Origin of the sequence: Janthinobacterium sp. Mn2066 (assembly GCF_049319705.1) — a bacterium.
GTDB lineage: Bacteria > Pseudomonadota > Gammaproteobacteria > Burkholderiales > Burkholderiaceae_D > Janthinobacterium.
The window spans coordinates 228,296-457,783 of record NZ_JBMOUF010000002.1 but is presented as its reverse complement, the minus strand read 5'-3'; the positions used below and the strand labels follow the sequence as shown (position 1 = coordinate 457,783).

The window sequence follows — 229,488 nt, the reverse complement described above, 5'->3', positions numbered from 1 at the left end:
TTTTGCGCCACCACCGACAATTCCAGGGTCATGCCCAGCGATTGCAGGAAGCGCCGCAAGGTCGAGACGTAAGTATCGGACCGTTTTTCAAGTTGCGAAACGGCATGCTGTTGAATCCCGAGCTCCCTGGCCACCTCTGCCTGGGTCTTGCCCACGGCCTTGCGAAAATCCGTCAGGGAACTGGCGTGCGCAATCATCTCTGCCACTTTTTCCTGGGAAAGCGCGGCAATTCTTGCCTGCCGTTCAGCAGGCAAACCATGAATGACTTCCTCCAGCTTTCTGCCCATTTCCAACTCCTTTTTACCGTTATTTCGCCATGGCGTTCAGCTTGTTCAAATGCCGGTCATAACGTTGATTCGCCTTGGCCAGCAAATCCCTGTAAAACTTTTCCTCATTGATACCTTGCTTGGCGGCCGCCACTAAGATGACCGCCTCACGCGTGGTATCGAAAGCAAAGGCGGCCCGCCATATTTCAGCGCCGTGATGGGCCTGGAAGCGCAGTTCTTTCATGTTCGGATGCCTGGCGTTTTTCAAGCTGCCCACCAAGGGACGCCCGGCAGCAGGCCCCAGCTTCGACAGCGCATCGGCGCTTGCCAGCAACTCATCCTGCACATCGGGCGGAAAAGCATCGAACTCTGCATCGAAGTCATCGTGAAACGTGACCGGCCAACTCTTGGGCCCATCCACTTATCACCTCCGAATGATATCACTCTAGGATGATTATGCGCTAATTACAAGCTCAAGGTATGGAAAATGCGCAAGGCGCGATAAAAAACGCTCGCTAACTGACCAATAGTTTGAGCTTTTGATATCCCGCCTTGCTCACGGGAATTCTCGTCTCGTCGTGCAGGATCGCCACATGGCTATCCTTGGTGGCTGCCTCGATGCGGCGGATGCCTTCGATATTGAGCAGATAGGAGCGGTGCACGCGCAGGAATTTGGCCGGGTCGAGCTGGCTTTCCAGTTCCGACAGGCGCTGGCTTTTCAGGTAGGACTTGCCTTCCGAGCGGATGCTGACGTAATCGTCCTGGGCTTCGATGTAATCGATCCTCGCGCTGGCGATCACATGGACTTTCGCGCCATCGCGTATCAGCACGCGGTCCAGCGGCGTTTCACGCGTGGCCGCCTGGCGCACCACCGCGTCCACGCTGGCGACCGGTACCCGATGGCTGCGCGCATGCGCCAGCGCCTGTTCGAAGCGCTGTTCGCTGTACGGTTTCAGCAGGTAGTCGAGCGCATGGCACTCGAACGCTTTTAATGCATACTGGTCGTAGGCGGTGACGAAGATGAAACGCGTCTTCGTCCCCACCAGCTCGGCCACCTCAAAACCGTCCAGGCGCGGCATCTGGATATCGAGAAACACCAGTTCCGGCGCCAGTTCCGTAATCGCCTTGACGGCCTCAAAACCGTTGGCGCATTCGGCCACGATCTCGATATCATCGTGGCGGGCCAGGTATTCGCGCAGCAGGCCGCGCGCCAGCATTTCATCATCGACGATGGCTACCCGCATCTTTGCTTGCATCGTATGGTTCTCCCTTATTCCTCGCTGGGGCCGGTCTGCGCCGGCATCGATATCGTCACGACAAAGCAGTCATCCTGCCGTACCCAGTGCACGCTGGCTTCGTGCCCATACACGCCGGCCAGGCGCTGGCGCACATTCTGCAAGCCCATGCCATTGCCGCGCGTCAATCCTTGCTCCGCATCCACAGGGTTACGCACCGTGATCTGCAGCAAGCTACCGGCACGGCGCGCAGTGACCGTGACCACGCCCCCCTCCGTCAAGCCACAGATGCCGTGCTTGACGGCATTTTCCACCAGCGGCTGTATCAGCATGGGCGGCAACAAACAAGGCAGCGCTTGCGGGTCGATCTCTTCACTGACTTGCAGCCGCTCACCGAAACGCACCTGCTCGATGGCAAGAAAATGACGGATCAGCGCCAGTTCCTGCTCCAGCGCAATGTGCTGATGCGCCTCCATGCTCAGGCTCTGGCGAAAGAAACTGGCCAGCTGCACCGTCATCGTACGCGCGCCCGCCGCATCGATGGAGGTCAGCGCACTGATGGAATTGAGGCTGTTGAACAGGAAGTGCGGATCGATCTGCGTGCGCAGCATGCGCAATTGCGCTTCCTGCGCCACCAGCTGCGCTTCCAGCCCCCGCTGCTCGGCGCCCTTGGCGCGCACAAATTCCAGCAACAGATAATGCACGGCGGCGGCCAGGCAATACAGCAATACGCCCAGGCCAAAGAACAAGGCCAGCAAGGATGGGCTGAGCGGCACGCCCAGCCAGTGCACGTCCGGCAACAGCATCAGGCTGTTCACAAATTGCAGCAGGGTCGCCCATAGCAGCCCCGCGAACAGGGCCGCCACGGCCATCACGCCGATAATGGCGGCCGGGCGGCGCTGCGCCAGCGGATAGGCGCGGCACAGGTAAAACGCGGAAAATCCCGTGCCGATCGCATACACCAGGGTGGCGGGCACCAGCAGCAAGGCGGCATTCAGCCATACGATGTCTGCCACCCTGGCCAGCATGCTTGCCAGGACCAGGCCCAGCGCGATGCAGACCAGGACCAGCACGACGGCGCTGCGCCGCTTCGACAATACTGCTGTCACGCGGCGCCCTAGTTGCGCACTTCCAGGCCGCCCATGATGGCGTAGCCCACCACGTACAGGCGCTTGTCCTGGTTGGCCGGCACGATGGTCTTTTCTTCGAAGCCACCAAGTATCGGCGTCCCCTGCAAGATCACGCTCCAGTCGGGCGGCACCTTGATCGTGATGCCGCCGCAGATGGCAAACACGTTCAGCACGGCTTCGCCTTCGATCGAGGCCTGGCGCAAGTCGATTTCACAACCGGCCATGATGACGTTGATATCGCCGCCGCGGAAACGCTGCGACGACACGCGCCGCACGAAGCCGCCCAGGATGGCGGTCACTTCGATGATGCTGTCTTCGTCGGACGCGCCTGTGCCTGCATGGCTGGCTGGCGTCTTGTCCAGCGAGACGGCGCCGTTTCTCGGCTGCGCAAACCGATCAGTCTGTGCCTGGTCGGCAGGATCGGCAGGGTCTGCACTAAAGCGGCGACGGCGACGGCGCTGGCTGCCACCGGGCAGCGAGCGCGACACCACGGAGACACCGACAGCGATGATCACCAGCGGCCACAGCATGCTCCAGTTCACATAGAAAAAGCCCATGGCTTTCAAGGTCCACATCACGCCCAGCAGCACCATCAGGCCACCCACCAGATAGCCGGAACGCGTGCGGCCCTGCGAAATTTTCAGCAAGCCAAAAATGATCAGGATGGTGGGCCAGAAACGGAAGGTGTAGCGCACATTGATAAAGCCCAGGTTATCGAGCAGGAATAGCAAGCCCAGCCCGATCACCAGCACGCCCAGCACGATTTGCGTAGGAGAATCGAGCGGCGGTTTATTTTTCATGTTCGGACTCCCGGTAAGCCATAAAATGTTTGTTCAAGACCGGTTCCAGCACCAGCCCCACGCCCCAGGCGATCAGCAAGGCGGCCCAGCTATTATAGAAAGACAAGCCCCATAACTCTTCATACGAGACATACCACCAGGCGGCGAAAAAGATCAGCCACAGGCCGCTCAATATCTGGCTGGCCGAGACGGGCGCCAATAATTTGTTGATGCCGAACAGCACCATGATCGCTGGCCAATAATGCCAAAGCGAATAATAGTCGCGCGCGGCGATCATGCCCAGCCGGTCCAGCAGGATAACGGCGCCAATGACGATCAACAGCAATCCCCACAGCAACTGGGTACGGCGGTAATGCGCTTGCTCAGGTTTCACGATAGCCCCTTTATGCCTCAGTACATCTGTTAATTGACTGAACGTAAAGATACGCGGATTTTAAACAAGGCGAAACCACCGTTCGGTGAATGGCGGCCAGGCGGCGGTGAATGGCGATGGCGCGGCGAGTGGCGAAAAAAAAGGCTATGTCACCGTCAGATGTGGGAACTCTCCCAAGGTTGCCTTCAATAATGTTTCAGCGGACAGGATGCGCCTGGCATCGAGTATCCAGCGCCAGCCCAGGTAATTGGGCAGATAACGCGTGGCCACGCCGTGAAAGATGCTGAGCCATCCGCGCAAGCGGCTGTGATACGCGTTGACGTTCTGTACGTGAACCGCGCCGCGTACGCGGATGCCTGCCCGCAAGTTGACGGCTTGATGGCTGATGCCCGTTTCCCGGGCAAAGGCGGCATACGCCGCATGACCATCGGTCACCAGCAAAATATCCTTGTCGATCACGGGCGGCAAGCAATGCAGGAGTTGCTGCTTCGTCAGTTGGCCCTTGCCGGTGACGAAGTCGACGGTTTGTCCGGTGCGGTCGCGCGCTACCAGGATGCAGACCTGTTCGCTGGAAATGCCGCGTTGGCGGGCATGGCCACCACGCCGGCGTGCCGGACGCCGCAAATGCCGCGCCCCTTTCTCCGATTCCAGCAGATACAGCTCATCGGCCTCGGTGATGCCATGCAGGCAGCGCGGGCGGTCGGTTTTTGCCAATGCTAAAAAACGGTGGCGCCAGCGAAAGCTGGTATTGCGGTGAATGCCCAGTTGCTGCGCAGCCTTGCGCACAGAATCCGAGTTCAACAGGCAATCGGCATACTGCAGCCACAAGGCTTTGTGACGCAGATGCGCCAGGGGCGTGCCCGTCAGCGCATTGAATGTCTTGCCGCAAGGCACACAGCGATAACGCTGCAGATCGTTGGCGCGGCCGTGCCGGTGCAGATGCCGCGAGTGGCACGCCGGGCAACATAGGCGTGCCTGGGCCGTGCGTTCGATCAGCGCGACAGCCGCTTGCTCGGGCGGCGTGCCGCTCAACATTTCTACGCTGCCCAGGCGTTGGCGCCGGGACAATGCCACGAACTGCGCGATGAATGCCTGCCACTGCGCTTGCAACATGATGGCCTCCCTGTTTGGCTGGTCTGATCAGTCAGACCTCAGCTTTGCAGGCAGGTTCCCCTATTTAATGAGGACAGAGCCAGCTTAATCGGGTTTCATCAACGCCGCAAAATCCTGCGCACGGAACTGCTCGACGATAAAATCGACAAACACGCGCGTCTTGGCGGGTAGCAGTTTTTTGCTGGGGTAGTACAGTGACAGCGGGCCGGAATCGGCGCGCCAGCCTGGCAATAAGCGGACCAGCGCGCCGCTGCGCAGATGGGGCAGCGCGTGCGGCATCGGCAGCAGCGCCAGGCCGATGCCGTCGATGGCAGCCTGCGCCATCGCTTCCGGGTCGTCAAAAATGGCGCGCGGCTGGCATTCGGCCAGGCCTTCGCCGCCGTGCCCATCGCGCATGATCCAGCTGCGCAAGCGCCCGCTGCCGGCCGAGCGGCGCACCACGCCGTCGAACGGCGCCAGTTCAGCCGGATGACGCGGCATGGTTTTATCCTGCATGAAGGCGGGGGACGCAGTGGCGACGATGTACACATGGCCCAGTTCGCGCGCCACCACCCCCGGCGTCAGCTCGATGCCGCCACCGATGGCGGCGTCAAAACCCTCGCCCACCAGGTCCACGGGACGGTTATCGAGGTGGCAGTCGGGCACGATGCCCGGATAGCACCGGACGAATTCCCCCAGCAGCGGCAATACATAACGGCGACCAAACGAGGGCGCCATGCTGATTTTCAGGATGCCGGACGGCGGCCCGCCCTCGCCCGCCGCTGCGCTGATCGCATCGTGCAAGGCGCCCAGCGGGCCGCCTACCTGGCGCAGGAAACGCTCGCCGCCTTCCGTCAGGGTCAGGCGCCGCGTACTGCGCTGGAACAAACGCAATCCCAGGCTCGTTTCCAGCCGCGCCACGTTCTTGCTGACGGCCGCCGGCGTCAAGCCCAGGCGGCGCGCAGCCGCCGAAAAACTGCCTGTCTCGGCAGAGAGCACGAATGACTGCAAGTGATTGAGTGCGTCCATCCACGCATTGTACCGCCCTATTTGATATTTATAGTTGAAAGTGATTGTAGCGATTCCTGGCTAGTCAGCATGCAATGACAGGCAGATACTGACTACTCCACCACCTACTACAGGAAAGCCATCATGAACACCACCAACCACTTCCCGCTGCGCCACGCCGAAAAAATCGCCTTTGTCACGGGCGGCTCGCGCGGCATCGGCGCGGCCATCGTGCGCCGCCTGGCCAGCGAAGGCGCCACCGTCGCCTTTACTTACCAGCGTTCGGCCGATGAAGCGCAATCGCTGGTGCAGGAAATCGCAGCGGCGGGCGGCAAGGCGCTGGCCCTGCAAGCCGATGCGGCCGACGCGAACGCCCTCACCGGCGCTATCGGCAAGGTAGCGGCGCAATTCGGCCGGCTCGATATCCTGGTCAATAATGCAGGCGTGCTGCTGATGGGCGCCATCGACGATTTTTCGCTGGCCGATTTCGACCAGACGGTGGCCGTCAACGTGCGCGCCGTGTTTGTCGCCATCAAGGCAGCCGTGCCGCATATGTCCGAGGGTGGGCGCATCATCAATATCGGCAGCACCAATGCGCACCGCATGCCGTTTGCCGGCGCGGCCGCCTATGCCATGAGCAAGTCGGCGTTGTCGGGATTGACGCAAGGCCTGTCGCGCGACCTGGGTCCGCGCGGCATCACCATCAACAATGTGGAACCGGGCCCCGTCGCCACCGACATGAATCCGCCGACGGGCGACTTTGCCGCCGTCATGCACGGCCTGATGGCCTTGCCGCGCCACGGCAGCGGCGAGGAAGTGGCCGGCATGGTGGCTTACCTGGCCAGCAGCGAAGCGGCTTTCGTGACGGGGGCGGGACTGAAGATCGACGGCGGCTTTGCGGCGTAAAACAGGGTCAGCGCAAAATCGCCGGCGCTACCGGCAAGGTGTCGAGTGCAATAAAGGCTTCCAGCGCCAGTTGCATGTCCTCGAATACCTGCTTGCCATAAGCCTGTTCCAGGCTGGCATATTGCAAGTCGATCAGCTTGCCCATCTCGATCACCAGGCTCGCGCCGGCGTCCGACAACTGCACTTGCAGGCGGCGCTGGTCGCCCGCCACCTTGCTGCGCACTATCAGGCCCGTGTCTTCCATGCGCGCCAGGATGCCGCTCATGCTGGGGCTGGAAATCTGGCACAGATCGCATAGTTCGCGCGGTTCCAGGGCCGGGCCGGCATTGAGCGCGCGCAGGATGCGCCATTGCTGCTCGGTCACGCCGAAGTGGTTGAGGATGGGCCGGAAATGCTGCAACAGGCTGTCGCGCGCCTTGAGCAGGAGCTGCGGCATATTGGGATAGCGTATCAAAGGCTGCAAGCGGTACTCCATGGCAGAGGTTATGGGCTTGCCTGTAATTATACGACTGACAAGAATTTATCCCTGTCCGCATGCCATGCATGCGGACAGGGGCGCGATCAGCCCCTGGCTTTTTGCGCCGGGATGAATTGCTCGCGCACCGCTTTCGCCAGCAAGTCCGGCGGCAGCAGGCCCTGGCCCAGCAGGAAGTTGTTGAACGCCAGGCGGTCGAACTTCGCGCCCAGCGCCAGCTCGGTCTCGGCGCGCAGCTGCAGGATGCGCGTGTAGCCGTAGAAATAGCTGCCCGCCTGGCCCGGCATGTTGAAGGTGTAGCGGTCCAGCTCCTGGCGCGCCATCGGTTTCGACAGCATCACTTCGTCCGTCAGGATGCGGCCCGCTTCTTCACGTGTGACCTGGCCCAGGTTCAGCATCGGGTCCAGCATGGCGCGTGCCGCCCGCAGCATGCGGAACTGCAGCGCGATGAACTGGCCTTCGACCGGCTCGTACGGCAGCATTTCCGCTTCCGCATACAGCGCCCAGCCTTCCACGTTGACGCTGTTGAACGCATACAGGCTGCGCGCCTGCGACACGCCGCGCTCCACCATGGCGCTGAACTGCAGCTCATGGCCAGGACGGCCTTCATGCGCGCTGAGGGTCCAGGCGGCGCCCAAGAAATTGAAGTCATCATAGACTTCGCCCTTGCCGCTGGTGGCCGGATTGCTCACGGTCAGCACGAACTGCCCATGTTCGCCCGTATTGCCGATCAGAGGAGGCGGACGCATATGCGGCGCCGGCTGGGCTGCCGATTCGGCGGCCGAGGCCAGGCGCATGGTCATCGCGCGCTGCGGCAGATCAACCACGCGCTGCTGGCGGATGCGCGCTTCGAGCTGCGTATTGACTTGCTTGTAGTGAGCTTCCAGCTGATCATTCGGAATCGAGTCGCTTTTCAGGGCGCGCAGCACCTGGCGATAATCGCTGCCATCGATGCCCTTCAAGGCCAGTTTGGCCGCCACCACGGGCGCCAGCGCCTGCATGGCCGCGCGCGTTTCCAGGTAAGCCACTTCGGCCCGCTCGATCAGCGCCTGCGGTGCAATGTCGATGCCCACCTGCTTCAGGCGGAATGCGTACAGTTCGGGCGCCATGCGGAAATCCGTGCGCGACAAAGGCAGCACGGTCTGGCGCTCCCACGCGGCATACTCGTTCAACTGCTGCTCCATGGCCGCCAGCGCCGGTTCGGCGCCGGCGATCTTCATGTCGGCAAACAGCTTGCGGATGCCGGCGATATACACCGGCACGTTCTCCAGCGACTGCTCCACCTGCAGGCGCACGGGGCCTGCCAGGCCCTGCTGGCCGATTTTCTCCGTGAAACGGGCCTTGGCCTGCGCCGTGATGGCCGTGCTGCCGGGGAACTGGCCCACGTAGCGCTGCAGCAGTTCCAGCGCCTTGGCGCGGCGTGCGGCCGGGCGCTGCTCCTGCAGCAGGCTTTGCATGCTGCCGAATACCAGCTGCGGCACGTCGACCCATGGCAAAGTGTATTTGGCGTCCAGCTGCGCGCCCGCGATCTCGTTATCGACGGCGTGCGTCAAAATCTCCAGATCCTGGCGGATGCGCTCATCCTTCTCGGCGGCCAGCCGCTGCTGCAGCCTGGCACGCGCCTGCTGCATGGCGGCCACATAGCGCTCGGTGATCTTTGGCCCCAGGTCGGTCGCCAGGCCATCGTATTGCGACAAGCCCGTGTCGGAGGCATTTTCGGGCGAGAACCGGGCCTGGGCTTCGAGCACGATGGCGGCGTTGCGGTTGCTGGCCTCGACCCAGGCAGCCGATGCTGCCGGCGCGGCCGCTGCTGCAGCCATGGCAGGGACGGCAAAGGCCGTGGACAACGCGGCAGCCAGCGCGGCTGCCAGGACGGTCTTGTACAATTTCGGACGGACGGACATCGGGGCGTTCCTTTCACAGGTAAACGATGAGCGAAACGGCGAGTATCGGCCAGCACCCTGCGACTGTCAATCAGGCATGCTTACGTGGGCCGCAGCGCCAGCACCGGCAAATTACAGGGCGTGACAATCTGGATGGCCGACAGCGACGGCGCCTGCCGCAATGCGGGCAAGGCGCCTTGCGCCCGCAGGATATCCTGGCAGGCGCGGCGCATGTCCTGGCCCAGGTCATGGTGCAGCACGGCGTGAATGGCGCCCGCCTTCAGCAGCGCCACATTATCCGCATCGAGATCGTGGCCGATAAACACCTTGCAGCGCCGGCCCATGTCGCGGAAAGCCTGCACGATGGCGGCATTGCCGCCGCCGATGGAATACACGCCGGCCACGCCGGGGTAATCAAGCAGGGCCTGGCGCACCAGCGCCCCCGTGGCGCCATCGATGCCATGGCCTTCGCTCACTTCGACGATCGCCAGGTGGCGGTGATGCTGGCGCAGCGCGCGCCGAAAACCGATCTCGCGCTCTTCCTCGCCATGAAAACGGTTGCTGCTCAGGGTAACGAGCACTTCCTGCTTCCTGGCGGCCCCCATCCACTGCCCGACCAGGTACGCCGCCGTTTCACCGGCCGCGCGGTTATCCATGCCCACATAGCTGTGGCGCGCCGACCCCGGCACATCGGTCACCAGGGTCACCACCGGAATGCCGGCAGCCGCCAGCCGTCCGATGGCCTCAGCCACCGGCGGCACGTCCGGCGCCTTTAACAGCACGCCGTGCGAGCCGTTCTTGCGGATGCGTTCGAGCTGTTCCACGACCTGCGCGACTGCCAGCGTTTCATGCAAATGAAAACGCGAACGCAGCACGGCCGGGTGCAGCGACGGCAATTCCATTTCCAGCGCACGGCGCACCGCGTCCGTGAACCGAAGCGGCGCCACCATCAGCACATCGATCATGAATTTTCTGCCGGCCAGGCCCACCTGCCCGCTTTGCCGTTCCAGTTCCGCCAGCGCCTGCCGCACGCGGCGCACTGTATTGGCGTGCACGCCCCCGCGCTCCTTGATCACGCGGTCGACGGTGGCAGTGCTGACGCCGGCCTGCAACGCCACGACCTTGACTGGAAAGGGATGCGTCATCGCTCAGTTTTTTGAGGGTTTTTTGATGGATTTCCTGATGCATTCTGCGGGAATGCATCCCTATACTACCTGAACAGGATCGCATCACCATACTAAAACGGAGACATGGCATGGCAAACAACGAGACATTCTGGCTGTCGGCACAGGACTGCCGGCTCGATGATTTCATCCGCACCGTCAGCCGGTTCACCGACCTGGCCGATTATCCGCTGGCGGCAACGGTCGCATCGAACATCCCGCTGTACGACTGCCACCGGCTGCGCCAGATCGCACCCGGCTCGCAAGCGCTGCGCGCCCTGCAGGCGGAATGGGGCAAGGCGCTGCTGCATGGCCCCGGCATCGTCGTGCTGCAGCGCGCGGTCGATGACCTGGGCACGCTGGAACAGGTCACGGACGTTTTTCGGGAGCTGATCGCCGAACAGCATGCCAGCGGCCAGGCGGCCGGCGACCATTTCGCCACGGCGGGCGCCAACGACCGCATCTGGAACGCCCAGCAAAAACTGTGTCTGCGCGCCCCGGAAGCCTTCGCGCGCTATTACGGCAATCCCGTCCTCGCCTGGATTTGCCAGGCCTGGCTGGGACCCGCCTACCAGATCACGGCACAAGTGAATGTCGTCAATCCGGGTGGCGCCGCGCAAGCGCCGCACCGCGACTATCACCTGGGCTTCCAGGGCGCGGCCGCCTGCGCCGCTTATCCTGCGCATGTGCACCAGATGTCGGCCTGCCTCACCCTGCAGGGCGCGGTCGCGCATTGCGACATGCCGCTGGAATCGGGTCCCACCTTGTACCTGCCGTATTCGCAACTTTACCAGCCCGGCTATCTCGCCTGGCAGCAGCCTGCGTTCCGCGCATATTTCCAGCAGCACCATGTGCAGCTGCCCTTGTCTAAGGGCGACGCCGTCTTCTTCAATCCCGCGCTGTTGCACGCCGCCGGCCACAACCGGTCGCCGGATATCCGCCGCATGGCCAACCTGCTGCAGGTGTCCTCGCCGTTCGGGCGGGCGATGGAAACGCTGGACCGCAAGCAGATGAGCGCAGCGCTGTATCCCGCACTGCAGGCGCTGCGCGCGCAGGGAACGCTGGTCCACGACGAAATACGCAACGCGGTCGCCGCCTGCGCCGAAGGTTATGCCTTTCCCAGCAACCTGGACCGCGACCAGCCGATCGGCGGCATGGCGCCGCCAACCCAGCAGGACATCATGCTGCAGGCGCTGGCGGAAGACTGGCCGCTGGCGCGCCTGGTCGAGGCGCTGGAGGGCAAGGAATGGCGGCAGCATGTATGATCACGCTAGCCTAATAGCTCTACGGCAGTGCATCGGACTGTGCATCAAACACCAGCCGCGCCGCATCGACTGCGTCGCGTTGCGCATAGGCCTAGGCGCCAAGGTTCAAGCGCCGACCGTAGCCTTTGAACAGATCGCAGATCGCCACGCTGCAAGCGGCCTGATCGTCAGCTGATTTTCTGGCTGCGCCGGAAAGTTTTCGGCGCAGCCCCTGCGTGATTATGTTAGTTTCCTATCCTTTAGTGGACGTCTTTTCACAGCTAGCTCACCAGGAGAGCGAGCAAGGCCAAATTGGACAGCTAGCCATGCGATGACAACCTACACAACCCATTTTTTGAGGAGCAGCAGCAAATCGCGTATTCATCTATTGGGGTAAGTTCTAAAGTAAGGTCTAATAAATTATCATTTCTGACTACCATATGTAATGCACTGCAAAGCGTGCCAGTAAGGTTTACCTATTACACACAACGCATCCACTTTTTCTCGCAGAAATTAATAATAATTTTACAAAAACCACTTAGATCTCACTCAACTCAACGCAGTCAATAAATGTATTTCTTGCAAAGTTACCTATCAAATTAGTTGCGACTGCATCAACAGTACCACCAACGACCCCGCCAAGTAAGGGAACAACTTTCACCAGATTTACAACACCTTTTTCACCAAATTTGGTTAATAATCGAAAACCAACTTTCTGATTAATTGATGTTATAGTTTTCCCTGAAATATTTTTAATGGCGCTCATGGCCACCTTGGTACCCAGCAAAATTCCAGCGTCTTTCAAAATATCTTTTGCAGCTTCACCCGCTAGACAAGCATAGACTAACGTTTTCACTTTATCGCTATGCAAATCCTGTCCGCACATTTTAGCAATCGCAGCAATCATTCTAATTTGCACGTACATTACGGATGCAATGTTTGCGGGGATAGTAATCGGCATTGTAATAATGCCACCTAAACCAGTTAAAAAACCCGAAGTGCCAGCCTTTGTATTCTGCCAGCGGATCAAGGAATTAATTCTTTCTTCAAGTGTTCCTGTTCCCGCCAAATACTCGTTCGCCATCTCACTAGCAGAATCAAGCCCAGGTACTCCATTGACTGCCTTATCATAAGCCCAGTCCAACGCTTGCATTATTTTTCCATGTGTCAAATCATTTGCCACGATTTCATCTCTCATTCAACAATAAATTTCAAATTTAACATATAAATTTCCAAAATGCAACACATACTATACTATCTGCATTTTTTCTTTAAATGAAATTTATTGCCAAAATTGAAATTAAAGTTATCTCACTTTGCAATCTGAATATTTATTTTCGCGATATAAGAAATTTACTTATTGACATATCCGCGTACTGCAAGTTGCTTGAATCTGATGATGATTTTCCGGCTGCGCCGGAAACTGTTTCGGCGCAGCCAGCCTATGAGCGAGAAGCGAGAAAGGGCAAAATAAGCTAAGCTGCTTCAGCCCTAATACTTCACAAGGAACACCATGACCCTGATCGTCGTCGCCACCATTGATGCCCAACCCGACCATATCGACGCCGTGCGCGCCGCCCTGGAAGCCGTCGTGCCGCCGAGCCGCGCGGAAAGCAACTGCCTGCGCTACGAGCTGCATGTCGATAACAAGCTTCCCACGCGCTTCATCATGCTGGAAGAGTGGACCGACAAGGCCGCCTTGAGCACCCATGCGGAGACAGCCCACTACAAGGCCCTGGGCGCTGCCGTCGGCGACAAGGTGGTCAAGATCGATATCGCGGAGTTGAGCAAGCTGAAGTAAAGATCGCCGCAAGACCCAAGCGTGCGGTCTCCCGAGAAAGTTGCCCTCTATAATATGGCAACTTTTTTGACAGCAATTTTGATAGCGATCATGACTTCATTTTTTTCGCTGAAAGGCGCCGCAGCGGCCGTCGCTTTCAGTCTCTGCTTCCATGCCTCGGCACAAACCTCGCTGCCGGACCTGGCGGGCGATTACAACCTGGCCTCGTCGACCACCGTGCCAGCGAGCACCTGGGGTTATTCCAAAGGACGGATCTCGATCAAGCAGCTCGATGACAAGCACTTGCTGATCCTGTTCGCCTGCGAGTGGAAACGCGAGCCAAAGGCTGTGTGCGGCGACCATTACTTTGCCCAGCAGCGCGACGACGGCCTGTATTTGCAAGACATGAATACGGACGCCCTGCGCCTGTATTTTGATCCCGCCAGCCGCAAGCTCACCCTCATTTCGCGCGGCTACGACGCCAAGCAAAGCGTGCGGCACGATATCTTCAGCGCCACCAGCGCGCCGCTCACCGATGCCGCCCTGCTGCGGCGCATGAAGCGTGAACAAAGCAATGCCAGCGACAAGGAAAACCTGCGCGTCTTCGGGCCGTACCAGAAACGCGATTACCAGAACAACCGCATCGAATTCCAGCATCAAGGCGTGACGACGCCTTGACAGGCCAGGTGTGATGCAACCCTTTGCTTATCGGCGAAGATTGATACGCTCAGGCAGCTGTCGTCTTTTGACGTATCAACACTTCCGCCGGAATACCCAGTTCCGCATGCAGGCGCCGGATCATGGGCAGTGTCAGCTGGCGCGTACCATTGAGTATTTCATAGACACGGTTCAGGCGGCCTATCATCGGTTCCATATACTTGGGCGCCAGCGATTTCTGCTCCATGCTGAACTTGATCGCATCGATAGGGTCAGGAAATTCCATCACAAAATGGCGCGTCTCATAGGCTTCGGCCAGAGTCGCCAGCACGTCGAGGCGATCGCCTTCGGGCGTGCCGAAATCCGCTTTCGCCGCTGCCGGATCAGGCCACCATACCCTGAGCGCATGACCATGCACGCCAGCAGAGGCGCTTTCGCATCCGCATAAATTGCCTGACTATCAAAAGCAGGCAATGTGGGCTTGGCCAGGATACGCATGGATTGATGCTAGTCCCAAAATGGGATCAAATCAATCTCAGCCACCAAGGTGACTACATACAGCTCAATCCGGCAAACACCAGGATGGATTTACCCTGAGCACTCATCAAGGCCGCTCCTGTTCAAAAAGCTGAACATGCCATTGGCCTTTTTGATCAGCCGCGACACTTCTGTCCAGCTTGTGACATGGTCGCCAGATATTTTTCTTCTATTAAATTTATCTTCGACTTTGTCTGACCCGGTTTTTGCTACTTGGCAAAGAATCAGCTCGGGCTTGCCCGGATCTGCCTTCAGTGACAGCCATACACCGCCAAACTGCCTGGCCGCCTCAAGGTCAAACGGCATCAGCGTCAAGTAGGAAGGCATGTAGTATCCGCTCGGGAATTTGCAACGCACGCTGGCATCCTCGCCATTTTGCAAACTGTCGCTTAAAGTATTCTGAATACTCGTCACTTCGGGCTCACTGCGATATTTCAGGAAGGCCAGATAATTCACTTCAATATCGGCTGTTGTCACATTCGATGGAACAAAAAACGTCACATCCCGTAGCGCAGTTCCCTTCAGGGTATCCAGCACTTTGGCCACATAGATGAAGCCACAGGTATCTTGCCTGCCTTGCCCATCAATGATGACCGGGCGTGTGGATGCGATCTTCAATCTCACAATCATCGAAGACTGCCTGACTGCTTCGCCCAAGGTAACAATGCCATTTCTCGATCCCGCGGGAATCAGCTCCTGCGCTGTGGCATGCATTGCACATAGCAATAAACACAAGGAAATACTCAATCTCGGTAAGCCCAAAAACATTGTTTTTCCTCTATGTCTATATTTAAATAAACAATCAAGCTTGCGGTGCTACTATCGGCGCTGGCTGCGGGACAGGGACCGGGGGCGGTACTGGAGCAGGCGCCGGCGCAGCCGGCGGCACCGGATTCCCATGTATCTCCTGCCCATCGGCCCCTTCCGGCGGCATCGCTTGCGGTACGGCTGGCGCGGCGGGCACGCCCTCCTGCTGCAGGTCGCCCGGCTCTTCCACGGGCTCGTCCTGCGGCGCCTCGACCGGCTCTACATGGCGCAGCGGCGGCGGTGGCTTGCCACCGGGGAAGATGGCGTCGCGCGACAGCTTGCCCGATTCCAGCGCCGTCTTGAAGAAGTCGCCCACCAGCAGCACGGCGTTGTGGCCGCCCTGGCCCCAGTAGTTGCTGCGCATGGTGACGCGCGCATCGTTGAAGCCCACCCAGGCGCCACCCACCAGTTCCGGGTGCATCATGATGAACCAGCCGTCCGCATTGTTTTGCGTGGTGCCGCTCTTGCCGGCCACGTCGGAGCGGATGCCGAAACGGTTGCGTATCGCCGTGCCCGTGCCACGGTCAATCACGCCCCGCATCATGTCGGTCAGCATGTTCGCCGACTTTTCCGTCATGGCGCGCCTGGGCTTGTCGTCGCCGAAACGGGCGATGGTTTTACCCGTGCGGTCGGTGATGTGGGTGACGACAAACGGCAGGCGCGCCTCGCCCTGGGCCGCGATACTGGCATAGGCGTTGACCATTTCCAGCAAGGTCACGGGACTGGTGCCCAGCGCCAGGGATGGCACGGGGGCCAGCTTGCTGTCGCGCACACCGAGCGCGCGCGCCAGTTTGATAATGTCGGGCAAGCCGACGTCCTGCATCACTTGCGCCGTAATCGTGTTTTTCGAATACACCAGGCCATCGCGCATGGTCATGTCGCGCCCAGTGGTGCCGCTCATGTCGGTCGGCCGCCATTTGCTGCCATCGGCCGCCTTGATATCCATCACGGCATCGCGGTACACATGGTCGGGGCTGAGTCCCTTTTCCAGCGCCGCGCCATACACGATGGGTTTGAAGGTGGAGCCGGGCTGGCGCGCCGCCTGGGCCACATGGTCGAATTGTTCATGCGCAAAGTCGCGGCTGCCCACCCAGGCGCGCACGGCTCCCGTGGCCGGGTCCATCGCCACAAAACCCGCTTGCAGCCGCGTCTTGGATTGATGCAGGGCTGCCATGAAACTGCGGTCTTTTTTCAGGCTGGCCAGCGCATCGCCAGCGGCGGCGCCTTCGGCGACGGCCTTGCGGTATTCGGTCGATTCGCGCACCACCGCATCTTCCAGCGCCGGATGCGATTTCCAGAAATACTCGAACGCGGGGCTGCCCGACTGCATGGCGGTGTACATGCCGGTCGAGGTGGACGACGGCATGCCGGCGCGGCTCCATTCCACGTCGGCGATCGCCTGCAAGGCATTCGCCTGGCGTTCGACAGCGTGCTCGGCCGCCTGCTGCAAGCTGTAATCGAGCGTGGTGTGCACCACCAGGCCATCGAGTTCCAGGCTGTAGTCGTTTTCATCGGCCCAGTCGATCAGCCACTTGCGCACATAGGCCGTGAAATGGCTGTCCGACTGCGCCCGTTCGCTCTGGCGCTCGAAGTGCAGGCGTAGCGGCCGCTTGATCAGCTGCTGGTAGCGTGCCTCGTCGATCACATCGTATTTGCGCATCTGCCCCAGCACCACATTGCGGCGCTGCAAGGAGCGTTCGGGATTGCCGACGGGATTGTAGTAATTCGTGCCCTTGAGCATGCCGACCAGGGTGGCGCTTTCCAGGATGTCGAGGCGGGCGGCCGGCTTGTCGAAATAAGTGCGGGCCGCCATTTCGATGCCGTAGGTGTTGTACAGGAACGGCACCGTATTCAGATACGCTTCCAGAATATCCGTCTTGCTGTAGGTCGCCTCGATCTTCAGCGCCGTGATCAATTCCTTGAGCTTGCGGTTCAGGTTGCGCGAGCGCCCTATTTCCTCAGGAAACATATTGCGCGCCAGTTGCTGCGTAATGGTCGAGCCGCCCTGCGCATCGCCTTTCATACTGTGCAGCATGGCGCCGGCCGTACGCTTGAAATCGATGCCGTGGTGCTCATAAAAGCGGCGGTCTTCGGTGGCGATCAGGGCGCTGACCACGTTCGGCGAAATCTGGCTCAGGGTCACTCTTTCCTGCAAGCCCTGGTCGAAGCGGGCCAGCTCCTTGCCATCGGCGCTAACCATGGTGCTGGGCGCGGCCGCACGCGCCTGGCGCAGATCGTGGATGCTGGGCGTGAGCGGTATCAGCAGCAACATGTAGACGGCCAGCAGCGCCAGCAAGGCCAGGCCGGACCACAGTCCAAGCTGCAAGACTCTACGTGCGGGCGACAAGGCCATCAACTGGGCGCGCTTGCGCGCATACAGCGCCAGCGTCCACTCGCGCAAGCGTGCGCCCCACTCCACGGCGATGACGCGTGCGCCTTGTGCCCAGCGGCGTGCCGCTGCCTGAAACTGTTCCATGCCTGTTGCCATGCTTGCTACCTTGTCTGATGCGGATTATCCGTTTCGGCAAGTATACAGGGCAGGCAAGCGGGCAGGATGAAAATCGACGCTTACTGCTGCTGGGCTTTTTCCAGCATGGCCGGCAATTCCTTCAGCATCGCGGCGCGCGTGCGCAGGCCGGCCGATTGCAGGCCTTTTTGCTCGTCCTGCACCAGCCGCGCAAACACGATGGTACGCTCGCCCCTGGTCGCCCAGCCAACGAACCAGCCATAACCGTGCGCTTCATCAAAGCTGCCGTCGGCCTTGCGCGGGAAGGCGGCGCCCGTCTTGCCATGCAATTGCCAACCGCCAGGCAAGTCGTCCAGGCGCGTAAGCTTGCTGGTCATGTCGATTGCCTGCTTCGATACCGGCAAATGGCCGGTAACCAGTTTGCGCAGGAAGCCCAGTTGCTCCAGCGGCGAGATTTTCAACGATGAACTGATCCAGGAACGCTCCAGGCCATTGTTCTTGCCCGGATCGCCAGAGACATCGGCATTGCCATAACTAAAAGCCTTGGCGTATTTATGGAACTTGTCCTGGCCCAGCTTTTGTACCACCTGCTGCGAATACCAGACCACGGAATACTGCATCCAGCGCGACGGGTCCGTATCCTGGCGCCAGGGCGCACCGCCCCAGTCCGCATAACCTTCGCGAAATGGCAGGCTGGGGGTGTGCTCATCCTTGAGAAAACCGGCGTCATAGCCCATCAGGCTGATGGCGATCTTGAAAGTGGACGCAGGCGTGACCCGGTCCACGCAATTGCCTTCTTCCAGCAGCACCGATCCCGACTTGGCATCGAGCATGGCCGTGCACAGGGTGGCGGCCTGGGTAGTGGTGGCAAACAGTATCGCTGCGGCAAGGCCCAGTGCCGTGCGCATTGCGGTGGGAAATAAACGTGTATATGTCATGGGCAGTCCGGAAGCTGGAGCAGCTTTAAATGGCAGGATTAAAAATTGTAATGGCCTGCGGCATACAACACCAGCAATGTTGCACTTTTATGGTGCGGGCAATGGCAAGTCTTCAACGCTGCGGCTTGCCCGCCGGCACGCGCTCGCGTTTCAAATGTTCTTCTTCCAGTTCGTCCATGCCCAGTTTTTCCTCGTCGATCAGCACGTGTTCACGCCGTTCGCGCTCGAGTTCCTCTTCCAGCGCCTCACCGATGTCCGTCCGCCCGGTTTTCTCTGCCATGATCCACCTCCTCTATTTCTATACATAAGTCCAATACACAAGTGGATAAAGTGTAGCCCCTTTATATGACGAACGGGTGACGCTCAGGCGAGTGCCGCACCAGCTTGCGCCACGGCATCGTGCGGATGCAGGCTTTCCATATGCCGCACTTGCACCTGCGCCCCGGCATAACGGGGAAGCAGCGCTGCCTGCACGCGCCGTGCCGCATCTTCCACATACATCAGGTTTTCGCCATTCAAACGGGCAAAGCCCTGCTCGTCGGCCCGCTTGACGGCCGTTTGCAGCGGCGTGGCCAGCGCCGCCTCGACCGCATCGATCAAGCCGAACAAGCCCAGCGGGCCATCGCCTTGCAAGGCCACCGTGACGGTCGCCAGGCTGCGCTGGCTGTGTGGCGTGGCCAGGCTGCCATGCTCGCGCAGCCAGGCCTGGGCCGCCGCACCATCAATATTGCCCGTGCCGAACTGCGCCGCAAAACCGTCGGCCAGCAATTGCCGCGCCAATGCCGCCGAGCATGGGCAGGTCGATGAGTAGCCCACTTCCACGCTCACGTCCAGGTTGAAGCCGCGCGGCGACAATTGTGCCTGCAACCGCACGGGATACGATTTCCACCCTGCCAGCCCGGCCGTCAGCAAGGCCGGCTGGCGCCGCAGCAAGGGAAAGGCCAGGTACAGGCGGGCTTGCGTGGCGCTGCAATCGGCGTGGCTGTCGACCATGCGCAGCAGCAAGTCATGCAGCACGGCAGCGCCCAGGCTTTCTTTTGCCGCAAAAGCATCGAGCAGCAGATACAGGCGCGACATGTGTATGCCCTTCACTTTCGGGTCGGGCAAATCGACCTGCACGTCGGCCCACGCGTGCACCTGCTGCACCACGCTTCCGGCCGCGCCCTGCTCGAGCAGTTGCAGCGGCAAGGCGATGCCCTGCATGCCGACCCAGTCCAGCGGTAATTGATTGCCGCCGTTGGCGCCGGCGGCGACGTCGGGCAGCGGCGTGTTGAGATGATCGCGTTTCATACCTAATATCCTCGATGGCAAGATGGCCCGATATCATGCAGAAATGCCGCCATTTTTGCAAGTCAATTGCATTTAAGGGTCTGATGGCCGATATTGGGCGTTCCTAAGTCATTGATAAGATGTCTTATATATGATTACGTTTCAGAATTTAGGCACAGAGTGGTAGGACAGTCTAAAATAGACAGTGGCTGAAGCAGGCGCCAGCGCCCGCACACCAGGCATTCAATGCAAACAAGATAATAGTTATATCTGGAATAGCAACACCTGGCACTGCCAGGTGGCCCTGGGAATGAAGCAAAACGGAAGTAAGAAGGGTAGCAAGTTAACCGCCGGGAACTACCGGGCACCACCGCATACGAGGAAATGAACATGACAACACAAAAATCAAAAATCATCTATACGCTGACGGACGAAGCGCCATTGCTGGCGACCTACTCCCTGCTGCCTATCATCAAGAAGTTCACCGCGCAAGCAGGCGTGGACGTGGTTGCCAGCGATATTTCGGTGGCGTCGCGCGTATTGGCCGAGTTTCCTGAATACCTGACTGACGAGCAAAAAGTACCGAACACCCTGGCTGAACTGGGCAAACTGACCCAGAACGCCGACACCAACATCATCAAGCTGCCGAACATCAGCGCGTCCGTCTCGCAACTGATCGCTTGCGTGCGCGAACTGCAAAGCCGTGGCTACAAACTGCCAGACTACCCGGAAGACGCAAAAACCGACGAAGACAAAGCCCTCAAGGCACGTTTCGGCAAATGCATCGGCAGCGCCGTCAACCCGGTCCTGCGTGAAGGCAACTCCGACCGCCGCGCACCAAAAGCAGTGAAAGAGTTTGCACGCAAACATCCACATTCGATGGGCGAATGGAGCCAGGCTTCGCGCACCCACGTTTCGCATATGCACCACGGCGACTTCTACCACGGCGAAAAATCGCTGACCCTGGAAAGCGCGCGCGATGTCAAGATGGAACTGATCACGACGTCGGGCAAGACCATCGTGCTCAAACCGAAGGTCTCGCTGCAAGCGGGCGAAATCATCGACAGCATGTTCATGAGCAAAAAAGCCTTGCTCGAGTTCTACGAAAAAGAACTGGAAGACGCGCACAAGACGGGCGTGATGTTCTCGCTGCACGTCAAGGCGACCATGATGAAGGTATCGCACCCTATCGTGTTCGGCCATTGCGTACGCATTTTCTACAAGGACGCGTTCGCCAAGCACGCCGCCCTGTTCGAAGAACTGGGCGTGAACGTCAACAACGGCATGGTCAATCTGTACGACAAGATCGAAACCCTGCCAGCGTCGCAAAAAGATGAAATCCTGAAAGACCTGCACGCTTGCCACGCCAACCGTCCGGAACTGGCGATGGTGGACTCGGCCAAGGGCATCACCAACTTCCATTCGCCGAACGACATCATCGTCGACGCATCGATGCCAGCCATGATCCGTATCGGCGGCAAGATGTGGGGCGCCGATGGCCGTCCGAAAGATGTCAAGGCCGTGATGCCAGAGAGCACCTTTGCCCGCATCTATCAGGAAATGATCAACTTCTGCAAATGGCATGGCAACTTCGACCCGCGCACCATGGGCACCGTGCCGAACGTGGGCCTGATGGCCCAGCAAGCGGAAGAATACGGTTCGCACGACAAGACGTTTGAAGTGTCGGAAGCGGGCGTGGCCAACATCACCGACCTGGTCACGGGCGAAGTGCTGCTGTCGCAAAACGTGGAAGAAGGCGATATCTGGCGCATGTGCCAGGTCAAGGATGCGCCGATCCGCGACTGGGTCAAGCTGGCCGTTACCCGCGCCCGCAACTCCGGCATGCCTGCCGTGTTCTGGCTGGACCCATACCGTCCACACGAAAACGAAGTGATCAAAAAGGTACAAACCTACCTGAAAGACCACGACACCAACGGCCTGGACATCCAGATCATGTCGCAAGTACGCGCCATGCGCTACACCCTGGAACGCGCATGGCGCGGCCTGGACACCATCTCGGTGACCGGCAACATCCTGCGCGACTACCTGACCGACCTGTTCCCGATCATGGAACTGGGCACCAGCGCCAAGATGCTGTCGATCGTGCCGCTGATGGCCGGTGGCGGCATGTACGAAACGGGCGCTGGCGGTTCGGCGCCTAAACACGTCAAGCAACTGGTGGAAGAAAACCATCTGCGCTGGGATTCCCTGGGCGAGTTCCTGGCCCTGGCCGTGTCGCTGGAAGACATGGGCATAAAGACCGGCAACGCCAAAGCCAAGCTGCTGGCCAAGACCCTGGACGAAGCCACCGGCAAGCTGCTGGACAACAACAAATCGCCATCGCCACGTACCGGCGAACTCGACAACCGCGGCAGCCACTTCTACCTGGCCCTGTACTGGGCACAGGCCCTGGCCGCGCAAACGGAAGATGCAGAACTGCAAGCGCACTTCGCACCATTGGCGAAAGCCCTGTCGGAAAACGAAGCGAAAATCGTTGAAGAGCTGAAAGCGGTACAAGGCCAGGCAACGGATATCGGTGGCTACTACTACCCGGATCCAGCCAAGACCGACGCCGTGATGCGTCCTAGCGCCAGCCTGAACGCAGCGCTGTCGACCATCTAAAGCATCGGCCTCAAACCCGGATGCTGGCAGCAACGCCGGCATCTGCTGTAACTTCGGCAACAAAAACGCCATGGCGCGCTGTTCCCAGCATGCCATGGCGCCCTTCCCTGCCGGCTTGATCGTGCGGCAACCCCCTTCTTCCTTCCGTCAAAACAGCGCTTGTGTTAGCTGACACACAGAGTACGCGTCTTTTTTTACATTCTTCGCCCGCATCAGAAGTGCTTTCGCCGCTAGCAAAAGCAGCAATTTTTCAGATCGCTAATAATCCAGGCATAGATTGACTCAAAGCAATTTGAGTTATCCGAATGACATTTAAATCTGGAAGGACGCAGGGCAGCGCCAGCAATGCTACGGCATCCCGTCGCGGCCTTGCACCTGGAAACGTCGATTCATGATCCCCCATCATCAGGAGGCCATAATGTTACCGTTGCGCATAAAACTCTCCCACTTGTCCGCCGTGTCCGCACTGGCGCTGTTTGGCGCCACCGCAGCAATTCCCGTCGGCGCCGCCGTGTACAGCACCGGCACCAGTACCGGGCCATTCGACGTCACCCTGAAAATCGTCGCCAACTGCACCATCTCAGCCGCGCCGCTGGACTTTGGTCAAACCCAGGGCTTGCTGTCCACACCCCTCAACGTCAATACCACGGTCAGTGTCACCTGCACCAACACCACCCCCTACAACGTGGGCTTGAACGCCGGCACCGGCACCGGCTCCACCATCACCACCCGCAACCTGAGCAGCAGCACCAGCGGCAATACGGGCGTCGTGCAATTCAACCTGTACCAGACCGCAGGCGCCACCAACTGGGGCAATACCCAGGGCACCGACACCGTCAGCGGCGTCGGCAGCGGCTCCGCGCAAGCGATCACCGTCTACGGCAACATCCCGGCACAAAATACGCCAGCGCCGGACACCTATAAATCGACGATTACGGCAACCGTGTATTTCTAGACCGCCCGAACCGAAAGCCCATCGGCAGCTGGCGTTACTGAAGCTGGCATTACTGAAGCTGGAGTTACTCAGCCAGCCTGCCAGGCGGTGGGCCGCAATTCCTTGATACGCTGCTCCGTATGGTGCACCATGCAGTCGAGATAAATCGCAGCCGCCGCCGATCCGCCCTGATAAAGCCGCTCTTCTGCAGTGCAGTCCGCATTCCGGAACTCCACCCATTTGCGCTGCGCCAAAATCAGTAACTTTTTGGTGGCCGGCCCATTATCCTGGTAGGTGTCGAGCTGCTTGAGCACCGTCTGATAAACACGGTTCAACTCCTTGTCTTTCGCCTCAAACGTCTGTTGAGCGCAGGCATTGACTTCGATCGTACCGTTTAGCGTATCGCAGGGATTACTGCTTTGTGCAAACGCAACGGCAGGGAAGAAAGCAAGGGTAAAGGCGAACAAACGGGGAAATAAATGGCGGGGCATGCGTGAGCTTTCGTTGTGATTGCTGTGGATACCAGCGTAACGTCAAGTTAATGAGAGCTAGTTTGTAGCGCTGAATCGACGACGGTATTCTGTCGGGGTAAGACCTACAACCCGCCGGAAACGTGACCGGAAAGTCACCGCTGAACCGAACCCCGAAAGAAATGCTGTCTGATCTATCGATACCTCGCTCTCCTCAAGTAATTCACGCGCTCGATCGATACGCGCATTGAGAAGCCATTGCAACGGGGTGGTACCTGTCTGTTCTTGAAATCGTCGAGCAAAGGTACGGGGGCTCATATTGGCGTGTATCGCAAGACTATCGACAGTGTGCACGGTACTCAGATGGTCTCGCAGCCACTCGATCAATGACGTCAAGCTTGTTGGCGAACTGGGGAGTTCCTGGCGAATGAATTGTGCCTGACCGCCGTCCCGGCGCATTGGCGCGACCGTTAGGCGGGCAGTGTTCGCAGCAACAGACTGGCCGTAATCGCGTCGCACGAGATGCAGGCACATGTCCAGACCTGCCGACGCGCCGGCCGAGGTCACGATACTACCTTCATCGACGAACAGAACATTTGGTTCGACTTTTATCTGGGGGTAAAGCCTGGCAAGGTCCTCTGCAACACGCCAATGCGTAGCAGCGCGTCTTCCATTAAGCAGGCCGCTTGCGGCAAGGGTAAAGACTCCCGTGCAAATAGACGCCAATCTTGTACCGCGATCATATGCGCGCTGAAGCGCTAAGCTTACAGCCCTGGGAACCGCGCTGAAAGGGTCCTCACTTCCTGGTATGACAATGGTGTCGGCTTGCACAAGGCGATCAAGTCCGTGTCGCACCTGCATATCGAAGCTAGCCGCCCGAATTCTCCGCTTAGGTCCGCACACCTCCACATCATAGGCTTTGCTTCCGTCAATCTGACGGGCCAACGCGAAAACCTGATAGGCGATGCCAAAGTCCAGCGGCACCACGTCATCCAACGCCAGAACCGCGATCCTATGCATGGAAATAGACTCCTTTTTATAAATTTCTAAAACGCAAATTCTGGCAGAAACCAATCGCCTTTTGTCATTCCTGCCACTCACGCATATTGTCTGGCAGGGCTATGCTGTAGTCAAGTCCAACAAAGGAGAAAAACGATGTCCGATAAACTGAGTAAGAAAATTGAAGACCGCCAACTACAGATAGGCATGGTGATCTTTCCAGGCTTTACGCTGCAAGACTTAGCAGGGCCACAGACTGCATTTGGCCTTCATGCCAAAACACACATCATCTGGAAGACCATGGATCCTGTTCCAACGGATATGGGGGTTACCATGAACCCGACGATTACAATTAATGACGTTCCGGACAATTTAGACGTGCTGTTTGTCGCTGGCGGCGCGGGAACCCCAGAGATCATGAAAGACCAGGAATTTCTGGACTTTATTGCCCGGGCCGGAAAGACTGCCACTTATATAACCTCCGCATGCACAGGTTCTGTGCTTCTCGCAATGGCGGGGTTACTGGAGGGCTACCGCGCGGCCACCTACTGGCCGTTCTATGAACCACTCATAGCACTGGGTATCGAGCCGAGCTATGAACGGGTCTGCGTCGACAGGAACCGCATCACCGGCGGTGGTGTAACGGCTGGAATTGATTTTGCGCTGCAGGTCATCGCAGAGATCAAAGGGCGGGACGCGGCAGAATTTACACAACTCGTTCTGGAATACGACCCGCAGCCGACAATGAACTCAGGACATCCGCGTAGCGCGCGGCCTGAAATCGTCGAACAAATAAAGGGCCTGTGGGGGCGAACCGACGAAGCGGTACGCGTGGCGAAGGCGCACATGGAGCGCCGAGCACGGTCGCAAACACCGGCTTCCGTCTAAGAGGGTCTAGACAAAATCAACAACCGGTGCATTACAGCCGCCGCGATCTCGTCAATGCATCGCTGCGCACAGGCTGTGCCTGGCTACCTATTGCCCGGAAGGTTCCCACCCTGGCAGGCGGCCTACAAGGCATTTTCGCGCTGGGTTAGCGTAGGTGTATTCGAACAAATGCAAGGCCAGCTGCGCGAACAATGGCGCGTACGGATGGGACGGGCAAGCACACCAAGTGCGGCAGTGATTGGTACACAGTCCCCCCGCATCTCGCCACAAGGTGGCGAGAGTGGGTTTGACGCTGACAGGAAGGTCAAAGGGCGCACGCGTCATCTCGTCGTCGATACGATTGCTCATTGCGCGGCGGCAGACGAGGTGACGCAAGCGTGCGGCAAGAGCCCCCGCCTCGAAAAACTCTATACCAACGGCGCGTATGGCGGAAAATGTGCGCATGCCATCGAGCAGGCGCACCATATTCGCGTTGAAGTGGTGCGTCATCGAGCCAATGGCATGACCAGAACGCCACACGATCCAACGATCGCCCCTGAGTATCCTGCGGGTACGAATGCCGGGTTCATGGCCCTTCTCATGCGCTGGGTCGTCGAAACAACCCATGCGTGGACTGAACACTGGCGCCTCACGGTGATGCATCACGACCGCAAACTCGATGTCTCGGCAGCCTGGGTTGGGTTGGCTGAAGCGCGCATGCTACTCAACAGACTCGTTTATAAGAGTTGATTTCGTCTACGCCCTGTCAGTAACGGGCTCTCACCACACGCATATGAATAAAATTTAAAACTTCGGTAATTTTTTCCACATCTTTTTTTGCTTTAACAAGCTTCGCATCCAGATCAGCGCCGGAGAACTCACCGACATTGCCGAGGTTCCTTGAAAAAACCGACCTCATTCGCGATACCCTGATTATTTGCTCAAGGACCGCCATCTCGCCTTTTGCGGCACCAAGTCGACGTTGCCATTCAGATTCATTCCGGTTAAGGGAATCAATATATTCTTTTCTCTGCCTCTCCAGCTCTTCCTGCACGGTCAACGCCTTTTCAACATACCGTTCGACTCCCGCACATCGCTTATTTACACTCGCCAGAAGCGTCTCGTTATGGCGTTTAATTGTCATCAGTGCGCTGGCTTGATACTTGTAACTGCCTGACTGCCCCTGACACTCAACCATGCCACCAGGATACATAGCCACAACTGTATAAGGTTCCGCCTGCGAGTTTACAAGCACGACCAAGTCGCCAATCTCAATATCGTTATAACTGCTCATGCCGTAGTAGTGCATTGTTCTCCTCGTATTTATTCAGTTTGTAAAACATACTTTATAGCAAGTTTTACAGCAAGAACTAATCGAGCAAAAGGAAAGATGCGATTCAAATCTTTCGGCCTGCACTCCTGCGCTACAACCCCAAATGGGCGCACATATCACTTCGTCGCAAAAGACAAATCACACACGCATAAAAAAAGCCGACCACATAATGTGTCGGCTTTCCTATAATCGCAGCGTATTCTTGGTGGGAAGTGCAAGTTTCGAACTTGCGACCCCTGCAGTGTGAATGCAGTGCTCTACCCCTGAGCTAACCTCCCTAAGCGGATCGAATTATCGCATAGGTGACGCGGCGTCTGCAAGGGCTGGCGGCAGGATTTTTCCTTGGTGCAGCTTTTCAGCGCTTCAAGCAGCCGCTGGCGTGCTGACGGCGGTCCAGATGCATTGGCCTTTGACGGCTTTGTCGAGGCCGGCAATGGTGGTTTCGTGGGCGGCAAGTTCGTCGGGGCTGGCGGGCTGGAAGATGATCTCGGCCAGGGGGACGATTTCGAGTACGGCGCCGTCGGCGGCCACTTCCACTTCTTCATCCATGCTGAGGCTGTTCTGGCCGCGCGTCATGGCCAGGTAGACGTCGGCCAGCAGTTCGGAGTCCAGCAGTGCGCCGTGCAGCTTGCGGTGGGCGTTGGAGACGCCGTAGCGGTCGCACAGGGCGTCGAGCGAGTTGCGCTTGCCGGGATGCATTTCTTTTGCCTGTACCAGGGTGTCGATCACGCCATGCACGTGCTCGTGGATCGGTGGCAGGCTCAGGCGCTTGAATTCGGCGTTCAGGAAGCCGATATCGAACGGCGCGTTGTGGATGATCAGTTCGGCGTCGGCGATGTAGGCGCGGAATTCTTCGACGATTTCGGCGAATTTCGGTTTGTCGCTCAAGAATTCCGTGGTCAATCCGTGGACCGCCAAGGCGCCCTCTTCAGAATCGCGCTCGGGATTGATGTAGTAATGGAAGTTGTTCCCGGTCAGCATGCGGTTGTTCAACTCGACCGCGCCGATCTCCAGGATGCGGTCGCCCGTGCGTGGGTTCAGGCCGGTGGTTTCAGTATCGAGAACAATTTGACGCATGGCAGACTCATTCGTAAAAGCAAAAAGCGAAGGACACAGTATAACAAAGCTGTGCCCTTCGCTTCGATGTTGCAGCTACTTTTTAACTCACGATCTGACGGTTTCCACACCCATATTGGCTAACTGATCAGCCCGCTCATTGCCCGGATGGCCGTTGTGGCCGCGTACCCAGCGCCATTCCATGGTATGCACGGCCTGGGCCGCGTCCAGCGCTTGCCACAGGTCGACGTTTTTGACGGGTTCCTTGGCAGCGGTTTTCCAGCCGCGCGCCTTCCAGCCGTGGATCCACTCGCTGATACCCTTTTGCACGTATTGGCTATCGGTGTACATCACTACCTGGCAAGGACGCTTGAGCGCCGTCAATGCTTCGATCACGGCCTTCAATTCCATGCGGTTATTGGTCGTGTTCAACTCGCCGCCATAGATTTCTTTCTTGGCGCCATCGGCAACCATCAGCGCGCCCCAGCCGCCGGTGCCGGGATTGCCCTTGCATGCGCCGTCGGCGTAAATTTCAACCTTATCCATCTTGCTGCTCCCGCCTTTTATTGGTAACCGGCGCGCCTGCGGAGGCCGTCGCCGGTTTCTTGGTCCACGCCGGACCGATCAAGCGCATCCCTTTGACGCGCTTGATCGCCTGCACTATATACACTGCGCCCAGATATGGCCACCAGCGCGCGCCGGCCTTGTCCATGAAGGCGTTGCGGCGCAGCCATTTTTCCGTCCTGCACGCAGGCGCATAACAGCCGAAATGGCTGCGGCTCACGCCCATGTTCAGCAATTTTAACCAGTCTTTCATGCGCGGCATGGAAATGAGCTCGCCCGCCTTCGGCAAGTAATGACGGCCCGTGATGCGTCCCAGGCCCTGGCGCGCGCCCCACAGGCTGGCCGGGTTGAAGCCGCAGACGATCAGCCGCCCTTCCGGGATCAGCACGCGCTCGACTTCGCGCAAGACCTGGTGCGGTTCGGCCGCAAATTCCAGCACGTGCGGCAACACCACCAGGTCCAGGCTTTGCGATTCGAACGGCAGCTCGTCGAAGGCAGCCACCAGCTTGACCCGGCTGTCCTGAGCCGGTTGCGGAGGCAAGCGGGAATCGAGCAGCCATTTGTTCGGCATGCGGTTGGCGGCCAGCGCGTCGAACTGCGGCAAACCGATCTGCACGGCATTAAAACCGAAGATATCGGCCGTCAGGCTATCGAGGCATTGCTGTTCCCACGCGCGCACGTAGAGACCGGCCGGTGTTTGTAACCAGCCATCAAGCGCTATAATGGATTTTTCGGATGCCACACTGTCCATTCAGTTTTCTTTCTTGCCTATGATCCATTCCCCCGAACAAACCTTATCACACACCTTATCGGTACTTGCCGTTCCCGCCTTTGCCGACAACTACCTGTGGCTGATCCATGACGGCACGCATGCCGCCGTGGTCGACCCGGGCGATGCGATGGTCATCCTCGATGCGCTCAAAGCCCATCAACTGACATTGTGCGCCATTTTACTGACTCATCACCACGCCGACCACACCGGAGGCGTGCCTGAATTGTTGCAGCATTTCGCCGTGCCCGTGTTCGGTCCGCGCAATGAAGCTATCACAGCCATCACGGAACCCCTGGCCGAAGGCGATGTCGCCTACGTGCGCGAGCTGGACTTGCAGCTGACCGTGATCGACGTGCCCGGCCACACCAAAGGCCATATCGCCTACGTGCGCCAGCGCGACGAGCGCAGCGGCGCGCCCTGGCTGTTTTCTGGCGACACCCTGTTTGCCGGTGGCTGCGGCCGCCTGTTCGAAGGCACGCCAGGTCAAATGGCCGACTCGCTGGGCAAGCTGGCCGCCCTGCCCGACGATACCGAGGTATTTTGCGCGCATGAGTACACCTTGTCCAATCTGCGTTTCGCCAGCGCCGTCGAGCCAGGCAATCTTGCCCTGCAGGAACGTGTAGCGATCGATACGGAAAAACGCCAGCAAGGCCTGTCTACCGTGCCGTCGACCATCGCGCTGGAAAAAGCCACCAATCCGTTTTTGCGCTACAAGGAACCGGCCATCCTGGCCAGCCTGAAGGTGGAAGGAAAGCTGGCGGCCGATGCGTCGCCCGTGGAAGCCTTTGCCGCACTGCGCATGTGGAAGAACAATTTCTAAATTTTTGTTTTTACGGCAAAAATCCCGGTGGCGCCGCAAGGTACGACCGGGATTTTTTATGGCCTGAATACTGAAACTTAGAGTTCTTCGTACAACGGCAAAGTCAAAAATTCGGCAAATTCCTCCGAGGTCGACATTTCCTCGAAAATCTGGCCGGCGCGCACATAGGTTGGGCCGTTGCCGCCGGGGGCGTCGCGCTGGACCTTGGCCAGCTCTTCGGGAATCATGGTCCGCACCATCTCGGCCGTAACCTTGCGGCCGTCTTCCAGCACGCCCTTACTGGAACGTATCCATTGCCATACTTGCGAGCGGCTGATTTCGGCCGTGGCGGCGTCTTCCATCAGGTTATGTATCGGCACGCAACCGTTGCCGGCCAGCCAACTGCCCAGGTAATGGATGCCCACGTTGATGTTGTAGCGCAAGCCTGCTTCCGTGATCGGCGCTTCCGGCTGGAAATTCAACAGATCAGAAGCCTTGACGTCGATATCAGGGCGCTGCTTGCCGATCTGGTTCGGTTTATCACCCAGCACTTTGGTGAACTCGCCCATGGCCAGCTCGACCAGGCCCGGATGCGCCACCCAGCCGCCGTCATAACCATCGGTGGCGTCGCGCGCCTTGTCGTTGCGCACGCCGCCCATGGCGATGTCATTTTTTTCAGGGTCGTTCTTGATCGGGATCAAGGCTGCCATGCCGCCGATGGCCGGTGCGCCACGCTTGTGGCAGGTTTTCAGCAGCAGCAAGGCGTAGGCGCGCATGAAAGGCGCCGTCATGGTGACCTTGGCGCGGTCGGCCAGGCAAAAGTCCTTGTCCAACTTGAATTTCTTGATGCAGGAAAAGATGTAATCCCAACGGCCCGCGTTCAGGCCCGAGCTATGTTCGCGCAATTCGTACAGGATTTCATCCATTTCAAACGCGGCCAGGATGGTTTCAATCAGCACCGTGGCCTTGATCGTGCCTTGCGGCAAACCCAGTTCCTTTTGCGTCATCACGAAAATATCGTTCCACAAACGCGCTTCCAGGTGCGATTCCATTTTCGGCAGATAGAAATACGGACCGGCGCCGCGCGCCAATTGTTCCTTGGCGTTATGGAACATGAACAGGGCGAAATCAAAAATGCCGCCGGAAATGCGCTTGCCATCGACCAGCACGTGTTTTTCATCGAGGTGCCAGCCGCGCGGACGCACGACCAGGGTGGCGATCTTGTCGTTCAACTTGTAGGACTTGCCGTTCTGCTCCAGCGAAATCGTCTTGCGCACGGCATCGAACATATTGATCTGGCCCGTGATCTGGTTGTCCCAGTTCGGCGTGTTCGAGTCTTCGAAGTCCGTCATATAGCTGTCGGCGCCCGAATTGAAGGCGTTGATCACCATCTTGCGCTCGACCGGACCCGTGATTTCCACGCGGCGGCATTCCAGCGCTTTCGGTATCGGGGCAATCTTCCAGTCGCCCTCGCGGATATGCGCCGTTTCGGGCAGGAAATCCGGGCGCTCGCCCGCATCGAGGCGCCTGGCGCGTTCTACGCGCACGGCCAGCAACTCCTGGCGGCGCGGCTCGAACGCACGCGCCAGCCTGGCCACCAGTGCCAGCGCTTCCGGAGTCAATATCTGTGCATAGCCAGGCTTGATGTCACCGCTAATTTGCATGCCGTCGGGAAGGACGATGGGGGTCTGCGTCATGATGCTCTCCATTGATGATTAAAGATAATGCGAAAAATAATCTGGTCACTGCAATATAAGCTGAACGACTGCGCAAGCACGGTTGCTGCTCGCAAGAAATACAGCGTTCCACTCTGCTTTTGTTTTATAGTAATGCACTATAAGGCAGGGAAACGAGATTAAAAATCACTTCATCCATGCGTTTTTATCACAAGTGAGGAAAATAACAGCCATGGGGCAATTCAGGCAAATCTCGACCTTCGTGGATGTGGTCGCCAAGGGCAGCCTGTCGGCGGCAGCGCGCGCGGAAGGCATCGCGCCAGCCATGATAGGCCGGCGCCTCGATGCGCTGGAAGAGCGGCTGGGCGTCAAGCTGCTGCAGCGCACCACGCGCAAGCTGGCGCTGACGAATGAGGGGGCCGCCTTCCTGGAAGATTGCCAGCGCATCCTGGGCGAGCTGGAAGACGCGGAATCGGCGGTGGCCGTGCGCAGCGTGCAGGCGCGTGGCCATCTGCTGATTTCGGCACCGGCCGGCTTCGGCCGCCATCACGTGGCGCCGCTGCTGCCTTCCTTCCTGGCCGAGCACCGCGACTTGACGGTGTCGCTGAACCTGAACGACCGGCTGGTCGATTTGATCGGCGAAGGCATCGACGTGGCCATCCGCATCGCCAGCCTGTCCGATTCCTCGCTGGTCAGCACCAAGCTGGCCGACAACCGGCGCGTGCTGGTGGCCTCGCCCGCCTATCTGAAGCGGGCCGGCACGCCGTTGGCGCCCGCCGATCTGGCCAGGCACAATTGCCTGGCGATCAGCAGCGAAGGCAGCCAGCGCGGCTGGACTTTCCGCGAAAACGGCAAGAACGTGACCATGAAAGTAACGGGCAACATGGTGTGCAACGATGGCGAAGTACTGCATGACTGGGCCCTGGCCGGCAAGGGACTGGCATGGCGCTCGATGTGGGAAGTGGGCGCCGAGATCGCTTCAGGAAAACTGGTCACCGTACTGGACCAGTATGCTGCACCGGGCAACGATATCTACGCCGTGTTCGCGCAGCGCCGCCACCTGCCCTTGCGCATCCGCGCGTTTGTCGAGTTCCTGCGGCATAGTTATGCGCAAGCTGGCTATTGGCGCTAGAGGGGGAAGCTGGAAGGAAAATCCAGGTGAAAACGCCTGTAGCACGAACCTTCAGGCGAAAAAAAAATCCCCGGAGACCGAGGATTTCTTTATTTCGTTTGATCCAGCGTATTAGATTGGCTGAATGTTCGAAGCTTGCTTGCCTTTAGGGCCAGCAGTCACTTCAAAAGAAACGCGTTGGTTCTCTTGCAGGGACTTGAAGCCGTTCGACTGGATAGCCGAGAAGTGAGCGAACAGATCTTCGCCGCCTTCGTCAGGGGTAATAAAGCCGAAACCCTTCGAATCATTGAACCATTTTACGATGCCAGTTGCCATTACAATTTCCTATTTCAGTTAAGTTGGGCTTGCGCCCGTTATATCGTTTGAAGCAAGAAAGAAATGACAGACAAACTGCACTACTACCTCGAATCCAACGATGCCCAATTATACCAACAAAACTGAGAAAAACCATTCTTTCGCAAAATAAACTTGCGAACACTACTTTAATAGCCGAATCCCCGTCTTGCGGCGCCCTGTACCAGCGGCATGGAGACACTATATCCCAATCCTTCGCGCGCACGCTTTGCGTTATATCAAATGTATTAATTTGACCACGCCGCACGCCAAAGCCTACGCCTGGTAGGTGGGCGCGGCGGCATCGTGCGCCGCCCAGCGCAGCAGGTCCCCCACCTGAGCGCTCAGCGCCGGCCATTCGGCCAGCACCTCGCCCGGCGCATTGAGCAAGCCGCGCACCAGCTGCTCCAGGCGCCGGCACTCGTGTCCCAGCGCGGCAAAGCCGAAGGTAGAGGCCGAACCGGCCACCGCGTGCAAGGCGCGGTGCAGTGCCGTCAACGGCTCCAGGCGCGGCCCTTCCGTATCGCAGCGCTCGCGCGCCGTGGCGATGGCTTGCATCAAGCCTGGCACGCCGGCGGCGTACTTGTCATTCAAGGCGCGCAAACGGGCGCGGAAATCCGGGTCGATCAAGGTAGCCATGACAGTCCTCGCGAGCGATGTGAAGATAGCTATTATTATTTGGTGCCGAAGATGCGGTCGCCGGCATCGCCCAGGCCAGGCACGATGTACGCATGGTCGTCCAGGTGAGAATCGAGTGCGGCGGTAAACATCTTGACGTTCGGATGCGCGTTCTGGAACACGGTCACGCCTTCCGGTGCGGCCACCAGCGACAGGAACACGATTTGCTCATCGCTCACGCCGCGTTTTTTCAGCACGTCGACGGCATATACGGCCGAATTGCCGGTCGCCACCATCGGGTCGCACAGGATGAAGGTACGCTCATTCAGGTCTGGCAGGCGCACCAGGTATTCCACGGGCATGTGCGTGGCCGGGTCGCGGTACACGCCGATATGGCCCACGCGGGCCGATGGCAGCAGGTTCAGCAAGCCATCGCTCATGCCGATGCCGGCGCGCAGGATAGGCACGACAACCAATTTCTTGCCAGCAATCACTGGCGCATCGATGGTCATCAGCGGGGTCTTGATTTCGCGTGTCGTCAGCGGCAGGTCGCGCGTGATTTCATAGCCCATCAGCAAGGTGATTTCCTTCAGCAACTCGCGGAAAGTACGCGTCGAGGTGTCGTGCTCGCGCATGTGGCTCAGCTTGTGCTGGATCAGCGGATGGTCGGTAATAAAGAGATTGGGGAAGCGCGGATCTTGTTTCATATTGTTTTTTCTCTCTTGTTCCCGGCGCGGCGGGATGGCTGCACCGCCAGCGCGCCGGGGGTCGATAAAATAATGGATTGCAGCATTATCCCAGCCCACGGCGCCGCTGTGGCTGGAATTTCAGGAATAATTGCACGCCAGCCTATATTCAAGCTTAATATTCGCGCAACGCCCGCGCCAGGATGGCCGTGCAATCCGTGCCTGCCGGCAAGCGTCCATACGCGCCTCCCGGCGCTTGCACCAGCCGCGACAACACGAAAGCCTGGGCAATAAACGGCGGCGCATGGCGCAGCAGCAAGGCCGCCTGCACGGCCAGCACGATGCGTTCGGCCAGGCGCCGCGCGCCGAATTCATCGGCTTGCGGACCGTCAAGGTCGGCCAGCAGCGCATTCTTATATGCAACAAACGCAGGCTCGCCCTCGCCCGCCAGGGCCAGTTCCGCCTGCAGCGCCTCGCGCGCGGCGGGCGACTTGCCGAAGGCGCGCAGCACGTCCAGGCACATCACATTGCCCGAACCTTCCCAGATCGAATTGACGGGCAGTTCACGGTACAGCCGGGCCAGCGGCGCGTCTTCCACGTAACCGGTGCCGCCCAGCACTTCCATCGCTTCGGCGCCAAAGCCCGGCCCACGCTTGCAGATCCAGTATTTGCCGGCCGGCGTCAGCACGCGGGCCAGCACGGCTTGCTGCGCATCGTCCTTTTCATCGAAGCAGCGCGCCAGGCGCAAGGCAAACGCGGTGGCCGCTTCCGATTCCAGCGCCAGGTCGGCCAGCACGTTCTGCATCAGGGGCTGCTCCACCAGCGGCTTGCCGAACACGGCCCGCTGGCGCGCATGGTGCACGGCCTGCGTCAAGGCGGCGCGCATGATGCCGGCGCTGCCCAGCACGCAATCGAGGCGCGTGTGGCTGGCCATTTCCAGGATGGTCGGTATGCCCCTGCCCTGCGCGCCCACCAGCCAGCCATACGCCCCCGTAAACTCCACTTCCGACGAGGCGTTCGAGCGGTTGCCCAGTTTATCCTTCAGGCGCTGCACGCGGATCTGGTTACGGCTGCCATCGGGCAGGAAGCGGGGCACGAAGAAGCACGACAGGCCGGCGCTGCTGCCCTGTTCCGTCTGCGCCAGGATCAGATGGGCGTCGCTTTGCGGCACCGAAAAAAACCATTTATGGCCGACGATGCGCCAGACGTGTTCCGCCTGCTCGCCGAACAGCGTTTGCGCCTCAGGCAAAGGCACGGGCTCGGCGTATGTCGTATTGCTGCGCACATCGGAGCCGCCCTGCTTTTCCGTCATGCCCATGCCGATCAGGGCGCCGCGTTTCTGCTCCACCGGCAGGGAACGGGGATCGTACTCGCGCGACAAAATCTTCGGCAGCCAGCGCGCGGCGATCTGCGGCAGGTGCGTGGCCAGGCGCAGCGCCGGCACCGAGGCATAAGTCATCGTCAGCGGGCATTGGGTGCCGTTTTCCACTTGCCCCACCAACAGATAGGTGGCCGCCCGCGCCACCTGGGCGCCTGGCCCCGGCGCGGCCCACGGCGAAGAATGGGCGCCGGCGCCGACCAGGATGACCATCAATTCATGCCAGGCCGGGTGGAACAGCACTTCATCGATGCGCCGCCCCGCCCGGTCGAACTGCTGCAATTGCGGCGTGTGGATATTGGCCAGCCGCGCCAGCGCCAGGGTCTCGGCGCGCCCCAGCTGCGCACCGAGCGCCGCGAGTTCCGGCAGCGCCGCGCCGCCGCCCTCGCGCTCCACCGCCTCGACCAGGGCCGGGTCGCAGCTGAACAGATTCACGTTTTCGAAGGGCGTGGCCTGGTTGAAAACTTCATGCGTGTCGTAAGCATTCATGGCGGGTCTCCGGTGCGGTTTGCTATCATGGCGCCCTTGCCAAGCTGGCAGCAGGCAAAAACCGTCTGTCAGCGAGACTAGCGCAAAGACCAGGCCAGGGCAAGCGGCTTGCCGTGCGCCAGTCACACAAGGTTTTTTTGGAAAAGAAAGCGGTATTTATGAAATCCCCCAGGCAACCTGAAGGAATGTTGCTTTATTTCATGTAATTGGGGGCTTTTCAATGATACATTTCGTCTGGATCTCCTGACATTTGATAGCGCAAGCAGCCAGCAAGCTGTAATAAAGATGGTGTGAATTTCCTGGCCAGCCTGCCGATTGCGGGGTGGCCAATACTGAACGATAAGGTAAAAGCCAGCACGATGTTTTCCAGTACCCCATCCGCCGCCCACCGCGAGGCTCGCCTAGAGTTGGATAACCTCATGGAAGAGGCAGGCGACATCGTGTTCCGGCTCGACGCGGACGGTTTGATCCTGTTTGCCAGCCGGCGTGCAGCCACCTTGTTTGCTGCGCCAGCGGGCCTGGCCGGCCATTTGTTATTGCCGCTGGCCACGGAAGCGTCGCGCGCGGCGCTACAGGCCGCGCTGGCAGACGCCCTGGAAGAACCGGGCCGCCTGGAAGTGCGGCTGCAAACGCCGGACCAGGAAATCTGGTTCGAACTGCGTATTTCTTCGTATATCAACCAGGCCGGCATCGTCGAACTGCTGGTGGTCGGGCGCGACACGTCGGCCCAGCACAATACGGAAGAGCGGCTGCGCCACATGGCCACGCACGATGCCCTCACGGGCTTGCCGAACCGCTTGCTGCTGTCGGACCGCATCCGCATGGTGATCGCCCAGGCCGCGCGCTCGGGCCAGGGCTTTTCGGTGGCCACCATCGGCCTCGATGGCTTCAAGAAGGTCAACGATGGCCTGGGCCACCCGGTCGGCGACGCCGTGCTGCGCCTGGCCGCCGCGCGCTTGCGCAAGACCCTGCGCGACAGCGACACCCTGGCCCGCGTGGGCGGCGACGAATTTGTCGCGGTGCTGCCTGGAAGCGCTACCGACGCCCAAATCAAGCTGGTGACGGGCCGCCTGCTGGCCACCTTGCAGGCGCCGTTCGAAGTCGATGGCCACACGATCTACGTGGGCGCCTCGGTCGGCGTCTCGATTTACCCGCTGCACGCGGAAGACGAAGTACGCCTGGTGGCCCTGGCCGACGCGGCCATGTCGCGCGCCAAGGAAACCGGCAAGGCCCGCTGCCTGGTCTACAGCCCGCGCCTCAATGGCCCGTCCGAACACGATATCTCGCTGGAAGCGGCCATGTTCCAGGCCGTGCGCGAGGGCGAGTTCTTGCTGTACTACCAGCCCATCGTCGATGCGCGCACGCGCCAGATCCAGGGTTTCGAAACCCTGATGCGCTGGAAGCACCCTACCCTGGGCCTGGTGCCGCCCGTGCGCTTCATTCCCATCGCCGAAGCGAACGGCCTGATCAACCTGCTGGGCGCCTGGGCGCTGAAGGCGGCCTGCGTGCAGCTCAAGCAATTCCAGGAAGTGGCGCAGCGGGCGCTGTATATCTCGGTCAATATCAGTCCGCGCCAGTTCCGCAACGACAAATTCCTCGACGTGCTGGACGACGCCATTGCCTTTTCAGGCCTGTCAGGGGAGCACCTGGTGCTGGAAATCACGGAAGGCACCCTGATGATCGATCCCGTGCATGCCGAAACCATCCTCGTTAAAATGACGGAACGCCGCGCGCGCATCGCCATCGACGATTTTGGCACCGGCTACTCATCACTGGCCTATCTGAAGCGCTTCCCGATTTCCGTGCTGAAGATAGACCGCACCTTTATCAAGGATTTGCCCGCGTCGAGCAAGGACGCGGCGATCTGCAACACCATCCTCGACCTGGCCAAGCACTTGAATCTGTCGGTCGTGGCCGAGGGCGTGGAAACTGAAGAACAAATGCATTTCATGGAATCACGCGGCTGCCACTATATACAAGGCTATCTGACGGGCAAACCGATGCCGGCCCATGCCGCACTGGCGGCACTGAGCGAAAAAACCTATGCGGCGCTGGTTTCCGCGCCCTCAGACTATGAACTGCGCGGAGGCGTGTCATGAACCCAGGCCACTACACGGCGCCGACGCAACTCGGCAAGAACACCCTGGAACTGCTCTGGGCGCGCACCCGCCAGCAAGGCGACATGCCCGGTTTCGCCAAGGCCATCAGCGCCATCCTGGGCGCCATGCGCGGCGAGGATGACCATGAATTCGACATGACGCAAACGGTGCTGTCGGACCCGGTCCTGACGCACAAGGTGCTGCGCCTGGCCAATAGCGGCATGTATTCGGCTTTCGGCCAGCGCGTCAACACGGTCTCGAAAGCCGTGCTGGTGCTGGGCATCGACGCCATCGGCCACCTGGCGCTGGGCTTGAAACTGATCGAGGAACTGTCGCAAGCCACGCCGGACTCGGTCAGCGCCCACGTCGAAATGGAAAAAGCCGTGCTGGCAGGCATGGTGGCGCAGCAGGTGGCCACCAGCGCCGGCAGCCTGCAAGCCGAACAGGCCGTGGTCTGCTCCATGCTGCACACGCTGGGCCGCATGATGGTGACGTTCTATATGACCGATTTCTGGGCCCGCATGCAGGCGCACGCAGGCCCCGGCAATGAAGCGGCGGCCGCGCGTGAAATCCTCGGCCTGTCGCTGCCCGAAGTGGGTTACGCCACGGCCGCCCATTGGGGCTTGCCGCAGCATTTGATCAGCGGCATGCGTCCGCTGGAAGCGGTCCCGTCAGACACGCCAGCCACCGGCGCCGACTGGATGGCGGGCCTGTCGACCATGGCCGCGCGCTGCGCCGACTCGCTATGGCATGACGATGCGGCAGGCGCAGAACAGGTGCATGCGCTGATCGAGAATTATTCGGGCATGCTAGGCATCGAGGTGGACGACCTGGGCGCCGCGGTGGAAAAAGCCAAGGCGATGGCCGCGGCCGACCTGTCGATCGCGCCGTTGTCGAAACCGGCCGAACGGCGCGCGCAGCAGCTGGCGTCGACGCGGCTGCGGGCCGAAGGCAACCGCATCCTGATCAGCGGCCTGGCCGACCTGCGCGGCGCCATCGGCAGCGCTACGCCTGGCCAGATGGTGTCGATGGCGCTGGAAACCTTGCACCAGGGCTTCGACTTTTCGCGTTCGGTGGCCTTCGTGCGCAACCACAAGGATCATTTGTATTCGGCCCGCATCAGCATGGGCGAAGGCATGGCCGACCTGCAGGATTTGATGGTGTTTGGCGATGCCTATGAGCCGAACGTGTTTCATGCGGCCCTCAATAGCGACCGCGTGATCTTCATCGACAATGCGCGCGACCCGAAATTCGCCGCCAAGCTGCCGCAATGGTGGAAGGCCACCCTGCCGGAAGCGCGCAGCTTCGTGGTGCTGCCCCTGTCGGCCAACGGCCACCCGACGGGATTCTTGTATGGCGACTGGGACGACAGTTTCCCGCCGATCCAGCTGAACCAAACGGAGTTCAACCTGATCAACGATATCCGGGCTTTATTGGTGCAGTCGGTGGAGATGCGCCACCAATTGGAGCTGGTCGCCAATAAAGTGGCGTAGGCCGGATTAGCGCGGTTTGACCGCGCTAATCCGACGAACTTACATTACTTCAACTTCGGTGTCACCACACTCACATCACCGCACTGCGCGCGGTGCATCAACGCGTGGTCGATCAGCACCAGGGCCAGCATGGCTTCGGCGATCGGCGTGGCGCGGATGCCGACGCAGGGGTCGTGGCGGCCGAAGGTCTCCACCATCACCGGGTTGCCTTCTTTATCGATCGAACGGCGCGGCGTGCGGATCGATGAGGTCGGCTTGATGGCTATCGACACGCTGATGTCTTGCCCAGTAGAAATACCGCCCAGCACGCCACCGGCGTTATTGCCGATAAAGCCTTCTGGCGTCAGCTCATCGCCATGTTCCGAGCCTTTTTGCGCCACGGAATCAAAGCCGGCGCCGATTTCCACGCCCTTGACGGCGTTGATGCCCATCATGGCGTAGGCGATGTCGGCGTCCAGCTTGTCATAGATGGGCTGGCCCAGGCCGACCGGCACGTTTTGCGCGATCACGTCGATACGCGCGCCTATCGAATCGCCGTCGCGGCGCAGCTGGTCCATCGCCGCTTCCATGCGCGCGATCAGGCCGGCGTCGCCACTGGCTGCAAAGAAGGGATTGGCGTGTACATGTTCCCAGGATTCGAACGGCACGGGAATGTCGCCCAGCTGGCTCATGCAGCCCTTGAAGGTGGTGCCGTATTGCTGCAGCAGCCATTTCTTGGCAATCGCCGCCGCGCCCACCACGGGCGCCGTCAGGCGCGCCGACGAGCGGCCACCGCCACGCGGGTCGCGTACGCCATATTTATGCCAATAGGTATAGTCTGCATGACCAGGGCGGAAGCTTTCGGCGATATTGCCGTAATCCTTGCTGCGCTGGTCTTCATTGCGGATCAGCAGCGCGATCGGCGTGCCCGTCGTCACGCCCTGGTACACGCCGGACAGGATCTCGACCGTATCGGATTCCTGGCGCTGCGTCACGTGGCGCGAGGTGCCCGGCTTGCGGCGGTCCAGTTCAGGCTGGATATCGGCTTCCGACAAGACCAGGCCCGGTGGGCAGCCGTCGATCACGCAGCCGATGGCCGGGCCATGCGATTCGCCGAAAGTGGTAACAGTAAACAGCTTGCCAAATGAATTGCCGGACATAATAGGAAATTGTGAAGACTGGAAAACTCAATTCTACCAGCCCACAAGGCGCGCCAGACTGCTATCGCCACATTCTCTACAACATGGTGCAGAGAAATGAAAGGGTTGATGCATTTTAAATATCAAAAATTATATATTACAGTTGTATTTATGCCAGCGCAAAAATATTGCCCCACGGCATAGATTTAAAAAAGCATAGTGCTTATTAAATCGCTATATACTTGAACGAGGGCGTATAACAAAATCCCCGACATGCGACTTTTATCGGGCAAGCAGCAAAAGTACATCAGAAATGCCCAAGGCAAGGTCCTGGATTTTTGGTATGCGCCGAGAGCACATCAGAAATGCGCAGGGCTAGGCGCACCGCCGAAGACAGTACGCCAGTACGGCAAGGCGGTGCAACAACGCCATGCACATTTCTGATGTGCTCGCAAAAAATATCAAGTCATCCTGGAGAGCTATTACATGCCTGAACCGATCATGCCCCTTGATGCCAACAAGGACGATCACGACGACCTGGTATTCCTCGATGAGCAAGCACCGCAGCCACCCGCCGCCGCGCTGCGCAGCGTCTGGAGAGTGATGATCATCGACGACGATGAAGACGTCCACTCCACCACCACTTTCGCCCTCGGCAACCTGGAAATGCAGCACCGCCCGCTGGAATTCGTGCATGCCTATTCGGCGGCGCAGGCGCGCGAGCAGCTCAAGCATGAAACCGACATCGCCGTGATCCTGCTCGACGTGGTGATGGAACAGGATGACGCTGGCCTGCATTTAGTACGCTATATCCGCGAAACCCTGAAAATGACGGACGTGCGCATCATCCTGCGCACCGGCCAGCCCGGCTATGCGCCGGAAATCGACGCCATCCGCGATTTCGACATCAACGATTACAAGACCAAGTCCGAACTGACGCGCATCAAGCTGTTTACCACCGTCACGGCGGCGATCCGCTCGTACGAGCAGATACGGGCGATCAGCAGCAGCCGGCGCGGCCTGGACCAGATCGTCCACGCCAGCACGCAATTGATGGCGCTGCACGGCGTGCAGAATTTCTCGGCCGGCGCGCTGGCGCAGATCGCCGACTTGCTGGGCATCCGCGCCGACGGCGTGCTGTGCGTGCAGGACATGCTCGACGACGGCAGCCGGCAGCTGGTCGTCTGCGCCTGCAGCGGCATCTTTTCCAGCCTGCCGCACAGCGCCTTGTGCAAGATCGACAACGCCCGCGTGACGCAGGCCATCGAGCATACGCTGGCACAGCGGCGCAATGTGTACGCCCACGATTACGCCACCCTGTACTTTGCCGGCAAGTCCAGCCGCGATGCGGCCGCCTTCCTGCTGCTGCCGCGCCCTCTTAGCGCCATCGATGAAAGCCTGCTCGAAGTCTTTTGCAGCAACGTGGCGGTAGGACTCGATAACGTGGAACTGGTCACGCACCTGCATAACGCGGCCTTCTACGACCAGCTGTCGAAGCTGCCGAACCGCACGCGCCTGGTGGAAATCCTCGACGCGGCGCTGGCCGGCCCTGCGCGCGACGAAGCGACCCTGTCGCTGGTCGACCTCGACCATTTTGCCGAAACCAATGACGCGCTGGGCCACCAGTTTGGCGACCTGCTGCTGCTGGCCGTAGCGGGCCGGCTGCAAACCCAGCTGGGCGGACAACTGACGGTGGCGCGCCTGGGCGGCGATATCTTCAGCGTGCTGGGCGACTCGTCGCAAGTGAACCCGGCCAATATCCTGGCGCTGTTCCAGACGCCGTTCAGCATCGATGGCCAGGACGTGCAGGTCTCGGCCACCCTGGGCCTGGTGCGCCTGGGCGAGCATACGGGCACGGGCGCCGATGCCTTGAAGGATGCCGATATCGCCCTGAAGCGCGCCAAGAGCCAGCAGCGCGCCGGCCACTTTTATTTTTCGCGCAGCATGGGCATCGAAATCCGCGAGCGCGTGCGCATGATGCATGCGCTGCGCACGGCCTTCAGCCAGAACCAGCTGTTTGTCGTCTACCAGCCGCAGATCGACCTGTCCACCCGCCGCGCCGTGGGCGCCGAAGCGCTGCTGCGCTGGCAAACGCCGGATGGCAAGTTCATCTCGCCCGACCGTTTTATTCCCATCGCCGAATACTCGGGCATCATCATCGAGCTGGGCGAATGGGTGCTGCGCACGGCCTGCCGCGAACTGGTGCGGCTGCGCGCCGAGGGCCACCGCAACTTCGTCATGTCGATCAACGTCTCGCAAGTGCAGTTTCGCCACCCGCTGTTCCTGGAAATGCTGCGCCTGGCGCTGGAAGAAACCCAGGCGCCGCCCGAATTCATCGAACTGGAAATCACCGAATCGATGGCGATGGAAGAACCTGACCTCCTGATCAAGATGCTGTGGCAAATCAAGCAGACGGGCGTGAGCATCGCCATCGACGATTTCGGCACCGGCTTTTCATCGCTGTCCTACCTGCAGCGCCTGCAGGTCGACCGCCTGAAGATCGACCGCGCCTTCGTCACCGAAATCACCGGTTCGGCGCGCGGCAGCAGCATCGCTGAAATGGTCATCCAGCTGGGCCGCAACCTGGGCCTGGCCGTGATCGCCGAAGGGGTGGAAGACGAACGGCAGGCGCAAATCCTGCAGGCGCTGGGCTGCCCCATGGCGCAAGGCTTTTTGTTCGCCCGCCCGATGACGGCCAGCGCGCTGGGCAAATGGCTGACCGAAGAAGCGCTGCAAGGCGCAGCCTGAAGCGCCGGCCCCGGTATGCTTGTTAAACCTTGACGGTGCTCCGCAAGGTTTTGGCGGCGGCCACCATATTGCTCAGCGCAGGAATCACTTCCTTCCAGCCACGCGTCTTCAGGCCGCAATCGGGATTGACCCACAGGCGGGCTGGCGGGATGCGTTGCGCCGCTTTTTGCATCAGCTTGACGATCTGCTCCTGGCCCGGGATGTTCGGCGAGTGGATGTCGTACACGCCAGGGCCGATCTGATTCGGATACTTGAAGTCATCGAAGGCGTCCAGCAATTCCATGTCCGAACGCGAGGTTTCGATGGTGATCACGTCGGCATCCATGCCGGCGATCTGCGCAATGATGTCGTTGAACTCCGAGTAACACATATGGGTGTGGATCTGGGTTTCGTCAGCCACGCCATTGGCCGTGATGCGAAACGCTGCCACGGCCCAGTCCAGGTATTCCTGCCATTGCGCCCGGCGCAGCGGCAAGCCTTCGCGCAGAGCCGCTTCGTCGATCTGGATCACGCGGATGCCGGCCTTTTCCAGGTCCAGCACTTCGTCGCGCATCGCCAGCGCCAGCTGGTAGCACGATACCGAACGCGGCTGGTCGTCACGCACGAAGGACCAGTTCAGGATCGTCACCGGGCCGGTCAGCATGCCTTTCATCGGTTGACTGGTCAGCGACTGGGCGTAGGTGCTCCACTCCACCGTCATCGCTTTGGGACGGCTGATGTCGCCAAACAGAATAGGCGGTTTCACGCAGCGCGAACCATACGACTGCACCCAGCCGCACTGGCTGAAGGCGTAACCGTCCAGCTGTTCGCCAAAGTATTCCACCATGTCGTTGCGCTCGGCTTCGCCGTGCACCAGCACGTCCAGCCCCAGCGCTTCCTGCGCTTGCACGCAGCGGGCGATCTCCGCCTGCATCAGCGCCTGGTATGCGGAAACATCGAGCTGGCCGCTGCGGTACTGGCTGCGGGCCTGGCGAATTTCCGCCGTTTGCGGGAACGAGCCGATGGTCGTCGTCGGGAAGGCCGGCAGTTTCAGCAATGCCGATTGCTTGCGGGCGCGCTCGGCGTAAGGGCTGTGGCGCTGACCCAGGCGGCTTTCAATCGCCGCCACCGCAGCCTTGACGGCCCGATTGTGCACGCGCGGCGAAACGCGGCGGGCGGCGATAGCGGCGGCGTTGGCGGCCAGTTCGGCGTGCACCGAGGCGCGGCCCTGGTTCAGCGCCGCCGACAGTATTTGCACTTCATGCAGTTTTTGCAAGGCGTAAGCGAGCCAGGACTTGATCTCCTGCTCCAGCTGCTGTTCACTCTCCAGGTCGACCGGCACGTGCAGCAGGGAACACGACGGCGCGAGCCACAGGCGTTGGTTGAGCGCAGCGTGCACAGGTTCCAGCCATGCCAGGGTCGCGGCCAGGTCGGTTTTCCAGATATTGCGGCCATTCACCACGCCCAGCGACAGCACGTGCTGCGCCGGCAATTGTTTGATCAGCGCCGCGACTTCATCGCGGGCATTGATGGCGTCCACGTGCAAGCCTTGCACCGGCAGGCTGGCCGCCAGCGGCAGATTGTCTTGCAGCTTGCCGAAATACGTCGCCAGCAGCAGTTTGACTGGTCCGCCTTTCAAGGCATCGTAGGCGGTCACGAACGCTTGTTTCCAGCTAGCGTCGAGTTCGGTGACCAGCACCGGCTCATCGATCTGTACCCATTCCACGCCCAGGCTGGCCAGTGTGGCCAGCAGCGTTGCATACACGGGCAGCAGTTTGGGCAGCAGCGCCAGCTTGTTCGACGCGTCTTTTTCCTTGCCCAGCCACAGATAAGTGACCGGGCCGATGATGACGGGCTTGATCCTGGCGCCCAGTCGGCGCGCCTGTTCGATCTGCTCCACCAGGCGTGATGCGTCCAGCGAAAACTCGGTCCCGGCCGAGAATTCAGGCACGATGTAGTGGTAGTTGGTGTCAAACCATTTGGTCATTTCACCGGCATGCACGCAGCTGCAATCGCTGTCGCTGGCCGTTCGGCCGCGGGCCACGCGGAAGTAATTGTCCAGCACATCGCCGCCCAGGCCTTGCACGCGCCTGGGCACGTTGCCCAAGGTAAAACTCATGTCCAGCACCTGATCGTAGAACGAAAAATCGCCGACCGGCACCAGGTCGAGCACTTGCTGGTCTTGCCAATGGCGCTGGCGCAGTTCCGCGCCCACGCCTTCCAGCGCCTCGCGCGTGCTGGCGCCCTTCCAATAGTCTTCCAGGGCAAATTTCAGCTCACGTTTGGCGCCGATACGGGGAAAACCCAGATTATGTGTGGTGATCATGAGAACTCCTTGTGTGGATGGGAGTTATCATAAACACTTCGATTCATTAATAATAATGGTAAAATCTAATGCATCCATTATTTAAATTCATGTGAAACGATACCCGCACTCTTTTATCGACGCGGCGCGCCAGACCGGTCAGGCGTCCGCCCTCTCTTGACGGAACAGCATCATGCAACAAGAATACACACGCGAAAAACTGGCCTGGCCTGGCGGTAACAACAAGGTGCTGCTGCACTCGTGCTGCGCGCCCTGTTCGGGCGAAGTGATGGAGGCCATGGTGGCGTCGGGCATCGACTTCACGATCTTCTTTTACAACCCGAATATTCATCCGCTCAAGGAATATGAATTGCGCAAGGAGGAAAATATCCGCTTTGCCGAAAAGTTCAATATTCCGTTCATCGATGCCGATTACGACCGCGACAACTGGTTTGCCCGCGCCAAGGGCATGGAAAACGATCCGGAGCGGGGCCGCCGCTGCACCATGTGCTTCGACATGCGCTTCGAGCGCACGGCCCTGTATGCCCATGAACACGGTTTTCCCGTGATTACCAGTTCATTGGGTATTTCTCGTTGGAAAGATATGAAGCAGATCAATGGCAGCGGCGTGCGTGCAGCCAGCCATTACCCTGGCATGCTGTACTGGGAATACAACTGGCGCAAGGGCGGCGGTTCGGCCCGCATGATCGAGATCAGCAAGCGCGAGAATTTTTACCAGCAAGAGTATTGCGGCTGCGTTTACTCCCTGCGCGACACGAACGAACACCGCGTGTCCATGGGCCGTGAACGCATCCACCTGGGCGTCAAGTTTTACGGCACGCTCGAAGTGACGGAACAAGTCGCGGAAACCGTCGCGGAAACGCCGGCAGAGAAGTAAAAAGCCGCGTGCGCGCAAAAAAGCCAGCATCGATGCTGGCTTTTTGTCATCTGGAGCAATCGTAAAGCTCAGTCCGCCGTTTCGGCTGGCCAGTCGCGGATATACGCCTTGAGCATCTGGTTTTCAAAGCTTTGCGCTTCCAGCACGGCGCGCGCCACGTCGTAGAACGAGATCACGCCCAGCAGGGTCTTGGCGTTCATGACGGGCAGGTAACGCGCATGCTTTTCCAGCATGATGCGGCGCACTTCGTTCACTTCCGTGTCTGGCGTGACGGTAATCGGGTGGTCATCCATATGCTTGCGCACGGTGCCGCTACCGAGCTGGCCCGCGTTTTCGTGCAGCGCTACCAGCACTTCGCGGAAGGTCAGCATGCCGACCAGGTCGCCAAATTCCATGACCACCAGCGAACCGATGTCTTTTTCGGCCATGGTATTGGCCGCGTCAAGCAAGGGATGGTCAGGCGTGACCGTGTAAAGAATGTTGCCCTTGACTTGGAGAATTTCAGATACTTTCATGATGGCCTTCCTGTCCGCGTGAGTGGTATTTTAGTTATTTTAAGCCCTTACACCGACTGTAGCCTATGCCCATCAAAAAATCCAGCCTTGCGCGCAATCAAATCAAGCCTACCCATGCGCTAAAACGCCCTAGGCGCGGCGGCGGAACCAACCGGCAATAGAGAGGCGCTCGCGCATCGTCGGCAACACTTCATGCAGCATCTCGCCCGACAAAAACAGCGCCATGCGGCCCGCTTCGGGCAAGATATCGATGGAAGACTCGCCTTCCGGATGCAAGCGCAGCGCGCCGCCGTGTTCTGGCAGCCAGTCGGCATTGAGGTAGATCACGACGGAGACGGTGCGCTTGTCGTCATCGCGGAACCGGTCCAGATGCGCCCGGTAAAAGGCGCCCGGCGCGTACAGGGCGAAATGGCTTTCGTATTCATCCAGCCCTAAAAACAGGTCGCGGTTCAATTGCTGGTGCAAGGCTTCCATGCTGGCCAGATAACGGTCGCAGGCATCGGACCTGCCCGCTTCCAGCCATTGGATATGGTCGCCACGTATCGCTGGCTGCAACAATGGCGCATGGCCGCTGCCCACGCCTGCCCCCTTCATCTGGCCGCTGCGCATGGCTGACACGCACTCGGCAGCCAGCTGCGCAGTCAAATCGGCAGGCAGGAAATGGTCTTGCATGCACCAGCCGGCATGGCGCAAGCCATCCGAAGGCGACAGTGCAGGCACGGCAAGTGCGCCGTCGAGCGATATTGCGGGCATAAGATCTTTCCTGGTGGAAGTGCATGAGTGCGTCTAAAGCCCAGGATTTCATGAAATGCCGCTGGCCACCCCGCGGCGCACGCGCGCGGACGATGACTCAGCCTGAATATCGCTGACATGGCATCGTATCACCGCCACCGCGCCCCGTCGTCAACATTTTTCGGCGTTTGAAAAAAGTACTGCAAACAAACCAGCCCATGCGGCCTGCACGCCTGCCCTGTTACTCCGCCACAAATCCGGGTACGATCTGGCCACTATAATAATTGGCGGAGACACCATGAGCGGTCCGAAATACCCCGGTTTTGACACCTTGTCGCTGCATGCAGGCGCCGCGCCCGACCCGGCTACCGGTGCGCGCGCCACGCCGATCCACTTCACGTCCTCGTTTGCCTTCAAAAGCTCGGACCATGCCGCCTCGCTGTTCAATATGGAGCGGGCCGGCCACGTGTACAGCCGCATCTCGAATCCCACCAACGCGGTGCTGGAAGAACGCATCGCGGCGCTGGAAGGCGGCGTGGCCGGCATCGCCACCGCCAGCGGACAAGCGGCCATGCACCTGGGTTTGACCACCATCGCCGGCGCCGGTTCCCATATCGTCGCCTCGCGGGCGCTATATGGCGGTTCGCACAACCTGCTGGCCTACACCTTGAAACGCTTCGGCATCGAGACCACCTTTGTCGATCCGCGCGACCCTGATGCCTGGTCCAGCGCGATCCGCCCGAATACCAAGCTGCTGTTTGCCGAAACCCTGGGCAATCCCGGCCTCGATGTGCTCAATATCCCGCACATCGCCGCCCTCGCCCACGAACACTTCCTGCCGCTGATGGTGGACGCCACCTTCACCACGCCCTATCTGCTGCGCCCCTTCGAACATGGCGCCGACCTGGTGTTTCACTCGGCGACCAAGTTCCTGTGCGGCCACGGCACGGCCATCGGCGGCTTGCTGGTCGATGGCGGCACCTTTGACTGGCAAGCGGCCTACGACAGGACGGGGCGTTACGCCGAACTGTGCGAACCGTACGAAGGCTTCCACGGCATGGTGTTTGCCGAGGAATCGACGGTGGCGCCGTTTGCCCTGCGCGCGCGGCGCGAAGGCTTGCGCGATTTCGGCGCCGTCATGAGCCCGCACAATGCCTTCGCCGTCTTGCAGGGGATAGAAACGCTGGGTTTGCGCATGGACCGCCACGTGGCCAATACGCGCAAGATCGTGCAATGGCTGCTGTCGCATCCGGCGGTGGAATCGGTGTCGTATCCCGAACTGCCATCGCATCCCGATTACGCCCTGGCGCAAACCCTGCTGCCCAAGGGCGCAGGCGCCGTGTTCACCTTCAACCTGCGCGGCGACCGCGCGGCGGGCCAGCGCTTTGTCGACAGCCTGAAGATATTCTCGCACCTGGCCAATGTGGGCGACGCCAAGTCGCTGGTGATCCACCCTGCCTCCACCACGCATTTCAGGGTGCCCAACGATCAATTGGCGCTGGCCGGCATCACGCAAGGCACCATGCGATTGTCGGTGGGACTGGAAGACGCCGATGATTTGATCGAGGACCTGGCCCATGGCTTGAAACAATCGCAGAAAGGCGCCTGAGATGTTATTCACCGTTGACAATACCAGCGCCTATTGCTACACGGGCGGCAAAGCCTTCAACCCCGCCCAGCCGACGGCCGTGTTTATCCACGGCGCGCAAAACGACCATTCCGTCTGGGCCTTGCAAACCCGCTATTTCGCCCATCACGGCTGGAATGTGCTGGCGGTGGACTTGCCTGGCCATGGTCGCAGCCAGGGCGAAGCGAAAACCAGCGTGGAAGCGCTGGCGTCATGGTTGCTGGCCCTGCTGGACGCGGCCGGCGTGGAGCAAGCCATGCTGATCGGCCACAGCATGGGTTCCTTGATCGCACTGGAAGCGGCTTTCCAGGCGCCAGGCCGGGTCAGCCACCTGGCGCTGCTGGGGTCCACCTACCCGATGAAAGTGTCGCCAGCGCTGCTGGAGACGGCGCGCAACGATGAAGCGGCCGCCATCGACATGGTCAATCTCTGGTCGCACTCGTCGATCGCGCAAAAGCCGTCGTTTCCCGGCCCCGGCTTTTACGCCATGGGCGGCGCACGGCGCCTCAAGCAGCGCATTGCAGCCATCAATCCGCAGCAAGTCTTTTACACGGATTTTTATGCCTGCAACGCCTACGCGAATGGAGAAAAAGCCGCCGCCACTGTGCGCTGCCCGACCCTGTTCCTCATTGGCGCGCGCGACATGATGACGCCGCCCAAATCGACCAGGCTGCTGACATCCATCATCGCACACGGCAAGCAGGTGACGGTCGACAGCGGCCATGAATTGATGGCCGAACAGCCCGACGCCGTGCTCGACGCCCTGTTTTCCTTTGCCACCACCTGACTTTGATTCGTACCGATGATACCAACCGCAGCCCTGTTCAGCACCGCCACCCTGCCCGGCCACCCCGATTTCGACATGCAAGCCATCAGCGGCCTGGCCGAATGGCGTCACCACATACCGATGCTGTTCAAACTGCTGGCCGGCGCCGGCACGCAAACTGTCGCCTGGCCCATCTATGGCGATGGCGAAGACAGCGATTGCGTGCTGGCCGCACCCATGGCCCAGGCGCAGGCGAGCTGGCAAGCGCTATGCGCCTTGATGGATGTGCCCCACGCCTCCGCCATCAGCGATTTGCTGGCGGGCGGCCAGGCCTGGCTGGTGCTCGATGGCGTGCAATTGATCAACCACGATATCGGCACCGCTGAATATGCGGCCGCGCTGCAAGCACTGCGTATCGAGGCGCAGCAGCTGCACGCTGCCCTGCTGCGCGGCGACCGGCAAGCGCTGGCGCCCCTGCTGCAGATACCAGAACTTGGCTACTGGTCGGCCAGCGCCAGCGCGCAGCTGATGGAAATCGAGGAAGCTGACGTGGACGAACTGCCCTTTCTGCAAGACCAAGGCTTGGAGGTGCTCGAATGGGTGGAAGAAACGCTGTGCTACACAGTGAAACACCGCGATGGGCAGCATGGCCTGGTCACGCCCTACGGCCGCTGGATCGCCCCTCTGTCGCTGGGCGCCACCGGACTCGATACGTATCACGCCGGCGATGGCTGGCTCACCTTTGCCATCGGCGAGACGCACGGCGTGATGGATTTGAATGGCGTCATCGTCTTGCCGCCTGCCCCTGGCGCCCTGTATGTGATCAGCCCCCACTTGCTGCAGCGCGTGCTGCCCGATAGCGCCAGTTGCCTGCTGCGCCTGCCCGATGGCGCGCTACTGCACGACAGCGTGGATAATCTCTGTCAGCGCGACGATGGCCACCTGGACTTCGAACGCCAAACCGGCGATGCAGATGACCGCAATGTGTGCGGCGTGATGGATAGCCATGGCGCCGTGCTGCTGCCGCCGCAGTTTTTTTCCGTCCAGAATTTCGGCACGAAGAAAAAGCTCGCCATCGTCAGCCAGCGCATCGATGGCCGTTTCCTGTTTGGCCTGGCTAATCTGAAGGGCGAGCTGGTGGCGCCCTGCCAGTACTGCGAAATCGATTGCGCCACGACCTCATCACCGCCGAAAGTGCGCAAGAACCTGGTCTACGCCACCGATGCGCAAGGGCTGGCCTGCATGCTGACGCTCGATGGCAAGCAGGTGTTCACGCCCCGCTACCTGCCCGCCCACCATTTGCGCGGCGTGGTGGTGCAAGATGATTTTTTATATGTGATCAAGGATGGTTGCGCCTGGAGCATGGATTTCACGGGAGCCTTGCTGCAGCAGCACGGCAGCGTGGAAGCCTTCAAGGCCGATATCACGGCCCAGCTCAGCGAGGCCATGGGCTTGAACCGGAAAAAAGCCGCGCCGAAAAACAGCTACACGCCAGTGCAGATCCTGCAGCAGGCCGACCGCGAACAATTGTCTGCCATGGCCGCCCTGCTGCTGCAAGGCGACCGGGAATTGGCGCAGCGCTGCGTCGAGATTACCCTCGAAGAGCTGGCAGCAGACGACCCTCACGCAGAATACGAAGGCGCGACGCCCGAGGCAGCCTGCTTCTTCCTGCTCTGGTCCACGGCCGCCCATGCACTGGGCCACGGCACCACCCTGGACTGGAAAGCCATCGATGAAGTGGCCCGCATCGGCCAGCATATCGATTTACCGGCCCTGCACCATTTCGATTGGGCGGAACGCTTAGACGGCGACGACATGAGCACCGGCCTGGCCGCCATCGCCCGCCACCTGGCGTCCCATGGCCTGCGGCTGGTGAATATGCAGGGCGGCGAAGATACGTATTATCTGGGTGTCGTGCGTGGGCAGGAGGTGGCACAGTTCAACGAGGTGGCGCGGCAGGCTGGATTGCGCCCTGTATTGATTGGCAATTAATATAAAAACTACTGATCGCTCTTTTTGGAACTGAGCTGCGTGCCCCCTGTGCCTTCCACGTTCAGCGCAACCTCTTCCTCAGCAGCCTTATCCATCTGCGCCACCAGCGACTGATACATTTTCAAGTCCGCCTCATCCTTGAAAATCAATTTTCCATCCTTCAGGTAGATGGCACCCAGGCGAGATTCGGCCAGACGCAGTGTGCGCGTGAACAAGTCCAGCAGGTGGCGCTGATTTTCCGCCAGGCGCAACATGACACCGTAAGTGTAAGCCAGGCTCTTTTTAAAGGACTCGATATTTGCCTGGTCGAGTTGACTCGCCAGCACACCATGCTGCACTTTTTGCAATAATTTGTCGGCCTCCGCCAAATAAAGCTCGACACGCTCTGAAGCCTTGGTCACTGTCTCTTTCGATATGGCAATACCTTCCGCGCTCACCAGCCGCTCCGGACTAAGGCTGACCGCCAGGCCATAGCTGGCCAGATCGCTCGTATAAGCATGGTTGAGCTTGTACATCGCCGGAATAAAATCGGCCGTCAATAGCTCCACCTCGTGGAGATTGGAGATAGCGCTCAAGGCCAGTACCGGCTCAGGCTCGCCTGGCTGCTTATTCTTCCAGGCACTCACGAATGCGCGCAATGACGCATTGGACTGGGCAGAGAGCTGGGCATAGTATTGCGCGTTCCACGCACGGACCATCTGTCCCATTTCCGGACCGATATGTTCATTCGCCTGGCCCATCTGGATCCAGGCCGGCAAGGCGATGCCACGTTTCAACTCAAGCAACTCCTTGTCCGTGAAATGCGGGTCTTTGTCTCCCTGCATCGCCCCCCTATTCGATAACACCGCAATCATGTAACGTTGACCGACATCGCTGCGGAGAAAGCTGGCCAATTGCGTGGCTTCCTCGGTAGAAAAGTACTTGAGGTACAACGGTGTCAGCCTGGTATAGATTTCGTCATCGCTGACATGCTGTTCCATATGCACCATCACTTCGCGCATGATGGAATCGGCGGGGCCGGCTTTCTTCATCCCATTTCGGGCCATCAAGCCGAGATGAAATCCTTCCAGCACGCCGCGTACGGCAGTGCGATGTTCTACGCTGGCAACATCGGACGATGGCGAAGCTGGTGCAGCAATGGTTTCGGCATGGAGGGGACAGGACAGGGCCAGCATGGCGACCAATATCGCAGGGCGTAATAATTTCATGAAAACGTTTCGTTAATAGTCATTCAAAGCCGCTCCGGCTCCAGCCGGAACAGCGTGGCGCTGCTGGCGTGGCGCCGCCCCGCATACTTATCAGTTGTCCAGCTTTTTCAAGGCACGCTGGGCTGTCTCTTTCGCCTCGACATCCAGGGCATCCTCTTCATCGACCGCTTTTTTCAACTGGGCCATCAGTGTCTGGTATAGCGTCAAGTCCGCCTCACTCTGGAAAACCAGGCTCTCGCCTTCCAGGTGAATGCTGCCCACGCGCGATTCAGCCAAACGCAGTATGCGCGTGAACAAATCGAGCAAATTACGCTGGTTTTCACCCAGCCGCAGCATGAAGTCGTAACGGGTAGCCACATTACGTTCCAGCATTTTCAACTCATCCTTGTTGCGCGCCATGGCCAGCAAAGGCTGGCGCTTTTCCTGCAACACCTTATCGACTTCCAGCAAATACGACTCTACCCGCTCATTGGCCTTGGCAATGCTCGCCTTTGAGATGGCGATACCATCGGCGCTCACCAGCCGTTCAGGACTGAGCGCCAGATCCAGTCCATAACCTTGCATATCGGTCAGGTAAGCACGCGTGACGTCTTTCGTGCTCAACAACAAGTCGCTCAAAATGGCCAACAACTTGTCAAGATAAGCAGAGCCGGTGGGCTTGGCTGTGAATAGCCGCACAGGATCGTCAGGCTGGAAGGCAGTCGCCACCGACATCAACTCACGCAAATTGTCCCTGAATACCGCCAAAAAGCGCTTGCCATACTCATTTGCCCACGCCTCCCACAACAAGCCACTGTCTGCCCAGATCTGTTTTTGAGCAGCATTGAGCTTCAGTCCGGCAGATGAACGGGATTTTGGCAGCATTTCACCCAGCTCATTAGCGGTCACATCAGGCTGAAAATCCATCGGCACGCCTTTCTCAACGCGCAGTGTGTAACGTATATAGCGCTGGCCCAGAGGCGTCGCGTAGAACTCTATTAATTGCTTGGCATCATCTTCCGACAGATATTTCCCGTATACCGGCGTAAATTTCGTGAAAATCTCGTCATCGCTGACATGGGTGCTCATATACTGCATCACTTCCCGTAAAGGAGAGTCAAGCGGGTAATAAGCTTCCCAGATCCAGCGGATCTGCACGTTCAGCAGCATCAATTCCAGCAGTTTGCGCACTGCCGCAGTATGGCTGGCAGTCATGGCCTGCGACACTTGCGCTGCCGCCGGCGCGGCCGCGGTCTCGGGTTTCTGGGCCATGCCGGTAGCGGGCAACAGCAATACGGCGGCCAGGATGGCGGGATGTAATCGTTTCATCGGCATATAAAGTAGATCCGTGTTCATCAAATACGCGCCAGCTCCAGGCTGGACAGCGTGTAGAAAATGCTATGCAAGACGCCCTTGTCGACTGCGCGCTGGAAATACACTCTCGCGCGTAGCGGATCTTTTTGTTGCAGATAAAACTTGCCTGCATAGAAATAGGCTTCCGTCAGGCGCGGCTCCAGGCTGCTGCCTCCATCGCGGCTGGCCTGGCGCAGCATGGCTTCCGGGCCGGTGTGCTGCTGGAACATGGTCAGGGCTTCGGTCAGCCACTGTTCTGTCAGCAACTCCGGAGGTCCGCCAGCATCTATCGCGGCCGGCAAGGAGCCGGCGATGGCTTGCCAGATCTGCACGCGCACATGCGCCAGCGGTTCGTCCAGTTTCTCGCCAGCACGCGCCAGGGCGCTCAAGGCTTCAGGCTGATTGCCCAGATAGAAATTGGCCAGTCCCTTGCGCTGGTAGGTGGCGCCATCGTTGTGTCCCAGCACCACGGCGCGGGCAAAGTCGGCGGCACTGTCCTTGAACTTGCCTGCGGCAAAACTGATATCGCCGTGGCAAACCAGGAAATCGGCCGACTGCGGCTGTTGTTGCAGCGCCTGGTTCGCATCCCTGAGTGCTAGCGCCTGGAACCCCAGCCAGCTATAGATGCGCGCGCGCTCGCACAGGGCGGCGCTGGCGTCCTGTCCTGTGAGTTCGGCGTCGGCCACCATCTTGCCACTGGCCTGCAGGTTCGCTGTGAGACCGGCCCTGATGCTGTCTTTATAACTGAGCACCGGCTCGGCTGGCTTACGCAGTACGCGGGTCGGCACGCCGATGCTTCCTTGCAGCATTTCATTGACCTTGCGGCTGGCAGCCACAAACGCCGGCACCTCGGCCGCCGGTACGCGATCTGTCAACACGTCCAGGCGCAACTTCGCCTGCGCCACGCGGCCCGTAAAGGCCAGCGCTTCAGTCAGCTTGAAGGCCGGGTTATCGATGCTGTTCTGCGATGGCTGGAAATGCGCATCGACCTGCTCCGGCAGGGTGATTTCAAAATCATAGAGATAGATCGACGGATAGGTCGGCACTTGCAGCGGATACTTGCGCTTGACCAGGTCAGGCACATAAAACTGTTCCGTCAGATTGACGGGCTTGTAGCGTATCAGCCAGCCATTGTCATTTTTTTCCAGGAATTTATTGATGCTGTAGCGCAAGCTTACGCTCAAGCGGTTATGCACGCGGTCATCGCTGATCAACGGTTCAGCCAGCATGCTGAAATCCGCATAACGGCGCCCGATCGCGCTTTCATAGGCCTTGCGCAATTGCTGGGCATCCAGGCTGGCCAGGCGTACGCGCATATTCTCTGCGTCATTGCCGACATACTCTACGCTGACCTGCAATTGCGCAGCTTGCTCGAAATCGTTCAAGACCACGCGCTCGGTGCGCTTGTCCGTGATCAGATCAGGATCATCTTGCACGGCGATGGTGTCGAGGCCATTGCCCGCCGTACCCACCACCAGCACCTGGGCGCCGCCATGCGCCTGCCCCATGCGCTCCAGCAAGCCGTGCTGCCCCAAGCGCGTAGGATCGAGGAAATACGTCTTGCCGCCAACATGCACGCGCACGATGGCATGGTCAAACAGGATAGGACTGGGCAGCATCTGGTCCAGCCCCTTGCGCAGCTGGGTCGATACCAGCACCGGCTCGGCAGCAATGCCCAGTTCACGCAGCATGGCCACCATCAACAAGGATTTGTCCTTGCAGTCGCCATAACGCCGCTGCAGCACTTGCGCCGGAGGAAATGGCCGGTGCGAATTCTCGCCCACTGAAATCGACAGGTAGCGGATTTCATTCTGCACGAATTCCAGCACCTTGCTTACCTGCTGCTGGGGCGTGCCGGTGGCGCCTGCGGCGCGCAGCGCTGCCTGCACCGCCTCGCCGCCCGCTGGCGCCTCGAACAGGACCTGGGCCCAGCGCTTGACCTCCTGCCAGCTGCCCAATTCCGAAAACTGGATCCAGCGCTCCTGCGCCACGTCGGACGGCACATACGGTTCGGCCACCAGCGCCGGCAGATTGCGCGCTTCGAAACGCAGGATGCGGCGGCCATTGCTGCGCCGCTCGGTCGGCACGATGGCGGCGCCGCCACCGATGGTGCGATAGGCAACGCGGCGCTTTTCCGGCATATCGACGGTGATACGCCGCAGCGCAACCGGCGCCGCGCTATCCCAGGCCGCGTTGTCGGAAAATTTCCCGCCAAACACGGGATTGTCGCCCAACACCGTGTACTCCACTTCCAGCGTATCGCCTGCGCGCACATCGTCGGTCACGATGGCCGCCGTGATGGAACCGGAATACACGCCCTGGGACAAGCCTGCTTCGCGCTGCAGGAAACGGATGTCCGCCGAGTGCAGCTTGTCGATCACCGTGTCGCCGCGCAAGATACGCAGGCTGTGCAGCTGCAGGCGCTGATAATCGGGCTGGAAACTGATTTCATACTGGCCCAGCGCTCCCAGGCTGGACGCCTCGTTGGCAGTGAATGCCCGGTGGATATAGTAGGCAGATTGCTCATCGGCATGAAATTGCACGTCGGCCAGGCGCACCGATAGTGGCGTACTGGTGATGGCGGGCGGCAGCTGGACAATCCGGTCTACCCAGGAAGGCACTGCGTCGCCGCGCGTAAAAGCGGCTTGCGCCAGCTGCACGCTACGCATGCCGGCCGGCGCCGGCAGGGGCGCCTCCGTAGTGGCGGTGGCAAAGGGGGCGTGGGCGATGAAAAACGGCAGCAACAGCAGCGTCCATCGACGCTGCAGCATTTTCAGCCATGGAAATCTGCGCATGAAGGTTTTCTGAATTGAAAACCATCAATTATAGATTAAGCAACCCATTTATGTTGCATATTGGAAATTATTATTGCGACATAGTGTATATTCAGCGACAGCGCACTTCCCCAAAATGCTGCGCCAGGGTCATGCCCAGGCCCTCTTCCACCGCGCCTTCCACCTGCGCCGCCAGGGCTGCCGCATCTTCGGCGGCCTTCAGGTCGCGTTCATTGGTGGAACCGGCCGGGTAGCCGGAGTTGACGCGCATGCCGCCAAACACGAACAGGCGGTAGACGTCGGCCAGGGTAATCCGGTTGACATTGCCCAGCAAGACCCAGTGGTCGGCATTGCTGGCCACCCGCTTGCCCCACTGTACCCGCACGGGGCCTTCCACATTGACCCGTCCTACCCAGCCCTGCGCCACCATCTTGTCGAGCAGGTTTTCCATTTCCTCGAAACCCAGGCGCGTGCTGCGGCGGATCTCGGCCGCGCCCACCAGGGCCGTATCGGCGCAATGGCACGCCACGTGCAGCACTTTCAGCACGGCGACGGCGTCGACAAACTCGCTGCCGGGCGCCGCTTCATACCACCAGCGCTCGTATTTCACGACCGGCAAGGCGGCTACCAGCAAGGCGCCCACCAGGGTGATCATCCAGCTCAGGTAAATCCACACCAAAAACAGGGGCAAGGCGGCCAGCGCGCCATAAATGCGCGAATAGCTGGGGAATTCCTGGATGAATTCACCGAAACCACGCTTGGCCACTTCAAATGCCAGCGCCGCCAGCAAGCCGCCCCAGGCCGCATCGCGCCAGTCGACGTCGCGGTTCGGCACGGCGATATACAGCAAGGTGAACGCCAGCATGGTCAGGCCGACTGACACGAAAGTGTAAAACACGGCGCCCAGGAAAGGCACGCCCCCCACCAGGCCGCTGGTCGCGATGAATACGCGGGACGTGACCGTCAGCGATACGCCCACCAGCAGCGGGCCCACCGTCACGATGGCCCAGTAGACCAGCAGCCGCTTGCTCCAGCGGCGCTCCTGTTTCACGCGCCAGATGCGGTTGAAGACGCGCTCGATCAGGCCCATCATCGTCACCGACGTAAAAATCAGCGCGCCCGCGCCAATCGCCGACAGCCGCGTGGCTTTCGAGGCAAAGGTGGTCAGGTAACCGAGGATGGTATTCGAGATCCCCTTCGGTATCACGCTTTGCACGAAATAATCTTCCAGCGCATGGCGGAAGGTATTAAACAGGGGGAAAGTGGTAAAAATCGCCAGCGCCAGTGTCAGCAGCGGCACCAGCGCAAACACGGTGGCAAACGTCAGGCTGCCCGCCACTTGCGGCAGGCTTTCCTCGCGCACGCGGCGGCGCGCAAACTGCACCAGTTCGCGCGTTTCGGACCAGCTCATGCCGCGCACGACGTCGATGCCGACGCTGGCGGTACGGAACAGGTAAACGAAGAAGGGCTGTATATATTTGGAAAACATGTAACTCAAATCAGGATAGCGCCATGACAGCAGTCGTATCAGGCTGTAAAGCGCCCTATAATACCAACGATGAAGCCAACCAATCTGATTATTCTCGTATTGTTTTATTCACGCCATGGCGCCACGCGCCAGCTGGCCGAACTGATCGCCCAGGGCGTGGAAAGCGTGCCCGGTTGCGATGCGCGCCTGCGCACCGTGCCCGCGGTCTCCAGCGTGGCGGAAGCGACCGCCCCGCAAGTGCCGCCCGAGGGCGCGCCCTACGTGGAACTGGACGACCTGCAGGAATGCGCGGGCCTGGCCCTGGGTTCGCCGACCCGCTTCGGCAACATGGCGTCCGCCATGAAGTACTTCTGGGATGGCACGGCCAGCGACTGGCTGGCCGGCAGCCTGGCCGGCAAGCCCGCCTGCGTGTTCACTTCCACCGGCAGCCTGCATGGCGGCCAGGAATCGACCCTGCTGTCGATGATGATCCCCCTCTTCCATCACGGCATGGTGGTGCTGGGCCTGCCCTACACCAACCCTGAACTGATGACCACTTCCAGCGGCGGCTCGCCTTATGGCGCCACCCACTGGTCGGGCATCGATGGCGACAAGGCCATCAGCGACGATGAAAAACGCCTGGCCCTGGCGCTGGGCCGCCGCCTGGCGGAAAACGCCGTCAAGCTGGCAGGCGCCTGATGCACGGCGCCTTGCACAGGTATTTTCACTGGGGCGCCATCGCCAGCCTGGCTGCGCTGATCGTCTGGTGCCTGCTGTGGGAAATGCTGGTGGCGCCCTTGCATCCGGGCGGTTCCTGGGTGGCGCTGAAAGCCGTGCCGCTGCTGATCCCCCTGTATGGCGTGATCAAGCGCGACGTCTATACCTTGCAATGGTCATCGATGGTGATTTTGCTGTATTTCACCGAAGGCGTGGTGCGCGGCTATAGCGATACGCAAGCCCATTCAGCGCTGATGGCCTGGGGCGAAGCGGCCATCGTCTGCGTGTATTTTTTCTGCGCCGTGCTGTATCTGCGCCCGTATAAACAGGCCGCCAAGCGCATGGCCAAGGAACTGCTAGCGAAAGTCAATCCCACGAAATGAGCGATCAAACACCTTTTTTGGACACCTGCCGCGAACTGCTGGGCGACAGCTATGTGTTGACGGACGCCGCCGGCATGGCGCCCTTCCTGACCGACTGGCGCGACCGTTTTACGGGCCAGGCGCTGGCCGTGCTGCGCCCCGCCTCCACCGAACAGGTGGCCGCCGTGCTGCGGACCTGTACACAATGGTCGATCCCGGTGGTGCCGCAGGGCGGCAATACGGGCCTGGTGCTGGGCAGCATACCCGACGCGGCCGGCACCGCCGTAGTGCTGTCCCTGGCGCGATTGAACCGCATCCGCGCGCTCGATCCCGTCAACCGCACCATCACCGTCGATGCGGGCTGCATCCTGCAAACCATCCAGGAAGCGGCCAGCGCCGCCAGCTGCCTGTTCCCCCTATCGCTGGCGGCCGAAGGCAGTTGCACCATCGGCGGCAACCTGGCCACCAATGCGGGAGGCACGGCCGTGCTGCGCTACGGCAATACGCGCGAATTGTGCCTGGGGCTGGAAGTGGTCACGCCGCAGGGCGAAGTCTGGAGCGGCTTGCGCGGACTGCGCAAGGATAATACCGGCTACGATCTGCGCGACCTGTATATCGGCGCAGAAGGTACCTTGGGCGTGATCACGGGCGCGGTCATGAAGCTGTACCCGCAGCCGAAGGCCTGCATCACGGCGCTGGCCGCCATGCCTTCGCCCGCCCATGCGCTGCGCCTGCTCAGCCTGATGCAAGACCATTGCGGCGCCAGCCTGACCGGCTTTGAACTGATGTCGCGCTATTGTTTGCAGCTGGTGGCGGAACAGTTCCCGCAACTGCCGCGCCCGTTTTCTACGCCGCACGGCCAGTATGTGCTGCTCGAATTGTCGAGCAGCCAGTCCGAGGCGCACGCCGTGGAACTGCTGGAAGCGAGCATAGGCGCAGCCCTGGAGGACGAATTAATCGAAGACGCCGTCGTCGCCAGTTCGGTGGCCCAGTCGGAAGGCTTGTGGCAGCTGCGCGAACATATACCGCTGGCGCAGGCACAGGCGGGCAAGAACATCAAGCACGATATCTCGCTGCCGATTTCCTGCATCGCCGACTTCATCGCCGTCACCGACGTGGCGCTGGAAACGGCCTTCCCCGGCTGCCAGCTGGTGTGCTTCGGCCACCTGGGCGACGGCAACCTGCATTACAACGTGGCGCCGCCGCCCGGCATGACGGATACGGACTTCCTGGCCAACCAGGACGCCATCAACCGGATCGTGCATGACCGGGTCGATGGCTTTGGCGGCTCGATCTCGGCCGAACACGGCATCGGCGCGCTGAAGAAGGATGACCTGGCGCGCTACAAATCGCCGCTGGAATTGCAGCTGATGCGCGCCATCAAACAGGCGCTGGACCCGCAAGGCATCATGAATCCGGGGAAGATATTATGAAACACGCCATCTTGCTGGCCGCCGTCGCTTTGCTGGCCAGCAGTCCTGCCAGCGCGCAAACCGTCTACAAATGCGTCAAGGATGGCCAGACCAGCTATGGCGACACACCGTGCGCGGCCGGCCAGCTGCAAATCCTCGCCGTGCCTGCGCCACCGCCCGCCGTCGACAAGGGCGCGGCCACGCGCCAGGAGCGTGTCTCGAGCCAGCTGGAATTCGTGCGCAAGCAGCAGGAACAACGCGAGGATGCGGCCCGTGCGCGGGGCAGCAAGCAGCTGGAGGCGCGCGAAAAACACTGCGCCCAGCTGCGCCTGGACCAGCAATGGGCCGCCGAAGATGCCGCTAACGCCAATGAGAAAACCCGCGATGCGGCGCAATTGAAGGCGCAGCGGGCCGCCGAAAAACTGGCAACCGCATGCCCGAATTGAAGCAGCAGCAAAACACGTTGCCAGCTTCCCAACGCCTGCTGGCGCGCTGGCTGCTGCTCGGCGAATGGCGCTTTCATCCCGTGCGGGCGCTGGTCGCCATTTTGGCGATCGCCATCGGCGTGGCCTTGGGTTTTGCCATCCACCTGATCAATGCGGCCGCCTTCAATGAATTTTCCACGGCCGTCAAAAGCCTGTCCGGCCAGGCCGACGTGCAGGTGGCCGGCCGCGAAGCATTGTTTGACGAAGCCATTTACCCCTGGCTGGCGCAGCGCGAGGGCGTGGCCGTGGCATCGCCGATCCTGGAACTGCAGGCTGGCGTCATCGGCCAGAGCAGCCCCGCCACCGGGCCGGCAAAAAATGCGGGCGCGCTGCATATCCTGGCGCTCGACGTGTTCCGCGCCGGCTTCATTTCGCCCGACCTGATCGGCGCGCCCGCCGATGGCCAGGTGTTCGACACCCTGGCCGACGACGCCATCTTCCCGTCACCGGCCGCCCTGCAATGGCTGGACCTGGCCCAGGGCGGCAGCCTGGCCCTGCAATCGGGCAGCGGCACGGTGAACCTGCGCGTGGCCGGTTCGCTGCAGCGCGCGCGGGCCGGCCAGCGCATCGCCGTGATGGACCTGGGCGCCGCCCAGTGGCGTTTTAACAAGCTGGGCAAGTTGTCGCGCGTGGATCTGAAGCTGCGCAACGGCGTGGACCGCGACGCCTTTGAAGCGGCGCTGGCGCGCGACCTGGAACGCGATTATCCGGGGCGCTTCCGCGTGGGCCAGCCCAACGATGAAAACCAGAATAGCCGCAACAATAACCTGAGCCGCGCCTACCGGGTCAACCTGACGGTGCTGGCCCTGGTCGCGCTGTTTACGGGCGCCTTTCTGGTGTTTTCCACGCAGGCGCTGTCCGTGATCCGCCGCCGCAGCCAGTTCGCGCTGCTGCGCGTGCTGGGCATGGAACGGGGCCAGCTGCTGCGCCAGGTGCTGCTTGAAGGCGCCAGCCTCGGCGTGGTGGGCGCAGCAGCCGGTATCGCCGGCGGCTATGCGCTGGCCGCCCTGGCCCTGCGCTTCTTTGGCGGCGACCTGGGCGCCGGGTATTTTGCGGGCGTGCAGCCGCAAGTGCAATTTACGCCCGTCGCCGCCCTGGTCTATTTCGCGCTGGGCCTGGCGGTAGCTTTGCTGGGCTGCGCCGCGCCCGCGCTGGAAGCAGCGCGCGCCGCCCCTGCCATCGCCTTGAAATCCGGCAGCGAAGAAGCGGTGACGACACGCCTGGCCAAGACCTGGCCGGCGCTGGTCTGCCTGCTGCTGGCCGGACTGCTCACGCGGCTACCGCCCGTGCTGGAACTGCCCCTGTTCGGTTATCTGTCGATCGCCCTGCTCTTGATCGGCGCCATCGCCCTGATGCCGCAGCTGGCCGCCATCGTGTTCCGCAGCGTGCACCGCGCCTGGCTGCGCACGGCCATCAGCGCCCGCGCGCCCGTGCTCAGCCTGACTTTTGCCCGCCTGGCCAACGCCTCGGGCCAGGCCGGCATCGCGCTCGGTGGCGTGTTGTCCAGTTTCAGCCTGATGGTGGCGATGGCCATCATGGTGTCGAGTTTCCGCGTCTCCGTCGATGACTGGCTGCTGCAGATTTTGCCGGCCGACCTGTATGCACGCACGGCCGCCAGTGGCAGCACGGCGGGCCTGAACCCGCGCGAACAGGCGTCCATCACGTCCCTGCCCGGCGTGGCCAAGGCGGAATTCCTGCGCACCCGCTCGCTTTCGCTGGCCCCGGACCGCCCCAACGTGGTATTGCTGGCGCGCCCCATCAATCTGCAGGAACCGGGCAAGAGCATGGTGCTGGTCGGCGACTCGCTGGCCGTACCCGCTGGCAGCCGCCCCGTGTGGCTGTCCGAAGCGGCGGCCGACCTGTATCGCCGCCAGCCGGGCGACACCATCGCCCTGCCGCTGGCGGGCGGCTTGCACGACTTCTTCATCGCCGGCATCTGGCGCGACTATGCGCGTTCCAGCGGCTCGATCCAGATGCCTTTGCCCGACTACCGCGCACTGACGGGCGACCTGGATGTGAGCGACGCCGCCCTGTGGCTGGACAAGGGCGTATCGAACGCCGACTTGCAGGAACGCCTCAGGCATCTGCCTTTCGGCGCCACCTTGGAGGTGTCGGCGCCGTCGGAAATCCGCGCCCTCAGCCTGCAGATTTTCGACCGCAGCTTCGCCGTCACCTATCTGCTCGAAGCCATCGCCATCGTGATCGGCCTGTTCGGCGTGGCGGCTACCTTTTCGGCGCAGACGCTGGCGCGGGCGCGTGAATTCGGCATGCTGCGCCACGTGGGCGTCACGCGTGGCCAGATCCTCGGCATCCTGGCACTGGAAGGCGGCGCGTTGACGGGCCTGGGCATCGCCACCGGTTTCGTACTGGGCCTGTTGATCAGCTTTGTGCTGGTCTTTATCGTCAACCCGCAATCGTTCCACTGGACCATGCAGCTGCATTTGCCATGGCCCTTGATCGCCACCGTGGCCGGCACCTTGCTGCTCGCTGCCGCCGCCACGGCCCTCGTCTCCGGCCGCCAGGCGCTGTCCGGTGGCCCCATCCGCGCCGTCAGGGAGGACTGGTAATGCGCCGCATGGCCCTGTTTTTAGTATGCTGCTGCGCTTCTGCGCTGGCCGCGCCGCCCGCCTTTGCCCCCGTCACGCCGCTGGCGCCAGGCCTGGCCTTGAAGATGCCGCAGGACTTCGGCGCCCACCCGGCCTACAAGACGGAATGGTGGTACGCCACGGGCTGGGTCACGACGGCAGCCGGCAAGCAGCTGGGCTACCAGGTCACCTTCTTCCGCAGCGCCACCGCCACCGATGCGGAGAATCCCAGCGCATTTGCGCCCAAGCAGCTGATCATCGGCCACGCGGCCTTGTCCGATACCGCGGTCGGCAAGCTGCTGCACGATGAAAAAAGCGCGCGCGAGGGTTTTGGCCTCGCTTACGCCAAGGTCGGCAATACCGATGTCAAACTGGACGACTGGCGCATGTTGCGCCGGGCCGACGGCAGCTATCAAGTCACGGTGGCGGCGCGCGACTTCCAGCTGCAGCTGCAGCTGGCGCCGACCCAGCCCGTGCTGCTGCAGGGCGAACGCGGTTATTCGCGCAAGGGCGCGCTGCCTGCGCAGGCCAGCTATTACTACAGCGAGCCGCAACTACGCACGACGGGCACCATTACGCGCGCGGGCGGCAAGCCGGAAGCGGTGACGGGGAAAACCTGGCTCGATCACGAGTGGTCCAGCCAGGTGCTCGACGCGAACGCCAGCGGCTGGAACTGGATAGGCGCCAACCTCGACGACGGCGGCGCCCTGATGGCCTTCCAGATCCGTAGCAAGACAGGTGCTAAACTATGGGCGCACGCGGCATGGCGAGACCCATCGGGCAAGGTCACGCAGTTCGGCCCCGATGACGTCGCATTTACGCCCACGCAGCTGTGGCGCTCGCCGCGCACGCAAGCCGAATATCCGGTCGCGACCGAGATACGCACGGGGGCGACGCGCTGGCAGATCACGCCGCTGCAGGCGGACCAGGAACTCGATTCGCGCCGCTCGACGGGCGCCGTGTACTGGGAAGGCGCCGTGACGGTGCAGCGCGACGGCCAGCCGGCAGGCCGCGCCTACCTGGAAATGACGGGCTATGTGCAGCCGATGAAGTTATAAGTAGTACAGTAATACAGAGCCAGCAAAGACCATTAAAGCGGAAAACAATGACAACCAGTACCGATACCAATAGCGCCAGCACCACCAACAACGCTCCTGCAGCAACGTCACCTTCCGATGCAAGCACCAGCCGCGAACTGAAAAAAGGCAGCCTGGCGGCCCTCAAGGGCTTGTTCCCTTTCCTGACGCCCTACCGCAAGCAGTTTTTCCTGGCCGGCATCGCGCTGGTGGTGGCCGCCGCCTCCACCCTGGCCATTCCCGCCGCGTTCAAGCAGATGATAGACCTGGGTTTCGGCGGCGCAGCCGGTTCGAAAAGCATCCAGCATGTGGACCTGGTGTTCCTGGCCCTGTTCGGCGTGGCCTCCATCCTGGCGCTGGCCACGGCCGCGCGTTTCTACATGGTGTCTTGGCTGGGCGAGCGCGTGACGGCCGATATCCGCAGCGCCGTGTACCGCCACGTGGTCACGCAAAGCCCCGAGTTTTTCGAGACCACGCAAACCGGCGAAGTCCTGTCGCGCATCACCACCGACACCACCCTGATCCAGGCCGTGGTCGGCACCAGCATCTCGATGGCGCTGCGTAACGTGCTGCTGTTCGTGGGCGGCCTGGTGATGCTGTTCGTCACCAGCCCCAAGCTGTCGGGCATCATCATCGGCTTGCTGGTGCTGGTCATCGTGCCCATCGTGGTGTTTGGCCGCAAGGTGCGCAAGCTGTCGCGCGATTCGCAGGACCGCATCGCCGACGCTTCGGCCATGGCCGGTGAAATCCTCAACGCCATGCCGACCGTGCAGGCGTTTACGCACGAAAAAATTGAATCGTCGCGCTTTGGCGACTCCGTGGAAAATGCGTTCACCACCGCCATGCGCCGCATCCGCGCGCGCGCCGTGCTGACCATGATCGCCATCTTGCTGGTGTTCGGCAGCATCGTGTTCGTGCTGTGGCTGGGCGCGCGCGCCGTGCTGGAGGGTTCGATGACGGGCGGCGAACTGGGCCAGTTCATCCTGTACGCCTCGATCCTGGCCGGCGCCATCGGCGCCCTGTCGGAAGTGATGGGCGAAGCGCAGCGCGCCGCAGGCGCCACCGAACGCCTGCTCGAACTGATGGCCGTCAAGTCCGAGATTCAATCGCCCGCCTCTCCCTTGGCCCTGCCGCCGCGCGCCGCCAATGGCGCGGCCTTGAGCCTGAACGATATCTCGTTCAACTATCCGTCGCGCCCCGATACGCCGTCCTTGAGCCATGTCAGCCTCGATATCCAGCCCGGCGAAACGGTGGCCGTGGTGGGCCCGTCCGGCGCCGGCAAGACCACCTTGTTCCAGCTATTCCTGCGCTTTTACGATCCGCAAAGCGGCAATATCCGCCTCGATGGCGTCGATATCAAGCAGCTCGATCTGCATACCCTGCGCGACGCGATCGGCATCGTGCCGCAGGATACGGTGATTTTCTCGGCTGACGCGATGGAAAACATCCGCTACGGCCGCGCCGGCGCGAGCGATGCGGAAGTGATCGCCGCGGCGAAAATGGCGGCTGCCCACGAATTCATCGAGCGCCTGCCGAATGGCTATAAATCGTTCCTCGGCGAGCGTGGCGTGCGCCTGTCTGGCGGCCAGCGCCAGCGCATCGCGATTGCCCGCGCCCTGCTGAAGAATCCACCGCTGCTGCTGCTCGATGAAGCCACCAGCGCGCTCGACGCGGAATCGGAACGCCTGGTGCAGACGGCGCTGGAAGCGGCCATGGTGGGCCGCACCACCGTCATCATCGCGCACCGCCTGGCCACTGTGCAGCGGGCCGACCGCATCGTCGTGATGGAAGACGGCCAGGTCGTCGAGACGGGCACCCATGCTTCGCTGGTGGCGCTGGGCGGCATCTACGCCAACCTGGCGGCGCTGCAATTCCACGCTGGATTCGCAGCGCACTAAGGTTTTACTTCACGAAATCGACACGGCCGTACTGGCCGTGCGTCGTGCCTTGCGGGCCAGCCGTATAGAACAGGGTGTTGGTCGGCTGGTTCAAGACACCGTTCCCGAACTGCAGCGCCCACAAGCCATCGATCACCAGCGGCGCGCCCGTGCTGTCGCTGACGGTGCCAAGCAGTTTGCCGGTGGTGACGTCAAACGCGTTGATCTTGCCATCGCCGAAATTACCCACCAGCAGATTATTGCTGAACGTGCCGAAGTTGGCCGGCGCCACCGCCAGGCCCCATGGTGCATTGAGCGCGCCACCCGGCAGTACCAGGTCCTTGATCAACTTGCCGCTGGTGTCGAACTGGCTGACCATGCCCAGGCCGGTGCCCTTCACCTGGATCTTGCCCGTCGCATCCTGCTGGGCATAGCTGACAAAAATACTGCTGCCCACGGTCTGGATGCCATAAGGCGCGTAACCGGCAGGCACGGCCGGATCCTTGAAGCCCGCCGCCAGGGTGACCGGCTGGAAGTTCGCGTCAAACACGTCGATATGGTTGTTCTTGAAATCGGTCGCATAAATCAGGTTGGCGCCATTCACGTTGGCGATCGCCAGGCCCTTGTAGACGGCGCCGCTGGCGCCATTGTCGACGATGGTCAGGGCATGCGTGCCATCGACGCTGGGCGCCCAGGCGGCGATGGTGCCAGCCTGGCCAGAAAAAATGAAACGGCTCGGACCCGTGGCGCCGCCGGAGCTGATCTTGAAGTCGGTGGCGCTGCCGGAAAACACGATGCCGGTCGGCTTGGCCGCGCCCAGCGCGCCCGGATTGACGCTGACTACCAGGCTTTGCTTGACGCCATTGCCGTCATACAGCGTCGAGGTCGAGGTACCGGCGTTGGCGATCCACGAGGCACCGGTCGGATTGAAGGCCAGGCCCCAGGCATTGATCAGGTTAGCGTCGGTGGTCGGCGCCACGCCGGCGATATCGGACACCAGCGCCTTGGCGGCGAAAGTGGCGCCCACCGCAGGCGCTGCCGGCACGACTGGCGCCGATGGATTCGAAGAGTTGTAGCCACCGCCGCCACAGGCAACCAGCGTGGATGCCAGGCCGGCCGCCGTCAACAGGCCGGCGATACGTTTGATGTTCAGTTGTGCGTTCATTTTTTTCTCTCTTTGCTCGGTAGGTGGGGGAACTTGCCACCGTCTATGCCGCGCCGGAGAAAAAAGGTTTAAGCCAAACGCAAAAATTTTTTCACTTCTTTAAAATTCATAGCCGGCACTGCCAACCCAGGTCTGCGGATGGCCGCCATCGCGGTACACATAGGCCGGATGTTTTTTCTGCGCCGCCAGCCAGGCCAGCTGCAGTTTCCAGGAATCGATGTCGAGATTGAGGCCCACGCGCAGGTCGGCCCGGTAGGTCGGCGTGGGCAAGGCGATACCGGCTGGTGAAGGAGAACGCTGCAAGCCGAAATGGGCGACCAGGCGCATGCTGTCGCTCAACGGTGCATTGCCATTCAATTCGGCATACAGCGTGCCATCCTTCTTGCCGAAATAATGGGGCGCATACGACAGGCGGCCGCTGAGGTTTTCCGTGGCCAGGCCGATAAAGCTTTCGGCATAGGCATACTTTGCGCCGCGCTGGAAGAAGGACTTGCTGGCGCCCGCTTCCCAGCTCAGGCCGGGGCTGAGCAAGTGGGCATAACCGGCGTAGGTGACCAGCTGGGTGCTGTCTTCCACGCCGCGCAAGTTGACCCTGCTGGCGAAGCCGCCCAGATACCAGCCTTGCGGATGATCGTAATTGATGGTCAGCTGCGGCGCCGGTTCGCCATCGCTGAGCGAGACGCCGCGCGCGCGGTAATCGGACACGAGGGATGCAGTGGTGCTCAGCTGCGCCAGCGCGCCGCCACAGGACAACAACATCAGGAGCGCCAGGCTGCGGCGTGCTACGGCAGGGGTCATTTATTCAGTGGTTTTGTTCGCCTTGGAAGATAGTACGGGAGCGCAGGCGCAAGCGCAATCTCCAGCCGCGTGCGGCATGGCGTGCAAGACCGTGGCGCAGGCGTCGATGCCGCCTGCCAGGGCGCTGCCGCCCCAGAAATCGCTGCGTTTCACGGGCACGTTCGGATGCAGGCCGGCCAGCAAGGCCGCCATGCCCGAGACATGCGCGGCAGAAAACGAGGTACCGTTGACCAGCCCCCAGCGCCCGCCCGGCACGGTGGTGGGAATATCCTGGCCTGGGGCGACTACCAGTGCGGGAAGCGACGCCTGCTCCTGCATGCTGGCGGCGGCGATCACGCCCGGATACGCGGCCGGGTAACCGCCGCCCGGCAGTTGCGGATCGACAGCCGCCACCACCGTCACGCCGCGCGACAGCGCCACATCGACCAGCCGCTTCATCAATATATCGGACGGCCCGCCCAAGCTCATGTTGATGACCTGTGCCTTGTGCGACAACGCAAAGTTGAGCGCCTTGCCCAGGGTAAAACTGTTACAGCGCGTGCCATGGTCTGCCTCTTCCCAGCAGCCGCGCAAGGCCATCAGCCGCGCACCGGGCGCGATGCCTTCGATGCCGATGCCGTTGCCCGCCCTGGCGGCGATAATCCCCGCCACCGCCGTGCCATGCTTTTCCGCCGCATAGGCTGAACCATCGACAAAATTCTCTTGCAGCGCCACTTGTCCCGCCAGGTCGGGATGGTCGCTTTCGACGCCGCTATCGATCACCGCCACTTGCACCCGGCTGCCCGTGGCGTGGGCATGCAGTTCGGCGATATGCCAGAATTTCGCGGCTGGCTGGGTGGCATACAGAGGATCGTGCACCTGAGGGTCGCGAACGCTGCTGCTTTCAAGCGCGCTGAAACTGGCCATCGGCTGCGCCCATTCCACGCGTGGATCGGCCGCCAGTTGCGCCACTACCTGCTGGCGCGCCACGCCGGGCGGCGCCTGCATCACATAACAGTCGATGCCCAGCACCGGCATCGGCCAGTCGGACAGCAAAGTCAAGCCATGGCGCTGCGCCAGTTCGGCCGCGATACGGCGCCGCGCGCCATGGCCCGTATTGTCGGTATAGGCGCCGGAATAGCCGGAATCGGGCCGGAAATGCGGCGCCGGCAAATGCAGCATCACCAGCACCTGGCGTTCCTCGGCGACTTGTCCAGCGGGCGCAGATAGGGCAGCCGGCCGTGACTGCGCCGAGGCAGCGGCCGCAGCACCAGCGAGCAGCGCCACCGCCAGCAAACGGGCAACGCGCATCACCGCCCTGCCCCGCCATCGAGCGCTTCGGCCAGCGCCACGGCAGGCTCCCGGCGCAAGGCGGCCAGCGCTGCCTCGCGTCCCGCCGGCGGCAGGTACAGCACATAGGCATCGGTGACAGTCGGGCCATCGACGATATGCGCGCCATGCGCCTGCAGGATGCGGCGCAGTTCGCGCTCGGGCGTTTCCGGCTTGAACAGCACCATCACATTACCGGCCGCAGCCGCGCTATCCGCTGCCGACAGCGCATGGAACTGGCCCGGCCCGTCCGCGGGAGACTTGAGCAAAACCAGTCCCAGGCCGACGATGAGCGCGCATTGGGCCGCCATCGCCCAGTGCTGCCATGGCGCCGGGCGCAAGCTGTTCCAGGCATTCTGCAGCCAGGCAGAAATTCCCTGCCTGGGACGCCGGGCGCGCTTGTGCGGTTCCAGGCGCGCGCTGAGCGCGGCAAAGGCCCGCTCCACGTCGGGTTCTGCCTGCATGGCCGGCTGTGCGGACTGCACCTGGCGCTGCCAGTCGAGGTCCGCGCGGCATTCGGCACATTGCAGCAAATGGTCGTGCACCATCAGCCGTTCGGTGCCGCTCAAGCTGTCGTCCAGCATCCAGGGCAAGAGTTTTTGTACTTTCTGGTGGGTCGAGGCGTCGATGTCCACTATTTTTCCTGTCTTCATGATTTACTCCGCCGTATCGGCCAGCAAGGTTTTCAAGCGCCGCCGGGCATGGAACATGCGCGTCTTGACGGTGTTCACGGGGCATTCCATGATGCCGGCAATCTCTTCATAGCCCATGCCATGGTAATACGTCAGGTTGACCACCATGCGCTGCTCCAGCGGCAGCATGCCGAGCGCCTGGCCCACGCGCTGCTGCAACTGCTGCTGGATGAAACCGGCCTCCGGCTCGTGCATGGCATCGCCAAACAGCAAATCCGGGTCGGCATCGACCGGTTCGTCCCGATGCCCGATCGCCTTCAGCGCCGTGCGGTAGGCGATGGCAAAGATCCAGGTCGACAGTTTGCAACTGCGGTCAAACGTGTCGGCGCGGCGCCACACCACCAGCATGGCATCGTTGATGATTTCTTCGATCAGCGCCGTATTGTGCGTCATGCGGTCGAGAAACCGCGCCAGCCGCGAAAAATACGCCCGGTACAGGGCTTCAAAGGCGCGCCGGTCGCCATCGATGATCTGGCCGATCAGCCGCAAGTCGCCCGATTCATCGCGGCCATGGCCAGTCCTGGCCTGCGGCGACTCGGTATTTTTTCTCAGTAATCCGAACATCGACAATTCTCCATTTTCAACCGTTTATACCGTGCCGGCATAAAAAGGTTCAATCCGTCGCGTTCAAACTTCCGGGGGACGATAGCAGCCCCTATTTTACCGGCTGCGCAAGCTCCGGAGTACGGCCTAAAACAAGTAAAATAGGGACTTGCGCCGCGCGCACCCCTTGCCCGCCGCCCTCGCTGGCAGTCCTCTTTCTTATTTGGAAATACATGAACGCCCTGATGCACGCCAACTTTGGCATTACCGATTTTTGGACTTTTTTACTCGGCACGATCTTTATCGTCATCCTGCCCGGCCCCAATTCCATGTACGTACTGTCGGTAGCCGCCCAGCGCGGCGTGCGCACCGCCTACCAGGGCGCTTGCGGCATTTTTCTCGGCGACATCATCCTGATGGTGCTGTCCGCCTGCGGCGTGGCCTCCTTGCTGAAAACCAGCCCGGCCCTGTTCCACGTGATTAAATTCATCGGCGCCGCCTACCTGGGCTGGATCGGCCTGCAGATGCTGATCGGCTGCTGGCGCAAGCTGCGCGCCGGCGACGCCAATGGCACGGCCACGCCGGTCGTTGCCGTGCAAGAGAGTAATCCGTTTCGCAAGGCCCTGATCATCAGCCTGATGAATCCGAAAGCCATCCTGTTCTTCATTTCCTTCTTCATCCAGTTCGTCGATCCGCAATTCCACTCGCCTGCCATATCCTTCATCGGACTGGGCCTGATTTGCCAGATTTGCAGCTTTACCTATCTGACAGCGATTATTTTCGCCGGCGCCCGCCTGGCTGACGCCTTCCGCCGCCGTCGCCGCCTGTCGGCCGGCATGGGCGGCGGCGTGGGCGTCATGTTCATCGGCTTCGGCGCGAAACTGGCCACCGCCACCCTGTAATCGTCATCACCGGAGACAACCTTGACCGAGACCGAACTGCGCCTGCAATGCCACACCGCCCTGCCGGGCCATCGCCAGCCTACGCCGGCCGATACCTTTGCCGCCATGTCTGCGTGGTGCGCCGACAACAATATCGTCCACGACATCTACGGCGAGGGTCCGTTGATCGGGCAGTTCGAACAAAAGATCGCCAGCCTGCTCGGCTATGAAGCGGCGGTGTTCTGCGTCACGGGCACCATCGCGCAATCGGTCGCCATGCGCCTGGCCTGCCAGGACCGCGGTTCATCACTGGTGGCATTGCACCCGACGGCGCACGTGCTGCGCCACGAACGCAGCAACCATGAGCTGTTCGGCACCTTCCAGGGCTTGAGCATCGGCGACCCGCACCGGCCATGGACGGCGGACGACCTGCGCGCCGTGCCCGATGTGCTGGGCGCGGTGCAGCTGGAACTGCCGATGCGTGAAATCGGCGGCCAGTGCCCTTCGTGGGAAGAACTGGAAGCCATCAAGCGCCACTGCAAGGCCAACAACATCCACCTGCACATGGACGGCGCCCGCCTGTGGGAAACCCAGGCCGCCTTCGGCCAGGGCCTGTCCGCCATCTGCTCCGGCTTCGATTCGACCTACGTATCGCTATACAAGGGACTGGGCGGCATGGGTGGCGCCGTACTGGCCGGCAGCCGCAGTTTTATCGGGCGCGCGCGCGCCTGGCTGCACCGCCAGGGCGGCAACACGTATCACCGCACGCCGTACGTGGTGGCCGCCGCGATGCAGTTCGATGCCCGCCTGACCGCCATGCCGCAGTATTTTGCGCGCACCCTGTGGCTGTACGAGACGCTGCGCGACTATCCCGCCATCGCCGTCAACCCGGCCAAACCGCAAGCGAACATGCTGCACCTGCACCTGCCCGTCTCGCGCGAAAAGGCCATCGCCATCCGCAACCAGGTGGCGCGCGAACACGGCATCTGGCTGTTCGGCCGCGCCAGCCACGCCGCCCTGCCCGGCCACAGCTATGTGGAATGGTATGTGGGCGATAATTTGCTGGGGATGGAAGACCAGCAAGTACGCAAGGCACTCGCTTTGCTGGTGCAAGGGTTTTAAGAGGAAACCCTTGAATGGCCGGGGTCGTACCTGCAGGGTACGACCCCAAAAAAAGCGCCCGCAGGCGCTTTTTTCACATCAGGGCATCGCTTAGAACTTGTAGTTGTAAGCCACGCCCAGCAACTGCATGCGGGTCTTGAACAGGCCCTTGGTGGTTTCACCGTTGCCGGTGCAGCCAGGCGTCACGGGCGAGCAGTTGTTCGTGTAGTTCACGCCGGCGTCCTTGAAGTCCAGGAAGCTGTAGGCCAGGTCCAGCGAGGACTTGTCATTGAGCTTCCAGTTGGCGCCGATCGAGTATTGCATGCGGTCGCTGTCCGGCAAGGCCGGGTGGCGCAGTTCATCGTTCTGCACCGGCGCCTGGTCGTGGGCGATACCGGCACGCAGCAGCAGGTTGTCGCTGTACTTGTAATTGGTGCCGAGCGAAATGCGGTAGGTATCCTTCCAGTTCTGGCGGATGCGCTCAGCGCCTTCAGCGGTCGGCGGGAACTGGATGTCCAGGTTTTGCAGGCGCGACGTGCGGCTCCAGGTCACGTCGCCCATCAGCGCCCATTTGGCGTCCAACTGGTGGAAGGCGTTGAGCGACAGGGTTTCCGGCGTACGCACTTCAACCAGCGCCTGCGAATTGACCTTGCCCGAGGCGGCAGAAATAAAGCCATTCACGGCGGCGTTGTTCGACACTTGCGAGAAGTCCCAGATGGTGCTTCCCTTGAGCTTGTGCGAGATCGACGAGCGGTAGGAAATACCGAAGCGCGTGCCTTCATTGAGCTGGTACAGATAACCAAGGTTGAAGCCGAAGCCCCAGTCGTGGCCATCCATCTCGGCATGGCCATCGCCGGCATTTTTCAGCGCCAGGCCGGCGGCTTGCGCGGCAGCCAGGCCCTGGGTCTGGGCGATATTGCCGAGGAAAGCTTGCGCCGCGGCCGGCGCGTGGGCGTTCAGGAACGCCACCGTGCCCGGCACGTCTACGGCCTGGCCCAGTTCCGCCTTCATGTATTCGGCGGTGATGCCGAAACCAAACGAGTGGTGTTCATCGAGCTTGAAGGCCACCGATGGATTGAGCGCGATCGCTTCGAGCTTGATATTGGTGATCGCGTAGCGGCCGCTCCATTGATTGCCATAATCGAGCTTGGCGCCATATGGCACGAACAGGCCGGCGCCGATGGTCCATTGGTCGTTGATTTTCTTGCTGGCGTAGACGGCCGGCGCGAAGACGGCGTCGGGCGCGTAATCCTTGGCGGCGCCCGTCGTCGGACGTCCCGTAAAGGTGGTCGAACCGGTGTCCTGGAACGAGGAATGCGGCAGCACCAGGGTACCGCCGCCAACGATTTGCGTGCCGTCCAGGCGCGACAGGCCGGCCGGATTGTAGAAGATGGTGGAAGCGTCGGCAGCTTCGGCGCCGTTGGCGTCGGCCGTACCCTGGCCGGACACGCTTTGCGAGCCGAAACGGTAACCGGAAGCCTGGGCGGTGGTCGACATGCCGGCCAATGCGGCGGCAACAATCAGAGGAAGGTATTTAATTTTCAATTGAGTCTCTCTTTATTATATGGCTTGCTTATTTAGCATCGGGCATCGACTGCGCCCGCCTGGCTTGACATGCGGTCGTGAACTCCAATCCAGGACCGCATGCATGCAGCATATAATATTTTTTAAAAAAAAGCGAACGGTCGCTCTTTTTATTTCGAGGGACTTTCAAGGCTGACAACAAGCGGGGAAGCGTGCCCGGCAACGGCGCTGTACGGCGGCAGGACGCGCGATTTTTGGGGGATCAGGAAGCGCTTGAGCATCAGTTCCAGCATCTGCTCGGCAGGCACCGGGCGCGACACATAATAGCCCTGCACTTCGTTGCACTGCAGCGCGCGCAGGATCTCCAGCTGCTCGGCCGTTTCCACCCCTTCGGCCACCACGCTCATGCCCAGCGCATGGGCCATCGACAGGATCGCGCGCACGAACACTTCGCCCTGCTCCGAGCGGCCCAGCTCCATGGTGAAGGCGCGGTCGATCTTCAAGCCATCCATGGCAAACTTCTGCAACTGCGACAGCGAGGAATAGCCGGTGCCGAAATCGTCGACCAGCAGCCGCACGCCCAGCGCACGGATTGCCGCCAGCTGTTCCACGGCGCGGTTCTGTTCATCCATCATGGCCGATTCCGTGATCTCGACTTCGATCAGGCGCGCCTCGATGCGGTGCCGGGCCAGCGCCGACGCCAGCACTTCATGCACGTCGCCGCGGCCGAACTGGCGCGCCGAGACGTTGATCGAGACCGGCACCAGCTCCATGCCATAGCCCTTCCAGCGCGCCATCTGCTGGCAGACTTTTTCGATCACCACTTCGCCCAGCTGCGAGATCAGGCCGCTGCTTTCGGCCACGGCGATGAATTCCAGCGGCGGCACCATGCCGTGCAGCGGATGCATCCAGCGCACCAGCGCCTCCATGCTGCACAGCTGGCCGCTCATGGCGTCCACGCGCGGCTGGTAGACCACCAGGAACTGGTCCTGCTCCAGCGCCGACACCAGGCTTTGCTCCAGTTCGCGCCGGTTGCGGATGGTTTCAAACAGTTCGGGCTGGAAGAAACGGTGATGGCCCTTGCCCGCCGCCTTCACCGCGTACATGGCGATGTCGGCATTCTTCAACAGCACATCGGTCTCGCTGCCGTCGCGCGGATACAGGCTGATGCCGATCGAGGCGCCCATCTTGTGGCGCTCCAGCCCCAGGTAAAACGGTTCATCGAAAGCGAGGGCGATGCGCTGCGCCACCTGCTCGGCGCGCTCCTCGTCTTCCATCGGATCGAGGATGACGATAAATTCGTCGCCGCCCAGGCGCGCCACATGGTCGCCCGGCCGCAGCACGGCTTTCAGGCGCAAGGAGGCGGCGCGCAGCACCTTGTCGCCCTGCGCGTGGCCCTGCGTGTCATTGATATCCTTGAAGCCATCGAGGTCGATGAACAGCAGCGCCAGCATATGGCCATCGATGGCCGCGCGCGCCAGGGCATTGGGCAGGAATTGCTGCAGCCAGTGGCGGTTCGGCAGCCCCGTCAGGCCATCTTCGTTGGCCAGGCGGCGTAAATCCCGCTCGTGTTCCTTGGCCGTGCTGATGTCTTGCAAGGTGACGGCCAGGCGCTCGCCGCTGCGCACCAGGCGCCGGCGTATCCAGCGCAGCTGGAACGGGTTCCCCTCCTGCAGCTCGATCTCCTCTTCCGAGAAGCCGGACTCCATGGCGGCCCGGTAGCTGTGCATCAGGTCGCGGAAATACTGTTCATGGGCGCGCTCCTGCATGCGCATGCCCAGCAACTGGTCGCGCCGCACGCCAAAGAAGCGGGCGCCCGGCTCATTGCAGTCGACGATCTCGAAATCGATGATCGCGCCCGCTTCATCGCGCAGCGCGGCGATGATATAAAAGCCGTCACTGGTGCCTTCGGTGGCCATGCGGTAGGCATTGCGCACGCCCGCCGACAGGTGGTGGCGCCAGGCCAGGCGCAGCGACAGCACGGTGGCGATCACGGTAAAACCCATCAGCAGCAGGCTGACGGCCGCCGCGATCCACATATAGATGGTGCGCGTTTCTTCGTAGGGATGCAGCACTTCCACGTCGGCCAGGCCTACCACGGCCGTAAACGGATAGGCTTTCAAGGCTTGCCAGCCCACGTAGCGGGCTTGCTTGTCGGAAAACGCCACCCGGCCACCCGACTGGATCGAGCCGCTATCCGTTTCCAGGAAACTGGTATCGAAGAAGGGCGTGCCCTGCACCGGCAGGACGCGTGTACCGAGGCGCGTGCTGAACAGCTCGCCCTCTTCGCCCACCATGGCCGACATGCCGAATTTGCCGAAATTGACGCTGTCGTAGAACTCCGAAAAATAGGCCGAGTGGATGGAAATGAGCAGCACGCCGTCAAAATTGCCATCCGCATCTTCCAGCCGGCGCGTGAAGTGCACCAGGGTGTCGTCATCGCCCTTGGCCACGCCGTCATTGACGCGCCCCAGGCCGATGCGCAAGGCGCTGGAATTGCTGCGCCAGTGCCGCAGCAGGAAATCGCTGCGCTCGCTGGTGCGCAAGCGCTGCAAGGGCGCCGTGGCGGTGACGGCGTGTCCCTTGCGGTCGAGGATGGCCACGATGGCAAATTGCGGCAAGGCGTACATGCCCTGCGTCTTCAATTCATCGAGCCGCAGCCGGCCCTGCGATTTTTCCCATTCGTATTTCAGCTGCAGGGTCAGCTGGTCCATCTGCTCCAGGGTGCGCAGCAGATACTGGCTGTAGGCCTTCGATAGCGAGGCCACACTGTCGAGCGCCTGCTGCTGCGCCACCTTCTTTTCCGCTTCCAGCTGCAGCAAGGTGGCCGTCCACAGCACGGCGCACAGCGCCAGGCAGAGCAAGGGCCACGCCAGGATCAGGCGCAGATTGGCCTTGAGGAAATCAGTGCGGCTCATTTCCACCACGGCAGCGTTATTATTATTCACAAATTGTCGCAAAAACATGGTGCAGCATCTGCCGTTTCTATATTGTTACTCTGGAGACACACAAGTTACCACAGAGTTAAAAAGTAAGGTGTGACGCCTGCAATATTATGTAAAGGTTCACCACCCTGGCAGCCTCGCCCGGTCCGCCGCGCTGCGTTACAATCACCATCCTTACCGTAGTAACGCCGGAGCACAATATGCAGCAATACCAAGATTTGATCAAAACCGTCCTCGAAACGGGCAGCTGGCAAGACAACCGCACGGGTATCCGTACGCTGAGCGTGCCGGGCGCCATGATGCGTTTCGACCTGGCCCATGGTTTCCCAGCCGTCACCACCAAAAAGCTGGCGTTCAAATCCGTGATCGGCGAATTGTGCGCCTTCCTGCGCGCTTCGCGCAATGCGGCCGAGTTCCGCGCGCTCGGCTGCAAGGTATGGGACCAGAACGCCAATGAAAACGCCCAATGGCTGGCCAACCCGTATCGCGAAGGCGAGGACGACCTGGGCCCCGTGTACGGCGTGCAATGGCGCCAGTGGCCAGCCTACAAACTGCTCGACGCCAAGCAGGCCGAGCAAATTGCCGATGCGCAGAAAAACGGCTTTACGGTGGTTGCGCCCATCGTCGAAGACGGTGTGCAAAAAGTATTGCTGTACAAGGCCGTCGACCAGTTGCGCGAGTGCCTCGATACCATCATCCACAATCCCGGCAGCCGCCGCATCCTGTTCCACGGCTGGAACCCGGCCGTGCTGGACGCCGTCGCCCTGCCCGCCTGCCATTTGCTGTACCAGTTCATCCCGAACGCCAATACGCGCGAAATCTCGCTGTGTTTATATGTACGCAGCAACGACATCGGCCTGGGCACGCCCTTCAATATCGCCGAAGGCGCGGCCCTGCTGCACCTGGTCGCCCGTCTGACCGGCTACACGCCGCGCTGGTTCACTTATTTTATCGGCGACGCCCACATCTATGAAAACCACCTGGAGATGGTCAAGGAGCAATTGAACCGCGCGCCCTTCCCGGCGCCCCAGTTCCTCATCTCGGACCGCGTGCCCGAATTTGCCAAGACAGGCAAATACGAACCGGAATGGCTGGAAAAGATCGAACCGTCCGATTTCTCGCTGCAAGGTTACGAACACCACGCCCCCATCACGGCGCCCATGGCGGTCTGATGGCGGCGGCACCGCTGGATATACGCGCCATCGCTTGCGCCAGCTTCGTCGCGTTTATTGCTGGGCTGTCGGGAAAAACAGACTGAAGCACGTCACGCCATCCCGGCTTTCGGCGTTCCACTTTCCTTGATGCAAGGTCATGATGCTGCGCACGATGGCCAGGCCCAGGCCGCTGGAGGATGACGATGCATGGCGCGACGGGTCGGCGCGGTAAAAGCGGTCGAACAGCCGGGCCAGGTGGTGTTCGGCGATGGTGGGGCCGGTGTTTTCTACCGTGATGGTAGTGCCATCCGCACCGTGGTTTGCCGCCAGGACGATGTCGCTGCCCGGTTCGGCATAGTGCACGGCGTTGGCCAGCAGGTTGGCCAGGGCGCGGCGCAGCAGGACGGCGTCGGCCCAGACGGTTCCCTCGCCATGCAGCACCAGGCGCACGTCGCGCTCTTCGGCGGGACCTTCGAAATAATCGGCCAGACGCTGGAATTCCGCCTGCACATCGACCGCCTTGCGCTCGATCACGTGATCGGCGTGCTCCGCCCGCGCCAGGAACAGCATGCTGTCGGTCATTTTCGACAGGCGCTGCAGTTCTTCGAAATTCGATCCCAGCAGCCGTTGGTAATACTCCACGTCGCGGCGCTGGCCCAGCGCCACTTCCGTCTGGCCCAGCATATTGCCGATGGGCGTACGCAAGTCGTGCGCCATGTCGGCCGAGACCTGGCTCAGCTGCGTGAAACTGCTTTCCAGCCGGTCCAGCATGCCATTGAATCCTGTAATCAGCGGCAACAGCTCTTGCGGTGCGCCCACCGTATCGATGCGCACCGACAGATTGCGGATGCCGATCGCACCCGTCTGCTCGGCCAGTTTGCGCAGCGGCAACAAGCCACGCCGCGCGATCCAGTAGGCCAGCAGCGCGCTCAGTACCGACATGATGGCTGCCAGCAAGACGATCTGGTCGCGGTAATTGCCCAGCATGCGCGTGCGTTCCGTCAGCAAGCGCCCCGAGGTGATCAGCAAGGGCGCTTGCGCATGGCTGGTAATGGCGGCGGCGGAAACGGCGATAAACGGCGTGCCGTCCGATTCGAGCCGATGATGCACGGCGTCCAGCGCCAGCGGCGTATCGGCCGCCACCGGCTTGACGTCGGGCAAGCGGCTGTTGCCGGGATTGACTTCGATCAGCGGCGCCTGGCCCGGATATTGCAAGACCAGCAAGGCTTCGCGGTTGCCCAGCATATTGGCGAACAGATGCGGTTTCTGGCGTATCAGGTCCACCACGTCCACATCGCGCAGCAAGGTGCGCAGCTGGTCGACCCGGTTGACCAGCGCCGCATCGTCGCGCACGGTCAATTGCTGTTCCAGCGCCCGGTACAAGGCATAACCAAGCGTGGCCGTGGCGGCAAAGGTCAGCAAGGCGAACAGCAGCGCCAGCCGGTTGATCAGCGAATGCGATTGTCCGGCCAGCTTCATGTTTCCTCTTCGAAACGGTAGCCCACGCCATGCACCGTATGGATCAGCCGGGTGGCGAACGGTTCGTCGATCTTTTGGCGCAAGCGCCGCACGGAGACATCGACTACATTCGTGTCGCTGTCGAAATTCATGTCCCACACGCGCGAAGCGATCAGCGAGCGCGACAATACTTGCCCCTGGTTCGAGGCAAAAAAGTGCAGCAGGTTGAATTCCTTGTTGGTCAGGCTGACCCGCGTGCCAGCGCGCACGACCTTGCGCTTGGGTACGTCGATCTGCAGGTCGGCGATGGCGATCACGTCGTCCTGGCGCACTTGCTGGCCGCGCCGCAAGGCTACCCTGATGCGCGCCAGCAATTCCGCAAACGAAAACGGCTTGACCAGGTAATCGTCGGCGCCCAGCTCCAGGCCTTTCAGACGGTCATCCAGGGTGCCGCGCGCCGTCAGGAACAGCACGGGCGTGCCGGTGCCCAGCTTGCGCATGACTTCCCAGCCATCCATTTCCGGCATCATCACGTCAAGCAAGATCAAGTCGTAGCGCAACTCTTGCGCCATGAACAAGCCATCGCGTCCGTTTTGCGCCAGGTCAACCACATAGCCGGCTTCCGTCAAGCCGTTGCGCATATACTCGCCCGCCTTGGGTTCGTCTTCGATGACCAGGATTCTCATGCCGGCGCTCCCTTTCTATTGTTCATGATCCATGATGATCACAGTATGGCGCAAGCACGGCAACAGCGGCATGACACAAAAATGACAAAAAAATGACAAATGCGCTACCCGACTGCACCATCTTACGCCAGCAAACCATGCTGCCGCGCCAGCTTCAGCCAGTCCGGATACTCCGCCATCAGCAAGTCGTACAGTTCGGCGTCGCTGTGCTCGTCGGGTGAGCCGACGGAAAAATAATTGGCATTATCGATCAGCCGCCCGCCCAGCTCATCGAGCTTTTCCAGGAACGGGAAATCCGAATCGGCAAACGCGGCCAAAAACTTGCTTTTCGACTTGCGGCCCTTGCCGATGCCCATGAATTGCCAAAAGATCGCTTCATTGCTGGCCCAGCGCAACTGTTTTTCAGTCGTGGCCTGGTCGCTGGTGCCGCCATCGGTGACAAACATCACGTACACGGGCAACTCGGCCTTCAACGGCCGGCTGCGCTCCTGGCCCTGGGCATCGGGGAAATAAAACGCGCGGATCGCTTGCATGGCCTTGCCGTAGCGGGTATCGCCTTCCAGCGGATGCAGTTGAATGGCGCGCTTGACATAGGTGGTGCAATTGCCCAGGTCCATCGGGTCTGGATGGTGCACATCCTTACCGAACAGAAACACATCGATCTCGCCATCGTCGTCGAACTTGCAGCCCAGCGCCAGGATGCGCTCGGCAAACTGCTGCACCAGCCCTTCTTTATAGAGCCGCCCCATGGAGCCGGAAATATCGAGGCACAGACAGACCTTGGCGCGGTGCGCCGACAGGCCGACCTTTTGCAGCGACACGCCGGCCTGCTTGACCAGGCTGACCAGTTGCGGCGCTTCGCGCGCCACGCGCTTTTCCAGGGCTATCTTTGCCGGCGCACTAGCGGGAGCCGTAGCGGGAGCCGTAGCGGGGGCCGTAGCGGGGGCCACTTCGCCACCAAAATGGCGCACCAGCGCATCGAGGCCGCCATTAAAACCTTGTCCGACAGCCATGAAACGCCAAGCGCCATCCTTGCGGTACAGTTCGCCCAGCATGACGGCTTTTTCTTGCGCGAAATCGGCGGCGGCAAACGGAAAACGGGCCAGTTCGCGCCCGCCTGCCAGCAGGCGCAGATAACCGGATGCCATCTGCGACATGACGGCGCCACCATCGATACTGGCCGCCACCACGATGCGCTCGATGCCGGCGGGCAAGCGCGGCAACTGGAAAGCGAAGGCGGCATGGTCGCCACCGCTGGCGGGCCGCACTTCCACCCCGCCGCACGGCGTGCGCGGCTGGTTGAAGAAGGTCATATAACGTTCATCCGACAGCTTGCCGGCGCCATCGAGGCCGAAACAGGCAAAATCGAGCGTCAATCCCTGTACCGCGACGCCAACCTCCAATACGCCATCTGGCACGCGTTGTGCCAGCGGCAGCCGCTGGCCTTTTGACAGTACATCCATGTTCTTCCTTGCAGAAAATAAGAGCGCGGCCAGCCTAACATAATGCCTTGTGGAAAGCCTGCACCCAACTGTGCCGCGCTCGACCGTGATCGTCAAAATGACCGATAATGCCGCGATAACAAACAAGACATACTGTGACCATGACGAACAACTTGCCGCAAGACCCGATGCGGCTGGACCTGATTCCCGGCACCCTGTGCGACGAACGGCTATGGGCGCCCCTGGCCTCAAGGCTGGGCCAGGCTTACGTTTGCAACTATATTCCCTTGCAGCAAGCCAGTACGCGCCAGCAAATGCAGGAATTGATCGCCAGCCACAGCGCACCGCAATCGCACCTGGTGGGGTTTTCGCTGGGCGCCTACCTGGCCATCGAACATGCAGTGGCCCATCCGGAGCGGATAAAATCGCTGATCCTGATCGCCAATTCCGCCAGGGGCTTGATGCCGGCAGAAATTGAAGCGCGCGAGCGCATCGCCAACATGCTCAAACGCAACGCTTATGCGGGCATCACGCGCCAGCGCCTGCGCGAATTGTTGCATCCCAGTCATTTGCAAGATGGGTCCATCACGGGCGTGATCGAGCAAATGGGCCTCGACCTGGGCAAGGACGTGTTGCTGACGCAATTTGCCACCACCATTCACCGGCCCGACCTGATGGACCGCTTGCCTGCATGCTCTTTTCCCGTGCTGATCGTCGGCGCCGAGGACGATCAACTGGTGCCGGCCGCCGACTTGCGGGCCATGGCGCAGCGCTTGCCGCATGCGACCCTGCACATGGTGAGCGGCGCCAGCGGCCACATGATTCCGCTGGAACAGCCAGAGGAACTGGCGACCGCCATGCGCGCGCATTTGAAGACATTTGGAGCACTTCCGCAATTTCAACCGCAATTTCAACGATAATGACGGGCATAGCGCTGTGCGCCCACCAAATGAATCAATCAATGAGCTTACTGACCATCATCGTCGCCACCGACCAGCAAGGCGGCATCGGCATCAACAATACCTTGCCATGGAAACTGCCGGAAGACCTGGCCCACTTCAAGCGGCTGACCACGGGCTACCCGATCCTCATGGGCCGCAAGACGTTTGATTCGATCGGCCGGCCGCTGCCGAACCGCCGCAACATCGTCATCACGCGCAATCCCGCATGGCGCCACGAGGGCGTGGAAGCGGTAACTTCCGTGGAAGCGGCGATTGCCCTGCTGGACGGTGCGCAAGCGTATGTGATCGGCGGCGCCGAAATCTACAAGCAGTCGCTGGCCTTGACGCAGCGCCTGATCGTGACGGAGATAGCCCAGACCTACGCTTGCGACGCGTTTTTCCCGGCCATCGACCGTGCCGAGTGGCAAGAAACGGCGCGGGAAGAACACGTGGCGGCCAATTCGGGTTTGCCGTATGCCTTTGTGACCCTGCAAAGAAAAGCCTGAAATACCAGATTCGAAGCAAGAATCTTGCTGTCAATGCCGTGTTCTGGCGCTGTCATACGGTTGTCATGGCGCTGTCACACCGTTGAGGCAAGCTAAGGCAGGTTTTTTGTAGTTTCTATATGATATTTTTTTCCCGCAGACGCTGCATTTCTGCGAGAATCCCGTTCTTAATTTTTTTATGCGACTGCCAGGCATGACTCACCGCTTAGCCGTCGCGCCCTAGTCCGCCCCTCCATACAAGTCAGGGGCGGCTTGCTTTTTTGGAGACATGCATGAAATTCCGTTTCCCCATCGTCATCATTGACGAGGATTTCCGTTCTGAAAATACGTCCGGCCTGGGCATTCGCGCCCTTGCCGCCGCAATGGAAAAAGAAGGCATGGAAGTGCTGGGCGTGACCAGCTACGGTGATTTGTCGCAATTTGCCCAGCAACAATCGCGCGCGTCGGCCTTCGTGCTGTCGATCGACGATGAAGAATTCGGTTCCGGCTCGGTCGAAGACACCGATATCGCGCTGAAGTCCCTGCGCGCCTTCGTCGAAGAAATCCGCTACAAGAACGCCGACATTCCTATCTATATGTACGGCGAAACGCGCACGTCGCGCCATATCCCGAACGATATCCTGCGCGAACTGCACGGTTTCATCCACATGTTCGAAGATACGCCGGAATTCGTCGCGCGCCACATCATCCGCGAAGCGAAATCGTACCTGGACGGTCTGTCGCCGCCATTCTTCCGTGCACTGGTGCACTACGCCAATGACGGCTCCTATTCCTGGCACTGCCCTGGCCACTCGGGTGGCGTGGCCTTCCTGAAGTCGCCGATCGGCCAGATGTTCCACCAGTTCTTTGGTGAAAACATGCTGCGCGCCGACGTCTGCAACGCCGTGGAAGAACTGGGCCAGCTGCTCGACCATACCGGCCCTGTGGCCGCTTCCGAGCGCAACGCGGCGCGCATCTTCAATGCCGATCATTGCTATTTCGTCACCAACGGCACCTCGACCTCGAACAAGATGGTCTGGCACTCGACGGTAGCGCCAGGCGACATCGTGGTGGTCGACCGTAACTGCCATAAATCGATCTTGCACTCGATCATCATGTGCGGCGCAATTCCCGTGTTCCTGATGCCGACCCGCAATCACCTGGGCATCATCGGCCCGATTCCACTGGCTGAGTTCACGCCGGAAAGCATTGCCCGCAAGATCGAAGCGAATCCGTTCGCCCGTGAAGCCAAAAACAAGAAACCGCGCATTTTGACCATCACGCAATCGACTTACGACGGCGTGATCTACAACGTGGAAACCCTGCGTGAAATGCTGGACGGCAAGATCGATACCCTGCACTTCGATGAAGCATGGTTGCCGCACGCCACCTTCCACGATTTCTACAAAAACATGCACGCCATCGGCAAGGACCGTCCGCGCGCCAAGGAATCGATGATCTTCTCGACCCAGTCCACGCACAAACTGCTGGCCGGCCTGTCGCAGGCGTCGCAAATCCTGGTGCGCGAATCGGACCAGGTCAAGCTGGACCAGGACGCCTTCAACGAAGCGTACCTGATGCACACCTCGACCTCGCCGCAATACTCGATCATCGCTTCCTGCGACGTGGCCGCGGCCATGATGGAAGCGCCGGGCGGCACGGCGCTGGTGGAAGAATCGATCATGGAAGCGCTCGATTTCCGCCGCGCCATGAAAAAGATCGACCAGGAATGGGGCAAGGACTGGTGGTTCCAGGTGTGGGGTCCGGACAACTTCAACGACGAAGGCATGGGCCAGCAGTCGGACTGGATGATACGCGCCGAGGACGACTGGCACGGTTTCGGCGACCTGGCTCCCGGCTTCAACATGCTCGACCCGATCAAGGCCACCATCGTCAACCCGGGCCTGTCCCTGGATGGCCAGTTCGGCGAGACGGGCATTCCTGCGTCCATCGTCACCAAATACCTGGCGGAACACGGCGTCATCATTGAAAAATGCGGCCTGTACTCCTTCTTCATCATGTTTACCATCGGCATTACCAAAGGCCGCTGGAATACCTTGCTGACGGCGTTGCAACAGTTCAAGGACGATTACGACAAGAACCAGCCGATGTGGCGCATCCTGCCGGAATTCGCAGCAGCCAACCCGCGCTACGAAAAAATGGGCTTGCGCGACCTGTGCCAGCAAATCCACGATTTCTACAAGGCCTACGACGTGGCGCGTTTGACCACGGAAATGTATCTGTCGGACATGATCCCCGCCATGAAACCGTCGGAAGCCTTCGCCAAGATGGCCCACCGCGAAATCGAGCGCGTGGCCATCGACGACCTGGAAGGCCGCATCACGTCCATCCTGCTGACGCCGTACCCACCGGGCATCCCGCTGCTGATCCCTGGCGAACGCTTCAACAAGACCATCGTCGACTACCTGCGCTTCGCACGCGACTTCAACGAGCGCTTCCCCGGCTTCGAGACGGACGTGCATGGCCTGGTCAAGCGCGAAGTCGATGGCAAGCGTGGCTACTTCGTGGACTGCGTGAAGCAAGACTAAGCAATACCCTCAGCAAATGAACGCCGCCTGGTCCTGGATCAGGCGGCGTTTTTTTATGGCGCACGCTTATGCCAGATCAAGCGCCTGTGATGGCCCGCTTCTATGATGAGCGGCTGACGCGCTTGCGGCGGTGCTTTGGGTGGCAATATGGCGTTCACGGTTTTGCTGGAAGTACTGCAGCAGGCGGCGGCCGGCAGTGGCGCCTTGCTGCTCGCCGCCTTGAAGCAGGCTCAGCTCACGATCGTGCGGCACGGCGAGTATGGGGACACCGGCCATGGCCTGGTGCTGTTTTCCGAAACCACGCCCCTCGTGCTGCAAGCGCTGCCTGGCTTGTGCGGCAAGCATCGCGTGCTGGCGATTGCCGCCTGCGCTGCGCCGCCCAGCTGTGAGCAGCAGCGGGCCGTGATCGCGGCAGGTCCGCTCGATCTGCTCATCTGGCCATCTGGCCATCGGGCATGATCGCCGTGGATCAGGTACTGGCGCGGCTGCGGCGCTGGCAAGCGGTGGCGCAGTTGCTGGCATCGACCGCGGTCGATGGCAGGCTGGCTGGCGGCAGCCACACCTGGCTTGCCTTGCTGCATGAGGTGGTGGAAATCGCCGCCTTCAGCCAGGCGTCCATCTTGATCACGGGCGAAACAGGCACCGGCAAGGATGTCCTGGCGCAGCTGATCCATCGCCTGAGCGCCTGTACCGGCGGCTTCACGGTGCTCGACTGCACTACCCTGTCGCCCGAGCTGGGCGGCAGCGAACTGTTCGGCCATGAACGGGGCGCCTACACGGGCGCTGCCAGCGCGCGCGACGGCGCGTTTGCGCTGGCCGATGGCGGCGTACTGTTTCTGGACGAGATAGGCGAATTGCCCTTGAGCATGCAGGCGCAGTTGCTACGGGCGATACAGGAACGCCAATACAAGCGGGTAGGCGGCAACAGCTGGCAACCGACGCAATTTCGCCTCGTCTGCGCCACCAACCGCGAGCTGGAAGCGGAGGTGGCGCGGGGCGCCTTTCGCGCCGACCTGTTTTACCGCATCGCCGGCTGGCGTTGCCGTACGCCGCCGCTGCGCGAACGGCAAGACGATATCTTGCCGCTGGCACATTATTTTCTGCAGGAACTGGCGCAGCTGGCACGGCAAACACCACCGCCGCTGGACCCGGCCGTGCGCGAATACCTGCTGCTGCGCGACTATCCCGGCAATGTGCGCGACTTGCGCCAGACCGTCACCCGCCTGTGGCACCGCCATTGCGGCCCCGGCCCCATCACCATCGGCGCACTGCCACCCGACGAAGCACTGCTGGCGCCAGCGTGGCCCGACCCGCAATTCGAAGCAGCCATCGGCCGCGCCCTGGCCCTGGGAATGGACTTGCCCAGCATCACGCGCAGCGCCACCGAGACCGCCATCCGCCTGGCGCTGGAAGAAGAACAAGGCAATAACCAGCGCGCCGCCGCCCGCCTGGGCATCACCGACCGCGCGCTGCAGATACGCCGCAAGGCAGCCGGCGCCAGAAACAATGGTGTTGCATAGCTATAAGTTGCTTTAAATCAAAGCAATAGTGCCCTCACGTCCAGTCGCCCATCACCACGATGCGGTTGCCGCGGCGGCGCCAGCGGCCACTTTCCTCATCCATGGGAGGTGGCCCCGACCGGAAATACGGCAAGTGCCGGTGCAAGGCGCGCGTCACGGCGCTGTCCAGCGCGCGGGAACTGCCATCGCCATCGGCCGCCAGCCGCGCCGCCTGGCCGGCGATACGCACGAAACGGCGCGCCATTGCCAATTCTTCTGCTTCCTCCCGCTGCGGGCTTGCTTCCGCAAACTCCCTTTCCAGCGCGCTGCTGGCGGCCTTGCCCAGGGCCGTCCCCAGCGCCGTGCCCACGCCGGGAATCGGGATCACCGAGCCCAGCGCGGCGCCAAGGAAGGGCAAGGCCGTCCTGGCGACCGTTTTCAGGACTGCTCCCAGCGGCGCGGCCACCTTGCCGATCGCCGAACCCGCCTTTTTGAGCCCCTTCCACGCACTTTTCAAGATATTGCCGAGGAATTGCTCCAGCTCCGTCTCGCTGCCCACTGACAGTAATTCCATGGCCAGCTGTAACTCCTCTGCTTCGCTGAACACCATGGCGCCCTGCCTGCCCGGCCGGCTTTCTCCAAACTCCAGCACTTCAAAGGCCACGCCGGCTCGCCGGCGGCATGCCGCGCAGGTACATTCCGCTTGATGCATGATGACCTCCCCGTCGTCAGATCCACGTCTCGCCCAGCACCGACAATTCCAGCTCGCGCCGCTGATTTGTCAGCACCCCGCGCCGCGTGGCAAACATGTCGTCGTGGATGCGCCGCTCGATGCTGCGCCGCTGCGCCGCCGACGACAGCGGCGCCACATACACCTGGTGGCCGCGCATATCGATACCCAGTATCTGGCCGCACAGCCGGTGCTGCAGCAGGCGGCGGCGCAAGTCGTCCGTCTGGCCACTGTAGGCCCGTTGACGGCCGCCCGCGTCGAATTCGATCAAATACAGGCCGGGACCCGTGCTATGCGGATCGCGCACGGCTGCATCGAGCGGCCCCAGCGACCGATAGCTCAGCGCAGCCGCTTCAGGCAGGCGCGCCAGGGTGGCGGCCAGGGTCGCCGGCACTTCCCCCTCGCTGCCGTCCGGCGCATCGCCCGGCGCATCGGCTTGTCCATCGTCCTGTCCCGCCGGCAGCGGATACAGGCCTGGCCAGCCCCCGTAGCGGGGCGCCAGATAGGGAAATGGATACGCATGCGGCAGCGGCGTGCGGCGCGGCTGGTAGCGCAGTGGCGCCGGCCGGCGCGGACCGCGCAGCGGCGCACGCACCCTGGCGCCGCCACCGCCGTAACGCCCGCCGCCCGCGCGCCAGCGCTCCCCTTCCCATTCGCCTTCCCACGCCTCTTCCCGCTGGCTGTTCGCCTGGCGATGCACTTGACGATGAAAGGGCAGTACTTCAAATAGTTCGTCCATAACGCCTCCTGTGCAACTGTTTAAGGATGGCCATCGCCTGCTCCAGTTCATGTGGCGCATGGTCGGCCCGCAATAAAAAAGTCAGCGCGCCCTGCCCATATTGCTGCCCCTGGCCAAGCGCCAGCACGCCCGCCGCCTGCAATGGTCCTGCCAGTCCCGCGCAGCCGGGCAAGCGCTGCACGGGAAAATCGCCGCCCCGGCAAGCGATGCCTGCTTGCGCCAGGCCGCCACGCCATTGCGCGACCCGTGCGGCCAGGCGGGAACGCAAGACGTCGCCCCACTGCGCATTGACGTCCAGGGCGCGCCGCGCCGCCGCCAGCACCGCTGCCGATGGCGGGCTGCAATGCACGCGGGTCTGGCTGCACGCCGCGAAGCGCTGCAGCATGGCCGCACTGCCCGCCAGCACGGCCAGCGGCACACCGAAGCCCTTGGCCAGCGACGCACCGATGAGTATGTGATCGCCCCGCAAGCCCTGCGCGCGCAGCGAACCGCCGCCCTGCGGTCCCAGAATTCCCAGCACTTGCGTATCGTCGAGCAGCAGATAACCGCCGCCTTGCCGCGCGACCTGCGCATAGCGGGCCAAGGGCGGCGCGCTGTCGCAGCCAGGCTGGTAGCCATCGGCCAGAATCAGCGGCCGGCGCTCCTGCCGCGCAAAATCACTGACCAGTTGCTGCAGGCGGAGGTAATCGCCGGCGTAAAACAGCTTCAGCGGCAAGCCCCGCGCCTGCGCCAGGGCAGCAGCCCAGCGCGCCACCGGATAACTGCCACCATCGGCCAGGATCGCCAGCCGGTCGGCCGCCAGCATGCCGAAGACATCGAAAAACAGGTGCAAGGTGGATGGCAGCAGGCAGGCTGCCTCGCAGCCCTGCAGCCGCGCCAGGCTGGCCGCCACCCGCCGCGCGCCAGCCGCTTCCTGCAGCGCCGCCGGCTTGCCCAGGGTGAGCGCCTGCCACGGCGCCAGGGCCGGCGATGGATGGCGCATGCCCAGGTACAGGGCGCTGGTGAAGTCGCGCATGCGCCGCCTTGTCGCTGTCAGGCATTGCGCACCTGCTGACTCAGGCGCTGGCGCAGCAGCACGGACGGCATCGTGCCTTCGGCGGCAGGGTCGCTGGCGTCGACGGACAAGTCCAGCCCCGTGGCGGCGCGGTAGGCGTGGATATAGCCCTGCACCTGCGGGCGCCAGAAACGGGCCCAGTTGAACGCCTGCGTCGGTTCGTAGATATCGCTCCAGTTGCCGTAGCGAATGGACAACAGCAGCTGTTCGCCGAACATGGCCAGGCTGCGAAAATGCATGACGCTGGTATCGGTCCAGCCCTGCAGTTTTTTCATCGCATCGACCCGGTCCATCCACGGTTCCGGGTACGCCACCATGATGCGGGTGGGCAGGAATTCGCGGAATTCCGGCCGCGCCAGCAGCCATTGCTGCATCAGCATTTCAATGCGCGCCGTCGAGGGCAAGTCGCCAAACTGGTTATGCGCGCCCTGCGACAGGATCAGGTGCACTTCCTTGAGCGCATTGAGCACGGGAAAGGCGTCGGCCTTGACGGTGGTGTCGTCATCCTGCCGGTAGAACGAGGTCAGCAGGCGCAGCAAATGGTGAAACGCTTCGAGGAACTTCGAGCGGCTGTCGGCAGGACGGAAATGGCGCACGGCCTTGCCATCGAGGCGCACGCCGTAATGATGGTCATACTCGTAATTGCGGCGCACCACGGTCAGCCGGTGCTGTTCGTCCTGGGTGTAGCCCCACAAGAGATTGTTGAGCGGGCGCAGCATGTCGATTTCCGTGTTCGACAGCGGGTCGAGACCCGTACCGGGCGCGCGCAGGTTCTGGAAGCGCTGGGTGATGGCGTTCATGGTCTGCACCAGCATGCCTTCCTCATGCCAGTACGACCAGATCAATTCCAGCAGGCAGGGATTACTCAGTTTTTCCTGGAGGATGCCGAAGCACAGGTCCACCTCGCCCTCCTGCCCGCGCGGAATGCTGACCGGGATATCGGGCAGCTTGCGGCGGATCACGGCCAGGTAGGGCAAAGTCTGGAAACCATCGACGTCTTCCAGGTATTCGGTGCGCAGAACCGTCTCCAGGTCGCGCCCGGGCGGAATGTCGCGCCGGTCCAGGTAGGCATTGTCCTCTGCCGGATTGAACGCCAGCGGCTGGTTCAAGACGCCGCAATTGACCATCACGAACGCTTCCGTCGCCACCTTCAGCACGCGGTAGGAATCGGCATCGGAGAATGGCAGCACGCGCCGCTGCCGCAGCTGCTGGAAGGCCTCCGCCTTCTTCTGGAAGCGTTCCTGCTCGAAGCCGCGCACACTGGCTACCTCATGGCAAAACAGGCTGTCCATGAAATGCAGGTAATTGGTGAACGACATCGCCTCGGTGCTGTTGCGTATCAAGGTCCACAGAGGCAGGTCCTCGGTCGGCTCCGTTTCCGTGCGCGTCAGCGACACGCCCACGCTGCCGGCGACCGGCAGCGGCTGGCGCTCTTCGCTGTCGAAGGCGGCGCCCACCGCCAGCATGGCGTCGGGACTGAGGCCATCGGGGCCCGGCAGCGCGCTGCGCACCTCGGGACGCTGCGCCAGCATCAGCTGGCCCGCGAAGCGGTGGGCGCCCGCGCGCCGCACGATGGTGGCAAAGGTGTGATCCAGCTTCGCCACCGGTTTCCACGGCGCCGCCGCCACCACCCTCACCTGCTCGCGGCCATCGGCACTCTGGTCGCCGTCAAAGCTGACGGCGGCGATGGCGCGCTCGCCTACCCGGCCATAACTGCAATCGCTGGTGCGGCAGTCGGCCGTCTCGAACGTCAGGTCGACCTGGGGATTGAGTGCCGGCGCAAAGCAGATGACGGCGCCGCAACCGGCCTGCACCTGCACGCATTGGGGCGGCGTGACAGGGAAATTGCCATACAGGGCCACGTAGCTGCCCGCCGCCAGGTCGGCAAATACCGTGCCGCCCGTGCCGTCGGTCCAGCGCACGCCAACGAGCTGCGCCGGTTCGGGCGTCCAGCCGCCAGGCGCGAATTGCTGGCAATCGACACCCTTGTACAGGCTGATGGCGGCATTGACCAGGCGCGTGCCGCTGTGCTGCTCATGCACGGTGACGGCAATGCTGCCACTCTGCTGTTTCGGGCCCGCCGGGGCCGCCGCCGTTCTCTTGCTGCTCATGTCATTCTCCTCAATGGATAATCAAACGGGATGCGAACCGCGGCGGGGCCCTGCCGGGCCGATAGCCGTGCTGCACCACATCGCTGCACAATTCCGACGTGTCCAGGGTGCTGCGCAAGGCCCAATGGGTCAGCAAACGGCCCAGCAGCTCGCTTTCATCTTCCGGGCCCAGGCTGCCGCTGGCGCGCGCCTGGCCGAGCACCGCAAACACCAGTGTCGGCGCTGCCTGGTACATCTGGCGCGGGACCAGGCCCCAGTGGCGGAACAGGCGGGCCAGCAGCGCCGGCTGGCGCAGCCGGACCTCCATCACTTCAGGCAGCGAACGGCCGCGCAGCGCAGGCGGGCGGTGCTGCACCAGCAAGCCCACCAGCGCCGGCATGCTGGCCTGCAGTTGCAGCAGCAGTTGCCGCTGCCCGGCAGGCACACCCGCCAGCGGGTAGTAGGCTTGCCACAGCTGCTCGATACGCGTCCATTGCGCATGCGGATACAAGGCCCGCCCCATCGCGCAACTGAGCTTGACGCGCAGCCACGGCACCGGGTGCGGATCGTCCGCATTCAGGCGGAAGACAAACACGCGCGGCAGGCTGACGACGCCGATCAGGCCCAGGGTGGCGGCCACGCCCACGCGCGCCAGCGACCAGAAATCGGCCACGATCTCGGCAATCCAGCGCTCCCACAGCTGCCACACGCGCACTTCGCCGCTGCCGCCGTGCTGCATCGCCTGCAGCACGGGCCGCAGCGACGCCACCAGGTCCAGCAGCGCGGCGCCCTGGTGGCCCACCTCGTGCACCAGCGAAGACGCGATGCCGCTGCCGACCATGCGTTCGCGCGGCAGACGGATGATGGCGACGGGGTTGTCGCCGCCACCGGGCAGGCGCGTGCGGGCACGGCGGATGGCGGCGCCCGGCCCCCGGTCCAGGTAGCAGATCACGGGCGGCGCCTGGAAGTACGGGCCAGACAGCGCCAGCGCATCGGCCGAAACGATGTCGAGACCGGACAGCCACACGCCCGTCTGGTGCTCGCTGCGCTGGGTGATCACTTCATTGAACAGGTCGAACTGGGTCAGGGCCGCGTTGAACTTGAGGCGTAAAAAGGTGAAGCGGCGCTGCGCCTCGGCGGCCGTGGCGGTGCTGTTCCTGTCGGCCAGTTCGCTGCGCAGCCAGTGCTGGAACTGCGCCACCAGGCGCCGCAATTCGCGCCGTCCCTGCACCAGCTGGCTTTCGATGGCCGACTGGGCGCTGGGCATCAGGGCCGCCGCCTGCACCATCGGCTCGATCAGCACGAACGGCTCCAGCCGCCCCAGGCGCGTCAGCAGCGAGCGCGCCTCCTGGCCCAGCATCCACCCCGCATAGGCGCCGATGGCCATGATGTCAGACGCCGTACAGGACAATCTTGTGGCCCTGGCGCGCCCAGCGGCCGCTGGACGGGCGCGTGCGCCCCGCCTGCCCCTGGCCGGCGCCATACGCACCCACGCCGGCGGCGCCGTTCTGGGCGGCGAGCTGGCCACCGGGCTGGCTGCCGGGACGGCCAAGCAGGCCAGGGGCGAACTGGCGCGCCGCCGCCGTGGCCGCCGCCTGCGCGATGGCGCGCGGGTCGCCATTGCCGCGTGCCTGGGCCGCGCGGTTGACCGTGTCGGCGGCCAGGCGCACGAATTGTTTCGCGCCCTCGAATTCGCGCTCTTCGTTCGATGACGATTCCGCTTCCAGGCCCAGTGCATTGCCGGCCGCCGACGCCAGGCCGCTGCCGATCTTGGCGCCCAGCGGGCCGCCGAAATAGCCGCCGATGGCGCCGCCGGCCAGCGGAATGGCCTTTTTCGCCACGCCCTTGAGCACGCCGCCGATGGCTTGCCCGACGGGCGACTTGATGATGCCGCTGGCTACCGAGCCGGCCTTGCGCAAAAAGTCGCCAAGAAACTGTTCCAGTTCCGCTTCGTTGCTGACCGACAACAATTCATTTGCCAGTTCCATTTCTTCCGACTCTGAAAACATGGCGTTCGCACCGCCCTCGCCGCTCCACTCGCCCTGGCCGAATTCAAATTGTTCCGCTTCGTAGCCAGACGCTTCCTGGCCATATTCCAGGGTCGTACGATCGATGTCATGCATGATGAGCTCCTGTCTGTTGACACTAAGGTTGAGACTACAGAGCCGGAGGGCCAGGCCGCCCGGCTAACAATCGAGCACCACCAGGTGCCCGCCTTCTCGGCGCCAGCGGCCTTGCTGCAGACTTTTCTGCCCCCTTGCCGCCAGCTGTCCGAGTAGCCCTGGCGCCAGCTTGCGGGCTACCTGCAGCAAGGCCGTTTCCACCTGCTCCCCTGGCGCCTGGAGACTGCCGCTGCTCTGAGCCAGCGCCGCGGCGACCGCAGCGATCAGGTCCACAACGTGGCGCGCCAGCGCAAATTCGCGGTCTTCCGGGCTGAGGCCTTCCAGTTCCAGGCCGAAAATACGCGCGGCCCGCTGCTGGCCGCTGCCGTGCAGCGGCAGCAGCGGCGCTATCAGGACGCCCAGCAGCTGGCGCAGCGGGCGTTGCCAGGTATTGCCAGCCAGCATCTGCGACAGGAAAGCGTCGAACTGGCGCGGCCCCGCCACCTCCAGCAGCCTGGCCGCCAGGACCAGCCCATCCTGTTGCAGCAACGCAGACGCACGGCTGCCGCCAGGCGGCGGCATTTCCAGTTCAGGACGATAGGCAAGCAGGCGGCTGGTCATGGCAGGCTCCGGCAAATGACAAAGGGCGGGACAGTGGTCCTGCCTTCCTGTTGCAAGGGGCGTGCCAGGGAAGATGAGGCCATTGCGAGCGATACGGCGAAACGGGTTTCGCCAGTGCTCATGCACTGCCGAAAGACGGCGAAACGTGTTTCGGCGCCAGTGGCTAGTCGTCAGCCATTGATGGCGATACGCAAGGTGGCCACATAACCATCGGCAGCATTGCCCGTCAAACGGGCCGTCTGCAGGCTGCTGGCCGGGCCGATGCTGCCGCTGCTGTCGCCAAGCTGCGCCAGGTTCGCCACGCTGGCCTGATAACCGCTGGCCGCATAGATCTGCTGCAGGGGCGCCCTGGGGAAGGTGAAGTGTGAAGTCTTGATGCGGTTGCTGCCGCTGGCCGCCTGCACCAGGCTGGGATAGATTTCCAGGTGTACATGCGGCATGCTGCCTGGCTGGCAAGCCGGAAAGATGGTGGTAAAGGCCAGCATGCCGTCAGCATCCGTTTCCTGCAGTCCACGCAGATAATTCTGCCCTGCCAGCGCGCTCGAATACAGGGAATAGCGGCCTTCGCGGTCGCAATGCCATATATAAATGGCGTAGCCGGCCAGGCTGGCGCAGCCGGCGCCGGCATTGAGCAGCTGCAGCCGTATGCTCAGGGGTACGCCCGTGGCCACTGCCGTGCCGCCGTTGAAGCTGCTGCGGATGTCGCTGCGCACAATGCCGGGCTGGTTCAGCACATTGATGATGCTGCCGGCATAGGTATTGCTGCCGTCGGCCGGATACGGCCCCGCCATTTCTTCGCGTATCACGGCGCAAGCCCCTGCCGATTCCGTGACATCCGCCGCCTCCAGCGCGCTCGCCGGCGCGGTGGCGTCGCTGGCGCCGCCGCAGCCGATCAGGGGCAAGGTCGCCGTGCCCACCAGCATCCAGCGCAGCAGCCGGCGCCGTTCTGCCTGGCGCCGGTCCATCATTTCGACCCTGGATGCCAGGTCGACAACAGGTGTATCCATACATATTCCATCAAATGGGGCAAGCTGGCCAGCGCCGGACTGAGGCTGGCGCACAGGAACAGCAGGCGCCTGGCGGCTTGGCTGAACGTGACGCTGGCTGGCTTGCGCTCCATGGTTTACGCCGTGGTGTTGACCAGGTTGCCGGCCGCTGGCAGGCTGGTGGCGCCGCTGGCGCCGCCCAGGCTGCCCGACAGCGATTGCAGGAAACTGCCCAGCTTGGCATTGCTACCGTCGCTGCTGCCGCTCAGTGAGGTCAAGAGATTGGCGAAGCTCGATTGCAAATCGCTGACGCTGCTGTCGCTGCCCGTGCTGCTACCGTCGGTGCTGCCGGTGCTGTCTGTGCTGGACGACAATTTCTGCATCAGGCTTTGCAAGTCCGACTCGATATGGCCGGGTCCGCCCCTGCCGCCGCCGTGGTGGCCGCCTTCGCCGGCAACCTTGCCCTGGCCTTCAGCCTGGCCGGCACCCTGCGCATGCAGGCTGCCCATCAATTGATGCAAAAAGGCGCCCAGCGCCTGGCCCGCATCGCTGCCGCTGGCGGCGCTGGTGCTGCCAGCGGTGCTGCTGTCCGTCGTGCTATCGCTATCGGTATTGGGTACGGTCACGCCGATCGATGACAGGGCGCTGGAAATCGCATCCAGGAAACCGTTGTCATCGGGCTTTTGCGGCGGCGTGCCGCCCGTGGCGCTGCTTGCAGCGCTGGCCGTGCTGCCGTCGAGGCGATTGAAGGCGTTCAATTGCAGGTTGCTGCTGGACGATAAGGCGCTGATGCTCATGTTGTATTCCCCTTTTTATAATAGATAAGGCTTGATTACACAGGTGCCGGCGGACGTGGACGCTGTCCCTGGCGGCCAGGACCGCCCTCGTGGCGCGCTTGACGGGCGGCCAGTTGCGTGCGCTGTTCCGGTGTCAGCAAAGCCAGCAGTTGCTGTTCCAGCCGCGCATGTTCCAGGCTGATCCTGGCAGTGGCTTGCGCTGCGGTATTGGCCAGGGTGGCGGCCTGGGCGTCATCGTATTGGGCGGAAGCGGCCAGGGCGCGCAATTGCGCATGCGCCTTGAAGGCGATTTTCTTTTGCTCGTGCAACAGCGGTTCCTGGGCGTAGGTCGCGGCAAATACCTTGTCCTGCTGCGCCTCGGTCAATTCGATGCCGCGCAGGAAAGCTGGCACGCCGTCGCCAGCATGGCCCGGGCCGTGATGCCCCATGCCGGTGCCGGGACCGAGGCCAAAGCCAGGCCCCTGCTGCGCCTTGGCCGTCAGCGGCGCGGCCAGGCCGGCCGACAGCAGCAGGAACAGCATCGTTTGTCGATGTTTCATGGGATTTCCCTCTCGTTTTGATGAAGATTGATTGTCCGGTGCTGGCGTGTAAAGCAACGTTAGTACTAAGTAAAAGCATGTAAAGGAATGTGAGCGCTTGTGTGTAAAACCGCGTAAAACGCTGTGTAACACCCGCCGATTGGCTGCTATCATCGGGACAAGACAATCTGTGAACATGGGAAAGACGCGCAAAGGATGAGCAAGGTACTGCTGATAGACGACGATGTGGAGCTGGTAGGCATGTTCCAGGAATACCTGGAACAGGAAGGCTTTGCGGCGCGGGCCGTGCATGACGGCGAAACCGGCTCGGCCGAAGCGCTGACAGGCCTGTACGCCATCGCCGTGCTCGACGTGATGATGCCGCGCATGAACGGCCTGGAAACCTTGCGCCGCATCCGCGCCGGCAGCAATATGCCGGTCCTGATGCTGACGGCGCGCGGCGACGATACGGACCGCATCGTCGGACTGGAGCTGGGCGCCGACGATTACGTCACCAAGCCGTGCACGCCACGCGAACTGACGGCCCGCATCCGCGCCATCCTGCGCCGCTCGCAGGCGGTGCAACCAGACAATTCCGGCGCCGCGCCCCTGAGCGTGGGCCAGTTGACGATGTGGCCGCAGCAGCGCCGCGCCGCCTGGGCCGGCACCCATCTGGAACTGACCAGCACGGAATTCAATTTGCTGGAAGTGCTGGTGCGCCAGGCAGGCAAGCCGGTCAGCAAGAACCAGCTGTCCGAACTGGGACTGGGCCGTCCCATGGCCCGCTTCGACCGCAATATCGATGTACACCTGAGCAGCCTGCGGCGCAAGCTCGGCTGCCTTTCCGATGGCCGTTCCTGCCTGCAGACGGTGTACCGGCTAGGCTATCAGCTGATCAAGGAATAAGCGTGGGACGCCTGTTCTGGAAGTTTTTCCTGTGTATCCTGCTGGCCCAGTTTGCCGCCACCATCGGCATCGGCGGCACCTTCTGGCTGAAAAATCGTGCTGCCCAGCAAGAACGCCTGCTCGATATCGATACCAGCCCGCCCGCGCAGATGGCCATCGATGCGGCTGCCGCCACCCTGGAGTTTGGCGGCAGCAATGCCCTGCGCCAATTGCTGGTGCAAACGGAACACCTGCGCGTGTATGCCGTCAATGCACAAGGCCACGAATTGCTGGGCCGTCATGTCCAGCCAGCGACCCTGGCCAAGGCGCGCGCCATGCGGGCACAGCACATGGGCCGGCGCGTGGTGCGCGAACTGGAAGGCGCCGATGGCGTGCGGCTGCTGCTGTTCCTGCCGTATTCCGAACATTTCCGCAGCTTCGATACCGGCGGCGCCCGCGATACCCTGCAAGCCATCGTGATGGGCGATCCCCGCACCATGCCGCCCGGCCGCGCCTCCGCTGACGCCAGCGCACCGCCACCGGGCGCCATGGCAAGCGCTCCCTTGGGCGGGATGAATGGCATGCGCGACATGGGCGGCATGCCGTCCGGCCCGCGCATGATGACGCCTTACCGCAGCTTCATTCCCGTGGTGGCCGCCACCGTGGCCAGCCTGCTGTTCGCATTCTTGCTGGCCTGGTATTTCGCCCGTCCCATCCGCGACCTGCGGCTGGCCTTCGAAGGCGCGTCCAGCGGCGACCTGGCGCCGCGTTTCCGCAACAAGCCGGGCGGCGACGAATTGAATGACCTGGGCCACGATTTCGACCGCATGACGGGACGCCTGCAAAACCTGATGGATAGCCAGACGCGGCTCTTGCATGATGTCTCGCATGAATTGCGCTCGCCGCTGGCGCGGCTGCAGGCCGCCATCGGCCTGGCCCACCAGCAACCCGAGAAAATGGCGGCGTCGATGGAGCGCATCGAACGCGAAAGCGTGCGCATGGATAAGCTGATCGGTGAATTGCTGACCCTGTCGCGGCTGGAAGCGGCGGCCGTCAACCCGCTCAGCGAAGACTTCAGCATCGCCGACTTGCTGCACGACATCGTGGAAGATGCCCGCTACGAGGCAGGCGGACGCCAGATCAGCATCAGCCTCAGCGGCGACGCCGATATCGGCGAAGCCATCGTGACGGGCCAGGCCGACCTGCTGGGCCGGGCGGTGGAAAACGTGGTGCGCAACGCCATCAAGCACAGCCCCGACGGCGGCGCGGTGGAAGTGGCAACTTCGCTGCTCGACGGCGGCCGGCAAGTGCGCATCGCCGTGCTCGACCAGGGTCCCGGCGTGGCGGCAGCCGACCTGGGCGCCATTTTCGAACCCTTCTTCCGCGCCAGCAATACACAAAAATCCACCGATGGCCATGGCCTGGGCCTGGCCATCGCCCAGCACGTGATCGGCGCCCATGGCGGCACGATCACCGCCGGCAACCGCAGCAATGGCGGGCTGAGCGTAGAGATGATCTTGCCGGCAAAGATGCCAGGCTGATTGCTTTAATCTGATGCGCCGGAGCTGGTCAACATCTGCAAGATGGCCTCGCTCACCACCTCCGGCGACGTCAGCGCCATCTGATGGCTGGAGTCGACTACCACCGTCTGCGCTTTCGGGTATAGCGCGCGGACGGCATCACGCGTGGCCTTGTCCATCCGGAACGCGCCAAAATCGACGGCAATCGCCGTCTTCGACACGGGTTGATTGACCAGCCTCACCATCGGTTTGTCATCGATTGCAGGCAGGCGCAAGACCATCTCGCCTGTTGCATCGATCTGTTCGATTTCGCGCCACACCGAACGTGAAAAGAACAGCTGGCCGGCGATACGCGTCAGCAGGGGAAACTCTTGCGTCCCCTTCACCATGCGCGGATACAGCGCATCGATCAGCACCAGCGCTTTCACTTCCTGCGGATAAGTCCTGGCAAACAGCTGCATATACAAGCCGCCCAGCGAATGGCCGACCAGCACATACGGCGGCTTCAAGTCCTTCTGGCGCAACAGGCTGCGCAACTCCTCGACCACGGTGCGGCCATCGCGTGGCGTGGTAGCGGCCGCGCTATGGCCGTAACCGGGCCGATTGTACACAAAGACGGAGGCCTCCTGCGCTATGCGTTCGGGCACCGTGCCCCATGCGGCGATGGTGCCGCGCGAACCACTCTCGAACACCACCACGTCGCTGGAACCGGGATGGCGCAATGTGAGCGACTCCACCTGGCGCCCGTCAATAGTATCGATCAGTGGCGTGGCAGGCGCAGCCTGGACCGCGCCGGCGAGGCAAAACAGCATCGGTATAGCCTTGAACATCGGTGTCTCCATCAAAGAAAACACCAGCATGGCAAAGGCCGCCGGACAAAGCACGGCCTGTGCGACGAATCGACAGCCGGCGCGACGGATGGCAAGCGGGCCAGTTGAACGCCGCTACATGGCCTTGAACAGGTGGACGAAAGCGCGGCTGACGGGCAGCTCGCCAGCGTGGCCGCGCATGCGCAGGAATAAACGGCTGGCGGCATCGCGGCGCGTGCCTTCCAGCCAGGCCAGGTTGATCACGGTAGAACGGTGTACCTGCCAGAACTGCTCGGGATCGAGCTGGCTGGCCAACTCGCTGACGGGCGTGCGTAGCAAAAATTCGCCATCGACACTGGACACCACCGTGTACTTGTCATCGGCGTGGAAAAAGCGCACCGTGGCAACGTCGATATGGTGCGTACGCTCCCCCTGGGAAGCGAGTAGATAGCGCAAACGGGGACGCGGCGTGAGGGTGAACGCGGCCGCCCCCGTCAACTGCTGCAAGGCTTGCGCCAGGGCCGCCGTGGGGAGCGCTATGGCGGGTGCTGCACGCAGGCGCGCCACCGTGCGGGCCAGCCTTTCCGTGCTGACCGGCTTGAGTACGTAGTCGAGCGCGGCATGTTCGAAGGCCTGTAGCGCAAAGGCATCAAACGCCGTGACGAACACCACCCGCGTATGCCCTTCTATGCCTTGCGCTACCTCCAGGCCGGTCAGGCCAGGCATGTCGATATCAAGAAACGCGATATCGGGCTCCAGCTCGGCGATGCGCGCGGCCGCATCGATGCCATTGCGCGCCAGATGGACGATGTGCAGTTCGGGCCACAGGGATAGCAACTGGTCGCGCAAATACTGCGCCAGATGCGGTTCATCGTCCGCGATCAGGGCGCGCATCATGCTGCCGCCTGCGCCACTGTGGTGCTTATACTGCAGCGGTAAGGCAGTTCCAGCATGGCTTCGGTGCCATCATCGCACTCGCGCAAGATCAGGCTCGCCTGCGTGCCAAACTGTGCCAGCAGGCGCGAACGCAGATTGGCCAGCGCCATGCCATTGCCCGGGCGCAGGCGTTTGCGGGGCGCCGCCAGACCGACACCATCATCAAGGATGCGCACCAGCAACCGCCCTTCACTCACCGCTGCATGGACAAGTATGCTGCCGCCATCGAGCTTGGGCGCCAGTCCATGTTCGATGGCATTTTCCACCAGCGGCTGCAGCATCAGCGTCGGCATCTGGGCCAGCCGCGCTTCTTCGCTGGCAGTGATGCTAAAACGCAAGCGCTGCTCCATGCGTATCTGCTGCAGGGACAGATAATTGCCTGCCATCTCGAGTTCCGCTTCCAGGCTGCTGTCGCCCTGGCGCAACTGGCCCAGGCTGGCGCGCAGGTAGCCGGAAAACGTCTCCAGCATCCGTTTCGCCCGTGCCGGTTCGACATCCATCAGGCTTTGAATATTGGCCAGGGTATTAAACAGGAGGTGGGGTTCGATCTGGCCCTGCAACAGGCGCAGTTGCGCCTGCGTCACCTGATTCTGCAATTGCTGCTGGCGCAGCCGCGAGCGCCACCAGGCCCAGTTGGCAGCCATCAGCAACAAAATAAACACCGCAAATTTGGTCAGCGCGGCAGGCAGGGAAATAAACATGCCCCACAGCTTGAAATCTAGCAGCATGGGCACGATGGTAAAGCCGACCGTCATGCCCAGGATGATGCCTGTCAGGGACAATCCGCCCAGCATCATGCCGGCGCGGATATCGCGCACCTGCGACATGCGCTGCAGCAGCGGTTCGGGCAGGTAGCGCTCGGCAACACGCAGTACACCGAACAGTGTCCAGACGATGCACAGGCAGATGCCGATATTGGGCAACAGCGACGCCCACCACCAGCCGGGGCGCTCCACCCGGCCAAAAATGGCGACGAAACTCATCAGACCCAGTGCCAGGGCGACCGCAAGCACGGATGCGCCCAGCAGGCGCGTAATGGTCGAGACTTCATGTTGCGGGCGCAGCTCCCACAGGGATCGCCAGCCCAGCATCAAACTTGCTTTTCTTGTCATGCCCCTAGTGTACCGGCCACAAGCCTTGCTGGCGAGCAAAAATCCGGCACTCTCAGGCGTAAGTATCGATCACGCTACCCAGGGTAGACGATACCGAGCGGACCTGGCTGGTGCTGGTGTCGGCGCCGTCGGGCGGCGGCGTCGTCTGCTGGGCCGTTTGTTGCGCGGCGGCAGCCTGCAATTGGGCAATCTGCGCCTGCAAGGCAGCGATCTGGTCGGCCAGCTGCTGCTGCAGCTTTTGCGTGGCGTCCGTCTGCTGGCCCTTTTGCGTATCGTCCAGCTGCTTTTGCACGGCAGTCATTTGCCTTTGCAGTGTGGCAATTTGTGAACTATTGCTACTGCCCGTACCGCTGCTGACGACGCCGCTGGCGCCGCCTGATGATGAGATTGCTGAAACCATATACCCTCCTGATGCCACTGACTGGCCCCTTTATTTATCGGCCAGGGCGGCGGCAAATGAATGGGCCAACGTGTAAAGCCAGGTAAAGACGGCGTCGGCTAGTGATATGGCAAGAAAGCTGGCACACTGGAGCTTGCTCTTGCCAACGCTCCCATCATGCCCGCCCTGCCAGACTTCCACCCCCGCCTCCATGCAGGCCAAATCGAGTTTCCCGTCCACCATATGCGCGGCGGTACGTCCACCGGACTGGTGCTGTGGGAAGCGTATCTGCCGCCGCAGCAGGACTTGCGCGAGGAATTGCTGCGCCACCTGATGGGCGTGCCGCAAACGGGGGCGCAGCCGGGCAACCGGCAAATCACGGGCCTGGGCCGGGGTCCCGCCACCAGCAACAAGGTATTTATTGCCGATGTGGAACAACATGCGGGGCAAGCACGGCTGGTCAGTACCCTGGCGCAACTGGCCAGCGAACATGGTCATATCGACTGGAGCGTCAATTGCGGCAATATGTCGTCGGCCCTGCAACTATGGGGCATCGACACGGGCTTGCTGGCATCTGAAAGCTTCGGCCCGCAGGAAGTGTCCATCCGCAACACGAATACGGGCGTGATCACCACCTCGCGCATGACGCAGCTGGCCGATAGTGGCTATGCCACGGCAGCCATTCCCGGCGTGCACGGCGCATTTCCCGCCGTCGACCTGTTCCTGCACGACCCGGTGGGGGCGAAAACGGGCAAGCTGCTGCCGACCGGCTCAGTGCAGGATGTGATCGGCGCTTATACGGTCTCTTGCGTGGACGTGGCCGTGCCGATGGTGATTGCCGACGCGGCCCAGTTCGGCAAGACGGCGCAGGAACCGATACGGGAACTGGAAGCGGACGCGGCTTTCATGGCAGCCATCCGCTCGGTCTGGATCGCCACAGGTTTACGCATGGGCTTGCGGCGCCGCGATGGCGCCCTGATGACCCAAGACGAGCTGGCGCGCAGCGAAACCATCCCCAAGTTCTGCATTATCGGCCCCGCGCAGGCGGGTGGCAACCTGGCCGCGCGCTACTTTACGCCGCAAACGGGCCATGCCTCGCTGGCCGTCTCGGGCGGCTGTTGCCTGGCGGCCGCGACACTGATCCCGGGCACGGTGGCGCACGCGATCGCCCGGCAAGTTGCGCCAGTGACTGGGGAATATGGGGAGTTCCAGGTGGGAATAGAAAATCCTGCCGGCATCCTGGATACGACCATCGTCGCGCGCCAGGTGGACGGCCAGATCGGGATACTGAGCGCAGCTTACCGGCGCAGCACGCAAATCTTGCTGCGCGGCCATGTGCCGCTGTACCAGGCCTCGCAGCAATTGCAAGCCTGGTTCAGGGAGCTGAATTAGGTTTTAGGCAAGGTGACGCCGACCTGGCCCTGGTACTTGCCGCCACGGTCCTTGTACGAGGTTTCGCACACTTCGTCGGATTCGAAGAACAGCACTTGCGCCACGCCTTCGTTGGCGTAGATCTTCGCTGGCAACGGGGTGGTGTTGGAAAACTCCAGGGTGACATAACCTTCCCATTCCGGTTCGAACGGCGTCACGTTGACGATGATGCCGCAGCGCGCATAGGTGCTCTTGCCCAGGCAAATCGTCAGCACATTGCGCGGAATGCGGAAATACTCGACGGTGCGGGCCAGCGCGAACGAGTTCGGCGGAATGATGCAATAACCCTTGCCCGAGACATCGACGAAGTTATTGGCGTCAAAATCCTTGGGATCGACGATGGTGGTATTGATGTTGGTAAACAGCTTGAATTCGTCGGCGCAGCGGATATCGTAGCCATAGCTGGACGTGCCGTAAGAAACGATGCGGTTACCGTCGCGCTGTTTGACCTGGCCCGGCTCGAACGGCTCGATCATGCCCGTTTGTTCCGCCATGCGGCGTATCCATTTATCGCTTTTAATCGTCATCGCAGGGGTTTCTTTCTAGAATATCGGTGGCTGGGCGGCGCAGCCAGTACAGGCGCGGCCCGAATGGCAGGATTTTACGCGAAAAGCCGGCGTTTTTGGCCCCCTTCCCCTGAAATTCCTTGCTAGTGCTCTGCCAACAGGGCCGTGATCATCTCATGCACGGCTTGCGCCGCCAGTTCGGGGGTTTCCATGGGAAACAAATGCCCGCCCGGCAACTGGCGAAAAAACGGCCCCACCAGCTTGCGCGTGGCGTCCAGGCCCGCCTGCCGGCTTTCCACCGATTCCGTGCCGCCGATAAAGCCGATCGGCACGGGAAAATCACCTTGGACCAGGCTGCCGATATGATGCGGCAAGCTGCGGTAGACGGCGGTTTCCACTTCGCGCGTAAAACGCAGTTGCACGCCGTCCGGATGAGGCGCCAGGCCGCTGGCGATATAGTCGTCCAGCACCTGCGGCGCCCAGGCGGCGAACATATCCTTGGCGGCAAAGTGCGCGTACGTGGCTTGCGCATCGGGCCACAGATAGCGGCGCTTAGCGGAAAAACGGGCCGGCGAATAACGTTCGCCCAAGGCCGTATGGCGCACCAGGCGCAGCAGCAAGGCGCGCCAGCCCGACACCACGGGCGAGTCGAGCAAGACCACGCAGCGCACCAGGTCGGGCCGCGCCTTGGCCGCCATCAAGCTCAGCATACCGCCCAGCGAATGGCCGACCAGGATCACGGGGCTGCTGTAGCGGCGTTCCAGGTCGGCAATCAGTTCCTGCTGCAATGCCGGCCAGCCCGTGCTGACGGGGTAACGGGGGTCGTGGGCATGCATATCGAGCGCCTGCACAGCGTAATGCGCGCCCAGCAAGCCGAACAGCTTGCGATAAGTGCCGGCAGGATAGCTATTGGCGTGGGCAAAATGCAGTGAAGGCAGTGTCATCGTGTGGGCTGATCGGTGAACGTGATGGCCCATTGTAATGGCGTGCCGGCAACATCAGCCTGAGGGAAGACTCTAATTACTGACCGGCTGGCCAATAAAGGAAGCCAGCACGACACCCAGCTCATCCATCGACTCGACGACGCAAAACGCGTCGTCAAACGCATAATCGCGGTTCATTGCGTTGCGCAGCACGATGCATGCCAGGCCGGCCGCGTTGGCGGCGCGCAAGCCACGGGGAGAATCTTCCACCGCCACGCAATGGGCCGGGTCCAGCCCCAGCTTTTGCAAGCCCAGCAGGTAGCCGTCGGGCGCCGGCTTGCTGTTCGCATAGCTTTCACGGGTCAGCACGAAATCGAAATACGGCAGCAAGCCGGTCGCCGCATGGCTGATCTGGAAATGCTGCTCGTAGGCACTGGTCACCACGCCCATCGCCACATGCGGGCGCAAGGCTTGCAGCAGGCCATGGATACCGGACAAGGCCAGTTGCCCCGCCTGGCGCAGCCGCTCGCCAAACAGGCGCTTGCGCTCGACCCGCAAGTGATTAATCAGGGCAATATCGTGACCCTGCCCCAGCAACACATGCCAGGCGCCGTAGTTATTGTCCAGGAACCAGTCAAAAAATTGCTTGGGCGTCAGGTCTACGCCGTACGGCAACAGCAATTCGCGGTTACTTTCATAAAACAGCTGTTCGGTGTTGACCAGCACGCCATCGTTGTCCCACAGCACACCCTGGATGGTTTTCATGGCTAGCTTCCGGCGCTTATTTGAAGAATATGTCGTAAGACAATTTAACGATCAACATCACCAGCAACACCAGAAACAGGATGCGCACGAAGGCAGCGCCCCGCCGCACGGCGATCCAGGTGCCCGTCAGCGCCCCCAGAATGTTGCACACCGCCATGGGCGCAGCCACCGCGTAGACCACGTGGCCGGCAGGAATAAAGAAAGCCAGGGCCGCCACGTTGGTGGCGATATTGACCAGCTTGGAGCAAGCCGAAGCGAGGATGAAGTCAAACCCGAACACGCGGATGAACAGGAAAATCAGGAAGCTGCCCGTACCCGGACCGAACAGGCCGTCATAAAAGCCGATGGCGCCACCGATCACCATGGCCAGGATCCGTTCACGCGTGCCGATAGCTCGCGGCTCGCGGGTGGCGCCGAAATCCTTCTTGATAAACGTGTAGATGGCCATGATGATGATCAACGCCAGCACCATCGGCCGCACCACTTGCTGCGGCACGTAGGACACGGCGGCCGCGCCCATGAACGACATGACGAAGGCGCAAGCCACGGCTGGCAGCACCAGCATCCAGGGAATATGCACCTTGCCGATAAACGAGCGGGCGGCAAAGGCCGTGCCGCAAGCCGAAGCGATCTTGTTGGTGCCCAGCAAGGATGTCGACGCCATGTTCGGCATCAGGTTGAACAGGGCCGGCAACTGTATCAAGCCGCCACCGCCCACGGCGGCATCGATCAGGCCGGCACAGAAGGCAAACATACACAAGAGGGAGATGGTCAGCATGCGGCGATCCAAAAAACAGTGGCAAGGTCGCAAGTATAGGCGCGCGATTATTTTATGGCTGCAGCTATGCATGCAACTTCGTATTGCGGAAAACGCAATCAGGCGTGGCGCTTGACGAAACAGGTATCGTGCGCTCTACTGGCGGTTTTCCATCCGCCCCGCCCTGCCATGTCCATGAAACTGATGTGGGAAATCCGCGCCTTTTGCAGCGTCGTCGAGAAGCGCAGCTTCGTCCACGCGGCCCGCATGCTGGGGCGTTCGCCCTCGGCCGTCACGCGCGCCATCCAGTTCCTGGAAGACGCGATCGGCGCCGAGCTGATCCTGCGCACACAAAAACAGTTCACCCTGACCACGGCCGGCGAAACGTATTACGCATCGGCCAAGCATTTGCTGGAAACCCAGGCCGAAGCGGAAGATCAACTGGCGGAACTGAGCAATTCACCGCAGGGCTGGGTACGCATCTCGGCGCCGGAAATCCTGTCGCTGGGATTCCTGCCGAAAGTACTGGCGCAGTTTTCACGCGACTATCCGAATGTCTCGGTCGATATCCATTTTTCGGACAAATCGATCGACCCGATCCAGGAAAAACTGGACTTTGCCATTCGCGGCGCCTTTCCCCGTTCCAGCGAGCTGATCGGCTATCCGCTGTGGAATTACCGCCGCTATATGTATGCCTCGCCCGACTACATCGCCCGCATGGGCGCGCCGCAAGAGCCGGAAGAACTGGCCAGCCACGATGTCATCGTGCACTCGGCGCCGCGCATCCTGCGCGACTGGCATTTCGTTTCCGGCGCGCGCAATGTGCGCTTCCAGGTCCAGCCGCGCTTCCGCTTTACGTCCGGCATCGCTACCTTCCAGGCTGCCCAGGAAGGCGCCGGCATCGCCCGCCTGGCCAGCTGGCTGGCGGAACCTGCCGTGGCGGCCGGCGCCCTGCAACGGGTGTGCCAGGCATACCGTTTGACGTCATCGAAAGAACTGGACCCCAGCATCCACGCCGTCTACGGCAGCGCCCGCCTGCCGAAAGGCGCCAGGCTGTTCCTTGAATATGTGCGCAAGAAAGGTTCGGAGATACCCGATGAGCGGACAGCTTCCTAAGCACATGAAATACACAGATGAGTTGCGCAGATAGGCAGCCCATGCAACAATGAGTAAACACTCATTAAAAACAATACGATGGCACGCGCTAAAAGCGAAGAAAAACGTCTCTCTATCCTGTCTGCAGCGACGCATGTCATTGCAAAACAAGGTACGGAAGCGCCGACCCTGCTGATCGCCAGGCAAGCGGGCATTGCAGACGGCACACTGTTTACTTATTTCCGTAGTAAAGACGTTCTTTTCAATGAACTTTATTTGCATTTGAAGACAGAGCTGCGCGATGCCATGATGCCTGGCTATCCGCTAGGCGCTTCGCAACGCGACAGGATCTTTCACACCTGGCACGCCCTGGTGCAATGGGGCATCGACAATCCCGAAAAGCGCCAGGCCATGCATGTACTCAATCTGTCCGAGCGGGTGACAGTTGCTAGCAAAGCAGCCGGCGCGGATGTGTTTTCATTTGTCATGGGGCTGCTGAAAGAAATTGTGGAATCGCATCAGCTGCTGCAAGTCCCAGTGTCGTTTTATGCCGGATTGCTGGGTGTGATGTCCGAATCAACCATGGATTATGTGTGTCGGGGCGTTGACCATCCCGAAGCCGCCATTGCCGCTGGTTTCCATGCCTTCTGGCGCGCCATCGGTGGTGACTAGCGTTTTTTGGCATCATAATGAGTGCCTGCTCACTTATAATTGCGGATCATATGGCTAAGGTTTGCTTTGGTCTGGAAAACGGCAAGATCGCCGAGGCCTCCTTAGTTAAAGGTCTCCTTATTTAAAGATATCCGGGGCATGCAGACCAGGCAATATCACAGCTCACCAAAGGGAAAACAAGCATGAAAGTTATCATTATCGGCGCGTCTGGCATGGTCGGTAGCGGCGCCCTGCGGGAATGCCTCCACGCACCGGAAGTCACATCGGTGCGCACGATCGGCCGCTCTCTTTTGAATATGGAGCATGAAAAGCTCACACAGTCTGCTTTCCCGGACTTTGCCGACCATCCTGAAAACATCCCGGCTGCGCTGCTCGAAGATATCGACGCCTGCTTCTTTTGCCTGGGCGCCACTGCTGCGGGGATGAGCGAAGGACAGTATGCCAAGCTCACTTACGAACTCACGCTCAAGTTCGCTAGCCGCCTGTGCGACTATAGCCCGAATGCGACTTTTATCTATGTGTCCGGCGCAGGCGCAGACAGCACAGAACGTAGTAACACCATGTGGGCCAGGGTGCGCGGCAAGACTGAAAATGCCTTACTTAAACTTCCATTTAAACAAGTACACATCTTCCGTCCAGCCATCATCCAGCCACTGCATGGCGCACAATCGAAAACTACGTCCTACCGCTACTTCTACAACTTGCTGGGCCCTGTCCTCACGATTGCAAGGCACTTCTTCCCGTCCAAGGTGCTAAGCACTGAAATCATGGGCCAGGCGATGTTGAACATTAGCCGATTCGGCACGACGGTGAAAGTGCTCGATCCAGCGGATATTTACGCACAGGCCAAGCGCTTGCACCCGAAGTGAGTTTAATAAGCTGATGTTGTCGATGTGACGCGATACGCAATCTTTATCCAGCACGTCGACATTCTTTTGCGCAGGCTTGTGCCACTTCCAGGCCAGCACGTTTATCCTTGAAAAATGTCCACGCCAGCTCGGCAATCTCAAGATCGTTATTTTGCCGGCCGACCATTCGATTGATCAGATAGGGGTAGCGCTGCGTGATACTCGGTTCAGCATGACCCGCGTTCTCTATCTTTAGCAAGCCCACTTGCAACTGGTCTGGCGCATCGCCCCAGAAATAACTGCTCGCAAACGTCTTGTTTTGTGGCTGACGGCGCGCGATAGCCGCAACCTGGGGTGTATCGGGCAAACCGGCCAGCTGGCGCCAGGTGTGAGCACTATCCTCTATCGAGCGCACTGCCGCCATGAAACCCAGGGTGTACCAGTATTTCCCGCCGTGATAAGGGATCAAGGGGTCAGCTGTACAACCTACGATCAGCGCCGACAGCGCCACCTTGGGCGCTGCAGCCGGGCCTGCAGGCGGCATGCCAGCCAGTATGGCCGTAAACGCCGCCAGCCTGTGCGGGATTTCCAGCGCCAAACGGTACGCCATATGCGCACCGCGCGACACGCCTATGATGTAAATACGCTCAGGATCAACATCGTTTTCAGCGATGGCCTGATTCATGATGGCACTGACAAACGCAACATCATCCTTGTTCGCCACGCGCGCAGCGCTGGCAAAACAATCGCTCCAGCCGCCCTTGCCAGCATCGGGCGCAGCCACCACGATTTGTTCACGTTCAGCAATCCGCAGCCACATCGACAATGGCGAAGGCGGAAACGCCATACCCATTACCTGCCTGGCCGACGCCCCAGCGCCATGCAGCACGATCACCAGCGGCCGTTTGCCGCATGACACCCGGTCGGGTGCCGCCAGTAAATAATGACGCGCCCCTTCCGGCCGCATCAGTGTCACAGGCACGGCAGTTGCAGCTGGCGCAGCGCTATCGCTGGCGCCATACAAGGTGGCTATTAACGCGGACTTGAGGCGGGCATACAGCGGCATCTGGGACTCTTTAATTTTGATTGGCGGGCCAAGGTGCCACAGGCTTGAGGGGCGAGCTGTATGCCGCAATAATGTTTTCAAAAAGAAAATTTTATCATGCAAGAGTTTTCCAGGAGGCAACAATACAATTATCAAATACACTAGATAAATTTTTCATCTATCGCTGATACCAATATGACTCGCCACAGCAAGACCCTTCTCCCGTTCACTGGCCGCCTCAGCTGCTAGCATGCAAGATGCCTCTTGGGCACAAGCATGCGTATCACAACCATTGCCATACCCACCTGCTTACCTTAAAAATGATACGTGCCGCTCAACATGACGGTACGCGTTTCTCCGGGCAAAATATTGCGCGTCACGTGCAGATGACTGGCGGCGTAATAGTGTTTGTCCAGCAGGTTGCGCAGCGACAGTTGCAGCTCGAATGACTGGCCATTGCCCAGGGTACGGAGATACGACTGCGTGGCGTCCAGGCGCGCATAGCCGGGCAAGATGGTAGTGTTGGCCTCGTCGGCGTAGCGGCGCCCTTGTGCGTAAGCACCCAGGCCGCTGCGCCAGACACCATCCCAGTCGTAATGCGCAAACAGGCTGAGCGTATGCGCCGCTACATTAGGCATGAACTTGCCCTGAAATTCAGAGCCGTTCAGGAAACGTGCATTGGTATAAGCATACGCGCCCACCAGCGACAGCTTGCGTGTCAATCGCCCGTCCAGTGACCATTCCAGCCCTTTCGAACGGGCTTGCCCCGTGACCTTCTTGTCGTAGGGATTCACTGTACTGGGGTCGTCGGCCAGCATATGGTTTTGTTGCAGCCAGAACAGCGCGGCATCGCTGCGCAAGCGCCCGCCCAGCCAGGCCGATTTCCAGCCCAGCTCGTATTGCCTGGAAGTGCGCGAAGGCAGCGACTGGCTAGTTGCCGAGGCCGCCTGATTCGGCGAAGTGCCCGTACTGACGCTGGCATACGCCGTTTGTGCCGCCGACCAGTGTCCGAGCAGCGCCAGCTTGGGCGACCAGCGTTGCTCGTTGACCGGGCTGCCGGTCGTGCCGTAAAAGAAGCGCTGCCGCATGAATTGCGCGCCAGCCACGACACTCCAGCGCTGCCAGTCGAGCTGGTCTTGCACAGTGACGATAGCGCTTTCCAGGTTTTCCCGCGTCAGGGTCGTATTGATGCCTGCCGGTTTGCTCACCCTGCCATACACGGGATGAAAGATATCGATAGGCGGGCTGTTGCTGACAGGCGCCGAGCCTGTCGGCTGGGCCAGTACTTCCCTGTAGTATTCGACTCCCGCATACAATTGATGCGTCAGCGCACCACTCTGCAGCTTGCCGCTGAGTGCAGAGGCAATGGAATCGATACGCCGCGTCGTGCCCGGCTCAATCGACACCACGCGATTGAAAGTGCCCGCTGTACCGGCCACCTTGTTGAACAGCGATTGCCGTATCACCGTGGAATCCGCCTCCAGATGGGTGGCGTCCAAGAACCAGCGCGCGCCCTCGCCCAGCGCCACGTCGGCATGCAAGTCGAATACGCGGCTGCGGGTGCTGGAAGTGTCCCACGGTTCAGCCAGCTGGCGATAAACGGGAATCGCGGCCGGACGCCCATCGATACCGGGTACACCGACGTCCGGCATATAGCGCTGGTTGATCAGCTCGACACCGGCCCGCAAGTGATAACGCTCGCCATGGCTTTGTGCCAGAACCAGCTTGGCACCATCGAGCCGGTCCGGCACACCGCGCCACTCAGACGCTTCGGAATGGCTGACGATCAGGCGCGCCGCCAGCGCATTCTCTGCGGAGATTAGCCGGTTGATGTCGGCCGATGTTTCACGTGCGCCATACAGACCGATACCGGCACTGACGCTGGCCGCGTCGCGCAATAGCGGCTGCTTGCTCAGCTGTTGCACGGTGCCACCCGGCTCGCTACGCGTAGCCACGGCCGCACCAGGGCCGCGCAACACTTGCACGCTATCGACAAAGGCTGGCACGAAAGGATAGTTGGACAGCCGCGCGCCATCGCGCAATATGCGGCTGGCGCCCGTGCCACTATCGGCCAGGAAACCGCGCAGTACGAACACTTGGGCGTGGCTGCCATTAAAACTCAAGTCCGCCTGGGCGCCGGGCACGTTGCGCAACAAGTCCAGCAAGGTGGTGCCGCCCTGATCCTGCAAGGTGGAAACGGTAACGGATGATAATGAAAACGGCACGTCGATGGCGGCGGAAGACAAGCCCAGCAGGCTTTTCCCCGTCGGCCTGCTCGCCTGGGCGGAAACCACCACCATCGGCAAGGTGGATGCGCCATCCTCTTGCGCTTGGCTAGGTGAGATATGGGCGAACAGGCACAAGGCGCAGGCGACGGCACGGTATTGCATCGAATAAAACATCGCTATCCTGAAAAGTAGGCATGCAGCAGCGCAGCACGCATGCGTGCGCGCTAGCGGCCGCTAGTAATGGTCATCGGCGTGCAGGAATGCTGCGCGCCGGGCAAGTAAGTTTCAGGTAGCGCTGGGAGGGGCGCGGGGATGGGATAGCGACCACGTGAACAGGGGCGCGGGCGAATGGTAAAACAGGGAAGGAAACACCTCATGCCCGCCAAGCACGGCGAACGGCATGGTGGATGCAGGCGGCATGCCCAGCGGCGTGGCATGGCTGGCGCAATACGGGCAATGTTCCAGATGGTGCAGCAAGGAATCAGCGGGCGCCTGGCTGGCGGGGTCCTCGGCCAGATCGACCTTGATCAGCCTGGACCCGCTAGAGGTACACACATCCAGCAAGCTGGTGTTTCCGCGCATGGCCGCCATGGCATGCGACATCGACGGCGCCAGCGCATTGAGCAGGATCGCAAAACAGGCGATCCAGATATGCAGCGTTTGTCGTTTCAGAAACCTTTTCATGGCGGCGATTATAACGCAAGCAATATTACTGTTCATACCAATAGCGCGGATGACTGGCGCGGTAACCGGTGACCGTGATCACCTCCCCAAACTCCAGGATCAAGGCCCCCGCCTCATCCGTGCGCAGCCGCGTGATGCCCATTTCCCCATAACGCGCATAGACTTGCGCCTTCGGGTGTTTGTAGCGGTTGCGGTGGCCCACCTGGAATATCGCCATACTCGGGTGCACGGCATTCAAAAAAGCGGGTGTCGACGAGGTGCCGCTGCCATGATGGGGCGCCAGCAACACGTCAGCTGCCAGCCCGCTTCCTGTACGCTCGCGTAATTGCGCTTCCTGCGCCGCTTCGATATCGCCGGCCAGCAAGATCGCATGCTTGCCTGCCGTGATTTTCACGGTGCAGCTGCGGGCATTCGGCTTCAGCGATTTATCCTCATGACTGGCCGCCAGCGGGTGCAGCATCTCGAAGCGCACACCGTCCCATGCCCAGCCTTGGCCGGCCGCGCAATGCAGATAGGGCTTGCCCAGCTTGTGCTGCGCCGCGACTGCCGGGTGGCCGGTAGTCAGGGACGAGGCCAGCCAGCCTACGGGGATATTTTCCAGCAAGGAGACGGCGCCGCCCGCATGGTCGGCATCGCTATGTGAAATGATCAGGCCATCGAGCCTGGCGATGCCCCGCGCCCGCAGATACGGCACGATGACCCGGCTGGCGCCATCGGAATCCATGCCATAGGCTGGCCCCGTGTCATACAGCAGCCGGTGGCCATGGGTTTCGACCAGCAAAGCCATGCCTTGTCCCACATCAAAAGCCGTGACCCATAACTGGCCCGGCGCCGGGCTGGCCGGCAAGGCCGTCATCAGGGGCAGCCAGCTCAGCATCCCCAGCCAGCGATGCGGCCAGCCGCGCGGCGCCAGCAACCACAAGGTGCCGAACAAGGCCCAGGCAAAACTCCACCACGGCGGCGCGGGCGCGGTCCAGACGGCAAACGGGCCGATGCTAAGCCACTCCAACGCTTGCACCAACAGCTGCACGATAAAATGCGCCAACAACAGCAGCCAGCCAGATAGCGGCGCCGGCAGCAGGCTGGCAGACAAGGACAAAGGCGCCACCACCAGACTGACCAGGGGAATCGCCAGCGCATTGGCGATCGGCGACACCAGCGACACTTGCGAGAACAACAGCATCGTCAGCGGCACCAGTCCCACCGTCACCACATATTGCGTATGCGCGCCCAGCGCCACTTCCGCCCGCAGCCGCTGCCAGCGGCTGGCGTCCGGGGCCACCGGCGCCGGTATGCGTCCCACGCTGGCATACAGAATCGTCGCGACCGCCCCGAACGACAGCCAGAAGCCTGGCCACAGCACGGCCCAGGGATCCAGCAACACCACCACACCCAGCGCGACGCACAGCACGTGGATGACGCTGGTAATGCGCCCCGTCCACAAGGCGATGGCGACCACCATCAGCATATATAAAGTACGCTGCGCCGGCACGCCGAAACCGGCCAGCAGCACATACAGCAAGGCAGCGATGGCGCCTGCCAACGCCGCCACTTTTTGCGCCGGCAGCAGCAAGGGCAATTGCCAGCCCATAAAAAACGAGCGCCGCCACAAAGCACCCGTCCCCAGCGCGACCAGCCCCGCAATCATGGTGATATGCAGTCCGGAAATCGAAATCAGATGGCTCACACCCGTGCGGTTAAACACTTGCCAGTCCGACTGCGGTATCGCCCGCTGATCGCCCACTACCAGCGCCACGATCACGCCTGCATAGGGCTTGCCCTGCAAGCTGCGCTCGATGCGCGTGCGCACGGCTGCCCGGCACGCTTCCACCATGTTAGCGAAACTCGGCACGAAATCGGTCAAGCGTACATTTGGCGTATCGGCCCGAGGCTGCGGCCGCACATAGCCCGTGGTGCGCACGCCCTGCTCCAGCAGCCACACCTCATAATCAAAGCCCATCGGGTTCGCATCGCCGTGGGGACGCTGCAGCCGCACCGTCAACTGCCAGCGTTCCCCCGGCTGCACATCACCCACGACATTCGTCACCTCGTCGCGAAAACCCTTGTACCAGGACAAGGCAATCAGCGGCGGCACTGGCACCCCTACCGCCTTCTCCACCGCAAAATTAAAGCGCACGCCCTGCTCGAAGCGATACGGCAGGCTGGCGATGGTGCCCGTGACCGTAATATCGCGGCCTTCGTCGGCCAAGGCCAACTGGGGAGCTAGCGCAAGTTGGGCTAGCCAGGCGGCCCAGAAGAAGCCAAGCATGGCGCCACCAGTGCATCCTGAAAGCGTGCGCAGCAATGCATGCTGGTGGCGCAGTGCGTATCCGGCTAACAGGCAAGCCAGGCAGGCTGCTGCCAGCGTGGTTCCAGCGTGGACCGGCAGCGCCGCCTGCGTCTGCAGCCAGTAAGCGCCAGCGGCAAAACCGAGGATAAAGGTGGGCATGGCGGGTGAGAGTCACGCGCTGAAATGCACCAGTATGGGCGGCGGAGGTCAGCCATGCGCAGCTTGACAGGCAGCGTTTTTGATCGGGCGCAGCATGATGGCGGATATCGTGCTTGAGGGATCAAAGGATGCCAGTGCCGCTCTGCCATTCAAAGACGGCCTCTGTTATGCATGCCAATTCTTGTCTTTTAACTATGCCCTGAAAGCCGTTGACCAGCCTGGTATTCTTACGCGCCGCCGCTACCAGCGTGCCGGTTACCTGTAAATTAATCAATATGCAGGCCAGTTTGAGGTGAAAAATCAAGAATTAAAACAGAGGTCGTGTCTGAATGGCAGAAACTGACCCCGGCTTCTCTATTGAACGGAGAGGCGCGGCCGGGAACGAATATTCGCTGGCCACGCCTATACTCATAATCTTTCTAGATAGTCGGATAAAGCTTGATACATGCCGCGCATCCAATGATTTATGAATGGGGCATTGTTGACCCCCGGCTCTAGGAGTGCTTTACGAATGGATTCATTTTCTAATCCCAAATTTCTAGAATTGACTATCTGATCTACTGATGTCTTCAGCAGCTTGGCGGTCTGGATGGCATAGCGGGACCCGAGACCGAAGTCATCAAAATGTTTTTGAACCCTCAACTTACTTATTCCGTCCCAACCCTCAGGCGGTTTGACAAAATATCTCACGGCCTTAGGCATGTTTGCCGCATTAAGTACACACTCTGCGTAAATCCATTGCTCGTTAAAAAAATGATCATTGTCAACATACGGTTGAATGAGCTGATCCTCGGGACGGGTCGCAAAAGCGGTTGCTTTCCCATCCATATTACAGTCTCGGCATGATGGCACGAGATTTTGCGGGAAAACTGAGTATTGCGGAAAATGCGCCTTCGGTAAAAAGTGGTCAAGGTTTTTTGGTCTGCCGATTCCTCCACAAAAAGGACAGTCATCATCCGCAGAACTCAGTAGTCGATCATAAAGCGTGCGTGACGCTTTCTCCTCGTTACGAAAATAATACTCATACAGATTCACCAGTTCGCTCTTCGCCAACGCTCCCACGACAATGGGATCTTTACTGAGATACGTACTTATCGGTTGGATCGAAGAAAGCGTGCCTTTGCCCCCATGATCAACGTAATCGGTTCCGGCCTGCAATAGGGCCACCTTACCATCTTTCATCTTCTGCAAGAACGCGTTATTTCCAGTGATTCCAACAATGCAGGTATCGAGCGTGGTCGCAAAGTCAGCTTTGGGATTTTCGAGGCGCATCATTTCGCGTGCCCTCCATCACGCTCCGCAATCATGATCAACAGAATTGCTCTGCCCTCCATGCCAAGTTGATTGTTATATCGCATGGTTACCTGTTCAAAGTTTTCTCCCGCCTTGACTGCGGTCGCGAGCATTTCATGGAATCCTGAGCGTGCGACCTCTAAGCTGAATACTTCGCTTGTTAACAACCCGAGATTTTCAGCAAATGTCTCAATTTTGGGCGATTTAAATGACACCTCTTTACCAACCCTGTGCGTTTTCCAAACGCAGGAGCGCGGAACCTCTTGGAGAATAACCGGGGAATGGGTTGCGATGATTGCGACGCCATTTTGGTCGAGCAGTAAATCAGATAGGGCACGTACGAATGCAGAGAGTAGCGGTGGATGCAGATGGCTTTCCGGTTCGTCCAGCAATACTAGCGATTTTTCCTGCACCGTTTCGACCAAGCGCGTTATTGTCAATAGCACGATGGCATGCCCAGAACTCATACGCGATAGGTACTTATCCACTTCAGCAGCATATACTTCACGCACTGTAGTCGAATCAGATTGCAGGTCCTGTAGTCGGCTTCTAACATCCAGATAAACTTCGCGAAGTTGAGCAAGATTCATTGCGGCAAAATGCTCGTCTGAGCCCAATTTTTCAATTGCGTGAAGCCATCGAGTTGTTTTTCCATCGTTTCTGAAACATTCAATAAGCGACTTTACGCAATCAGCTCGAAGATCTGCGATGGTGCGATGATGATCCGGCTTAGCTGAATCTTTTAGACCAATGTAGAAATAACACGTACCCTTTGAAGGGTCCGGTTGATCTTTGGGTGGATTAAAGGGATCGAATGCACTAAATGAAACAGAAACAAGACTGCTAAAGTAGCTCGTTCCAATCTCGGTTTCTGCAAACGCTTTAAGATTGTAGAATTTCGACTCCGTAGAACGGATTGTAATGGCGTCAATCATCCCATTAAGCAACGTAGTCTTGCCTACGCCGTTCCTGCCGATAATTGCATGAATGTTAGTACTAGGCGTTGAATCTACGACAACGGAAAAATCAACAGAAATTTTCCCAAGATGCTCTGACTCCGGTCTTGTAAACCTGAAGTTAAAATCAGTTCGCTCAGCAGAGCCTGCAAAAGCACGTGCGTACTGGCCTTGAATGAGGCCAAGTGATATATCTCGAAGGAGTGAAGTGCGAAGCACATTCTCTCCTTCGATCTCTTTGATAACACTTGGGTACAATACCAAATCTCTTAAGGCTGTAAGGATTTCATGTCCTACGCCACCTGGCAATGCGCCGAGGCGCCTGTAGAATTTAACATCCTGACCCAGTGAAAAATAATTCTCGGTTAGATTTGAAAATTCCAAGTCAAGAGTCGAATAGGTGAACACATCGACCGTCTGCCCCTTGAATCCTATCTTAATAGCGCCGATATCAAATTTCTGACCTGTTGAGTCAATATAGATTAGCCGAAACATTGTCACGAAAGAGTAATCGTTCCAATGATCGATCTCTAAAAGAACGGTATCGGTATCTTGGGAAGATGCTTGGCCACGAGAGATTAATTTAAATTTCATGTTCGCTTAGGATTTGTTAGATTAGCATTCCCTATGCTACATATATATTGCCATCTTGCATAGTATGGGATTGTTTTAACTGACTTGAAGAGTAATTTTCAACTAAGAGACGGTTTAATAACTTAGCGGAAATTTAGTCGATGCAGCAGTAACGCTCCCATGGCCAAGTAAATCATGTTTTCCGACACATCAATGCGCTGCTCATAGTCACGCACCAAGCGCCGGTAACGCATCCGCCATGCAAAGGTTCGCTCGACCACCCAGCGTCTTGGCTGAACAGCGAAACCTTGCTGCCCCTGCAGACGCCGCACTACTCCACTGTAAAGTCGAAAAACGCGGCCTTGTCCATCAACTGTCTGCGGTGGTATGTCGCATCCCCAAACAGATACTTTACCCAAGGCCAACGTTTGATCAAGCCGTCGAGCACCATCTGGGCACCAGTGAAGTCGGCGATATCGGCTGGCGTCAGGTTCACCGCCAGCAAGCGACCATCCGTATCGACAGCAATATGGCGTTTACGACCGCTGAGTTTCTTGTTGACGTCATAACCTCGCGTTCGTGCGCCTGGCGCTTTCACGCTCTGGCTATCGACAATGCCGGCACTTGGAAGCACCTCCCGTTCATTGCACAAGCGATCAAGCATCAGCGCCAAGTCATGGATGGTACGAAACAGCATGCGCCGCATCAGTCGTCAGAACCAGTAATAGACGGTCTGATAAAAAGGGAAATCATTGGGCAACATGCGCGACTCGCACCCGGAGCGCACCATTTAACGCAGCGCGTTGATCACTGCACGCAAATCCGTCTTGCGAGGTCTTCCCGTCTTCGCCTGCCTTGGCAACAGCGGCGCGATCAGGCGCCACTCGTCATCTTTTACATCCGTGGGGTAGCCACGTTTGAGGGCGGTTCTTACCTACTGGTGCCGGCTTCGACTCTCTTGCGTCCACATCGTCAATCGCTCCAAAACATCACAAATGATTGGACCCGAAAGTTACTATGAAGTTTTTAAACCGTTACTTAGGCCTTATGCTAATCTCCTAAATTGATAGTATTGAGCCAACGAACCATCTTCCGATAAGAAACATGAGCCTAAAAGACTATACAAACAACACTTATAACCAACACTTTGTATCACAAGCCGAACAGCGTCTCAATTCTTGCTCTGAGGATGCCCAATCACCAAAAGCCGAGATTTATAGCTTTGACATTATCAATAGAGACTATGGGAAAATTCGATTAAATAAAAAAATAAAATACACAAAAATTTAGCGTTCTCTGATCTATTCACGCTTGCACGCATAAACGAAACAGACCGTCTAAATTTTGAATATTTATTCAAAAAATATGAAGCTAATCATCCTAATCAGGTATCTACCCTACTAGAGTGGATTGCAACCGCAAGAGGTAAGGTAGAGTACACTTCGGATGGCATTAATCTTAAAAATATTGAAGAATGCGATTTTTCCATATTTTTCGAAGCCATAAAGCAAATTTATACTTACAAATTACTAAATTGGTTGAGAAATCCGTACAAAATTAGAGAAGTTCTAAAAATATTTGATATATTTACCGATTTCACTATTAACAAAGAAAACGCCATCTCCCTTTATATGGCACTCGCAGAAAAAAATGAGGCTGAAGAAAAATATATTTGCGATACTTTTCACGTATCAGCTGACGAATACAAGAAGTGGGTTAGACTTCTCTTACTTTTTTTGTATTCTGAAAAAGATGAACCCAGCTCACTTCAAGGAATGGTTGAAGAATTCTTTAAGGCCAATGAGTGCAGTAATTTAATTTTTATCCTCTCATCAGACAAAAATTGCGCATTACTTTCAGACACCGGCGTTATCATGGACTTACCAGAATTTGGAATTGCAACATATATTAACGTATCAAAAAATTGCGTTATTTTATTGCAACACACATTTAATAAAATTGTTTTGAAAAAGCTTTTCTCTGAAAATAGAAATTTAGAAAATTATAGCGCTGAAATTCAGGATGAAATTGCCCAATCCATAAATGCGAAGCTTTTTATTAACAACGAAGAATTACTTGCTGGATACAATAAAATCTGCGTAAAGGCCGCAGCGTTGCAGGTTTTCTCAGCATCATTGGACATCGTCGGCATTGAAGTGTTAAGGAAGTGCTGATCAATTCGCTTTCATAACGAATTTGACACACTAAACGGTCGACCAACGAGTCACACAAGGAACGAGAGGAACGAGTCCAGGAACGAGCAGGAACGAGGGTCAGTTCTGCCGTTCAGACACGAGCTCTAATATTAATAAAAGCTGAGATCGTGTCTGAATGGAACAAACTGCCCCCCAATCCAAAATGACCCACAAAACCCACAAGGAAATCCGCCAGGATATCTCCTGCATCAAGCACCAGAACGTGTTGAACTCGGAAATCGGCGATGACCACAAGGATTATTTCAACGGCGAAGCGGCGCTGAAAGCGGCCAGTAAGGACAACACCATGAACCAGTTCTGATGATGCAGTCTTGATGTGAATAAGCTCGTCTTGTACGTCATGTATTTGTGAGGCTTGTAAGCATTCGTTTGACGTACTCTTAACTTGGATAGATTGCGATGTGCTCTCCCCTGCCGCCCTTAGAATTTTTTATCCCCAACCGCAACTTCCCCCCCTCCTCCAGCGAACCGTAAGAAATGACAATCAACCGATAGTCATCCCCCCTCACACATGGAGTTCAAAATGGCACGTCTCGGGACAAATCTGGCAAAAGCAGCAACCTCTTTCATTCTGGCGCTGGCAGCGTCATCCGTCTTTGCGGCCTTGCCTGAAGGCGCAAAAGCGCCGGACTTTCAACTCGATGCGGCGCTGGCTGGCAAGCCGATGAATTTCTCGCTGGCCAAAGCGCTCAAAAAAGGCCCGGTCGTGCTGTATTTCTTCCCGGCTGCCTTCACGCAAGGTTGCACGGTGGAAGCGCATGAATTTGCGGAAGCGACCGATGAATTCAACAAGATGAATGCGACCGTGATCGGCGTGACGGCTGGCAATGCGGACCGCGTGGCCGAGTTTTCGAAGCTGGAATGCCGTGACAAGTTTGCGGTGGCTGCTGATCCGGGCGCCAAGGTTGCGGCCACGTATCAAACCCAGTTCCGCACCAAGGATGGCAAGGCCCTGTCCGAGCGTACTTCCTTCGTGATTGCACCGGATGGCAAGATTTTGCTCAGCTACACGGATCCGAACCCGGAATTGCATATCCAGAAAGCAATGAGCGCTGTGACGGCCTGGTACAAGGCGGCCAAATGATCATGCGCCTGATGGCGATGAGCGAGGAAGGGAGCACGCGATGCTGACTATCCTCGCCGCCGCATTCCTGGGGGGATTGATCCTCAACTTCATGCCCTGCGTCTTCCCGGTGATTTCACTGAAAGCGTTTGGCCTGATCCGCCATGTGCACGACCGGCGCACGGTGCGCATCGAGGGGCTGGCATTTCTGGCCGGCGTGGTGGTCACCATGCTGCTGCTGGGCGCTGCCTTGCTGGCGGCGCGCGCCGGTGGTTCGGCGGTCGGCTGGGGCTTTCAGCTGCAGTCGCCTGTGCTGATTGCCGCGCTGTCGCTGATCATGCTCGGCTCGGCCCTCAATCTGATGGGGGTATTCGAGTTCGGCCTGGCAGCGCAACGCATCGGTGGCGTGGCTGGCCCGAAATCAGGGCCGCTCGGGGCTGCCTTGACCGGTGCGCTGGCCATCGTCGTCGCCACGCCTTGCACCGCGCCGTTCATGGCGGGCGCCATCGGCGCAGCGCTGGTGCGCCCGCCGCTGGAAGCCATGTCGATCTTCCTGGCATTGGCGCTGGGCTTTGCCGCGCCATTTACCGCCGTTTCGCTGGTACCCGCATGTGCACGGCTGTTGCCGAAGCCAGGCGCATGGATGGTCACCCTCAAGCAGGTGCTGGCGTTTCCGATGCTGGGCGCGGCAGCGTGGCTGGCCTGGGTGCTGGCGCAGCAGGCAGGTTCGGCTGCCCTGGGCGTGTTGCTGGCGTCATCGGTCGTGCTGGGCTTTGCTGCCTGGCTGTACGGCGTGGCGCAACGGCGGCAGTTTTCCGGTTTGCGTCATCGGCCGCAGTTGGCGGTTTCCATTTTGCTGGTGCTGGGCCTGGCCGTTCCGCTGGCCGGCTTGCCCACGACCAGCGATGGCGGCAGTACAGCCAATACCGTAGCGGCCGCATCTGCCACCTCGGCCTCAGCGGACAAGCCCGTCAAATGGACCCCGCAAGAGATTATTGCGCAGCGCGGCCATGGCAAGCCCATCTTCGTCAACTTTACTGCTTCCTGGTGCATTACCTGCCAGGTGAATGACAAGGCGGCATTGTCGACCAAGGCGGTAAAAGATGCGATGATGCAGACCGGAACGATTTACATGATCGCGGACTCCACCAAATATAATGCGGATATCGACCAGGCCATCAGCCAGTTCGGCCGTGGCGGCTTGCCCGTGTATGTGGTGTATCCGGCCGATGGTGGCGAGCCTGTGCTGCTGCCTCAGTTGCTGAGCCCCGATATCGTGACGTCGGCCCTGGCAAAAGCCGCAAAGAAGCACTCGTAAACACCTCCCGGTACAAATCGCTGTCACCGGGTATCAATTCAACCGGGAACGCAATTTGACCGATACATCGCTGACTGAACCATCGCCGACTGAAACATCGTCGACTGAAAACGATGCTTCAAGAGCCGCCTGGCCGCAGCTGATGCTGCGCGCCCAGGATGGCGACCAGCTGGCGTATTCACGTTTGCTCAAGGCCATCGTGCCCGTGATCCGCGCGTTGGTCAGGCGCAAGATTTATCAGGATGACGCCTTCGTGGAAGACGTGGTGCAAGAAGTCTTGCTGGCCGTGCACCGGGTGCGCCACACCTATGACCCGCAGCGCCCGTTCCTGCCCTGGCTATCGGCGATCGTCTCCGCGCGCGCCATCGATGCCTTGCGCGCGCGCGGCCGCCGGCAATGCTGGGAGGTGGCCGATGAAGAAGCCATGCTGGACCATCCGGACGCATCAGTTGCAGAAAGCCATGACAAGCTGGCACCCAGGCAGCAAGTGGATCATTTATTGAGCCACCTGCCCGAGCGCCAGCGACAGATGGTGGAACTGGTCCATTTATCCGACATGAGCCTGGCTGAAGCCGCTGCCAGCAGCAGTATGTCGCTATCGGCTGTGAAGTCCGTGCTACACCGCGCTTTCATCACGCTACGCCGCTATAAAGATACGCACCATGACTAAACACGACGCCTTGATAGCACAGCTTTGTTCCGAAATGCAGCCAGTGAAAAGACCTGCCGCCCCCTGGTTACGGGCTGCATTGTGGATGCTGGTCGCCCTGCCCTGCGGTTTTATCGCGTCGCTGGCCATCCATCGGCACGGGTCGGACTGGTCCAATCCCGGTGCGCTGTGGGCGGGATTGGCGATTTTCGTCTCGTTCTGCCTGGGAACAGTTGCCATCGCGACCGCCTTTACCCTCAGCATCGCCGGACGCCGCCTGACACACCGGCACTGGCGGTCGCTCACGGCACTGTCTGTTGCGTGGCTGATGGTGAATCTGATCGATGTCACATTTTCCAGCGAGCCATGGGGCGATTTCGGCGACGGAATCTATTGCTACACTTTCATGATGCTGGCGGGACTGCCGATGATGGCGCTCATGATTGCCGCGCTGCGGCGCACCCGTTCGCTGCATCCTGGGCCCAGCCTTGCTATCGCGGGCCTCGGCATTGCGTCCATGACACAAATCCTGCTGGGATTCTGCCACCCCGTGGCCGGTGATGTGATGGACTTGATCATGCATCTGGCGGCCGCGGCCACGCTGGTGGCGGTTTGCGTGCTGGCAGGGCGGCGCTGGATTGCACTCTGAGGGAGTGCCGGCCAGCCGCCACGGCACGGTATAATCGGCCTCGCTTACTTCAACACCCAGGCACGACATGACTTCCTCCGCAACACCTCCCAAGACCCCCACCGATATCACCGACATCACTGAAGACCATCACGACGCCACCCTGGTCGCGGAACTGGGGGAACTGGCCGAGCATGTGCGGTTGGTGAAGATGGAAGGTCGCGTATTCGTGCGCTTTTCCGGGGTGGTCAAGGCCGGTGGCTTGCGCGTGCCGTATGCGCTGGTGCCCAGCCAGGGCGTGCTGGCGCGGCCGGCCAAGTGGCGCAAGATGGACCGCGACACCAAAGTGGCACTGATACGCGAACGGGCCAGCGCGGCCGTGTTCGATGAACTGCGCCAGCATGTGATGGACTTCGTAGCCGATATTGCGGGCCAGTGCGAGGATGTCGATACCGACCCGATGCTGTTCTTGCATACCTTGGGCGACATGCAGACGTCCGAGCCGGCCGGCATGGTGTTCGACCGCATCCGCCAGCGTTTTACGCACGCCATCGAGCGCCAGCAGGAAGAACAGCATGCGGCGCGCACGCGCCAGAGCATCAACCTGGCCGAATACCCGGCGTCGTTCGAGATGGCGCGCCGCCTGCCGCGCCGCTTTATCGCCCTGCTGGGGCCGACCAATTCCGGCAAGACGCACCGCGCGATGGAAGCGCTGGTGAAAGCCAAGAGCGGCGTGTACCTGGCGCCGCTGCGCCTGCTGGCCCTGGAAAACTATGAGCGCATGCAGGAAGCGGCGCCGCACGGCAAGCCGCTGGCCGTGAACCTGATCACGGGCGAAGAACGGCGTATGGAAGACGGCGCCACCCACGTGGCCAGCACGGTGGAAATGCTCGATACGAAAACCGTGGTCGAAGTGGCCGTGATCGATGAAATCCAGATGCTGGCCGACCCGGACCGGGGCGCCGCGTGGACGGCCGCCGTCTGCGGCGCGCCTGCCCACACCGTCTACCTGGTCGGCGCCCCGGAAGCGCGGCGCGCCATCGAAGCGCTGGCCGAGCGCCTGGACTGCCCGCTGGAAGTGCACGTATTAAAGCGCATGGGCCCTTTGTCGATGGAGCCGACTGCCGTGCGCAAGGTGCGCAACCTGCGCCGCGGCGACGCCGTCATCGCCTTCTCTCGCCGCGAAGTGTTGATGTGGCGCGACATGATCACGGAAACGGGACTGTCGGTCGCCACCGTCTACGGCAACCTGTCGCCCGAAGTGCGGCGCGCACAGGCGCAGCGCTTCCGCGATGGCACGGCCGATATCGTGGTCGGCACCGATGCGCTGGCGATGGGTTTGAACATGCCGATCGCGCGCATCGTGATGACCACCAGCGTCAAATACAATGGCCGCGAAGAGGAAGAAATTTCAGCCGCGCTGGCGCGCCAGATCGCTGGCCGCGCAGGCCGCTATGGCGTGCATGAAGAGGGCCTGGTAGCGGGCTACGACAATGAAACGCATGAAGTGATGCGCGCGCTGCTGAAGGAAAAGCTGCACCCGCTGAACACCAGCGGCTTTGCGGTGGCGCCCTCGCTGGAACATCTGCACCGGATTTCCTCGGTGACGGGCGAGTTGTCACTGGCCAAGCTGCTGCGCCGCTTCATCCACAATATCGACGTGCCGGACGGCTTTTTCTTCCCCCGCATCACGGAAGACCAGAAAGAACGCGCCGTCTGGCTAGACACCCTGCCCCTGTCGGTGGCCGACAAATTCACCCTGTCGCTGGTGCCGATATCGAGCAAGGTGCCGTCATTGCAAACGGCCTGGGAACACTGGGCGAAAAATCTGTCGCTCGGTAAAACCTCTACCCTGCGCCAGCACGCGTATGGCGGCGGCACGCAAAACCTGCAGCAGGTGGAAGATACTTGCCGCTATTACTCGGCGTATGCCTGGCTTAGCTACCGCTTGCCCGAATTTTTCCCCGATATCGAAGTGGCGCAAAACCTGTCGCGCGATGCTTCCGAACGGGTGGACTCCATCCTGCGCGCGCACAATGCGGCTTCGCGTGGACGCTCGGGGAAGAAGTTCCGCTAAACGATGATCAATACATCAACACCGGCCTACAATCGCTGAAAATCATATCTGCTTTTTAACAAGGTACAGATGACATCAGTCGGTATGAAAGGTGCGCCGGTATGCCGCCGGCGTGGTTTGCGCAATCCGGCGGAAATGCCGGCGGAAACTCTCGCCTGAACCGAAACCGGCGCGCTCGCACACCACGTCCAGCGCCAGGCTGGTATGCTCAAGCAACTCCTTGGCCAGCAGCACGCGCTCGCGCACGATCCAGTGGTACGGCGACAGGCCGGTACTTTCCCGGAACTGGCGCTGCAAGGTGCGCGGGCTCATCGCGGAGCGCGCCGCCAGCGTCTCGAGCGTGTGCTGATCGCGCGGATGCTGCTTGATCCAGTCCATCAGCTTGGACAGCCTGCCCTGCTCGTCCGAAGACATGGGACGCGGCAGGAACTGCGCCTGGCCGCCATCACGGTGCGGTGGCACGATGAGGCGTTGCGCCACCAGGTTGGCGGCGCGGGCGCCATGGTCCTGGCGTACCAGGTGCAGCATCATGTCGATCCCCGAAGCTGAACCTGCGGAAGTCATGAACTGGCCATCCTCGATATACAGGGCGTTCGCTTCGACTACGATATCCGGAAAATTCTTCGCCAATCGCTCGGCCAGGCGCCAGTGCGTGGTGACACGACGTCCGTCCAGCAGGCCGGCCCAGGCCAGCACGAATACTCCGGAACAGATCGAACAGATGCGGGCGCCGCGCCGCTGGGCCGCGCGCAGCTTTTTCAAGACCGCTTCGGGCGGCCGTTCCGCCGGATCGCGCCAGCCAGGAATGATGATGGTATGGGCCAGGTCTAGCAGCGCCAGCGTATGCGGCGCCACCATGGTCACGCCGCCCGTGGCGCGCAGTTGCCCACGCTCGTGCGAACACACGCCGAAACGATACCAGTCGACACCGAGTTCCGGCCGCGCCAGCGCAAACAGCTCAACCACGCAGCCGAATTCGAAGGTGCACAACTGGTCGTAAGCCAGCGCCACGACAAGCGGGCCGGCAGGGCCGGAGACAGGAACTGGAGTGACGGTTTTCATGGCGAGATATTACCTTATATGGCATAACACGCCATCTGTCATTGCTGTTGTCACGATCCTGAAATATGGCGATATCTTACCAGATAACGTCGTTAACGCCACTTGTGAGGCAACTCCGTTTGGCTCACCATGAAGACATCGGATACCCATCGGCAGTTTTACCTCTAAGGAACATTCTATGAATTCAAACCATGCATGGCTGGCTCGATTGTTATGGACATCGGTAGCGACACTACCGGTGCTGGTGCAGGCGCAAGCGCAAGCAGCCGACGGTAGTGCGGCCTCTGCCTCTCCCGAGGCAGCTGCCACGCCAGACGGCGCCGGGCAAGAGGTAGCGCGGGTGGTCGTCAGCGGCACGGCGGCAGCGGACCCGCTCGACAAAGGGGCGCCGACGGCCAGCCGGCTGGGGCTGACAGTGCGTGAAACGCCGGCAACCATCAACACCATTAGCGCCAAGACCATGGAGGTACGTGGCTACCAGAACGTCGAGCAGGCGGTCGACAGCATGCCCGGCGTGAGCTCGGGTGGCGCGCCGGGCAGCCCATCGCAGTTTTCCATGCGCGGTTTTACCGGCGACCAGGTCACCGTGCTACGCGACGGCATCTATCTCGGGCCGGCCGACATGACCTACCGCCCGCAAAATACCTTCAACCTGGCCAGCGTGGATGTGCTCAAGGGACCCGGCTCGGTGCTGTACGGCCAGGGTTCCATCGCCGGCACCGTCAACGTAATCTCCAGGAAGCCCACACTGAGCGGCAATTCATTCGACGCCGTCGCCTCGTACGGCAGCTTCGCTACCAGCCAGGCCGGGATCGGCGGCAATTTCGTCCTCAGCGATACACTGGCCTTGCGCGCCGACCTTTCGCGTACCGCCTCGCATGGCTACGTCGAAGGCGCCCGGTCGGACTCGGTGAACGGCACCGTCGCGCTGCTGTGGAAGCCGAACCCTCGCTTCGACCTGGAGCTGAGCCTGGACTACCTGACCGATCATCCTTCAAACTACTACGGCACCCCGCTGGTGTCGGCGGCGTTTGCCAGTTCACCGTTGAACGGCGTGGTGCAAACGGCAGACGGCAGCACGCTCGACAGTCGGATGCGCTACGTCAACTACAACGTCGGCGACTACCAGATCGCGTCGACCCAATACATGCCGCGCGCCAGCCTGCACTGGAAGGTCAGCGACGACATCACCATCAGCAACGACGCGTACTATTTTTATGCCGACCGTAAATGGAAAAATGCCGAAACCTACAGCTTCGATCCGGCCACCAGCCTGGTCGACCGCGACCGCTTCTTCGTGTTCCACGAGCAACACCTGTCCGGAGACCAGCTCAGCGCCAGTTTCAAGGCGCCGGTGGCGGGTCTTGCCAACCGCTTCGTGATCGGGATTGACTACAGCAAGCTCAATTTCGTGCGCACCCGCGGCTTTCCCGATGGCGACAGCGTCGACCCATTCCACCCGGTCGCCGGCAGTTTCGGCCCGCTGGTGGGGAGGCGTAGCCCGACCCGCTGGACCGACAGCGCCGTGTTCCTCGAAGATGGACTCGATGTGACGTCGCAATTAAAGCTGGTCGGTGGTGCGCGGGTGGAAAACTTCCACCTTGAGCGAGAAAACTACGATCCGGACGGCAATTTTCAAGCCGCCACCAGCTTCACACGCACCTTCAAGCCAAAAAACTGGCGCCTCGGCCTGATCTACCAGGGGCCGGCCGGCCTGACCCCGTATATTCAGTACAGCACCGGCCAGGACCCGGTCGGCTCCAATATCCTGCTGGTGAACGCCGGCCAGAATTTCGACCTCAGTAAATCGCGCCAGGCGGAGCTGGGCCTGAAGGCGGACCTGGGCGACCATCGGGGTGAAATGACGCTGGCCTACTATGACATCGAACGCAAGAACCTGCTGACCCAGACTTCTGCCGACGTGGTCGATACGGCTGGCATGCAAAGGTCGCGCGGGGTGGAAATGACGCTCGACTACAAGCCGCTGCCGGCGTGGAACGTGGACGCCAACCTGGCCTATACCAGCGCCAGTTACAGCAATTTCATCGATACCAGCAGCGGCGTCGACGCCAGCGGCAACCGGCCTGCCAACATCCCCAAATGGACCGCCAATCTGTGGAACAGCTATAGCGGCTTTGGCAACGTGCCACTGGAGCTAGGCGCAGGCGTGCGCTATCTGAGCGACCGTTTCGGCAATATCGCCAACACCCTGGTGCTGAAAAGCTACACGCTGCTGGACCTGACCGCCAGCTATAAACTGAGCCGCAACATCAGCCTGACGGCGCGCGTAAACAACGCCACCAACAAGACCTACGCCCAATGGGCGGACGTCAATTATCCATCGCAAATCCAGCTGGGAGCGCCGCGCAGTTATGAAATCGGTCTTGCCGCCCACTTCTAGAAAGGCCCCGCTGCTGCAGCGGCCAGCGCGCCAGGTGTCGCGCCTGCACCGCTGGCTGGGCACCGGCTTCGCCCTGCTGTTTGCACTGTGGTTCGGCACCGGCGTCATCATGATGTATGTGCCCTTCCCTGCGCTCAGTGACAGCGCGCGCATCAGCGCTGCAGCGCCGCTGCAACTGGCCGCTTTGACTGTGGCGCCGGCCGCTGCGGTGCAGGGACTGCCAGTGCAGCGCCTGTGCCTGCTCGACGTGCTGGGCCAGCCGCGCTACCTGGCCACGCTCGACGACGGCAGCGTGCGCAGCATCGCCGCCACGGACGGTGCAAGTATTGCGCCGCTCGACGGCGCCGCAGCGCAGCGTCTGGCCGAGCGCTTCGCCCGGCATCCGGCACAGGCCGTGGCCGGGCCGTTCGAGTACGACCAATGGGTGGTACACCAGCGTTTCGACGCCGCCCGGCCGTTCTACCGCGTTGACGTGGGCGACGCCGCCGGCACCGAGCTGTATGTGTCCGCCGGGCTGGGCCAGGTGCTGCAGCGAACCACCCGCTTCGAGCGCGGCTGGAACTGGGTTGGCGCAGTGGTGCACTGGATTTATCCGACCATCCTGCGGCATAGCCTGTGGGCATGGGACCAGGTCGTGTGGTGGCTGTCGCTGGCTGGCATCGCCGTCGCCGCGACCGGCTATTGCCTGGGGCTAATACGGCTGATTAACCTGCGCCGCAGCTGCCGCCCCGGCCTGTCGCCGTTTCGCGGCTGGCTACGCTGGCACCATGTGCTGGGACTGAGCGGTGGCCTGTTCGCACTGACCTGGATATTCAGCGGCTGGCTATCGATGGATCATGGCCGCCTGTTCTCGCTCGACCAGGCCAGCACCGCGCGCGCCGCGCACTTTCGCGGCGCCAGCCTGGCCACTGCCATGCGCGGGCTGACGCCAGCCGGCTTGCGCGCCATGGGCCCGGCGCGCGAAATCGAATTCCTGGCCGTTGGCGGGCAAGGCTTCGTGGTGCAGCGTGGCGGTGCCCCCGCAGACTACCGCCTGACGCCGCTGCGCGATGGTGTGGCGCAGGCCCCGATCGCGCAACTGCCTGACAGCCTGCTCGCGCAAGCGGTGGCCGCCGCGTGGGCGCCCTACAAGGTGCTCGATATCGCCCCCATCGCAGACGACGACGCTTACGGCCATACCCGTTCCGAACCGCTGCCCGACACCACACGGCGGGTGCGCATCGACGATCCCAGCGCCACCTGGGTGCATGTCGATGGTCAATCTGGACAGATCGTAGCGCTGATGGATCGCAGCCGGCGCGTGTACCGCTGGCTGTTTACCGGCTTGCACACGTTCGACTTCCCGCTACTCAACCGCGCCGGCCCGCTGTGGCAAGTGCTGATGCTGGCCGCGCTGGCCGCCGGGCTGGGCTTGAGCGTGAGTGCACTGGTGCTGGCCGGGCGGCGCATCGCCAAATCTTTAACACGCTGACTGCGTTGGCACCGCGGCGCAGACCATTTTTTAGCCAACAGGAGGAAAGATGAAGGATCAATTATTCATGCTGAAGCCGGGCTTTTTCGACGGCGACAAGGGCCCGTTCTATTGCCGCGATTCGATCGCCATCGAGGGCATGCTGGGCATGTTTCCGCAACTGCGCGACGCCATCGATATCGTGTATGTCGAATATGCCCGCCCGCGCCTGCCCATCATCGCGCAGATCGGCATCGAAAATCAGTCGGCGCCTGCGCTGGTCGTGGCAGCGCAGGTCATCGCGCCCGAGTTCGTCTTCAAGACGGCGATGGGCCAGCGTTTTCTCGACGACCAGGCACTGATTCTGCGTTATTTGTCGATACGCTATGGCGTAGCAAGCGCACGTTAACTGCGCGTCAACTGCGCCGCTGGCGAGTGCTGGAGAGGAGATACGGTGCCCAGGCTTTGAGCACGGTCAAGCCTGGCGAGTGCCTGGATCTCCCATCCTGCATCCCATGCATATCGATACTGCATAAGCACCGCTTCCCATTTCGGTCGCCAGCGGCGAGTATGGCGGCTGACGTTTATTTCACGAGAAACCAGATGCCCGCAAGTACAGCAATACCGCACCGCCCGTCTTTTTTGAACCCTCATCTGCCACTGCGCGACAACCAGCAAATCTGGCCCCAACTTGCCCCCATCACCCGGGCGCTGCTCAGCACCGATGGCAGTTTCACCCTGATGCTGCAATCGCTATCGAGCGAAGATATCAAGCCATCCGTGCTGCGCCACCAGCAGGTGCGAGCTGCTGGTAACGGGCTCGATGGCTGTTTCGAGGAAGGGGAATTGCTGCTGCAGCGCGCCGTGCTGCTCAAGACGGCGCAATCGGGACGCAATCTGGTGTACGCCGATTCCAGCATTGCCGTGGAACGCCTGCCAGCCGGCATGCAGGAAGCCTTGCTGGATGGCTCGCAGCCGATCGGCCTGCTGCTGCGCACCAGCCGGCTGGAAACCTATCGGGAATTGATCGATTGGGGCGTGTGCGCAGACGGCCAAGCCGATGACGTAAAGCGCCACCTGGCGCCGCAGGAATTGCTGTACCGGCGCTACCGCATCGACGCCGGCGGCCAGGCGCTGATGCATGTCTGCGAATATTTTTGCGCCAGCCTGTTTGCGCAAGGCGAACGCTAAGCGGCTTGCCGCATCTGCTGCACCGCTTCAAACCATTGCGCCCGCAGCCAGCAGTGGGCCGGGTCCAGGTCATTTTCGCCGTGCCACAGGATTTCCATCTGGCGCGGCGCCACCGGATAAGGTAATTCCTTGATCAGCAGCGCATGGGTGCGGACAAACAGCTTTGCCAGCGGACGCGGTACGATGGCCAGGGTATCGCCATGCTCGATCAGTGCGGGAATCGCCAGGAAATGCGGCAGCAGTGTCTGCAGGCGCACCGGCAAACCTGATTGGGCTAACGCCAGCTCCAGCGCGCCACGGTCGTACATATCGGATTGCCGCGACAGGCCACGCTCGCGGATAAAGCCGCCGACTGCGCCATCTTCCTCGCCGCCGGCCGATACCGCCGCCAGCGGATAGGTCGCCAGGTCCTTGACCGTGATATCGCGCTGCGCCGCCGGATGGCCGCGCCAGGCCACCAGTACTTCATCCTGTTCCATCAGCGCCTGCGAGCGCAAACGTTCAGGCATGCCGCCAAACATGCCGATGGCCAGGTCGATACGGCGCAAGTCGATCTGCTCGGCCAGGTTGGCGCGGGTCGAGGGCTTGATCACCAGGTCGACCAGCGGCGCCCGCTGGCGCAACTGGCGCTGGAAATGCGGCAGCAGGATGGCGCACACATAATCGCTGGCGGCGATGACGAAAGTGCGCCGCGCGCTGGCCGGCTGGAACGGCGAACTGGCGCTGGCCAGCGCACCGCGCATGCCTTGCAGGGCGGCGCGCAAGGGGCCGCTGATGGCCGTCGCATAATCGGTGGGCGCCAGGCCTTTGCCGGTGCGTACAAACAGCTCTTCACCGATGCTGTCGCGCAGCCGCGCCAGTGCATGACTGAGTGCAGACTGGCTCAGGTGCAGGCGCTGGCTGGCCCGCACCACGCTGCGTTCTTCCATGACGGCGTCGAACACCCGCAACAGATTGAGGTCCAGCCGGTCGAAAGAAATCATCTGAAATACGCCTGCAGCAACAACGATGGCGCGGATTCTACCGCAGTATTACGGCTTGGCCGCCTCATAATGCAGCTTGAGCACCAGGCCATTATGGTCGTCGGCCATATAAATATCGCCATCCTGGCCCTGCTTCACGTCTATCGGGGCGCCACGGCCCTGCTGGCCCTTGCGTTCCCAGTTGCTGATCAGGTCAACCGATTTACCCAGCGGCGCGCCGGCCTTGTCGGGCAACAGCGCCACCAGGCGGTGGCCATGGGCGCGGTAGCCGTGGTAGCCGATGATCAGGCTGTTTTTATACTGTTCCGGGAAACGCTGCGCCGTGTAAAAGAGCATGCCCAGCGGCGCAGCGTGGGCGGGTAGCAGGCGCAATGGCGCCGTGTATTTTGCCGCGCAATTGGTCTTCGGGTATTCGGGGCTAGGCTGATTATCGTCATAGCAGTAAGGCCAGCCATAATGCTGATTCGCCTTGACGATATTGAGTTCCTCGTGCGGCAGGTTTTCATCGTTTTTCAGCTGCGGCATGGCGGCCTGGATGGCGTCGCGGCCGTTTTCTGCCTGCCACAATTCGCCGGTAGCCGGATGAAACGCCAGCGCCATGGAGTTGCGCAAGCCATGCGCATAGGTGCGCCAGCCCGTGACGGTGCCGGCCGGCCAGGCCATCTTGTATTCGCGGATGGCGCCCAGCGCTTCCGGCCCTTCGGCCGCCGCGCATGGTTTCGACGGGTCGGGCGCCTTGCCATCCGCGCCTTCGCAATGGTCGGTGCTGGCGCCCACGTTCACATACAGGTCGCCCTGCGGGCTGAAACGCATGGCCGTCAAGGGATGCAAGCCCTGGCCGGGCGGGCCCGGCACCTTGGAAGTGCCACCGATCACGTCGGTGACGGTGACTTGCGGGTCGCGCGGATCAAAACGGAAAATGCGCTTGACCACGCCCACATAAATCATGCCATCCGGGCCTTGCACGATGCCGTTCGGCCGATCGAGTTTATCGAGCAGCAGCTTGCGTTCATAGCCGGGGCTACCGGGCTTGCGCTTGAGCAGCCAGAGCTTGCCCAGGCCCTCGCTCCAGCCGACCATGTCGGTGACCAGCAAGTCGCCATTCGTCAACGGCAGCACGCCACGGGGAAAGGTCAGCCCCTTGGCCAGCACGGCCACGCAAAAGCCGGGCTGCGTGGTGACGTCCAGGCGCGGCAAGCCATCGCATAGGGGGGCCGGGGCCGCCATGGCCGGCAACAAGGTAGTGGACAGTGCGGCGGCAACGAGTGATTTCAGCATATTATTATTCTATCAAAGGAAGGCGCGGCATCACCGCACGCGCGTTGGCCGTAGTTTGCGCCGCTAACTGGGCCAGCTCCTGGCCGCGCAACTCGGCCAGCACAGCGCCGATGCGGGGCAGTTCTTCCGGGCTGTTGCGGCCCGGGTGCAGCCAGCTGGGGGAAATATCGGGCGCATCGGTTTCCAGCACGATCGCGTCCAGAGGCAGTTCGGTGGCCAAACGGCGTATCTGCAGGGCGCGCGTAAACGTCATGGTGCCGCCGAAACCCAGCTTGAAGCCCAGGTCGATATAACCGTGCGCCTGCTGGAAACTGCCATTGAAAGCATGCGCGATGCCGCCGTTCGGGCGGATCTGGCGCGCATGTTTCAGCACGATATCCTGCGAGCGGCGCACGTGGGTCAGCACGGGCAAATTGAAATCGCGGGCGATTTTCAGCTGTTCGCGCAGGAAGTGTTCCTGCTTGCTGCGCATGGCCGGCTCGCACAGCATGGGGATAAAGAAATCCAGGCCGATTTCGCCGATGGCGACAAAGCGCGGGTCCTGCATGGCCGCGTCCACCGCCGCGCGCAGGGCCAGCAAATCATCGTCGGTAGCGTGCGGCACGTAGATCGGGTGGATGCCCAGCGCATAACAAGCGTTGGGGGCAGCGTGAGCCAGCTCGCGCACGATGGAAAAATTCGCCCGCTCGACGGCCGGAATCACGATCATGCCCACACCCTGCCCGCCCGCGCGCTGCGCCACCGGCAGCGATGCATCGCCAAATTCATGGGCGTCGAGATGGCAGTGCGTATCGATCCACAGCATGGTCATACCTCAGTCTCAATATTGGTACGGCTGCAGCCCTTCATCAGTCAGTCGCAGCACGCGGTCGCAGCGCCGGGCCAGCTCGATATCGTGCGTGACGATGACGAAGGCCGTGCCCAGGTTGCGCGACAGTTCCAGCATCAAATCAAAAATCTGTTCGGCCGTGGCGTGATCGAGGTTGCCGGTCGGTTCATCTGCCAGCACGCAGGCGGGCTGCGTCACCAGGGCGCGGGCCAGGGCCACGCGCTGGCGTTCACCGCCCGACAATTCGCCCGGCGTATGGGTCACGCGCTTGGCCAGGTTGACGCGCGCCAGAATCTGCTGCGCCAGCTCGGTGGCCGGCGCGCGCTTCATGCGCCGTATCATCAAAGGCATGGCGACGTTGTCCAGCGCGGAAAATTCGGGCAGCAGATGGTGGAACTGGTAGACGAAACCCAAGGAGGCATTGCGCAAGTCGCCGCGCGCCTTTTCACTGAGGCTGGCAAAGTCCTTGCCCAGCAAGGTCACCTTGCCGGTGGTAGGCGTATCGAGGCCGCCCAGCAAATGCAGCAGGGTCGATTTGCCCGAGCCGGAGGCGCCGACGATGGCCACGCGCTCGCCGCGGTGCACATCGATGTCGATCCCGGCCAGCACTTGCACCTTGTAGCTGCCTTGGGTAAAAGTCTTGCCCAGGCCACGGCAGGACAGGACGGGAGCGCCGTTATCGGCAGGTTTATTCAGATCGGTCATGGTAGAAGTCAGTGGATTATTCATAGCGCAGGGCTTCCGCAGGTTTGACGCGGGCGGCCCACCAGCTTGGATACAGGGTCGCCAAAAAGGCGAGGATCACGGCCAGCACGCCGATCTTGCTGACATCGGGCCAGCGCAGGTCGGACGGCACGGTGCTGATGAAATAAATATCCTTGGACAGGAACTGCACGCCCAGCAGGTGTTCGATAAACGGCACGATCACGTCGATATTGAGCGCGATCAGCACGCCACCTGCCACGCCCAGTATCGTGCCCAGGATACCCACCAGTGCGCCCTGGATCACGAAGATCTTCATGATGGAACCGGGCGACGCGCCCAGGGTGCGCAGGATGGCGATATCGGCCTGCTTGTCCGTCACCGTCATCACCAGGGTCGACACCAGGTTGAACGCGGCCACGGCGATGATCAGGGTCAGGATGATGAACATCATGCGCTTTTCCGTCTGCACGGCGGCAAACCAGTTGGCGTTCAGCTTGGACCAGTCGCGCAGCCACAGGTCGCCCGGCATGCTCTTCTTCAGCTCGGCCGCCACTTGCGGCGCGCGGTTCATGTCCGCCAGGCGCAAACGCAGGCCCGATGGCGCATCGATGCGCAGCAGCCGTTCGCCATCCTTGATATTGATGAAAGCCAGGCCCGCATCGAATTCATTATGGCCCGCCTGGAAGATGCCGCTGACGGTAAAGGTGCGCATGCGCGGCAGCACGCCGGCCGGCGTGACCTGGCCCTGGGCCAGCATCAGGGTGACTTTTTCGCCGAGGTTCACGCGCAGCGCGCGCGCCAGCTCGATGCCCAGCACGATATTGTAGGTGCCTGGCTGCAGCGCCTTGAAACTGCCAATGCGCGTCTGGCCCGCCACATCCGATACATTCGGCTCTTCTTCCGGCAAGATGCCGCGCACGATGGCCGGGCGCAGCGCATCGTCGCGCAACAGCATGCCTTGCGTTTCCACGAATGGCGCGGCGCCCTTCACTTCCGGATTCTTGAACGCCTGCGCTGCTTCGGCGCGCCAGTCCGGCATGCTGCCGCTGTTGTCGAACACTTCCACGTGGGCCAGCACGGACAGCATGCGGTCCGTGACTTCCTTCTGGAAGCCGTTCATGACGGACAGAACGACGATCAGCGCCGCCACGCCCAGGCCGATGCCGGCCATGGAAATGAGCGAGATGAAGGAGATAAAACTGTTGCGGCCACTGCGCTTGCCGGCCCGCGTGTAGCGCAGGCCGACCAGCCATTCAAAAGGCAGATTCTTTAAAATACTCATTGTTCCGGCGATTGTTATTGATGCTTGTTAGTTCTTAAATGGAGTCGGCAAACAGATTATTCGTAGCGCAGCGCTTCCGCCGGTTTCACCCGGGCTGCGCGCCAGCTTGGGTAGATCGTCGCCACCAGCGCCAGAGCAAAGGCGATCAGGCCGATCTGCGTCACATCCATCCAGTGCAGGTCCGACGGCACGGTACTGATCTGGTAGATCTCTTTCGAGATGAAGTGCAGGCCGAACAGGCTTTCGATGAACGGCACGATCACGCCCACGTTCAGCGCCAGCAGCACGCCGCCAGCCACGCCTAGCGCACTGCCCAGCAAGCCCACCAGGGCGCCCTGGATCATGAATATCTTCATGATGGAAAACGGCGAAGCGCCCAGGGTGCGCAGGATGGCGATATCGGCCTGCTTGTCGGTGACCGACATCACCAGGGTGGACACCAGGTTGAACGCCGCCACGGCGATGATCATGCTGAGGATAATGAACATCATGTTCTTCTGGCTTTGCACCAGCGCATACCAGCTGGCGGCGGCGCGCGACCAATCGCGCATCCACAACTCACCGGGCATGGACGCCTTCAATTCTCGCGCCACCCTTGGCGCCTGGTTCATGTCATGCAGGCGCAGGCGCAGGCCGGACGGGCCATTCAACTGCAGCAGCTGCTCGGCGTCCTGCATGTTGACGAACGCCAGGCTGCCATCGAGTTCATTGTGGCCCGCCTCGAAGATGCCGGAGACTTTCAGCGGACGCATGCGCGGCATCACCAGGCTATTCGGTGCATCGCCGGCCTTCGGCTCGCGCTCCAGCATCAGGGTCACGTTCTGCCCCACCTGCACCCCCAGCGCCTTGGCCAGGTCGATGCCCAGCACCACATTGTAGGAGCCGGGCGTCAAATCCTTGAAGTCGCCCTGCTTCATCTGGCTGGCCACGCTCGAGACGGTCGCTTCCTGCTGCGGCAGCACGCCGCGCACCACGGACGGGCGCATGGTTTCATCGTTCAGCAGCATGCCCTGCGTTTCCACAAACGGAGCGGCAGCCTTGACTTGCGGATTGGCGTAGGCGGCGCGCTCCTGCGCCTGCCAGTTCGGCATGGAACCGGTGGTGTCAAATACCTCGACGTGGGCCAGCACCGACATCAAACGGTCGGTGACTTCCTTCTGGAAGCCGTTCATGACGGACAACACGACGATCAGGGCGGCCACGCCCAGGCCGATGCCGGCCACGGAGATAAGGGAGATGAAGGAAATGAAGCTATTGCGGCCGCTGCGTTTCCCGGCGCGCGTATAGCGCACGCCGATCTGCCACTCGTAAGGAAATTTTCTGATGATGCTCATGCGCTCCCGCGACAACGATGATATGCGAGCGCGCAGTTTGCCACACAATGGCCGACTCATGCGGCCGATTTGCACGGCTGGCTGCGCACAAAATAGTCAAACACACAATATTTGACATACAAGCCAGCGGAAAATGCGCCGCCGCTACGCCATGCCCGCCACAATCGCCTACAATCTCGGGATGAATCAATTGACACTCGTTTTACCTTACGGCCTGCCCCATCCTGAGCTGGCCGCCGACCTGATCAAGGCGCTGCAAGCACCTGCCCTGGCGGCCCTGCTCTCGCGCACGTCCATCAGCACCGTCCATGAAGTGGACTATGCAGCAAGAGTGCTGCCGCATGAAGCCTGGCTGGCGCCAGCGCTGGAACTCGGGCCAGAGCCGGCCTACGCGGCCGACGCCATGCGCGGCTACGGCCTGCAGCCCGAACCAGGCGCCCGCTATTTCATCGTCCATCCCGTGCACATCCAGGTCGACCGCAACCACGTCAGCCTGGGCGATATGCGCCAGCTCGCTCTCAGCGAGGCCGACAGCCGTGCCCTGTTCGAGGCGGCCCGCCCGTATTGCGAGGAAATCGGCCAGCCTTTGTATTACGGCGACGCGCAAACCTGGTTCATGCGCGCCGATGGCTGGAGTGATTTGCAGGCAGCCTCTCCCGATGCGGCCGCCACGCAGGATTTGTCGACCTGGATGCCCGAAGGCGAGCACGCGCGCGCCTTGCGCCGGCTGCAAAACGAAATACAAATGCTGTGGCATGAAAACAGCGTCAACGCAGCGCGCGAAGAGCGTGGCTTGAAAGCCATCAATTCCTTCTGGGTCTGGGGCGCCAGTCAGGCAAGCGACCAGAAAACCGACTGTATTTCCAAATTACATACGGCCGAGGCACCAGGCTGGCTGGCGGCGCTGGCGGAACCTGCACAGCGCAATGGCAGTCCAAACAGTGTACTGATAAGCAAGGACGACGCATTGCTGGTGCATGGCGGATTGATCGGCCCCAGCCTGGCGCAGGACTGGGGCAGCTGGCTGCAACAGATGCAGGCGCTGGAACAGCACTGGTTCGCGCCACTGCTGGCCGCGCTGAAGGATGGCCGCCTCGGCAAGCTGCGCCTGGTGATGAGCCACCGCGACGGCTGGCTGGACTGTACCACCAGCAAGAATGCCCAGCGGAAATTCTGGCGCAAGCACACCCTGAACAAGTTGAAAGCATCATGACCCGCACCCGCATCGCCACCCGCCCCTGCCCCTACCGCGAATCCGAAATGCTGCGCCAGGGCGGTATCCACCCCGTGCTGGCCCGCTTGTACGCGGCGCGCGGCTTGTCTGACGCGGCAGAACTGTCGAGCGAACTGACGGCCCTGATACCGCCGTCCGGCTTGCTGCATATCGGCGCGGCGGGCGTTTTCCTGGCCGACGCCATTGCGGCAAAAAAACGCATGGTGATCGTGGCCGACTACGATTGCGACGGCGCCACCGCCTGCGCCGTGGCCCTGCGTGGCTTGCGCGCGATGGGCGCGGAGGTCGATTTCATCGTGCCCAACCGTTTTGAATACGGCTACGGTTTGACGCCGGAAATCGTCGAACTGACAGCCCGCGAAAAATCGCCCGACATCATCATCACCGTCGACAATGGCATCGCCAGCATCGACGGCGTGGCCGAAGCGAACCGGCGCGGCATCCAGGTGGTCGTCACCGACCACCACTTGCCGGCCGACACCCTGCCCGACGCAGCCGTCATCGTCAACCCGAACCAGCCCGCCTGCGGCTTCCCGAGCAAACACCTGGCGGGCGTGGGCGTGGTGTTTTACGTCTTGCTGGCCTTGCGCGCCGAAATGCGCCAGCGTGGCATTTTCGACCAGAAAACCCAGCCGCCCCTGCAAAACCTGCTCGACCTGGTCGCGCTGGGCACGGTGGCCGACGTGGTGCGCCTCGATACGAATAACCGCATCCTGGTGGCGCAAGGCTTGAAACGCATGCGCAAAGGCAATATGCATGCGGGTGTAGCCGCCCTGTTCCGCGTGGCAGGCCGCGAAGCGCGCAGCGCCACGCCATTCGACCTGGGCTTTGCCCTGGGTCCGCGCCTGAATGCGGCGGGACGCTTACAAGACATGTCGCTGGGTATCGAATGCCTGATCACGGACGACGAAGGCCGTGCCTGGGCGCTGGCCCAGCAATTGAACGACATCAACCTGCAACGCCGCGAAATCGAAGCGGAAATGCAGGATACGGCCCTGCTGCACCTCGATAGTTTCGAGCCTGCCAACAGCAGCACCATCAGCGTGTTCGATGAATCCTGGCACCAGGGCGTGATCGGCATCGTGGCCTCGCGCCTGAAAGAAAAATTCTACCGCCCTACGATTACTTTTGCGCCGGGCGCCGATGGCTGGATCAAGGGCTCGGGCCGCTCGATTCCCGGTTTCCATATGCGCGACGCGCTCGACCTGGTCTCCAAGCGCGCCCCAAGCCTGATCGACAAGTTCGGCGGCCACGCCATGGCGGCAGGCTTGACCATCCGCGCCGATGCTTTCGAGGCGTTTTCGCAAGCCTTCGAAGCGGTCGGCCAGGCCTGGCTCAGCCAGCAGCAGCTGGAAAGAGTGGTGGAAACGGACGGCCCACTGGAAGACGCCTACTACACCACAGCCTTCATCGAACTGATGGATGGCCAGGTGTGGGGCCAGGGCTTCGCACCGCCCGTGTTTTGCGATGAATTCCGCGTCGTCAGCCAGCGCATATTAAAAGAGCGCCATCTGAAGCTGCTGCTGGAAAAGAACGGCGTGCGTTTCGACGCCATCTGGTTCGGCCACACGGACGCCCTGGGCGAACGCACGCGGGTAGCGTTCAGGCTCGATGCGAATGAATACAATGGCACGACTAAAGTTCAGTTGATGGTGGAGCACGCCGAACCTGTGTAGTGAAAGACTAAATCTGCGGCAATAACGTTGCGTTGATGCTATTTCCCCCCTAAAAGCAAGTACTGGGGTTAGTCTGATCGAAATGCTCCCCACTGGGGAACATTTCCCCGGCGGGTCTGACCTCGGCCTTACATAGCCCCCATGCTCACTGGCTTAAACCACCTCACCCTGGCTGTGCGCGATCTGGAACACAGCCTGCTCTTCTATCGCAATACTTTGGGCTTGCGACTGCATGCGCGCTGGGACAGGGGGGCTTACTTGTCGGCGGGAGACTTATGGCTATGCCTGAGCTTAGACAGGCGGGCCAGTGATGCCCAGCTTGCCAGCGCCGGCTATACGCATACAGCGTTTTCCATCGCCGCCACCGATTTCGCCGCGTTTGCGGCCAGGCTACGCGAAGCTGGCGTACCCGAATGGAACCGTAATCGCAGCGAAGGCGATTCCCTGTATTTTCTCGATCCGGACGGTCATCAGCTGGAAGCGCATGTGGGCGGCCTGGCAACGCGGCTGGCCGCTTGTCGGGCTGCGCCCTATGATGGCATGGTTTTCTTTGATGAATGACAAGGTTTACAACGCACGCTTGCACGCCAGATGCAGCCACTCCAAAAAAGGAGTAATATAAATCCATAAAAGGAGCCATCATGCATCTCGCCTACGCCTACCCCAAGAGCCGTTTTGAGCCGGCTGTCCTCGTCGACCTGAACGCCAAGGACGAGCGCGCGCGTTTGTCGCTGGCGGCGCTGAAAGGTTTTTTCAAATTGGCCGCTGCCTGGAAGCTGCGCGACGACGATGCGCGCGAGTTGCTGGGCGGTTTGTCGAGCAGCGCTTATTACGAGTGGAAAAAGAATCCGGACCGCTTGCTGGAAGTGGACCGCATCACGCGCATTTCCTATCTGCTGGGCATTTATAAAGCGCTGCATATCCTGTACGGCGACAAACTGGCCGATGAATGGGTCAGCTTGCCCAACAAAAACCCCATCTTTGGCGGACGCACGCCCCTGTCGCAAATGCTGGCCGGCGGCTTGCTGGCCATGCAAACCGTGCGCAAGCTGCTCGATGCGCGGCGCGGAGGGCTGTGATCTTGCCGCCCTCTTTCAAGGAACACCTGCCGCCCCTGGCCGCCCTGCGCCAGATCGATACCTGCCGCCTGATTCCATCGCGCTTTGCCGAGATGGAAGACTCCGTGCTGGCGCCGCTGGCAGAAGACGACGATCATTTGCGCGAACTGTTTGAACTCGATAACGCCACCAATGCGCGGCTGGTGGCGGAATACGGCGGCGCGCCAGGAATTGGCGTGGACGAGCTGGTTTTTGGCGTGCCCCACTTCCGCATCATCAATGCCGCCTACACCTATGCCCGGCCGGAAGGCGCGCGTTTCAACGATGGCGAGCGGGGCGCCTGGTATTGCGCGTTCGAGATGGAAACGGCGCTGGCCGAGATCATTTTCCACAAGACCGTGGAATACCAGGAAATCGACTATTTTGACGACAGCGTCAGCTACCAGTCGCTGCTGGCCGATTTTTCCGCCAGTTTCCACGATCTGCGCGGCCAGGAGCGCTACCAGGCTTGCCTGGACCCGGCCAGCTATATCGCCTCGCAAGACCTGGCGGCCGTATTGCTCGACGCAGGTTCGCTGGGCGTGATCTTCCCCAGCGCCAGGCGCGCGGGCGGCACCAACCTGGCTTGTTTCCGCCCTGCCCTGGTCGGCAATGTTCGCAAAGGCGCGGCCTATCGTTTAACATGGCAGGGTAAGCCGACGCCGCGTGTTGAAATCATGTAAATACGCGGCCCGGCAGTTGACTTTCATGCCCTTAGCGTTGTCCAGTTTTACCCCCAACAGCGAAAGTACCGGGGTCGGACCCGGCGGGTCCGACCCCAGAATTTGCTTGCGGGGTGATCATCATATCAAGCCAAGGGCGTCATTATCCGACTTATCAATCCTGAACTCGCATGCAAACCAACCCTGAAAAAGATACCGACCTCCGCCTCAAAGTCAACAGCGAAACGGCCCGCCTGCCGTGGCGCGAACTGGAAAAACACTACGCCCAAGGCAATGTGGTCTGGGTCGCCAATGAACTGGACCTGGTGGAAGTAGCCGTGCGCATCTCGCACGACGACAAGGCCAGCATCGCGCAATGGATGGGCGACGGCAAAGTGGCCAAAGTGTCGGACCAGCAGGCGCTGGAATGGCATACAGGCGATGCATCGCTATGGGCGGTAGTTGTCAGCCCGTTTATCCTGGTTCAACAGGACAAACCCACCAAGCATTAAGCACATCATAGACTGCGCTCCAGCATCAAACGTACCGTCGCATGGCCGGGTGTGCTCGTCACGCTGCTGCTGGAACCATCGGCATCGGCGTACGATAGACCCTGCACCTGCGGCTGGTGCAGCAGATTGGCCAGCGACAGGCGCACCCGCATCTTCGCTTCCGGCTGCCACAAGGCATAGGCGTCGACGTTGCGCTTGACACCCGCGTAGCTGCTGGAATACGCATCGAGACGCGCCAAACCACCAGTCTGCAGATTGAAGTTGCTACCCATGCTGATGACGGCTGACAGCCGATAATCGAAGCCCAGATTAAGCGTCAGCGGCACCTGACTGGCCAGGCGATTGTTCGGCCCCGGCACGGCATCTACCCGCGACCAGTTGCGTGCTGCGTTGGCGCGCAAGTCGATATCGGGGGCGCCGGCCAGCCAGGTCCGCAAGGGGAATTTCAGATCGGCCTCGATGCCATGCACGTTGGCGATGCCATTGTTGAACGGGCTGGTGATCCAGATGCCATCCTGTTCGTACAGCCGCTGCACGGTCACGTCGCTGATACGCCGCACAAACGCCGACACGCTGGCTACGCCGCTCTTGCCAAAGTAACTTTCATAAGCCGCATCCAGCCCCCAGGCCAGTTCCGGGCGCAGATCGGGATTGCCCTGGAAGTCGGGATTATTGGCGCTGTTACCGTTATTGATGGTGTAGCGGCGCGGCACCAGGCTGCGCGTGCTGGGCGCCTTATAAGTGCGCGCCAGGGCCAGACGCAGCTGGTCACGCTCCTGGTCGGGCAGCTTCCACAGCATTTGCAGTACCGGACTCCATACACTGGAACGCGTTTGCACCCGGCTCAACGTGCGCCCTTCGGTGGCCGTACGCAGCCCTTCCCAGCGCACGCCCGCATACATTTGCAGCCGTGGCGTCATTTCCCATTCATCCTGGGCAAACAGGGCCAGGCGCTGCACATCGGCCGTGTAGTCTTCATCGAGCGCATACGGTGCGCCGCCAGCTGGAAACATGTCGCGCTGGCCGCGCGCTTCGCTGCGGCGTATCAGGCTGCCATCCCAACCGGTGCTCAAGGCATGGCCACCACCGAGGCGGGCCAGGTATTTGCCGCTGCTGTTATAGCTATCGTCTACAGCCCACGAAACCACGCGGCGCAGCAGCAAAGGCGTGCCATCGATGGCGTCGCCATCAAAAGCGTAGTCGGTATCGCGCCGGTTGTGGTTGACGCCCAACCTGGCCGTCAGCTTGCCAGCCGCACCGAAGGAATGCACCCAGTTCACATCGCTGCGAACTGAAAATATGCTCGCCTGCGAGTTGGCGTCATTATGGGGATAGCTGGTGGAGGGACCCAGCAAGCTTGTTTCGCGCGCCGTGCCATCGAAACCCGTGCGGTACCAGTCCAGCAGGCTTTGCCAGGTCAACGTATCGCCATTGTCCAGCACCCAGTTCAAACGCGGCGTCAGGCTGGCCTTGTTGATGGACGAGCGGCTGTCATTGCGCGTGCGGCGCAGCGCCAAAGCCTCGCCAGCAGGAGCATAAACGCTGTCTTGCGTACTGCCGTGGAATACATCGTCGGTGCTACGGTCCAGCGCCCCGGTCAAAGAATAGGAAAAACCCTGCAGTTTGTCTTCCATGCGCAGCGATGCCGATGGATTCCAGCGACCGGCCACCTGGCCCGCCCCCAGCCTGGCTTCGCGCTGCGTGCGGCTAGCGCCCTTGCGCAAAATCAGGTTGATGCTGCCGGCGATCGCCTGGGTACTGTATTCCGCCGTCGCACTGCGCAAAATCTCGACGCGCTCTATCATTTCGGGGGCGATCGACTCGATGGAAAAACCGGGCGGCGCCGGATCGCCATTGATCAGGATTTGCGTGTAGCCGGCACCCAGGCCGCGCATGCGCACTTCATTGCCGACCACGGACACACCCGGCTGCCGCTTGAGCACAGCCGCCAGGTTATTCTCGCCATACTGTGCAATATCGTCGCGGCTGATGACGATTTTCGCAGCCGTATCGTCGCGCCGCTGCTGCACGCCGCTGGCGCCGGACACTTCCACGCGGGCCATGGTCTGCTTATCCTGGCTGACGGTATTGTCCTGCGCGTGACTGGCGGTGGCGGTCAGGTATAACAGAATAAAAGGGGAAATACTGCGGCTGCTTTTCGATGGCATGGAATGCTGATTCAAGTAATGGTGGGAACTGCAGTATTGCCAAAACAAAGGCTGCCGTCGCCTGGCATGTGATGAATCACCGTATCGCCGTGACGGCTAGACCATGGTCCGACGCACAGCATCCAGATAACGCTCGCTGACCGGCACCTGCGCGCCACAAAGCAAACTGAGGACATACGTGCCATCACCCGTCACGGCCAGGCTGGACACCTGGTTCAGGCGCACGAGGGCACGCCTATGCACCCTTAAAAACTGCGCCGTATCGAGATACGTTTCCAGTTTATTCAGTGTCACGCGATGCAAGATGGTACGCCCTGCCATATGCAGTTGTACATAGTTACCGGCCGATTCCAGCCATAATATTTCATCAACGGCGATACGCTCGATACGGCCGACGGAACGCACACTCAGATGGAACAGATAGGGCGACTTTGCGGGGGCCAGATAAGCACGCAAGGCGTTCGCATAAGGACCACGCTGTGCCAGCGCCAGCATGGCCGCAGCCCGCTCCACCGCTTGCGCCAGGCGGACATCGTCCAGCGGTTTGAGCAAATAATCGAGGGCATGCACTTCAAACGCGGCCACCGCATGTTCACTATATGCCGTCACAAAGATGATCAGCGGCGGCTCGGCCAGCTCACTCAGGCTGCGTGCCAGCGCCAGGCCCGATTCCTGCGGCATTTGTATATCGAGGAAGATCACATCGACTGCTTGCGCAGCCAGTGCGGTCCGGGCGGCAGCGGCGCTGGCGCATTCGGCGACAACACGCCATTGGACATGTGCGGCCAGCGCATAGCGCAAATTCGTGCGACTCGGTGCTTCGTCATCGACGATCAGAGCGCTAATCATCGTTATACTCATCACGCCGCCTGCAGCGGCATACGGATTTCAACCAGGAAGCGGCCATTTGCACGCTGCGTCTGCAGGCTGGCCTGCTTGCTGGACGACTGCAACCGTTCGCGTGTATTTTGCAGCCCCAGTCCCGCGCCGGGATTGGGCGTAGCGTGCGGCTGCACAGGGTTCGACACCCTGATCAGCACATCATTTCCAAGTACTTCAAACGACAAGCGGATATCGCCCTCGCCATCATGGCTGTCAAGATCATGGCGCAACGCGTTCTCGATCAAGGGTTGCAGCAACAGCGGCGGGCAATCGCCATGCCGGACCGTCTCGCAGTCCCCCTCGATGGTGAACCGCAGCCGTTCACCGTAGCGCAGCTTTTGCAGGGACAGATAATCGTGCACGAACTGCAGTTCTTCACCGATCGTTACCATCTCACGCGCACCGGCCGCCAGCGCATAACGCAGCAAGTCGCTCAAACGCGCAATGCCCGACAACGCCAGCGGACCATCGCCCGTGCGTACCAGCGCGCTGATCGCATTCAGGGCGTTAAAGATAAAGTGCGGTTCCAGTTGCGCGCGCAGCGCCAGCATGCGCTGCTGTTCCAGCGCCAGTTGCAAGGCCAGGTTAGCGCTTTGCGCGCGCCGCCAGCCTGCTTCGCGCTCCCGCGCAAGACGCCAGTTGCCTATCGCCGCCATCGCCAGCAGCGTGCCACTCATCCAGGCAAATTCCGTAAAGCGGTTAAACATCTGTAGCGCCATGAAAGCTGAGCCGACAACCTCCAGGCTTACCCCCGCGCCACGCAATACCACATCGCAGAAGGCCACATACAGCCATTCAAGTGGCAGGAAAAACAGCAGCAGCGCCACATAGACCAAAGCACTGCGCCTGGCGCTGTCAAACAGCGCTGGCCAGCGATTCAAGGCTAGCGACAGGCCGCTGCCCAGCATAATCATCGGTACGTGATACAGCAGCCAGCGCAGCAGGAAATGGCCATAGCCATGCGTGGCCGCGCCTGCATAATCGCGGTAAGAACCGAGCGCACCGACGCCACAGATCAGGGTCCAGACAGCCGTATGGCAGACGATGGTCGTAGCGATGGCTGTGCAGGATGGAGTCGATGGCGCGGCGGGAGTCTTCATGCGCGGCGAGTATAGCAGCGCGATGACGCCGGCCACCGGCAAATCATCCCTGCACAGCGGGGTTTCGTCACACGCGAAATAGAAACCTTAGTGCCCTCCTCCCAGATACGCCGCAATCACCTTCGGATCGGTCTTCAAACTCTCGGCCGGGCCATGCACGGAGATGCTGCCGTTTTCCAGCACGTAGCCATAATCGGCCACGTTCAGGGCGGCGGCGGCGAATTGCTCCACCAGCAGCATGGTCACGCCCTCGGCTTTCAGGCGCGTGATGATGCGGAAGACTTCTTCGACCAAAATCGGCGCCAGGCCCATCGACGGTTCGTCCAGTAAGATCACTTCCGGGTTCAGCATCACGGCGCGGGCCATGGCCAGCATCTGCTGTTCGCCTCCCGACAAGGTGCCGGCCAGTTGGTCGCGCCGCTCCTTCAACCTGGGGAACAGCTCCATGGCCTTGTCCAGGTCGCCCCGGATATCGCCCTTGGGCCGCGCCCGCGTAAAACGGGGGAAGGCGCCCAGCAGCAGGTTGTCCGTCACCGACATCGAGGCGAAGACGCGCCGCCCTTCCGGCGAATGGGCCAGGCCAGCGCGCGCGATGCGGTGCGAATCGAGGCCGGTCACGTCCTCGCCGCCGAGCATGACCTTGCCCGATTTGGGTTTCAGCATGCCGGAAATGGCGCGCATGGTGGTGGTCTTGCCGGCGCCATTCGAGCCGATCAGGGTCACCAGCTTGCCTTTGGGGACATCGAGCGAAATGCCGTGCAGGACTTCGACCTTGCCGTAGCCCGCATGCAGATTAGAGATGGTCAGCATGATGTTCCTCTCAATGCGCCACAGGGGCCAGGGTTTCGGCGCTGCCGCCCAGATAAGCTTCGATCACTTTAGGGTCGCCTTGCACGGCAGCAGGCGCGCCCTCGGCGATCTTCTGGCCAAAGTCCAGCACCGTCACCACGTCGGACAAGGCCATCACCACGTCCATATGGTGCTCGATCAGGATGATGGTGATGCCATGCTCGCGGATCTTGCGGATGATCGCCATCAGCTCCTTGATGTCGGGCGCCGTCAGGCCGGCAGCCGGTTCATCGAGCAGCAGCAAACGGGGATTCAGGCCCAGCGCGCGGCCGATTTCCAGCAGCCGTTGCTTGCCATACGGGAGATTGCGCGCTTCTTCATTGGCCAGGCCGGCCAGGCCCACGAATTCCAGGATGCTGGCGGCCCGCGCGCGCGCCGCCGCTTCTTCGCGCCGGTAGCGCGGCGTGTGCAGCATCACGTCCAGCACATTCGACTCGAAGGTATTGTGCAAGCCCACCAGCACATTTTCAGTGGCCGTCATTTCACCGAACAGCTGCACATTCTGGAAAGTGCGCGCCACGCCGCCCAGCGCGATCTCGGATGGCGTGCGGCCGGAAATCACCACGCCGGCAAATTCCACCTTGCCAGCCGTCGGTTTGTAAATCCCCGTCAGCACGTTCATCATGGTGCTCTTGCCCGAACCATTCGGCCCGATCAAGCCATGTACGGAGCCTTGCGTGACATTCAGGTCCACCAGGTTCAGGGCCTTCAAGCCGCCGAACTGCATCAGCGCCTGCTCGACTTTCAGCAAGGCCGCCCCCTGCTGGCCGCCCTGCGCGTGCTGGAACGGCGCCACGCCACTGGCCGCCACGGCCGCCACATGGCCACGGCCCTTGCCGACAAAGCTCATTAAAAATCCCACGATGCCGTCCTGCAGATAGTAGACGACGAATAAAGTCATCAGGCCGAAGATGGTCAGGCGCCAATCGACCATATTATCGAGTTTGTAGGAAAACGCGGCCAGGCCGATGGTGGCGGCCAGCGGCACGATCACGCCACGCACGGTAGAACGCTTTTTCGCCAGCATGTAGGCAGAACCGATCACCCCGAGTATGGCGGCGGCCACGGCGATCTGGCGGAACAGCTCGATATCGGCCAGCAGGCTCGGTAGCATGACCACGATCAGCGCGCCGATCAAGGCGCCCGAACGCGTCTTGCGGCCACCCATGATGACGGCCAGCAGGAACAGTATCGTCAGCTCGAAGTTGTAGGTATTGGGCGAGATATACTCTTCCGAGTAGGCGTACAGGCTGCCCGCCAGGCCCGCGAAACCGGCACTGATGACAAACGCATACACCTTGTAGCGGTACACGGACACGCCCATGCAGTCGGAGGCGATCGGGCTGTCGCGCAGCGCTTCGAAGGCACGCCCCAGGTTCGATTTCAGGATACGGTGCACGATCACCAAGGAGATCACCATCAGCGCGGCCACCATATAGTAGTACTCGACTTCGGAAAGCTTGTGACCAAACAGCTCGGGCTTGTGGATCTTGATGCCCATCGGCCCTTCCGTCAAAAAGGTCATCTCGTTGATCAGGATTTGCACGATGGTGCCGAAGGCCAGGGTCACCATCGCCAGGTACGGGCCCGTCACGCGCAGGGCCGGCAAGGCCAGGATGGCGCCGAACAGCGCCGCGCCCGCAATACTGGCGGGAATGGCCAGCCAGAACGGCAAGCCCAGCTTGAATACCAGCACGCCGGTGGCGTAGGAACCGACGCCGAACAGGCCAGCGTGGCCCAGCGACACCTGCCCCGTGTAGCCGACCACGATATCGAGGCCGAACAGCAGGATGGCGTAGATCAGGATGGTTTCGGCCAGGTGGATGTAATACGGATTCGGGATAAGAATCGGATAGAGCACCAGCGCGGCCAGTCCCGCCGCGCTCAGGACCAGCATGGTGATTTTCTTGTTCATCGATGCCTCAGACTTTCTTGATCGCGGCTTTGCCGAACAGGCCGGACGGCTTGATGGCCAGCACCAGCAGCAACAGCAGCAGTCCCGGTACTTCCTTGTAGCCGGTGGAAATGTAGTAGCCGGTAGTGGTTTCGGCGATGCCCAAAATCAGGCCGCCGACGATGGCGCCCACGCCCGACGTCAGGCCGCCGATAATCGCCACCGCAAAGGCCTTCAAGCCCAGCGAGGCGCCCATGGTGGCGCCCGTCAGGGTCAAGGGCGCCACCAGCACGCCGGCGAAAGCGGCCGTGGCCGACGACAAGGCGTAGGAAAACGTGATCACCCGGCCCGTATTGATGCCCATCAGGCCGGCCGCGTCGCGGTCATTGGCGGTGGCGACCACCGCCTTGCCATAGATCGATTTGCGGTTGAAGATTTCCACCGCCAGCATGATGGCCAGCGCGCCGACGACGACGGCCACCTGCATCGGCTGCACATTGGCGCCCAGGATGGTGAACGGTGCGGCCGACAGCGGCGAAGGAAAGGTCAGGTCATCCTTGCCCCAGATGTTTTCCGCCACATTTTTAAAGATGATGGCCAGCGCGATGGTCGACATGATCCAGCCGAATTCCGACTTGATCTTGATCGCGGGCCGCACGCCTATCCATTCGACGAACATGCCCTGCAAGGCGCCAAAGGCAATCACCAGGGGAATCATCAGCAAATAGCCCATGTACGGACCGCCGTGGATGGTGCCCACCAGGGACAGGCCCACCAGCGCGCCCAGCATCAGGGATTCTCCCTGGCCAAAGTTGAGGGTGCCCGAAGTGGCGAAAGTCAGCTGGTAACCGAAGGCGATGACGGCATAGATCATGCCCAGCGCGATGCCGCTGAAGACAAGCTGCAGGAAGATTTCCATGGTATTCCCCGATAGACGAAGATATGACAATGGCCAGCAAGGCTGGCCATTTCAGCGCTAATGAATACGCATTAGCCGGACTTACTTGGCGAGGATCACCTTGCCATCCTTGACTTCGCCGAACACGGTCAGCTCCGGCGTGATGGCTTCATGGTTGGTCTTGCTGAATGGCTTGTTGTAGGTGGTGACGGCGCCGTCGACCTTTTCACTGAGGTTTTCCAGCGCAGCGCGCACTTTCGGACCATCCGTGCCGCCTGCCTGCTTGATGGCGGCGGCCAGCAGGTAGACGGAATCGTAGCCCTGGGCTGCAGACACGGCCGACGGCATGCGTCCACCCGATGGTTTGTACGCCGCCACGTAGGCGTCGATAAAGGCCTTGCGCTTGGGCGTGCTGGCGTCCTGGATGAAGGTTTGCGGCATGCGCGTGCCGTCGCCGTTCTTGCCCGCGTTATCGATGAAGTTCCCCATGGCCAGGGTCCAGCTGCCGATCAGCGGCACTTTCCAGCCCAGTTTTTCCATGCCGTTGGCGATCTGCGCCAGTTCCGGGCCGATGCCGTAGGTGAGCACCACTTCGGCGCCCGCCTGCTTGGCTTTCAACAGCTGGGCCGTCATGTCGACGTCCTTGATATTGTATTTTTCGACGGCGACCGGCTTGATGCCTTTCGCATCGAGCGCTTTTTCCAGATCGGCGCGGCCCAGCTGGCCATAATTGGTGGAATCGGCCAGGATCGCCACTTTCTTGAAGTTACGGCGCGTAACGGCTTCTTCGACGATCATGTGCGACTGGATCTGGTCGCTGGCGGCGTTGCGGAAGATGTAATTCTCCGGCTGGTCGGCGAATTGCTTGGTGATGATGGAGCCCGTCGCCACGTTGTTGATCACCGGGATCTTGGCTTCCTGGTAAAAGCGCTGCGAAGCGAGCGCCACGCCAGTGTTGATGTAGCCCACGGTGGCGGCGACTTTTTCCTTGTTGATCAGCTCTTGCGCGATCTGCACGCCGCGCTCGTTCTTGGCTTCGTCGTCGCGTTCGATCAGCAACAGCGAACGGCCCATGACGCCGCCCTTGGCATTGATTTCCGCCACCGCCAGCTTGACGCCGTCGCGCATCGACACGCCCATGGGCGCGGAACCGCCCGTGAAGGGCCCGGACACGCCAATCTTGATGGGGTCGGCTGCATGAGCAAGCGACGAGAGCTGCGAGAAACCCAAAACCAAACTTGCCACAAGCAACTTCTGTTTGAAATTCATTGTCATCTCCTGTGATACAACGTTTTTAGTCCTACTTATTTTTATAGTCGTACGCTGGATAACCGCCCCATCGATAAATCATTGTAGGTTAGTAAACATGCACCAGCAACAACTACATATGACGCGGCGCAGCATGCATAAAAAGCCCAATTGCTTATTCAAATGTCAGTTTTCTGTAAGGAAAATATGCGGGAAATTGACGCGGCACGCGCTGGCATTGTGGTGAATAACAGGGCTCTGTCCTCATTAAATAGGGGAACCTGTCTGCAAAGCTGAGGTCTGACTGATCAGAGCAGCCAAACAGGGAGATGGCCATGCAACAGGTTCAATGGCAGGCGTTCATCATGCAGTTCGCCATGCTGTCCCGGCGCCAGCGCCTGGACAGCGTAGTAATGTTGAGCGGTACGCCGCGCCAGCGAGCGGCTGTCGCGCTGATCGAACGCACGGCCCAGGCACGCCTATGTTGTCCGGCGTGCCACTCGCGGCATCTGCACCGGCACGGCCGCGCCAACGATCTGCAGCGTTATCGCTGTGTGCCTTGCGGCAAGACATTCAATGCGCTGACGGGCACGCCCCTGGCGCATCTGCGTCACAAAGCCTTGTGGCTGGACTACGCGAATTGCCTGCTGAACTCGGATTCCGTACGCAAGGCTGCCCAGCAACTGGGCATCCATCGCAATACCAGTTTTCGCTGGCGCCACCGTTTTTTATCGCTGGCGAAAACCGACCGCCCGCACTGCCTGCATGGCATCACCGAGGCCGACGAAATGTATCTGCTGGAATCAGAAAAAGGGGCCCGGCATTTGCGGCGTCCGGCACGCCGGCGTGGTGGTCACGCCCGCCAACGCGGCATTTCCAGCGCCTGGTCGCGCGCGACCGGACGGGGCAAACCATCGATTTCGTCATAGGCAAGGGGGCCATCACGAAGAAGCAACTCTTGACTTGCCTGCCGCCCGTGATCGACAAGGATATTTTGCTGGTGACCGATGGTCATGCGGCGTATGCCGCCTTTGCCCGGGAAAAGGGCATCAGCCATCAAGCCGTCAACTTGCGGGCCGGCATCCGCGTGCGCGGCGCGGTCCACGTGCAGAACGTCAACGCGTATCACAGCCGCTTGCGCGGATGGCTCAGCATTTTTCATGGCGTGGCGACACGTTATCTGCCCAATTACCTGGGCTGGCGCTGGATACTCGATGCCAAGCGCATCCTGTCTGCTGAAACATTATTGAAGGCAACTTTGGGAGAGTTCCCACATTTGACGGTGACATAGCCAATAACAGTGCCGGGACAAGCAAACGGGGCAATCGACCGGACACTGATCTGGCGCAAATCCGCCACGGCCCGGCATGCTAAGTTCGGCAATGCCAGCGCCCGCGCGCAGGCCACTGAACCACCCCACCGCATGGAGGCCCTATGCAGCGTCCGTCGATTTTTTTCCTGTCCGCCTTGCTCCTGGGCGGCTGCACGAACCTGGCACCCGTGCGCACCTTGGCCGAGCAGACGCAAAAACTGTCGACCAGTTTTACCCCCATGCTGGCTGGCACGTTCAACAGCTGCACCGACAACGCCATGCGCAAGCGGCTGATCATGAGCGAACGTTTCGATGCGCAAGCGAGCGAACAGGCGGCGCAGGCCGACTGCCTGCCGATCGCCCAGGCCAGCATCCCGATCGCCAGGTTGAACGATGTCTTGCTGCGCTATGCGCAAACCCTGGCGACAGTGGCGGACGACAAGCTAGCCGTGCACAAACAGGAATTCAAGGCGCTTGGCGATGCGCTGGGAGGACTGGCGCAGCCGGGCGGCGATGCGCCGCTGCTCGACGCCGACAAATTGTACAAAGTGGTCAAGCTGAGCGAACACCTGAGCCGCCTGGCCACGCAGCGCCTGCAGAAATCGGCCTTGCGTGAACTGCTCGATGAGCAGGAAGCCTTGACCATCGTCAGCAATGCGCTCAAGGAATATGCGCGGCGCAGCTACCGCGCCGGCTTGCAGGACGAGCTGCGCGACCTGCACCTGCTGCGCAGCGCCGTCGATGGCGCCGCGCCGCGCGAACCGCTGGCCGCCAACTACATCCGCACGCGGCTTTACCTGGAAAGCCGGCAGTTGCAGGAACGGCAAAAAATCGTCGCCAGCTATGTGCGCGCCGTCGATTCGCTGCAGGCCAGCATCGCCAGTTTGCGGGCCAATCTGGACAGCCTGCAGGCGCCGGAACTGCAGCAGCAGCTGGCGCAATTTTCCGAACACGTCGATACGCTGCAACAGCAAGCCGTCTTTTATGCGCCTGCCCGCTGGTAAATCCAGTAAGTCCTACTACAAAAGGAGAACAGCATGGCCCAACTGACTGCATTGACGAAGGACCAGGCTTATGCGATTGCCGACAGCCTGGCGCAGGCATCGAGCCTGGTGCTGGAATTGCGCATCCGCCAACGCACTTCGCTGGCGCCTGCAGAGCGGGACTTATTGGAACAATATGAAAACCACCTGGACCAGATGGTGGCCCTGTTTCGCGCCTACGGCATCAGCCTGATCGCCGAAGGTGCGGAGCAGGCGCGCAGCGATATCGAGGGCGCCATCGCCAAGGGCAAGGCTAAGCTCAAGCGCATCGCCGACGTCAAGGCGGCCATCGGCACGGCGGCCAAGCTGGTTGACCTGGGCGCGGCCATCCTGTCACGCGACCCGTTCGCCATCGGCGAGGCGGCCGCCAGTTTGCACAACGGCAATTAAAAAAGCGGACTCCGTCGGGAGTCCGCTTTTGATCTGGCAAAACAGCTATCTGAATAACGTCAGGCGGGAACAGCCGGTGGCACGACGCCAAGCGCTGCAGCGGCCATCGCATTATCGCCTTCGCTGCCGGCCAGTACATAACCGCGCTCAATCAGCTTGCGCGTGTAGTACTTGTTGTACATGAAGGCCCACACAAAACCGATAAATGGAAAACCGAAACCCAGTGTCATGAAACCGATGATCAGGGAGATCACGAAGCCACCGATAAAGGTGATGAAATCGCCACGGAACAGGGCTGGGAAAAATCCAAAAAAGAACGTCGTCCACGAAAAACCGTAAAAACCATCCTTGATGACGCCGGATTCCTTGTGCTTCAATGCGATACGAATTGCCATGTTGCCCCTTTCGGCAGGTGAGGAGGTAGTGAGACAAGGTTATCGATAGATGGCCTTGTCCTTTTCTTGACGGTCCCCGTAGCGCTCGGCAGTCTACACATCAAGGCGCAGGCTACATCACATTTCGACTCTCTCGCGATACAGGAAATATTGCTTCCACAAGTTAAATTTCATTTTATCAACTTATTAAGTTGATGGGTGGAAATTTTTATGAAAGATTATTTTTCACCGAACGCGAGGAAAACTCAGGGCTCGGGCTGACGGTGGCCCATCGCATGTTCCGCCATTTTCAGGAACAGGGCGGCCTGCTCCTCATTGTGCGCATAGCCCATGCGCCCCTCGCCCAGGGCGACGGATTTCTGCAACAGCGCTTCCGGATATTCAGCCTCGCAAGCGGCATCGAGCCAGTAACGGGCCTGCGCTGCATCGCTATCGAGCAGCATGTTCGCCACGAGGAACATGGCCGGCACCACTTGCCGCTGCGCCGCCAGGCTGAGCCAGTGCAAGGCCGCAGCCTGGTCTTGCGGGCCGCCCATGCCGTTCTTGAGCATCAGGCCCAGGTAATAGGCGGCCGGGCCGCTGCCCTGCCCGGCCGCCTGGCCAAACATGGCGCGTGCCTGTGGCTGTTCCACCGGCGTACCACGCATCAAGGCCTTCGCTTGCGCCAGTTGCGCGGCAGGCTCGCCCGCTGCCAGCGCGGCCGCCAGCAGCCAGGCCGCCACCATCATTTCGACAGGTCGACCTGGTACAGCGCAAAGCCCTTGCCTGCGCCATCGTCAGCCTTCAGTTGTGTCACGTTCTCGATGCCGGCGTCCCTGGCCAGGGCGATCATGTCCGGCGCCGAGTGGAATACCACCGGGCCTTTGGTCGCCACTTTGGCGAAGCGCCAGCTGCGCGCGGCGCCGTTTTTCACGCGCGTCAGGTTTTTCTCCTTGCTGACATAGGCGATCAGGATTTCGCGGTTGTTGTCCGGCGAGGCGACCACCGTCTTGCTGCCATCGAGGCCAGGGAAATTACCGCCGCCGCTGGCGCGGTAGTTATTGGTCGCGATCAGGAATTCCTGCTTCGCATCCACCGGCTTGCCCTGGTACGTCAAGCCCTTGATGCGCTGGCCGGGCGGCTGCGTCACGTCGATCTGGTAGCTGACATCGGCGCTGCTGATCGTATCGAAGTTATAGCTGGGATGCGCTGCGTTGACCAGTTCCTGCGCTTCAGGCTTGTTCGGATCGATGGTATTGAAGCGGCGCGCCGACTGTTCCAGCCAGGCCGTCAATTCCGCGCCAGTCATCTTCACGCCATACAGGGCGTTCGGATACAGATACAGGTCGGCCGCGTTATTGAGGGCCACGCTGCCCGCCTTGACGTCGGTGTAATCGGAGACGCCGGCCGAACCGCTCTTGAAGGGAGATGACATCGACAGCACCGGCAAGCCGGCGTATTGCGGCAGGTTGGCCTTGACATAGGCTGCCAGATAGGCGCCCTGCGCCTGGTTCACCACCTCGATGGCGCTGACGTCGCCCACGTCGGCAAAATAGGTATTCATGCGGAAGTCCGTCACGCCCACCGGCGTTTGCACGTACTGGATCGTGGCGGCATGTTCCTCGGCCACCAGCGCGCTAATCGCCGCATCGGGCGCCACGTAGCTTTTATCTGCATTCTGGATGCCGCGCGCTTCCACCGTGGTGCGGTTCTTGTCGACGATCCACTGCTTGCCGTCATATTGCAGGTGCAGGCCGATCACGCCCAGGTGCTTGCCCCACAAATTGGCCATCACGGTCGGCACGCCATAAACCAGGCCTTTTACCTTGTCGACGCCGGGCAAATTAAACTGCGGCACCGTGCTGCTGGCGTTCGGGAACAGCTGGTGCGAGTGGCCGATCAGCATGGCGTCGATGCCGGGCACTTGCGCCAGGTAGTAATTACCGTTTTCCATGGTCGGTGAATACGGGCTGTCATCGAGGCCGCCATGCGAAATCGCCACCACCAGGTCGGCGCCCTTGGCGCGCATCTCGGGGATGTATTTTTCGGCTGTCTCGCGCACGCCCTGCGTATAGATGCGCCCTTCCAGCCAGCGCTTGTCCCAGGACAAAATGGTCGGCGGCGTGAAACCGATGATGCCGACCTTGATGGTGGCCGTCACCGGTTTGCCATCGGGGGCGGTCGCCGTAATCTGCTTGTCGATGATGTGATAGGGCGCAAACAGCGGCTTACCGCTCTTCATGCTATAGACATTGGCCAGCACTTGCGGAAAGTGGGGGCCGGCGCAGCGCGGCTTGGCTGGATCCACGCTGTCGACGTCGAACTGGCTGCCCGTCACCTGGCTCAGATACGCCAGGCCGTAGTTGAATTCATGGTTGCCGATGCCGCCGCCGTCAACCTTCAGCAGATTCATGGCCTTGTAGATGGCCAGCGTCTGGTCGCACGCCACCGGTTTGACCAGCGCCTGGTAATCGGCCAGCGCCGTGCCCTGGATGGTGTCGCCGTTATCGAGCAAGAGATTGTTCGGGAACTCGCTGCGCGCCTGCGCGATCACGGTCGCCGTGCGTTCCAGTCCGATCGAGGGTTCGGCCTGCAGCTTGTAATAGTCATAACTCAACACATTGGCGTGCAAGTCCGTCGTCTCCAGCAACGCCAGGGTGGCGCTGCTGCCGGGCTGCGGTTTGGCTAACCCGGTAGCGGCGGGCGGCAAGGCGCCGCAGCCGGCCAGCAGCAGCAGCGGTAACAGGGCGAGACGAGGAAGTTGGCGCATGATGGTTCCCTATGGAAAGACAATATCGCCAGCATCATACGCAGCACGGCAGCCACCATCAAGCCATAAAATATTGTCGCAAATATAGCAAAACAGTGATTTTATTCTCCCCTGCGGCTGTGATTCATTGCTGCCGCCATCAGAAACGGCCCATGCTCGCGTATAATTCAGGGTTTGATTTCACCATAGAAGACCAGAATATTATGGAAGCCGAACGCATCAACGCCATCTCCGCCCTGCTCTCCGACCTGACGGTCCGCGAAGCCGAACTTCGGAGGTATCTTTGACTTCACTGTCAAGTCGGAGAAACTAGAGCAAGTCAACGAAGAACTGGAAGATCCCACCGTCTGGAACGATCCCAAGCGCGCCCAGGACCTCGGTAAGGAGAAGAAGGCGCTGGAAGCCATCGTCTTTACCCTGACCAAGGCCGACGCCGACCTGCGCGACACCAGCGACCTGTTCGCCATGGCCCGCGAAGAAGGCGACGACGATACGCTCGAAGCGGTCGGCGCCGACGTGGAAGAGATCCGCAAGGTCATCGAAAGCATGGAATTCCGCCGGATGTTCAACAATCCGATGGACCCGAACAACTGCTTTATCGACATTCAGGCCGGCGCCGGCGGCACGGAAGCCCAGGACTGGGCCTCGATGCTGCTGCGCCAGTACCTGCGCTATTGCGAACGCAAGGGCTTCAAGGTGGAAATCCTGGAGCAGTCCGAGGGCGAGGTTGCCGGCATCAAGACCGCTACGCTGAAAGTCGAGGGCGATCACGCCTATGGCTTCCTGCGCACGGAAACGGGCGTGCACCGCCTGGTGCGCAAGTCGCCGTTCGACTCGGCCAATGGCCGCCACACCTCGTTTACGTCGCTGTTCGTGTACCCGGAAGTCGATGATTCGATCGAGATCGACGTCAACCCGGCCGATATCCGCGTCGATACCTACCGCGCGTCGGGCGCCGGTGGCCAGCACATCAATAAAACCGACTCCGCCGTCCGCATGACCCACGGACCGACCGGCATCGTGGTGCAGTGCCAGAACGACCGTTCGCAGCACCGCAACCGCGCCGAAGCGATGGAAATGCTGAAGGCCAAACTGTACGAACATGAGCTGCGCAAGCGCATGAGCGAGCAGCAAAAGCTGGAAGACTCGAAAACCGACGTGGGCTGGGGCCACCAGATCCGCTCCTACGTGCTGGACCAGTCGCGCATCAAGGATTTGCGCACCGGTTTCGAGACGGGCAACACCAAGGGCGTGCTCGATGGCGACATCGACGACTTCATCTCCGCCTCGCTCAAGCAAGGCGTATAAGGATGAACGCATCCGCACCGGCACCGGCAAAGCAGGCCTTCCTGTTCGACATGGATGGCACCATCGTCGACAACATGGCCTTCCACACGCAAGCCTGGCTGGCGTTCTTTGAACGCCAGGGCCATGTGCTCGATGCGGAAGCGTTTTTCCGCGACACGGCAGGACGCCAGGGCCAGGAAATCCTCACCCATTATCTGGGTGCAGAGATCGACCATGCAGCGCTGCTGCTGGAAAAGGAAGTCGTCTACCGCGAACTGTATGGCCCGCACCTGGCCGCCGTCGCCGGTTTCGGCCAGCTGATTTCCAGCGCGCGCGCCAGTGGCGTGGCGCTGGTGGTCGGCACGGCCGCGGCAGAAGACAACATCGCCTTTACGCTCGACGGCCTGGACCTGCGCCACCGCTTCGACGCCATCGTCGGCGCCGGCGACGTGGCACGCGGCAAACCCAGCCCCGACGTCTTCTTGAAAGGCGCGCAGCTGGCCGGCGCACTGCCGGAAAACTGCATCGTGTTTGAAGACGCGCCCCTGGGCGTGGAAGCGGCGCGGCGCGCCGGCATGCGGGCCGTGGTGCTGACCACCACCCTGCCGGCCGAAGCGTTTGCCCAATTCGACAACGTGATCGCCATCGTGCCGGATTTTTCCGCGCTCGGCGTCGAGACACTGTTCGCCAGCGTGGCGCCAGCGCTGGCACCACATCATCAATAATCACCAACTAAGAACACCATGACTACGGATATCCAAGAACAAGCCGCCGCCCCCGATGAAAACAAGATCATCGCCGAGCGCCGCGCCAAGCTGGCCGCACTGCGCGAACAAGGCATCGCCTTCCCCAACGATTTCCGCCCTGAGCACAAGGCGGCCGATCTGCACGCACAATACGACAGCAAGACGCGCGAAGAGCTGGAAGAGCATCCCGTAGCCGTGGTGCTGGCTGGCCGCATGATGCTGAAACGCGAAGCCGGCAAGAAAGCCGCTTTCGCCACCCTGCAAGACGCTTCCGGCGCCAAGGCCGATGGCCGCATCCAGATCTACGCCACCCTGGACCTGACGGGCGAAGCGGCCATGGCCGCCCTGCACCACTACGACCTGGGCGATATCCTGGGCGTCAAGGGCACGCTGTTCAAGACCAAGACCGACGAACTGACCATCAAGGTCACGGAACTGCGCCTGATCACCAAGTCGCTGCGCCCGCTGCCGGACAAATTCCACGGCCTGGCCGACCAGGAAACCAAGTACCGCCAGCGCTACGTCGACCTGATCATGAATGAAGAGACGCGCCGCACCTTCAAGGCGCGTACCGCCGCCATCTCGTCGATCCGCCGCTTCATGGAAAAGAACGAGTTCATGGAAGTCGAAACGCCGATGCTGCACACAATCCCGGGCGGCGCGGCGGCAAAACCATTCATCACCCACCACAATGCGCTGGACATGCAGATGTTCCTGCGTATCGCGCCCGAACTGTACCTGAAGCGCCTGGTAGTGGGCGGCTTTGACCGCGTGTTCGAAATCAACCGCAACTTCCGCAACGAAGGCGTGTCGATCCGTCACAATCCTGAATTCACGATGATGGAATTCTACGCGGCGTACACCGACTACAAATGGCTGATGGACTTCACCGAAGCCGTCATCCGCCAGGCCGCCATCGATGCGCACGGCACCGCCACCCTGACCTACGGCGGCCGCGAGCTGGACCTGGCAAAACCGTTCCATCGCCTGACCATCGTCGGCGCGATCAATAAATATGCTCCGCACTACACCAACGAGCAATTGCACGACGTGGAATTCATCAAGGCCGAGCTGAAGAAATTCGGCGTCAAGCCATTCGCCACCGCCGGCCTGGGCGCGCTGCAACTGGCGCTGTTCGAAGAAACGGCTGAAGCACAGCTGTGGGAACCGACCTACATCATCGACTACCCGGTCGAAGTGTCGCCACTGGCGCGCGCTTCCGACACGGTATCCGGCATCACCGAACGCTTCGAACTGTTCATGGTGGGCCGCGAAATCGCCAACGGCTTCTCCGAGCTGAACGACGCAGAAGACCAGTCGGCCCGCTTCCTGGCGCAAGTCGCCGCCAAGGACGCCGGTGATGAAGAAGCCATGTTCTACGACGCAGACTACATCCGCGCGCTGGAATACGGCATGCCCCCAGCCGGCGGCTGCGGCATCGGCATCGACCGCTTGATGATGATCATCACGGATTCGCCGAATATCCGTGACGTCTTGCTGTTCCCACATCTGCGCCGCGAAGAATGATAATCACCTGAAAAATCTACTGCGCGTCGTGATTTGCGGCCTGCGATGCTCACTGTGCCCCGGCACAGTTGCGCTTCTTAGCCACAACTCCCTTCCGCTCGCTACGATTTTTCAGGCGATCGATGCTTCAAGGCAAAAAAGCCGTCAGATCTTATGATCTGGCGGCTTTTCTTATTTTTGGTTCAGTCGGCTCATCACGGCGCCACGACCAAGCGTAGCGAGCAAGCTCAATATCGGGTTGAGTAGCGGAGCCGTACGCACGTACGGTGAGCAACGGATGCCCGAGAGTGAGCTGCGCAGTAGCTTGGGCGCGGCGCCACCACGATTACTGGATCACTGTGTAGCACGGCGTATAAGCCGTCCCCGCCAGCTTCATCCTGTGCTGCGCCACGAACGAGGCCAGCAACTTGTCCATCGGGCCCATGATGGCCTTGTCGCCGTGGATTTCAAAATTGCCGTGTTCTTCGATCGAACGGATGCCGTCGTCCTTGACGTTGCCAGCCACCACGCCCGAGAAGGCGCGGCGCAGCTGGGCTGCCAGCAGGTGCGTGGCCTGGTCCTTGTGCAGGCTCAGGTTGCGCATGTTTTCATGGGTCGGCTTGAACGGCTTCTGGAATTCATGGTCGATCTTCAGCAGCCAATTGAAATAATAGGCGTCGCTGTGGGCCTTGCGGAATTCGCGTACCTGCTTGATCCCTTCCAGCATTTCGCGCGCCACCAGTTCCGGGTCATCGATGATGATTTTATAACGCTGCTGCGCTTCCGGACCCAGCGTGTCGCTGATGAACTGGTTGATCTGCACGAAGTAGTCGCGCGAGGTTTCCGGTCCCGTGAAGATCAGCGGGAATGGAATTTCCGCATTGTCCGGGTGCAGCAGGATACCGAGGATGTAGAGGATTTCCTCGGCCGTGCCGGCGCCGCCCGGGAATACCACGATGCCGTGTCCGGCGCGCACGAACGCTTCCAGGCGCTTTTCGATGTCCGGCATGATGACCAGGTCATTGACGATGGGATTCGGCGATTCGGCCGCGATGATGCCTGGCTCGGTGATGCCCAGGTAGCGGCCATTGTGCAGGCGCTGCTTGGCGTGGCCGATGGTGGCGCCCTTCATCGGGCCTTTCATGGCGCCCGGGCCGCAGCCGGTGCAGATATCGAGGCCGCGCAAGCCCAGCTGGTAGCCCACTTCCTTGGAGTAATTGTATTCGGCGCGGTTGATCGAGTGGCCGCCCCAGCACACCACCAGGTTCGGGTTGAGCTGGGTTTGCAGCACATTGGCGTTGCGCAGGATATGGAACACGGCGTCGGTCACCCCTTCCGTGCTGTGCAAGTCGAATTTCGGGTTACCCGTCACTTCATCGCTGACGAAGATAATGTCGCGCAGCACGGCAAACAGGTGTTCGTGGATGCCCTTGATCATCTTGCCATCGACAAAGGCGATCGCGGGCGCCCCCTTGATGTCGAGCTTGATGCCGCGTTCGCGCTGGATAATCGACACGTCGAACGATTGATAGCGTTCCAGCAAGGCGCGCCCGTCATCGACGGTGCTGCCGCAATTGAGTACCGCCAGCGCGCAGCGGCGGAAGGTGTTGTACAGGCCGCCCTGGCTGGTGTCGAGCAGTTTGTTGACTTCGGTCTTGGAGAGCACGTCCAGGCGGCCCTCGGGAGAAACCAGAGTATCGATAACGTCGTGTTCCATAATGCGAAAAATCCCTTAAAAAATCGATCCTCGGATGTGTTGCAGCACCAATATACGACAAGTCGGCACGCTTGTGCTTGGCGGCATGGAAATCGCTTTTCTCGTCCTAACCATACAAACCGGTTTGAGCAATATAAAACTCCCATTCTTGCTAATGCGAATGGAAATCTTCGCATAGCGCAATTTGTAGATTAGAATGCGTCCCTATTGGAATTCCTGTACCTGCAGCGCTTCACGAGAGAGCCCACTGTACAGGCACGATTCCATATGTTTGTTTTATCGATTCACTATAATAATTTTCAGGAGGAACCGCATGAGCGGTGCGACTACGCCCAACAAGGAAGCCGTTATTCCCGAGTTCAAGCAGATTATGGGCCATCCAGGCCCATTGTGGATGTTGTTCATGACTGAATTCTGGGAACGCTTCGCGTTCTACGGAGTTCGCTGGGCGCTGGTACTGTATATCGTGGCCCAGTTCCACAGTGGCAATGCCTCAGGAGAGGCGGCAGCCACCCTGACCTACGGTTCCTTCCTCGCATTGGTGTATGCAGGCGCCCTGTTCGGCGGCTATATCGCCGACCGTATCATCGGCTACCAGCGCTCGATTTTGCTGGGCGCCACTTTCATGGCTGCCGGCCTGTTCTGTATCGCCGTACCAAACCAGGATATCTTCAACCTGGGCCTGGCGACCATGATCGTCGGCAACGGCATGTTCAAGCCAAATATCTCGACCATGGTCGGCAAGCTGTATGCAGCCGCCGACCAGCGCCGCGACAGTGGTTTCACGATCTTCTACATGGGTATCAACATGGGCGCCCTGGTCGCGCCAGTGATCACCCAGTGGCTGGCCGAATCCATCTTCGGCACCACCGCCATGCCTTCCTACAAGATGGTCTTCATCGCTTCCGGCATCGGCATGCTGATCAGCCTGGTATGGTTCTTCATCGGCCGCCGCGCCCTGAAAGGCATCGGCGCACCCGAAGCCGGTGCAGAAGGCCCTAAACGCGTGATCTGGGTTGCCCTGGGCTGTCTGGTAGTGATCCCGCTGATGTACTTCCTGCTGACCGTCGGCGCTGAAACCTTGCAAGTCATCCTGACCGTGCTGTTCCTGATCCTGGCAGTGATGCTGGTGATCGAAGGTATCCGCGATGGTAAAGTGGCACGTGACAAAGTCATCGCCATGCTGCTGATCTTTGCCTTCAACATCCTGTTCTGGATGTTCTTCGAACAGGCAGGCAGCTCGTTTACCTTCCTGGCTGAAAACATCGTCAACCGCGACCTGGGCTTCTGGATCTTCCCGACCGCCTACTTCCAGACCGTCAACTCGGTGGCCATTATCTTCCTGGCACCAGTCATCGCCGCCATCTGGGTGTTCCTGGCGCGCCATAACGTCAACCCTTCGATCCCGCGCAAATTCGGCCTGGGCTTGCTGGGGAATGCATTGGCCTTCGGCTTGCTGATCTTTGCACTGTCGAGCCTGGTTGGCGCCGACAACAAGATCCCGTTCTGGACCCTGGCAACCGTCTACGTGCTGCAATCGGTAGGCGAACTGTGCCTGTCGCCTATCGGCCTGTCGATGGTCACCAAGCTGGCGCCAGTGCGCCTGGTTGGCCTGGGCATGGGCGGCTGGTTCCTGTCGACCGGTATCGGCAACAACCTGTCGGGCATCTTCGCCAGCTACGTCAGCGGCAAGAGCGGCATGTCGGTGCAATCGGCACTGTCCGGCTACACCTTCGGCTTCTGGTCCCTGCTGGGCGCCGGCGTGGTGCTGTTCCTGATCGCACCGCTGATCAACAAACTGATGCACGGCGTGAAGTAATCTGCCGGTTCAGCTAAAAACGGCGGCCTGCGGGCCGCCGTTTTTCATTCCAGGAACAGTTTTCTCCATTCCGGGCGTTACAATACCGCCATGGCCGATGGCCACTCCACCAACCACGTCAAAGATTCCCATGTCCAGCATTTCCACCACCACGCCCCTTTCCGACGATGAATACGCCGAACTCGACACCCTGCTGGCCGCGCCTGCCCTGGCTGGCCGCGCCATGGATGTGTCGATGCTGGAAGGTTTTCTGACGGCCGTGGCCCTGAGCCCGAACACCATCGCATCTGCCTCATGGCTGCCCTGGGTCTGGGACAAAATCACCGGCACGGCAGCGCCGGAAGCCGGCGAAGCCACCGAACGTGCCAGCGCGCTGGCGCAACGCCACCACGCCTACATGGTCGAATGGCTGGCGAAAGACCCGGACAGTTTCGAGCCCATCTACGAATGCGGCCCGGAATGGAGCGTGCCCGCCTGGTGCGCAGGCTTTTTGCTAGGTACCAGCCTGGACAAGCCGCAATGGGCCGCCCTGGGCGTGAGCCACCCGCAATACCTGGCGCCCTTCCAGCACCTGGCCACGGCCAGCGAACTCGATGACGAAGCGGCGGAAAAAGCCATGGATGGCGTGACGCCGTCCGTAATCGCCATCAACGCAGCCTGGGCCCGCCAGCGCCACCTGAAGCAAAGCCATTCAGGCGCCACCGTGCTGCGCGACATCCCCAAAACGGGCCGCAACGATCCTTGCCACTGCGGCAGTGGCAAGAAATACAAGAAATGCTGCGCCGACGCCGACGCAGCCGCTGCGTAAGGTCAGCCCTCCTTGCGCCAGCTGCTGACGACCCTGCTCCGCTTCCTGCTGCGCCACGCGCTGCAGTTTGCGCTGTTCATCGTGATCCTGCTGGCCGGCCGCTGGCTGCTGGCCGAATGGCGCGCTTACAGCATCACCAGCAAGACCGTGGCGACGTTACGCCAGGCTGCCGCCGCAGCCGATGGCCAGGGGTTGACCTTGGGCCAGGCGGCCACGCTGCGTATCCAAAACCTGCAACATGCCTCGCAAGCGGCGATTGCCGCCCGCCAGGCCGAAGTGCAAACGCAATTACGCGCGCTACGCGATCAACAGCAGCCATCGCTGTTCACTATTCCACTACCCGACGCGGCCATGCTGGCCCGGCATGCACAGCAAGAAGCCACGCGACGCATCGAGATCGAAGTGCTGGCCCAGGAAGCGCACTACCTGGGCGCCTTGCAGGCAGCGCTCGCAGGTGAAGATGGCCGCCTGACCCTGGCCCGGCTGCACGGCGAACACGTGCTGGCCTACGCCGCCCTGCAAGCCAATCTGAACCTGCAACAGCAGCTGGAAGCAGTCCACCCGCTGGCAAGCCGCCTGCCCGGGAGTGTCGCGAATACACGCATGACGCAACTGGAAACGCAAGAAGTCCGCCTGCGCGAAAACAATCTTGCAGCCTGGCGTGCCTACCAGGCGCAACAGGCGCGCAACAGCCGTGCCCATGCTGCCCACCCTGGCCCGTTTGCCATCGACAACAAGGCGCTGGCGGCGGCACTGGCGCCCTTGCAGGCAGCGATAGACGCCGGCGAGGTCCAGCAAGCGAAAAGCTGGATCGGCCGCTGGTCCGGCCCCGTCAGGGAAGTGGCGCCCACGGCCGCCCTGCTGGTGCTGTCCGCCATACTGCTGCCAGTCGCCATCAAGGCCTTCTTTTACTTCCTGCTGGCGCCCCTGGCGTCGCGTTTCAAACCGCTGTCCATCGCCCGCGAATTGCACATCGATAGCGCCAGCCTGCCCTTGCGCCCGGACGGCCAGTCGCGCATTTCCGGCGTTTCGCAAGCGTGGACCCTGGCGCCCGGCGATGACATGCTGATCCATCCCGACTACCTGCAATCGTCGCCCGTCAGCACGCACAAGAATACCCAATGGCTGCTGGACTGGCGTTTTCCCTTCACCAGCCTGGCCTCCGGCATGGTGGCGCTGACGCGCATCCGCAGCAAAGAACACGCTTCCGTGACCATCTCGGCCAGCGAGGACCCGCTCAGCGAAATCGCCGTGCTGGACCTGCCAGCCGGCGCCGCCCTCGTCTTCCAGCCGCGCGGCCTGGTCGGCATCATCCAGCGGCAAGACCAGCCAGTGGCCATTTCCAGCCACTGGCGCCTGGGCAGCCTGCATGCCTGGCTGACCTTGCAACTGCGCTTCATCGTCTTTCGCGGCCCCGCCACCCTGATCGTGCGCGGCTGCCGCGGCGTGCGCCTGGAGCGGGCCGGCCAGGGCCGCTCCATCAGCCAGTCCGCCACCCTGGGCTTCAGTACCGACGTGCTGTACTCCACCATGCGCAGCGAAACCTTCATCCCCTACCTGCGCGGCCAGCAGGCGCTGCTCAACGACCGCTTCGACGGCGATGGCGTCTACCTGTACGAAGAAACCCCGCGCCACGGCAAGCAGCCGGGCAAGGTGGGCAGCTGGTTCGAGGGCGCCACCGACGCCATATTAAAAGTGTTCGGCATTTAAATTCATTCAACAGGAAACAGGCATGACAGACACGGTTACTTCATATATCGATGCGCGTTTCGGCACGCTGGTACTGGTGCCCGGCATGAACAGCTACGCAGGCACGGCCAACTGGCAAGATACGGTGATCGACCTGCATTGCTCGCTCGACGATGCCCCATCGCTGCAGCAAGTGCTGCCCGTGGCGCACGCGCTCTGGCAGGATCAAACGGCATGGCAGGACCAGCTGCAGGCGGGCGCCATCGCGCGGCTGCTGGAACTGAAGAACAGCAGTTGGCTGGAAGAGGACGAAACGCCGCTGACGGCCGCCGATTTTACGGCGCGCATCACGCTGTTATCGGTCACCGTCTACGCCGGCGGCGGCTTTGATTTCCTCTACCACGATGGCGACCTGTTCTGGGGCCATGTGATTGAAATCAGCGGCAGCCTGGAAAACGGCGTGACGCATGCGGATATCCTGGGCTAGGGAATGCCAGCGGCACGCATCGCTTGCGGCAAGTCAACAGTCCACCGGCCTGCCGGCGCTACAGTAGCCTGATCCGCCACGCCACTGACACCATCGCCGCCATGCGCTCACTGCTCCACACCATCAGCACCATCAGGAACACCTTGTCCTTGCCAGCCAGGCTGACGCCAGCGGCGCGCAAGGAACGCCGGTCGGACCGGCGCGGACTGCCGGATCTCGATCCCGGACCGGCTGCCGTCATCGACGCCTGCACCGCCTGGCTGGGCGCGGCGCAAGACCATTCGGCGTCGGCGGACGGCGGCGTGGCCCGCGATTACAGCCTGCTGACAGGCTGGTCCAGCTCCTATCCCGAAACCACCGGCTACATCATCCCCACCATGATCGCCATGGCGCAGCACACTGGCGACGCGGCGCTGCATGCACGCGCGCGCCGCATGCTCGACTGGTGCCTGGCGATCCAGTTCGAGCATGGCGGTTTCCAGGGCGGGAAGATCGATTCCACGCCGCGCGTGGCCGTCACCTTCAATACGGGCCAGGTCCTGCTTGGCCTGGCGGCTGGCGTGACTGCGTATGGCGCCAGCTACGGCAGCGCGCTGCACCGCGCGGCCAGCTGGCTGCGCGACAGCCAGGATGCCGATGGCTGCTGGCGCCAGCATCCCACGCCGTTCGCCCAGGCGGGCGAGAAAGCCTACGAAACGCATGTGGCGTGGGGCCTGTTCGAAGCGGAGCGCGCCGCACCGGGCCATGGTTATGGCGCGGCCGGACTGCGCCAGGTCGACTGGGCGCTGGGCAAGCAGCAGCCGAATGGCTGGTTCGCATCGAACTGCCTGGACAACCCCGCCCTGCCCTTGAGCCATACCATAGGCTACGCCTTGCGCGGCCTGCTCGAAGCGCACCGGTTCTCGGCGCGTACAGACTTGCTGGACGCCGCCTTGCGCACCGGTTCCAGCATCGCCAATGCAGTAGCGGCCGATGGCTACCTGCCAGGCCGCCTGGGCCCGGAATTCCTGCCGGGAGCCGATTACGCCTGCCTGACCGGCTCCGCGCAAAATGCGCACTGCCTGTTGCTGCTGTATCAGCTGACGGGCGAACGCCGCTACCTCGACGCGGCACGCCGCCTGAACCGTTACGTGCGGCGCACCGTCGCCATTGACGGCCCGGCGCACCTGCGCGGCGGCGTCAAGGGATCGTTTCCTGTCGATGGCGATTACGGAAGCTGGTCCTACCTGAACTGGGCGGCCAAGTTCTGCATCGATGCAAACCTGCTGGAACTGGAAATACACGATGCTTGACCGGGCAAAACGCGCCATCAACGATGCACTGGCAACCTGGCGCCACGCGGCCAGCGCCAGCCAGATACGCCAGACCGGGCGTCATGTAACGCGCGCGGAACTGGCGGCCGATCTGGTGCGGCTCGGCGTGGCCGCTGGTGACACGCTGTTCATCCATTCCTCGCTGAAAAGCCTGGGCTACGTCGAAGGCGGTCCACTGGCGGTAATCCGCGCCCTGCAGGATGCCGTCGGCCCGCAAGGCAGCCTGCTGCTGCCCACCTATTATCTACCCGGCGGCACCGTGCGCGCCACCTGCGCCATGACAGGCTATGTGTTCGACCCGCGCCGCCATGGCACGCACATGGGCCGCCTGCCCGAAGCGTTCCTGGCCAGTGGCGCCATCCACCGCAGCATCCACCCTACGCATTCCGTCTCGGCCTGGGGCCGCCACGCTGCCCACCTGACCGAAGCACATCACCGCGCGCCCTCGATCTTTGGCATGGATTCACCTTGGCAGCGCTTCATCGGCTGCGAGCAGGCAAAAGTGCTGGGGCTGGGTATTTCCATGGGCCCGGTGACGTTTTACCACGCGCTGGAAGACGCCATGGGCGACGCTTTTCCCGTAGCCGTCTGGGAGCAAAAAACGGCGCTGCTGGCCTGCCGTGACCATCACGGCAAGCGCTGGAACGTGCCCGTGCGCCCCTTCGATCCCCTGGTTGCACAGCACCGCATCGACCAGCCCGGCCGCGATGACTTGCGCAAGTATTTTCAAGACGAGTTTGACGCCGCCGGCCTGCGCGCCCATGGACAGGTGGGCGATGCGGCATCGTGGTGCATCGCGGCGCAGGCGTTTTTTGATCATCTGCGCCGGCTGGCAGGCGAGCATGTGACGATTTATGCCACTGCGGCCGAACTGGCGGCGCGGCCCATCCGCGCACTATAGAAAAATATAAAAAAAAACCGCCCGGTATGATACGGGCGGTTTTCATGAGGCCAGGTCCAACATCAGGCCTGCGGACTATCGGCCTTCTTTTCGCGCGAGACAAAATACAGCAGCACGATAATGGCTGCGTACGGCAGCAGTGACAAGGCGTCCGAATGCAGGCCTGCGTAGAACGGATTGCCGTGTTCGGCCCAGTCATTCATCATCTGGTCGAAGTGCGTCAGCACGCCAGCCGTAATCGCAATGATGATACCGGCCAGCGCGCCGCCGGCGATGTAGCCGGAAGCGAGCAGCACGCCCGAGCTGCGGTCGCCCGCCAGTTGGCGCTCTTCTTCATTGAGCCTGGCATTGTGTTCCAGCTTGTTGTTGCGGCGGTCAGCCACCCAGCGCACCAGGCCACCGACAAAGATCGGCAAGGTGGACGACAGCGGCAGGTACACGCCCACCGAAAACGCCAGCGAAGGAATGCCGGCCATTTCCAGCACCACCGCGATCATCACGCCAAACAGCACCAGGGTCCACGGCAGCTGCTGGTCGAGGATGCCCTTGATAATGTAGGACATCAGCACCGCCTTCGGCGCATCATACTTTTTCACTTCCGAACCGTCCGGACGCTTGTTGTAATGGCCGTTGATACCCGGATCGACCAGGTAAGCCAGCTCGCCATCGTCCTTGACGAAGTACTTGCCGGCCGGGCCGCCCACGGTGTCGGTTTTTTGCCAGACTTTATAGGTGTTGTGGTCGGTGTCCGCTTGCGGGCCTTGCAGCTGGCCTGTCACTGTCAGTTTCGAGGCGTCGACCGTCAAGCCAGGCGCCACCTGGGCGGCCGGCACGTAGACGGTGCTCGCCTCGTTCAGCTTCAGCAGGATCGGTCCCAGGATCAGGGCCGACGACAAGGCGCCCGCCAAAATCGCGTACTGCTGCAGGCGCGGCGTGGAGCCCACCAGGTAGCCGGTCTTCAAGTCTTGCGATGTCGTGCCGGCATTGCTGGCGGCGATACACACGATGGCGCCCACCGACAAGGCGGTGACGTAGTAGCGGCCACCGGTCCAGCCCATGATCAGGAAGATCAAACAGGTAAACAGCAAGGTGGCTACGGCCATGCCCGAGATCGGGTTCGACGAGGAACCGATTTCACCGGTCAGGCGCGACGAGACGGTGGCGAACAGGAAGCCGAACACCAGGATTAGCAGCGCGCCCAGCAGATTCATGTGCAACGGCGCGGCAAAGGTGATCACGGCGATAATCGCCAGGCAGCCGATGACGACCCATTTCATCGGGATGTCCTGCTCCGTGCGCAAGGTCGAATTGGCCTTGCTGCCCTTGCCCATGCCGGCCAGGCCAGCCGACAGGCTGCGCCAGATCATCGGCATGGCGCGCACCAGCGAAATCAGGCCGCCTGCAGCGACGGCGCCCGCGCCGATATACAGCACATAGGCGCTGCGCACGTCGTCGGCACCCATTTCGCTGATCAACTTGGTGCCTGGCGAAAGCACGGTGGTCAGGCTGTCGCCGAAGAATTTGATCATCGGGATCAGGAGCAGATACGACAGCACGCCGCCAGCGGCCATGGTGGCGGCGATGCGCGGACCGATGATATAGCCCACGCCCAGCAACTCGGGCGAAATCTCGGCGCCGATCGAGCCGCCCTTCAGCGGTGCGGCGAACTCCACGCCCGGCGTATCCTTCCAGCCCTTGAACGAGATATTGAATACCTTATACAGCAAGCCCACGGCAAAACCGCCGAAGATGATCTTGGCGCGTTTCTTGGCATCCTTGGCGGCGGCCGATTCCTGGTCGATGCTTTCGCCGGCGGCGATGCGCGAATCTGCCGTCGCAGCGGCCTTCAGCACTTCGGCGCACGCCGTGCCTTCCGGGAATTTGAGTTCCTTGTGCTGGTCCACGATCATGGTGCGGCGCATCGGTATCATCATCAGGATGCCCAGCAAACCACCGAGGATACCAACCAGCATGACGCGCGAGATTTCCAGGTCGAAGCCGAGGATCAGGATGGCGGGCATGGTCACGCCCAGGCCGAAAGCGAGCGACTCGCCAGCCGAACCGGCCGTCTGCGTGATGCTGTTTTCCAGGATCGACGAATCCTTGCCGCCCACCTTCTTGGCCAGCCCGAACAGGGTGATGGCAATCACGGCGACCGGGATGGAAGCGCTGACGGTCAGGCCTACCTTCAATACCAGGTAGAGCGAGGACGCGCCGAAAACCATGCCCAGGATGACGCCCATGACCAAGGCGCGGAAAGTCATTTCCGGCAACTGTGCCTCAGCCGGGATATATGGCTTCACCGCACTCGGTATTGCATCTTTTGCCATGGATATTCCTTATCTATTAATAAATCAAAACAGCCCGGATGGGTGTCCGGGCTATTTTCTTGAAGCCGAGACTATCGCACAGGAGCGTTTCGATGAAAAGGTTTTTTGCGCCGCAGCCGCCCCTGGCAGCCCTTCGGCCGCCTTGCTCCATCGCGCTGACAAGCTGGCAACGAGCTGGGAACGGTCACGGCATTGGTCTATAATCGCTGCCATCGTGCGCCGCACGCCAACGTGAGAAATGTCTTGACTGCTTCCCGATCCGGATTCCCCTGGCCTTCGCGCCGCGCCCTGACGCGCACCGCCATCCTGGCCGTGTGCGCCGCGCTGGCCGCCGGCGTGCTGCTGGCCGCCTACCTGTTCCTGTATGTGAAACCGCGCCTGCCTGCGCTCGACGTGATCACCGATTACCAGCCGAAGATTCCGCTGCGCGTGTACACGGCCGACCATGTGCTGATCGGCGAATTCGGCGAGGAACACCGCGACTTCGTGCCGATTGCGCAAGTGCCCGAGATGATGAAGAAAGCGCTGCTGGCCATCGAGGACAGCCGCTTCTATGAACACAATGGCATCGACTTCGTGCGCGCAGCCGGCGCCGTCATGTCCAACCTGCGCCATGGCTTCGGCCACGGCGGCGGCTCGACCATCACCATGCAGGTGGCGCGCAATTTCTTCCTGACGCGCGACAAGGTCGCCTCGCGCAAGCTCAATGAAATCATGCTGGCCCTGAAGATCGAAGCGGCACTGTCGAAAGACCAGATCCTCGAGCTGTACATGAACCAGATGTACCTGGGCCAGCGCTCGTTCGGCTTTGGCAGCGCGGCGCAAACCTATTTTGGCAAACCACTGAAAGATCTGTCTATCGCGGAAATGGCCATGCTGGCCGGCCTGCCGCAAAATCCGGCGCGCCATAATCCGATCAGCAATCCGAAAAAAGCCCATGCCCGCCAGCGGCTGGTCTTGAAACGCATGCGCGAACTCGATTACATCACCGAAGGCCAGTACCAGCAGGCGCTGGCGCAGCCGCTGCGCATCAATAGCCGTGGCAATCAAGGTTTTGACACACATGCCGAATACGTGGCCGAATTGGCACGCCAGGCCGTGTACGCCAAGTTCAAGGAAGACAGCTACACCAAGGGCATCAGCGTCTACACGACGATTTTGAAGGCGGACCAGGATGCCGCCTATGAATCGACGCGCCGCAACGTGATCGCCTACGACCAGCGCCACGGCTACCGTGGCCCGGAAACCTTCATCGACCTGCCGGCCGACCAGGAAACACGCGACGACGCCATCGATGCCGCGCTGCAGCGGCGTCCCGACAGCGATGGCTTGATCGCCGCCGTCGTCACCGACGTCTCCAGCGGCAAGGTAGTGGCCGATACCGGCGATGGCGATCCCAAGACCATCAGCGGCGACGGCCTGCGCTTTGCAGCCGCCGCCCTGTCGTCGAAGGCAGGCAGCGGCATCAAGCTGCGTCCGGGCGCGGTGATCCGCCTGTCCAAGGATGGCAAGGGCAACTGGGCCATCACGCAAGTGCCGCTGGTGGCCGCCGCCTTCGTCTCGCTCGACGCGGAAACAGGCGCCTACCACGCTATGGTGGGCGGCTTTGACTACAACCTGCAGAAATTCAACCACGTCACGCAAGCCTGGCGCCAGCCCGGTTCGGCCATGAAGCCCTTTGTGTATTCGGCAGCGCTGGAAAAAGGCTTTTCACCGGCCACCCTGATCAACGACGTGCCGCTGGAAATGCAGGCCGGCGGCAAGGTCTGGGCGCCGCAGAATGACGACTTCAAGTTCGACGGCCCGATCACCATGCGCTACGCGCTGGCGCAATCGAAGAACGTCGCTTCGGTGCGCATCCTGCGCGCGCTGGGCGTGCCCTATGTGCACGAGTTCATCGAAAAATTCGGTTTCGATCCGGCCCGCCAGCCGAACAACCTGACCATGGCGCTCGGTACCGGTTCCGTCACGCCGGTGCAGATGGCGGGCGCCTACGCGCTGTTTGCCAACGGCGGCCACCAGGTCGAACCGTACCTGATCGACCGCATCGTCGACGCCAAGGGCGCCGTGCTGCTGCAGACCAAGCCGCCAGCGCCCAACGACGACAAGACCCTGGCCCTCGATCCACGCAATGCCTACGTGATGGACAGCATGCTGCGCGAAGTCACGCGCACGGGTACCGGCTCCATTGTCACCAAAAAACTGGGCCGTAACGATATCGCCGGCAAGACCGGCACCACCAGCGACGCCGTCGATGGCTGGTTCGCCGGCTACAGCGGCGGCATCGTGGCGGTGGCGTGGATGGGCTACGACGATCCGAAATCACTGGGCGGACGCGAATTCGGCGCCACCCTGGCCCTGCCCATCTGGCTCGACTACATGCACACGGCCCTGGCCACGCGCCCCGAGCAGACGCGCGCCGTGCCGGCGGGCCTGAGCCTGGTCGATGGCGAATGGCTGTACGATGAATTCATCGACATGGGCGCCGTCAAGACGCTGGACATGGATACGGAAACGCCGACCGACCCGGCCGCCGTGCCGGACACGGCGCCGCCACAGGAAACCCCGCAGGCGAATTAAGCGGAGCAGATAACAAAACACCGGCATTTGCCGGTGTTTTTTTTGGACTGTCAATTGATCAGGCGGTTACGCCGAGATACCCCCTCACCGTCCGCACCACGCTCTCGGCAAAATCATCCACATTCACCTTGGCTGCGCGGTACTTCCAGCGCTTGACGTACCAGTCCTGGAACAGGGCCAGGCAGTGCGATGACAGCAGGGTCGGATCGCCCAGCGGACGCGGTTCGATTTCGGCGATGGTGGCGGCGATCAGGGTTTGCACGTACAGCTCCGAATTTTTCGCCATGCTGCGCTGCTCCACCTGCAGCACGCGCGAGTCCATGTAGACGAAATAAAACCAGGGCTGCAAGACTTCGGACAGGTAGATCGACGAGCGTATCATCGCCTCCAGCCGGTCCAGCGGCGACTTTACGTCGACGAACATCTGCGGCAGGGCTTGCGTGGCGTGACGCACCACGTCCTCGATCATTTCGGCCAGCTGGTCCTTGCTGGCGATATAGCCATACAAGCCGCCCATCGACAGCCCTGTTTCGCGGCACAGGTCGCGCAAGCTCATGGCGCGGAAACCCACGTCATTGGCCAGGCGGAAGGTGGCGCCAAAGATGCGCTCCAGGTTTTCCAGCGCCGGCTTGCGGCGCTTGACGCCGATGCGGCCCGCGTGGCGGTCGAGGATGTATTCCCAGATGTTTTCGCCATTCAGGGGCGACATCTGCTGAAACTGTTCAAAGTTGAAATGGGTCGACAAGGGCAATCCTGGAAACGGGGTGATGGCGGCAGCTCCAATACCAATTCAGTATAAATACATACGCCGCCTGTGCGTGGCAAGCCGCCTGATTTCGGGGCAAATTATAGCGCAGGAAAACAACGTTTTAGCTTTTTAACCACGCAATTTCATGCAAGTAGTGCTACATTTAAAAAACCGAGCGCTCGCTATTTTAACTATTTGCTATCACCAAACGCATCGTCCGAATGCTGCGTGACTGTCATTGGCGCCGGTATTCGCTGCAGCTTCGACATTTCCACTATTTCACAATAACGGAGACAAAATGAAGAATCGCTTCTGGCTAGCCCTTTCCTCCCTGATCCTCTCTTGCACCATCGGCCTGCTGCCATCCACCGCCTCGGCCGCCGGCTATACGCAGACCAAGTACCCTATCGTGCTGGTGCACGGCCTGTTCGGCTTTGACAAGCTGGGCCCGGTCGAATACTTTTACGGCATTCCCGACGCCCTGCGCAGCGGCGGCGCGCAAGTCTATGTGACTACCATCTCGGCCGCCAACAGCACCGAAGTGCGCGGCGAACAATTGCTGACGCAAGTGCGCCAGATCCTGGCCGCCACGGGCGCAGCCAAGGTCAACCTGATCGGCCATAGCCACGGCGGCCCGACGGCGCGCTACGTGGCTTCCGTGCGGCCCGACCTGGTCGCTTCCGTGACCACCGTGGCCGGCGTCAACAAGGGCTCGAAAGTGGCCGATATCCTCACTGGCGCACCGAATACCAGCGCCGCCATCGGCGACGCGCTGGCCAGCCTGATCGGCATCCTGTCGGGTAACAAAGGCTTGCCGCAAAACGCGGGCGCCTCGCTGACATCGCTGTCGACAGCCGGTTCGCTGGCCTTCAACAGCCGCCATCCTCAAGGCGTACCGACCACGGCCTGCGGCGAAGGCGCTTACCAGGAGCGGGGCGTGTATTACTTTTCCTGGAGCGGCGCGCAGCCTTACACGAATGTGCTCGACATCGCCGACCCTGCGCTGGCCACCATCAGCCTGGCCTTCGGCGGCGCCAAGAACGATGGCCTGGTCAGCAGCTGCTCCAGCCACCTGGGCAAGGTGATCCGCGACGATTACGCCATGAACCACCTCGATGAAGTCAACCAGCTGGTCGGCATCGTCAACCTGTTCGAGACCAGCCCTGTCACCGTGTTCCGCCAGCACGCCAACCGCCTGCAAGGCATCGGTTTGTAAGGAGACGGCCATGCGCTCAAACACGCAACGATTCGGCATCGGCGCGCTGGTCCTGCTGCTGGCAGGCCTGGCTTATTTTCAGCTCAGGCAGGAGCCGCCTGCGCCGCCGGTGGAAAAGGCGGAACCCGATCTGTTCGCGTTTGTGCGCTCGATGGAAGGCACGCGGCCCGATGGCAATCTCACGGTCGCTGCCGGCGACCAGCTGGTGGTCGATGCGGAGCTGGGCCATCTGTTCGATTACTACCTGGCGGGCCTGGGCGAAAAGCCGCTGGCCGCCATCCGCGCCCAGATAGAACTGGAACTGGACAAGCGCCTGGCGCCTGCCCCGGCGCGCGAGGCGAAACGCCTGCTGGGCGCCTACCTGGCCTACAAGCAGGCGCTGGTCGGCGTCGAACAGACTTTACCGAAATCACAGGACATGGCGCAGGCCGCCAGCGCGCGACTGCAAGCGATGCGCCAGCTGCGCGCCACCTACTTTACACCGCAGGAAAGCGCCGGCCTGTTCGGCGCCAGCGACGCCTACGACGATGACGCCGTGGCGCGCATGACCATCCTTAGCGATACACGCCTGAGCGAAGCCCAGCAACGCGAGCAGCTCGCTGCGCTGGACGCCCGCCTGCCGCCAGGCCTGAAGGCGCAGCGCGATGCACCGCTGAAGATGGCCAGGCTGGAAGAATCGGTGCAGGCGCTGCGCGCCCAGGGCGCTGGCGAGAATGAAGTCTACCGCCTGCGCGCGGCCACCTTCACGCCGGAAGCGGCGGCCCGCCTGGCAGACCTGGACCGCGAAGAATCGCAATGGCAGCAGCGCATCGTGCTGTACCAGGCCGAAAAAGCCCGGCTGGGCCAGGATGGCGAGGCGCTGCAAAGACTGCGCGAAGCCAGCTTTACGCCAGATGAACAGCGCCGGCTGGGCGCCTACGAATAAGTCAGCGGCGCCCATGATGAAAATAATATAATTTTGTATAATTGATTCATTTCAACAGGATCAATCCAGAAAGACTGCATGTCCGATTCCTTCTCCAGCGCCATGAGCGCAGCTCCCATCCATGCAGCACCGATCCCTCCGGGCGGCGTGGACCGCGCTGCCATCCGCGCGATGCAGGCGCGCTACCGACGGGATATTACCGATGCACTAAAAGCAGGTCTGGATATCGACAAGCTGGCGCAGCAGCAGCACGAACAGATTCTGGCCTACATCGCCACGCTCGGCGAGGCTGACGCCGCCGCCTTTAAAAGCATCTACCTGGAAGAGGGGCTGGCCTTCCAGGCCGGGCCGACGCCGGCGCAGATAGCGCAGCAAATGGCAGAACAACAGGCTGCCGAAGCACAGCGCAAAAAAACCGATGCGCGTGTCAAGCGGGGCATCGTGGTCGTGATCGTATGGATCGCCATCGCCGCGTATTGGCTGTCGCGCTGACCATGACACACCTCACTGCCCGGGCAACTGCTCCAGCAGCGCCTGCGCTTCCAGCATGTCGGCACTGGCGTGCCCTTGCGTGAACGCGCCGTAAATACCCGCCAGTAGCGCATGCGCCTGGCGGGCTTCGCCCTGGCTGGCCATCAGGCGCGCCAGGCTGGTGGCGCAGCGCAGTTGCCAGCCAAGCGCACCCTGCTCGCGCGCCAGTTGCAAAGCCTCTTCCAGTTGCGCGCGCACGCGCAGCAGGCCTGCACGATCGCCCTGCTCCAGCAGTTGCCAGTCGCCGTGCGCGGCGCGGCGCAGCACTTCGGGCGCGCTCCATGGCGCCTGCCCGCTGCGCGCTCGCCGCAGCGCCGGTCCATCGACAGGTGCGTCGTGCAAGGTCACCATCACGTCGGCCTGCAGCGGCCAGCCCACGGGCACCGGCCAGGTAAAGGTCACGGGTTCGCGCACGCTGTCGAGCAGGCGCTGGTAATTCTCGCCCCAGTTGCTCCAGTACAGCAAGCCATAGCGGGCGCCGTGTTCGCGCAGCAGGTAGACCCAGGCGCGCGCCAGCACGTGCTGGCCACACCACAGGGCGACCGGGATGGCGCCAAAGGCCAGCGCCAGGCAGAGCGACACGCCATTGTGGTCGAGCCCCACCAGCACTGCTTCGCGCGCCACCGCCAAGGCCTCGTCGCTCTGGCCCATCAGCCACAGCGAGCGGCACAGATTGCCGCGCATGCAGACCTGGTAGTCGGCCAGCAGCGCACTGTTGAACCCCGTGTGGCCGCCGCCTTGCGGATGGGCGAGCACGGCGCGCGCCAGTTCCGCCGCTGCCGCGTGGCGGCCCAGCATATGTTCACTGGCCGAGGCCATGCGCGCGTGGATCAGCAGCATGGCGGGATCGTCCTTGCCATCGCACAGTACGCCGAACTGGTCGGCAAAAGCGGCGGCGCCAAAGAAATCGGCCAGCGCCATGCTGACGATCCACATGCCGCACACCGCTTCGGCGCGGCGCGGCGCGCTGGTGATGCGCATGGCCAGCACATAGCCGCGCTGGAAGGCGATCACCACTTCCTCGGTAACCCCCATCGTATGCATCAGCAAGTGGCCAAGGGTGATGCGCAGCTGCACTTCCGCCTCCACATCGTCGATGCCGTTCAGTTCCAGGTATTGCAAGGCCAGCCGCACGCGGCTGCGGTACTCATCCATCAGCGACAGCTGGTAAAACAGCGTTTGTGCGGCGATGGTCAGGCGTATGCCCAGGCGCACGTCGCCATCCTCGCCGAAGGCCCAGTCGATGGCCGAGCGCAGATCGTCCACGTGGCAGCAGTAGCGCGTGCTCCAGGTATCGGCCGCCATGCTTTCCCAGTCGTCGGCGATGGTGTCGGCCAGGCCGGCGCAATGGCGCGCATAACGCAGCGATACTTCCGCCCATGCGCTGCTGTCGGCCAGGCGCTGCGCAGCATAGGCGCGCGTGGTGTCGAGCAGGCGGTAATGCGCCTGGCGGCAGCAAAATTCGATGCTGAGCAGCGACTTGGCCGCCAGGTCCGCCACTGTGTCAAACACGTCGCGCCCCACCACGGCGGCCGCCGATTCGAGCCGGAAGCGGCTCTTGAAGACGCTTAGCGCCAGCAGCACGCTGCGCTCTTCCTCGTCCAGCAAGCCATAACTCCAGTCCAGGGTGGCGCGCAAGGTCTGGTGGCGCAGCGGCGAATTGCGCGGCCCGCGGGTGAGCAAACGCAGGCGGTCGTGCAACTGGCGCTGCAATTCATGCAGGCCGAAGTGGCCCACGCGCCCGGCCGCCAGCTCCAGCGCCAGCGGGATGCCATCGAGGCGGCGGCAGATGTCGGTAACCACGGCTACGTCGGCATCGGCCAGCACGAAACCGTCCACTACGGCCGCGCAGCGTTCGCAAAACAGCTGGACGGCGGCGAAATGGCGGGCCGCCAGCGCGTCGGGCAAGACATCGGCCGGCGGCAGTTCCAGCGCCGGCAAGCGCTGCAAGTGCTCGCTGGAGATGCGCAGCGGTTCGCGGCTGGTCGCCAGCAGGTGCAGCAGCGGCGCGCCTTTCAGCAGCGCGTCGGCCAGCGCGGCGGCGGCGGCGATCACATGTTCGCAGTTATCGAGCACGATCAGCATGTGGCGGTGCTGCAGATAGGCCAGCAGCGCAGGCATGGGTTCGTGGGCCGGCACGGCCACGCCCAGCGCCGTGGCCAGCGCCAGCGGCACCAGGTGCCCCTCGGCCAGCGGCGCCAGGTCGACGAAACAGACGCCATCCGTGTAGCGGCGCAGCACCCGCGCGGCCAGCGCGATGGCCACCGTGGTCTTGCCGATGCCGCCCGGACCGACGATGCACATCAGCCGCAATTGCAGCAGGTTGGCCGCCATCGCTTGCACGGTCTCGCTGCGCCCCACCATGCGTGTCAATACGACCGGCAGGTTGTGCTGCGGTTCGACGGGCACGCCGGGCGCGGCTTCCACCGGTCCTGCCAGCGACAGCGGCGCCAGGAAACCGTAGCCACGGCCGGGGATGGTGGTGATGTAGCGCTGCCCGTCGCGGCCATCGCCGAGCACCTTGCGCAAGGCGGCCAGGTGCACGCGCAAGGTCGCGTCATCGACCACGGCATTGGGCCAGACGATGGCCAGCAACTCCTGTTTATCGACGATCTCGCCCGCCCGCTCCAGCAAGGCCAGCAGCAAATCCATGGCCCGGCTGCCCAGGCGCAGCGCGCGTTCGCCGTCGAACAGCATGCGCTCGAGCGGCAATAGGCGAAACGGGCCGAAGACATAAGCCGGGACGGTGCTGTTCATAGTTCTTGCACGGAAAAAGGTGATTAAAGCAAGGGTGAATAAGGCAAGGTAAGTAAAGCTTGCGGGATGCAGGCAAAATGCAAGCGAGCGGGACTAGGGGCTATATAGTACCGACATTCTACCGAGCATCCGCTCTGGCCTACATGGCGCCATGTATGCATGGGCTGTTACATGGCCCCTTACATGGCATCCGCGAGCGCAGGCCGCCCTTCGGCCAGCAAGGCGGCAACCGCGGCGGCCGGTGCAGGCCGGTGCAGGTAAAACCCCTGTACCTGCTGGCAGCCGAGGCGGCGCAAATGGGCCAGCTGCTCGTCGCTTTCCACCCCTTCGGCCACCACTTGCAAGCCCAGGCCGCGCGCCAGCGCAATGGTGGAGGCGACGATCATCGCATCATTGCGGTCGATGGCAATATCGCGGATGAAGGAACGGTCGATCTTGAGCGTGTGTATCGGTAGCATCTTGATATGACTGAGGCCGGAATAGCCGGTGCCGTAGTCATCGAGCGAGATGGTCAGTCCCAGCGCGCGCAAACGGCGCAATACATTCTTGGCCTGCGAAATATCGTCGATGAAGCAGCTTTCCGTCACTTCCAGCTCCAGCAGGCCCGGCGCGATCGCATGGCGCGCCAAAGCGCGCATCACCGTTTCCGGCAGCAGCGGGTCGCGCAGCTGCTTGGCCGAAATGTTGATGGCGACGGGAGACAGGGGCAAGCCGGCCTGCCGCCATTGCGCCAGCTGGCGGCAGACGACATCGATGCTCCAGTTCCCCAGCGCCACGATGGCGTCCGTCTCCTCGGCCAGGCCGATGAATTCATTCGGGAAGATCAAGCCATGCTGCGGATGGTCCCAGCGCAGCAGCGCTTCCAGGCCCACGATACGCAACTGCGCCGTGTCGAACTTGCCCTGGTAATGAAAGCAGAATTCATTATCGCGCATGGCGGTGCCAAAGCGCCCCTGCAATTCCAGGCTGCGCGCCGACGACAGGTTCAAGGCCATGTCGTGAAAACGGAAACCATCGCGCCCGCCCGCCTTGGCCGCCGACAGGGCGCTGTCTGCGCTGGACAGCAAGGCATCGACGCTCTGTCCATCGCGCGGATACAGGGCGATGCCGATGCTGGCCGTGGCGGCGATCTCGTGGCCGGCGATGGCGGTGAAAGGCTGGCGCAGGGCCGCCAGCACGGCCGAGGCGATGGCCGCCACGCGCTCTTCCGAGGCCACTTCACTGAGCAGCACGACGAATTCATCGCCGCCCAGGCGCGCCAGCACGTCGTACTCCCGCAGCACCTGCTGCAAACGCTGCGCCGCCGCCTGCAGCAGCGCGTCGCCGGCCAGATACCCGAGGCGCTCGTTGACCTGCTTGAAACGGTCGATATCGAGATACAGCAGCGCATAGTGGTTGCGGCTGCGGCGCGCATGCAGCAGCTTGCCGCCGGCGCTTTCATAAAAGCGGCGGCGGCTCGCTACGCCCGTCAGCGCATCGTGCGCCGCCAATTGGTCGGCGCGGCTTTTTTCCTGCGCCAGCTGCAGGCTCAGGGTAATCTGCTCGCCTTCCGCCTGGCGGCGCTGCCACTGCAGGCGGCGCCGCGCGGCCAGCAGGATGGCGCCGCCCAGCGACAGCAAGGCCAGCGACAGCAGGCCCGCCTGCGTCAGATGGCGGCGGCGCACGCCGGCCAGGGCCGCCAGCACCAGCGCCTGGTCCTGGCTGACACGCACCAGCAAACCGTGCCGCGCCACCAGCCGCTGTTCCAGCAGCGGCGGCATGGCGTGGGGAGCATGGCTTTTCGGCGCCATGGTCGGCACGCCGTTTTCCATGGCCGCCAGCAGCACGCCCTGATGATTGATGATTTCTATGCGGTCGCGCGCCTTGCTGCTGATATCGCGGTAAGGGCGCAGGAAGAATGACAGGTCGGGCGGCAGTTCGGGCGCGGCGCCGAGCGCATCGTCAAGATGGGCGCCCAGGATGGTCGCCACATCATGGTTTTCGATGCGGGCGCGGTCCAGCGCCTGCTGTACCTCGTCGTCGAGACGAATCGCGGTATAGATCCAGATGCATAGCAGTAAACAGATCGTCAGGATGGCGCACAGCACGCTCCAGGCACGGCTGCCACGCCAGACGGCGCCCAGCCACGCCAGCACCATGGCCAGGCGGGGCGGGCGCAATGGCCGGTCCACGGTTGCGCGCAGCACCACTAGGCCACTAAGCAGGCAGGCGCAGCATGGCCGGCGCAGCCGATGCGCCAGCGCGCGGTAGCGTGGCAGGCGCCTGGCGCAAGCGGAAGACGCTGACGATCTGCAGCAGGTTGACGGCTTCGCCTTCCAGCGACTGCGACGCTGCCGCCGCCTCTTCCACCAGCGACGCGTTCTGCTGCGTCACCTGGTCCATCTGCACCACTGCCTGGCTGATCTGGGCGATGCCCGTGCTTTGCTCGGCGCTGGCAGCCGTGATGTCGGCCACCATGTCGCTGACGCGGCTCACCGCCTGCACCACTTCCTGCATGGTGGCGCCGGCTTGCGCCACCAGCGCCGCCCCTGCATCGACCTGCTGCGTCGAACTGGCGATCAGGGCGCGGATATCACGCGCCGCCGATGCCGAGCGCTGCGCCAGGTTGCGCACTTCGGTGGCGACGACGGCAAAGCCGCGTCCCTGCTCGCCCGCGCGCGCCGCTTCCACGGCCGCATTCAAGGCCAGGATATTCGTCTGGAAGGCCAGCATGTCGATCACGCCGATGATGTCGGCGATTTGCGCCGACGAGCTGCTGATCGCTTCCATCGTATGGATCACCTGCCCCACCGCCTGGCCGCCCCTGGCGGCGATCTGCGCAGCGCTGACGGCCAGCGCACTGGCCTGGCGCGCATTGTCGACGTTTTGCTGCACCGTCGAACTCAGTTCTTCCATGGCCGACGCCGTCTGCTCCAGCGAACTGGCCTGCTCTTCCGTTCGGGCCGACAGATCGACATTGCCCACCGCGATCTGGGTCGACGCCGTGGCGATGGTGTCGGTACCGGAACGCACCTGCTGCACGATGTCGAGCAGATTGCCATTCATGATGGACAGCGCGTCGAGCAGCTTGCCCGTTTCGTCATGCCGATGCTGGCCGAACGAGGAGGTCAGGTCGCCGGCGGCCACGGTTTGCGCCACGCCCAGCGCATATTGCAGCGGCCCGACGATGCTGCGCGTGACCAGCCAGGCGGTAACGATGGAAAACGCAATCGCCAGCGCGCTCAGGACCAGCATCATGTTGCGCGCCTCGATATACTCGTCGCGCACTTCGGCGCCCGCCACTTCCATCCGTTCATGCTGATGCGCGATCAGCGCTTCGAGCGCCGCCATGTAGCGCAGCTGGTCGTCGCGCACTTCGCCCAGCAGCATGCTGGTGGCCTCGTCGCGCGCGCCCTCGTCCAGCAGGGCCAGCACCTTGTCGCGGCCCGCATTGAAGGTGGCGCGCGCCTGCGTCACGGCCAACAGGGACGCACGGCCTTTTTCCGACAGGATGATGCGGTCAAGCTGGGCCAGGCGCTGTTCCGTGTCCGTGCCCGCCTTGGCGATGGTGTCGCGTTCGCGCGCCAAATGCTGCGGCTCCGTCATCAGCAGCAGATTGCGCGAAGAGCGGGCAATCACGTTGACATTCTTGATGATGTCATTGGCCAGCACGGTCTTCGGGTATTTGTCCTCGACGACATCGCGCATGCGCGTATCGAGGCCGGACAGGCGCAGCATGCCCAACGCAGCAGTTGCCAACAGCAAGGCGGTCAAAAAAGCAAACGACCAACGCAAGCGCGTTCCAATATTCATATCTGCTAACTTCATTCGCATCCTTCAATGTAGTGCATCGATCAAGTGCGCCAGGCCGTCATACGGAAGCTGACGACAATGGCTGCCGCCGCCTGCAACCATGGAAGGCCGGGCGCGACAGGCAAGCAGGATCAGCCGGGATGGGGCAAAAGCAGCGAGGGCGGGAGCGTGGAAACGAAATGCGGCATCACATCCGCTCCCGACGCATACGTGCTACAAGAACAAGTGTGAGTTATCTGTCAGGCAATGTCTCGTTAAGATTTGCAAAGTTTTGCTTAGGCGGCAAACCAGCCATTTTTATAATACTGTCATTTTAAACAATAAAAAGCCTCGAAACCGGCATTTCCTCACAAAACATCCCGGCCACCGCACCATGCAAAACGGCCGCACAAGGCGGCCGCTGTGGCACTAATTCATACTATTTTTGCAATATCAGAATACTTCCCACTCATCTTCTGCATGCACGTTTTTGCGCGGCGTGGGCACGGCGCGCAGCACCGGACGAACCTTGACGGGCGGCGCGGCATGCGCCACGGAGATGGCGGGTCCACGCTTGAAAGGCTTGAGGGGCTTGACGGACGCCGGCGCCGTTTCATCGAGCTTGAAGACACTGACCACCTCCGCCAGCTGGCCGGCCTGTTCCTGCAGCGATTCGGCCGCCGCGGCCGATTCTTCCACCAGCGCCGCGTTCTGCTGCGTCACCTGGTCCATCTGGCTGATCGCCTGGTTGATCTGGTCGATGCCCGAGCTTTGCTCCTGCGTGGCCAGGGTGATCTCGGCCATGATATCGGTCACGCGCTGCACGCTGCTCACGATATCGGCCATCGTGCCACCCGCTTCGGCCACCAGTTTGCTGCCCTCGTCCACCGCTTCGACCGAGTCGCCGATCAGGGTCTTGATTTCCCTGGCGGCGGCGGCAGACCTTTGCGCCAGGTTGCGCACCTCGCCCGCCACCACGGCAAAGCCGCGTCCCTGCTCGCCGGCGCGCGCCGCTTCCACGGCCGCGTTCAGGGCCAGGATATTGGTCTGGAAGGCAATTCCATCGATCACGCCGATGATATCGACGATCTTGCGCGAGGAATCGTTGATGGCGTTCATCGTCTGCACCACCTTGCCCACCACGTCACCGCCCTTGACAGCGACACCCGAGGCACTGCGGGCCAGCTGATTGGCTTGCCGCGCATTGTCGGCATTCTGCCGCACGGTCGAGGTCAGCTCTTCCATCGAGGACGCCGTCTCTTCCAGCGAACTGGCTTGCTCTTCCGTGCGCGAAGACAGGTCGAGATTACCGCTGGCGATCTGCGACGAGGCCGTGGCGATGGTGTCCGTGCCGCCGCGCACCTGGCCCACTATATTGACCAGGCTGGCGTTCATATCTTTCAGCGACTGCAGCAATTGCCCCGTTTCTTCCGTCGTCGTCACCTCGATGCGGCTGGTCAGGTCACCGGCAGCCACCGTCTGCGCCACTTGCACGGCAGCATTGATGGGGCGCGTGATGGCACGCGTAATATAGGCGGCGCAAGCGATACCCAGTGCGGCAGCGAGCAGCGCAAGACTGAGCATCAGGCGTTCCGAACGCAGGACGGTGGCGGCCCCATCGGCCACGCTGGTGTCGGCCACGCCCTTGTTGAGCTTGATGATCTCGTCCAGGGTGGCTTCCGCCTTGCCGAACGGCGCACGCGAAGCCAGGTATTGTTTGTAGAAATCGACAAACAGCGCTTTCTGCTGCTGCTCGTCGTGCTGGCTTGCCAATGCGCTCAAGGTGGCGCCCACCTTGTCGTCATCGTTCTTCCAGGTGGCCCACTCGCCCTGAAAACGTTTCCACAGCAACACTTCCTCATCCGTCTGCGGCAAGGCCTCGTACAACTTGCGGCCCTGTTCGATATCCGCCCAGGCATGTTCGCGCAGGCGCAGCGCCTGGGCAAACTGCTCTTGTGACTGGTAATTGTTTTCATAGATCGCAGCCGTCAGGGTAGCCGCCGCCACCGCCGTCTGGCCTTCATTGATCATCAGCAAACCCTGGATGGAAGGTAGCCGCACCACGCCGATTTCATCGACGGCATTACCCACCTTGGCAATGCCGGCATAACCGCTGGCGCCCACCACCAGCAAGGCCAGCATCATGACAGCGACCAGGGTCGCCAGCTTCCATTTGATCAATAAATTTTTAAACATGGCGTTCTCCTTTATGTATTCGTGACAACTATCGGCAATACCGCTACTGGCCGCCTGATACGGGCCGGTGGATGCTTGTATAAAGAAGATGGCGAATGAGACATGAATTCCGTGACAATTAGCGAGATTTGCTGGCTGCCAGCATAGAGGAAAAAAAACGTTTTGACTGATACATGACTGATACAAAACAAGATTTTTTTCGTGCCACGCTGTTTGCCACAAAAACAAGGCTGAAAAAACGGCCATGGCAAGCCTGCCGCTATTGGCTGCAGAGTTGATCGTCGTATAAGATGGTCAGCAAGCAAACAATGAATATCCTGAAAAACCATGGCTTATCCTATCGAACACAAACTGGTGATCGGCGTCGCTTCGAGTGCGCTGTTTGACTTGTCCGAATCGCACCAGATCTACCTCGATAGCGGCCCCGAGGAGTACCGCAAGTATCAGGAAGCGCATATCGACAAGATCTTGCCGCGCGGCGTGGCGTTTCCCTTCATCCGCCGCTTCCTGAACATCAACAAGCACTATGTCCGGCAGTCACCGGTGGAAGTGGTGCTGTTTTCGCGCAATTCGCCGGAAACGGGTTTGCGGGTCATGCATTCCATCGCCCATTACGGACTCGACATCTCGCGCGCCGCCTTCATGACGGGCAAGCCGCCCTACCCTTATTTGCCCGCCTTCAATGCCTCGCTGTTCCTCAGCGCAAACGAAGACGACGTGCGCAGCGCGCTGGCCTGCAATTCCCCCGCTGGCCTGGTGCTGCCCTCGCGCACGGAAGACGATGAAAGCGATGAGGAATTGCGCGTGGCCTTCGACTTTGACGGCGTGATCGCCGACGATGAAGCCGAAGCCGTGTTCAAGCGCAATAATGACTTGAATGAATTCCACGCCCATGAAACCCTGCACATGGGCACGCCGCACCGGCCCGGACCGCTGGCCGGCCTGTTCCAGAAACTGGCCACCATGCAACGGCTGGAAGAAAAGGCGCAGCGGCGCGATCCCGATTACAAGAAGATCTTGCGCATCGCCATCATCACGGCGCGCAACGCGCCTTCGCACGAAAGAGTCGTGACGACCTTGAAAAGCTGGGGCGTGGCGGCGGACGAAACGTTTTTCCTGGGCGGCATGGACAAGTCGCGCGTGCTGGAAGTATTCAAGCCGCATATTTTCTTCGATGACCAGCTGAGCCACTTGAAATCGGCGGGCGGCAACATTCCCATGGTGCATGTGCCGTTTGGCGTAGCCAATGTGCTGCGTCCATAAAAAAGGCCATGTAAGAACATGGCCTGCAAAAACCGGCGCACCGAAGGGGGTACGCTGCGCCGGCCTGGTTAGCTCAATTGAGCAACTTACTGCACCAGCACCGCATTCATCGACGCGGCGTTGACCGTCGCGCCGAAACCGTTGAGGATGTGGGTGATCTCGCCCACGCCGCCCAGCGAGACGGTGGTCATATTGTGCAGCATCGCGCCATTCAAGCCCGATGCCGGCACTTCGAAGGCGTTGTGCAGCTTGATGGCGGGATTGACATTGAAGTAGCAATACACGCCCACGCCCCACGCTTCGTGGCTGGTCACGTGATCGGCCACCTTGTACGAGGCATAGCCGTTTTTGTTGCCATCCATCCACTGGGCTTGCGTCGGCACATCATACGGCGCTTCGCTCTGGTAGAAATACACCTTGCCGCGCTCGCCATTCCACAGGGTCTGGTACTTCTGGTAATGCTCGACGGCCAGGCCATAGATGAGGACATCGCTACCGTTGACGATCAGGCCATAGTCGGCCGGGTTGATCGTCCAGCCATGCGTGACTGCCCCTTCTATGCCATGGTCGGCGCGCCAGATCCACAGATTGTCGCCAATCACGTCATGGCTGTTGATGCGCACGCTGGTGGTGGCCTTGCCCTGCGAGGCGCCGCCGACGCGGGCAAAGACATCGAACAATACGGTCGGATTGGCGATGTGGCGGGTATTGCTGCCGACCGGACCGACATCGAGCAGCACCGGCGAATTGGTCACGCCGGCATCGAACAGCACGCCGGCGATCGACACGCCGTCGACATCGGCCACCGTCATCGCAGCCTTGCCCGTGGTCGGGATGATGGTGGCCAGGCCCAGGCCCAGCACCACCGTGTTGGCGTTGTTGACGCGCACGGTATCGGTCAGGTTATACACGCCTGGCGTCAGCAGCAAATGCTTGCCCTGGGCCAGCGCCGCGTTGATGGTATCTGCCGTATCGACGTTGGCCTTGGCGATATGGAACTGGCTGATCGGCAAGGATACGCCAGGACCGGCGCCATTGGCCCAGGTGATGCCCTGGCTATTGCTGCGCAGTGCAGGCACGAAGACGCTGTAGTTGCCGGCCGCATCGACGGTCAGGAACGGTTTTTCACGCACTTTCGGCGTTTGTGCAATCGTCGTGTTCGGCGGATTGGGGAAGCTGGCCACCGGCGAATTCACGTTGCCGACAAACACCATGTTCCACACGGCACTGGCCCAGTGGTTCCATTGCGAGTTGCGCGCCAGCCATTGCTGCTGGCTTTGCGAATTGACTTCGCCATCGACCAGGGTATCGGACATGAAGCCGCCGCTGGACCAGCCGCCATTGTCGGCCAGCGCCAGGTTGCCCCGGACGTGCATGCGGCGCATCGGCGCCGCTTGCGACACGGCCCACATGCTGGTGCCGCCGCTCGGTGTGAGCGAAATGTTTTCGACCGAACGCCAGAAGTTTTGCGTGGCGTTGCCGTTGAACCAGGACGCATCGACCTGGATGGTGCCATTGATATGCGTGTCGTCAGGACGCTGGCCCAGGCCCGCCACGTGGGTATAAAAGCCCACGTTGACATAAGAGGCTGGGTAATTGCCCGGTTTAAACAGCAAGGCATAGCGATTATTGCCGAACTGGTTGGTGCGTTGCTGGCTGTAAACCTGGTCCACCTGCGCCTGGATCGCCGCTGCGCTCATGCCGGGATCAAAAATCTTCACGTTCGGGCCGAAATCGGGCGTCGTACCGCCGCCCGTCGCCGGCGTCAGTTGCCATTGCTGCCCTGCACTGCCATTGCTGGTAAAGATTTGCACCGGCGTACCGTTGGCCGTGCCGGCATTGCTGACATGCAGCGCCTTGCCGCTATTTTGATTAATCAGGGTATAGGTGCCGCTGGCATTGGCGTTGATCTGCCATTGCTGGGCGCCGGTGCCATTGCTGGTGTAAATGCCGACGGGACTGGTATCGGGCGTGGCGGCCCCCAGCACGTCGAGCGCCTTGCCGCCATTCTGGTTCAGCAAAGTGTAGGTGCCATTGGCATTGCTGATGACTTGCCACTTTTGCGCGGCCGAGCCATTGGCCGTGGCAATTTCCGTGATGGTGCCGTCGCTTGAAGCGCCATTTGCCGGCTGCAGCGCCTTGCCGCTATTCGGATTGACCAAGGTGTAGACGGTGCCCGGCGTGATGGCCGCCAGCGCGGCATCACCTGCATTGGTCACGCCCTGGGCCAGCAGCTTGCTGCTCTGCCCCCCTTCTCCCTGGCCGCCGCACGCGGCCAGCATTCCACCCAGCGCCCAGAACGCCAGGAACTTGCTGATAGTCGTTTTCAAAAGTGTCTCCTCATCGAATGAAGTGGAAAAATACTTGTTGCCATCCTCCCTGTCAGGCCAGGAGGTGAGTTACCGCCACGGAAGCGAGTGCTCCTCCCGTGAAGATTCTGTGCAATGAAAACGACAGTCCGGCAAGGCCGGAACATGATCAGATCGCGGCGACATAACAGGCGGATCGATCAGTGGAAGCGCTTCCATACTCATGCCAAAAAAATTCCAACGCGTGGAATGGTGGCTAGGGTCTGTGACCTGGCTGGTTGCGGCCCAGGCGCGCAAGGCGCGGTCTCCGGGCGTGATTATTTTTATGCTACGAAGCAACTTTACGCCACGAATTTGCGCTTGTCTAGTGAAAAAAGCATTTTTTAAAAAGCAATAGTGATACGAGGGAAACGCGACTGCAGACAAACGCGGCATGGCTTGCCAGGTACTATAATGATGATTGTCGCTGCGCCGCCGAACCGGCTGGCGCGCACCTCCCTACCATTACTCTGTCATCGCCTGCATGTCATTTGACTTAAAACAATCTTTTCCCAAAGCCGGCAATCGTTTTGCCTTGCCGGCCCTCTATGGTTCCTCCGACGCCTGGGCGCTGGCCAACGCCGCGCTGGAACTGAAATCGCAGGGCCGCATGCTGGCCGTGGTAGTAGCACAAGCCAGCGACGGCCAGCGCCTGCTCGATGAAATCCCCTGGTTTGGCGGCAAGGAGCTGCGCTGCCATTTGCTGCCCGACTGGGAAACCCTGCCCTACGACGCCTTCTCGCCGCATCAGGACCTGGTCTCCGAACGCCTGGCCACTTTGCACGAAATCCAGAACCGCCAGTGCGACGTACTGATCGTGCCGGCCACCACGGCGCTGGTGCGCCTGGCGCCGCCTTCGTTTCTGGCCGCCTACACCTTCTTCTTCAAGAAGGGCGAGACGCTGGACGAAGCGCGCCTGAAGTCGCAACTGACGCTGGCCGGCTACAGCCATGTATCGCAAGTGATGTCGCCCGGCGAATACTCGGTGCGTGGCGGCCTGCTGGACCTGTTCCCCATGGGCTCGGCGCTGCCCTACCGGCTCGACCTGTTCGGCGACACAATAGAAAGCATCCGCACGTTCGACGCCGACACCCAGCGCTCGCTGTATCCCGTGCATGAAGTGCGCTTGCTGCCGGGGCGCGAATTCCCCATGGACGACGCGGCCCGCACCACTTTCCGCAGCCGCTGGCGCGAACAGTTCGAGGGCGATCCATCGCGCTCGGTGGTCTACAAGGACATCAGCAGCGGCATCGCCTCGGCCGGCATCGAGTACTACCTGCCGCTGTTTTTCGAAGAAACGGCCACCCTGTACGACTATCTGCCGCCGGACGCCGCGCTGGCCCTGGTGGGCGACATCGACGCCGCCATTGGCCGCTTCTGGACCGATACCCAATCGCGCTACCGCTTCCTGAAAGCCGACCGCGAGCGCCCCATCCTGGCGCCCGAAGCGCTGTTCCTCAGCGACGAACAGTTCTTCAGCCTGGCCAAGCCGTATCCGCGCCTGGCGATAAGCAAATCGAACGATGCGCTGGCGTCGGAACTGTCGGCGCCCATACCGAACGTGGCCGTCAACCGCCGCGCCGACGATCCGCTGGCCAACCTGCGCAGCTATCTGCTGCAGCCGGGCCGCCGCGTGATGATCTGCGCCGAATCGAACGGCCGCCGCGAAACCCTGCAACAGTATTTCGCCGAATACGATTTGCAGCTGGCGCCCGTGGAAGGCTGCGACGGCTTCCTGTTATCCGACGCCAAGCTGGTGCTGGGCGTGGCGCCGCTGCACGCCGGCTTCGAACTGTACACGGCCGATGGCAATCTGAGCTTCATCACTGAAACGGAGCTGTATGCCGGTTCGGGCCGCCGCGCGGGCGCCAAGAAACAGGAAGGCGTGACGCAGGTCGAATCGATGGTGCGCGACCTGTCGGAGCTGAAAATCGGCGATCCGGTGGTACACATCAACCACGGCATCGGCCGCTACATGGGCCTGGCCAGCATGGACCTGGGTGAAGGCGAGACCGAATTTTTGCACCTGGAATACGCCAAGGACACCAAGCTGTACGTGCCCGTCTCGCAGCTGCACGTGATTTCGCGCTACTCGGGCGCCTCGCCCGAAGACGCGCCACTGCACTCGCTCGGTTCGGGCCAGTGGGAAAAAGCCAAGAAGCGCGCGGCCGACCAGGTGCGCGACACGGCCGCCGAACTGCTCAACCTGTATGCGCGCCGCGCCCTGCGCCAGGGTCATTCCTTCGAATATTCATCGCACGATTATGAGCGTTTCGCCGACAGTTTCGGTTTCGATGAAACGCCGGACCAGGCCGAGGCCATCCGCAACGTCATCAAGGACATGACGTCCGGCAAACCGATGGACCGCCTGGTGTGCGGCGACGTCGGTTTCGGCAAGACCGAAGTCGCCCTGCGCGCCGCCTTCATCGCCGTCATGGGCGGCAAGCAGGTGGCGATCCTGGCGCCCACCACCCTCCTGGCCGAACAGCATGCGCAAACCTTCGCCGACCGTTTTGCCGACTGGCCCGTGCGCATCGCCGAACTGTCGCGCTTCCGCAGCGGCAAGGAAATCACGCAGGCGTTCAAGGGCATGGCCGACGGCACGCTGGACATCATCATCGGCACGCACAAGCTGCTGTCCGACGACGTGAAATTTACCCGCCTGGGGCTGGTCATCATCGACGAAGAACACCGGTTTGGCGTGCGCCAGAAGGAAGCGCTGAAGGCCCTGCGCGCCGAAGTCGATGTGCTGACCCTGACGGCCACGCCGATTCCGCGCACCCTGGGCATGGCGCTGGAAGGCTTGCGCGACTTTTCCATCATCGCCACGGCGCCGCAAAAGCGCCTGGCCATCAAGACTTTTGTGCGCAGCGAAGGCGAAGCGATCATCCGCGAAGCCTGTCTGCGCGAGCTGAAACGCGGCGGCCAGATCTACTTCCTGCACAATGAAGTGGAAACCATCCAGAACCGCCTGGCCATGCTGACGGAACTGCTGCCCGAGGCGCGCATCGCCGTGGCGCACGGCCAGATGCACGAGCGCGACCTGGAAAAAGTCATGCGCGACTTCGTGGCGCAGCGCTTTAACATTTTGCTGTGCACCACCATCATCGAAACCGGTATCGACGTGCCGACGGCAAACACCATCATCATGCACCGCGCCGACAAGTTCGGCCTGGCGCAGCTGCACCAGCTGCGCGGCCGCGTGGGCCGCTCGCACCACCAGGCCTACGCCTATTTGCTGGTGCACGATGTGCAGGGCTTGAGCAAGCTGGCGCAGCGCCGGCTGGACGCGATCCAGCAGATGGAAGAACTGGGCAGCGGCTTTTACCTGGCCATGCACGACCTGGAAATCCGCGGCGCCGGCGAGGTGCTGGGCGAAAGCCAGTCGGGCGAAATGACGGAGATCGGCTTCCAGCTGTATTCGGACATGCTCAACGAAGCGGTGCGCTCGCTGAAAGCAGGCAAGGAGCCGGACCTGGCCGCACCGCTGGCGTCCACCACCGAGATCAACCTGCACGTGCCGGCCCTGCTGCCTGCCGACTTCTGCGGCGACGTGCACGAGCGCCTGTCGATCTATAAACGCCTGGCCAACTGCGCCACGCAGGACAAGATCGACGATATCCAGGAAGAGCTGATCGACCGCTTCGGCAAGCTGCCCGACGCCGTCAAGGCGCTGATCGAAACGCACCGCCTGCGCATCGCTGCCAAGACCGTGGGTATCGTCAAGATAGACGTGCATGGCGAGGCGGCGACCCTGCAATTCATGCCCAAGCCGCCCATCGATCCGATGCGCATCATCGAATTGATCCAGAAAAACCGCCATATCAAGCTGCATGGACAGGACAAGCTGAAGATCAGCGCCGCCATGCCGGACCTGGCCGCGCGCGTCACGCAGATCAAGACCACCATCAAACAGTTGACCGTGTAAACTATCGCAACTATCTACGCCAGGCTGACTAATGACCAATACGACTTCCATCACCATGAATTTGATCTTGCAGGGCACGGACGGCGATAGCGCCCGCCTCGACCGCATCGCCGCGCTGGCCGCGCCCACGCACATCACGCGCCTGAGCCCCAACGCCGTGCGCTGCGAAGAAATCGCCTACTCGCCAGCGCTGCGCCCCACCATCGAAGTGGCGGCCCACGCGGCGCAGCTGGACGCCACCTACATGATGGGCTTGCGCGAGCTGTCCGAATTCAAGCTGGTGGCGATGGATATGGATTCGACCCTGATCACCATCGAATGCATCGATGAAATCGCCGACATGCAAGGCTTGAAGCCGCAGGTGGCGGCGATTACGGAAGCGGCCATGCGCGGCGAACTCGATTTTTCTGCCAGTTTGAAGCAGCGGGTGGCCCTGCTCGAAGGCCTGGACGCCTCTGCCCTGCAGCGCGTCTACGACGAGCGGCTGCAGCTGTCGCCAGGCGCCGAGAAAATGCTGGCGGCAGTGCAGGCGGCCGGCCTGAAAACCCTGCTGGTCTCGGGCGGCTTCACCTTCTTTACGGACCGCCTGAAAGAACGCCTTGGCCTGGACTACACGCACGCCAACACGCTGGAAATCATCGATGGCAAGCTGACCGGCAAAGTCCTGGGCGGCATCGTCGACGCCGAGGAGAAAAAGCGCACGGTGGAGCGCGTATGCAAGGAAATCGGCATCTCGCCATCGCAAGCCATCGTCATGGGCGACGGCGCCAACGACTTGAAAATGATGGGTATCGCCGGTCTTTCCGTGGCCTTCCGCGCCAAGCCGGTGGTACGCTCGCAAGCCGACGTGGCCCTCAATTTCGTGGGCCTCGATGGCATCCTGACTATCCTGAATTAAACTGCTACAACTGCCATAACAGCAGCGGCAGCAAGCCCCACCAGGCCAGCACCAGCAGCCATTGCAAAGCCGCCAGCAGCGCGACCCAGTCGAACTTTTCCACCCCGTGCGCCTGTTGGCGGCCGCGCCAGCAGCGGGCCAGGCCAAAGGCCACGGACAGCGGCAGCGCACCCGTGACGATGGCCAGCAGCACGCTGGCCATTGTCACGTCACCCAGGCGCAAAAAGGACTGGAACACGAAGAACGGCACGGGCAGCAGCAGCGCCAGCACGGATAATAAAGGCGCAAACAGCTGGTCGCTGCGTTTCAGCTTGCGCCGCGCTGCCCGCCACAGGCCCACCAGCAGCAGGTACAGCAGGCCGGCCAGACCCAGCGCCACACTGCCCCACAAGACCAGCATGCGCAGCATCGACGCCCGTTGATACGTGTGCAAGCCATCGCTGAACAGATAGCGGCCATCGGCCTGCATCAGCACATGCGATGGCGCGCTGCGGTCGCTGGCGCGGAACAGCAAGCCGCCCAGCGGTTCGAGTTCCCTGGGCTGGCCCTGGAATGGAATCAGGTACAGATCATCGCCATCCCATTTCAGGCGCACGAAACCGAATACCGTATCGACCCAGGCCATGCTGCTCATGGCGCCGGGCGACGGCAGGTACACGCCTTCCCAGTTTTCCACCGTGGCGGCCGGCTTGCCCGATGGCGCGGGGGCGCGCAAGGGCAGTTCCAGGTCGCGCATCAACAGCCGGTTGAAGCGCTCGTAATCGGCCGTTTCGCTATCGGTATTGAAGGCCACGAAGAAGGCGCTCTTCTGCTCGGGATACACGCACAGCATGGCGCGAAAACCCACCGTCGTGCCAGGGTGGCAGGCGCCCAGCACGTTGTGGCGGTCGCGCGTGGCCAGCGCCAGGCCGTGGCCCGCTTCCAGTCCCGCCTCTGCGGCCTGCGTGCCCACGGGATTGGAAAGCGCCGCCATCAGGGTCGCGGCGATGAAAGGGCTACCGTGCAGCTGTCCGTCGCCCATCAGGAATTGCGCCAGCTTGCCCATGTCGCCCGCCGTGGTGGTGAACTGGCCCGCCGGGCGCAGATACATCGGCACGGCCGCTTGCGTCAAACCCCGTTCGAAGTGGCCCATCGCCAGGCGCGGATCGGCCTGCGGACCCGTTTGCGTGACAAAGGCAAAGGTGCTGTCGGCCATGCCCAGCGGCTGCAGCACTTGCGTGTCCAGGTAGCGTTCATAAGGCTGGCCCGTGACTTTCTCGATCACCATGCCCAGCAAGCCATAACCCATGTTCGAATACGCATAGCGGCTGCCCGGGCGCGCATGCACGCGCAGCAGGTTGCCGCCATGGGCAAAGGCGTCAGCCAGTGGGGTATCGGGCAAGGGCCTGGTGCTGAACGCTTGCCATAAGCGCAGGTCGTCGAGGCCCGCCGTGTGCGCCAGCAAATGACGGATGCGCACCGGGTCGCTGGCTTGCCAGGAATTCTTCAGCGCCAGCTGCGGCAGTATCTGGTCCAGCGGCGTGTCGAGCGTGAGCTTGCCCTCGCTGACCAGGTGCAGCACGCCCAGCGCCAGCACCACCTTGGCGACCGAGCCCACCTGGACTCTGGTATCGGCCTGCATGGGCAGGCCGCTGGCGGCATTTTTCAGGCCGGCGGCGCCCGTGACGATGCTGCCATCGGGCTGCAGCTCGGTCCAGACGGCGCCCGTCAAGCCCTCTTCCTTCAAGCTGGCCGCGATATCGCCAGCCAGGCTGGACTTCGCTTCCTGGGCATATGCCGCGGGCACGGCCAATGCGCATAACAGGCTTGCGGCGTGCAGTAGGCGACGAAAGCGCCGCTGCAGCGGGATTCGATACTGTTCAGTTTTCAGCACTGCCACCTCTTTTATCCGTGACTGGCTCCGCAACCTTGCATAGCTTGCTACAATGAAAACTCCAGCAAGCAAGGAGCGACCATGTCACAACAGATTATTTTGGAAAACAACGTCAACCAGGCCAAGACCCTGGCCTGGTGGTTATACCTGATCCATGGCGCCAGCTTCGTGTTTTCGCTGGGCGCCTTTTCCTTCATCCCGCTGATCATCAATTATGTGAAACGGGGCGAAACGGCGGGCACCTTCGTGTACAGCCATCACAGCTGGCAAATCCGTTCCTTCTGGTGGTATGTCGTCTGGGTCGTACTGGGCGCCATCCTGTGGATGACCTTGATCGGCATCCCGGCCGCCCTCGTCGTCTGGGGTCTGGCCTGGCTGTGGAAGGCGTATCGTTTGCTGCGCGGCTTCATCGACCTGAACAACAATAACGCGATGCCGCTGTAGCCTCCGCTCAAGCCAGTGCGGCGAATGCCTGCGCTATATCGGTGATCAGGTCTTGCGGGTCTTCCAGGCCCACGTTCAGCCGCACCAGCTGACCCGCTTGCAGCCAGCCCTTGCGCATGGTAGCGACCGGGTACGGCATCACCAGGCTATTCGCGCCGCCCCAGCTGTAGCCGATCTTGAACAGCTTCAAGGCATCGACGAAGCGGTCTGTCTGCTGCTGCGTATAGCGGGCATCGAACAAGACGGAAAACAGGCCGCCTGCACCCGTAAAATCACGCTGCCAGATGGCGTGGCCAGGACAGTCTTCGAATGCCGGATGCAGCACCGTGGCGATCTCCGGCCTGCCCTTGAGCCACTGCGCCACCGTGCGCGCGCCCGCATCGTGGGCATCGAAACGCAGCTTCAGGGTCGGCAAACCGCGCAGCACCAGATAAGCATCGTCGGCCCCCACGCCCAGCCCCAGACGCATATGCGCCAGCGCCAGACGCTCGTACAAGCTACGCTCGCGCGTAATCAAGGCGCCCATCAGCACGTCGGAGCCGCCCGACTGGTACTTGGTCAGCGCCTGCATGATGATATCCACGCCCAGCTCGAAGCCGCGCAGCGCCAGGCCCGCCGACCAGGTATTATCGAGCGCCACCAGCACGCCGCGCGCATGGGCGGCCGCACAGATGGCCGGCAAGTCCGGCACTTCCATCGTCACGGAGCCCGGCGCTTCGGTCCAGATCAGCTTTGTATTCGGCTGTATCAGGGCGGCGATGCCGGCGCCGACCAGCGGATCGTAATAGCGCGCCGTGATGCCGAAATCGTGCGCCAGCCAGCGCCCCAGTTCGCGGTTCGGGTTATACACGTTTTCCGGCAGCAGCACGTCATCGCGCTTTTCAAGAGGGCGAAATCGGCCATGGCAATCGCCGCCAGGCCCGATGGCGCCAGCAGGCAGTGATTGCCGCCCTCGATCGCCGCCAGCCGCGCTTCCAGCGTAAAGGTGGTGGGCGTGCCGTGCAAGCCATAGGTATAGGCGTTTTTATCCTTCCACTCGCCCGAGCGCATCGCGGCCACGTTCTTGAACAGCACGGTGGAGGCGTGATGGATCGCATGGGGAAAGGCGGCAAAGCCGGCCGGCGCCTGGTAATCGCTGTGGATCAGCGCCGTCTGCGGGGATTTTGTCTGGGTCATGGCGTCGTCGCAAAATAAAAAAGGCGGACCGCATATGCGAGTCCGCCTTGATTGTAAGGGCTTTGGCCCTTTGATGCCGTACGACTGTTACACGCGCTTACATGCGCTTATTCAGCCGCGCCCCACAGGTCATGCGCATCGGCCGACGTGATTTTCACGTCGACGAACTGGCCCACGGCCAGCTTGCGGTGCGGCTCGTATGGCGGCTTGACGTACACCACGCCATCGATTTCCGGCGCATCGGCGGAAGAGCGGCCCACGCCGCCGGTGCGGGTGATTTCATCGATCAGCACGCGCACGGTCTTGCCGACCTTCGCTTGCAGGCGTTTTTTCGAGATTTCTTCCTGCAGCAGCATCACGCGGCCACGGCGCTCTTCGCGCACTTCTTCCGGCACCGGATTGGCGATCTCGTTGGCGGTCGCGCCTTCGACTGGCGAATAGGCAAAGCAGCCCAGGCGGTCGATCTGCGCTTCCTTCAGGAAGTCCAGCAGGTACTCGAATTCCGCTTCCGTCTCGCCAGGGAAACCGGCGATGAAGGTCGAACGGATGGTTAAATCCGGGTTGATCGCGCGCCAGGCCTGGATGCGGTCCAGGTTTTTCTCGCCGCTGGCCGGGCGCTTCATGCGCTTCAATACGTCCGGATGCGCATGCTGCATCGGGATGTCCAGGTAAGGCAGGATATGGCCGTCGCCCATCATCGGGATGATCTGGTCCACATGCGGGTATGGATAAACATAATGCAGACGCACCCAGGCGCCGTAGGACTTGGCCAGTTCGCCCAGCGCTTCGGTCAGCTGCGTCATATGGGTTTTGACAGGACGGCCATTCCAGAAGCCGGAGCGGAATTTCACGTCCACGCCATAAGCCGAGGTGTCCTGCGAAATCACCAGCAATTCCTTGACGCCCGACTTGAACAGGTTTTCCGCTTCCATCATCAATTCGGCGATAGGACGCGACACCAGGTCGCCACGCATCGACGGGATGATGCAGAAACTGCAGCGGTGGTTACAGCCTTCCGAGATTTTCAGGTAGGCGTAGTGTTTCGGCGTCAGCTTGATGCCTTGCGGCGGCAGCAGGTCGAGGAAAGGCGCATGCGGTTTCGGCAAGTGCGTGTGGACGGAGTCCATCACTTCCGCCAGCGCATGCGGGCCGGTCACGGCCAGCACTTTCGGATGCACCTTCATGATGATGTCGTCGCCGGCAGCATCCTTCTTGGCGCCCAGGCAGCCCGTCACGATGACCTTGCCGTTTTCGGCCAGCGCTTCGCCGATGGCGTCGAGCGACTCTTGCACGGCAGCGTCGATGAAGCCGCAGGTGTTGACGATGACCAGGTCGGCGCCATCATACGATTTCGCCGTTTCATAGCCTTCGGCGCGCAATTGCGTGAGGATTTGCTCGGAATCGACCAGCGCTTTCGGGCAGCCGAGGGAGACAAAGCCTACTTTTGGTGCGGCGCCGGCAATGGCGGCGCCAGGCTCGGATTTGACGACAGGAATACGGGAGATCGAATGCATGATAGATTGCCAGGAAAATTTTGACCAATCGAACATTGTACATTATTCTGCGCGCATGATCCGTGCTACGATCCTTATAAGTAAACTGAAAGTAAGCCGAAGGCCCGGTTTGTCGCATTCCAGGCCGGTTTCACCGCAAAAATGATAGCAATGACCACCACAGGAGAACCGACTACGTGGCAACACTGAAAGACGTCGCAGTGCTCGCCGGCGTAGGCATGTCGACAGCCTCGCGCGCCATTTCCGGCGCCGGCCCCGTATCGCCCGACGCCCTGGCCCGCGTGCAGGCGGCCATCAAGCAACTGAACTTCCGCCCGTCGTCGATCGGCCGCTCCTTGTCGGCCAAGTCGCTGGGCATGATAGGCATCTTCGCGCCCTCCTTCTTTGGCGCCTATTACGGCACCATCCTGAAACAGACGGACATTGAACTGCGCGCGCTGCGCCGCCACGTGGTGGTGGCCACCGGCTGCGGCGACGGCACGCCGCGCGAGGAAGCCATCGAAGCAGTCAAATTCCTGATCGGGCGAGATTGCGACGGCATCGTCGTGCTGGGCCACGACTTGCACGACGAAGACCTGGTGCAGCTGCAACGCATGCATCCGAAAATGGCGTTCCTGAACCGGCGCCACCCGGACCTGCCGCAGGCGTCGTTCTGCCCCGACCATTATCATGGCGGCACCCTGGCCGCGCGCACCCTGCTCGAAGCAGACCATCGTCACTTGGCCGTGATCTCGGGGCCGCCCGACACCCTGGACAATGAAAGCCGCTTGCAGGGATTCTTTGATGAGCTGGAACGCCATGGCATCGCCAGGCAGGATGTGCCTTTGATCAGCTCGGACTTTTCGCGCGAAGGCGGCTACGCCTCCACGCAAGCTCTGCTTGATGATGGCAAGCCATTTACGGGCCTGTTCTGCGCCAACGACGAGATGGCCGTCGGCGCCATGTCCTGCCTGCACCGGGCCGGCATCCGCGTGCCCGATGACGTATCGGTAGTCGGCTACGATGATGACTATTCCGCCGCCTTCACGGCGCCAGGCCTGACCTCCGTACACATCTCCATCCGGGAATTGACGCAAAACGCCGTGCGCTGGCTGCTGAACCAGTGCTACGGCACCAGCTACACCATCGAACGCGACTTCCCCGTCACGATTACCCTGCGCGCTTCGGTAGCGAAGCGGCAGGGAAGCTAAGCACTACAGACGCAGTTCGCTGGCGCCGTCGAACAGCGAGGCCTGCGCCGTGCGGATGGCGAACGTGGTGTGGCCGGCGTCGATCACATCCTGTTCCTGCGCCACGCTGGCGATCTGGTTGCCGTTAAAGTCCAGCCACACCACCTTGTGATTGCCCATCGCCTCGACCAGTGAAATACCGGCTTGATACGGCAAGCCCTGGCCGACGCTGATGTCTTCCGGCCGCACGCCCAGCACGCAGCTTTGCCCTTCCGCCGGCGCCTGCCTGAAGGCGTAGCCGCTCACGTCCAGGGTCACGCTGCCGCTGCGGAAGGCAATCCCGCCCGCCTCGTGGTGCAAGGTGCCGCGGAACAGGTTCATGCCCGGCGAGCCGAGGAAGGTGGCCACGAACAGATTAGCCGGTTCGCGGTAGATGGCGGCCGGCGTATCGAACTGCTGGATCACGCCGCCCTTCATCACGGCCATGCGCTGGGCCAGTGTCATCGCTTCGACCTGGTCATGCGTGACATAGATCATGGTCGCGCCCAGCTGCTGGTGCAGCTGCTTGAGCTCGCGCCGCAGTTCCGTGCGCAGCTTGGCGTCCAGGTTCGACAGCGGCTCATCGAACAGGAACACGTCGGCCTGGCGCACGATGGCGCGGCCGATCGCCACGCGCTGCCGCTGGCCGCCGGACAATTCGGCCGGCTTGCGCTTCAACAGCGGCTGCAGCTGCAGCATGTCGGCCGCGCGCGCCACCCGGCGTTCGATCTCGGCCTTGGGCGTGCCGCTGATGCGCAGGCCGAAGGACATGTTGCGCTCCACATTCATGGTCGGGTACAGCGCATAGGACTGGAACACCATGGCGATGCGCCGGTCCTTGGGATCGGCCCAGGTCATGTCGTGGCCGCTGATTTCGATGCTGCCGCCACTGACGTCGATCAGGCCGGCAATGGTGTGCAGCAGGGTCGACTTGCCGCAGCCCGAAGGCCCCAGCAAGACCACGAATTCACCGGCCTGCACGTCGAGGTTCAAGGCGTCGATGATGGTATTGCCGCCCAGCTGGATCTGAAGATTACGTATCGCTACATTAGACATGATTACCCTTGTTAGCCCTTGACCGCGCCGGAGGCGATACCGCGCACGAACCAGCGGCCGGAAATGAAATACAGACCCAGCGGCACCATCGATGTCAGGATGGTGGCCGCCATGTTCACGTTGTACAGGCGTTCGCCCGTGGTCGTATTGATGATGTTATTGAGCTGCACCGTCATCGGCAAATGGTCGGAGCCGGCAAACACCAGGCCGAACAGGAAGTCGTTCCAGATCCCCGTCACCTGCATGATGGCCGCCACCACGATGATGGGGGTGGACATCGGCAGCATCAATTGCAGGAAGATGCGCCAGAAACCGCCGCCATCGATGCGCGCCGCCTTGAACAGTTCCTGCGGCAGCGCCGCGTAGTAATTGCGGAACAGCAGGGTCATCACGGGCATGCCGAAAATGGTATGGATCAGGATAATGCCCGGCAAGGAGCTGAACAGATGCGCCATCGCCAGCAGCCGCACCAGCGGATACACCATCACCTGCACCGGCACGAAGGCGCCCATCATCAGTACGGCGAACAGCAGGTTGGCGCCGCGCGGCCGCCAGAACGACAGCGCATAGCCATTCACTGCGCCCACCGCGATCGACAAGATGGTGCTGGGCACCACGATATAGACCGAATTCCAGAAGCCGCCACGGATGCCATTGCATTCCAGGCCGGTACAAGCCGATTGCCAGGCCATGCTCCATGGCTCCAGCGTGGCGTGCACGGGCAGCGCAAACAAGGTGCCCAGGCGGATTTCTTCCATCGGCTTGACCGAGGTCACCAGCATCACATACAGCGGCAGCAGGAAGAACAGTGCGGCGCACAACAGGAAGGCATAGATGCCCAGGCGCGCCGGCGTCAGGCGCGAGCGGCGGCGGAGCGCCGGATTCATGACAGCGGCAGTCATCGCGCCACCTTGCCCTTGCTGGCGCGGTTGCGCACAAAATAGATGGGAACGACGATCGCCAGCACCGTGGTCAGCAGGACCACCGAGGCGGCCGAGGCCAGGCCGATATTGGCCCGTCCGAACAGGTAGTCCATGATGAACTTGGCCGGCACTTCGCTGGCCGTGCCCGGACCGCCCTGCGTCATGGCGACCACCGCGTCATACACCTTGACGACCATCACGAACAGCAGCACGAAGGCAGTCGAGATCGACGGCCCCAGCATCGGTAGCACGATGCTGACGTACACGCGCCAGCGCGGAATGCCGTCGATGCGGGCGGCCTTCCACATTTCATCGTCGATGCCGCGCAGGCCGGACAGCATCAGCGCCATCACCAGGCCCGAGGCTTGCCACACGGTGGCGATCACCACCGTGTAGATGGCCATGTCCTGGTCGATGATCCAGTCGAAGCGCGCATGCTCGAAACCGAGCTTGTGCAGCACCTCCTGGATGCCCAACTCAGGATTGAGCATCCATTGCCAGACCAGCCCCGTGGCCACGAAGGACATCGCATACGGATACAAAAAGACGGTACGCAGCACGCCTTCGGCGGCCACCTTCTGGTCGATGAACACGGCCAGCAGGAAACCGAGCACCAGGCAGGCGGCGATGAACAGCACGCCGTAGATCACCAGGTTATGCAGCGACAGCAGCCAGCGCTCATTGTTGAACAAGCGGATGTACTGCGCGGCGCCGACAAAATCGTCGGCCGGAAAAGTGCGCGAACTGCTGACCGACACGCGCAGGGTCCACAGCATCGTTCCCACGTAGGCGAACAATACCGTGAGCGCCATCGGCAGCAGCGCGATATTGGCGGCCAGCGAAAAGCGTCGCCGCTTCGCCGGCTTGTTGACATGACTCATACCGTCTCCCGTGAATTGCGGCGCTTACTCTTTCAAGGCGCTGGCGAAGGCCTTTTGCGCATCTTCGGCGGACTGGTTTTTATTCCAGTAATTGGTCAGCACGTCCTGCAAGGCGCCGTTGGTGTCGGGCGAGGTCAGCATCTCCGAGTTCGGCAACTGGCGCGACTTGTCCTTCATGATGGCGATACCCTGCTTGGCGCAGATGTCGAGCGAACTGTCGTCGACGTCGCCACGGATCGGAATCGATCCCTTGCGCGCGCTGAAGGCCACTTGCGGGCCTGGCGCAGTCATGGTGGTGGCCAGCAGTTTCTGCGCCTTGATCACGTCGGGATTCGACGATTTCGGGAATACGAAAGCGTCGCCTGCCACGATGTACGGCGACTTCGGACCGAAGCCGGGGAAGCAGCCGAATTCCTTGCCGGCCGTCTGTTTCGCGGCCGAGAATTCGCCCTTGGCCCAGTCGCCCATGATTTGCACGCCAGCCTTGCCGGTGATGACCATGGCGGTGGCGTCGTTCCAGTTGCGGCCCGGCGCGCCCGCATCGATGAAGCCGCGCAGTTTTTTAAACGCGATCAGCACCTGCTTGAAGGCGTCGGACTTGACGGCGTTCTGGTCGCGGTCGCGGTAGACTTTCAGGTACAGGTCGGGGCCGCCCACCATCGCGAAGATGGCGTCGAAGGTGATTTTTTCCTGCCATACCTGGCCGCCGAAGGCCAGCGGCACCACGCCGGCCGCCTTCAATTTCGCCAGGTCGGCCAGGAATTCATCCCAGGTCTTCGGTTCGTCGGCGATGCCGGCCTTTTTAAAGGCGGCCTTGGAATAGAAGAACCAGGCGGGCATGTGGATGTTGACGGGCGCTGCATAGAAATGGCCCTTGATCTTGATGGCGTTGACGATCGATGGCGGCATGATCTGGTCCCAGTTGCCCTTGATCGCCACGTCATCGATGTTATTGAGCAAACCCTGGTCGACGATATCGCGGAATTGCTGCGAAGTATTGAACTGCGCCGCCACCGGTGCATTGCCGCCCACGATGCGGTTGATGGTGGTGGCGCGCGACTGGTCGGCGCCGGCGATGGCCTGGTCGACCCACTGGCCGCCGGCCTTGTTGTAGGCATCGGCAAACTGGCGGATGGCGGCCGATTCACCGCCGGAGGTCCACCAGTGGATCACGGTAGCCTTCAAGGGCGCGGGATTTTGCGCCAGGGCTGGCGCCATGAGGGCAGCCTGGGCTGCCAGGGCCAGCGCGATTGCGCCAGCAGTTTTATTGGTTTTATTCATGTTGTCTCCTGTGAGCGTCCAGCGCTCTTTTTATGGGAATGAATCGGCTATGCCTATACCTAAAACTTTACCAGATGAAACGTCCTACAAACATCAACGATACTCACACTCCTCAAGGCTGTGCATGACGGCGTGCCAGGAAATCACGCACCAGGAAGGCGCTCTGCTTCCAGGTGCGCTTTTGCGTCGCATAATCCACATGAATAATGCCGAAGCGGCGCTCGTAACCGAAAGCCCATTCGAAGTTATCCAATAGCGACCAGATGAAATAACCGCGGATGTCCACGCCCGCCTTGACTGCGGCGTCAACGGCTGCCAGGTGGCGGTTCAGGAACGAGATGCGGCGCGGGTCCGCCACCTTGCCATCGACCACTTCATCGTCCGACGCCGTACCGTTCTCCGTAATGTAGACCGGTGGCAGGTTGGCGTATTCGTGATGGAAACCGACCAGCAAATCGTACAAGCCTTGCGGATAGACTTCCCAGCCCATCTGCGTGCGCTCCACGCCTTCCAGGTCCACTTCCAGGTAGCCATGGCCGCCATCGCTGACCACATTCGTGCGGAAATAGTAATTGATGCCGAGGAAGTCCATCGGCGCGCCGATGATGTCCATGTCGCCGTCCAGGATCAGAGGCCTGGCGCCAGGCCACAAGCTCCATAAGGCTTCCGGATAACTTTTCTTGAACAGCGGATCGAAGATCCAGTTGTTGTGCTGCAGCTCGAACAGCTCGGCTGCGCGCTGGTCGGCGGCGCTGCTGCCGGTGGTCGTGCCACGGCCCACGTTGGCCACCAGGCCCACTTGCGCGCCCGGATCATTGCGTCGCAGATGCACCAGCGCCAGGCCGTGACCGAGCAGCAGATGGTGCATCGCCTGCGTGGCGTAACGCACGTCCGCCCTGCCCGGCGCGTGGTGGCCACCGCCGTAACCGTGGAAGGCCGAGCACCAGGGTTCGTTCAGGGTGGCCCAGGCATCAACCAGGCCGGACAGTTCGCGGCTCATCAGGTCGGCGTAGTCGGCGAAACGGTAAGCCGTCTCACGGTTGAGCCAGCCGCCACGGTCTTCCAGGTGTTGCGGCAAGTCCCAGTGGTAGAGGGTGACAAAGGTTTTCAAGCCTTTTTGCTTGAGGCGCTGCAGCAGGTTTTTGTAGAAGGCGATGCCGACAGGGTTGGGCTGGCCTTGCTCATCCATGACGCGAGGCCAGGCGATCGACAAGCGGTAGCCATCGACATTCAGGGCGGCGATGGTCTCGACATCGTCTTCCCAGCGGTGGTAGTGGTCGCAGGCGAACTCGCCCGTGTCGCCAGCCAGCACCTTGCCTGGGGTGGCGGAGAAAGTATCCCAGATCGATGGCAGGCGGCCATCTTCATGCACGGCGCCTTCGATCTGGTAGGCGGCAGTGGCCACGCCCAGCAAAAAATCTTTCTTCCACAACACCGAGTCGGCCGGTGGCGAAAATTCCGTTTCCAGTGCGGCGGATACAGGCGGGACAACTGATACAGCGGCTTGATTCACACAATCTCCTTCACTTCGGATGGGAGTGGAAGCGCTTCCACAATGTGTAGTAATACTACCAGTGAAGAATTTTCAATGTCAACGCAATTTTTTGCGTAAATTGATGAGGGATGGCCCGCAAAGCCGCTTGCGCTGCGGTGCAGCAAAAAAAAACGGCACAGGGGAAAGCTCCGCTGTGCCGTTGGGTGGGGCCCGCTTGCAAGCCCCATATTTGCTGGTATTTACTTCTTGTCCGCCGGTGGTACGGGCGGTACGAACGGGAAGGTGCCGAACAGATTCTTGCTCTGGTTTTGCATTTGTTCCTGCATCTGCACAAACAGGCTCTTGCTCTGGTCGATGTAGTTATTCATCATGCCCTGCATCATCGGACCTTGCACGTTCATGAATTGTGTCCACATTTCGGGACTGAACGGCTTGCCATCGAAACTACCGGCCGAGGTGCCCGTGAATTTATGCTGGATATCGGTGAACGCCTGCACGTTCTTTTCCAGGTAGGAGCCCATCATGCCCTGCATGGCGTGGCCGTAGTAGCGGATGATTTGCGACAGCACGCCGCTGGAGAACATCGGCACGCCGCTGGCCTCCTCTTCCAGGATGATCTGCAGCAAAATGCTGCGCGTCAGGTCTTCGCTGGACTTGGCGTCCACGACCGTGAATTCTTCATTGTCCAGCACCAGCTGCTTGACGTCCGTCAAGGTGATGTAGGAACTGGTTTGGGTATCGTACAAACGGCGGTTAGGGTATTTTTTAATCAGGCGGTCTATACTTTTTTTAGCACTACTCATCACAAAGTCCCACTTATTGCGCCGCAACGCATACTGAGTTAATCCGAAAAAAAAGCGAACGTGGGGTCCGCTTTCGCACCTGCCTACTTTTTGCATTATAGAGTGGAAAACGACCACTTTGCACATTCGTGGCAAAGATTCCCACATTTATTGCAACGCAACTAGAAGTAGATTCCTGACAAGACCAGAGATTACCCTGGTCTTGGCTAGCAACAGACTTAATCTGCCCTGACTTTAACATACCGGCCAGGCGCCGGTTCGATCGCCTTGTAACGCTTGCCGCCGGGCTTGGCCGGCGCCTTTACCTCTGCGCCGCCATGTTCGGCCAGGAACGCGGCCCATTCGGACCACCAGCTGCCCGCATGTTCGGTTGCGCCGTCCAGCCACTGTTCGGCGCTCAAGGGCTTGGCTTTCGCGCTACGTGGCTGGTCGTTGCTCCAGTAGCTGCGTTTTTTCTTCGACGCCGGGTTGATCACGCCGGCGATATGGCCCGAGGCGCCGAGGATAAACCGGTTGGCTTTCGGCTTCTTCGGATTGAGCAGTGCCGTCGATGCGTAGGCAGAGCCCCAGGGCACGATGTGGTCTTCGCGCGAGCCGTAAATAAAGGCTGGCGCATCGATGCTGCTCAAGTCGATTTTCTCGCCAGCCACCGTCAGCTTGCCCGGCACTTTCAGGCTGTTTTCCAGGTAGGTGTGGCGCAGATACCAGCAAAACATGGGGCCTGGCAGGCTGGTGCCATCGCCGTTCCAGTACAGCAAATCGAAGGCGACCGGCTCCTTGCCCTTCAGATAATTCGACTGCACGTAATTCCACACCAGGTCGTTCGGACGCAGGCTGGAGAAAGTACTGCCCAGGTCACGGCCGGACATCAGCCCGCCCTTGCCCAGGGTCTGCTCGCGCAGCGCCACTTGCGGTTCATCGACGAAGACCTCGAGCGCGCCCGTGTCGCAAAAGTCGAGGAAGGTGGTCAGCAGGGTTAGGCTCGATGCGGGATTCTGTCCGCGCGCCTTCAGCACGGCCAGCGCGGTCGAGACGATGGTGCCGCCCACGCAAAAGCCGAACATGTTCAATTTTTCCTGGCCCGAAATCTCTTGCGTGACACGGATCGCTTCGATCACGCCCTGCTCCACGTAATCATCCCAGGTGACGTGCTGCATGCTCATGTCGGGATTGCGCCACGAGATCAGGAACACGCTATTGCCCTGCTCCACCGCGTAGCGCACCAGCGAGTTTTCAGGCTGCAAGTCCAGGATATAAAATTTGTTGATGCACGGCGGCACCATCAGCAGCGGACGCGCATGCACGGTGGCCGTGCTCGGCGTGTACTGGATCAGCTGGAACAGGGCGTTTTCAAACACCACCGTACCCGGCGTGGTGGCCACGTTGCGGCCCACTTCGAAGGCGGACTCGTCGGACTGCGAAATGCGGCCTTTCTGCATATCGGCCAGCATATTCGTCAAGCCCTTGGCCAGGCTTTCGCCCTTGGTCTCGATCAGGGTTTGCTGGGCGTCGGGATTGGTCGCCAGGAAATTGGCCGGCGACATGGCGTCAACAATTTGCTGTACCGCAAAACGGATTTTTTGTTTCTGATGTGGCGACGCTTCGACCGCCTCGGCCATGGCGGCCAGGAATTCGGCGTTCAGCAGATACGCGGCGGCATTGAAGGCCGACAAGGGACTGGCATGCCAGGCTGGCGCGGCAAAGCGGCGGTCTTTCAGTTCCGGCGTCTTGCCCCCCATGAAATCGCCCCACAAGCCCGTCAGCTTGGCCATGTAGTCATTCTTTAATTGTTCCACCACTTCCGGCTTGATGCTGGCCCCGGCGTCCTGCAAAATGCCGGCCATGGGATTTGCTGCCGGCTGGGGTACCATGTTGAACCAGGTCTTCCACTGGTTCGGATCGCTGATCTGCGCCATCCACTCCTGGGTCATGACTTGGGGATCGGGCATATTCATTGTGTAAATCCATTCCATTAAAGAATTAAGATGTCGTCACTCTCTACTGTATCCAGCCTCGCCTGGCCTGGTTAAAACCTATGATGCTGATCGTTGCTATTGCATGGATTTACGTGGTGGGCCTGATGGCCCTCACCGAACCGTCCTTTGTTGCCGGACTGATGACGTTCCTCCTGTACTGTCTTATTCCTTTGTCTATCCTATTCTATCTGACCGGGTCAAAAAGACGCAAACGGCGCGCCGCAGACAAAGCCGCCGCAGCGACCGCGGCTTCTGCAGACGATAAAACAAAAACGGCAGACACATAAGCGTCTGCCGTTCATATTATTTGCGCCAGATCAAACTGGCCTGTCGTCCGGTGACGCCATCGCGCCGGTAGGAATAAAACTGCGCCGCATCGCTGACAGTGCAATACTCGCCGCCCGCTACCCGACTCACACCGTCACGCCGCAGCATGAGGCGTGCCAGCGCATATATGTCCGCCAGGTATTTGCCCGGCTTGCCAGCAATGGCAATAAACGCGTCCGACAAGGACTGCGCTTCGACCGCATCGCGCGCGCCGTCGCGAAACGCCTGCAATACGTCAGCGCCTACTTCAAACGCGCCAGGACCGATGGCCGGCCCCAGCCAGGCCAGGATTTCCGTGGCGCCGCGCGCGCGCATCTCTTGCACGGTCGTCTGCAAGACACCGTTGGCCAGGCCGCGCCAGCCCGCATGCGCGGCCCCCACCACCTGGCCGTCATGCGAACAGAACAAAACCGGCAGGCAATCGGCCGTCATCACGGTGCACACCACGCCGGGCTGCGTGGCCACGCTGGCGTCGGCGTCCGGCACGCAGCCGGCAAGCCCAGCTGCATCGGCCACGGCCACGCCATGCACTTGCGACAGCCAGGCCGGCTCCGACGGCAACGCTGCCGCCAGCCGTGCCCGGTTCTGCGCCACGCAGGCTGGATCGTCGCCCACGTGCACGCCCAGGTTCAAGCCGCCGCCACCCCGCCCATCATCATACGGCCCCAGGCTGGCGCCGCCCGCGCGCACGGTCGACAAGGCACCGACATTGGCAGGCAGGCCTGGCCAGTCGGGAACAATATGCGGCACGGCGATGGCGATCTGCATCAGACCAGTTCCGGCTCGGGAATACCGGCCTTGGCGATCAGTTCGGCAAAGTCATCAGCCAGCGGCACCAGCCATTCGCATTGCTCGCCCGTGCCCGGATGGACCAGGCCCAGCCGGCGCGCCTGCAGCGCCTGGCGCGGGAAGACGGAAACCAGGTGCGGCTTGCCATACACGTAGTCACCGACCAGGGCGAACCCCAGGTGCTGCATGTGCACGCGGATCTGATGCGTGCGGCCTGTTTCCAGGCGGCATTGCATCAGGCTCACGGGACGACGGTCGAGTTCGCCGCTGCCGATCAATTCATAGTGCGTGATAGCCGGCTTGGCGGTGAAGTTTTCTGACACGGCCATTTTGACGCGGTCGCGCGGGTGGCGCGCGATGGAAGCGTCGATGGTGCCCGCCACTTTCGGCGTGCCCCATACCAGCGCGAAATATTCACGCTTGACGGTGCGCGCCTGCAACTGGCGCACCAGGTCCGTTTGCGAGGCCAGCGTCTTGCCCACCACCATCAAGCCGCTGGTATCCTTGTCCAGGCGGTGCACGATGCCGGCGCGCGGCACGCCAGCGAGCTGCGGGCAGTGGTGCAGCAGGCCGTTGAGCAAGGTGCCCGACCAGTTGCCAGGACCCGGATGGACCACCAGTCCGGCCGGTTTATTGATCACGATGATGTGTTCATCTTCGTGCACGATGTTCAATTCCATCGCTTCCGGCTTAAAAGCCTCGTCTTCCGGCGCACTTTGCGGCAGAATGACGATCTTTTCATCGCCATAGGCGGTCATATTGCGTTTCGCAACTTTACCGTCCACGGTGACGAAACCGGCTTCCAGCCACAATTGCAAACGGCTGCGCGAATACTGCGGCACCAGCTTGGAAATGACCTTGTCGAGGCGATGTCCGCAGGCGTCCGGCGTTAGTTCCAGGTGGATCGGCGCCAGGTCATCGAACAGCTCGTCGCCGTCAAATGCCTCGTCGGCATCCTGTGCATCTGTGTGCACATCGACGTCGTTGAGGTCGGAGTCAGATAGGGGGGCAGCCAAATTCGGCTTAGAAGTTAATATCACAGCATTCCCATCGGCTATAATCAGCCTATTGTAAAATCTTGGTTAAAACCTTCTTGCAAAACGTCATGCAAAAAAAATTATCGTTGGTAGTCGCTTCAGTCGTTCTGCTCGGCATGTCCGCTTGCAGCTTGTTGCCAGAAAAAGTGGATGAGACCAAAAACTGGTCCGTTACGAAATTATACTCGGAGGCCCGTGAAGAAATGAGCGGGCAGCACTATGAGACTGCCATTGGCCTGTTTCAGAAGCTGGAGGCTAACTATCCTTTCGGCAACTATGCCTTGCAAGCACAGATGGAGATCGCTTACGCGTATTATAAGTCGGGAGACCAGGCTCAGGCACTAGCGGCTGTCGAACGCTTCATCAAGTTGCACCCGAACCACGCCAATGTCGACTATATGTACTACCTGCGGGGCTTGATCAGCTTTAATGATCAACTGAGCTTCCTGAACTTCCTGTACGAACAAGATCCGACCGAACGCGATCCGAAGGCCACGCGCGAAGCGTTTGCTGCTTTCAAGCAACTGGTCGACAAGTTCCCGAACAGCAAGTACACGCCCGATGCACTGGCGCGCATGCATTATCTGATCGATGCGATGGCGAAATATGAAGTCCATGTGGCGCGTTATTACTACCGCCGTGGCGCCTACCTGGCTGCGGCCAACCGCGCGCAAGGCACCATCAGCGATTTCAGCGCCTCGCCGGCCATCGAAGAAGCGCTGTTCATCATGTACCGCTCGTACGACAAGCTGGGCATGACCGACCTGCGCGACGACACCCTGCGCGTGCTGACCAAGAACTACCCGCAAACCGCCTTCCTCAGCCCGGAAGGGGTGAACAAGGAACGCCGCTGGTGGAAATTCTGGCAATAAAATAAAAAACCGGAGCTTGCTCCGGTTTTTTCTTGATGCCAGGGCCGCTAGCAAGCAAAAAACTGGGGTCAGTTGCCTCGCAATCGGAACACGCTCCACTGGAGCGTGCTCCCCCGACGGGTCTGACCCCGGCTCTTACTCTCCGACCCTGCGGCGAAACACCCAGTTCTTGTCATTCGAGGCTTCCGGCACATAAGCGTAGCCATCGGCATCGAACTGTTTCAATTGCTCGGGGTCGTGGATGGCGTTGACGGTGGCGTAGCGGGCCAGCATGCCGCGCGCGCGCTTGGCATAGAACGAGATGATCTTGTACTTGCCATTCTTCCAGTCTTCGAACACGGGCGAAATGACGGGCATGTCCAGCTGGCGCGGCTTGACGGATTTGAAATACTCTTCCGAGGCCAGGTTCACCAGCACCTTGGCGCCCTGCTCTTGCGCCGTGCGATTGAGGGCATTGGTGATGGTGTCGCCCCAGAACGCGTATAAATCCTTGCCGCGCGCGGTGGACAGGCGCGTGCCCATCTCCAGCCGGTGCGGATGGATCAGGTCCAGCGGGCGCAGCAGGCCGTACAGGCCCGACAGGATGCGTACGCGCGATTGCGCGTAATCCAGCTGGCCCGGCTGCAGGGTGCGCGCTTCGAAACCGGCGTACACATCGCCATTGAACGCCATGATGGCTTGCCGCGCATCGGATGGCTGCGGCGTCCAGGACGCGTAGCGGGCCACGTTGAGGACAGACAAGGCATCGGAAATGCCCATCAGGCTGCCGACCTCGGCCGGTGAAAACTGGCGCATGCGCTCGATGAGCTGGGCGGAATGGTCGAGAAAATCGGGGGTGCTGTGCAACTGGGTGGTTGGCGGCGTCTCCAGGTCGAGACTTTTGGCGGGCGAAAGCACGATCAACATAAATTATCACTACAGAATAGAATTGCCGACATGATACCTGCTCCACAAAAACTCGTCCTCGACACCAACGTCTGCCTCGACCTGTTCGTCTTCAACGACCCGCGCTGGGCCGGCTTGCTGGCCGCCATGGAAAGCGGGGCCGTGCACGCCATCACGCGCGAAGATTGCCGCGCCGAATATCTGGTGGTATTGCATTACAAACACTTGCCGCTCGACGAAGCCAGCCGCGCCGTGGCTGCGGCCCGTTTTGACGCCCTGATCACGGTGGTGGCGCCAGCCGTGTCTGGCGTGCGCCTGCCCGTCTGCACCGACAAGGATGACCAGAAATTCCTGGAACTGGCGCGCGACGCCAACGCCGACATCCTGATCACCAAGGATAAAGCCCTGCTGAAACTGGCGCGCAGGACCGCCAAGGCCGGCATGTTCCAGATCATGCTGCCAGAGAAGTGGGTGATCGCCGTGCCACCCGAAACAGTTGCGGCTGCGCTAGAATAAAGCCAACCTCTTACACCATCGCCCGATTGCCCATGAATAGCACGCCTTACTCCAGCCAGACCCCTGCCCTGCAAACGCGCTTGCCTGCCGTGGGCACCACCGTGTTTACGCGCATGTCGGCCCTGGCGGCCCAGCATGGCGCCGTCAACCTGGGACAAGGCTTTCCCGATTTCGGCTGCGCGCCAGCGCTGATCGAAAGAGTCAGCGAGGCCATGCATGCCGGCCATAACCAGTACCCGCCCATGACGGGTGCGGCGCCCCTGCGCGAGGCCATCGCGGCGAAAATCGCCAGCCTGTACGGCCATCAATATGATGCCGCCACGGAAATTACCGTCACGGCCGGCGCCACGCAAGCCTTGACCACGGCGATTCTGTGCTGCGTCCACCCCGGCGATGAAGTGATCGTCATCGAGCCGGCCTACGACAGCTATCTGCCGGCGATCACGCTGGCGGGCGGCCTGCCCGTGCTGGTGTCCATGCAGGTGAACGAGCACGGCTATAGCGTGCCGTGGGACACGCTGGCCGCCGCCGTCACGCCCAAGACGCGTTTGATCATCATCAATACGCCGCATAATCCGACCGGTACCATCTTGCGTCCGTCCGACGTGGCGGCGCTGGCCGACATCGTGCGCGGCACGCAGATATTGATCTTGTCGGACGAAGTCTATGAACACATGGTGTACGACGGCCAGCAGCACGTTTCGCTGAGCCGCCACCCGGAACTGGCAGCGCGCAGTTTCATCGTTTCCAGCTTCGGCAAGACCTATCATGTGACAGGCTGGAAAGTCGGTTATGTGGCCGCGCCAGCCAGCTTGTCGGCCGAGTTCCGCAAGGTGCACCAGTACAATGTTTTTACGGTCAACACACCGATGCAGCATGGCGTGGCCGCCTACATGGCCGATCCGCAGCCGTATCTGGACTTGCCCGCCTTTTACCAGCGCAAGCGCGACCTGTTCCGCGACGGCCTGGCGGGCAGCCGCTTTACCTTGCTGCCGGCCGATGGCACGTATTTCCAGTGCGTGCGCTATGACGCCATCTCGCAGCAAAGCGAAGCGCAGTTCGCCGAATGGCTGACCAGCGAGATCAAGGTGGCGGCCATTCCCGTATCGGCGTTTTATGCACAAGGCAAGGAATCGGGCATCGTGCGCTTCTGCTTTGCCAAACAGGATGAGACCCTGCGCCTGGCGCTATCGCGCCTGGCAGCAATATAAAGCTTTCCGCCAGCAGCCCACAGGCTGCAGACAGGGGAGCAGAACGGAGACTAGCATGGTTCAGCGTCGCATCGGCTTGGCCGACCTGGTTCCTGGCGAACCCCTGGCCTGGGATTTGTATCTGGCGGACCACAGCGCCGGCCCGCAATTGCGCAAGGGACAGATCATCAGCGATGGCGCGCAACTGGCCCGCTTGCTGCAGATGGGCCTGTACACGGGCACGCCCGAGCAGCCCTCAGTATTGCACCTGCTCAATGAAAGCGCGCAGCGGCTGGACCGGCTGCTGCAAGACTTGCGCAAGGAAGGCAATGCCGAGCGCGACGTGCGCGCCATCGCCCGCGAACTGCTGCGCGCGCTGAGCCTCGATGCCGATATCGCCCTGGCCAGCATCTTGCTGAACCAGATCGCCGGCCGCTATTGCGTGCGCCACTGCATCGAAACGGCGCTGCTGGCGATGCTGGTGGGCCAGGCCATGGGCAAGCCCGACGATGAATTGCTGCGCATCGGCGCCGCCGCGCTGACCATGAACGTGGGCATGTTGTATCACCATGACAGTTTCCAGGACAAGCGCGGCCCGTTGACCGATGATGAAATGCGCATCGTCCGCCTGCACCCCGTAGAAAGTGCGGAACTGCTGCGCTGCGCCGGTGTCGAAGATGAAGAGTGGCTCAGTTGCGTGCTCCTGCATCATGAAAACGACGATGGCAGCGGTTATCCTGAGGGCCGTAGCGGCGATGAAATCTTGCAGAACGCTAAGCTGATCGGCCTGGCCGACCGCTATTGCGCGCGCGTCTCGGCCCGCAACTACCGGCGCTCCATCCTGCCCGACCAGGCGCTGCAGCAACTTTTCCTCGACCAGGACCAGGCCATCGATCGCGTGCTGGCCGAACAATTCGTGGCCATCCTGGGCAAATATCCGCCCGGCACCCTGGTGCGCCTGCGCAATGGCGAACTGGGGGTGGTCACGCAACGGGGCGCCGCCTACGTTCACCCGCTGAGCAACCCGCAAGGCGCCCCCCTGCCCGCCACCGAACTACCAAAGATACTACCGCGCAACACCGGCGACAGCCAGTATGCGATCATCGCCGCCCTGCATGAAGACGACGCCCATATGCACTTCAGCATGCGCCATGTGTGGGGCGATGAGGCGCGGCTCTAAGCAAGGCCACCTCCCAGTCTTGCGGGTTCAGCGCTGCGGAACAGAAACAGCACTGCCACCGTTGGCTGGTGTCGCAAGCTGCTTGATAACAACATCTTCAGTATGGCTATTTCGCCTGCAATTCCGCCAGGGCCTGATAAACCTTCCCCCACACGTCACGATTTTTAGCGACCTGTAATGGCGTCAAGCCGTCGATAGCCTTGGCATTGATATCTGCACCGGATTCAATCAAAAACTGTAGCAGCAAGAGATTGACTCCGTCTGCAGCGTAGTGGAGAGGCTGCCAGCCTTTCTTGTCTTGCGCGTCGATCCGGGCGCCGGCATTGAGTAATAGCTTGACAACCGCTTCATGGCCGCTGGTATGACTACGCTCATACCCCTTCTTGACAGCAGAATGGATAGGCTGAAAGCCATTGTTATCGACATGATCGACTGTTGCCCCGGCTGCCAGTAGCATCTTGACCGCCTCTGCATTGCCGGCGTAACAGGCACTGAACAATGGGGTCTGGCCATCCTTGTCGGAGGCGTTCACATTGGCCGAAGCGGCAATCAGTAGCTGGAGAACACCCAGGCTATCTTTCTTTTCAACGGCATGCGCGAGGGCAGTATTTCCTTGCTTCCCAGTGTTTTTTTCAATATTGGCGCCAGCATCGATCAGAATCCTGGCCATGTCCGTGTAGCCCCGCATGGCAGCGAAATCAATCGCGCGCACTCCGTACTTATTGGCGGCATCGACATGCGCGCCCTGTTGCAGCAGTCGCACCACTTCTTGCGTATTACCCTTGTATGCAGCTTCATTGAGATCATTATCAAGCGATTCGCCTGCATGAGCGATAGACGCAACGAGCATTGCCATGCTGGACATCAGAACGACGAAAACTGACTTTATATTTTGCGCACCCATCTATTCCATTTTTCCTTTGAATTCAACATCAGCACGGTAAATCACCGAAGCTGTTAACATTGCTCGATTAGCAAATAATTGCATTAGAGAATTATTTCAGTCTACGCAATGGGCGGGCTCATGTCTACTGCCAATAGGGCAGGTTCAGCATGCTTTTACAGCGTATGCATTGGCGCTATGCTCGATAAATAGGGAAAGACCGCGATCTGACTAAGATTTCTCTTTGGCATGATTGATGGAGTATTTCGGTATCTCTACCGTCAAGTCTTCGCCACTGACGCGCGCCTGGCAAGACAGGCGGGATAGCGGCTGCAAGCCCCAGGCCTGGTCGAGCATGTCCTCTTCGTAAGCGCCGAAGGAACTCAGGGAGGCGTAGCCTTCGCGCACGACCACGTGGCAGGTGGAACACGCGCCGACTTGTCCGCAAGCGTGCTCGATGTCTATATGATGCACCAGCAAGGCATCGCAAATACTGGTGTTTTCGGCTACCTCGAACACGGCGCCGGCAGGCGCCAGCTCAGGGTGGGGCAAGACGGTGATTTTTGGCATACGGGAATCTCCTTGAATACTGCTACTGTGGAGCTTCCCGTACTGACAAGGTCAAGCCATTAATCAGGTAAAACAGCAGCAGCTTTGCGTGCCAGCGGTATCTGCAAGTTCGTGGGACGGTTTTCGGCCGTATCAAAGCCACGGCCATCGATATGGCGGGCGCCCCAGAACAGCAGCCCATGCGCGAGATACACCAGATCGTATTCCATGAAATGCTGGCCTTCGACCAGCCCAAACGGCGCGAAGGACTTGCCGAAGACACTCTGCGTGCCGCCCACTTCCCAGCGCGCATAGCCTGCGCTTGCCACCTGCTTGAGCAGGTCGGCAAAACCCTGGGTCAAGGGCGTTACGGTATAGGCCTCATCGGCCACAAAATCGACCTGCTGCGCACCGGGCGCAATCGGGTGCGCGCCGCGCCAGGCCATATGCCCCTTGATCACGATACGGGCCAGCGGCAACTTGCCGTTGGCATCCGCAAAATTGACGACCGTCAGTTCGAAACGGTCGCCAGCTTCGTACCTGAAATCACGCGTCAGATAAAAAGGCTGGCGCGAACCGTCCGGATTTTTTGCTGCGCTGGGGCGAATTTCGGGAGCAAGGCTGCTCCATACGCCTGCTAGGGCTGTTTTGATTTGATCGAGATGCATGGCGTGCGGTCCTTGTGAGGTGGTTGAAACAAGACTATGACGATCGTCATAGTAGCACCGATTATAATGACCGTCATAGTTTTTCTCACCTATCCAGGCAACAAGGAATCCCAGTCCATGGCAAATGACGTACGCGACCGCATGATCAAAGGGGCTGGCAGCTTGCTGGCACGCAGCGGACTGCAGGCAACCTCGTTCTCTGAGGTGCTGGCGGCCACCGGCGCGCCGCGCGGCTCGCTCTACCATCACTTTCCCAATGGAAAAGACCAACTGGTCGCCGCCGCCATCGATATGGCCGGTGGCGTGCTGCTCGACTTCATGGAGCGCCGCAGCGGCGACTCCGCCGAGGCAGTAACCGGGCACTTCCTGGAAATCTGGCGCACCATCCTCACCCGTTCGGAATGCGAATCGGGCTGCGCGGTGCTGGCGGTGACCGTGGCGGCAAGCTCGGCCGAGCTGCTGGCGCACGCCACCACGGTATTTCGCAGCTGGCGCGAGCGCCTGACGGATCTATTGAAGCGCGGCGGCGTGCCGGCAGAAAACGCCCGCCGTTTCGCGATCATGCTGATCGCCTCGGCCGAGGGCGCGGTCGTGCTGAGCCGGGCTGAAAAAAGCCTGGAGCCCTTCGAGGCAGTGGCGCAGCATTTGATGGAAGAGGCGCGGCGATTGCAAGCGACTGGCGCGGCAAGCTGATTGCAACTGCCGGGCGCTTGCTCCGCCGGTCACAGGGCTTGGCTGCTATTTCTGGGGAGTCACGCCTATCGTGCCCAGCCACGTTTCCACCAGCGCAGGCCACTGCGTGATGGCATTCCTGCTGGGGCGCAAGCCAAACGCATGGCCGCCCTGGGCGTACAGGTGCAGCTCCACCGGCACATCGGCTTTCTTCAGGGCCGCGTAATACAGCAGGGAAAACTCGACCGGATCGACCGGATCGTCCTGTGCATGCAGCAAAAAGGTCGGCGGCGTCTGGCCGCTGACGCGGATGGTGGGGTTCAGCCTTGACAGGTCGGCCCGATAGTTGGCCGACATATGTCCAGGATACAGCGCTACGGCATAGTCGGGACGGCAACTCTCTTCGTCCGCCTGGTCGACAGGCTGATAGATGCGTTTGCCATGCGTGCTGATGGCCGCCACCAGGTGGCCGCCGGCAGAAAAGCCCAGCACACCGATCTTGTGCGGATCGATACCCCATTCAGCGGCATGCTGGCGGACCAGGCCCAGGGTCCGCTGGGCGTCCTGCAGCGCCGTATGTACCTTGGGAATGACACGAACATTCCGGACAGGGTCCCAGTGGGGGCCCGATCCAGGCACGCGGTACTTCAGCAGCACGCAGGTGACGCCGATCGAGGTCAGCCAGTCACACACTTCCGTGCCTTCCAGGTCGATGGCCAGGCTCCGATCACCGCCGCCAGGAAACACGATCACGGCAGCGCCCGTATTGTGTCCCGTGGGCGAATACACCGTCATGGTCGGCCGCGTGACATTATCCACTTCCAGCCAGGGCCGTCCGGCGACCAGCTTGTCGTCCCGCAAGGTCATCTCTTCCGGCCCCGTGACAGCTTTCGCGTCAGGAATCGCGCCTGGCCAGATCGGCAATTGCTGGTGTCCATCGGCAGGCTGCCATGCGGCAGCGTGCACATTCATGCAGGCAAACGCCGCGACAAAACCGAGTGGGTATCTCAAGCAATATTCTTTCAAAAAGTCAGGCCAGTATTTCGCCAACCGCACGACAAACACGCTCCACGTCTTCCTTTTGCATGCCGCAGTGCAAGGGCAAGGTGACGGTCTGGCGGCCGATGCGTTCCGCGTTGGGGAACTGCCCTTCCCTGTAGCCCAGCTGGCGTCCCAGGGTAGTCAGGTGCGACGGTTCATACGACAGGCCGGTGGCGATGCCCCGTTCGCGCAGTGCTGCGCGGAAATCCTGGCGCGTGATGCCGAGCTGCCCGAACGGCAGCAGCACGCAAAACATATTCCAGCTTTGGCCTTCGATGCCGCTAGCCGGCAGCACGGCGTTGGGAATCCGCGGAAATACTTCAAAGTAATGGTCGGCCAGCACGCGCCGGTGCGCGAGGAAACCAGGCAATTGCCTGAGCTGCACCAGGCCGATGGCGGCCGACACGTCCGACATATTGTATTTGCCGCTGGCCTCGCGCACGTCGCGCGAGTCGTCCGGCAGGCGCTCGATGCCGTGAAAACGCAGCACATCGATGCGCCTGGCCGTGGCCTCATCAGGCAGCACCACCGCGCCGCCTTCGATGGTGGTCATATTCTTGTTGGGGTGAAAGGAAAAAGTGGCGATATCGCCAAAGCTGCCGACCGGCTGGCCTTTCCACTCGGAACCCTGCACCAGCGCCGCATCTTCGATCACGCGCAAGCCGTGATGGCGCGCCAGCGCATACAGCGCGTCCATGTCGCCCAGGGCGCCAGGGAAATGCGTGGGCACGATGGCCCTGGTGCGCGGCGTGATGGCGGCAGCGACTTGTTCCAGATCCATCGCCCGCGTGACCAGGTCGCAATCGACGAAGACGGGATGCGCTCCCACCTTGACGATCATGTTCATGGTCGAGAAAAAACTTTGCGTCGAGGTGATGACTTCATCACCGGGCCCCACGCCGCAGGCCAGCAGCGCCAGCTCCATCGCGCCCGTGGCCGAGGTCAGGCTGCGCGTGGGCCGGCCACCGAAGGTTTGCGACAGCGCATGTTCGAATTCCTGCACACGCGGACCGCTGGCGATCCAGCCACTGCGCATGGTATCGGCCATCGCGGCGATGGCTTCTTCTGAGATACTGGGTTGGGAGAAATTAAGAACTGACACAGATAATCCTTTATTGATTGTCACAATGACATTTATTTTTGTGCTTGTCCATGACAGAGATACGCTGAATGGCTGCTAACCCCGAAGCGGACCTTGAGTTTCCTGGTGTTGGTCTGATTGATCAGGCATGAACAGAATCTTGGCCGTGGCACCGTATTTTCCCAGCAATGACGTGGTCTCGGGTGATATAACGAGCTCGCTCCAAGTCAAGCCAGGTGTGACAGACACGAAAATACAACTCGCGATAGCAATCTGAAAGCTCATTTTTTATCCAACAAAGGGCGCCCTCCAGACTATCCTCCGTCACCTGAAACTCATATACCGGCTCAGGTCTGCCGGTCGCAGGCCACCACGTCGACTATTAAAGCGCATAGCTAAACGTTCGAATGTATCAGCGTCAATCCCGTGTACAACGATGCCATAGCTCAATGCGTCATTGTCGTTGAGTGCTTTTATCATGATTTAGGCAATTCATATTCACTTGGTGTATCCGCCCACCGGATTGGAGAAAATACGCTTTCCGCCTCCCGGAGCGTTTCTCTAACAAAGCCTTTCCGAGCCAGACAATCATGGTGTATGCACTGGTGTCCCCAGAACTGTTATGGTGAGTATCGTCCAAGGCTCAGCATATTTATATTTTTACAACCAAAAAGATAGTCTGCTTTTGGCCGCTAGCCGACTTCTGCTTGCCCAGGTTAGGCAATGCTGCTTTCATATAGCTCGCGATCGAGCACTCTATCAGCGGACAAGCCGGAAATAGATCTGCGTTCTGCAGGTAATGACTTAACAAATTTCACAACATCAGGAGGTGGTGTCAGGTAATTCAAACTGATTGAACCGTCCTCATTTTGTGTCCCATGCTTAATCAAAATGGGAAGCGCTATGTCCCATGAAACCAACGTTGTGTCTTTCTTCTTCTGGAAGAAGTGCGTTGGTGCCAGTTCCTGACGCGGCACGCAAAGATAATCGACCGGGGTGACGACGACGGGAATTCCGTCAGGCCAAACTGCGGCAGTTATGGTAATTCCATCCAGATTCAAAAACATGATGCGAGGAACAAATTTCGACTCTCCCACATGCGCCTGAATTTCAGAGCGAGACAAGTTCCATCGCCAAGCTTCCTGGAGCTTCTCAGATGGAAGATGAGAAATACCATGTCTATTGCCTTCATCCTGCAAGATTGCCTTGTATCCAAACTCGTTTCCAGAACTCCATCCAGAACATAGTTTTTCTGCGTTGTATTCACCATCCCCCATGCCTTCAGTTTGTGGGTCCGAAACAAGAAGATCAAAGTATTTGACGAACGCGCTAACCTCGGGTTCCGCCTCGAAGATGAAGTAGCTCGGCCGGAAGTAATTAATGTTTAGCGCGACCGGAAGATCCCCTCTGGCCTCGTCGTCAGCCTCGGACTGAAATTCAAATACAAAATAGACTCCAGTATCTTCGTTGCTGTACAAGGCCTGCGAGCCTTCACATTTGTAATTTGGCCTATCGCTGAAGTAGGTGCAAAAGTCTTCTTCAGTAAGAAGTCCATTTCGAGGCTTGAAATACAGGTCGTAACTCATATTGGTATTTTTAAGCTAAAGTTTAAGGTTATTGTTCAACGGCGCAGCCAGGATTGCGCAAGAATCAATCGCCGTATTCAGCCAGCCTTTCATGGAACGAACCTTGCCAATCAAGAGATCCAGGAAGATTTCTGAATAATTGTTCGTACATGATCGAGTTCGTTACATCCGCGGATAAATTTCTATGACTGCTACTGGCTGTTTGCAGCGTTTGCTTATTACCAATCAATCACAGTATCAAAAACTTACTTCGCTGCCCCCACCAACTGCACCAGCTTGCGCTCGACAAACGCCTGCAATTGCGGCGACAGCGTCTGCAAGCCCTTGGCGCGCTCGTAAGCCTGGCGCGCCTGGGCTGGGCGGTTGTCCGCTTGCAAGGCGATCCCCAGGCCCATCCACCAGACGCTGTTGTCGGGCGCGCTTTGCAGGGCCAGTTCGTATTGTTCGGCGGCATCGTGGTAGCGTTGTTGACGTTGCAGCACGCCAGCCAGAAAGGCGCGGTATTCGCCATTGTCGGCGGCGTATGGCAGGCCGCGCATCAGGGTGTCGAGCGCCGCGCTACCGCTTTTATCCAGCTGCAGCCTGGCCAGCATCATCGCTTGCGCCGGCTGTTTCGGGTCCAGTCCCAGGCTCAGCTGCAACTGGCGCATGGCGTCGTCCGGGCGCTGCGCTTCCAGCAGCAAACGGATCAGGGTTTCGCGCGCGCCCTGGTGGCGCGGATCCAGCTGCAGGGTTTGCTGCAAGCCGGCCATGGCTTCGGCCACCCTGCCATCCTGCAGATAGCCCAGTGCGCGGCGGTATTCGTTTTCCACGCGTTGCTGCGGCGTGACCTGCTTGCCTTCGACGATCTTTTCGCCGATGGCGGCAGGCTGCGGCACCTTGGCCACGGGCGCCACGGCACTCTTGACCGGCTTGGGCGTGATGCGGCGCAGCTCTTCCGGACGTTCCTTGACGGGCGCCGGCGCGGGCGTGATCACCGGCGCCACCGGTTCAGGAACCGGAACTGGTGCAGGTACGACTGCAACAACTGGCGCAGGGGCCGGGACCGGGACCGGGGCCGGGGCTGGAGCAGGCACGGCCACGCTGGCCACGTTGACCAGCATCGGCGGCACAGACGGACGCTTCAGGTAGACCCAGCCCAGGGCGATGGCGGCGGCCGTCAAGCCTGCCGCGCCGCCAAACACCAGCGCGCGCGGCAGGCCACGCTCGCGTTCGGGCACGGAACGGATGCCTTCGGCGTCGCCGCGCCCGTCAGGCGTGCCGCGGGCGTCGAGGTCTTGCAGCATTTTGTTAATCAAGCTCATTTACAGACTCATTTCAATAGTGTCCAGGCTACGGCGCAGCCGGCGGTCAGTACCACAATGCCAGCCAGCCATGGCCACCGGCGTTGCCACCCGCGCCGGCTGGCCGCCACCGTATCGCTGGCAGCGAGCGCCACATGGCGGCGATTGACTTGCTGTTTACCTTCGCCATAGGCCAGCATCAGCGCCTTGTGCGCCATGATGTTGACCAGGCGCGGGATGCCGCCGCTGGCCGCATACAAGCGGGCCACGCCGCCCCGGCTGAACAGGCGCGCGCCCGCGAAACCGGCCACGCGCAGACGGTGCGCCACGTAGAAATCGAGGTCGTCGCGCGAGAGCGGCCCCAGGTGGTAATGAAAGGTGATGCGCTGCGCCAGCTGGCGGATTTCAGGCAGGGCCAGCTTGACGTCCAGTTCAGGCTGGCCAAACAGCACGATTTGCAGCAGCTTGCGCTTTTCCGTTTCCAGGTTGGTCAGCAGCCGCAGCGCTTCCAGGCTATCGACGGGAATCGCTTGCGCTTCATCAAGACACAGCAGCACGCGCTTGCCCTGCGCCGCCAGGTTCAGCAGGCGCAGGTTGATGCCTTTCAGTAACTGATGCTGGTCTGCATCTTTTTCCAGCAACACGTCGAGATCGTCGGCCAGGGCCAGGATCAGCGACCGTGGCGGCAGGTTCGGATTGGGAATGTAGGCGGTAACGAAATCATCGCCCAAGGACTGCATGAACTTGCGGCACAGGAATGTCTTGCCGGTTCCCACTTCGCCCGTAATCTTGATGAAGCCTTCGCCATTGCGCGCCGCCACCAGCAGGGTATTCAAGGCCTTTTGCGATTGCGGGCCATTGAAAAAGAAGCTGGTATCGGGCGTGAGGCCGAACGGCGGCTCGCGCAAGCCGAAATGGGCCTGGTACATTTAACGCCGCTCCGACGGGCGGCGCGGATCG

201 protein-coding genes, 1 tRNA gene and 3 pseudogenes (2 of these 205 only partly in view) are annotated in these 229,488 nt (G+C 61.1%); 83 read left to right on the top strand and 122 right to left on the bottom strand.

Annotation, left to right across the window (positions count from 1 at the left end; translation table 11 throughout):
• From ACL9RI_RS05355 to ACL9RI_RS05320, 8 genes are all read right to left on the bottom strand, one after another.
• Positions 1–287 carry the 5' portion of an XRE family transcriptional regulator gene (locus ACL9RI_RS05355; protein WP_422725543.1) on the bottom strand. 112 nt of this gene lie to the left of the window's left edge, so only the first 287 of its 399 coding nucleotides appear in the window; its start codon is at positions 285–287; its stop codon lies beyond the left edge, outside the window.
• A 19-nt stretch (positions 288–306) separates the two neighbouring features.
• A complete protein-coding gene (locus ACL9RI_RS05350) occupies positions 307–687 on the bottom strand; it encodes a type II toxin-antitoxin system RelE/ParE family toxin (RefSeq protein ID WP_422725542.1) in 381 nt (126 codons plus the stop codon).
• 94 nt (positions 688–781) lie between these two features.
• The gene (locus ACL9RI_RS05345) at positions 782–1,510 is read right to left on the bottom strand and encodes a LytR/AlgR family response regulator transcription factor (RefSeq protein WP_422725732.1); all 729 of its coding nucleotides are present in this window, start codon (positions 1,508–1,510) and stop codon (positions 782–784) included.
• Between the two features lie 26 nt (positions 1,511–1,536).
• Positions 1,537–2,610 (bottom strand): sensor histidine kinase, encoded by a 1,074-nt coding sequence (locus tag ACL9RI_RS05340; RefSeq protein ID WP_422725541.1) that lies wholly within the window; start codon positions 2,608–2,610, stop codon positions 1,537–1,539.
• Positions 2,611–2,618: 8 nt separating this feature from the next.
• Positions 2,619–3,431 (bottom strand): LiaI-LiaF-like domain-containing protein, encoded by an 813-nt coding sequence (locus ACL9RI_RS05335; protein ID WP_422725540.1) that lies wholly within the window; start codon positions 3,429–3,431, stop codon positions 2,619–2,621.
• Positions 3,421–3,804, bottom strand: a complete 384-nt coding sequence (locus ACL9RI_RS05330) for a LiaF transmembrane domain-containing protein (RefSeq protein ID WP_422725539.1) — start codon at positions 3,802–3,804, stop codon at positions 3,421–3,423. The genes ACL9RI_RS05335 and ACL9RI_RS05330 overlap by 11 nt, the downstream gene beginning before the upstream one ends.
• A 144-nt stretch (positions 3,805–3,948) precedes the next feature.
• Positions 3,949–4,917, bottom strand: coding sequence for an IS1595 family transposase (locus ACL9RI_RS05325; RefSeq protein WP_422725538.1), 969 nt, complete (start codon positions 4,915–4,917; stop codon positions 3,949–3,951).
• A gap of 84 nt (positions 4,918–5,001) precedes the next feature.
• Positions 5,002–5,925, bottom strand: coding sequence for a LysR family transcriptional regulator (locus ACL9RI_RS05320; RefSeq protein ID WP_422725537.1), 924 nt, complete (start codon positions 5,923–5,925; stop codon positions 5,002–5,004).
• Positions 5,926–6,048: 123 nt separating this feature from the next.
• Here ACL9RI_RS05320 and ACL9RI_RS05315 point away from each other — a divergent pair, with 123 nt between their 5' ends.
• On the top strand, positions 6,049–6,810 hold the full coding sequence (locus ACL9RI_RS05315) for an SDR family oxidoreductase (RefSeq protein ID WP_422725536.1): 762 nt from the start codon (positions 6,049–6,051) through the stop codon (positions 6,808–6,810).
• Between the two features lie 7 nt (positions 6,811–6,817).
• Here ACL9RI_RS05315 and hpaR read toward each other — a convergent pair whose 3' ends face one another.
• From hpaR to ACL9RI_RS05300, 3 genes are all read right to left on the bottom strand, one after another.
• Positions 6,818–7,273, bottom strand: coding sequence for a homoprotocatechuate degradation operon regulator HpaR (hpaR, locus tag ACL9RI_RS05310; protein ID WP_422725535.1), 456 nt, complete (start codon positions 7,271–7,273; stop codon positions 6,818–6,820).
• 98 nt (positions 7,274–7,371) lie between these two features.
• A complete protein-coding gene (locus ACL9RI_RS05305) occupies positions 7,372–9,189 on the bottom strand; it encodes a DUF885 domain-containing protein (protein WP_422725534.1) in 1,818 nt (605 codons plus the stop codon).
• Between the two features lie 80 nt (positions 9,190–9,269).
• Positions 9,270–10,313, bottom strand: coding sequence for a LacI family DNA-binding transcriptional regulator (locus ACL9RI_RS05300; RefSeq protein WP_422725533.1), 1,044 nt, complete (start codon positions 10,311–10,313; stop codon positions 9,270–9,272).
• 110 nt (positions 10,314–10,423) lie between these two features.
• On the opposite strand from ACL9RI_RS05300, the gene ACL9RI_RS05295 reads away from it, so the two are divergent.
• Positions 10,424–11,596, top strand: a complete 1,173-nt coding sequence (locus ACL9RI_RS05295; RefSeq protein ID WP_422725532.1) for a phytanoyl-CoA dioxygenase family protein — start codon at positions 10,424–10,426, stop codon at positions 11,594–11,596.
• A 517-nt stretch (positions 11,597–12,113) separates the two neighbouring features.
• On the opposite strand, the gene ACL9RI_RS05290 is transcribed toward ACL9RI_RS05295, so the two are convergent.
• Positions 12,114–12,773: an EcsC family protein gene (locus ACL9RI_RS05290; RefSeq protein ID WP_422725531.1), complete on the bottom strand. Its 660-nt coding sequence runs from the start codon at positions 12,771–12,773 to the stop codon at positions 12,114–12,116.
• Positions 12,774–13,088: 315 nt separating this feature from the next.
• Between ACL9RI_RS05290 and ACL9RI_RS05285 the strand changes: the two genes are divergently transcribed.
• Together ACL9RI_RS05285 and ACL9RI_RS05280 are read left to right on the top strand one after the other, a co-directional pair.
• Positions 13,089–13,376, top strand: a complete 288-nt coding sequence (locus ACL9RI_RS05285; protein WP_422725530.1) for a putative quinol monooxygenase — start codon at positions 13,089–13,091, stop codon at positions 13,374–13,376.
• Between the two features lie 90 nt (positions 13,377–13,466).
• Positions 13,467–14,033 (top strand): hypothetical protein, encoded by a 567-nt coding sequence (locus ACL9RI_RS05280; RefSeq protein WP_422725529.1) that lies wholly within the window; start codon positions 13,467–13,469, stop codon positions 14,031–14,033.
• Between the two features lie 49 nt (positions 14,034–14,082).
• Here ACL9RI_RS05280 and ACL9RI_RS05275 read toward each other — a convergent pair whose 3' ends face one another.
• The 6 genes from ACL9RI_RS05275 to folE2 all read right to left on the bottom strand — a co-directional run bounded on the left by ACL9RI_RS05275 (position 14,083) and on the right by folE2 (position 20,051).
• Entirely contained in the window at positions 14,083–14,430 is a 348-nt protein-coding gene (locus ACL9RI_RS05275) for a helix-turn-helix domain-containing protein (RefSeq protein ID WP_422725528.1), read from the bottom strand.
• 170 nt (positions 14,431–14,600) lie between these two features.
• Positions 14,601–15,317: a hypothetical protein gene (locus ACL9RI_RS05270; RefSeq protein ID WP_422725527.1), complete on the bottom strand. Its 717-nt coding sequence runs from the start codon at positions 15,315–15,317 to the stop codon at positions 14,601–14,603.
• A gap of 34 nt (positions 15,318–15,351) precedes the next feature.
• Positions 15,352–17,832 carry a penicillin-binding protein 1A gene (locus ACL9RI_RS05265; protein WP_422725526.1) on the bottom strand — a complete coding sequence of 827 codons (2,481 nt, stop codon included), beginning with the start codon at positions 17,830–17,832 and terminating at the stop codon, positions 15,352–15,354.
• Between the two features lie 92 nt (positions 17,833–17,924).
• Positions 17,925–18,761 (bottom strand): class D beta-lactamase, encoded by an 837-nt coding sequence (blaOXA, locus tag ACL9RI_RS05260; protein WP_422725525.1) that lies wholly within the window; start codon positions 18,759–18,761, stop codon positions 17,925–17,927.
• 112 nt (positions 18,762–18,873) lie between these two features.
• A complete protein-coding gene (locus tag ACL9RI_RS05255) occupies positions 18,874–19,041 on the bottom strand; it encodes a hypothetical protein (protein WP_422725524.1) in 168 nt (55 codons plus the stop codon).
• An 83-nt stretch (positions 19,042–19,124) separates the two neighbouring features.
• Complete coding sequence (folE2, locus tag ACL9RI_RS05250) at positions 19,125–20,051, bottom strand: GTP cyclohydrolase FolE2 (protein ID WP_422725523.1); 927 nt, start codon at positions 20,049–20,051, stop codon at positions 19,125–19,127.
• 369 nt (positions 20,052–20,420) lie between these two features.
• Here folE2 and ACL9RI_RS05245 point away from each other — a divergent pair, with 369 nt between their 5' ends.
• Both ACL9RI_RS05245 and ACL9RI_RS05240 read left to right on the top strand, forming a co-directional pair.
• A complete protein-coding gene (locus ACL9RI_RS05245) occupies positions 20,421–22,652 on the top strand; it encodes an NADP-dependent isocitrate dehydrogenase (protein WP_422725522.1) in 2,232 nt (743 codons plus the stop codon).
• 418 nt (positions 22,653–23,070) lie between these two features.
• Positions 23,071–23,607: a Csu type fimbrial protein gene (locus ACL9RI_RS05240; RefSeq protein ID WP_422725521.1), complete on the top strand. Its 537-nt coding sequence runs from the start codon at positions 23,071–23,073 to the stop codon at positions 23,605–23,607.
• Between the two features lie 68 nt (positions 23,608–23,675).
• On the opposite strand, the gene ACL9RI_RS05235 is transcribed toward ACL9RI_RS05240, so the two are convergent.
• Together ACL9RI_RS05235 and ACL9RI_RS05230 are read right to left on the bottom strand one after the other, a co-directional pair.
• Positions 23,676–24,077: a lysozyme inhibitor LprI family protein gene (locus ACL9RI_RS05235; RefSeq protein WP_422725520.1), complete on the bottom strand. Its 402-nt coding sequence runs from the start codon at positions 24,075–24,077 to the stop codon at positions 23,676–23,678.
• A gap of 57 nt (positions 24,078–24,134) precedes the next feature.
• Positions 24,135–25,076 carry a GlxA family transcriptional regulator gene (locus ACL9RI_RS05230; RefSeq protein ID WP_422725519.1) on the bottom strand — a complete coding sequence of 314 codons (942 nt, stop codon included), beginning with the start codon at positions 25,074–25,076 and terminating at the stop codon, positions 24,135–24,137.
• A gap of 135 nt (positions 25,077–25,211) precedes the next feature.
• Between ACL9RI_RS05230 and ACL9RI_RS05225 the strand changes: the two genes are divergently transcribed.
• Together ACL9RI_RS05225 and ACL9RI_RS05220 are read left to right on the top strand one after the other, a co-directional pair.
• Positions 25,212–25,943 (top strand): DJ-1/PfpI family protein, encoded by a 732-nt coding sequence (locus ACL9RI_RS05225; RefSeq protein WP_422725518.1) that lies wholly within the window; start codon positions 25,212–25,214, stop codon positions 25,941–25,943.
• 168 nt (positions 25,944–26,111) lie between these two features.
• A complete protein-coding gene (locus tag ACL9RI_RS05220; protein ID WP_422725517.1) occupies positions 26,112–26,672 on the top strand; it encodes a hypothetical protein in 561 nt (186 codons plus the stop codon).
• A gap of 16 nt (positions 26,673–26,688) precedes the next feature.
• On the opposite strand, the gene ACL9RI_RS05215 is transcribed toward ACL9RI_RS05220, so the two are convergent.
• The 5 genes from ACL9RI_RS05215 to ACL9RI_RS05195 all read right to left on the bottom strand — a co-directional run bounded on the left by ACL9RI_RS05215 (position 26,689) and on the right by ACL9RI_RS05195 (position 29,626).
• Entirely contained in the window at positions 26,689–27,231 is a 543-nt protein-coding gene (locus tag ACL9RI_RS05215; RefSeq protein WP_422725516.1) for a hypothetical protein, read from the bottom strand.
• A gap of 227 nt (positions 27,232–27,458) precedes the next feature.
• Positions 27,459–27,533: transfer RNA gene (locus ACL9RI_RS05210), tRNA-Val, on the bottom strand.
• A gap of 85 nt (positions 27,534–27,618) precedes the next feature.
• Positions 27,619–28,332, bottom strand: a complete 714-nt coding sequence (dnaQ, locus tag ACL9RI_RS05205) for a DNA polymerase III subunit epsilon (RefSeq protein ID WP_422725515.1) — start codon at positions 28,330–28,332, stop codon at positions 27,619–27,621.
• 87 nt (positions 28,333–28,419) lie between these two features.
• A complete protein-coding gene (gene rnhA, locus ACL9RI_RS05200) occupies positions 28,420–28,857 on the bottom strand; it encodes a ribonuclease HI (protein ID WP_422725514.1) in 438 nt (145 codons plus the stop codon).
• On the bottom strand, positions 28,850–29,626 hold the full coding sequence (locus ACL9RI_RS05195; RefSeq protein ID WP_422725513.1) for a class I SAM-dependent methyltransferase: 777 nt from the start codon (positions 29,624–29,626) through the stop codon (positions 28,850–28,852). Before ACL9RI_RS05195 ends, rnhA begins: the two co-directional genes overlap by 8 nt.
• Before the next feature lie 19 nt (positions 29,627–29,645).
• On the opposite strand from ACL9RI_RS05195, the gene gloB reads away from it, so the two are divergent.
• Positions 29,646–30,467 carry a hydroxyacylglutathione hydrolase gene (gloB, locus tag ACL9RI_RS05190; protein WP_422725512.1) on the top strand — a complete coding sequence of 274 codons (822 nt, stop codon included), beginning with the start codon at positions 29,646–29,648 and terminating at the stop codon, positions 30,465–30,467.
• Positions 30,468–30,544: 77 nt separating this feature from the next.
• Here the strand turns inward: gloB and aceB are convergent, their stop codons facing one another.
• Entirely contained in the window at positions 30,545–32,143 is a 1,599-nt protein-coding gene (aceB, locus tag ACL9RI_RS05185) for a malate synthase A (protein ID WP_422725511.1), read from the bottom strand.
• Positions 32,144–32,354: 211 nt separating this feature from the next.
• Between aceB and ACL9RI_RS05180 the strand changes: the two genes are divergently transcribed.
• A complete protein-coding gene (locus ACL9RI_RS05180; protein WP_422725510.1) occupies positions 32,355–33,254 on the top strand; it encodes a LysR family transcriptional regulator in 900 nt (299 codons plus the stop codon).
• A gap of 111 nt (positions 33,255–33,365) precedes the next feature.
• On the opposite strand, the gene ACL9RI_RS05175 is transcribed toward ACL9RI_RS05180, so the two are convergent.
• The 4 genes from ACL9RI_RS05175 to ACL9RI_RS05160 all read right to left on the bottom strand — a co-directional run bounded on the left by ACL9RI_RS05175 (position 33,366) and on the right by ACL9RI_RS05160 (position 36,758).
• Positions 33,366–33,569: a cold-shock protein gene (locus tag ACL9RI_RS05175; protein ID WP_010398811.1), complete on the bottom strand. Its 204-nt coding sequence runs from the start codon at positions 33,567–33,569 to the stop codon at positions 33,366–33,368.
• Positions 33,570–33,863: 294 nt separating this feature from the next.
• Complete coding sequence (locus ACL9RI_RS05170; protein WP_422725509.1) at positions 33,864–34,226, bottom strand: Hpt domain-containing protein; 363 nt, start codon at positions 34,224–34,226, stop codon at positions 33,864–33,866.
• 35 nt (positions 34,227–34,261) lie between these two features.
• Positions 34,262–34,912 carry a uracil phosphoribosyltransferase gene (gene upp / locus ACL9RI_RS05165; protein ID WP_422725508.1) on the bottom strand — a complete coding sequence of 217 codons (651 nt, stop codon included), beginning with the start codon at positions 34,910–34,912 and terminating at the stop codon, positions 34,262–34,264.
• A gap of 154 nt (positions 34,913–35,066) precedes the next feature.
• The gene (locus tag ACL9RI_RS05160; RefSeq protein WP_422725507.1) at positions 35,067–36,758 is read right to left on the bottom strand and encodes an isovaleryl-CoA dehydrogenase; all 1,692 of its coding nucleotides are present in this window, start codon (positions 36,756–36,758) and stop codon (positions 35,067–35,069) included.
• 419 nt (positions 36,759–37,177) lie between these two features.
• Between ACL9RI_RS05160 and ACL9RI_RS05155 the strand changes: the two genes are divergently transcribed.
• Both ACL9RI_RS05155 and ACL9RI_RS05150 read left to right on the top strand, forming a co-directional pair.
• Positions 37,178–38,857: a putative bifunctional diguanylate cyclase/phosphodiesterase gene (locus tag ACL9RI_RS05155; protein ID WP_422725506.1), complete on the top strand. Its 1,680-nt coding sequence runs from the start codon at positions 37,178–37,180 to the stop codon at positions 38,855–38,857.
• Positions 38,854–40,350: an HDOD domain-containing protein gene (locus ACL9RI_RS05150; protein ID WP_422725505.1), complete on the top strand. Its 1,497-nt coding sequence runs from the start codon at positions 38,854–38,856 to the stop codon at positions 40,348–40,350. Before ACL9RI_RS05155 ends, ACL9RI_RS05150 begins: the two co-directional genes overlap by 4 nt.
• Positions 40,351–40,394: 44 nt before the next feature.
• Here the strand turns inward: ACL9RI_RS05150 and aroC are convergent, their stop codons facing one another.
• The gene (gene aroC, locus ACL9RI_RS05145; RefSeq protein WP_422725504.1) at positions 40,395–41,489 is read right to left on the bottom strand and encodes a chorismate synthase; all 1,095 of its coding nucleotides are present in this window, start codon (positions 41,487–41,489) and stop codon (positions 40,395–40,397) included.
• A 465-nt stretch (positions 41,490–41,954) separates the two neighbouring features.
• On the opposite strand from aroC, the gene ACL9RI_RS05140 reads away from it, so the two are divergent.
• The gene (locus ACL9RI_RS05140; protein WP_422725503.1) at positions 41,955–44,216 is read left to right on the top strand and encodes a putative bifunctional diguanylate cyclase/phosphodiesterase; all 2,262 of its coding nucleotides are present in this window, start codon (positions 41,955–41,957) and stop codon (positions 44,214–44,216) included.
• Between the two features lie 22 nt (positions 44,217–44,238).
• Here the strand turns inward: ACL9RI_RS05140 and metE are convergent, their stop codons facing one another.
• Positions 44,239–46,521 (bottom strand): 5-methyltetrahydropteroyltriglutamate--homocysteine S-methyltransferase, encoded by a 2,283-nt coding sequence (metE, locus tag ACL9RI_RS05135; RefSeq protein WP_422725502.1) that lies wholly within the window; start codon positions 46,519–46,521, stop codon positions 44,239–44,241.
• A gap of 172 nt (positions 46,522–46,693) precedes the next feature.
• Here metE and ACL9RI_RS05130 point away from each other — a divergent pair, with 172 nt between their 5' ends.
• Positions 46,694–47,398: an epoxyqueuosine reductase QueH gene (locus tag ACL9RI_RS05130; RefSeq protein ID WP_422725501.1), complete on the top strand. Its 705-nt coding sequence runs from the start codon at positions 46,694–46,696 to the stop codon at positions 47,396–47,398.
• 68 nt (positions 47,399–47,466) lie between these two features.
• Here the strand turns inward: ACL9RI_RS05130 and ACL9RI_RS05125 are convergent, their stop codons facing one another.
• Together ACL9RI_RS05125 and ACL9RI_RS05120 are read right to left on the bottom strand one after the other, a co-directional pair.
• Positions 47,467–47,913 (bottom strand): CBS domain-containing protein, encoded by a 447-nt coding sequence (locus ACL9RI_RS05125; protein ID WP_183677572.1) that lies wholly within the window; start codon positions 47,911–47,913, stop codon positions 47,467–47,469.
• A gap of 129 nt (positions 47,914–48,042) precedes the next feature.
• The gene (locus ACL9RI_RS05120) at positions 48,043–48,666 is read right to left on the bottom strand and encodes a 2OG-Fe(II) oxygenase (protein WP_422725500.1); all 624 of its coding nucleotides are present in this window, start codon (positions 48,664–48,666) and stop codon (positions 48,043–48,045) included.
• A gap of 277 nt (positions 48,667–48,943) precedes the next feature.
• On the opposite strand from ACL9RI_RS05120, the gene ACL9RI_RS05115 reads away from it, so the two are divergent.
• Genes ACL9RI_RS05115 through ACL9RI_RS05105 form a run of 3 tightly spaced genes read left to right on the top strand, consistent with a single transcriptional unit; the run spans position 48,944 to position 53,030 of the window.
• Positions 48,944–50,254, top strand: coding sequence for an O-acetylhomoserine aminocarboxypropyltransferase (locus ACL9RI_RS05115; protein WP_422725499.1), 1,311 nt, complete (start codon positions 48,944–48,946; stop codon positions 50,252–50,254).
• A 1-nt stretch (position 50,255) separates the two neighbouring features.
• Positions 50,256–51,059 (top strand): alpha/beta fold hydrolase, encoded by an 804-nt coding sequence (locus ACL9RI_RS05110; RefSeq protein WP_422725498.1) that lies wholly within the window; start codon positions 50,256–50,258, stop codon positions 51,057–51,059.
• A 15-nt stretch (positions 51,060–51,074) separates the two neighbouring features.
• A complete protein-coding gene (locus ACL9RI_RS05105) occupies positions 51,075–53,030 on the top strand; it encodes a DUF6630 family protein (RefSeq protein ID WP_422725497.1) in 1,956 nt (651 codons plus the stop codon).
• Positions 53,031–53,038: 8 nt separating this feature from the next.
• Here ACL9RI_RS05105 and ACL9RI_RS05100 read toward each other — a convergent pair whose 3' ends face one another.
• The 4 genes from ACL9RI_RS05100 to ACL9RI_RS05085 all read right to left on the bottom strand — a co-directional run bounded on the left by ACL9RI_RS05100 (position 53,039) and on the right by ACL9RI_RS05085 (position 59,833).
• Positions 53,039–54,238 carry a hypothetical protein gene (locus ACL9RI_RS05100; protein WP_422725496.1) on the bottom strand — a complete coding sequence of 400 codons (1,200 nt, stop codon included), beginning with the start codon at positions 54,236–54,238 and terminating at the stop codon, positions 53,039–53,041.
• Between the two features lie 90 nt (positions 54,239–54,328).
• Positions 54,329–55,573 carry a DUF2059 domain-containing protein gene (locus ACL9RI_RS05095; RefSeq protein WP_422725495.1) on the bottom strand — a complete coding sequence of 415 codons (1,245 nt, stop codon included), beginning with the start codon at positions 55,571–55,573 and terminating at the stop codon, positions 54,329–54,331.
• A complete protein-coding gene (locus ACL9RI_RS05090; RefSeq protein ID WP_422725494.1) occupies positions 55,573–58,365 on the bottom strand; it encodes a DUF3857 domain-containing protein in 2,793 nt (930 codons plus the stop codon). The genes ACL9RI_RS05095 and ACL9RI_RS05090 overlap by 1 nt, the downstream gene beginning before the upstream one ends.
• Positions 58,366–58,456: 91 nt before the next feature.
• On the bottom strand, positions 58,457–59,833 hold the full coding sequence (locus ACL9RI_RS05085) for a YihY family inner membrane protein (protein WP_422725493.1): 1,377 nt from the start codon (positions 59,831–59,833) through the stop codon (positions 58,457–58,459).
• 69 nt (positions 59,834–59,902) lie between these two features.
• Here ACL9RI_RS05085 and wrbA point away from each other — a divergent pair, with 69 nt between their 5' ends.
• From wrbA to ACL9RI_RS05050, 7 genes are read left to right on the top strand one after another with little or no spacing between them, the layout of a single operon-like run.
• Complete coding sequence (wrbA, locus tag ACL9RI_RS05080; protein ID WP_422725492.1) at positions 59,903–60,511, top strand: NAD(P)H:quinone oxidoreductase; 609 nt, start codon at positions 59,903–59,905, stop codon at positions 60,509–60,511.
• Positions 60,511–60,912 carry a DUF2069 domain-containing protein gene (locus ACL9RI_RS05075; RefSeq protein WP_422725491.1) on the top strand — a complete coding sequence of 134 codons (402 nt, stop codon included), beginning with the start codon at positions 60,511–60,513 and terminating at the stop codon, positions 60,910–60,912. The genes wrbA and ACL9RI_RS05075 overlap by 1 nt, the downstream gene beginning before the upstream one ends.
• A complete protein-coding gene (locus ACL9RI_RS05070) occupies positions 60,909–62,324 on the top strand; it encodes an FAD-binding oxidoreductase (RefSeq protein ID WP_422725490.1) in 1,416 nt (471 codons plus the stop codon). Before ACL9RI_RS05075 ends, ACL9RI_RS05070 begins: the two co-directional genes overlap by 4 nt.
• Positions 62,321–62,749, top strand: a complete 429-nt coding sequence (locus ACL9RI_RS05065) for a DUF4124 domain-containing protein (protein ID WP_422725489.1) — start codon at positions 62,321–62,323, stop codon at positions 62,747–62,749. Before ACL9RI_RS05070 ends, ACL9RI_RS05065 begins: the two co-directional genes overlap by 4 nt.
• On the top strand, positions 62,737–65,355 hold the full coding sequence (locus ACL9RI_RS05060) for an FtsX-like permease family protein (protein WP_422725488.1): 2,619 nt from the start codon (positions 62,737–62,739) through the stop codon (positions 65,353–65,355). Before ACL9RI_RS05065 ends, ACL9RI_RS05060 begins: the two co-directional genes overlap by 13 nt.
• Entirely contained in the window at positions 65,355–66,431 is a 1,077-nt protein-coding gene (locus tag ACL9RI_RS05055; RefSeq protein ID WP_422725487.1) for a lipocalin-like domain-containing protein, read from the top strand. Before ACL9RI_RS05060 ends, ACL9RI_RS05055 begins: the two co-directional genes overlap by 1 nt.
• 47 nt (positions 66,432–66,478) lie before the next feature.
• Entirely contained in the window at positions 66,479–68,347 is a 1,869-nt protein-coding gene (locus ACL9RI_RS05050) for an ABC transporter transmembrane domain-containing protein (RefSeq protein WP_422725486.1), read from the top strand.
• A gap of 4 nt (positions 68,348–68,351) precedes the next feature.
• On the opposite strand, the gene ACL9RI_RS05045 is transcribed toward ACL9RI_RS05050, so the two are convergent.
• From ACL9RI_RS05045 to ACL9RI_RS05025, 5 genes are all read right to left on the bottom strand, one after another.
• On the bottom strand, positions 68,352–69,491 hold the full coding sequence (locus ACL9RI_RS05045; RefSeq protein WP_422725485.1) for a TIGR03118 family protein: 1,140 nt from the start codon (positions 69,489–69,491) through the stop codon (positions 68,352–68,354).
• 99 nt (positions 69,492–69,590) lie between these two features.
• The gene (locus ACL9RI_RS05040; RefSeq protein WP_422725484.1) at positions 69,591–70,289 is read right to left on the bottom strand and encodes a TorF family putative porin; all 699 of its coding nucleotides are present in this window, start codon (positions 70,287–70,289) and stop codon (positions 69,591–69,593) included.
• Positions 70,290–71,579: a S8 family peptidase gene (locus tag ACL9RI_RS05035; protein WP_422725483.1), complete on the bottom strand. Its 1,290-nt coding sequence runs from the start codon at positions 71,577–71,579 to the stop codon at positions 70,290–70,292. It lies immediately after the preceding gene.
• Positions 71,579–72,250, bottom strand: a complete 672-nt coding sequence (locus tag ACL9RI_RS05030; protein WP_422725482.1) for a zf-HC2 domain-containing protein — start codon at positions 72,248–72,250, stop codon at positions 71,579–71,581. The genes ACL9RI_RS05035 and ACL9RI_RS05030 overlap by 1 nt, the downstream gene beginning before the upstream one ends.
• Before the next feature lie 3 nt (positions 72,251–72,253).
• Complete coding sequence (locus ACL9RI_RS05025) at positions 72,254–72,853, bottom strand: RNA polymerase sigma factor (protein WP_422725481.1); 600 nt, start codon at positions 72,851–72,853, stop codon at positions 72,254–72,256.
• Between the two features lie 212 nt (positions 72,854–73,065).
• Between ACL9RI_RS05025 and leuE the strand changes: the two genes are divergently transcribed.
• Positions 73,066–73,734 carry a leucine efflux protein LeuE gene (gene leuE / locus ACL9RI_RS05020; RefSeq protein ID WP_422725480.1) on the top strand — a complete coding sequence of 223 codons (669 nt, stop codon included), beginning with the start codon at positions 73,066–73,068 and terminating at the stop codon, positions 73,732–73,734.
• A 21-nt stretch (positions 73,735–73,755) separates the two neighbouring features.
• Positions 73,756–74,835 (top strand): threonine aldolase family protein, encoded by a 1,080-nt coding sequence (locus ACL9RI_RS05015; protein WP_422725479.1) that lies wholly within the window; start codon positions 73,756–73,758, stop codon positions 74,833–74,835.
• Positions 74,836–74,925: 90 nt separating this feature from the next.
• Here the strand turns inward: ACL9RI_RS05015 and ACL9RI_RS05010 are convergent, their stop codons facing one another.
• Together ACL9RI_RS05010 and ACL9RI_RS05005 are read right to left on the bottom strand one after the other, a co-directional pair.
• The gene (locus ACL9RI_RS05010) at positions 74,926–76,359 is read right to left on the bottom strand and encodes an OmpP1/FadL family transporter (RefSeq protein WP_422725478.1); all 1,434 of its coding nucleotides are present in this window, start codon (positions 76,357–76,359) and stop codon (positions 74,926–74,928) included.
• A gap of 149 nt (positions 76,360–76,508) precedes the next feature.
• Entirely contained in the window at positions 76,509–79,286 is a 2,778-nt protein-coding gene (locus ACL9RI_RS05005) for a bifunctional diguanylate cyclase/phosphodiesterase (protein WP_422725477.1), read from the bottom strand.
• Positions 79,287–79,483: 197 nt separating this feature from the next.
• Here ACL9RI_RS05005 and ACL9RI_RS05000 point away from each other — a divergent pair, with 197 nt between their 5' ends.
• Complete coding sequence (locus tag ACL9RI_RS05000) at positions 79,484–80,455, top strand: thymidylate synthase (RefSeq protein WP_422725476.1); 972 nt, start codon at positions 79,484–79,486, stop codon at positions 80,453–80,455.
• Positions 80,456–80,509: 54 nt separating this feature from the next.
• Here ACL9RI_RS05000 and ACL9RI_RS04995 read toward each other — a convergent pair whose 3' ends face one another.
• The 3 genes from ACL9RI_RS04995 to ACL9RI_RS04985 form a co-directional block, all read right to left on the bottom strand.
• Positions 80,510–81,916, bottom strand: a complete 1,407-nt coding sequence (locus ACL9RI_RS04995) for a heavy metal sensor histidine kinase (RefSeq protein WP_422725475.1) — start codon at positions 81,914–81,916, stop codon at positions 80,510–80,512.
• Entirely contained in the window at positions 81,913–82,581 is a 669-nt protein-coding gene (locus ACL9RI_RS04990; protein WP_422725474.1) for a heavy metal response regulator transcription factor, read from the bottom strand. The genes ACL9RI_RS04995 and ACL9RI_RS04990 overlap by 4 nt, the downstream gene beginning before the upstream one ends.
• 122 nt (positions 82,582–82,703) lie before the next feature.
• A complete protein-coding gene (locus ACL9RI_RS04985; RefSeq protein WP_422725473.1) occupies positions 82,704–84,044 on the bottom strand; it encodes a VWA domain-containing protein in 1,341 nt (446 codons plus the stop codon).
• 140 nt (positions 84,045–84,184) lie between these two features.
• Between ACL9RI_RS04985 and ACL9RI_RS04980 the strand changes: the two genes are divergently transcribed.
• The 5 genes from ACL9RI_RS04980 (at position 84,185) to ACL9RI_RS04960 (ending at position 89,518) form a co-directional block, all read left to right on the top strand.
• Positions 84,185–84,943: an alpha/beta fold hydrolase gene (locus tag ACL9RI_RS04980; protein ID WP_422725472.1), complete on the top strand. Its 759-nt coding sequence runs from the start codon at positions 84,185–84,187 to the stop codon at positions 84,941–84,943.
• A gap of 41 nt (positions 84,944–84,984) precedes the next feature.
• Positions 84,985–85,470, top strand: a complete 486-nt coding sequence (locus ACL9RI_RS04975) for a dihydrofolate reductase (protein WP_422725471.1) — start codon at positions 84,985–84,987, stop codon at positions 85,468–85,470.
• Positions 85,471–85,742: 272 nt separating this feature from the next.
• A complete protein-coding gene (locus tag ACL9RI_RS04970; RefSeq protein WP_422725470.1) occupies positions 85,743–87,998 on the top strand; it encodes an Orn/Lys/Arg decarboxylase N-terminal domain-containing protein in 2,256 nt (751 codons plus the stop codon).
• A 147-nt stretch (positions 87,999–88,145) separates the two neighbouring features.
• Entirely contained in the window at positions 88,146–88,457 is a 312-nt protein-coding gene (locus ACL9RI_RS04965; RefSeq protein WP_422725469.1) for a hypothetical protein, read from the top strand.
• Positions 88,454–89,518, top strand: coding sequence for a sigma 54-interacting transcriptional regulator (locus ACL9RI_RS04960; protein WP_422725468.1), 1,065 nt, complete (start codon positions 88,454–88,456; stop codon positions 89,516–89,518). Before ACL9RI_RS04965 ends, ACL9RI_RS04960 begins: the two co-directional genes overlap by 4 nt.
• A gap of 34 nt (positions 89,519–89,552) precedes the next feature.
• Here ACL9RI_RS04960 and ACL9RI_RS04955 read toward each other — a convergent pair whose 3' ends face one another.
• The 11 genes from ACL9RI_RS04955 to ACL9RI_RS04905 form a co-directional block, all read right to left on the bottom strand.
• Positions 89,553–90,209 carry a hypothetical protein gene (locus ACL9RI_RS04955; protein WP_422725467.1) on the bottom strand — a complete coding sequence of 219 codons (657 nt, stop codon included), beginning with the start codon at positions 90,207–90,209 and terminating at the stop codon, positions 89,553–89,555.
• A gap of 16 nt (positions 90,210–90,225) precedes the next feature.
• Positions 90,226–90,966: a hypothetical protein gene (locus ACL9RI_RS04950; protein ID WP_422725466.1), complete on the bottom strand. Its 741-nt coding sequence runs from the start codon at positions 90,964–90,966 to the stop codon at positions 90,226–90,228.
• A complete protein-coding gene (locus tag ACL9RI_RS04945) occupies positions 90,950–91,981 on the bottom strand; it encodes an aminotransferase class I/II-fold pyridoxal phosphate-dependent enzyme (protein WP_422725465.1) in 1,032 nt (343 codons plus the stop codon). The genes ACL9RI_RS04950 and ACL9RI_RS04945 overlap by 17 nt, the downstream gene beginning before the upstream one ends.
• Positions 91,982–91,998: 17 nt before the next feature.
• Positions 91,999–94,131 carry a hypothetical protein gene (locus ACL9RI_RS04940; protein ID WP_422725464.1) on the bottom strand — a complete coding sequence of 711 codons (2,133 nt, stop codon included), beginning with the start codon at positions 94,129–94,131 and terminating at the stop codon, positions 91,999–92,001.
• 10 nt (positions 94,132–94,141) lie between these two features.
• Entirely contained in the window at positions 94,142–95,497 is a 1,356-nt protein-coding gene (locus ACL9RI_RS04935; protein WP_422725463.1) for a hypothetical protein, read from the bottom strand.
• 4 nt (positions 95,498–95,501) lie between these two features.
• Entirely contained in the window at positions 95,502–96,233 is a 732-nt protein-coding gene (locus ACL9RI_RS04930) for a hypothetical protein (RefSeq protein ID WP_422725462.1), read from the bottom strand.
• A gap of 63 nt (positions 96,234–96,296) precedes the next feature.
• Complete coding sequence (locus tag ACL9RI_RS04925) at positions 96,297–96,833, bottom strand: hypothetical protein (protein ID WP_422725461.1); 537 nt, start codon at positions 96,831–96,833, stop codon at positions 96,297–96,299.
• Between the two features lie 170 nt (positions 96,834–97,003).
• On the bottom strand, positions 97,004–97,840 hold the full coding sequence (locus tag ACL9RI_RS04920; RefSeq protein ID WP_422725460.1) for an intradiol ring-cleavage dioxygenase: 837 nt from the start codon (positions 97,838–97,840) through the stop codon (positions 97,004–97,006).
• Positions 97,798–97,953, bottom strand: coding sequence for a hypothetical protein (locus tag ACL9RI_RS04915; RefSeq protein ID WP_422725459.1), 156 nt, complete (start codon positions 97,951–97,953; stop codon positions 97,798–97,800). The genes ACL9RI_RS04920 and ACL9RI_RS04915 overlap by 43 nt, the downstream gene beginning before the upstream one ends.
• Positions 97,954–97,956: 3 nt before the next feature.
• A complete protein-coding gene (locus tag ACL9RI_RS04910) occupies positions 97,957–98,616 on the bottom strand; it encodes a hypothetical protein (protein ID WP_422725458.1) in 660 nt (219 codons plus the stop codon).
• Positions 98,617–98,651: 35 nt separating this feature from the next.
• Positions 98,652–99,155 carry a Spy/CpxP family protein refolding chaperone gene (locus ACL9RI_RS04905; RefSeq protein ID WP_422725457.1) on the bottom strand — a complete coding sequence of 168 codons (504 nt, stop codon included), beginning with the start codon at positions 99,153–99,155 and terminating at the stop codon, positions 98,652–98,654.
• Positions 99,156–99,350: 195 nt separating this feature from the next.
• Between ACL9RI_RS04905 and ACL9RI_RS04900 the strand changes: the two genes are divergently transcribed.
• Positions 99,351–100,040 carry a response regulator transcription factor gene (locus ACL9RI_RS04900; protein WP_422725456.1) on the top strand — a complete coding sequence of 230 codons (690 nt, stop codon included), beginning with the start codon at positions 99,351–99,353 and terminating at the stop codon, positions 100,038–100,040.
• Positions 100,041–100,042: 2 nt separating this feature from the next.
• Entirely contained in the window at positions 100,043–101,560 is a 1,518-nt protein-coding gene (locus tag ACL9RI_RS04895) for an ATP-binding protein (RefSeq protein ID WP_422725455.1), read from the top strand.
• 5 nt (positions 101,561–101,565) lie between these two features.
• Here ACL9RI_RS04895 and ACL9RI_RS04890 read toward each other — a convergent pair whose 3' ends face one another.
• The 4 genes from ACL9RI_RS04890 to ACL9RI_RS04875 all read right to left on the bottom strand — a co-directional run bounded on the left by ACL9RI_RS04890 (position 101,566) and on the right by ACL9RI_RS04875 (position 104,796).
• Positions 101,566–102,369 (bottom strand): alpha/beta fold hydrolase, encoded by an 804-nt coding sequence (locus ACL9RI_RS04890; RefSeq protein ID WP_422725454.1) that lies wholly within the window; start codon positions 102,367–102,369, stop codon positions 101,566–101,568.
• A 114-nt stretch (positions 102,370–102,483) separates the two neighbouring features.
• Positions 102,484–103,245, bottom strand: coding sequence for a LytR/AlgR family response regulator transcription factor (locus ACL9RI_RS04885; RefSeq protein ID WP_422725453.1), 762 nt, complete (start codon positions 103,243–103,245; stop codon positions 102,484–102,486).
• Positions 103,242–104,396: a sensor histidine kinase gene (locus tag ACL9RI_RS04880; RefSeq protein ID WP_422725452.1), complete on the bottom strand. Its 1,155-nt coding sequence runs from the start codon at positions 104,394–104,396 to the stop codon at positions 103,242–103,244. The genes ACL9RI_RS04885 and ACL9RI_RS04880 overlap by 4 nt, the downstream gene beginning before the upstream one ends.
• Before the next feature lie 52 nt (positions 104,397–104,448).
• A complete protein-coding gene (locus ACL9RI_RS04875) occupies positions 104,449–104,796 on the bottom strand; it encodes a FlxA-like family protein (protein WP_422725451.1) in 348 nt (115 codons plus the stop codon).
• A 156-nt stretch (positions 104,797–104,952) separates the two neighbouring features.
• On the opposite strand from ACL9RI_RS04875, the gene ACL9RI_RS04870 reads away from it, so the two are divergent.
• Positions 104,953–106,167 (top strand): PrpF domain-containing protein, encoded by a 1,215-nt coding sequence (locus ACL9RI_RS04870; protein WP_422725450.1) that lies wholly within the window; start codon positions 104,953–104,955, stop codon positions 106,165–106,167.
• Here ACL9RI_RS04870 and dcd read toward each other — a convergent pair.
• The 4 genes from dcd to ACL9RI_RS04850 all read right to left on the bottom strand — a co-directional run bounded on the left by dcd (position 106,164) and on the right by ACL9RI_RS04850 (position 109,178).
• Positions 106,164–106,733, bottom strand: coding sequence for a dCTP deaminase (gene dcd / locus ACL9RI_RS04865; protein ID WP_422725449.1), 570 nt, complete (start codon positions 106,731–106,733; stop codon positions 106,164–106,166). The two genes, ACL9RI_RS04870 and dcd, sit on opposite strands and share 4 nt — an antisense overlap.
• A gap of 122 nt (positions 106,734–106,855) precedes the next feature.
• A complete protein-coding gene (locus ACL9RI_RS04860; RefSeq protein WP_422725448.1) occupies positions 106,856–107,656 on the bottom strand; it encodes an alpha/beta fold hydrolase in 801 nt (266 codons plus the stop codon).
• Between the two features lie 72 nt (positions 107,657–107,728).
• Complete coding sequence (locus ACL9RI_RS04855) at positions 107,729–108,400, bottom strand: HAD family hydrolase (RefSeq protein WP_422725447.1); 672 nt, start codon at positions 108,398–108,400, stop codon at positions 107,729–107,731.
• A gap of 16 nt (positions 108,401–108,416) precedes the next feature.
• Positions 108,417–109,178: a sulfite exporter TauE/SafE family protein gene (locus tag ACL9RI_RS04850; protein ID WP_422725446.1), complete on the bottom strand. Its 762-nt coding sequence runs from the start codon at positions 109,176–109,178 to the stop codon at positions 108,417–108,419.
• Between the two features lie 174 nt (positions 109,179–109,352).
• Here ACL9RI_RS04850 and ACL9RI_RS04845 point away from each other — a divergent pair, with 174 nt between their 5' ends.
• The 3 genes from ACL9RI_RS04845 (at position 109,353) to ACL9RI_RS04835 (ending at position 111,793) form a co-directional block, all read left to right on the top strand.
• A complete protein-coding gene (locus tag ACL9RI_RS04845) occupies positions 109,353–110,273 on the top strand; it encodes a LysR substrate-binding domain-containing protein (RefSeq protein ID WP_422725445.1) in 921 nt (306 codons plus the stop codon).
• Between the two features lie 78 nt (positions 110,274–110,351).
• Positions 110,352–110,924 carry a TetR/AcrR family transcriptional regulator gene (locus ACL9RI_RS04840; RefSeq protein WP_422725444.1) on the top strand — a complete coding sequence of 191 codons (573 nt, stop codon included), beginning with the start codon at positions 110,352–110,354 and terminating at the stop codon, positions 110,922–110,924.
• Between the two features lie 182 nt (positions 110,925–111,106).
• Positions 111,107–111,793, top strand: a complete 687-nt coding sequence (locus tag ACL9RI_RS04835) for an epimerase (protein WP_422725443.1) — start codon at positions 111,107–111,109, stop codon at positions 111,791–111,793.
• A gap of 43 nt (positions 111,794–111,836) precedes the next feature.
• Here ACL9RI_RS04835 and ACL9RI_RS04830 read toward each other — a convergent pair whose 3' ends face one another.
• From ACL9RI_RS04830 to ACL9RI_RS04800, 7 genes and pseudogenes are all read right to left on the bottom strand, one after another.
• Positions 111,837–112,940 (bottom strand): alpha/beta hydrolase family esterase, encoded by a 1,104-nt coding sequence (locus tag ACL9RI_RS04830; protein WP_422725442.1) that lies wholly within the window; start codon positions 112,938–112,940, stop codon positions 111,837–111,839.
• 191 nt (positions 112,941–113,131) lie between these two features.
• Positions 113,132–115,219: a TonB-dependent receptor gene (locus ACL9RI_RS04825; protein ID WP_422725441.1), complete on the bottom strand. Its 2,088-nt coding sequence runs from the start codon at positions 115,217–115,219 to the stop codon at positions 113,132–113,134.
• A 111-nt stretch (positions 115,220–115,330) separates the two neighbouring features.
• The gene (locus ACL9RI_RS04820) at positions 115,331–115,729 is read right to left on the bottom strand and encodes a DUF2946 domain-containing protein (protein WP_422725440.1); all 399 of its coding nucleotides are present in this window, start codon (positions 115,727–115,729) and stop codon (positions 115,331–115,333) included.
• A 25-nt stretch (positions 115,730–115,754) separates the two neighbouring features.
• Positions 115,755–118,178, bottom strand: a complete 2,424-nt coding sequence (locus ACL9RI_RS04815) for a DNA internalization-related competence protein ComEC/Rec2 (protein WP_422725439.1) — start codon at positions 118,176–118,178, stop codon at positions 115,755–115,757.
• A 408-nt stretch (positions 118,179–118,586) separates the two neighbouring features.
• Positions 118,587–119,453, bottom strand: a complete 867-nt coding sequence (locus ACL9RI_RS04810; protein ID WP_422725438.1) for an HNH endonuclease — start codon at positions 119,451–119,453, stop codon at positions 118,587–118,589.
• Positions 119,450–121,021: an AAA family ATPase gene (locus tag ACL9RI_RS04805; RefSeq protein WP_422725437.1), complete on the bottom strand. Its 1,572-nt coding sequence runs from the start codon at positions 121,019–121,021 to the stop codon at positions 119,450–119,452. The genes ACL9RI_RS04810 and ACL9RI_RS04805 overlap by 4 nt, the downstream gene beginning before the upstream one ends.
• A 122-nt stretch (positions 121,022–121,143) precedes the next feature.
• Positions 121,144–121,970: pseudogene (locus ACL9RI_RS04800) on the bottom strand (IS5 family transposase).
• Positions 121,971–122,538: 568 nt separating this feature from the next.
• On the opposite strand from ACL9RI_RS04800, the gene ACL9RI_RS04795 reads away from it, so the two are divergent.
• From ACL9RI_RS04795 to ACL9RI_RS04765, 7 genes are all read left to right on the top strand, one after another.
• On the top strand, positions 122,539–123,174 hold the full coding sequence (locus ACL9RI_RS04795) for a hypothetical protein (RefSeq protein WP_422725436.1): 636 nt from the start codon (positions 122,539–122,541) through the stop codon (positions 123,172–123,174).
• A gap of 184 nt (positions 123,175–123,358) precedes the next feature.
• Positions 123,359–123,517: a hypothetical protein gene (locus tag ACL9RI_RS04790; protein ID WP_422725739.1), complete on the top strand. Its 159-nt coding sequence runs from the start codon at positions 123,359–123,361 to the stop codon at positions 123,515–123,517.
• A 222-nt stretch (positions 123,518–123,739) separates the two neighbouring features.
• The gene (locus tag ACL9RI_RS04785; protein WP_422725435.1) at positions 123,740–124,300 is read left to right on the top strand and encodes a peroxiredoxin; all 561 of its coding nucleotides are present in this window, start codon (positions 123,740–123,742) and stop codon (positions 124,298–124,300) included.
• Positions 124,301–124,340: 40 nt separating this feature from the next.
• Positions 124,341–125,597, top strand: a complete 1,257-nt coding sequence (locus tag ACL9RI_RS04780; RefSeq protein ID WP_422725434.1) for a protein-disulfide reductase DsbD family protein — start codon at positions 124,341–124,343, stop codon at positions 125,595–125,597.
• Between the two features lie 55 nt (positions 125,598–125,652).
• Complete coding sequence (locus ACL9RI_RS04775) at positions 125,653–126,267, top strand: sigma-70 family RNA polymerase sigma factor (protein ID WP_422725433.1); 615 nt, start codon at positions 125,653–125,655, stop codon at positions 126,265–126,267.
• Positions 126,260–126,895 (top strand): NrsF family protein, encoded by a 636-nt coding sequence (locus tag ACL9RI_RS04770; protein ID WP_422725432.1) that lies wholly within the window; start codon positions 126,260–126,262, stop codon positions 126,893–126,895. Before ACL9RI_RS04775 ends, ACL9RI_RS04770 begins: the two co-directional genes overlap by 8 nt.
• A gap of 67 nt (positions 126,896–126,962) precedes the next feature.
• Positions 126,963–128,951, top strand: coding sequence for a helicase-related protein (locus ACL9RI_RS04765; RefSeq protein WP_422725431.1), 1,989 nt, complete (start codon positions 126,963–126,965; stop codon positions 128,949–128,951).
• A gap of 75 nt (positions 128,952–129,026) precedes the next feature.
• On the opposite strand, the gene ftrA is transcribed toward ACL9RI_RS04765, so the two are convergent.
• The gene (ftrA, locus tag ACL9RI_RS04760) at positions 129,027–130,013 is read right to left on the bottom strand and encodes a transcriptional regulator FtrA (RefSeq protein WP_422725430.1); all 987 of its coding nucleotides are present in this window, start codon (positions 130,011–130,013) and stop codon (positions 129,027–129,029) included.
• 178 nt (positions 130,014–130,191) lie between these two features.
• Here ftrA and ACL9RI_RS04755 point away from each other — a divergent pair, with 178 nt between their 5' ends.
• From ACL9RI_RS04755 to ACL9RI_RS04740, 4 genes are all read left to right on the top strand, one after another.
• Positions 130,192–132,414 (top strand): TonB-dependent receptor, encoded by a 2,223-nt coding sequence (locus ACL9RI_RS04755; RefSeq protein ID WP_422725429.1) that lies wholly within the window; start codon positions 130,192–130,194, stop codon positions 132,412–132,414.
• Positions 132,386–133,885, top strand: a complete 1,500-nt coding sequence (locus tag ACL9RI_RS04750; RefSeq protein ID WP_422725428.1) for a PepSY domain-containing protein — start codon at positions 132,386–132,388, stop codon at positions 133,883–133,885. Before ACL9RI_RS04755 ends, ACL9RI_RS04750 begins: the two co-directional genes overlap by 29 nt.
• Positions 133,886–133,934: 49 nt before the next feature.
• Positions 133,935–134,273 carry a DUF3088 domain-containing protein gene (locus ACL9RI_RS04745; protein ID WP_422725427.1) on the top strand — a complete coding sequence of 113 codons (339 nt, stop codon included), beginning with the start codon at positions 133,935–133,937 and terminating at the stop codon, positions 134,271–134,273.
• A 194-nt stretch (positions 134,274–134,467) separates the two neighbouring features.
• Complete coding sequence (locus ACL9RI_RS04740; protein WP_422725426.1) at positions 134,468–135,055, top strand: chorismate--pyruvate lyase family protein; 588 nt, start codon at positions 134,468–134,470, stop codon at positions 135,053–135,055.
• On the opposite strand, the gene ACL9RI_RS04735 is transcribed toward ACL9RI_RS04740, so the two are convergent.
• Genes ACL9RI_RS04735 through ACL9RI_RS04710 form a run of 6 tightly spaced genes read right to left on the bottom strand, consistent with a single transcriptional unit; the run spans position 135,052 to position 141,466 of the window.
• Complete coding sequence (locus tag ACL9RI_RS04735) at positions 135,052–136,038, bottom strand: LysR family transcriptional regulator (RefSeq protein WP_422725425.1); 987 nt, start codon at positions 136,036–136,038, stop codon at positions 135,052–135,054. The two genes, ACL9RI_RS04740 and ACL9RI_RS04735, sit on opposite strands and share 4 nt — an antisense overlap.
• Positions 136,039–136,086: 48 nt before the next feature.
• Positions 136,087–137,316 carry a PQQ-dependent sugar dehydrogenase gene (locus ACL9RI_RS04730; RefSeq protein ID WP_422725424.1) on the bottom strand — a complete coding sequence of 410 codons (1,230 nt, stop codon included), beginning with the start codon at positions 137,314–137,316 and terminating at the stop codon, positions 136,087–136,089.
• Positions 137,317–137,320: 4 nt separating this feature from the next.
• The gene (locus tag ACL9RI_RS04725; RefSeq protein ID WP_422725731.1) at positions 137,321–138,118 is read right to left on the bottom strand and encodes a TatD family hydrolase; all 798 of its coding nucleotides are present in this window, start codon (positions 138,116–138,118) and stop codon (positions 137,321–137,323) included.
• Positions 138,119–138,136: 18 nt separating this feature from the next.
• Positions 138,137–138,850, bottom strand: coding sequence for a lipoprotein-releasing ABC transporter ATP-binding protein LolD (gene lolD, locus ACL9RI_RS04720; protein ID WP_422725423.1), 714 nt, complete (start codon positions 138,848–138,850; stop codon positions 138,137–138,139).
• A 16-nt stretch (positions 138,851–138,866) separates the two neighbouring features.
• The gene (locus ACL9RI_RS04715; protein WP_422725422.1) at positions 138,867–140,132 is read right to left on the bottom strand and encodes a lipoprotein-releasing ABC transporter permease subunit; all 1,266 of its coding nucleotides are present in this window, start codon (positions 140,130–140,132) and stop codon (positions 138,867–138,869) included.
• 56 nt (positions 140,133–140,188) lie between these two features.
• The gene (locus ACL9RI_RS04710) at positions 140,189–141,466 is read right to left on the bottom strand and encodes a lipoprotein-releasing ABC transporter permease subunit (protein WP_422725421.1); all 1,278 of its coding nucleotides are present in this window, start codon (positions 141,464–141,466) and stop codon (positions 140,189–140,191) included.
• 181 nt (positions 141,467–141,647) lie between these two features.
• On the opposite strand from ACL9RI_RS04710, the gene ACL9RI_RS04705 reads away from it, so the two are divergent.
• From ACL9RI_RS04705 to ACL9RI_RS04680, 6 genes are all read left to right on the top strand, one after another.
• On the top strand, positions 141,648–142,679 hold the full coding sequence (locus ACL9RI_RS04705) for a hypothetical protein (protein WP_422725420.1): 1,032 nt from the start codon (positions 141,648–141,650) through the stop codon (positions 142,677–142,679).
• Positions 142,676–144,376 carry a single-stranded-DNA-specific exonuclease RecJ gene (gene recJ, locus ACL9RI_RS04700; RefSeq protein ID WP_422725419.1) on the top strand — a complete coding sequence of 567 codons (1,701 nt, stop codon included), beginning with the start codon at positions 142,676–142,678 and terminating at the stop codon, positions 144,374–144,376. The genes ACL9RI_RS04705 and recJ overlap by 4 nt, the downstream gene beginning before the upstream one ends.
• 141 nt (positions 144,377–144,517) lie before the next feature.
• Positions 144,518–144,937 carry a fosfomycin resistance glutathione transferase gene (gene fos, locus ACL9RI_RS04695; protein ID WP_422725418.1) on the top strand — a complete coding sequence of 140 codons (420 nt, stop codon included), beginning with the start codon at positions 144,518–144,520 and terminating at the stop codon, positions 144,935–144,937.
• Between the two features lie 80 nt (positions 144,938–145,017).
• Positions 145,018–145,455 carry an MbcA/ParS/Xre antitoxin family protein gene (locus ACL9RI_RS04690; RefSeq protein ID WP_422725417.1) on the top strand — a complete coding sequence of 146 codons (438 nt, stop codon included), beginning with the start codon at positions 145,018–145,020 and terminating at the stop codon, positions 145,453–145,455.
• 2 nt (positions 145,456–145,457) lie between these two features.
• Entirely contained in the window at positions 145,458–146,156 is a 699-nt protein-coding gene (locus tag ACL9RI_RS04685) for an RES family NAD+ phosphorylase (RefSeq protein ID WP_422725416.1), read from the top strand.
• Positions 146,157–146,326: 170 nt separating this feature from the next.
• Positions 146,327–146,647, top strand: coding sequence for a DUF2288 domain-containing protein (locus tag ACL9RI_RS04680; RefSeq protein ID WP_422725415.1), 321 nt, complete (start codon positions 146,327–146,329; stop codon positions 146,645–146,647).
• A gap of 5 nt (positions 146,648–146,652) precedes the next feature.
• On the opposite strand, the gene ACL9RI_RS04675 is transcribed toward ACL9RI_RS04680, so the two are convergent.
• The 7 genes from ACL9RI_RS04675 to ACL9RI_RS04645 form a co-directional block, all read right to left on the bottom strand.
• Positions 146,653–148,815, bottom strand: a complete 2,163-nt coding sequence (locus ACL9RI_RS04675; RefSeq protein WP_422725414.1) for a TonB-dependent receptor plug domain-containing protein — start codon at positions 148,813–148,815, stop codon at positions 146,653–146,655.
• 96 nt (positions 148,816–148,911) lie between these two features.
• Positions 148,912–149,664: a LytR/AlgR family response regulator transcription factor gene (locus ACL9RI_RS04670; protein ID WP_422725413.1), complete on the bottom strand. Its 753-nt coding sequence runs from the start codon at positions 149,662–149,664 to the stop codon at positions 148,912–148,914.
• A gap of 11 nt (positions 149,665–149,675) precedes the next feature.
• Complete coding sequence (locus ACL9RI_RS04665) at positions 149,676–150,833, bottom strand: sensor histidine kinase (RefSeq protein WP_422725412.1); 1,158 nt, start codon at positions 150,831–150,833, stop codon at positions 149,676–149,678.
• A 51-nt stretch (positions 150,834–150,884) separates the two neighbouring features.
• Complete coding sequence (locus ACL9RI_RS04660) at positions 150,885–151,607, bottom strand: ABC transporter ATP-binding protein (RefSeq protein ID WP_422725411.1); 723 nt, start codon at positions 151,605–151,607, stop codon at positions 150,885–150,887.
• Positions 151,608–151,617: 10 nt separating this feature from the next.
• A complete protein-coding gene (locus ACL9RI_RS04655) occupies positions 151,618–153,561 on the bottom strand; it encodes an ABC transporter permease subunit (RefSeq protein ID WP_422725410.1) in 1,944 nt (647 codons plus the stop codon).
• A gap of 7 nt (positions 153,562–153,568) precedes the next feature.
• Entirely contained in the window at positions 153,569–154,459 is an 891-nt protein-coding gene (locus ACL9RI_RS04650) for a branched-chain amino acid ABC transporter permease (RefSeq protein WP_422725409.1), read from the bottom strand.
• Between the two features lie 81 nt (positions 154,460–154,540).
• The gene (locus ACL9RI_RS04645) at positions 154,541–155,707 is read right to left on the bottom strand and encodes an ABC transporter substrate-binding protein (RefSeq protein WP_422725408.1); all 1,167 of its coding nucleotides are present in this window, start codon (positions 155,705–155,707) and stop codon (positions 154,541–154,543) included.
• A 314-nt stretch (positions 155,708–156,021) separates the two neighbouring features.
• On the opposite strand from ACL9RI_RS04645, the pseudogene ACL9RI_RS04640 reads away from it, so the two are divergent.
• The 3 genes and pseudogenes from ACL9RI_RS04640 (at position 156,022) to ACL9RI_RS04630 (ending at position 158,431) form a co-directional block, all read left to right on the top strand.
• Positions 156,022–156,977, top strand: a pseudogene (locus tag ACL9RI_RS04640) (IS1595 family transposase).
• 143 nt (positions 156,978–157,120) lie between these two features.
• Complete coding sequence (locus tag ACL9RI_RS04635; protein WP_422725407.1) at positions 157,121–158,002, top strand: hypothetical protein; 882 nt, start codon at positions 157,121–157,123, stop codon at positions 158,000–158,002.
• Positions 158,003–158,035: 33 nt separating this feature from the next.
• Positions 158,036–158,431: a hypothetical protein gene (locus tag ACL9RI_RS04630; protein WP_422725406.1), complete on the top strand. Its 396-nt coding sequence runs from the start codon at positions 158,036–158,038 to the stop codon at positions 158,429–158,431.
• A 59-nt stretch (positions 158,432–158,490) separates the two neighbouring features.
• Here the strand turns inward: ACL9RI_RS04630 and ACL9RI_RS04625 are convergent, their stop codons facing one another.
• The 3 genes from ACL9RI_RS04625 to ACL9RI_RS04615 form a co-directional block, all read right to left on the bottom strand.
• Positions 158,491–158,826 (bottom strand): hypothetical protein, encoded by a 336-nt coding sequence (locus ACL9RI_RS04625; protein ID WP_422725405.1) that lies wholly within the window; start codon positions 158,824–158,826, stop codon positions 158,491–158,493.
• A 245-nt stretch (positions 158,827–159,071) separates the two neighbouring features.
• Positions 159,072–159,548, bottom strand: coding sequence for a tetratricopeptide repeat protein (locus ACL9RI_RS04620; protein ID WP_422725404.1), 477 nt, complete (start codon positions 159,546–159,548; stop codon positions 159,072–159,074).
• A gap of 2 nt (positions 159,549–159,550) precedes the next feature.
• Positions 159,551–161,575: a bifunctional 2',3'-cyclic-nucleotide 2'-phosphodiesterase/3'-nucleotidase gene (locus ACL9RI_RS04615; RefSeq protein ID WP_422725403.1), complete on the bottom strand. Its 2,025-nt coding sequence runs from the start codon at positions 161,573–161,575 to the stop codon at positions 159,551–159,553.
• An 11-nt stretch (positions 161,576–161,586) separates the two neighbouring features.
• Here ACL9RI_RS04615 and ACL9RI_RS04610 point away from each other — a divergent pair, with 11 nt between their 5' ends.
• From ACL9RI_RS04610 to lysS, 4 genes are all read left to right on the top strand, one after another.
• Positions 161,587–161,862 carry a hypothetical protein gene (locus ACL9RI_RS04610; RefSeq protein ID WP_422725738.1) on the top strand — a complete coding sequence of 92 codons (276 nt, stop codon included), beginning with the start codon at positions 161,587–161,589 and terminating at the stop codon, positions 161,860–161,862.
• A protein-coding gene (prfB, locus tag ACL9RI_RS04605) for a peptide chain release factor 2 (protein WP_422725402.1) occupies positions 161,779–162,883 on the top strand; the annotation gives its coding sequence in 2 pieces (ribosomal slippage) (positions 161,779–161,859 and positions 161,861–162,883; 1,104 coding nt in all). The genes ACL9RI_RS04610 and prfB overlap by 84 nt, the downstream gene beginning before the upstream one ends.
• Before the next feature lie 2 nt (positions 162,884–162,885).
• The gene (locus ACL9RI_RS04600; RefSeq protein WP_422725401.1) at positions 162,886–163,587 is read left to right on the top strand and encodes an HAD family hydrolase; all 702 of its coding nucleotides are present in this window, start codon (positions 162,886–162,888) and stop codon (positions 163,585–163,587) included.
• Between the two features lie 18 nt (positions 163,588–163,605).
• Complete coding sequence (gene lysS / locus ACL9RI_RS04595) at positions 163,606–165,135, top strand: lysine--tRNA ligase (protein ID WP_422725400.1); 1,530 nt, start codon at positions 163,606–163,608, stop codon at positions 165,133–165,135.
• Positions 165,136–165,460: 325 nt separating this feature from the next.
• Here lysS and ppnN read toward each other — a convergent pair whose 3' ends face one another.
• Positions 165,461–166,831 carry a nucleotide 5'-monophosphate nucleosidase PpnN gene (gene ppnN, locus ACL9RI_RS04590; protein ID WP_422725399.1) on the bottom strand — a complete coding sequence of 457 codons (1,371 nt, stop codon included), beginning with the start codon at positions 166,829–166,831 and terminating at the stop codon, positions 165,461–165,463.
• Positions 166,832–167,144: 313 nt separating this feature from the next.
• Between ppnN and ACL9RI_RS04585 the strand changes: the two genes are divergently transcribed.
• Positions 167,145–168,650, top strand: a complete 1,506-nt coding sequence (locus ACL9RI_RS04585) for a peptide MFS transporter (protein ID WP_422725398.1) — start codon at positions 167,145–167,147, stop codon at positions 168,648–168,650.
• A gap of 9 nt (positions 168,651–168,659) precedes the next feature.
• Here the strand turns inward: ACL9RI_RS04585 and ACL9RI_RS04580 are convergent, their stop codons facing one another.
• Complete coding sequence (locus tag ACL9RI_RS04580; protein WP_422725397.1) at positions 168,660–168,782, bottom strand: hypothetical protein; 123 nt, start codon at positions 168,780–168,782, stop codon at positions 168,660–168,662.
• Here ACL9RI_RS04580 and ACL9RI_RS04575 point away from each other — a divergent pair.
• Genes ACL9RI_RS04575 through ACL9RI_RS04555 form a run of 5 tightly spaced genes read left to right on the top strand, consistent with a single transcriptional unit; the run spans position 168,781 to position 173,848 of the window.
• Positions 168,781–169,458, top strand: a complete 678-nt coding sequence (locus ACL9RI_RS04575; protein ID WP_422725396.1) for a UPF0149 family protein — start codon at positions 168,781–168,783, stop codon at positions 169,456–169,458. The two genes, ACL9RI_RS04580 and ACL9RI_RS04575, sit on opposite strands and share 2 nt — an antisense overlap.
• Positions 169,459–169,470: 12 nt before the next feature.
• Positions 169,471–171,168, top strand: a complete 1,698-nt coding sequence (locus tag ACL9RI_RS04570) for a hypothetical protein (protein WP_422725395.1) — start codon at positions 169,471–169,473, stop codon at positions 171,166–171,168.
• Positions 171,169–171,190: 22 nt separating this feature from the next.
• Positions 171,191–171,634 carry a DUF2262 domain-containing protein gene (locus ACL9RI_RS04565; protein WP_422725394.1) on the top strand — a complete coding sequence of 148 codons (444 nt, stop codon included), beginning with the start codon at positions 171,191–171,193 and terminating at the stop codon, positions 171,632–171,634.
• A gap of 23 nt (positions 171,635–171,657) precedes the next feature.
• Entirely contained in the window at positions 171,658–172,926 is a 1,269-nt protein-coding gene (locus ACL9RI_RS04560) for a hypothetical protein (RefSeq protein ID WP_422725393.1), read from the top strand.
• The gene (locus tag ACL9RI_RS04555) at positions 172,919–173,848 is read left to right on the top strand and encodes an AAC(3) family N-acetyltransferase (protein WP_422725392.1); all 930 of its coding nucleotides are present in this window, start codon (positions 172,919–172,921) and stop codon (positions 173,846–173,848) included. The genes ACL9RI_RS04560 and ACL9RI_RS04555 overlap by 8 nt, the downstream gene beginning before the upstream one ends.
• Positions 173,849–173,910: 62 nt before the next feature.
• Here ACL9RI_RS04555 and ACL9RI_RS04550 read toward each other — a convergent pair whose 3' ends face one another.
• A complete protein-coding gene (locus ACL9RI_RS04550) occupies positions 173,911–176,178 on the bottom strand; it encodes an OPT family oligopeptide transporter (RefSeq protein ID WP_422725391.1) in 2,268 nt (755 codons plus the stop codon).
• Between the two features lie 243 nt (positions 176,179–176,421).
• Between ACL9RI_RS04550 and ACL9RI_RS04545 the strand changes: the two genes are divergently transcribed.
• Entirely contained in the window at positions 176,422–178,758 is a 2,337-nt protein-coding gene (locus ACL9RI_RS04545) for a penicillin-binding protein 1A (protein WP_422725390.1), read from the top strand.
• Positions 178,759–178,816: 58 nt separating this feature from the next.
• Here the strand turns inward: ACL9RI_RS04545 and ACL9RI_RS04540 are convergent, their stop codons facing one another.
• Complete coding sequence (locus tag ACL9RI_RS04540; protein WP_422725389.1) at positions 178,817–179,503, bottom strand: TetR/AcrR family transcriptional regulator; 687 nt, start codon at positions 179,501–179,503, stop codon at positions 178,817–178,819.
• A 301-nt stretch (positions 179,504–179,804) separates the two neighbouring features.
• Between ACL9RI_RS04540 and ACL9RI_RS04535 the strand changes: the two genes are divergently transcribed.
• The 3 genes from ACL9RI_RS04535 (at position 179,805) to ACL9RI_RS04525 (ending at position 182,139) form a co-directional block, all read left to right on the top strand.
• Positions 179,805–180,722: a lipase family alpha/beta hydrolase gene (locus tag ACL9RI_RS04535; protein ID WP_422725388.1), complete on the top strand. Its 918-nt coding sequence runs from the start codon at positions 179,805–179,807 to the stop codon at positions 180,720–180,722.
• 10 nt (positions 180,723–180,732) lie between these two features.
• Positions 180,733–181,647, top strand: coding sequence for a lipase secretion chaperone (locus tag ACL9RI_RS04530; protein ID WP_422725387.1), 915 nt, complete (start codon positions 180,733–180,735; stop codon positions 181,645–181,647).
• A 78-nt stretch (positions 181,648–181,725) separates the two neighbouring features.
• Positions 181,726–182,139 carry a hypothetical protein gene (locus ACL9RI_RS04525; RefSeq protein ID WP_422725386.1) on the top strand — a complete coding sequence of 138 codons (414 nt, stop codon included), beginning with the start codon at positions 181,726–181,728 and terminating at the stop codon, positions 182,137–182,139.
• A gap of 12 nt (positions 182,140–182,151) precedes the next feature.
• Here ACL9RI_RS04525 and ACL9RI_RS04520 read toward each other — a convergent pair whose 3' ends face one another.
• From ACL9RI_RS04520 to ACL9RI_RS04505, 4 genes are all read right to left on the bottom strand, one after another.
• Complete coding sequence (locus ACL9RI_RS04520; RefSeq protein WP_422725385.1) at positions 182,152–184,935, bottom strand: ATP-binding protein; 2,784 nt, start codon at positions 184,933–184,935, stop codon at positions 182,152–182,154.
• A gap of 179 nt (positions 184,936–185,114) precedes the next feature.
• On the bottom strand, positions 185,115–187,121 hold the full coding sequence (locus ACL9RI_RS04515; RefSeq protein ID WP_422725384.1) for a putative bifunctional diguanylate cyclase/phosphodiesterase: 2,007 nt from the start codon (positions 187,119–187,121) through the stop codon (positions 185,115–185,117).
• 10 nt (positions 187,122–187,131) lie between these two features.
• Positions 187,132–188,727, bottom strand: coding sequence for a methyl-accepting chemotaxis protein (locus ACL9RI_RS04510; protein WP_422725730.1), 1,596 nt, complete (start codon positions 188,725–188,727; stop codon positions 187,132–187,134).
• Between the two features lie 432 nt (positions 188,728–189,159).
• Entirely contained in the window at positions 189,160–190,902 is a 1,743-nt protein-coding gene (locus tag ACL9RI_RS04505) for a methyl-accepting chemotaxis protein (protein WP_422725383.1), read from the bottom strand.
• A 327-nt stretch (positions 190,903–191,229) separates the two neighbouring features.
• On the opposite strand from ACL9RI_RS04505, the gene ACL9RI_RS04500 reads away from it, so the two are divergent.
• A complete protein-coding gene (locus tag ACL9RI_RS04500; protein WP_422725382.1) occupies positions 191,230–192,165 on the top strand; it encodes a 5'-nucleotidase in 936 nt (311 codons plus the stop codon).
• Positions 192,166–192,251: 86 nt separating this feature from the next.
• Here the strand turns inward: ACL9RI_RS04500 and ACL9RI_RS04495 are convergent, their stop codons facing one another.
• Positions 192,252–194,495: an RICIN domain-containing protein gene (locus tag ACL9RI_RS04495; RefSeq protein ID WP_422725381.1), complete on the bottom strand. Its 2,244-nt coding sequence runs from the start codon at positions 194,493–194,495 to the stop codon at positions 192,252–192,254.
• A 502-nt stretch (positions 194,496–194,997) separates the two neighbouring features.
• Between ACL9RI_RS04495 and mfd the strand changes: the two genes are divergently transcribed.
• Together mfd and serB are read left to right on the top strand one after the other, a co-directional pair.
• Positions 194,998–198,441: a transcription-repair coupling factor gene (gene mfd / locus ACL9RI_RS04490; protein ID WP_422725380.1), complete on the top strand. Its 3,444-nt coding sequence runs from the start codon at positions 194,998–195,000 to the stop codon at positions 198,439–198,441.
• A gap of 31 nt (positions 198,442–198,472) precedes the next feature.
• A complete protein-coding gene (serB, locus tag ACL9RI_RS04485) occupies positions 198,473–199,339 on the top strand; it encodes a phosphoserine phosphatase SerB (protein ID WP_422725379.1) in 867 nt (288 codons plus the stop codon).
• A gap of 4 nt (positions 199,340–199,343) precedes the next feature.
• On the opposite strand, the gene ACL9RI_RS04480 is transcribed toward serB, so the two are convergent.
• Entirely contained in the window at positions 199,344–201,125 is a 1,782-nt protein-coding gene (locus ACL9RI_RS04480) for a serine hydrolase domain-containing protein (RefSeq protein WP_422725378.1), read from the bottom strand.
• Positions 201,126–201,293: 168 nt separating this feature from the next.
• On the opposite strand from ACL9RI_RS04480, the gene ACL9RI_RS04475 reads away from it, so the two are divergent.
• Positions 201,294–201,656 (top strand): DUF4870 family protein, encoded by a 363-nt coding sequence (locus ACL9RI_RS04475; RefSeq protein ID WP_422725377.1) that lies wholly within the window; start codon positions 201,294–201,296, stop codon positions 201,654–201,656.
• Between the two features lie 7 nt (positions 201,657–201,663).
• Here the strand turns inward: ACL9RI_RS04475 and ACL9RI_RS04470 are convergent.
• Positions 201,664–202,832, bottom strand: a pseudogene (locus ACL9RI_RS04470) (cystathionine beta-lyase).
• A 107-nt stretch (positions 202,833–202,939) separates the two neighbouring features.
• Positions 202,940–204,346, bottom strand: a complete 1,407-nt coding sequence (gene rimO, locus ACL9RI_RS04465; protein WP_422725376.1) for a 30S ribosomal protein S12 methylthiotransferase RimO — start codon at positions 204,344–204,346, stop codon at positions 202,940–202,942.
• Between the two features lie 176 nt (positions 204,347–204,522).
• Here rimO and ACL9RI_RS04460 point away from each other — a divergent pair, with 176 nt between their 5' ends.
• On the top strand, positions 204,523–205,536 hold the full coding sequence (locus ACL9RI_RS04460; RefSeq protein ID WP_422725375.1) for a substrate-binding domain-containing protein: 1,014 nt from the start codon (positions 204,523–204,525) through the stop codon (positions 205,534–205,536).
• Positions 205,537–205,539: 3 nt separating this feature from the next.
• Here ACL9RI_RS04460 and ACL9RI_RS04455 read toward each other — a convergent pair whose 3' ends face one another.
• The 7 genes from ACL9RI_RS04455 to phaC form a co-directional block, all read right to left on the bottom strand.
• On the bottom strand, positions 205,540–206,610 hold the full coding sequence (locus ACL9RI_RS04455; RefSeq protein ID WP_422725374.1) for an ABC transporter ATP-binding protein: 1,071 nt from the start codon (positions 206,608–206,610) through the stop codon (positions 205,540–205,542).
• An 11-nt stretch (positions 206,611–206,621) separates the two neighbouring features.
• Positions 206,622–207,497 (bottom strand): carbohydrate ABC transporter permease, encoded by an 876-nt coding sequence (locus ACL9RI_RS04450; protein ID WP_422725373.1) that lies wholly within the window; start codon positions 207,495–207,497, stop codon positions 206,622–206,624.
• An 11-nt stretch (positions 207,498–207,508) separates the two neighbouring features.
• The gene (locus ACL9RI_RS04445) at positions 207,509–208,414 is read right to left on the bottom strand and encodes a carbohydrate ABC transporter permease (RefSeq protein ID WP_422725372.1); all 906 of its coding nucleotides are present in this window, start codon (positions 208,412–208,414) and stop codon (positions 207,509–207,511) included.
• 24 nt (positions 208,415–208,438) lie between these two features.
• Positions 208,439–209,632 (bottom strand): ABC transporter substrate-binding protein, encoded by a 1,194-nt coding sequence (locus ACL9RI_RS04440; protein ID WP_422725729.1) that lies wholly within the window; start codon positions 209,630–209,632, stop codon positions 208,439–208,441.
• 175 nt (positions 209,633–209,807) lie between these two features.
• Positions 209,808–211,208: a GH1 family beta-glucosidase gene (locus ACL9RI_RS04435; RefSeq protein WP_422725371.1), complete on the bottom strand. Its 1,401-nt coding sequence runs from the start codon at positions 211,206–211,208 to the stop codon at positions 209,808–209,810.
• Between the two features lie 221 nt (positions 211,209–211,429).
• Positions 211,430–211,993, bottom strand: a complete 564-nt coding sequence (gene phaR, locus ACL9RI_RS04430; RefSeq protein WP_422725370.1) for a polyhydroxyalkanoate synthesis repressor PhaR — start codon at positions 211,991–211,993, stop codon at positions 211,430–211,432.
• Between the two features lie 218 nt (positions 211,994–212,211).
• Positions 212,212–213,948 carry a class I poly(R)-hydroxyalkanoic acid synthase gene (gene phaC, locus ACL9RI_RS04425; protein WP_422725369.1) on the bottom strand — a complete coding sequence of 579 codons (1,737 nt, stop codon included), beginning with the start codon at positions 213,946–213,948 and terminating at the stop codon, positions 212,212–212,214.
• Positions 213,949–214,028: 80 nt separating this feature from the next.
• Between phaC and ACL9RI_RS04420 the strand changes: the two genes are divergently transcribed.
• Positions 214,029–214,256: a hypothetical protein gene (locus tag ACL9RI_RS04420; RefSeq protein WP_422725368.1), complete on the top strand. Its 228-nt coding sequence runs from the start codon at positions 214,029–214,031 to the stop codon at positions 214,254–214,256.
• A gap of 16 nt (positions 214,257–214,272) precedes the next feature.
• Here ACL9RI_RS04420 and pgeF read toward each other — a convergent pair whose 3' ends face one another.
• Entirely contained in the window at positions 214,273–215,064 is a 792-nt protein-coding gene (pgeF, locus tag ACL9RI_RS04415) for a peptidoglycan editing factor PgeF (protein WP_422725367.1), read from the bottom strand.
• Entirely contained in the window at positions 215,064–216,059 is a 996-nt protein-coding gene (locus ACL9RI_RS04410) for an RluA family pseudouridine synthase (protein WP_422725366.1), read from the bottom strand. The genes pgeF and ACL9RI_RS04410 overlap by 1 nt, the downstream gene beginning before the upstream one ends.
• A 131-nt stretch (positions 216,060–216,190) precedes the next feature.
• On the opposite strand from ACL9RI_RS04410, the gene ACL9RI_RS04405 reads away from it, so the two are divergent.
• Positions 216,191–216,994, top strand: coding sequence for an outer membrane protein assembly factor BamD (locus tag ACL9RI_RS04405; RefSeq protein WP_422725365.1), 804 nt, complete (start codon positions 216,191–216,193; stop codon positions 216,992–216,994).
• A 135-nt stretch (positions 216,995–217,129) separates the two neighbouring features.
• Here the strand turns inward: ACL9RI_RS04405 and yaaA are convergent, their stop codons facing one another.
• A complete protein-coding gene (gene yaaA, locus ACL9RI_RS04400; RefSeq protein ID WP_422725364.1) occupies positions 217,130–217,900 on the bottom strand; it encodes a peroxide stress protein YaaA in 771 nt (256 codons plus the stop codon).
• Between the two features lie 30 nt (positions 217,901–217,930).
• Here yaaA and ACL9RI_RS04395 point away from each other — a divergent pair, with 30 nt between their 5' ends.
• The 3 genes from ACL9RI_RS04395 to ACL9RI_RS04385 are packed head-to-tail and all read left to right on the top strand — an operon-like array spanning position 217,931 to position 220,765.
• Positions 217,931–218,395, top strand: coding sequence for a putative toxin-antitoxin system toxin component, PIN family (locus ACL9RI_RS04395; protein ID WP_422725363.1), 465 nt, complete (start codon positions 217,931–217,933; stop codon positions 218,393–218,395).
• Between the two features lie 32 nt (positions 218,396–218,427).
• Positions 218,428–219,606, top strand: coding sequence for a pyridoxal phosphate-dependent aminotransferase (locus ACL9RI_RS04390; RefSeq protein ID WP_422725362.1), 1,179 nt, complete (start codon positions 218,428–218,430; stop codon positions 219,604–219,606).
• A 55-nt stretch (positions 219,607–219,661) separates the two neighbouring features.
• Positions 219,662–220,765 carry an HD-GYP domain-containing protein gene (locus ACL9RI_RS04385; RefSeq protein ID WP_422725361.1) on the top strand — a complete coding sequence of 368 codons (1,104 nt, stop codon included), beginning with the start codon at positions 219,662–219,664 and terminating at the stop codon, positions 220,763–220,765.
• 106 nt (positions 220,766–220,871) lie between these two features.
• On the opposite strand, the gene ACL9RI_RS04380 is transcribed toward ACL9RI_RS04385, so the two are convergent.
• From ACL9RI_RS04380 to ACL9RI_RS04370, 3 genes are all read right to left on the bottom strand, one after another.
• A complete protein-coding gene (locus ACL9RI_RS04380; RefSeq protein ID WP_422725360.1) occupies positions 220,872–221,621 on the bottom strand; it encodes an ankyrin repeat domain-containing protein in 750 nt (249 codons plus the stop codon).
• Between the two features lie 258 nt (positions 221,622–221,879).
• Positions 221,880–222,218: an ISC system 2Fe-2S type ferredoxin gene (gene fdx, locus ACL9RI_RS04375; protein WP_422725359.1), complete on the bottom strand. Its 339-nt coding sequence runs from the start codon at positions 222,216–222,218 to the stop codon at positions 221,880–221,882.
• A gap of 59 nt (positions 222,219–222,277) precedes the next feature.
• On the bottom strand, positions 222,278–222,865 hold the full coding sequence (locus tag ACL9RI_RS04370) for a hypothetical protein (protein ID WP_422725358.1): 588 nt from the start codon (positions 222,863–222,865) through the stop codon (positions 222,278–222,280).
• A 117-nt stretch (positions 222,866–222,982) separates the two neighbouring features.
• On the opposite strand from ACL9RI_RS04370, the gene ACL9RI_RS04365 reads away from it, so the two are divergent.
• Positions 222,983–223,558 (top strand): TetR/AcrR family transcriptional regulator, encoded by a 576-nt coding sequence (locus ACL9RI_RS04365; RefSeq protein ID WP_422725357.1) that lies wholly within the window; start codon positions 222,983–222,985, stop codon positions 223,556–223,558.
• A gap of 45 nt (positions 223,559–223,603) precedes the next feature.
• On the opposite strand, the gene ACL9RI_RS04360 is transcribed toward ACL9RI_RS04365, so the two are convergent.
• The 6 genes from ACL9RI_RS04360 to mshL all read right to left on the bottom strand — a co-directional run.
• A complete protein-coding gene (locus tag ACL9RI_RS04360) occupies positions 223,604–224,548 on the bottom strand; it encodes an alpha/beta hydrolase (RefSeq protein WP_422725356.1) in 945 nt (314 codons plus the stop codon).
• A gap of 19 nt (positions 224,549–224,567) precedes the next feature.
• A complete protein-coding gene (locus ACL9RI_RS04355; protein WP_422725728.1) occupies positions 224,568–225,698 on the bottom strand; it encodes a DegT/DnrJ/EryC1/StrS family aminotransferase in 1,131 nt (376 codons plus the stop codon).
• Between the two features lie 677 nt (positions 225,699–226,375).
• The gene (locus ACL9RI_RS04350) at positions 226,376–227,245 is read right to left on the bottom strand and encodes a hypothetical protein (RefSeq protein ID WP_422725355.1); all 870 of its coding nucleotides are present in this window, start codon (positions 227,243–227,245) and stop codon (positions 226,376–226,378) included.
• Between the two features lie 245 nt (positions 227,246–227,490).
• A complete protein-coding gene (locus tag ACL9RI_RS04345; protein ID WP_422725354.1) occupies positions 227,491–228,549 on the bottom strand; it encodes a tetratricopeptide repeat protein in 1,059 nt (352 codons plus the stop codon).
• Between the two features lie 8 nt (positions 228,550–228,557).
• Positions 228,558–229,457: an ExeA family protein gene (locus tag ACL9RI_RS04340; protein WP_422725353.1), complete on the bottom strand. Its 900-nt coding sequence runs from the start codon at positions 229,455–229,457 to the stop codon at positions 228,558–228,560.
• Positions 229,458–229,488, bottom strand: partial view of a pilus (MSHA type) biogenesis protein MshL gene (mshL, locus tag ACL9RI_RS04335; RefSeq protein WP_422725352.1) — the end only. It continues 1,769 nt past the right edge of the window; the window shows 31 of its 1,800 coding nt (coding positions 1,770–1,800); its start codon lies beyond the right edge, outside the window — the gene reads right to left on this strand; the stop codon is at positions 229,458–229,460.

What these genes read in the sequence shown, in the direction of transcription:
- ACL9RI_RS04875 (WP_422725451.1), bottom strand. Translation starts at nt 104,796, where the DNA reads ATGGTTTCAGCAATCTCATCATCAGGCGGCGCCAGCGGCGTCGTCAGC.
- upp (WP_422725508.1), bottom strand. Translation starts at nt 34,912, where the DNA reads ATGAAACAAGATCCGCGCTTCCCCAATCTCTTTATTACCGACCATCCG.
- ACL9RI_RS04690 (WP_422725417.1), top strand. Translation starts at nt 145,018, where the DNA reads ATGCATCTCGCCTACGCCTACCCCAAGAGCCGTTTTGAGCCGGCTGTC.
- ACL9RI_RS04935 (WP_422725463.1), bottom strand. Translation starts at nt 95,497, where the DNA reads ATGGCCATCGGCGCCTATGCGGGGTGGATGCTGGGCCAGGAGGCGCGC.
- ACL9RI_RS05305 (WP_422725534.1), bottom strand. Translation starts at nt 9,189, where the DNA reads ATGTCCGTCCGTCCGAAATTGTACAAGACCGTCCTGGCAGCCGCGCTG.
- ACL9RI_RS04350 (WP_422725355.1), bottom strand. Translation starts at nt 227,245, where the DNA reads ATGAGTTACGACCTGTATTTCAAGCCTCGAAATGGACTTCTTACTGAA.
- ACL9RI_RS04735 (WP_422725425.1), bottom strand. Translation starts at nt 136,038, where the DNA reads ATGATTTCTTTCGACCGGCTGGACCTCAATCTGTTGCGGGTGTTCGAC.
- ACL9RI_RS05215 (WP_422725516.1), bottom strand. Translation starts at nt 27,231, where the DNA reads ATGCACTACTACGGCATGAGCAGTTATAACGATATTGAGATTGGCGAC.
- mfd (WP_422725380.1), top strand. Translation starts at nt 194,998, where the DNA reads ATGTCATTTGACTTAAAACAATCTTTTCCCAAAGCCGGCAATCGTTTT.
- ACL9RI_RS04975 (WP_422725471.1), top strand. Translation starts at nt 84,985, where the DNA reads ATGAGCTTACTGACCATCATCGTCGCCACCGACCAGCAAGGCGGCATC.
- fdx (WP_422725359.1), bottom strand. Translation starts at nt 222,218, where the DNA reads ATGCCAAAAATCACCGTCTTGCCCCACCCTGAGCTGGCGCCTGCCGGC.
- ACL9RI_RS05345 (WP_422725732.1), bottom strand. Translation starts at nt 1,510, where the DNA reads ATGCGGGTAGCCATCGTCGATGATGAAATGCTGGCGCGCGGCCTGCTG.
- ACL9RI_RS04655 (WP_422725410.1), bottom strand. Translation starts at nt 153,561, where the DNA reads ATGAACAAGAAAATCACCATGCTGGTCCTGAGCGCGGCGGGACTGGCC.
- ACL9RI_RS04505 (WP_422725383.1), bottom strand. Translation starts at nt 190,902, where the DNA reads ATGTTTAAAAATTTATTGATCAAATGGAAGCTGGCGACCCTGGTCGCT.
- ACL9RI_RS05075 (WP_422725491.1), top strand. Translation starts at nt 60,511, where the DNA reads ATGCACGGCGCCTTGCACAGGTATTTTCACTGGGGCGCCATCGCCAGC.
- ACL9RI_RS04530 (WP_422725387.1), top strand. Translation starts at nt 180,733, where the DNA reads ATGCGCTCAAACACGCAACGATTCGGCATCGGCGCGCTGGTCCTGCTG.
- metE (WP_422725502.1), bottom strand. Translation starts at nt 46,521, where the DNA reads ATGATCACCACACATAATCTGGGTTTTCCCCGTATCGGCGCCAAACGT.
- ACL9RI_RS04615 (WP_422725403.1), bottom strand. Translation starts at nt 161,575, where the DNA reads ATGCGCCAACTTCCTCGTCTCGCCCTGTTACCGCTGCTGCTGCTGGCC.
- ACL9RI_RS05180 (WP_422725510.1), top strand. Translation starts at nt 32,355, where the DNA reads ATGGGGCAATTCAGGCAAATCTCGACCTTCGTGGATGTGGTCGCCAAG.
- aceB (WP_422725511.1), bottom strand. Translation starts at nt 32,143, where the DNA reads ATGACGCAGACCCCCATCGTCCTTCCCGACGGCATGCAAATTAGCGGT.
- lolD (WP_422725423.1), bottom strand. Translation starts at nt 138,850, where the DNA reads ATGACCGATCTGAATAAACCTGCCGATAACGGCGCTCCCGTCCTGTCC.
- ACL9RI_RS05170 (WP_422725509.1), bottom strand. Translation starts at nt 34,226, where the DNA reads ATGGCTACCTTGATCGACCCGGATTTCCGCGCCCGTTTGCGCGCCTTG.
- ACL9RI_RS05050 (WP_422725486.1), top strand. Translation starts at nt 66,479, where the DNA reads ATGACAACCAGTACCGATACCAATAGCGCCAGCACCACCAACAACGCT.
- ACL9RI_RS05085 (WP_422725493.1), bottom strand. Translation starts at nt 59,833, where the DNA reads ATGTTTTCCAAATATATACAGCCCTTCTTCGTTTACCTGTTCCGTACC.
- ACL9RI_RS05235 (WP_422725520.1), bottom strand. Translation starts at nt 24,077, where the DNA reads ATGCCCCGCCATTTATTTCCCCGTTTGTTCGCCTTTACCCTTGCTTTC.
- ACL9RI_RS05025 (WP_422725481.1), bottom strand. Translation starts at nt 72,853, where the DNA reads ATGTTCGGATTACTGAGAAAAAATACCGAGTCGCCGCAGGCCAGGACT.
- ACL9RI_RS05140 (WP_422725503.1), top strand. Translation starts at nt 41,955, where the DNA reads ATGCCTGAACCGATCATGCCCCTTGATGCCAACAAGGACGATCACGAC.
- ACL9RI_RS05295 (WP_422725532.1), top strand. Translation starts at nt 10,424, where the DNA reads ATGGCAAACAACGAGACATTCTGGCTGTCGGCACAGGACTGCCGGCTC.
- ACL9RI_RS04585 (WP_422725398.1), top strand. Translation starts at nt 167,145, where the DNA reads ATGAGCGGTGCGACTACGCCCAACAAGGAAGCCGTTATTCCCGAGTTC.
- ACL9RI_RS04675 (WP_422725414.1), bottom strand. Translation starts at nt 148,815, where the DNA reads ATGCCATCGAAAAGCAGCCGCAGTATTTCCCCTTTTATTCTGTTATAC.
- ACL9RI_RS05125 (WP_183677572.1), bottom strand. Translation starts at nt 47,913, where the DNA reads ATGAAAGTATCTGAAATTCTCCAAGTCAAGGGCAACATTCTTTACACG.
- ACL9RI_RS05100 (WP_422725496.1), bottom strand. Translation starts at nt 54,238, where the DNA reads ATGAAATTATTACGCCCTGCGATATTGGTCGCCATGCTGGCCCTGTCC.
- ACL9RI_RS04395 (WP_422725363.1), top strand. Translation starts at nt 217,931, where the DNA reads ATGATACCTGCTCCACAAAAACTCGTCCTCGACACCAACGTCTGCCTC.
- ACL9RI_RS04770 (WP_422725432.1), top strand. Translation starts at nt 126,260, where the DNA reads ATGACTAAACACGACGCCTTGATAGCACAGCTTTGTTCCGAAATGCAG.
- phaR (WP_422725370.1), bottom strand. Translation starts at nt 211,993, where the DNA reads ATGAGTAGTGCTAAAAAAAGTATAGACCGCCTGATTAAAAAATACCCT.
- ACL9RI_RS04370 (WP_422725358.1), bottom strand. Translation starts at nt 222,865, where the DNA reads ATGCATCTCGATCAAATCAAAACAGCCCTAGCAGGCGTATGGAGCAGC.
- ACL9RI_RS05115 (WP_422725499.1), top strand. Translation starts at nt 48,944, where the DNA reads ATGAGCGGTCCGAAATACCCCGGTTTTGACACCTTGTCGCTGCATGCA.
- ACL9RI_RS05270 (WP_422725527.1), bottom strand. Translation starts at nt 15,317, where the DNA reads ATGTTTTTGGGCTTACCGAGATTGAGTATTTCCTTGTGTTTATTGCTA.
- ACL9RI_RS05225 (WP_422725518.1), top strand. Translation starts at nt 25,212, where the DNA reads ATGTCCGATAAACTGAGTAAGAAAATTGAAGACCGCCAACTACAGATA.
- folE2 (WP_422725523.1), bottom strand. Translation starts at nt 20,051, where the DNA reads ATGAAACGCGATCATCTCAACACGCCGCTGCCCGACGTCGCCGCCGGC.
- ACL9RI_RS04625 (WP_422725405.1), bottom strand. Translation starts at nt 158,826, where the DNA reads ATGGCAATTCGTATCGCATTGAAGCACAAGGAATCCGGCGTCATCAAG.
- ACL9RI_RS04910 (WP_422725458.1), bottom strand. Translation starts at nt 98,616, where the DNA reads ATGAGCATCAGCGCCTTATCGTCCAGCAGCAACCTGCAATTGAACGCC.
- ACL9RI_RS04455 (WP_422725374.1), bottom strand. Translation starts at nt 206,610, where the DNA reads ATGTCTAATGTAGCGATACGTAATCTTCAGATCCAGCTGGGCGGCAAT.
- ACL9RI_RS04525 (WP_422725386.1), top strand. Translation starts at nt 181,726, where the DNA reads ATGTCCGATTCCTTCTCCAGCGCCATGAGCGCAGCTCCCATCCATGCA.
- ACL9RI_RS04420 (WP_422725368.1), top strand. Translation starts at nt 214,029, where the DNA reads ATGATGCTGATCGTTGCTATTGCATGGATTTACGTGGTGGGCCTGATG.
- ACL9RI_RS04390 (WP_422725362.1), top strand. Translation starts at nt 218,428, where the DNA reads ATGAATAGCACGCCTTACTCCAGCCAGACCCCTGCCCTGCAAACGCGC.
- ACL9RI_RS04905 (WP_422725457.1), bottom strand. Translation starts at nt 99,155, where the DNA reads ATGAAACATCGACAAACGATGCTGTTCCTGCTGCTGTCGGCCGGCCTG.
- ACL9RI_RS05195 (WP_422725513.1), bottom strand. Translation starts at nt 29,626, where the DNA reads ATGGACAGTGTGGCATCCGAAAAATCCATTATAGCGCTTGATGGCTGG.
- ACL9RI_RS04750 (WP_422725428.1), top strand. Translation starts at nt 132,386, where the DNA reads ATGAAATCGGTCTTGCCGCCCACTTCTAGAAAGGCCCCGCTGCTGCAG.
- dnaQ (WP_422725515.1), bottom strand. Translation starts at nt 28,332, where the DNA reads ATGCGTCAAATTGTTCTCGATACTGAAACCACCGGCCTGAACCCACGC.
- ACL9RI_RS04405 (WP_422725365.1), top strand. Translation starts at nt 216,191, where the DNA reads ATGCAAAAAAAATTATCGTTGGTAGTCGCTTCAGTCGTTCTGCTCGGC.
- ACL9RI_RS04670 (WP_422725413.1), bottom strand. Translation starts at nt 149,664, where the DNA reads ATGATTAGCGCTCTGATCGTCGATGACGAAGCACCGAGTCGCACGAAT.
- recJ (WP_422725419.1), top strand. Translation starts at nt 142,676, where the DNA reads ATGACCCGCACCCGCATCGCCACCCGCCCCTGCCCCTACCGCGAATCC.
- ACL9RI_RS04965 (WP_422725469.1), top strand. Translation starts at nt 88,146, where the DNA reads ATGGCGTTCACGGTTTTGCTGGAAGTACTGCAGCAGGCGGCGGCCGGC.
- ACL9RI_RS04650 (WP_422725409.1), bottom strand. Translation starts at nt 154,459, where the DNA reads ATGGAAATCTTCCTGCAGCTTGTCTTCAGCGGCATCGCGCTGGGCATG.
- ACL9RI_RS04990 (WP_422725474.1), bottom strand. Translation starts at nt 82,581, where the DNA reads ATGAGAATCCTGGTCATCGAAGACGAACCCAAGGCGGGCGAGTATATG.
- ACL9RI_RS04705 (WP_422725420.1), top strand. Translation starts at nt 141,648, where the DNA reads ATGAATCAATTGACACTCGTTTTACCTTACGGCCTGCCCCATCCTGAG.
- wrbA (WP_422725492.1), top strand. Translation starts at nt 59,903, where the DNA reads ATGAAGCCAACCAATCTGATTATTCTCGTATTGTTTTATTCACGCCAT.
- ACL9RI_RS04755 (WP_422725429.1), top strand. Translation starts at nt 130,192, where the DNA reads ATGAATTCAAACCATGCATGGCTGGCTCGATTGTTATGGACATCGGTA.
- ACL9RI_RS04645 (WP_422725408.1), bottom strand. Translation starts at nt 155,707, where the DNA reads ATGAATTTCAAACAGAAGTTGCTTGTGGCAAGTTTGGTTTTGGGTTTC.
- dcd (WP_422725449.1), bottom strand. Translation starts at nt 106,733, where the DNA reads ATGACGATTAAAAGCGATAAATGGATACGCCGCATGGCGGAACAAACG.
- ACL9RI_RS05040 (WP_422725484.1), bottom strand. Translation starts at nt 70,289, where the DNA reads ATGACCCCTGCCGTAGCACGCCGCAGCCTGGCGCTCCTGATGTTGTTG.
- ACL9RI_RS04870 (WP_422725450.1), top strand. Translation starts at nt 104,953, where the DNA reads ATGCCCGCCCTGCCAGACTTCCACCCCCGCCTCCATGCAGGCCAAATC.
- ACL9RI_RS04980 (WP_422725472.1), top strand. Translation starts at nt 84,185, where the DNA reads ATGACGAACAACTTGCCGCAAGACCCGATGCGGCTGGACCTGATTCCC.
- ACL9RI_RS04345 (WP_422725354.1), bottom strand. Translation starts at nt 228,549, where the DNA reads ATGAGCTTGATTAACAAAATGCTGCAAGACCTCGACGCCCGCGGCACG.
- ACL9RI_RS04565 (WP_422725394.1), top strand. Translation starts at nt 171,191, where the DNA reads ATGACAGACACGGTTACTTCATATATCGATGCGCGTTTCGGCACGCTG.
- ACL9RI_RS04730 (WP_422725424.1), bottom strand. Translation starts at nt 137,316, where the DNA reads ATGCTGAAATCACTCGTTGCCGCCGCACTGTCCACTACCTTGTTGCCG.
- ftrA (WP_422725430.1), bottom strand. Translation starts at nt 130,013, where the DNA reads ATGAAAACCGTCACTCCAGTTCCTGTCTCCGGCCCTGCCGGCCCGCTT.
- ACL9RI_RS04445 (WP_422725372.1), bottom strand. Translation starts at nt 208,414, where the DNA reads ATGAGTCATGTCAACAAGCCGGCGAAGCGGCGACGCTTTTCGCTGGCC.
- ACL9RI_RS05280 (WP_422725529.1), top strand. Translation starts at nt 13,467, where the DNA reads ATGACTTCATTTTTTTCGCTGAAAGGCGCCGCAGCGGCCGTCGCTTTC.
- ACL9RI_RS04635 (WP_422725407.1), top strand. Translation starts at nt 157,121, where the DNA reads ATGCAGCGTCCGTCGATTTTTTTCCTGTCCGCCTTGCTCCTGGGCGGC.
- ACL9RI_RS04535 (WP_422725388.1), top strand. Translation starts at nt 179,805, where the DNA reads ATGAAGAATCGCTTCTGGCTAGCCCTTTCCTCCCTGATCCTCTCTTGC.
- phaC (WP_422725369.1), bottom strand. Translation starts at nt 213,948, where the DNA reads ATGAATATGCCCGATCCCCAAGTCATGACCCAGGAGTGGATGGCGCAG.
- ACL9RI_RS04805 (WP_422725437.1), bottom strand. Translation starts at nt 121,021, where the DNA reads ATGAAATTTAAATTAATCTCTCGTGGCCAAGCATCTTCCCAAGATACC.
- ACL9RI_RS04945 (WP_422725465.1), bottom strand. Translation starts at nt 91,981, where the DNA reads ATGCGCGACTTCACCAGCGCCCTGTACCTGGGCATGCGCCATCCATCG.
- ACL9RI_RS05150 (WP_422725505.1), top strand. Translation starts at nt 38,854, where the DNA reads ATGAACCCAGGCCACTACACGGCGCCGACGCAACTCGGCAAGAACACC.
- ACL9RI_RS04940 (WP_422725464.1), bottom strand. Translation starts at nt 94,131, where the DNA reads ATGAGCAGCAAGAGAACGGCGGCGGCCCCGGCGGGCCCGAAACAGCAG.
- ACL9RI_RS04340 (WP_422725353.1), bottom strand. Translation starts at nt 229,457, where the DNA reads ATGTACCAGGCCCATTTCGGCTTGCGCGAGCCGCCGTTCGGCCTCACG.
- ACL9RI_RS04785 (WP_422725435.1), top strand. Translation starts at nt 123,740, where the DNA reads ATGGCACGTCTCGGGACAAATCTGGCAAAAGCAGCAACCTCTTTCATT.
- ACL9RI_RS05030 (WP_422725482.1), bottom strand. Translation starts at nt 72,250, where the DNA reads ATGAAGACAGGAAAAATAGTGGACATCGACGCCTCGACCCACCAGAAA.
- ACL9RI_RS04880 (WP_422725452.1), bottom strand. Translation starts at nt 104,396, where the DNA reads ATGACAAGAAAAGCAAGTTTGATGCTGGGCTGGCGATCCCTGTGGGAG.
- ACL9RI_RS05065 (WP_422725489.1), top strand. Translation starts at nt 62,321, where the DNA reads ATGAAACACGCCATCTTGCTGGCCGCCGTCGCTTTGCTGGCCAGCAGT.
- pgeF (WP_422725367.1), bottom strand. Translation starts at nt 215,064, where the DNA reads ATGCAGATCGCCATCGCCGTGCCGCATATTGTTCCCGACTGGCCAGGC.
- ACL9RI_RS04555 (WP_422725392.1), top strand. Translation starts at nt 172,919, where the DNA reads ATGCTTGACCGGGCAAAACGCGCCATCAACGATGCACTGGCAACCTGG.
- ppnN (WP_422725399.1), bottom strand. Translation starts at nt 166,831, where the DNA reads ATGGAACACGACGTTATCGATACTCTGGTTTCTCCCGAGGGCCGCCTG.
- ACL9RI_RS04820 (WP_422725440.1), bottom strand. Translation starts at nt 115,729, where the DNA reads ATGAAAAGGTTTCTGAAACGACAAACGCTGCATATCTGGATCGCCTGT.
- ACL9RI_RS04475 (WP_422725377.1), top strand. Translation starts at nt 201,294, where the DNA reads ATGTCACAACAGATTATTTTGGAAAACAACGTCAACCAGGCCAAGACC.
- ACL9RI_RS05175 (WP_010398811.1), bottom strand. Translation starts at nt 33,569, where the DNA reads ATGGCAACTGGCATCGTAAAATGGTTCAATGATTCGAAGGGTTTCGGC.
- yaaA (WP_422725364.1), bottom strand. Translation starts at nt 217,900, where the DNA reads ATGTTGATCGTGCTTTCGCCCGCCAAAAGTCTCGACCTGGAGACGCCG.
- ACL9RI_RS04600 (WP_422725401.1), top strand. Translation starts at nt 162,886, where the DNA reads ATGAACGCATCCGCACCGGCACCGGCAAAGCAGGCCTTCCTGTTCGAC.
- lysS (WP_422725400.1), top strand. Translation starts at nt 163,606, where the DNA reads ATGACTACGGATATCCAAGAACAAGCCGCCGCCCCCGATGAAAACAAG.
- ACL9RI_RS04840 (WP_422725444.1), top strand. Translation starts at nt 110,352, where the DNA reads ATGGCACGCGCTAAAAGCGAAGAAAAACGTCTCTCTATCCTGTCTGCA.
- ACL9RI_RS04610 (WP_422725738.1), top strand. Translation starts at nt 161,587, where the DNA reads ATGGAAAGACAATATCGCCAGCATCATACGCAGCACGGCAGCCACCAT.
- ACL9RI_RS04580 (WP_422725397.1), bottom strand. Translation starts at nt 168,782, where the DNA reads ATGGGAATCTTTGACGTGGTTGGTGGAGTGGCCATCGGCCATGGCGGT.
- ACL9RI_RS04630 (WP_422725406.1), top strand. Translation starts at nt 158,036, where the DNA reads ATGGCCCAACTGACTGCATTGACGAAGGACCAGGCTTATGCGATTGCC.
- ACL9RI_RS04365 (WP_422725357.1), top strand. Translation starts at nt 222,983, where the DNA reads ATGGCAAATGACGTACGCGACCGCATGATCAAAGGGGCTGGCAGCTTG.
- ACL9RI_RS05155 (WP_422725506.1), top strand. Translation starts at nt 37,178, where the DNA reads ATGGAAGAGGCAGGCGACATCGTGTTCCGGCTCGACGCGGACGGTTTG.
- ACL9RI_RS04385 (WP_422725361.1), top strand. Translation starts at nt 219,662, where the DNA reads ATGGTTCAGCGTCGCATCGGCTTGGCCGACCTGGTTCCTGGCGAACCC.
- ACL9RI_RS05300 (WP_422725533.1), bottom strand. Translation starts at nt 10,313, where the DNA reads ATGACGCATCCCTTTCCAGTCAAGGTCGTGGCGTTGCAGGCCGGCGTC.
- ACL9RI_RS04955 (WP_422725467.1), bottom strand. Translation starts at nt 90,209, where the DNA reads ATGCATCAAGCGGAATGTACCTGCGCGGCATGCCGCCGGCGAGCCGGC.
- rnhA (WP_422725514.1), bottom strand. Translation starts at nt 28,857, where the DNA reads ATGGATAAGGTTGAAATTTACGCCGACGGCGCATGCAAGGGCAATCCC.
- ACL9RI_RS04440 (WP_422725729.1), bottom strand. Translation starts at nt 209,632, where the DNA reads ATGGCGCCAGCCCTGGCGCAAAATCCCGCGCCCTTGAAGGCTACCGTG.
- ACL9RI_RS05220 (WP_422725517.1), top strand. Translation starts at nt 26,112, where the DNA reads ATGCAAGGCCAGCTGCGCGAACAATGGCGCGTACGGATGGGACGGGCA.
- ACL9RI_RS04855 (WP_422725447.1), bottom strand. Translation starts at nt 108,400, where the DNA reads ATGAAAACCATCCAGGGTGTGCTGTGGGACAACGATGGCGTGCTGGTC.
- gloB (WP_422725512.1), top strand. Translation starts at nt 29,646, where the DNA reads ATGATCCATTCCCCCGAACAAACCTTATCACACACCTTATCGGTACTT.
- ACL9RI_RS05240 (WP_422725521.1), top strand. Translation starts at nt 23,071, where the DNA reads ATGTTACCGTTGCGCATAAAACTCTCCCACTTGTCCGCCGTGTCCGCA.
- ACL9RI_RS05120 (WP_422725500.1), bottom strand. Translation starts at nt 48,666, where the DNA reads ATGCCCGCAATATCGCTCGACGGCGCACTTGCCGTGCCTGCACTGTCG.
- ACL9RI_RS04900 (WP_422725456.1), top strand. Translation starts at nt 99,351, where the DNA reads ATGAGCAAGGTACTGCTGATAGACGACGATGTGGAGCTGGTAGGCATG.
- ACL9RI_RS05290 (WP_422725531.1), bottom strand. Translation starts at nt 12,773, where the DNA reads ATGAGAGATGAAATCGTGGCAAATGATTTGACACATGGAAAAATAATG.
- ACL9RI_RS05090 (WP_422725494.1), bottom strand. Translation starts at nt 58,365, where the DNA reads ATGCGCAGATTTCCATGGCTGAAAATGCTGCAGCGTCGATGGACGCTG.
- ACL9RI_RS04450 (WP_422725373.1), bottom strand. Translation starts at nt 207,497, where the DNA reads ATGAATCCGGCGCTCCGCCGCCGCTCGCGCCTGACGCCGGCGCGCCTG.
- ACL9RI_RS04710 (WP_422725421.1), bottom strand. Translation starts at nt 141,466, where the DNA reads ATGAGCATCATCAGAAAATTTCCTTACGAGTGGCAGATCGGCGTGCGC.
- ACL9RI_RS05035 (WP_422725483.1), bottom strand. Translation starts at nt 71,579, where the DNA reads ATGCGCGTTGCCCGTTTGCTGGCGGTGGCGCTGCTCGCTGGTGCTGCG.
- ACL9RI_RS04950 (WP_422725466.1), bottom strand. Translation starts at nt 90,966, where the DNA reads ATGGACGAACTATTTGAAGTACTGCCCTTTCATCGTCAAGTGCATCGC.
- fos (WP_422725418.1), top strand. Translation starts at nt 144,518, where the DNA reads ATGCTCACTGGCTTAAACCACCTCACCCTGGCTGTGCGCGATCTGGAA.
- ACL9RI_RS05055 (WP_422725487.1), top strand. Translation starts at nt 65,355, where the DNA reads ATGCGCCGCATGGCCCTGTTTTTAGTATGCTGCTGCGCTTCTGCGCTG.
- ACL9RI_RS04960 (WP_422725468.1), top strand. Translation starts at nt 88,454, where the DNA reads ATGATCGCCGTGGATCAGGTACTGGCGCGGCTGCGGCGCTGGCAAGCG.
- ACL9RI_RS05325 (WP_422725538.1), bottom strand. Translation starts at nt 4,917, where the DNA reads ATGTTGCAAGCGCAGTGGCAGGCATTCATCGCGCAGTTCGTGGCATTG.
- ACL9RI_RS04790 (WP_422725739.1), top strand. Translation starts at nt 123,359, where the DNA reads ATGACCCACAAAACCCACAAGGAAATCCGCCAGGATATCTCCTGCATC.
- ACL9RI_RS04520 (WP_422725385.1), bottom strand. Translation starts at nt 184,935, where the DNA reads ATGAACAGCACCGTCCCGGCTTATGTCTTCGGCCCGTTTCGCCTATTG.
- blaOXA (WP_422725525.1), bottom strand. Translation starts at nt 18,761, where the DNA reads ATGACATATACACGTTTATTTCCCACCGCAATGCGCACGGCACTGGGC.
- ACL9RI_RS04930 (WP_422725462.1), bottom strand. Translation starts at nt 96,233, where the DNA reads ATGCATGACATCGATCGTACGACCCTGGAATATGGCCAGGAAGCGTCT.
- ACL9RI_RS05230 (WP_422725519.1), bottom strand. Translation starts at nt 25,076, where the DNA reads ATGCATAGGATCGCGGTTCTGGCGTTGGATGACGTGGTGCCGCTGGAC.
- ACL9RI_RS05095 (WP_422725495.1), bottom strand. Translation starts at nt 55,573, where the DNA reads ATGAACACGGATCTACTTTATATGCCGATGAAACGATTACATCCCGCC.
- ACL9RI_RS04765 (WP_422725431.1), top strand. Translation starts at nt 126,963, where the DNA reads ATGACTTCCTCCGCAACACCTCCCAAGACCCCCACCGATATCACCGAC.
- ACL9RI_RS04890 (WP_422725454.1), bottom strand. Translation starts at nt 102,369, where the DNA reads ATGTTCAAGGCTATACCGATGCTGTTTTGCCTCGCCGGCGCGGTCCAG.
- ACL9RI_RS04680 (WP_422725415.1), top strand. Translation starts at nt 146,327, where the DNA reads ATGCAAACCAACCCTGAAAAAGATACCGACCTCCGCCTCAAAGTCAAC.
- ACL9RI_RS04510 (WP_422725730.1), bottom strand. Translation starts at nt 188,727, where the DNA reads ATGAATATTGGAACGCGCTTGCGTTGGTCGTTTGCTTTTTTGACCGCC.
- ACL9RI_RS04850 (WP_422725446.1), bottom strand. Translation starts at nt 109,178, where the DNA reads ATGCTGACCATCTCCCTCTTGTGTATGTTTGCCTTCTGTGCCGGCCTG.
- ACL9RI_RS05245 (WP_422725522.1), top strand. Translation starts at nt 20,421, where the DNA reads ATGACAACACAAAAATCAAAAATCATCTATACGCTGACGGACGAAGCG.
- serB (WP_422725379.1), top strand. Translation starts at nt 198,473, where the DNA reads ATGACCAATACGACTTCCATCACCATGAATTTGATCTTGCAGGGCACG.
- ACL9RI_RS05255 (WP_422725524.1), bottom strand. Translation starts at nt 19,041, where the DNA reads ATGGCAGAGAAAACCGGGCGGACGGACATCGGTGAGGCGCTGGAAGAG.
- ACL9RI_RS05160 (WP_422725507.1), bottom strand. Translation starts at nt 36,758, where the DNA reads ATGAATGCTTACGACACGCATGAAGTTTTCAACCAGGCCACGCCCTTC.
- ACL9RI_RS04660 (WP_422725411.1), bottom strand. Translation starts at nt 151,607, where the DNA reads ATGCTGACCATCTCTAATCTGCATGCGGGCTACGGCAAGGTCGAAGTC.
- ACL9RI_RS04500 (WP_422725382.1), top strand. Translation starts at nt 191,230, where the DNA reads ATGGCTTATCCTATCGAACACAAACTGGTGATCGGCGTCGCTTCGAGT.
- ACL9RI_RS04810 (WP_422725438.1), bottom strand. Translation starts at nt 119,453, where the DNA reads ATGATGCGCCTCGAAAATCCCAAAGCTGACTTTGCGACCACGCTCGAT.
- ACL9RI_RS05060 (WP_422725488.1), top strand. Translation starts at nt 62,737, where the DNA reads ATGCCCGAATTGAAGCAGCAGCAAAACACGTTGCCAGCTTCCCAACGC.
- ACL9RI_RS04920 (WP_422725460.1), bottom strand. Translation starts at nt 97,840, where the DNA reads ATGGATACACCTGTTGTCGACCTGGCATCCAGGGTCGAAATGATGGAC.
- ACL9RI_RS05105 (WP_422725497.1), top strand. Translation starts at nt 51,075, where the DNA reads ATGATACCAACCGCAGCCCTGTTCAGCACCGCCACCCTGCCCGGCCAC.
- ACL9RI_RS04925 (WP_422725461.1), bottom strand. Translation starts at nt 96,833, where the DNA reads ATGACCAGCCGCCTGCTTGCCTATCGTCCTGAACTGGAAATGCCGCCG.
- ACL9RI_RS05110 (WP_422725498.1), top strand. Translation starts at nt 50,256, where the DNA reads ATGTTATTCACCGTTGACAATACCAGCGCCTATTGCTACACGGGCGGC.
- ACL9RI_RS05285 (WP_422725530.1), top strand. Translation starts at nt 13,089, where the DNA reads ATGACCCTGATCGTCGTCGCCACCATTGATGCCCAACCCGACCATATC.
- leuE (WP_422725480.1), top strand. Translation starts at nt 73,066, where the DNA reads ATGAACGCCCTGATGCACGCCAACTTTGGCATTACCGATTTTTGGACT.
- aroC (WP_422725504.1), bottom strand. Translation starts at nt 41,489, where the DNA reads ATGTCCGGCAATTCATTTGGCAAGCTGTTTACTGTTACCACTTTCGGC.
- ACL9RI_RS04860 (WP_422725448.1), bottom strand. Translation starts at nt 107,656, where the DNA reads ATGACACTGCCTTCACTGCATTTTGCCCACGCCAATAGCTATCCTGCC.
- ACL9RI_RS04380 (WP_422725360.1), bottom strand. Translation starts at nt 221,621, where the DNA reads ATGGCAATGCTCGTTGCGTCTATCGCTCATGCAGGCGAATCGCTTGAT.
- ACL9RI_RS04815 (WP_422725439.1), bottom strand. Translation starts at nt 118,178, where the DNA reads ATGCCCACCTTTATCCTCGGTTTTGCCGCTGGCGCTTACTGGCTGCAG.
- ACL9RI_RS04740 (WP_422725426.1), top strand. Translation starts at nt 134,468, where the DNA reads ATGCCCGCAAGTACAGCAATACCGCACCGCCCGTCTTTTTTGAACCCT.
- ACL9RI_RS05320 (WP_422725537.1), bottom strand. Translation starts at nt 5,925, where the DNA reads ATGGACGCACTCAATCACTTGCAGTCATTCGTGCTCTCTGCCGAGACA.
- ACL9RI_RS04825 (WP_422725441.1), bottom strand. Translation starts at nt 115,219, where the DNA reads ATGTTTTATTCGATGCAATACCGTGCCGTCGCCTGCGCCTTGTGCCTG.
- ACL9RI_RS05000 (WP_422725476.1), top strand. Translation starts at nt 79,484, where the DNA reads ATGCAGCAATACCAAGATTTGATCAAAACCGTCCTCGAAACGGGCAGC.
- ACL9RI_RS04745 (WP_422725427.1), top strand. Translation starts at nt 133,935, where the DNA reads ATGAAGGATCAATTATTCATGCTGAAGCCGGGCTTTTTCGACGGCGAC.
- ACL9RI_RS04835 (WP_422725443.1), top strand. Translation starts at nt 111,107, where the DNA reads ATGAAAGTTATCATTATCGGCGCGTCTGGCATGGTCGGTAGCGGCGCC.
- ACL9RI_RS05070 (WP_422725490.1), top strand. Translation starts at nt 60,909, where the DNA reads ATGAGCGATCAAACACCTTTTTTGGACACCTGCCGCGAACTGCTGGGC.
- ACL9RI_RS04885 (WP_422725453.1), bottom strand. Translation starts at nt 103,245, where the DNA reads ATGATGCGCGCCCTGATCGCGGACGATGAACCGCATCTGGCGCAGTAT.
- ACL9RI_RS05265 (WP_422725526.1), bottom strand. Translation starts at nt 17,832, where the DNA reads ATGGAACAGTTTCAGGCAGCGGCACGCCGCTGGGCACAAGGCGCACGC.
- ACL9RI_RS04780 (WP_422725434.1), top strand. Translation starts at nt 124,341, where the DNA reads ATGCTGACTATCCTCGCCGCCGCATTCCTGGGGGGATTGATCCTCAAC.
- ACL9RI_RS04915 (WP_422725459.1), bottom strand. Translation starts at nt 97,953, where the DNA reads ATGGAGCGCAAGCCAGCCAGCGTCACGTTCAGCCAAGCCGCCAGGCGC.
- ACL9RI_RS04845 (WP_422725445.1), top strand. Translation starts at nt 109,353, where the DNA reads ATGAAACTGATGTGGGAAATCCGCGCCTTTTGCAGCGTCGTCGAGAAG.
- ACL9RI_RS05315 (WP_422725536.1), top strand. Translation starts at nt 6,049, where the DNA reads ATGAACACCACCAACCACTTCCCGCTGCGCCACGCCGAAAAAATCGCC.
- ACL9RI_RS04575 (WP_422725396.1), top strand. Translation starts at nt 168,781, where the DNA reads ATGTCCAGCATTTCCACCACCACGCCCCTTTCCGACGATGAATACGCC.
- ACL9RI_RS04715 (WP_422725422.1), bottom strand. Translation starts at nt 140,132, where the DNA reads ATGAGTATTTTAAAGAATCTGCCTTTTGAATGGCTGGTCGGCCTGCGC.
- ACL9RI_RS05335 (WP_422725540.1), bottom strand. Translation starts at nt 3,431, where the DNA reads ATGAAAAATAAACCGCCGCTCGATTCTCCTACGCAAATCGTGCTGGGC.
- rimO (WP_422725376.1), bottom strand. Translation starts at nt 204,346, where the DNA reads ATGCATTCGATCTCCCGTATTCCTGTCGTCAAATCCGAGCCTGGCGCC.
- ACL9RI_RS04995 (WP_422725475.1), bottom strand. Translation starts at nt 81,916, where the DNA reads ATGAAGCTGGCCGGACAATCGCATTCGCTGATCAACCGGCTGGCGCTG.
- ACL9RI_RS04985 (WP_422725473.1), bottom strand. Translation starts at nt 84,044, where the DNA reads ATGGATGTACTGTCAAAAGGCCAGCGGCTGCCGCTGGCACAACGCGTG.
- ACL9RI_RS05045 (WP_422725485.1), bottom strand. Translation starts at nt 69,491, where the DNA reads ATGAACGCACAACTGAACATCAAACGTATCGCCGGCCTGTTGACGGCG.
- ACL9RI_RS04550 (WP_422725391.1), bottom strand. Translation starts at nt 176,178, where the DNA reads ATGGCAAAAGATGCAATACCGAGTGCGGTGAAGCCATATATCCCGGCT.
- ACL9RI_RS04970 (WP_422725470.1), top strand. Translation starts at nt 85,743, where the DNA reads ATGAAATTCCGTTTCCCCATCGTCATCATTGACGAGGATTTCCGTTCT.
- ACL9RI_RS05130 (WP_422725501.1), top strand. Translation starts at nt 46,694, where the DNA reads ATGCAACAAGAATACACACGCGAAAAACTGGCCTGGCCTGGCGGTAAC.